Genomic DNA, 230,686 nt, shown 5'->3' with positions numbered 1-230,686 from the left:
CTCCCGGTAATCCGCCGGTGGCGGCCATGGACTGTAGGGCTGATGCCATTTGATGGGGCTGAGTCCAGGCAGGCACGAGAAATCGGGCGAAGGACTGTCGCCATGCCGGCGGCGCGATCGCTCTACCGCTGGCGGTTCTCGCGAACAGATCCCAGAAAACCGCGTCGGCGCGGTCCGGATCGCTGGGAATGTACTGCGCTGCCAGGTACTCCTGAATTGCTTGGTGCAAGAATACGTAGTCGTCTGCGCGAGCTACCACCACTCCGCTGCCGCGCAGGTAATCCCCCAGCAGCTCACGCCACACGGTCTCGGGCACCGAGTTGCCTCGCAGTGTGACGGTCCATTGCTCCAGCTTGTCCAGCGCCAAGGTGGTGTCGCCGTCGAGGCGGTCGGCGGCGAGCCGCCCGATCAGCGTATCGCCGATGGCGATCAGGCCTTCTCCCGCTTGCTCGGCATCCGCGCCGTACCTCTGAAGCGCACGACGCAACTGGTAACGCACCCCGCCGTCCGCGTCACTGTAGTGCCGGTCCCGCAGGAGGTCGACAAAGTCGCGGAAGATTCGGGAGCGGCCAGGAGGTAGCCGGCGATCAGGGTTGGCCACGAACAGTTGACACAACATGGTGGCCATCAACGGGTTGCGAGCCAACTCCTCGAGGCTCAGCCGACGAAGCTCCTTCAGAAACTGTGCGCTCGCCTCGCTGGCGTGAGCGAGCTCAGCCCGGACGAACCAGGCCTGCGCGAACTGCCGCCGTTGCTCCTCGTCAAAGGGCAACAGCTCATACTGCAGCGGCGACCAGGAACCCTCGCCGACGCCGATGACGTTAGCTCCAGGGCGAGTCGCGATGACGAACCGATGACAGCCATCGGGGTGGCCGTGATGCGTGCGGAGGGTAGCCAGTACCTGCTGTCGCTTGCGGGAATCCATGATTTCGTCGAGGCCATCGACCAACACAAGCCAACGACCGGTCGGGATTGGCCGCTCGGCGAAAAACTCTGCCGGCCAGCTCCCTTTTCCGCGTAGCCGGCTGAAGTCGTTGCGGACGCTCTGGGCGATGGCCTCACCGAGGCTAGCGGCAGCTAGAACATCAGTGGCCTGGACCCGGACCGGCACATCCGAGATCTCGCCGTCCCGCTGTCGCCGCGCGCTGTCACCGACCGTGTATTGGAAGAGGCTGGACTTGCCCGCTCCTGCGCCAGCGACCAGGACAGCATCTTGATCGCCATCGAAGATAATCTCCGCAGGTTGCGGCGGCGCCGCAGCAGCGACAGCCTGGGACTCCGCCTCTCGTCGAGCCACCTGCCGCACGTAGACCGCCGAGAGCGGCGGCATGGGAAAAGTTGGTGACATCTGATACGGGTGACTCGCAGCAGTACGCGCGGCAAGGGCCAGATACGCGCGTAATTGAGGTCCGGGGAAACGCCACTGCCCTGCGGTCACTTGCTCGTCTGTGAGCTCGCTGAGCCATCGGTGGTGCTCAACCTGCGCGGTGGCCAGCGCGAGTCTCGCGGGCTCGCAGCGGGCGATGATCTCGGTAATGGGCAGCATGTGCGCGCCACCGGTCGTGTTCGAGGTGCACACCATGCCGCAGACGGCACCAGTGCGACGGTTCACAACCGGGCTGCCGCTGAAACCCTTCGTCAGAGGGGTCCCGTGGGCTCTCAGAAGCCGTAGCGCGTCGTGCTCACTACGACGGGACTCTCCCTCGTACACCAGACTTGCAGGTTGACCCGCTCGGAACATCCCATCGGGATGCCCGAACGTCCATAACGTATCGCCGACAGCCACGACCGGAGAGGGCAACACCGGCGTCAGGTCCACAGCCGGAGAACTGTCACGGATCACCAGGATGGCAAGGTCCAGCCCTGCTGCTGATCGAAAGCAGAACTGCGGATCGACCGCCAGCGCAAGTTGGGTGCCGGCCGCCACTGCATGACCTCTGACGACTTCAGGTAGCGGGTTCCCGTCCTCTGCCAGCACATGAGCGCAGGTGGCCACGAAACCAGGGGCGAGTAGGAACCCGGTACCGCGGGCAGGCGGAACGCCGGACGGTGCAGGAACCTCGAGGGCCACGGTGGCTGCTTGAAGGAGCTCCTCCCAACCGACGCCCGCCGGCACCGCTAGGGCTGCGTGCGGTCCCACTCAAGGCTCACCTTGACCCCCGCCTTCGCCGACGCCTTGCCCACGATCGCCACAAACTTTCCCGACTCCACCCCGAACTCGCAGGAAAACTCCACCGCCACCCGGCTTACCTCAGCCAGCTTCAGGTGATCACCCACTCTGGTCGCGAAAGCCGCGACCGCTGAGAGTGCTTCGTCGAGATTGGCGGGCCGAGCAGCCACCTCAGCCTCGTCACTGGTCAGCCCTGGCGACAGTTCACTGCCGGCCAGGTAGATGACGTACCCGTCGACATTGAGAGGCACCACCACAGGTTCCCCGGCGGCAGCTAGGAACTCGTCGCCCATGACCCTCCCTCACTCAGATTCGATCATGCACCTACAAAGGGTAATCATCTCGCGCAAGTCGCTGGTGAACTCGATGGTGCTCCCGCGAGCTCTACCCGCATATACCGTGGTTTGTGCAGGAGTGCACACATCCTTGCCAACAGCGGCCAAGACGGCACTAGCGCCGATCTTGCCTGAAGATGATCCGCAATATCGGCCGGACGACGCATATCGTCAGAGCCTTCCGTGACTGCATAGTGACTGGATGGCATGGAAGGTTCGGCGTCCGGTGTTGCTAGCGATCGCCGCCGTAGCTGTAGGCACCGGTGCGGTGTGCGCCTTCGGCGATCTGGCATCCGTGTGGAGGCAGCTCACCGGCAGCAGCGAGGACGGACCGGTTCTCCGGTTCCTTGAGCGCGGCGACCAGCTTTCCTCCATGCTCTCCGGATTGCTCGGGATCGCCGGCCTAGCGATCGCGATTACCCAGGTACGACGCGCTCGCTCCTCTGGGTCGGGGCGAACCGTGACGGGCGAGCGCGTCCGAGATGCCGTTCAGTCGTTCGTCGACCGCAAACCGGAGCGTGCCCGCCTGCGCCGGGCGTTACGTGACGGGCGCTCCCGCGTGATCATCGTTGCCGGCGAAACGGGTGTGGGCAAGACAAAACTGGTCAGACGCGTCCTGGACGAGATGAACATCGAAGCTGACTGGCGTCACGCATCGCCATCGTTCCAACCGTCGATCGGTACGGTTCTCCGGGCGGTCGAGACAGCAGGCGGATGGACGTCTGCCCCTGAGTTGCGTGACCAGTCATCGCTCGACCAACTGGAAGCCGCAGTTCGACACCTCGGCACTCGGCGGGCCATCATTGTCTTCGACTCGGCCGAATGGCTGCTGAACGACAATCGGCAGCTGATGGACCTTTCCCTCGAGGAAGGGCTCGAAGCACTCGCCACCGGCCCTCGACATGGGGTGAAGCTGGTGCTGGTCACCGAAGTGACCCCGCTAGCGAGGGCGGACGGGACGTGGGTCGATCCGAGGAACGTGGTGCCGGTCAGCGGGCTGCCTCTTGACTACTTTAAGGAATTCACTAGGGACAGCGCCGACGGCCACGCCAAGGGACTGGCATCGCTCACCGATCAGACTCTCGCCAACGCGTACGTCGACCTCGGCGGCAGGCCTCGGCTCGCCCAGCTCTTCGACGCGATCATTGCGCACTCCGATGTTGACGCCTCAGCGCTTGCCGCGAAGGTGCGCACCTGGGCCGACCAGTACAACGACGTGGGACGCGTCGGCGATCGCCTACTGAGGGAACTGACCGCAGCGTTCCGGTCCGACCGATTGCGCGTGTACAACGCGGTCGCGGCCTTCGGCACGCCGGTCGATGCCGCCCTCGTGGCCCGTCTGGTCAACGAGGGGCGGACGCCCGAAGAACGGCTCACACAAAGCGACGTCGCTCGGAAGCTCCGCGCGCTCAGCCCACACGCGATCTACGCCCTCGAGGACAAGGATCACTACTACCTTCCTGCTAGAGAGGCGCGGCGTGTTCTCACATGGAGCAGTGAGGATGACTCCGGGAAGCGGAAACGTCTGCTGCTCCGGACCGCCGCGAAGCTGCTGCGGCAGCGTCGAACCGAACACCCGGGCCTCGACGGGCCGGATCCCCAGGCGTCCCTTGCCGAGGTCGACGCCTGGTTGCACGCGGGCATACCGCACAGCGCGTTCCGCTCGATCAGGGAACTGGACGGAGGAGTTCTCGCGGGAAACCCGAACACGCTGTACCGCAGACCCCGGGAGGACCTCGCGGAGCGCCTCGACGACGCCGACCACGACAGGATAGATAACTATAACGTTCTGGGCTATCTCTACCACGTCGATGGTGACTTCGAGCGGTCACAGGCGGCTTACCGGAAGGTGCTGGAACTGGCCGGCGACGAGGCCTCCATCAAGGCCAAGGTGTACCTCAACCTCGCCTGGCTGTCCTGGTCCCAGGGATACGTCGAGCACGCACGTCGCGATTTCGAGCGTGCGCGTGACCTGGCGCCAACCGATCGGATCGTTGTCGCGGGCGCCCTGGAAGGTGTGGCCCGATGTCAGCGGCGGCAGGGGCGGTTTAGAGCTGCCATTGAGACGATGAAGAAGGCAGCTGACATGGCTAGGCCCCAGCGTGCCCGCTGGGGGCCCATTGCTGTCCGGATGGTGCGACTGTACGTCGACGCTGGTCAGTTCGATGCTGCTCGGGTCTGGCTCACGCGGATCGAGGAAGCCGTCGATCGAGAGCCCGATTCGAGGTCGAACGCTGCCTACCTCGACGCCCTGGCTGCCTTTCACCTCGGGCGGGGCGAAGAGAAGCGGGCTGTGTCACGAGCCCGACAGGCGGTACAGGTCGCCCTCCGGGCGAACGACCCGGTCACTGCTCTGGAGGCGCGCACGACAATCTGCATCGCCCGGCTGCGCGGCGCGCAGTGGAATGCCGCCGCACGCGAGGCCGGCCTGGCCGAACGCTACCGCGGCATGGAACAGTCGATGATCGTCATCGCCCTGCATGGCATCGCATGCCGACGATCAGGACAAACAACCGAGGCGCGGCAGGCGTTCGGAGAGCTTCTCCGCGAAGCTACAGCGCGCGCCGAACGTGACCGCCAAGACTTCACCGCCTGGGAACTCCTCGGTCTCGCGCGCTGCGCGCTGTACCTGGACGGCAGCGACCAGGAGATCGAACATGCCGTTATCGCATTCAAAAAGGCCCGCCACCCTCTCCGCGAGTCGGCACCTACCCTGACCGAACTCGTCACGTTCCTGGTCAAGACGCTGGCCACCGACGCGACAGAACAGGCTCGGCTGCGACCGGTGCTCGTACTGCTCGAGCGTGCTCTCCTGATGCCATCGCCTGGCTGACCCTAAGATCATCGTCCCGCCTGTCGGGTCTCGGTGCGTAGCCAGCCCTGCTGCTGGGCGTGCAGAATCGCCTCGATCCGGGTCCCTGCGCCGAGCTGCCGATACAGCTCGTGAAGCAGGCGAAACATCGCCCGTTCGGAGTACCCGGCGACGCGGGCCAACTGGGCGACGGTCATACCTGCGGCGAGATGCCGCAGCCACGTCACCTGCTCAGTCGAGAGCGGCGACTCGCCCTCCGCGGCGGGCGACACCCCGGTCGCGAGTGCCGTCACCACCGACGCCGGTAGGACGGCCTGGCCGTCGATCGTCGCTTCCACCGTCCGTTGCAGCACGACGGGTGTTACCCCACGCGCCAACACGGACTGGGCACCGGCATACACCGCCCGAGCCCCCGACATCGCCGATTCGACAGTGAGGACCGCAATCACGGCGTGGCTGGAGGTGTCACACAACCGCTGCAGCAAATCCCAGTCCGGCTCGGACGCCAAGGTCAGGAGCACCACGCCCGGCGGACCGACATGCGCCCACACCAACGGGTCATCGGGAGTCTCCACGGCGTGCCCCGCAGCGGACAGGACGGCGACGACTCCCCGCCGGTACAGCGGCAGGGGATCGACAACCGCAAGATGCATGGCGATCAGCGTAGGCATGCCCCCATCGGCCAACGCCGTGGCAGACCCGGCGGGTCGGCAGAGTCCCGCACACGCTTTGACAGGTATTGCCGGCCGTGTGTCATGGCCCTGCCCAGCTATGCAGCCATAGCGTCGAAGGAACCGGACGAATCCAGGAGGACGGCATGGTCTTCGACAGTGACCTGGGGATCGGCGCCTTCGTAACGGTCAGCGAGGAGGATCGGGAGATCGTCCGGAGAGCACGGATGGAAAATTTGGTGGTCCCTGTTGCGGTCCAAGACGCGATCCTGCAGGTCGTCCGCGCGCATCCCGAGTGGGAGGCTCTGGAACCGCAAGATCAGTCGTTGGAGATTCTCGAAGAGCTAAGCATCGAAATGTCTCCTCCAATTCCTTCCCGCCTCACGGTAGATGTCGTCATGGCGGCCTGGCGCGCCGGCCACCTCGTCTAGTTAGGAAGAAGGGCGGCACCGCGGCGAGGGTCGGTGGCGGTTCGTCCGCGAGGCGGCAGGCATACCTGCCCGCTAAGGCTCACATGGCCGTCGGTTGACCTGCAGGACCGGCCGCAGCGACAGATTTCTATCGGCCGCTCGGCGGCAACCACACCCGGTCAGCCGAGGGTCGCGAACTCGTGACAGCCAGTACTGTTCCGCCATGTTCAGCCCTCCCCCACTCACCATGGACCGCGTCAAGCAGCACACCCGTCGCGGCGCAAGGATCGGCCTTGCCGTACTCGCGTTGTTCGCCGCGACGGCGACGGTCGCCACGATCACCGCCGACGCGGATGACGATCCGAGCGACGCGCCACCACCGGCACACGGGAAGCCATGTACCACGGCGGCCGAATCGGGCCGTACGGCAAATGGCGTAGTCGTGCGTTGCCGACCTGCCGATGATGGCCTGAAGTGGTGGGCGGAGGGGATCTCCACCCTCACCGAACCGCCCCCGACTGACCGCGACCATGACGGCATCAACGACGATCGGGACGAGTTCCCCGACGACCCGCACAACACGCCCCGTCGTTTCATCAGGCTCACCTGTCAGGTAGGCGACGACACGCGCGGCTTTGACATCGAGGCCGTCCCGGACAAGGGTGCCGACTTCACCGCGATCTGGGCCGCGAAGGCGACCAGCTGCGACTCCGACACCGTCGCTCCGGACAGTGCCCTGGAGCAGAAGGCCCACAAGGCGTCCGGCTACGAGGAGCCGGACATCGGCACCCTGTACAGCATTTGCGGACAGGTCGACCCGGACGACGTGTACGTCGACGCCGGCTTTGCGCCGAGCAGAGAACAGATCGCGGAAATCAGCGGCGCGTTGACGCTGTGCGCGACGCATCCGCAGGCGAAGAAGTGGCGACAGGCGGTGAAGCGCGGCCAGGCCGACGCGAAGCTGGAAGCCGATGGCCGTCTCTTTCCCGATGGCACCTATCTGGTCCGTAAGGAGATCAAGCCAGGGACGTACGTGACAACCGACGTCAAGGACTGCTACTGGGAGCGACAGAACCGATCTGGCGAGATCATCGACAACAACTTCGTCCCTAGCGCACGCAGGGTCCAGGTGACGATAAGGTCCTCAGACTACGGCTTCATGTCGGAACGCTGTGGCCAGTGGCGTCCCGCCTGAGGCCGGCGGGCAGGCATCTGTCTCCGGCCATGTCCAGCAGCGTCGTTAAGGGGTATGTAGGTCAGATCAGCAACCCACAGATGGTTCGGCCCTGCCGCGATGAAGTCACGTTTGACCAGGTCACGAGGCCGCTCGGTCTCGGCCGCCGGCCGGGTCGTGCGAGGCGACTTGTCGCGCAGCAGCCCCCGCAACCCGGCGGCGCGCATCACCGTTCGACGGTGCACCGGGCCACCTTGACGCCGCGTCGGTGCCGCTCGTGCCAGATCTTGCGGACGCCGTACACACCGTAGTTCTCCGCGTGGATCTGATTGATCATCACGGTCAGCTCGGCGTCGCGGCGGGAACGGGCGCTGGCGGGGCGGCTCTTGGCGGCATAGTAGGTCGACGGTGCGATCTCGGCCGGCGTGCTTTCGAGCGCCTGCAGGACCGGCTGGACACCATGTTCGGCCTGTTGGGAGTCGACGAACTCGACCCTCATCGCGACGGACGGTCCAGCTCCGCCGCGAAGAAACTCGCGGCGGATTTCAGGATCTGGTTCGCCCGGCGCAGCTCACGGTTCTCCCGTTCCAGCGCGGCGATACGCTCGGCGTCGCTACTGGTCGTGCCCGTCCGGTCACCGGCGTCGGTCTCGGCCTTCTTCACCCACGTGCGCAACGCCTCCGGATGAACCCCGAGCTGGTCGGCGATCCGCCGGATCGCCCCGGTTGCAGACGCCGGGTCTCGGCGGGCCTCGACCGCCAACCGGGTCGCACGCTCACGCAGCTCATCGTTGTACTTCTTCGGTGCCGGCATAACGGTGAATCCTCCGGGTGTTCGATGTCGCCATCAAACCCGGTACGGAACAGACCCGTCGCACCCGAGCCCCCGGACGCGGGTACCGCGAAGAAAATCGTGCGTGAGCTGAAGGCGTGTCTGCTGGGCTCTCCCGGGTCAGCGGTCATCCAGACACACGGCCACACGTTCACCGTTGCGGCAGATCGTTTCGGCCCCATTGGTTCGGACCACGGCCTGCGGGCGCAGTTCGCATCGCCGAGCGCCGTCGCGGGCCCGGTTGAGGCAAGCCGCCTCGCCCGAGTGGGCCGTGCGGTGAGGACTTGGCCCAGCCACGTTGGCCGACGCCTCGTCCGGGCATGGCGGTGGGCCGAGCCGAAGTCAGCTACTCGCCGGGTCGCCTTCACGGTAGCCGTGGTCACGGCCCTCCTCACGTACGCCATCGCCCCCGACGTCGGTGTCGGGCAGTACAGTAGTCGCATGTCCCTGGCCAGATGAGCCGCCATTCTGACCGCGCGGGGCCTGGATGTCGAGTGATGCCCGGCGCCCGGCGGGGCCGTCGGAGTGCGCGTCGGGCTTGCGGGTCAGCTGTCGCCGGAGCCGTTTAGGTCGGTCTCGGCCGTGCGCTCGAACAGGACGCTTTGAGTCTCGTCGGCGGGTTCGTCCATGTGGTCGAACCGGCTGACTGTACTGACCACGGACGTTGGTGACGGGCGGACACGCAGGGGAATGATCTTGAAATAGGTGAGGGCCTTCGGGTTCGGTGTGGATTGCGACGTCTACACCGACTGACCGGAGGCCCTCGTGTCCCACCGTAACGCCCCGCTGTCCGAGACCGGCAGGGGCTGCGTCTGGCCCGATGTGTCGTGGACGAGGAATGGCCACTACGCCGGGCGGCGGAACGGTTCCAGGTCAGTGTCCGCACCGCGCAACGCTGGGCCGCCCGCTACCGCGCTGACGGGCCTTCCGGCATGGCCGACCGTTCCTCATGCCCACACCACAGCCCGACCCGGACACCGACCCGCACGGAACGCCGGATCATCAAGGTCCGGGTCCTACGCCGGTGGGGTCCCGCCCGCATCGCCTACCTCCTCGGCCTCAACCCCGCCACGGTCCACCGGGTCCTGACCCGCTACCGCGTCCCGAAACTCGCCACGCTCGACCGGGCCACCGGCCAACCCATCCGCCGGTACGAACACCCCGAACCCGGCGACCTGATCCACGTCGACATCAAAAAACTCGGCAACATCCCCGACGGCGGCGGACACAAGATCCACGGCCGTGCCACCGGCACCCGACACAGCTCCGCGCACCGCGACCCCACCCGCCGACGCAAGATCCACGGCCGCCCCAACCTCGGCTACCAGTACCTCCACAACGCCATCGACGACCACTCCCGCCTGGCCTACACCGAGATCCTGGCCGACGAGAGCCGCGATACGGCGGTCGCGTTCTGGACCCGAGCCCAGAGGTTCTTCCACACCGCCGGGATCACCGTGAGACGCGTCCTGACCGACAACGGCTCCTGCTACCGCTCCCACCTCTGGAAAGACACCCTCACCACCGCCGGCATCACCCACAAACGAACCCGACCCTACCGACCACAGACCAACGGCAAAGTCGAGCGATCCAACCGCACGATGCTCGATGAATGGGCCTACGCCCGCCCCTACAAATCAGAAACCGAACGCCGGCAAGCCCTCCCCGCCTGGCTCCACACCTACAATCACCACCGCGGCCACACCGCACTCGCAGGCCAACCACCCGCCAGCCGCGTCCCCAACCTCACGGGGCAGTACAACTAGCCCCTGCAGGCCGTGGACCCAGATTGCGCGGTCTAGCGGGCGGGGCGTGGCGTTCGACTTGCCGGACTTGACCTCGCCGATGCGTTTACGGAAGCCGAGCGACGTGTCGAATGCATAGCCGAGGATGTCCAGATCCGTCACCGTCGTGACTTCCGGGCCGAAGCGGTGCTGCAGGTCGACGCCGCGGCGAACGTAGAAGCCGTCCCAAAACCACGCCTGTGCTACGCGCACCTCGGCCAGGGTTCCCAGATTCAAGACCACGGGTCGTCGCGCCGGGCGGCACGCTGCATCTCCTTCCGCAGTTCGTTGATCGAGGCGGCGAGGATCTCCTGCGAGGCTGGGTCTTCGCCTGCGGCGAGGCGGGAGTCCTCGGGCTTCACGAAACCGGTCGGACGCTGGCTCAAACTGACGTTCGCGTCCCCGGCGGGGTCGGTAATCCTTTTGATCCACTCTAGTCCTGATTTGGCGATCTCCGGCTTGACCAGACGCAGGAAGGGCCCGTCGGCCTGCGGTTCGACGGTGACGACGCCGGCGGCCTCCAGTAGGTGGTAGTCCGTCCCGATGTTCGTGGCCGGACCAACTCGTCCCCTGCTGATGAGGCGGTCGACCAGCACGGCAGGGCTGTTGATCCTCCCGCGTCCAGCCATCGCCTTCTCGTGACCGAATAGGATGTGAGCGACGAAAAGTTTGCGCAGGTGGAACGCCTCGGTGGTGGTGCAGAGGTCGTCGTCGGCCTCCAGCAGGGGCGAGAAGACGTAGGTCGAACTCGTCCCCGTCGCGGCCTTCACGCTGGCGGCCTGGATCAGGCCCACGTTCTGGGCGCTGCGAATGATGCCCGCCGGTGCCGACAGTTTCGACATGTGCAGCCCCGGCGTGGACAGCACCTGCTCGGACATGCTCAGTAGCGCGTCGCGTTCGTTGGCCGGCAGGCCCTTGAGGAATTTTGCCAGCGAGATCTGCTTGGTGCCCCACACATAGGGGCTGTAGACGACATCCTCGTTGAGTTCGGCCGAGGAAGTCGTCCGGTTGATCTTCGCGGCGCGGGTCAGGCGCAGTGCTTCCGCCACCTCGATGTCGGTGAACCCTCGCTTGACGATCTCCTGCAGGTGCTGGCTCTCGGCCAGCGGCGCGATCGCGCCCACCTCTACTGAGTGCAGGAACGCGAGGTCCGAGCGCGTGGGTTTCAACACGTTGAGGACCTGGATGGTCTGCTCGGTCAGGGTGGCCGACACACCGACGTACTCGTTCAGGCCGAGGACCCGCCCTCCGGGGTCCACGCGGTAGTCGATGAGGTTCGCGTTCTTCAGGGCGGGCAGCACGGTGTTGAACAGCTCCAGCGCCCCGATGCTCGCGTATCGCGCATACCCGACGACCAGTTCGTGGGTCAGCGGGACGAAGTCCTGATGGCCCCGTAGCCGTGCGGCAAGGTCCATGGCGCGGCCAGTGATCAGCAGAACCTCGATCTGGGCCCGCACGAGCGGGTCGGTGATCTTGTGGTCGTGCTGGTGGACGACACTACGGCCCGGCCAAGTCGCTTGACCTGATCCTGCTGGGCCGCGTTCATGGCTCAGTTCCTCCTCGGACCGGTCACGATCTTTCGTACTTGGACGTTTCAGGCTACAGGGATGGGCATCAGGCCCGCGAAGGCTTTTGTCCCGCCTTCATGGTCTCTGCGACGGCTTGGTCCTGGCCACCTAGGCGGGCGCCACCGCTTCCTGCATCGGGCACGACGGCCTGCGCGTCCAGGCCACCTTTCTTCCTTCATATCCGTTGCGCCAGACCAGCAACACGGCGGCTTGACCATCTGGGCCAGGGCAGCCACACCCGACGATGCCGGTGTAGGTGGTTCACGGCGTCGGGCTGGTGAGTGCCGTTAGGCGGGCGCGTACGTCGTCGGCGGCGGGGTGGTCGAGGTCGGTGACGGCCCGGCCCTCGACGCGGGTGTGCCCTCCCGGTGGGTCACCGCTGACGAGGCGCGCGGCATCGACTCGAAGTTCCGTGCCTTCCTCGACCAGCGCCGGATCAGCTACGTGGTGACGGTCGCCCGGTGCCAGTCGATCGCCCTACCCGTTGGCTCCGCACGCGCTGGCGCCCTCGCCGCCCGGGCACCGCCACAGGCGTGGAAACGACTCTCCGTTGGTGATGGCGCCAAGGGTCCCCGCCTATACGACTTGGGCGATGGCCGACCTTCCCGACCCGCACGGCGACGAACGCGGCCGGTGGCTGCTGATTCGCCGCAGCCCCACCAACCCCGAGGATCTTGCCTACTACCTGTGCGCCGGCCCGCCGACACCAGTATCGACACCCTGGTCCGGATCGCCGGTACCCGCTGGGCATCGAGGAATGATTAACAAGACCGAAATCGGCCTCGACTGGGCGGTAGTTACACGTCAGGGGGAAGCCCAGTGCCAACTCGGAGCTGCTGCTTGACCCGGCGATAAGCGTCATAGCCGGCCAGCAACTCCCCACCAGTCCGTACGGCAGGAGTAACGGTCCTAGACGGCGCTGCGCCTCGTCAGCGCGTCGCGCTGCGCCGTCCAGCATGGGTGGCACCGGTCGCCTGCCCATCCGGGCCTCGCTGACCTCCCCCAGTCGATCGGGAACGCGGGACGCACGGGCGACGAAGGACCGGCCAAGCGCGGTCTAGGCACCGACCGATCAATCGACTACGTTTCGATCCATGGCGGCTACGGGCGGTGATGGGGACCCGTTCTTTGATGCGGTCCGGCTGCTGTTGCTTCTGGATGCCGCTGTTCAGCCGATCCCCCGCGATCGCGCCCGGCTCGCGCCTGAGACCGCAGTGGGGGTACTCGACACGCAGACGCTGCTGCAGAAGCTCGACTCTTGCTTCGGTATCCCGACTACCTGGCGGACGAGTTGCTCAACGAGTTTGAGCGCAGCCGAGAACCGGTGTTGTTGGAGTTCGCGGGCCGGATCCTGGACTCGGAGGAGCCAGAGCTTCGGGCGATACCGATGCTGCGGTACAGGTTCGGCGCCTACGAGCCGCTGGACATGGCGATGAGCATCCTGGCCACAGGTGGCCTGGTCATCGTGCGCGCTACACGAACCGAGACCCGCGTGCGTCAGCACCACTACCACCTGACCCGGCGGGGGCGGGAGACGGCACGGTCGGCGGTGACGGACTTCCCGCAACTGGGCTGGTATGGGCAGCGTACGAGGCTTGTCGTCGCGCTGGCGCAGGGCACCGGGATGAGCGGGACGGCGCTACGTCGCCGGCAGTACCTGCAGCGGGACTATGCGGGTACGGGAATCGGCGAGGAGTTCGCCTCGATCGCCGACCGGGCACGGCAGCGACTCGACGCGCTGAAGTCAGCAGCGGAGGTGTAAGCGAGATGACGGACGGCCTGCCCAGCGAAAGCGACCTGTTGACCTCGATCGCTTCCGAGGCGGAGGTCTCCGAGGATGTCGTGCGGGACGTACTCGCCGAGACCGACGTCAGCCTGACCCGTCCCCTGCCGGCACACCGACGTCTCGTGGCCCATCGGCTCTACGTGTCCGGGGTGAAGTCGGGCACGGAGAACGGGACCGACGGCCCGTTCGAGCGGGACATCCCTCTGGGCCCGGGTGCCTGGGCGGTGGCCAGCCGCAACAACTCGGCCGGGAAGTCCAGCCTGATGTGGGCGTTGACCTGGGCGCTGCGCGGCGATCAGGACGAACTTTATTTGCGGACGGATACCCGGCGGTGGTTCCGTTACATCCGGGTCGACGCCGAGGTGTCGGGCGTGCCGGTGTCCTTCCGCATCCGGCAGGACGAGCACGGGCTGTGCGAGGGGGTCCTGCTGACCGCCGACGTCATCGGCCAACTCACCGATCTTGGCGGCGAGTCGCAGAGTGGTCCGGGCGTACGTTTGGTCGAGACAGTGGAGAGCCCGGACGCCTACACGGCGATGGTGGGCCGGTTCATGATGCAGCGGCTGGGCCTACGTCCGCTGCAGCTGTTCAGCAGTGACGCCGGGGCGCCGGAGGAAGGCGGAGAACGGGACGGCACGATCCAGGTGCACGGCTGGCCCGCCTACTTTTCCGTCATCGCGCTGGCGTCCGCCAGCGACTCGATCCTGTTCGGCCGCACGGCGATCGGTCAGCTCCCGACCCGGTTCATCCAGGTGTTCCTCGACGTGCCGTTCACGACTGACTGGATGACGGCGGACATCTCCATGAAGGACTCCCGGCAGACCACCCGGCACGTCATCCGACGGTCCAAGGCTGACGCCGCCGTCCGGGAGCAGCGGTGGCAGCCCCTGCAAGAGGAACTGGCGAAGGCGAAGACACGACTGGAACAGGTGCGATCCGCCCGGCCGGACCTGCCGGCGCGGATCGCCGCCGTCGAGGACACCTCGCGGGCGCTGTTGCTACTCAAGACCCGGCTGGGTCGCGCCAAAGCCACCGCTGAGGAAGCCAGGCAGGCGCGGATCCACGACGATCGGGCCATGCGCCGGGCATCGGAGTCCGCCGCCGCGCGTAGCCTTTTCGCCGCGCTGGATCCGCACGCCTGCCCGCGCTGCGAGACCAGCATCAACGACGAACGCCGGGGCTGGGAAGACAACCACCAGCGGTGCGCGGTCTGCGCGAGTCCGTTGCAGGTCGACAGCGTCGACGAGGACGAGCGTCAGGCAGTGCTGGGCGGGCTGCGCAAGCAGCTGGCCGCGTCTCAGGAAGCGGAGCGGGTGGCGAAGGCAGCAGTCGCCGGCATCGAACGCCAGCTCGGGCAGGCGCAGACCGCAGCCGGCAGTGCGGTAGCAGCAGCTGAGCAGGAACAGGGCCAGGCCGCCTACCTTGCGCAGCTACGCGACGCTGAAGCAAACGTCGCACGGCTGACCGGCGCGCTTGAGGTCGTCTCGCAGCTTGGGCAGACCCCGACGGTCGACGACGCGGCCGAGCGGGTCCTCGCCGCCGCGGCGGCGATCCTGAAGGACCTCGCGTCGTCCACCACACGGGACCTCTTTACTGAGCTCAACCAGCAGATTGTCACGCTCGCCCGCGAGCTGGGGGTCAAGAACCTGCGGTCGGTGAAGCTCGACCTCGCCGGCAGGGTCAACGCGATGAAGTCCGACAACACCAGGCCGACCCCGTTCTCCAAACTCAGCCCCGGGGAGCGGCTCCGCCTGCGTATCGCGGTGATCGTCAGCCTGATCCGGGTCGGGCGCCAGCACGGCATCCACTCCCATCCCGGTCTGCTGGTCATCGACTCCCCGGCTGACGTTGAGATCGTCGAGGGAGATATGAAGATTCTCCTGGAACAGCTCCGGTCGCTCGGAGACAACGAGGGCCTCCAGGTCGTCATCGCCACGATGCATGAGGCGGTGTGGGACGTGTTCCCAGGGGAACGTCTGATCGTTGGACCTGATCAGCAGCACCTGTTCTAGCAGGCACGGGTGGCAGGCGGAGGAGGTGGCCAGGTGGTGGCGCAGTCCGCAGTCGCTGCCCTCCTGGCCTGGGCCGAGAACGCCGACCGTGCGCGCTTGGCTGCTGGTCCCACACCAGCCGATGTCGGTGGTCGGGCGGCCGTCGCCGACGCGGCCACCGAACTCGCGGCCAGCCCCTGGTTCATCTACCTGATCGATCTGGCAGGCCACGACGACACGGGGCCTGCCCGCGACGATATCGGGCGGCGAATCGACGGTGCCGTGATCGAGGGCTTCGCCCGCCACGACCGGTACTCCTCATACAGCAGCGCGACCGCCCGCCTGCTGACCTACCCGCACCTCGCCCAGCGCCTCGGCCGACCGCTCGAGAAAGCCCTCCTCGGCCGAGCCGAAGCCGCAGCCGAACCCGACGCCGACCCCACGCAGGCATCGATCGGCGCGACCGCCTTGGAGACCGTTCTCCACCTCAGCACCACCGGCGTGTGCAAGCCCTACCAACTCCTGACAGTGCTGACCGACCTGACCGACCGCATCGCCACCGCCCCCGTCGAGCTGTGTACCCGGCTACCCCGGATCGTCGGCCTCGCCTACGAGCACTTCGGCGACGACGCACTCGTCACCCTTCTACAACGACTCCTGTCCATCGCCGACGCTGAACCCGACGCCGGCTTCGAACTCGCCATGGCCGACCTTCGACGCGCGCTCGACGCCCCCGACGAGGCAACCATCATGCCGAGCCTGCTCGACGCGCGCAGGGGCTTCGCTGCGGTCGAGGCCGCCGACGAGGACCGCCACGACGCCCAGGCGTACGCAGCCGCCATCGACGCGATCGTCGCCTTCCACCAACCCGACACGGGCCCGCTACTCGACGCCGCCAACCGCCTCGAAGCAGCCGTCACACAGCATCACGCCTGGCTCGGCCGCACCTACTCCCCACCCTGGAACTGGACCCGAGGTCAGGCAGAGATCGCCTGGATTCAGCTCTCGCAAACGCTCACTGCCGCGGCCCAGCCAGCGCACGACGCCTGGTACTGCCACCCTAGTCAGGCCATCGCCGCGCTCCTCGACGCCTACCAGGCCGGCCGCAGCTTCATCGCACACACCCAGTCGCCCGACCAGCCCCACGCAGTCGAAATCCTCGTCAAGCCCACCATCGAGGCCATCTTCGTCCGCGACACACACCGACTCGCACTGCTCGATCACGCCCTCGAACACGACCCGGCATTCACGGATAACGAAGCCGCACAGCGGCTTCACCAGGCCGTCCACGACTCGCTGGATCGGTCAGCTACGGGCGGCACCAGTCCGGACCGGGGTGGTGGTGAGCAGGGAAAAGTACCGACCCGCCTCACGGCGGTCCTTCACCGGATGGGTCTCGCCGACGCACATGAACACCTGCGCCACCTCCCCGCCGCGATACAGGATCGACTCGAAACACTGCTGTGGAACGAAGAAGTAGCGCAAGCGTCAACCGGCAACATCAAGGTAGAACGCAAGCTCCAGGAACTCATCGCCGGACTATCGACCGCCCCGGACTGGGCAATCCCACAGATCGCCGGACCATTCAAGATCCTCCTCCAGCAGACACTGCTCTACCTCGTCAGCCGGTTCGAGATCGGCGGCGAGATGGGCGGCGATCGCACCGCGTTCCTGCGTGCCACCCCCGGCAGCCGCCCACCTAAAGAACGACAAATGCACCAGGACTATAAGGACTGGCTGGATCAAGGGCCGATCTACAACCAGGTGAAAGCCGAGGTGTTCGACCGGGGTGGAGGGCGAGCCGACGTCGTCGTCAACTTTCCGCACGCCAGCTTCAGCGTGGAATGCAAACGTGAGCAGGACGACGCCAGCAAAGATGGCCTCCGCAAGTATGTCGGCCAAGCCAGCGCATACACCCAGACCGACGCCGCGTTCGGCATCCTCCTGGTACTCGATCTCACGGACCACAGCGCCGGTGCTCCCGACCTGTTCGCCAACGTCTGGGTCGAGAACGTGCAACGTGGGCCCGAGGAGGAAGCGCGACGCATCGTCGTCGCCCGACTTCCCGGGAACAGACAAAGTCCGTACGCCACGCTCGCGCCGCCCTTACTACCGGCCGGCACCACGCCATGACAACCCTCCAGGGCTGCGGCGCCAAACGGTCGCCCGGGCCAGCCACGAAGCCTCCAACCGAGCCGCGCGACCGTTGATCAGGCAGGCGTTCTGCTCTGCCAGTACCGCTTTGCGGAGCAGCGCAACAGGCTCGGCCCCGAAGTACTCCTTCTGCACCTTGATCAGGACGCTGATGGAGGGCGCCGACCCGTACAAGGCCGCCACGCTGGCTCTCTTCCACGACCTGCCCGAGGCCGGCCTCGGCGACATCCCTAGCACCGGTAAGCCCTTCGTCCAGTGCACTCCGGCCCAGGACGTCATCGAGACGCAGACCGCCGGGTTGCCCGCCGACATCGCCGGGCCGGCGGGTCGTACGTCACCGATACCACGACCGCGACCAGGACGAAGGTGGTCAGGCCGAACAGGGCATAGCCGGCCAGCCACCAGGGCAGCCAGCGGTCACGCTCACGAGTCACCCGAGGCACGGTAGCGAGCCGGTGCTACGGCGCGGCGCCGCGGTCCTCTCGGCCGCTCATCGACTGGTCGCTGCCGCCGTCACGGGGCTGCCGCAACCGCTCCAGCCTGTCGCGGATGTACTGAGGCAGAACGGTGGTGTTGTCGATGTACGCGTCGATCAATGCCTCGTCCGGCAGGTGCAGGGCAGCGCGGGACCCGTCCGGTTCGCAGAATTGCGCTCCGCAGAGGTTCGCCTCCTGGAGGTTCGCCCCAGCCAGGTTCGCCTCCTGGAGTTCCGCCTCAGCCAGAAGTGCTGCCTGGAGGTTCGCCCCGACCAAGTTCGCCCCCTGGAGGTTCGCGCGAGGCATGTACGCCCACGGGAGGTTGGCCCCAGCCAGGTTCGCTTCCTGGAGTTCCGCCTCAGGCATATATACCCCCTGGAGGTCCGCCCCGACCAAGTCCGCCCCCTGGAACTGCGCCTGGCTTATGTGCGCTCCCTGGAGCCGCGAATATCTCATGTCCGCCGCCTGGAACTGTGCCTGGTTCATGCCCGCCCGCTGGAATTGCGCATGTCTCATATCCGCCCCCTGGAGCTGCGCCCTATACATGTGCGCCCCCTGGAACTGCGCATATGTCATGTCCGCCCCCTGGAGCTGCGCCCTATGCATGTGCGCCGCCTGGAGGTCCGCCTCGATCAGGAACGCCCCCCGAAGATCCACCTCGATCAGGATCGCCCCCTGAAGATGCGCCGCCATCAACGCAGCTCGCTGAAGGTGAAGGCCCGAAAGGTTGACTGTCTGGCGCTCCCGGTGTGGTCGGTCGGGCCGCTGCCCGATGGCGGTCAATGCAGCTTGAACATCAGCTTCGGTCTCTCGGGGGAGGGCCGGTCTACCAGAGATAAATGGCCATTCAGGATCATCACGACGGGCACGGGGTACTCGGTTCCGGATGAACGCGACCAGCACCTCCAGCACGTCGGCGTGGTGGTCAGCGCTGTCGCGCATGAGGTGTTCGAGGGCATGGATGCCGCCGATGCGGACGTACATCTCGTCGGAGCCGAGTCGCTCCAGTGCCTTGGCAAACCGGTCGGTGACCTGGCCCCGGTGGGATAGCCGGTAGTTGCGGGCGGTGTAGAGCAGACCGATGACCACGGCAAGCGCACCGCCGAGGGAGACCACCAGGAGGCGGGCGTTGTGCTGGGCGGTCAGTGCCTCGGCGGGTTTGATGTTGGGGTCTCGTATGAGCATCTGATCGAGTAGGTCGGGGGCTTGCCAGATCGCGATGGCGTACGTGAGGAGGGCCGCGACCACGACGGCGACGAAGGACGTTGACCGGATAGCGGTCTTCGGCTCTGCCCACCGCCATGCCCGAACGAGGCATTGGCGGACGCGGCTTGGCCACGTCCTCACCGCACGGCCCGCTCGGCGGATCGCTCTCCTGAGGAGTCTCACGGCGGGCACCGTAGCGTCCGCCTGCCACGCACCGCGACCCTGTGATCACGGCGCTCGGCGCTCTGTCGCCCACCCGACTCCACGGCGCCGCCTTGCGCCCACCGGGCAGGATCCGTCTGCCGTGAATCGTCGTATGAAGTGCCTCTTGGCCGGGTGCGTGACCGTTTCCCTCCTTGCCCGCCTCATCTCCATCGCGGCAGCGATCGTCTTCACCGTGACGTGTCAGGCGCCGCCTGGTGAGGAGCAGCCGAAGGTCGCTGACTGGATGCAGGGCTGGGGGCATCGCCGGGGTGTTCGCCGGGCTGGCGGCGACCGGTGCGGCTGGGCTGCTGCTTCGTCACGAGATGGGGGAAGCTCGCCAGGCACGGCACGAGGCGGCAGAGCAGCCGGAAGAGGAGACGCTGAGGCCCGGGCGGGCCGTCGTGACAACTCTCCCTGTGCTAGCCGTCGATGCAGATGGCGGGCTGGATCGCATTCGGTTCCACGTCCACAACCATGTGGTCATGCCGGTGCAAGGTGTAAGGGTTCGAGTGGTAGCACCAAACGGGCGGAAGCTCGACTACGACATCAAGAACCCCATCTCACCGGCGACCGCCTTACGGTGGACAGATATCCAGACAACCCGTTCGCGGTCACGTCAGAGCCTGGTCAGATCGCTGAGGGCGTTGCCTACGGCGAGATCATCGTGTGGTTCTTCGACGCGCGTCAGGCCGGGAGTGGCAGCGAATTACCAAAAAATGACCCCGAACGGGTGGTTAGCTTCCCCGGTGCGTTCGAGGACAGCAGCGGCGTCCAGGAGTAACCCGAAACCGGCAATGTCACGGGACTCATTCTTGCACCCACCCGCATTACGTGGCGGCGCGTCGGATTGAGCCGCGAGCTCACCAGTTCGCGGCGCTGGAGACGCCTAGGCGTAACGCCTGGTCGCGGATCACGCCGAAGGCTGCTGGCTCCGCGTCGTCCTTAACCGCCAGCGCTACTCGCGCGATGTTGTCCCACACCGGCGACGTTGTGCCCGTCAGCAGGTGGGCGAGGAGCCGGGCGAACAGGGCCGGCGCCTGTGCGAGGCGCTCGTCGCTCCAGTCGTCGAGTGTGTGGCGTTCGGTGAGTCCGGCCGGGTGCCGCATGGCCAGGTCGACGCCGGCCGCCAGCGAGTCCGTCAGCCACGGGACCCAGGTCGCGAGCGCCGACGCCTCTCCCAACGTCAGCGTCGTGGGCACGCTGTTGAGGCGACGCTGCCAGTACCGCTGCATCCACCGCTGCCACTGCTGCTCCACGACGTCGGGTGCAAGGGTGCCAAGCGTGTCCGCCACCTCGCTCATCCATACGATCCGCTGGTCCTCTTCGGCCCGGGCGGTGAACTCCTCCACCCACGTAAGCGGATCAGTCGAGCCGTATACGGCGATCGCGGCGAGGTGCGCCGGCAGGGCGCGGCGCAGGTCGTCCGGCAGCCGATCGACCTGGTCGACGGCGTCGAGGTAGTCGCTGCGAAGTCCTGCCTCGAACAGGTCGTCGGTGATGCGACCGGTTGCGAGGTAACCGGTCCAGGCCCGTACCGGACGGCCCTTATCCTCGTCACCAGCCCAGGCCATCAACGGGAGAAGGAACCGCGTGCACCAGGGGCGATCGGCAGCAAAGAAGAACGCCAGTTGGCCGGCCAGAACGGGCTGAGCCAGCCAGGTGGGCCCGGCCGGCCCGCCCAGCATGGTTTCGAGCGGGCGCCGGAGTTCTGACGGCAGACCTTCCCAGTTGTCACCGGCGGCGGTCCAGTCGGCGGATACCGCGCGTACCCAGAACTGCGCGAGCTGCCCAGCTGGCCGGTTGATCGCCAGCGTGAACCAGTCGCGTCCGCCATCCGGCGGGTCGACCGGCCCGAGCGCGCCCCACAGGACCTCGGCTAGGTTCCGCGCCTCCGGAAGCAGATGCCACTTCATCGCGTTCGCATCCATAACGCCGCCGACGAGTAGCTGGGTGACGCTGTCGGCCACTGCTCCGAGTTCCAGGTCAAGAATGCGTTGCACCACGGCGACGGCGGTCGCCCGGTTCAGCGGCGCCGCCGACCAGCCGGCAATCACCGCAGAGACGATGTCGATGGGTGGCTCGGCGACCTCCAGGACCGCGAATCCGTCGCCGGGGTGGTCGTGAATCGTGGCCGTAAGCACACGCAGCGCATCGTTCCAGTCAGGGCCGTCGAACGGAAACCGCACGTGCTCGTATCGCCGCAGTTCCGCGACTGCGGCTACCGGGTTCGCCGTAATTCGCTCGTGCAGTTCATCGACGGTCATCGGCGGCTGCTCGGGTAGGGTCCTAACCTCGATCCGCGAGCGTACGAGATCGGGACGTTCGCGCGCCTGGAAGTCTGGGTACGCGGCTTGGAGCTCGTCGAGCGCAGCCCGGGCCGATGACAGGGCGGGCGCCGACCGCACCAGCCAGGTCAGGGCGTTGAAGCGCAGGTAGGCGACGTGCTCGTCGTCGCGGCCGGTGACCGGCAGGGTTCCGGTGTCGGTCACCAGCGCATCTGCCTCGGCCGCCAGAGCGTCGGGCAGCGCGTTTGCGATCAAGCGGTATACCTCGGGCCGCAGTTGGTGTTCGAAGAGCCAGCCCGTCGTGCGGAGCCAGACCAGCTTGGCCGTCGCGTCGATGTCGGTACGGTGGGTCCAGCCGTGCAGGGCCAGCCGGTGCAGGATCGGGACTCCGGAGGTGGCCCAGGTTTCGAGGTAGCCCGGCCCGGCTGGCCCGCCGGCCGCCAGCAACGCCTCGACGCAGTCACGGGCGGCGTCAATAAGCGCGTCCACGGGCTGGCGGATTTCGTCGCCCGCATCGCGCTCGATCGTGTATCGGCCGAACGACACGGGATCCCAGCCGGACCGTGCCGCCCCGGAGACGGCTAGCAGCCCGGAGATTCGTCGCAGCTGGCGGTCCGCGATCGCCAGGATCGCGCTGGCCACCTCGGCGAGGATCGGCCGGAAGACCTCTGCCCAGGCCTCGTCCAGATGGTCCACGGACCCGCGCAGGGTGACCTCGAACGAGGGTTTCCCGCCGGAGGCCCAGGCACGTTGCCGAAGGCGGGGTTGCGTCAGGCTGTCGAACAGCAGCAAGGCCACCGCCCGATCGGCAGGTGAGCCCGAGTTCAGCAGCGCGTACTCGAGCCAGTGTGTGTCCTCGTCGCCGGCGTGCTGGACCAGCACCCCGAGCCACGGGCCAAGCCAGGATGGGCGCGGTCCGGACCGGCGGTGCAAGTGCCGTCCCAGGGCGGCACACAGCACCGGCGCAGGCAGGCCGCCGCCGTGCAGGACCGCCAGGGCCTCCTCTGTTCGTGTCTCCTCCATGACGAACCGCTCGACGAACCAATCGGCGAGCACGACGGTGCAATGGTCGTGCGGGGCGTCCCCACGGAACATGGCCTGGAACTGCGAGCGCTGGGCAACCCACGACAACCATCCCGAACCGTCGGCGAACTCGGCGAAAAACCGCACACGGTCCACGTCACCCAGAACGTCTTCGAGGTACGAGTCCTCCTCGGGCACCAACGACGGCGGTGCCGCCACCAGCTGGGCGATCCGTTGCCGATGGTCATGCAGGCCCATGGACGTCAGTTCCGCCCAGCCGTTGAGCGTATCGGCGAGCGCGGCGTGCGAGGCGTCGACGACGTCATACCTGATCGGAACGACGCCGTACGTCTTCCAGACGTCGCGGTCCGCCTCGTGTGTGAGCGCGTACCGCGGGGCTCTCGCGCCGCCGATGCCTCGGGCGATCAGCCGCATGACCGTGTCGTTGTGACTGTAGCCGATGAAAAGCACCGTGTACCTGGCGAACATCCGCTCGACAAACCGTGCCGCCCACGCGTCGGTCAGATAGGCGCGCCCGAGGTCCCCCTCGGTCGCGATGAGATGCCTGGGCTCCTGCGTCAGGTCGCCGTGCAGGTACACGATGCCGTCGAAGTCGTCGCCCATCGGCACGGCCGGGCCACGGTACTCGGTGAAGGTTGCGCCCAGGTCCCGCAGCGCTTTAGACAGGTGCAGATCGTAGTTCGTGGTTACGATCCGCAACGGCGAGCCCGACGAGGCAAGCCGGGCAATCGCCCGGTGCAGGTCGTTCGGCGCCGACGCGGGATCGCCGATGATCGTCTTGATGATGTGGTGGACGTCAACGGCCCGGTCCTCGATCCGGCCCAGCAAAACGTCAGGGTGACGCTGTAACTCCGCCTCGTCGAAGTCCTGGCGGGTATCGACCGCAATCTGCCTGGTCAGACCCACGAACGACGGCAGTCCCGCTGGTGCGTCGACCGAGGCACCGGCGCCGACGAACAACACCAGGTTGCCGGCCCTGAACTCGTTGACCAGGACAGCCGGAATATCGACCTCACGAATCCACATCGCTGCCCACGATACGGTGACGATGCGACCGTGGCGCCGTCCCCCGGATCAAGGCGCGGGCGACGCGAGCCGAAGGTGCCGATGCTGAGTCCGCGCGGCGTGCCAGGACGCGAAGGCAGGTAACTCCCCGGCGGGGTTGTAGTCGACTTGCTGCACGCTCGTCAGGCCCACGATCGGGTCTGGGCGGTGGGCCCGCCCGCCGTCCCGCTCGTCGGCTCACTGCACGTCACCCAGTTCGCCGCGCAGGTAGGTGTTGACCCTGGTACCGAGCGCGGTCAGGCGGTCGATCGTGTGGCAGAGCCGCTGCCCCTCGATCCGCATCTGCTGGCGCAGGTCGTGAGGACCCACTCGTGCAGGATGGCCTCAACGTCACCTTCCAAAGTCTCGGCGACAAAGGTAAACAACTCGTTGTGCGGGTCGAACAGGCCTGCGGCGTCGTCGTCATGCTTGGCTTACACTGCCTGCCAGTAAGAGCAGCGCTGACCGGCACCGCCGCGGTGACCGTCGTGGTCATGGAGACGGTGCTGACCCGGCAGCCATGGCTGGTAGCCCTGACCGGGATCGAAACCTTCATCGCCGGCGCCGTCTGGTCGCTCCACCGCATGGTCCGCACCGGGCGCCTCAACGGCCTCTCCCGGATGCTAGCCGTCGGGCCGACGCGGGCCGGCCGAACCCCGACCAGATCCAGGTGGCAGACGATGGAGCAACTCCGCGCCGGGTCGGCGGTCCTGGTTCACCACGGCGTCGGTTACGTCGCGTCTGAGCCGCCTGGCGAGGGGTGGTCATCGCGAACGTCCGGGTAGGTGTCTTCCTGCGGTTCTGCCTCCCAGTCGGCGTTCGGCACGAAGACTGTCCCGCTCGAGGTTCTTGCCACCTCGATTTTCTCCAGTCGGTATGAGTAGGCCCTCTGGTCGTTGAGATGATGTTGGGGGAGGTAGCACACGAGGTGTTCCGCCGACGCGAGCTGCTGCAGCTTCGCCTCTGCCCACTCCTCGCTGCGTCGCCATCGTTCCTGCCGCAGCGGGTTCGGGATCACGATTCCGGTGACGAACTCCATCCCCTCGCTGAGGTCCGAGCCGGGCGTCACGACGAGGGCGACCGGCGCGATCGGAACGCTCATCCACTCCGGCAGATGTACGACCTGGCGGTACCTGTCGGTCAGCGACCGGAAGTAGATCCCGTCGTGGACTCCAATCGACCGGCAGAGCTGCAGCAGCGGACCGGTGTCGAGTGGGACGCCCTGCAGTTGGAACGACAGGTGCGTCTGGGTCGCCCGCCGGTACTCGTGTGCGCTGATCGTCGAGGTCAGTGTGTAGAAGCCTCCGCCGCAGTTGTCGACATAGCAGAACTCTTCGCTGTGGTGTGCGTCAGGTGTGTCGGCACGCGCCTGCCATCTGCTCAGCTCGGCGGCGAAGGTCGCGGCACCGAACCCATGCCAGTTGGTGCGGGCCTGCTGGAAGCTCCACCGGGCGTCGGGCGAGGTCCAGCCGAGGTTCGCGAGCTTGTCGATGAGGTCGAGCAGGTCCTGTTCGCTGCGCGCTGGCACCTCGACATCGAAGGTGACGCCGCTACCCTGGCCGATCACCCAGTCGACATCGACGACCTCGTGGGCGAAGGTGAAGCCGTCGAATCCACCTCCGAAGGCCAGCACAGAAGTGTCCGGACGTCCCGGTACGACAAAGCGAGTTCCGGAGTCAGGCAGCGGCCTGCGCGTTCGTGCTCGCTTCCGCTGCGGAGGCTCGTCGACGAGCGCCTTACCGTCGACCTGCAACGCCTGCTTCTTGCGCCACAGCAGATGCGGAAGATCATCCGGTCGGCGGGCGAGGCCACGAACCTCGTCTCCCGACAGCAGCAGGATCGGTTGCTGGCGGTAACCGGCTGCCTCCGAGATGGCGGTGCCCGAGAATCCTCGCATGCTGACCAGCACACCGATCGCTCCGCTGGTCCTGGCCAGGCGAGAACGAAGGTTGTCCACGTCCTCAACGTCCGCGCGATCCGAGCGCCATTTGCACTCGATCAGATAGATGTCGCCCGCCCGGACCGCCAGCAGATCGGTCTGGCGGGGGCGGGCCGCACCCGCGTTCTTTTCTACCTGGAAGTGGCTCGCGGCGAACAGGTCGACGATGAAGTCCTCGAACGCCAGCCCGCGCAGCCGGCGGTTGCCGATCGCCTCAATCTGTTCGTACTGCCCGCCCAGCTTTGCCGCCACCATCGGCCCGCTCCACTTCGCTTGATCGCGTTGACTCTAGAACCAACGGCGACGATGGCGAGACCTCCGGGGCTTGGGGCAAATGCCATGGCCGGGCCGCGACCTGCTCGACGTTCCTCGGGCTGCCGACACGGCGCGTAGTCGCTAACGGCCGAGAGGAGTTCCCGCCGGCATCAGACCCTCCCGCAATGATCGTCGGCCCCAGGAGAAGACGACCACAAGATCACCACGCGGACCGTGGCCGTCCTGTCGCAGATGCCGCAGCGAGGGTCAGCCCCCGAAGAGCCGACGACAGCACCGGCCACGGTAGCGCCACTCACCATCTCGGTAGCCGCAATGAGAGTCAGCCCCAGAGGGTTGACGACAGTTTCGTCCCGATGGTAGGTGTCGTGGATGAAGGAGCCGCAATGAAAGCCAGGCCCGAAGAGCTGGCGACAGTCGACCGAGGATAGCGAGGTTGATTCGGTCCTGGGCCGAGCCGCAATGAGAGTCAGCTCCGAAGAGCTGACGACAGCCTGACACTATTCTTGGCAAGCCGGTTCTGACCGAGCCGCCGCAATGAGAGTCAGCTCCGAAGAGCTGACGACAGTTGAACGTCTGCTCGGCCGCACTGTTCGCGCCCGGCTCGCCGCAATGAGGGTCAACTCCAAAGAGCCGACGACAGTAGTTAACTAGTGAGGGCCTGGCAACGGAGACCACCGAGCCGCAAAGAGAGTCAGCCCCGAGGAGCCGACGACAGTCGGCGGGATCGCCGGTGCGCTTGGGCCAGAGTGCCCAGCCGCGATGAGGGCCAGCCCCGAAGAGCTGACGACAGGCCGCACCAGTCGTCGTCCCAGGAATCGGGGCGCTCGCTCTATCTCTCGGCGGTCAGCGCCCGGCGCAGCGCCGCCGCTGGATGGGCTCCGCTGGCGCTGTGCAACCCACCAGGACCCGCCCATGCGACTACTCGGACACAAGGACAGTTACGAGGATCCCGGCGACGCTGATCAGTGCGGCGATGATCGCTGCCCATGCGGCAATCCAGCCTGCGCGTTTAGAACTCTTCGTAGCTGCAAGTGACTGCTTGCTGATGTCCAGAGCCTCCTGCCCGGACTCGGCGCTGGCGCGGCTCTCCCTTAGCAGGTCGGTGAGGATCTCAATCTGCTTACTGCGCAGCTCGTGGGCGCGCGCCTCGGCCGCCTCGTGGATCTCCGCCAGTGAGGCGACAGGCGGTTCGATGGCGTCGAAGTCGATCCAGTGCTGCTCACGTGTCGGCTGTGCGGGAGGAGACTCGATATCTGCGGCCGTGGTGGAGTGCCTCGCGAGGTGGCCGGGAAGCTCGAACTTCGGCACCTCCGGTGCCAGTCTCGCAAGCCAGGATGAGGTGTCCACCGCTGGGAACAGCGACATCGAACCGAACCGTGGCGCCAGCCCCTTCACCATCCAGGAGGTGTCAATCCTCGGCATGATCGACTCAGTGACCGGCCGCAGAATGTCGGCGAGCGCCTCGGCGATTGGCCTGCCGACTTCCGCCGACACCTGCTTAGCCTTCTCATGCAGCGGATGCGACTCGTCCTCGATAATCCGCTCGACCTCGTCGAGCGACATGGCCCAGATCGCGTCGAGTTCCGGGTCACCGGTGCGCTTCGGCTCGGCAGCGATTTGGTGCCACTCGCCGTCGGCGCCGCGATACCGGATCGACCTCGGCCCAGTTGGTTCCGTCTTGTCGCCTGGCTCGTCGGCAGCAGCTTCGTCGGTCACGGCCCAGACCGTACCGGGCAGCGCCGCCGACCGGGATGCGCCGGGTTGCGGCTCGATTAGCTGGATCCAGTCGACCAGCGATACGTCGAGCTTGCCACGGATGCCCGGCGCCTCGTGAAGCACGAAGATCTCCCAGACAGGGTTTCCGCTCGGCCACCAACCTCAACGACCATCTTCGCCCCAGAGCCTGCATGTGGTTTGCGCCAAATGGGTTGTCCGAGTGTCGGTTCGGTACGCTGGCCGCTGCTTTGGAGATGCTGGCGAATGGTGGTGTCCGGCTTGCCTGACAGCAACTGGTGGGTCGACGACCCGATCGACGAGCCGAGCGAGGACCTGTTCGGGCGTAGCAGGTTCGTGGCACGCGCGGTCGCCCTGCTTGACCAGATCGGCTCCCGGCCGAGCAGCACGGTGGTCGGGTTGGTCGGCCCGTGGGGCAGCGGCAAGACCAGCACGATCCGGCTGGTCGTGGCGGGACTCAATCCTGACCGGTGGGGCGTCTTTTGGATCAACCCGTGGGCGTTGTCCGGTCCCGACGCGGTCATCACAGAACTGCTCGGCGCGATTCGCGCCGCAGTGCCGGAGAAGTCGACCGCCGGCGCGCGGGTCCGGCGTGCGCTTTCCCGGTACGGTGTCCTGGCCACGCCAGCGCTGTCGATGGTGCCGGTAGTCGGCAGCGCCGCGACCGCGGTGGCCAACGAGGCTATACAGCGGCTCGACCAGGGAACGACCCTTGCGGAACAGGCAGACCAGGTCCACGACGCGTTGCACGAGCTAGCCCGTCCGACGCTGGTCGTCATCGACGACGTCGATCGGCTGCAGCCCGAGCAACTCCTGGCGGTGTTTCGGGCGGTGCGTGTGCTTGGCCGGCTGCCGCATGTGCACTACGTCCTCGCGTACGACCAAGAGACCATCCTCGATGTGCTGTCCACGACCCCGATCGCTGACAAGCACGGCGCCCGGGCCGTCGCGTTCCTGGAGAAGATCGTCACGCTACGCCTCGAGCAGCCGCCGGTCCGTCTGGAGCACGCTGAGTCGCTGTTCAACACCGGCTGCGCTGCCGCACTCAGCCGGGCGTCCGCGTCGCTAAGCGAGGACGCGCAACACCGCATGGCCGAAGAGCGTGAGGCGCTACTGCTGCGGATCCTAACCGAGCCGCGCAGCGTGGCCCGGCTGCTCGCCCAGGTCGACATCTACCTGCCACTGGTCGGCGCTGCTGAGGTCGACGTCGTCGACTTCATCACCCTGACCTTCCTGCGAATCACCTATCCGCGCCTGTACCAGGCCATCGCCATGCACCGCGGCGCCCTCGCCGACACCACCGACGTCGCTGGCCTCCGCGCCGAATTCGACGAGGCGGCGCTGGCCCGACTCGACGTCCCGGCGCCGCACACCCGTCGGGTCGCGGACGCCCTGCAACGGCTGTTCCCGCGTCTGACCAGCGACCCAGTGAGATGGACAGTGGCCCAGCACCGGCGGCGCGGGCAGCGGCGGATCAGTGATCCCGACTACACCGAGCGGTACTTCGCCCTGACATCCATCGCTGGCGAGATCAGCGACGATAGCCTCGTCCGGGCCATTCGAGAGTTGGCCGAGGGACGCCATGGCATCGCGGCCGAGGACCTCACCCAGGCGTTGCGGCCTGACCTCACCGACGCTCGTGCGTGCGCCCGGGCGGCCCGGACACTCCGCCGGGCCGCGTCGCTGTCCGCAGAGCTGTCCGGCAGCGAGGCCGCCGCGGTGATCCCGTACGTGCTCGAACAGTTCGACCACCTTCGCATTCCCGCGGCGGGCGGGTTCGGTCCTGACGAGGAAGCGACCGCTTGGCTCGCGGCGCTGCTGCAGCGCGCCGACGGCGGCCCGCTGCCCGCCACCGCGCCGGGCGATCCTGGCCTGCTGCCGTACTTGTTGAAGGCGATCCGGATCGCGGTCCCCGAGCCGGCCGACACCACTATCGCGCGTCTCGCCGCCCAACCTCCCGGCTCGTCGTGGCTTGCGGACGTCGTTCGGGCCACGTACGAAGCGGCGTGGGCGCGGGTCAAGGAGCACGCGCGTCTTGGCGACACCGCCCCCATCGAGCCGGTAAGCCTGTACATCTCCCGGCTGGAGTCGGCCTTCGGCGACGCGGACATCGACCGGCGGATCACCGCCGCCGTCAACGGTGGTCTGCCAATCGCGGATCTCGCGGCCCGACTGGTCGACATCGAGACCGTGTTCGCGCCCGCCGGCCCTCACACCCGCATCGGTGGATTCGACGCGACGGCGTTCCTGGGCCGTATCGGACGCCATCGTGTCTCCGGCGCGCGGCCGCACCTGGACAGCGCTGCAGCGGGCACTCGACCCGGCGCTCTCGACCGCGCAGACGTGTCGTGGGCGAACCGGCGCCGGTTCGCCGCCGGCACACTCATCGAGGCACTCGACGCCGGCATCACAGAACCGGGAAGGCTGCTGCCGACCCCGCCCGAGGAGCAACGCCACCCCTTCACCAACCACCGTCCGTCGTTGATGAACGACGGAGGCGAACCGCTCGACCTGACGCTGCAAGTCGCCGTGCTTCTACCCGGAGCCGACGAACTTCCTACACACGTTCACAACGGATGGGGTCCCCCAGTCGGGACACGTGAAGAAGTCCTGATCGCCGCGATGCAAGACGCGCCGATCAGCGGCTGGCTCCGGTCGCGCCACTCCGACTGGGGCATAGCCGCCGAACCCTGGGTCATCAGCGAGGCTGGCGATCGCCACTACACCACCGCTCAGTCCGGTGCCCGGGCCGCCACACCCGGCACCCTTGGCCTGCGCCAGGCAATGCCGGTCAGGATCGGCGCCCATCTCATCACCGGCCACACCGCGCAGAGCCCAAACCAGCAGTCGCTGCTGCTGACCGTCGGCATCGGGTTCTACCTGGCCGAACTCGACGAACGACACCAACCCGCAGAGGCGCGGTCCCGCGTCGTGCCCCTCCCCGCAGCATTCACCCTGCAGGGCTTGTTCAAGCTCACCGACGCGCTCGTCCGATGCGCGCAGACCGCCAACACGCTGTGGACGCAACTCGACGACCAGTCGCCCCCACCCGAAACCGCGCTCCTCCACCTGTCGCTGACAACCCCCGAAGGACTCGCCACAGTCGTCGACCTCAGCACCTACCCACGACGAGGCACCGCCGCCCGTAGCCAGTACTCCAAGGTCTACCAGTACCGCTGCGGGGCCGACGACATCGCAGCGGCTGCGTTGCGAGACTGGCTGAGCGAGGCCGGGTACCGGCACCACGAGCAGGCGATCCTGGACATGTGGGACCCCGCGCCCCAATAGTGCGCTGGCCCTTCATAGTGCGGACCGGTCGAGGTCGTCCGCCGCCGTGGCATCGCCGCGTGCATCGTCTGCAACCCGTTCGCGGTCCAGCATGCGAAGGTGAAATCCGTCCACCTTGAATGGTGTCGGCGTACGGATGAACGTGCCCAGGTAGGTACGGACGAACGGGACCAGCCTCATGCCCAGGATCCGAGAGGTAGGTGGTGGTGCGGGTCTGCTGAAACCTCCTACCGCGCCGCTTCCGCTCCTCGCCGCTGCGCGGCTGCGGTGCGGGTCGGCTTGCTCCCGAAGCATCACCCGCAGCGCTCGCGCGGTGCATGCAGCCTCTACCTGCTCTACGGTTCCGCTCGGGTCGTCTGCAGACCCTGCAACGACGGGCTGAGGTGCTCGTCGATCGATGACCGCTTCGGCCTGATCAACGAGTGGCTCTCGGTCTGGTGACCGGGGGCCGCGTATGTCCAGGCGAGCTGGCGGAATTCACTCGTCATAGGGGCCACGATTGCGGTAATCACCCAGCTGATAGCCACTCTCCGTCGGGTCGATAGCCGCGAAGTTCGCCCTGTACCTTCGAACGGCCTCAAGTTCGGGCCCCATGTGCGGGAACAGGCGTTCAACAAGCAGGCCCAGCTCCAGCAACTCTGCATCCCTACGGCCTGAGGCATTTGCCACATCAACCTGCGCGAGCACAGCAGCCGCTAACGCCTGCCCCGCCACGTTGCCGTGCATATGCTCCGTAGCCTCACCGCGTGCCTCCTCCGCCTGCTCCTGAGCCCGTACAGCTTCACCGCGAGCGGCGACTGCACTTCCACGGCTCACGCTCGCACCGAAGAAGGCTCCGACTCCCGCGAACACGATGGCCTCGTATCCGGCCAAAAGGTAGATCAAACGGTCCCAGTTCTCGTCGCCGCGCAGGAGCGTCAAGCCCACGAGCATCGCAACGAAGACGATGATGAGGGCGATGACCACTCGGCGCTGTGTTTTGCCGAAATCAAGGGCCGGCTGCTCTGCATCTGAAGACTGCGTCGGGTTGGTGTCCACCGCGTTATGGTTCCAGCCTCCACGAGACAAGCCAACGACAGTCGTCTACCTGACAGCTGCGTGACTGTCGGGCCGTCGCCGTCCATGATGCGCGCGTGAACGAACCCACCCCGCTGCGCAGGTTCGGTAACCAGTGGAAGCCCCGACCGAGCGGCTTCTACGTGCCCGAAGGCCACGAGCGCCTAGAGCCAACTGCCCCACCCGCCATACCTACCCCACCCGTCAGGCCGGCCTGGGCGCCACCGGTCCTGCCAGCGCCAGCGTTTTCGCCACCAGCCGACTCGCCGACAGAGCGGCATAAAGTCACCGAGTGGCTCCAAGGCATTGGCACCATGGTCGCCGCCGTCATCGCTGCCTTCGCCTTACTCGTAGGGGCGCTGGCCCTGCAAGACCAGCAACAAATCAACCGCGACCAGATTGCGTTCAATGAGGAGATCAGGGAACGCTCCGCGCGACGTTATGCATCCCGCGTCGCCTGGAGATTTGACCCATCAGGATCCGGATTGCTCGTAATTGAGAACAGAGCAACATCGCCGCTGAGGTCCGTATTCCTGAGAATCGGGGGCCGCTGGTCGTTTGGTGATGACAACGGATGGATCGGTCAGGGTGTGGAAATAGGAGAAGTGCTGGCATGTTCTTCAAACAACTTGGTGGCGAGGCGAAGGGTGGCAGCGTCGGGATCCCGAGACATTCAAGTCAGCTTTCAAGAAGTTCCAGAAGAAGACGCAACGCGGTTGATATTCTCGGATTACCTGGGGAGATGGTCACTGTCACATCGGGGCGAACTTGAGAGATATTCCGATCCAATGAGATCGCAGGAGCCGCCGCCATTCGAACCTAGAGGTGACGAAGAGAATCGTTACCCCATGGTGGGATTAATCTACTGGGAATCGGTCAAGGTCGGAACCGTGTCGGACTGTGGCGAGAGTGGTTGAGTGTTACTCGCACTGTTCGGTGTCGCCGCGTCCGTACCCCTCGCAGCAGTCCACCACATGCGCGTACACCCGCAGCTCGCCACCCTTCACCCACTGATGCTCGCCGGACCGCTCATACAGGCACGCCCGCCACACCAACGTCGGACCGGAAGTCTCCATCTGTTGGCCGCCACCCGGGCCACCCTGCAACACCACCAGATCCCCGACCATGCCGGGCAGGGTAGCGGGGAGCGAAGGTCCTTGGTGGGTACGGCGAGTTGGACATGTTCACGCGTACCTGACTGGCCATGCCAACCTGTACGCCGACAAATGGGTCGACAATCAGCGCGAGCCGCATCGTTCGGATCATGCTCTCGCCTGTCGCTATCGGAGTAATCAGGAGTCGCCGCGGCGTGCTCAAGAAATCATTTCTGAAAAAGCAAGCTATTTCGGGGCCTCACACTTGACCTCAACGCCGGCATTGACATGATCGTCGGCGACAACGACGTCTGGCGGTGGATGAAGCGCGGCCTGACCAACATCGCCGCCCACGGCGTCGACCACCTCGCCGACCTGGTCAGACAACGCCTACACGCCTGCCAACAACAGACCAATCTCCTCGCCGGGTTCCTCACCGACACCGGCATGACCCTCGACCCAAACATCGTGACGGCGCGATCCTCAGCCCTTCAACCTCTTAGCGCACGACCGCCGACGCGGGCACGAAGCCGCTGGCGCCCTTCCACACGTCGAGTAGGTACCATTCGTCGTTCAGCAACACGCCGATCGGGGCGTGGGCCTCTCCGACGACTCCTTCGTGCGGTCCGCCGCCCGGCCCGACGGTGATGCTTCTCGCGTCGCGGGACGGCCGTTCTCGCACCGTCGTGCCCGGCGCCACGGTGACCCGCGCCGACCGCAGTGGCGTGATCACGACGGGCTGGCACGCCTCGAAGGCGACCCCGGCGCAGTACTCCCAGTGGGAAAGCGTGTAGCGACCTTCCCGCATCGTGTACACGGAGTAGAGCGGCTCCTGGCTGACGAACAACTCGGTCGCAATAACCTCCATGGCGCCGCCGTTGCCTGAACGCGTCGTGACGGTCGCCTTCGCCATCGCTTCCGCCGAGCCGAACACGGCGACATCGGTGTAGGCGCCGAGCGATCGAGCCAGGTACACGGTGATCCAGCAGCCGGCGGAGCCGCAGTACCCAGACGTGCGGTCGAGCACGACGAAGTCGATCAGCGCGTCCGCGTCGAGGTCGTCGGCCACGACGATGTCGAAGTCGAGGTCGCCGGCACGTACCCGGGACCCGTCGCCGTCGAGATGCTGCGCGGTGAACCACGCCTCGAACGCCTTCCGCTGCCGCTCCGGTGACATTCGGTCGTCGGTCGGTGGCGACAGCGGCGCGGGCGACGGTGAGACCGACGGCGGTGCCGTGGGACGCTCGAGACGCCAGAGGTTGAGCTCCAGGCCGGGCAGGGGCACCTTTGCCTCGCCCTCCCACTTGAGAAACCCGCGGCCGAGCCGTGCGCTGACCGCGACGGTCGGGGTCGCCTTGAAGTCGCCGCGGAAGCCGGCCAGGTCGCTGGTGATCGTCGGCCCGATCGTGACATCCAGGGCAACCGTGAGCTTGGCGATGCCGACCGGATCCTTGCCGGTCAACTCCGCCCGGAGCCCGGCACTCACCCCGAACGAGACCTCCACCTGCGGTACGGCCGGCGCCTCGGCCATCTCTTCGCCGGTCAGGAACCGGTCACCGTGGAAGCCGCCGCCGTCGGAGCGGTATCCGGCCTCAAACCCGAGCGAGGTCCGCGACTGTATGACGCCGGACTTCCAGCCACCCTCGGCCGCCACGAAGGCTTCGCCGACGACCTTGAAGTCGCAGCCCAGCCGGACCGGTCCGATTCGGACGATCCGGGCCAGCACGCTGTCACAGCCGATCCGGATGTCGTGCTCAGCCTTAACCGCACACCTGACCGCCAGCGTGAACTCGGCCTCCGACCGGTCCTCCAGGGCCAGGTCTGCGCCGACGGAGATCAACACAGTTGGACTGACGATGCCATCCCAGGCGAACTCGCCGTCGAGGTCGAGGTCGATGTTGTCGAGCCTGTACCTGATGCTGCCGGCGCTGCTCCGCTCGCCGCTGACCGGCCCGACGCGTTCTCACCCGGCGTGCAGTCGGAATCTCGAAGGCTCAGCGTCTGGCTGAACTCCACGAGCGGCTTGGGCTCGTCATCAGGCGCGAACGCCGCCGGGCGAAGGAGCGTGAGCCCGTCGACCGCGTCGAGCCGGATGACCCCCGCGGGCAGCGCCTCGTCGAAGGTGGCCGGCTGGGTGTCCACCAAGATCCGGTCGCCGCTGTGGCGCACCGCCGCGACCCGCCGCACCAGCAGGTGGGGTACGCGGGTGCCCACACCGGAGATGAGATGGTCGCCCGGCTGGAGGGCCGCCGCCCGGAGGGAGCCCGCGGCGAACACGACCCGCAGGCCACGGATCTCCAGGATGCCCGGGTCGTTCGGGTCGAGCACCTCGGTCGTGTCCGGGATAGCGACCCGGTACGGCGCGGCGGCGAGCGTGGTGCGCCCCGGCTCCACCACCACCTCGTGCCGCTCGTCGGCCGGATGGAACGTGGTATCCGCGCCGCGGACCGACTCGATCGTCACCGTGTACACCCCCGGAGGCACGCGCCGCTCCTCGGAGGCGGTGACCATGTAGCTCGACCCCGCCGGCCCGGCCACCCCGACGTGCGCCACCACACCGGGCGGCAGCCCGGTGATCACCACCCGCAGGCGAGCCAGATCCGGCCCGCCGCTGGCCGCAAGTCCGACCGAGGCCAGCAGCACGATCACGACCGACAGGCTCGTACGACGAAGCATCCTCCGCCCTCCCACCAGCAGCGTTCGCCCCGGATGCGATCCACATCGCACAACGACACGGCACGCCCGCTGGCGCCCTTATGCCCGGAGTTCAGCCGTCAGCTTGTCTGCCATAGCCCAAACGTCATGCCCTTATCTCAGTACTGCTCACGATGATGTCAGGCATCGGGTGTGTCAGCTGTCGGGTGAAAGACCCACAGCGGTGTCGTGTCGCAGCACTCCAACTGGGAGTCCCTGTCGTTTCATGCAGGTCGTCCACGGGGGACGCGATGATCGCAGCCGAGCGGGCCGCAACAGCGCTCGCACGCTACCGAGGCTTCGGCGACCACCGCTGATCAAGCAAAGCAGGCGCGGACCCGCTCGTGCGACGAGGCGATGGTGAAGTTCGGCCGTGCCTGCGGCGCCCTGGCCGGGGCTCGGCCGACCATCGTCCACTTCCTCACTCCGTGATCCGGTCGCCAGAGGTCCGGCCGAGACGGCGGCGGATGCCGAAGGATCAGGCCGCGACCGGGGCGGTGTCAAGGCCGACGCGGCCGACCCCGACCGGAGAGCCGCTTCGCGCGCTCGATCGTGGCCGCCTGGTCGAGGCGGTAGTAGACCGTCCCGCCGACCCGGTGGCGGGCGAGGCCGTCGCGCTGGGAGCAGTTGCGGAGCATGGCCTCGGTGACGTCGGGGCCGAGGATGGCGGCCAGCTCGGCCCGCGGCGAGACCGGCCCCGCCAGGTTGCTCAGAGTCCAGTTGTGGTGACCTCGAACTTGCCTGCCACAGAAGGCTTGATCTTGCCGGTCAGACGAACCAGCACTCTACGGTCGGTCGGCTGGTAGTGGTACTCCGTCCCCATGATCTGAATCTCCTTCAAGGTCTTCTGAATGAACTTGGACCGGGCATCTGCATCCTCGGCAGTCGCGAACACCTCGACCACCAACCCGCGATCGATCCCGTACTTGTCCGCGTCTCGATCACCGCCCGGCACGTCCGCCGACGCGCGTGAGGTGTACCCACCGGGACGGCCGAGCAGGTCGTTCGGGTCAGTGTCCTCGTTCTGTGCGGCGATGTTGGTGACGGGAAGCCCAGCGTCGCGGAACGCGTCCACGACCGCCTTGGCGGTCAACGTCGGCTCTTCCGCACGGTCCTGGGCGGCCGGGGTTGTCTGTTCGGTGGCAAGGCCGGCAGGGGTGGATGCGGGTGGTTTGTCGGCGCATGCCGTGAGTCCGAGAGCGAGGGCGAGCGCAGCGCCAGCGGCGGCTAGCCGGGAGACAGTCAAAGGGGCACTCCTCGTTGTGACCGAACGAGTGAACCCGGTCATGGTCGGCAACGGAGGATGGAGCACGCCATCGGCTGTAACGGCTTCCGGGTGTCGGGTTCCCTACACGACCGCCCCCACAGGGCACCTCACCCACGGGGTGTGTGCCGATGGTATGTGGCCGGGAGGACGGCGACGACTACCAGCGGTAGCGGCAAGCCTCGGCCACGCCAATCAACCCACGGCCCCCAACGCGGCAGTCGGTAGGCCTGTGGCCAGCGGGTCGGCGCGGTGGACGCCGAGAGCGGTGCTCACGTGGATGCGAACAGGCGACGGAGCGGACTCACCCTAGGTCGGTTCGCTGCTCTTCGTGACGCCGCTGGCGTCATGGGCAAGTGTCTGAATCTGCCCCAGCAGGCCTGTCGGTGTGGCGCTCAGGTCGAGCGGATAGCTGACGAGGTCAATGGCAGTGTTGCGAACCCGGGTGCGGCGCGGTGGTGTGGTGCCGTGCGCGTAGACGAGGAAGCCGCGCGTTGCCTGAAGAGCGGTGCAGTAGGCGAGGAGTTGGTAGATGTCGCGGTTGTGGCCGACAGCCTCGTCGATGACGTACTTGGCGTCAACGACCGCGAGGTTTTTGCCGTCGTGGGCGTAGACGAGGTCCGGTCGAATTGAGACGTCGCTGTTCGTGTCGAGGTAGGACCGCAGCTGGGTGCTGGTGGCTCCCCGGTAGGGCAACAGCGCTTCACGGAGGGCGATGGTGGCGAATCGTTCGAATAGGGGCGCCATCCTCACCACGAACGAGGCTGCGGTCAGGGAGCCTGGTCCGTACTCGAACGACTGGTGCTGCAGGACGATGCTGGCCAGGCGAAGTGCGGCCGCGTAGTGGGCGGTGCGCCGGTCAACATGCCACCGGGGCGCGGGTCGACTTGTGCGGAGCAGGCTGACACCCCGCAGCATGTTGTCGAGTTCGTGGAGGCGTCCGTGGAGCCGGGCGGGCAGTCGGGGAAGGCTAGCCATGCGATGCAGGGCGGTGCGGAGGATTCGGTGCTCGACCGTGTCGATGGTCAGTTCGTCGTACTGGACCTCGACGGGGGTGAGTAGACCGGGCCGGCGGTTGATCTGCTCGGTGACGGAGATGCGGCCACGGATCACTGTGCTTGGCTCTTGTACCGTCTGGTAGCCCGGCAGCAGCCTGCGGCGGATTGCCCGCTCGGTCTGCTGGATCAGCGACTCTGCCAGTGTTGGCCACAGCTCGTCGGCGGTGTCCGCGCCGGCTTCGTGTCCGCCGAATCCGGGCTCGTTGGCGTAGCCGAGCAGGAACAGCAGCCGGGAGATGCCGACCTTCGGGCGGACCTCGATGTCGATGTCGCCGAGGCGAACGGCGCCGACGCGCTGGTCGGGTACGAGCCGCCACCAGCCCGGACTGGCCGTATGCACGTTGACCAAACCGGTGGCACGTAGAAGGTCTGCGTGACTGTCGTCGAGCGATACGACGACGCCGTCCCGGTCGAGTTCGTCCAGAACGATCCGACGAAGCGCCTCCTGTGTCACCCGGTTATCGCAGGGGTGCTTGCCCGGTCGGCGATTTTGGCCCGGATGGCCGCCAGGCCGTACTTCTCCTGCAGTTCCACGCGGGTCATTCGGCGGTGAAAGTGCTCCTCCAGCAGCGGCAGCAGGTCGTAGCGCCAGACGCGCTCGAGCGCCGCCGGGTCGTCGAGATCGGATCTCATCAGGTAAGAGGGTCCGATCTTGATGTCGTGCGCGTCGGGCCCGAGTGTGTCGTTGAGTTCCTGTAGCAGCAGTACTCGTTCGTCGTTGGGCCGCCCGTGTTTGAGCGCCCACCGGCTCAGGACGCCACGCACCGGCATCTCGTCAGGATGCAGCTCAACGAACGGGAACCTGCGCCGGATCGCCGAGTCGACTGCGGTGATCGACACATCGGTGCTGTTCATGGTGCCGATTAGCAGCACGTTGGGCGGCAGCCGGAACTCTTCGTCCGGTGAGTACTGCAACCGGATTGGATGGTCCCGCTTGTCGAGTAGGTAGTACAGCTCACCGAAAACCTTCGCGAGATTGCCGCGGTTGAGCTCATCGAGGACCAGCACGAACAGCTCGGCGGGTCGCGCTGCGGCGTTGCGGGCGATGTCGCGTAGCGGGCCGTCCCTCTTCTGGTAGCCGACCGTGCCGGTCTGAGCTTGCTCGACCGGACGAAAGCCCTCGAAGAGGTCCTCGTAGGCGTAGGACGGATGTAGCTGCACGATCCGGACTGCGTCCGGGCCGGCGATGTGGTAGGCGAGCTTCTCGGCAACGAACGTTTTGCCGGTTCCCGAAGGGCCGTAGAAGACGAGCTGGCGGCGCTGCTGCAGCAGGTCGATCATCTCCTGCAGCCAATCACGATCGACGTTGAGATCGTCCGCAAGCTCAGCGGACGCCGATCGGAACGTCGGTTTCTGCTCAACCTCCGTGAACACCTGCGCCACCTCCAGGACTTTCGGCGGCTCCTCTGCGGCCGGCGACTCCACAGCCCTGGCCTCTGCCACGGCTACCGCCGTCCTGGGCCGTGCTCTCCACATCATCTCCTCCACGAGAGCCAACGCACGCTGGCCGCACGGAGCGAGCAGTTCGGGGCCTGCAAGCAGATTGTCCGGGACCGCCTCGCGGGGGAAGGGCGACCGAGCCCAGCGCACCTGACGCCGGACCACACCATGTGAATGTCTGGCCGTCCCACCGAACGAACCGAGCCACACCTTGTCACCGAAGTCGACAAGCACACGATCCTTCGCCGCGACCTGCGACAACAGTGCATACGCCGTGTTCGTCACCTGCGCGCGCAGGTCGTACGGCGCGTCTCGCATCGCGTCGTCGACGATGCCAGCCACCAGTGGCCGGTTCGCGTCCTGTAGGACCCGCCTGCTATCGGGCAGGTCTGCCTCGATTACGCCCCGCTCTCGCCACCGAGCCTGGCGCTCGCGGTCGGCGGGTGCCAGCACTCGCCAGAGTAACGGCGCATTGCGCAGCGGCCGATGAGGTGGCCGCCAGTCACGCTGCCACTGTGGCTGATAGAACCGCACCGGCATCGACTGCTCGTCCTCAAGGCGACGCACGATACCGACGAGATCCCGGTCAAGGTCACCTGTGGAGGGGGACAGCAGGTGCGCGTAGGCGTCACGGACCTGGATCTTGTGGGCCCGGCTACGCAGCGGCAGGAAGTCGTTCGGGTGGCAGAAGTACAGCAAGGCATGTTGCAGCGACTGTGGTGCGGGCGACCTGTAGACGAGTTCCGCCAGCATCAGCGGGTCGCGCAGTCCACGGTCCTGCTGATCCTGCGACAGGGTGCCCCAGAACGAGACGAACTCGACGGCGTCGGCGAACCACCGATGCAACGCCGAGTCCGCCGTCCGCCGCCCACCCCAGAGCCCTCCGGCAAACGCCTCCAGCACCACACTTGGGACAACTACCGGCAGCGGCGACCGAGCCAGCACCGCCTCGACCCGCTGCGCCTTACTCGCGGCGCTGAGCCCGTCCAGTGGCAACAGATTCAGTGTCAGCAACTCTGCGGCCAGCACAATCACCTCGTGGCGCGCGCCGCTGAGCCGCTCGCCCAGCTCGTACAGAAACTGCATCGCGCTCACCGGTCGCCCCCCGCGACCAGCGCGGCTGCTAAACTCCGCGGCCACCTGGAGCTTCCAGGCGCCCGCGCCGGGAACGAACAGCGAGTCGCTCCGATGCAGCCCGGCTTGAAGAATCGACTGTCCAACTCGCTGGATCCGTCGATCCGCAGACCCGACCGCACTGGGCACCTCGAACCTCGCAACCACGGACAGACTCTCCCTGACGATCTCGAAGCGACCGCAAAGCTATCCGGCTGGTACGACATCTACCCAAGCCGTGCCAGAGGATGTTGTCCAGAAGTCCGATGCGCGGCGACGTCCGGGCTGGTCACCCTGGACCGGTGCACTCCTCAGGCCTCCCAGCCGATACCGAACCGCCGGCCGACATGCAGGGTGCAGTCGGTGAGGTCGTCTCGGCGATCGGCGCTCGGTGTGCACCGCGTAGGCGAAGTCCACCGGCGTCGAGGCGGTCGGCAGCGGGATCACGTCCCCCTTGGGGCTGAAGACGTAGACCTCCTGGCTGGACAGGTCGAAACGGAGCGCGTCGAGGAACTCGCTCGGATCGGCCGCCTCCCGCTGCCAGTCCAGCAACTGCCGCAGCCACGTCATCTCGTCGATGTGTGCCGGCGGCCCGACGACCGTCTCGCCCTTCTTCTCCTTGTACTTCCAGTGCGCCGCGATACCGAACTCCGCCGTACGGTGCATCGCGTACGTCCGGATCTGCATCTCGACCGGCTTGCCGCTCGGCCCGATCACCGTCGTGTGCAACGACTGGTACATGCTGAAGTTCTACCTGGTAGACCGAGCGTGCACCATGCGAACCGCACCACCATCGCCACCTGGGGCGCTTGACCAGCTCAAGGGATACGCGGTCGGCTCCACGGATCGGCTAGAAACCGCCACTTCGGAGCAGGCGCTCAGAGACTGCTTGCTCGACCGGGATGGCCGAGTTCTTCCTCAAGCGTCTCGCGGATCTTGCGGAGCGTGCTGTCGTCGGCTTGCTAAGCAGAGAGACCACGACACCGAGCTCTACCGCACGACTAGCCGATGGCCGGCTATGAGCCCGCCGCTTCGGTGGGTCTGGGTCCTCCTGCCCCTCCGCCTCGTCCGGAGGGGCGCCGAGTGCGATGCGCCGCGCTTCGCGGATCCGGCTTATGAACTCGACGAGGACCGGCTCACCGTTGAGTGGGTCGATGACGATCAAGTCCGGCTGGTCACCACCAGGCAGGACCCGTTCGACCGCGGCGTTCGCACCGTACGCATCCATAAAGTTCGGCATTTGCCCGAGGGCAGGGGTGCGCTTGCCTACTTCGATCAGGCGGAGGTACTCGGAGGAGAGCCCGAGCTTGGCCGCCGCATCCGCGCGGGTCATGCCCGCCTTCCATCGCAGACGTTCCAACAACTCCCCGAATCGAAGGTTGTGTGAGGCCTTTCCGGGCCCGACGGTCAGGTCGATGCCCACGTCTTGGGCTCTGGTCCGAGGAACCGGGACACACCGTCTTGGCCGCTCACATCACCGCGGCTGGCCACAGACTTCTCAGTTCATCTATCGAGTCTTCTGTGGCCCCGCCCAAACGAATGACGCCAGCCGCCTGCACATCCGCTCATCGGCTGCTTGTTTCACTGCGGTAGGATCCGTGGCCCATCCAGGCTTTGAGCGAGGGCGCGGGTGTTCGCCACCGGGCAGGGCCGCAAGACCGAGGCCCACCGACGCGCACTCCATCGCGCCGGGTCGGCACCCAGATGGTGTCAACGCCGCCCCAATCCTGAGCACTGCCGTCCGGCTGAAACGGGACCACCTCGGTCTCGTGTTTCAGTCGTTGGTCTTGGTGGCCGCTGGGACGCGGCCGAGGTCGCGGTCTTTGAGTCGGTAGCTGTCTCCCTTCATTGAGATGACTTCGGCGTGGTGGACGAGGCGGTCGATCATGGCTGCGGCGACGACGTCGTCGCCGAAGACCTCGCCCCAGCGGCCGAAGGGTTTGTTGCTGGTGACGATCAGGCTGGCGCGTTCGTAGCGGTTGGAGACGAGTTGGAAGAACAGGTTCGCGGCTTCGGCTTCGAACGGGATGTAGCCGACCTCGTCGACGATCAGCAGCGGGATCCGGCCGAGTTTGACCAGCTCGTCCTGAAGGCGTCCGGCGTGGTGGGCCTCGGCGAGGCGGGGCACCCACCCAGCGGCGGTGGCGAACGCGACCCGGTGCCCGGCCTGGCAGGCCCGGATACCCAGGCCGATGGACAGGTGAGTCTTGCCGGTGCCGGGTGGGCCGAGGAACACCACGTTCTCCTTCGACGCTACGAAGTCGAGGGTGCCCAGGTGCGCGATCGTCTCCCGTTCAGCGAGCGTTGGTGGTCGAAATCGAACTCCTCCAGGCTCTTGCGGCCTGGGAACCGTGCGGTGCGGATGCGGCCTTCGCCGCCGTGTGCCTCCCGGGCGGCGACCTCGCGTTGCAGACAGGCGGCGAGGAACTCCTCGAACGTCCACAACTCCGTCCGGGCCCGCTCGGCCAGACGTTCGACCGAGGCGGCCAGGGATGGTGCTTTCAACGCGCGGGCGAGGAACGCGATCTCGGAGGCCACGTTCCGGCTGGTCTTGGCGGCCATCAGGCGGTCACCTCGTCCAAGCCGAACATACGGTCGTAGTTGGCCAGTGCCCGTTGTTGCACCTGGGCGTCGACCGTCGCCGGTTGCTGCCCTCGGGCGGCGGCCCGCAGGTCCGCAGCTGTCGGCGTACGAGTTGGTGTACCCAGGTAGGTACGGATGAACGCGGCCAGTCCGTCCGGTGAGGTCAACGGCTGGGGGTGACAGCGTCGGCGGGGGACTGCCCGAGGTGGCCTGTGACGTAGCTTGGTCCGGTGTCGTTGGCCTATCCTGCTGTTGATCTTACTGATGGGACGGTTTGTCTTCGTTCCTGGCGGGAAGATGATCTGGACTGTGTTCGAGCCGCGGCCCATGATCCCCGAATTGTCGAGGCCACGACGGTTCCGGGAGTGTTCTCGGTCGATGCAGGACAAGCGTTTATCCGTCGGCAGTGGAGTCGAGCCGACAGCGGTGAGGGTGTCTCGCTTGCGATTGCTGATGCGGTGACTGGTCAGGCGATCGGTTCGGCCGTGCTCATGCTGCGGCCGCAGCCGGGTGTGGCTGGTCTTGGTTACTGGCTTATCCCATCGGCGCGGGGGCGAGGGATCGCCACGCGTGCGGCGAGGCTGGCGTCTTCGTGGGCGATCGACGTCGCGGGCATCGCGCGGGTGGAGGCGTGGGTGGAGCCGGAAAACGAGGCGTCACGGCGGGTTCTCACCGCTGCCGGCTTCGAGCAGGAGGGTGTGCTGCGCAGCTTCCTGGCTTTCGCGGGCCGTCGCGCTGACGCGGTGGTCTTCTCCAAGATCCGGGACACTCGTCCTCGACAAGCATGAGGGGATCCTGGCTGGGTTCAGGCGACGTTGGCTTGGCCGTCGATGGCGGTGAGGCGGTTCTTGAGTCGGTAGCTGGGTCCGTTGATGGCGACGACGTCGCAGTGGTGCAGGAGGCGGTCGAGGATGGCGGTGGCGAGGACTTCGTCGCCGAAGACTTGGCCCCATTCGCCGAAGCTCTTGTTTGAGGTGAGCAGGGTCGAGCCCTTTTCATAGCGCTTGGAGATGACCTGGAAGACGAGGTTGGCTTGGGCGCGTTCGAGGGGTTGGTAGCCGACCTCGTCGATCACGAGGACGTTGGGTCGTAGGTAGGTGTGCAGTTTGCGGGCGAGGCGTCCGATGGTGTCGGCGGCGGTGAGGTGGCGGACCATGTCGTCGAGGCTGGTGAAGTAGACGGTGAACCCGGCTCGGCAGGCGGCGACGGCCAGGGCGACGGCGATGTGGGTCTTGCCGACGCCGGGCGGGCCGAGGAGGGCGAGGTTGGCTTTGGCCTGCACGAACGCGAGGGTGGCCAGGTCCCGGATCTTGCGCGGGTCCAGTTCGGGTTGGAACGCGAAGTCGTATTCGTCGAGGGTCTTGTGGTGCGGCAGTCTTGACAGGCGCAGTGCTGAGCGAAAGCGGCGTTCGTCGCGGACGGCCTGCTCTTCTTCGAGGACCAGGTCGAGAAGGTCGAGGTTGCCCATGGCCTCGGTGTCGGCGCGGGCGGTGAGGTCGGCGAGGGTGCGGGCCAGGTGCGGCAGGCCGAGCCTGGTGGCGGTGGCCCGGATGCGGTCGGCGACGAGGTCACTCACGAGGTCGTGCCCTTCGGGTAGCTGCGTGTTGTGGTGAAGGGGCTGGTGCCGGCGATCTGGTCATAAACCGACAGGGGCCGGCGGTCGACGGTGACCTGGGCCGCGGCGGCCCGGTTCAGCAACGCCTGCAACGGACCGCCACCAGGTGCGGGGCGGGTGCGTGGGGGTGGGGTGTCGCCGGTGGTGGTCGATCGGGTGTGTCCGTCGGGCAGGCCGTCCCAGTGTGCAGGGTCGACGATCCGGGCGCCGCGTCCGACCGCCCGAGGGTGGCTGGCTAGCAGCGTCTCGCCGTGCGGGTCCGGGATGGTGGCGTGGATGGTGATGGTCGCGGCGGTGGCCCGGACCTCGACCAGCTGCCGGTGACGGACCCGGCGGGCCGGAACGGAGTAGAGGTTCGCGTCATAGGCGACCAGGCAGTCTTTGCCAACATGCCGCAGATGCCGGACGGCGACCGCATACGGCCGAGCCGGCAACGGACGTAGTGCGCCATGATCGCGGACCGCACGAACTCCGATGACCTCACCGTGGGTGCGGTGGGTTCGGGCCCGCCGCATCGGCACCCACGCTTGAAACGCGGTATCGAGATCGGCCAGTGACGAGAAGCCCCGGCCAGCGAGGACGTGATCGCGGACGATCGTGACCTGCCGTTCGACCCGGCCCTTGCCGGTGGGTCGGTAGGCGGCCAGGACGTCGATGTCGAAGTCGTAGTGCCCGGCGAACGCGACCGCCTCGGGGTGCAGCGGCACCGCCTGCCCGGGGGCGACGTGCCGGCGCACGACCGTCTTCGTCCAGTCGTAAACGATCGACTTCGGCACCCCGCCGAAGTGGGCGAACGCCCGCCGGTGACACTCCCAGAACGCCGACAGGTCCTGACTGGTGGTGAAGCAGCAGAACGGGTCCCGCGAATACGAGAGCACCATATGGAACGAGTACACCTTGGCGATCCCGACGTGAGCCAAAATCCCGCCCTCGTCGCCCCAGTCGACCTGCGCCTGCGCACCCGGCACCACCTCGAACCGGCGGTGCAACCCGGCCAACTCGTCCGGGCCGATGCCCATCTCCGCAGCGATCCGCGGCCGAGCCTCCTGCAGATACAGCTTCACCCGCTGATAGTTACCGGCGAACCCGTACTGCTCAACGAGCCGTTCGTGGATGACCGTGCCCTTGAGCAGTAACTCCGCCCGCAACCACGCGTCGATCACGTGCGCGAACGGGCTCAACACCGACGTCCGGGCATCCCGACGCGGTGACCGCTGAGGCGGCGCCGGCGCAGCCTCGCCGGCCAGGTACTTCCGCACCGTCCTGCGGTCCAGCCCAGTCTCCCGAGCGATCTGCGACAGACTCAGCCCCGCCTCGTGCAGCGCGCGGTACCGGCGCAACTCCAGCCACCGCTCCGACCGCAGAACCATCGCCACCCTCCGCCCCAGCTCATACCGGGCGAAGTCTTACTCATCGGACACCCCACCAGGCCATCGCCACGCCGTGACCTGGCCGCGTTCATCCGTACCTACCTGGGGACACCAACCCGTACGCCGACAGCAGCGGCCTGTCGATGCCGCGGGTCGGTGATCGTCTGATGTCGTGCCCAGCAGCGGTCGTGGTGGGCGACCAAACGGCCGTCGCAGAACACCTCTACCCGCTCGCAGTCGGCGGTGACCTCGACACGACGTCCCACGACGGACGGGTGCACCGAGTAGTCGTTGGCGTCCAACCGGACGTAGTAGTCCCGGGGCAGGCGTGTCGCGGACCGCCAACCCACTGTCGGCGCCACCGGCGGCAACTCCACCATCGCAGCCCGGTCAGCGTCCCACCGGTCGACCGGCCGGCAGCCCAACACCCGATGCCGGCGCTGGTTGGCCCGCACCAGCCAGTCGGTCAGCTGGATGTTGAAGTCGGCAGGTGAGCCGAACCGGCGCCCGGGCAGGAACGACGTCTCCAGATAGCCGTTGGCGCGTTCGACCAGGCCCTTGGCCTCCGGATCCGCCGGCCGACACTGGATCACCTTGATACCGAGAGTGCCACGGAAGCCGTTCATCGCCTCCGTCAACTGCGGCCGACCGGCCCGCCACTGCCCGACCGCGGACTCGTTGTCCCACACCAACACCTTCGGCGCCCGCCCCCACCCGGAGATCAGGGTCCAGTGTCCGACCAGCAGGTCCGGTGACTGCCGCGATGGGATCATCACCGCCGACAGCCACCGTGAATACCCCGACACCATCACCAACACCGGCGGCCGGTCAGCCTGCCCGAACCCCAACGGCACGTCCGCCGGTGGGAACCACAGATCACACTGCGCCAACTCACCCGGCAGGTAGTCCGTCCGCTGGCACGGATCCGGCCGGCGGAACAACGGCCGCAACTGCTGCACCCGGTCGCAGAACACCGTCTTGCCCCGGGTCCACCCGACCCGCTCCATCAACACGGTCGAGGGCATCTCCGGGAACTCTGCCAACAACGCCCGGATCTGTGGTTCGACCGCGTCCACGATCGAACCCTTCGGCGCACGCCGATACCGCGGCGGCTCGTCACTAGCCAAGGCCTTCTTCACGGTGTTGCGAGACATCCTCAACCGCCGTGCGATGGCCTGGATCGCCATACCCTCCGACCGCCGCAGCCGCCGGATCTCCGCCCAGTCCTCCACGCTCAGCACCTCCCGATGCTTCAGGAGGTGGTCCAGGTTCAGCCGGAACCACATGGTCAGTTTTCAGGCGGAACCGACAGATGGCCGGACTCCGCCCGGTCGTCAACGACGAGCAGCTCGCCTTGCTGCGGATCCTGGTCGACCGACGCCGGTCCCTCGGCGAGGACCACACCCGGATGGTGCCCCAACTGCACCAACTGCTCCTCGAACTCAATGCGGGTGGGGCGAAGAAGAGCCTTTCCGCCGCACAGGCCAAGGCACTGCTGGCCACGGTCCGGCCCCGGGACACGGTCGGCGAGGTTCGGCGCCGGGTCGCCACGGAGCTGATCGGTGACCTCGAACGCGTCCAGCGGCGTTCCAAGGGAGCCGACAAGGAGCTGAAGGAGCTCCTGGCGTCCACCAAAGACCACGCTGATGGACCCGGACGGCATCGGACCGTCTGGTGCCGCCCGGCTGCTGGTCGAGCACCGACGCCACTTCCGCACCCGCAACGAGGCCGCCTGAAGATCGCCACCTGGATCACCGACTTCTGCAATCGGCGCCGCCGGCACTCCGTCTGCGACTGGCGATCCCCCATCGACTACGAACGATCAGAGACCCGCGCCCTGGAGGCCAGGCCGCTTAACGGAGCCCTCCACGATTCCAAGAATTGACAGCCCGACAAAGAACGAGTATTGGGCAAACCGTCACTCCATCAGCTTGTTCCGTTCATACAGGTAGTCGCGGATCGCCCAATCCTGCCGATCAAGGTAGGCCTCCCAGAAACCGCTGACCCCCCAGGAAGACGGCCCCAGCGTCAGCACCCCGTCATTCTGACGAGCCACCCAACCAGGCGCGATTTCCGCGTCCAGAACTTCGAATAATCGTATGTCGAACAGCGGTGGCGCCTCGTTAGGGACTACCTCGATTCGAAAGTAGGCAAAGTGCCCGGACTGGACCGAAAGCTCCAAGACGACGTATTCACGTTCCGGATCAAGTGAATCAACTCCGTGGAATTGAATCGGCCCACGCGGAAAGAGACCGGCATATCTGACCTTCATTTATCTACCTAGCATTCATGACGACCTTGTAATCGTAATCGTAAGCCACGGAGCCGGTCTTCGGATTGTAGTAGAAGTGGACTTGAAAATCGCCGTATGGGCTCTGATGCGTCCTGGTCGTATACTTTCCCCAGTCGGCGAGGTCACTACCGTCTTGGACGAGATGTGCTCTGAGCCCCGGGTTTCCGAGATCGGTACCACGGATAATCAGATGAGACTCATCAAGAGCCTGTCCAGTAAGCTCACCGCCTTTTGTAAAGACCGAGTTCGCCGAATCCAAGCGCAGCGCATCGGCAAGTTTCTTGCCGTTCGCGATATTGGAGGCACCACTATCACCAGCGGCTCCGGCTACTCTGCCGCCGAGCCCCGGGAGGCCGGTCATGGCGCCGATGCCGGCCCCACCGAGCAGACTGCCGGTGGCCGCAAACTCGCCTGCTCCAGCTGCGGCGCCCGTTAAGCACGCTGGTCCGGCGTAGGCGCACCCGAAGGCTCCGACGATGAGCGCCATAAGCGCAGCTTCCTCCCAGAAGCCGGATTCGGGCAACACCGGGTTATTGACTTCACAGCTCTGTGAGTCTACTCCGGTCAGATTGGTGCATACGTACATCCAGTTGTCAGTGCTTTGGGCGGCGAACTTCAAGATCTCACGCCAGGTGAACTTTTCGGAGCCATCGTATCCGCGAATCGCCATACCCCTCAGCAGGTCGCGGTCCACCTTGACGGGAGTGTCCAGGACTTCGTCAAGGTTAGGTCCGTCCGTGCCGGTTGGTTGCGATGGTTCGCTGTCATCGTCGCTGTCTGAACTTCCGTTGCCTACGGCGCAACCGACGCCGGCCCCACAAACCAGGCCGAGTCCGCTGGGGTCGCTGTTCGCGATCGGGCTGTTGCCCCCGTACTGGTAGGCGTTGTACTGACGGGGGTCGTTGGCGACGAGCAGTGGGTCGACGGAGATGAACCGGCCAAGGGTGGGATCGTATTCGCGGGCACCGAGGTGGGTGAGTCCGGTGGGGTCGATCTGGCCGCCGACGAATCCCTTCTGATTCGGCCATACCGGTACCCCACCGCGGGGATTGCCGTAGGGGGTTTGTCGTCGGATGGTGACTGCCTCGCTGGCGGCGTCGATGGCGGTGTATTGGGTCCCCTGGTGGTCCGTGTAGATCCAGTTCAGTGCGGTGGGGGTGCGGGAGGCGATGAGCTTGCCGGCGAAGGTGTAGTAGCGGGTTGCGGTGGTGGTGGTGCCTTCGCGGCGTACTTCCTGGCCGGGGAGGTAGAGGGTGGTGCCGTTGGCGTCGCGGCGGAGGAGGCGGTTGCCGTCGGCGTCGTAGATGTTACTGCCGGCGGTGGCGGCATCGCCGGAGATGCTGGCTAGCCGGTTTTCGGCGTCCCAGGCCAGGTGTTGAGAGTTGGTACCAGGCGGGCAGGTGTTGGCGGCGGCCCCGGCGGGCCGGCAGGTGGTGTTTCCTGCCGCGTCGTATCCATAGTTGGTAACGACGGCGGGTTGGCCGGTGCTTTCGGTGGTCACGGTGGTGACGGCATGGGGTCGGACGACATTCTTGCCGCCAGTGGGCACGGTGTAGGTGCGGGTGGTGTTCCCGCTGCTGGTGTGGCTGGTTTCAGTCAGGCGGTTGCCAACCTCGTCGAAGGTCCACCCGTGCCAGTACGGGGCTGGCCCGCCGAGGTTGGGCACGGTGGGGTCCGTCTCACAGTTCACGCCGGTCTTCGGGGTCCACGCAGCGGTGAGGCGTCGGAGGCCGTCGTGGCGAAAGCATTGCCGGTCGACAGCGCCGCCGTGTGGGCTTTCGATGATCGAGGAGATGCTGCCGGCTGGGTCGTAGGTGTACCTACGGTCGGAGACCGGGCCGTCGGCACCATTGAACCTGACGTCGATCCCGGTGATTCGCCGGGTCGCCTCATCATAGGTGATGGTGTCTTCGACGGGGTCCGCACTGCTCGTTTGGCGTCGGGTGCGTAGCGGCTCACGAAAGGCCGTGTACTGCTGGTTCGTGACGTAGGTGGCCTCGTAGGACCCGGTTGTCAGTCCCAGCGACAGCCCGGTGGTCTCGTCATAGACAGTGGTGACTTTCTCTGTGGCCAGTCCGCCGCCGACGGGATAAGTCATCTCCGTCGGGGAGCCGTCATAGTCGGAGTAGTTCTGGACGAAGGTCCATGTGCGTGCGAGCCCGGTGCCCTCGGGTGCTGGGATGACGTAGTCGACGGCGGCGGGTTTGTAGCGGGTACTGAACGTGCGTACCTGCATTTTGTACGGGGCAGTCGAGCCCGGCGGCTCGTAGCGGAGCGTCTCGGTGAGCTGACCGCGGAGGGTCGGTCCGCTGGCTAGCTTGTCGTACTTCCACTCGGCCCGTTTCTTGAGCGGGGTAATGGTGTCATCGTAAATACCGGTCTTGCGGCCGAGTTGGTCGTAACTGTAGGCGAGGACCTCGCCGTTGGCGTCAGTGGTCTTGATCAGGTCGTCGTGGTCGTTGTACTCGGAGGTGCTTTGGCCCTTGTCCGGGTCGTTGGCCTGAATCTGGCGGCCTTTTGCGTCAAAGGCGTAGGTCCATTCGTTGCCGTTGGGGTCGGCGATGGCGACGAGTTGGCCCTTACGGTTGTATGTGTAGCTGGTGGTCTGGTAGTCCCCGTCGACACCTTGGTCGGTGGTGTGTTGGCGTAGTTCGATCGTGCGCCCTTGGGCGTCGGTGACGGTGGTGGTCGGGACGCCCCCGTCCGGCGGTGTGACCTGGGTTGTGTCACCGGTGGGAACGGTCGTGGTCCGCCACTTCTCGACCAGGTTGGTGGTGTCGCTCCCGGAAGTCAGGAGGATCTCGGCGACCGGTCGCGAGGCGTCGTCATACACGGTCTTGGTCACTGCGGGCACATGCCACTCGGGCTTCCACCACAGGCCCCCGCCAGGAGTGCCGGGTTCGTGGTGGGGGGCGTAGGTCATCTCCCGCCGGCCGGCCTTGTCGTAGAGGGTGTCGGAGATGATCCGACCGCCGCCGACCGCGTCGGTCTGCGTCTGTCGCGGCCGCAGCAGCGCGTCGAAGATCTCGTAGACGATACGGTAGTTGCCTCCGGCGTGCAGCGTCTTCGTGGCGACGTACGGGTAGGCGTCCCGTCCGGGCGCGTAATGGTAGGTGAACGCAGTGGAGGGGCTGTTCTCGCGGCCGGCCCGGTTCCAGCCGAGTTTCCAGACCTTGGCGATGCGGCCGAGTGGGTCGTAGACGATCTCATTGACGCGTCCGTTGGGGTCAGTGGTCTTGATCGGCGAGCCCCAGTACGGGCGGATGTCAACGCTGCTGCTCCAGGCCAGGCCGCCGTTCGGGTCGGGGGTACTGGTGGTTACCTTGGTGACCGGCCCGCCAGAGGCGGGGGTATAGCCCGTCGTGGTGGTGACACCGCGAACGTCTGTCGCGGTCAGAATCCGTCCGAAGACGTCGTAACTGCTGAGGGCGTTGGTCTGCCATACCGTGCCGGTGGAGGTTGTCCAGTCTTTGAGTTGTTCGATTTTGGTGACGGCGCCGGTGGTGGGTGAGGTGTCGGGGCTGGTGGCGCCGTCGTAGTAGTTGCGGATGTCGGCGATGATGTCGGCTGCACTGGCCGGGTTAGTGCCGCAGGCGAGGGCGGTGGTGGTGCTCTGCTTCACCGTCCCGGTGAGGTTCTTGCCGGTGTTGCGGTTGTAGGTGTGAGTAGTGCACTTTTCGTCGCCGGGCTTGTCGGTGTCGCCCGCGTCGCTGACCCAATCAAGGGTGCCGTAGGTGTCATGGAACCGGGACTGGGTGCGGGTGGTCCGCCATCCGGCCTGGCCGTCCACGCCAAGCGCGGTCCCGGTGTAGGTGATAGTCGTGTTGGTAAACCGAGCGGTGACGGTGTCACTGTTGATCGTTCGCGTTGCGGTGGCGGGTGAGCGCCACGGGACGTTGACAGTCTTGGATACCGGTTTGCTGTTGACACCGTTGAAGACGATCTGCTCGCGGACCATACCGGCGAACTGGTCCTCGTCGTACACGGTCTCCGTGCCGAGGCTTGCCGGGACGTCCGCCTGGCGGAGGCCGCCGGACGGGGACAGGCGGTCGCCATGCATACCGCGCAGGTAGACGGTCCGGGTCAGGGTCTGGCTTGGCGCCTCGCCGACGCGAACCTCCACGGTCCGGTAGCCGCGGAACTGGTTCCACGTCTTACGGCTCGGCTTGATCAGGCCGTCGTCGTCAGCATAGTGCCACGCCGGACTACCGCCGTAGCTGTAGGTGGTGTGTTTGACTGGGGCGGTGTACTCGTTGCCGTCGACCGTCACCCGCAGATCGGACTCCGACACCTTTTCCACGACGTACTTGTGCCACCACTCACGAATTTCCGGGCCAGTCGGGTTTGCCGGGTCCGGGCCGATGAGCGGGTAACACAGCTTCGTGTTTGTGTGCGGCTCGGCGGGCAGGTTTCCCTCAGCGCACTCGCGGGTCTGGTAGGTGATCTGAATCTTGGCGCCGGTCTCGGTGACGATATTCCCGATCCGGTTGCGGTTGTTGCTGGTGTTGTTCGCCGTCAGGACCCGATTGGGCATCGAGGTCGGCTCGAACGTCACCGGCGGCATCGCCACCGGATCCACCGGTGTGGGCCCGGTGGAGTCACTGTCGACGACGAGACCGGTGTGGACGATTGAGTTGAGCCACATGCCGGCGTAGTCACTGCCGTCCCCGACCGGCGGGTAGCTGTGGTCGAGGGTCCACGAGTCGACGGGCTGCCACGCCGGCGTGCTCTTGGTGGTGTCCAACACCTGGCTGGTGACCTTCGCCAACCGCTTCGTCGACCAGAACGTCGGGGAGGAGTTGTCATCGCATGCGGCGGTGGCGCTGGCGCATTCCTGATCCCAAGGCACATCCTTCCAGTGCGTGGCGTCGTGAATGTCGCAGTTGGACTCGCACCGGTTCCCCGGCTGGAAGATCACCTGGGCGGTGGGAGCGACCGAACGGCTTTGTGTCCCGTTGGGGAGAGTCCGGTCCCAGGTGCCGTAGTCGATCCGCTGCAACGCCCCGCCCCGGATGTAGGCGGCGTTGTCGCCCTCACCCAGGTTCCTTGCGTAGAAGTTCGTTTCTGTGTCGTACCAGTAGGACGTGGTGTTGCCGTGCGGGTCGATGACGTAGTCAAGGTTCCACCGCCACGCCTGGGCACAGAACGAGTCGTCGAATCCGCCGCTGCTGCTGTGGCACGGCTCGTTGTCGTGGTTACCGGCGACCGGCACGGTCCAGGTCGAGTTCGTCGCGGTCGACTGGCCGGCCAGATTGTTGAGGCCGAAGTAGTACTGCACACCGTCGGTGGTCGTCACCCTCCAGTGCTCACCACCTTGGGCGCCGTTGTTGGCATCCGGCAGCTTTTCGATCTTCGCGCCGTTCTCGTTGCGGGGATGCCAGCCCTTTCCTTCCTGGAACACCAGCTCGGTGCCGTTCCCGTTCAGTGACATTGTGGCGTTGTACGATCGCCAACACAGATCACCGGTCCGCTCGCTGTTGTTCCCGCCCGTCATGTCATCGACACACGGCACGTAGCTGCGCTCGATGAATCCCGGGGAGTACTCGAAGCCCTCACCCACCCAGGACGGCTGGTTGTTGTCCGCGCTCGAGCGTCCGTCGGTGTTCGATGACGAATACGACAACGCCAGGTTCGGCGTCGGCCCACCCAACGACGACGGCACACGCATCGGATAGGACCAGGTGAAATCGCCGGTCGAGCCGCCCGACGACCACGTAGCCGACGGCGCCAACGGAGTAGCCGTGAAATCTCCCTCCGGGCCGGACGGCCCAGCCGCCAACACCACGAGAGTGCCCGTCGGCGCGGCCGCCACCTCAGCGGTGACGGTACCCTCGGCGGCGTTGTTCACCGACAGCAACGGCGCTGCCCGACATGCATCGCGTCCAAGTGCCGGCTCGGTACACGATGGTGGCAGCTGCCACAGCCGCAGCCGCGACGCCCAGTTACCGCCAAACGCATACCGGAAATCCCGGTAGTCAACCGACAGACTCACCTGCGCCGCCGTGTTGACCACAGGCGTCACTGGCGTCACCCGGACCAGCAAGCCGTCCCGCCACGCCGCCGTCACCGCGCGGTCGAGCACCTCGACACTCACCTCGGACAACGAACCGCTTCCAGCGGTAGGGGCGACGCGCAGCGGTAACCCATCCGCCGGCACGCCACGCGCGGCGGCCACGGCCCGCTGTGCCCCGTCGGGCAACGTCACCCGAGCGATGCCTGGCTCTGGCCACACCGGTGACGGCAGCACCGCACTGGCGGCCCGTTTCGCCGGCCAGGCCTTGCCCTTCGCCGGCCCAGCAGCAGGAGTCCGCCTATCGAGCCCGAAAGCCGACTGGCGCCACGTGTCAGGTGCTGTGGCCGCTGCAGGCGGGACATGCAGGAAGGTGACGACCATGACGGCGCTAACCACGCCGGCGATCAGCATGCGAAACCTGACCGCCAGTCGCAGCGCCCGAACCACGTCAACCCACCAGTCCAACACACCGTTCATGACTGCCTCCCGCCCTGACCGCCACACGTCGAGAATGAGTTGGCACCCACCGCCTGCCTCGGATCGCCTGCCACGGCAGTCGCGGCGGGCGATTCCGTGTCGTCATCCGCCAATTTCGTCAGCGGCATCGGCGGGAGTTGAAATGACATGGGCACGGGATCCTCCGCGGTCGGACCAGCAGGGGTCGGATCTGGTCGGGCAACCGGCTGGGCAGCGCAATGACGCCAGGGCTGCCGCAGCCGTCAGGTCGGCGGAAGGTCGACCGCCTGCTCGTCGTGAAGCGCGTCCGCCTGGGCGTCGGTCATTGCCCCCTGATACACCCGCAGATCATCGACACCGCCCTGCCAGTACTCGGTGAAAGCACCATTTGACAGCGCGCGACCCACCTGCAACGGCCCGGTCGAGGCCATCGGCGTCCACTGCAGCAACGTCATCCCCACCTGATGCCCGTTCACGTACAGACGGACTTGACCACGGGCAGCGTCGTACACCCCGACCAGATGAACCCAGTCACTGACCTCTGCCGTTTCCGACTCCACGAAGGCCTGCAGTCCCACCGAGTTGTCCTCGTCACTGACGACAAACCGCCACCTGCCAGTGTTCGGGGTGCTCGTCGGAATGTACTTGATCGAAAAAGCGGATCCGTTGCTCCCCCGCTGAGAGAGAGCGGTCTGCTCGCCGGAGCCACCATTGATGTACCCCCACACCGATACGGTGTATGAGTCGTCGGTCCGCATCACCGGGCCGTCCTGCCAGCTCAGCTCTTCCGGAGTACCAACATTCGTTTGGGACCAGCCGTACTCAGTGGTGTTCAGCGCTCCATGTCGCGGATCAGACGAATCCAGGTCCCAGATGCCGTTCAACACCAGACCGAGATCACGTCGTCCCTGACCGACATTGACCCCCTGGGCGAGAGCCAACCGCCGACCGAACCGACTGCCATCAGCCGCTTCGCACACCCCGGGCGTGACAACCGGCTCATAGCATGGGACGGCATCGGCGAACGCCCAGTCCCCCACCTGGGTAGGCGTCAGGACGCCCGGGTGGCTGACTCCGCCAGAGGCCGGGTCAGACGCGAGTTGGCCTGTGAAGTCATGCTCGACCAATGCCCGGTTGAAGACCTGCACATCGGCAATCTCGCCCTTCCACCAGGTTGTCTTCGATCGTCCCACCCAGAAAGGCCGGGTGGCATCGTTGAACGTGGCGACGCCGTCGACGCGGGCCTCGACCATCCCGTTGACATACAGGGTGAGAACGCCCGCAGCGCTGTCGTAGGCGACGGCGAGGTGCGTCGACACTCCGGTGGCGGGCACGCCCGTGGACCGGGCCTCGGACCAGGTGATCGTGCCCGTCGCGGCCGACGGCACCCGGGCCAGCCACCGGTCGCTGCTCTGCTCGTACAGCAAACGCAAGGACTCGTTGCCGTTCGCGTCCTTGGCCAACACGGTCCTATCGGCGGACTTGTCGGCCAGGTTCACCCACGCGGCCACGGAAAAGCTCTCCGATGCGTCCAACGCCTCGGCCTGCGCCTGCAGGTAGGAGGAGGTGCCGTTGAAGGCGGCTGTCTGACCGCCGACGAGACGCGCGTCGGACCGCCATGTCACGCTCGACGCCGTCAGATCGGTCCGCCCGCCGTCATCAGCGCTGGGGCGTCGGTCCTCGAGGGCCTGTGCCTGGCTGCGGCCCGGAACGGTCTCTAGGTCCCACATCGCGGTCGGCGACGCCGGGTCTACCGTCTCTAGCTCCTCAGATGCCAGGTGGCCGAGATTGCCGGTCGAGTCGATGGCCCGCACCCACAGCGTGTTCCTGCCATAGCTGGGCACCATCACGGTGATCGGGGCGGTCTTCTCCGTGGTGCCCAAGGCGGTGACTTCGCCGAAGTTGGCGGTGGGGAGGACCGCCAGGACGTCACGCTTGCCGTCGCCGGTGAAGTCGCCCGGGGTGATTAGGCCGGCGACGTCGGCCCAGCCCGGGGCGATCAGTTCTGACTTGCCGGTGACCCAGCCGCCAGTGCCGTTGCCGCGCATCATCCGCAGGGCGTTGTCGCTCTTGTGTCGGTAGAGCAGGTCGGGCTTGCCGTCCCCGGAGAAGTCGCCTCGTCCGGTCAGCAGGTCCAGCGATCCCCAGTTGGTGCCGATCTGCTCCGACCTGCCGGTGACCCAGCCGCCCGTGCCATTGCCCCGCACCATGTACAGGGCAGCGTTCGCCGAGCTGCGGTACAGCACGTCCGGCTTACCGTCACCGGTGAAGTCGCCCGGCGAGAAGATCCAGTTCGCGGCGGACCAGCCGACCCCGACCTGCACCGCGGTGCTCTCCAGAGCGCCGGTTGCGGTGCCGCGCCGCATGTACAGGTGCAGGTCGCCTGCATTGCGATACAGCAGATCCGGGCGCCCGTCCCCGGAGAAGTCCCCGGGAGAGAACAGGTACTGAGCCGTCGACCAGTTCCCAGAATCGAGCGTCTGTGGCGCTGCGGCGAATCCGCCCGCGCCGTTGCCTCTGACCAGTTGGAGGCTGCGGTCGGCCATCCGGCGGAACACCACGTCCGGATGGCCGTCGCCGGACAGGTCGCCGGGGCTGAAGACGGTGCTGCCGTCAACCTGCCAGCCCACTGCCGGCTCCGACCACGTCTCCGCCAGTCCCCCGGTGCCGGTGCCTGGATGGGTACGGACCCGGGCTGTCCCCGCCGGATCACCGGTCCACGAGTACCGGAACTTCGTCACATCGGCGGTGTTGTCACCACTTACCGCAACCTGGAACGTCACCGGTGTGCCCGGCCCGTCCACCTCAGCCGGAGGAGTGATTACCGGTGCCGGCGGTCCGTGGTTGTCGATCGTGAACTGGCACCACGCCGACCAGCCGCTCCACTGCGCATACGGATCCACCGACGTCACCCGGAACGCGTACGTCTTGGTGTTCGTCAGCCCGGTCACCGCGACCGTCGTCGCCCGACCGCCGGCGGGCGCCGACGCGTTCGGCGGTCGGGGCATCCGCGACGGGAACGTATCGGTGACCAGGCCGATACCGCCGGTCGGCACCTCGATCCACTCGTACGTGCCCGTCAGCGACTGGGTGGTGTCGGCATCCGGGTAGATGGCCGAGAACGTCGGGGTCAGGGTGCCGATCCCGATCGCCCCTGACGCCGGGCACGCCACACCCGCCACGGCAAGACTGGTCGGCTTACCTGGCTTGGAGTCGTAGTCGACGATCAGCTTGGCGTCGGCCGGGACGAACTTCTTCCACCGCTCCAACGTCTCTTCGTTGGCACCGTTGCTGTCCCGGGCGGAGAATCCGACCGTCCACAGCGTCGCCTGGTGGTCGGCCACGGCTTGAACCTTGTCCCGCACCACGGACGAGTCGAAGTTCATGATCATGTCTGGTTGCAGGACGCCGCAGCCGCCCGCCTCGTTGGCGTGCCCTGCGGTGCCGTCCAGGAGCGTGCCCAGCGTCATCTTCGACCAGGTCGCCTTCATCGCATGGTCGATCACCGGTGTCTGGTACATGTACGCCCACGTTTCGTCGCACGAGTGCGAATGTGTGAGCTTCATCTGCACGTAGGCGTCCTCGATGTGCTTGCCCGCCAGCGACACGCCGTTGCTGGTCGTCGGGAACTGGAAGAACGACCGGAACACGCTCCCGATGCAGGGCCCCTCCGGGCTGTAGCCTATCCGCGCCACGGTGTAGTCGGCGTTGGAGCAGTTGTCGTCAGTCGCGTACGCCCAGCGGCTCTGCCGTACCGACCACGCCGGATCGATGAACACCGGGAATTCCTCCGGAGCCCCAGCCAGCATCTCCGCGTCCGGCGTCAGCACCAGGTCACCCTCGGGCGTCACAGCCGTACGAACAGGTGCCGTCTCCGCTCCACCGGCCGGGCCATCGGCCGTCGACCCTTCCACCGCCGATCCCCGGGCTGCGGCTGGTGATTGACCGGCCGAATTCCACATCACCGCCGGCTCCGCCGACGCCACCACCTGAGCATCCACCTGGGCACGCAACGAGCCGTCCGGCAGACCCGACGCCCGAGCGTCACCACCGAGGTCGAATTGAATCTGCCGCACCGCCGGGTTCGCCGCCGCCTGCACCGTCTTGACCACCAACAGGTGCGAGAACCCGGTCCGAGTTGCCTGCACTGTCAGGTCCACGCCAGGCAGCACCTCGGCGTAGGTGGCGGTGTCACCCGAGACCGAGGGTGCCGGCAGAGCGGCCGGCCATCCGACGCTGAACGTCCGTCCCTCCCGGGTCAGCGACACCAGCGGACCCGGACCGCCGCTGGAGAAGGTCACGTCCGCGACCGAGACCGCCGGTCGCAGCCGGCCATCCCCACCCCGTGACAGCCGCAGGTCGACATCCGCCCAACTACCGTCCGCTCGCCGCGCCCACAACGGCACCACGCCGGATTCGAACGTCAACTCACCAGTCGGCTGGGCCACCACCCGCGCGAACTCCGACCGCGACGCCCCCACCGCTACCGGCCCGTCGCACGCCTGCGCTGCCGCGACCGCCTGCGCCTCCGACGCCGCTTCGGCCGCGCATGCCGCCTTCGCCGAGACGGACCGCTCGTCCAACACCGGCGCGGCCCCGATCGTCAGCAGCAGCACCACACTGGCCGCGATCCGGCGCTGCCACCCCTGACGCGCCCACCCATGACGCGGCAGCGCGGACACACGACCTGCACCCACCACAACCCCCCGTGGTCAAGACGTAACAGCGCGCAGACTCTATAGAACTCGAAGATCATCTGTAAAGAGGCGTTACAACTGGTGACCACAAACCGGGCACCGCAATATCAGCTACCCGCCAGCGAACACAGACCGCGATCCACGAAGCGCCACCGCGCCGTCGTCAGGCCCGGACACGGCCCCCGAGCCACCTTCGGGTTACGGAGGCGCCGTCGTTGCAGGCGTACGGGCGCCAACAGCGGCACGCCTGCGACCGCTACCGACACGACGTTACGAGCAGCAGCACGCCCGCCACCGCCTGGCCAGACAACAGGCGACGGGATGAGTTCCCCTGTCACCTAATGAGTCCCCGAACGGCCCGCCGGGGTCCGCGGGATGCCTGCTCGTTACCTGGCCCTTGTGTCTCCACAAAGATCGGCGGCGTGGGCTCGGCGAGCCGTTCGTGTGGTGGTCCGGCTCGCTGAGTACACGCCTGCACACCTCTGGACCGAGCCAGGTCTCGTGCAACACCGGCGGACCTTGGCGGGGCCGGACCACCTCGTGACCTTGGGCAGGATGTTGATCGTGGTTGCAGCCCGTCCGCACGACGAACACCTCGCATACCGGGAGCCGACGAGCTCTGACTGCGAAGACCGGGACCGTGCGGGTCGCTGGGATCGCGAACGGCTCATCGGAGGGTAGGCCACAGAGCCTCGTCATTAGGGCGCCGCGCGTTTCCGCCGGGGTTGCATACCCGATGGGCAAGCGAGGGAGGAGTAGGAGTTGGCGGTGTACTGCGGCATCGACTGGTCGGAACGGCATCACGACATTGCCCTGGTCGACGAGCACGGTCACCAGGTCACGAAGGGCCGCATCGGCGACGACCTGGAGGGCTTCACCACGCTGGTCGAGATGCTGGCCGCCGTCGGCGACAGCGCCGAGAAGCCGATCCCAGTGGCGATCGAGACCCCGCGTGGGCTGCTGGTCCCGGCGCTGCGCGCAAGCGGCCGACGGGTGTACTCACTCAACCCGATGGCGGTGGCCCGCTACCGGGAGCGGCACTCGGTGTCGCGCAAGAAGTCCGACCACGCCGACGCGGTGGTGCTGGCCAACATCCTGCGCACCGACGCCCACGCTCACCGGCCGCTGCCGCACGACAGCGAACTGGTGCAGGCCGTCGCTGTTCTGGCCCGGGCACATCAGGACGCCACGTGGCGGCGCACGCGTGCCTCGAACGAGCTGCGGTCGTTGCTACGGGAATAATTTTCGACGCTCCTCGCCGCGTTCAGCGGCAGGAAAGGCAACCTGACCAGCGCGGACGCCCGTGCGGTACTGGCCATCGCACCCACGCCGACGGCTGCGGCGAAACTGCCCCAGTCCCGGATCGCGACCGCGCTGCGACGCGGCGGCCGCCGACGCGGTGTTGATTACCCGGCCACCGAACTGCAGCACGCGCTGCGCCGCCCGCAGGATCCTCCAGGAGCGCGATGTTCGACAGCTTGACCTCTCCTGGCTCGGCCTGCTTCATCAACTCCAGGCAGTGCCTCATGAAGTCGAGGCTGTCCGGGACGTGCTGGACCAGGAGCCATGCTGATGACGATGCCTCGCGTCCAACCTTCGACACCGTTGGCCAGCCGATCTGGTCGACGATCTGATTGAGGCGTGCCGTGTTGGCGCGGTCAATCTGTATGTCCCACGCGTCCATGTCGGCCAGGGCGCGGGTTCGCATCTGCTGGACTGTGTCGGCCATGGCTAGCAACTCGGCCGCGATCTGCTGGTATTCGCCCATCCCCCGACCGTAGGGTTTCCTACAGCCGGACGTGGCCCGCTGTGGTGTCGTTGGACTAGCTTGGTCCGTGGCCAACGGGCAGGGCACCGAGGTGTCCTACAGCAGGGCGGAAAGGTGGGCCTCGGCGCGGACATGGTTGAACTTAGTCAGCCACCCGGGCGGCGGCTAGGAGTGAGCCTCTCGACGCCGTCGCCGAGGACGGCGCGCTCCTGCCGACCAGGGTCACCGAGGTAACGCCCGGGTCTCCAGGTCCTCCCGCACGCACGGCAGGGCGCAGGCGGGTGGCGCCACACGCAGCGAGCGGTGCTCGCTGAGCGCCGATAACCGCCGCTACGGCCGTACCCGCCGACGGAGACAACGGGACGCACGGCGCGGTCGTGGGTGCTCCGTGGACGCTCGGATGTTGGCGACCCTGGACGGATTCCACGCCTAGAATCTGGATTTCGCCTCTAAATGACCTCAGGCAGGGCAACTACAATGCGCAACAACCATTTTGACCTGCTGATATTCGGCGACGTTTTCCTGGATTCGCGGGTGAGGATCCGGACGAATGGCCCTACGTTCGGTAGCAGGCCGCAAAAATGCTCGCCGATGATTAAAAGTCCGCTGCTCTGCCGATTGAGCTAACAGCCCGCTAGCCCGTACAGAGTACCGGACGTCGGCCGGTCCGCCCCGGGGATAACCGGCCGGTGGGCCGCCCGGGGTCGGGCGGCCGGGCGCACCGGTCAGTACGTGTCGGCGAGTTGGCCGCGGAGTTTGGTGAGGGCGCGGGTGAGGAGGCGGCTGATGTGCATTTGGGAGACGCCGATTTGTTCGGCGATTTGGGATTGGGTGAGGTTGCCGTAGAAGCGGTACCGACCCGGCAGGCCGGGGACTGCTGCTGCGGACGTACGCCGGGTATAACCACCGCCACCGGCCCGGTGTTCCGCGATCCGCCCCCACCCACCACCCGATCATGACCAAAAACCGGACACCCGGGCGGAGACGGGACGGCCGACCCGTGCTCTCCGCCCCTGACCCTCGGGCACCAGCGGGGCATGCCGCGAATCGGCCCGACGGCGAGGGCTGTCCGCCAATGTCCGCCGTCCCGACCGGTGCGAACGCCGCCCCGGCCTGCCAGACTTCCTGGTGCGCTCCGGACGGCGGGCGAGCCTGGCCGGCAGGCTGGACGGCCGTGACATGCTACGGCGGATCGGGATCGAGATCTTGAGGAGGCAGCGTGAGCCAGGAAGTACGCGGCGTCATCGCCAGGGCCAAGGGTGCGCCGGTCGAGGTGGCCACCATCGTCGTACCGGATCCCGGCCCGGGTGAGGCCGTGGTGCGGGTACAGGCCTGCGGCGTCTGCCACACCGACCTGCACTACCGGGAGGGCGGCATCAACGACGACTTCCCGTTCCTGCTCGGGCACGAGGCCGCCGGGATCGTGGAGCAGGTCGGCGCGGGGGTGACCGACGTCGAGCCGGGTGACTTCGTGGTGCTCAACTGGCGGGCCGTCTGCGGCAACTGCCGGGCCTGCCGGCGCGGCAAGCCGTGGTACTGCTTCGCTACCCACAACGCCAGCCAGAAGATGACCCTGACCGACGGCACCGTACTCTCCCCGGCGCTCGGCATCGGGGCGTTCGTGGAGAAGACCCTGGTGCACGCCGGGCAGTGCACCAAGGTCGACCCGGCGGCCCGGCCGGCCGCCGTCGGGCTGCTCGGCTGCGGGGTGATGGCCGGGCTCGGCGCGGCGGTGAACACCGGCGGCGTCACCCGGGGCGACTCGGTCGCGGTCATCGGCTGCGGTGGTGTCGGCGACGGCGCGGTCGCCGGTGCGGCGCTGGCCGGCGCGACCACGATCATCGCGGTCGACACCGACCCGCGGAAGCTGGACTGGGCCAGGGGGTTCGGCGCGACGCACACCGTCGACGCCCGCCAGACCGACCCGGTGGAGGCGATCCGGGAACTGACCGGCGGGCACGGCGCCGACGTGGTGATCGAGGCGGTCGGCCGGCCGGAGACCTGGAAGCAGGCGTTCTACGCCCGCGACCTGGCCGGCACCGTCGTGCTGGTCGGGGTACCCACCCCGGAGATGAAGGTGCCCGAACTGCCGCTGCTCGACGTCTTCGGCCGGGGCGGGGCGCTCAAGTCGAGCTGGTACGGCGACTGCCTGCCGGACCGGGACTTCCCGATGCTGACCTCGCTCTACCTCCAGGGCCGGCTGGACCTGGACGCCTTCGTCACCGAGGAGATCGCCCTCGACCAGGTGGAGGACGCGTTCGGCAAGATGCACCACGGCGACGTACTGCGGTCCGTGGTGATCTTCTGATGGCGGCCCGCATCGACCACGCGGTCACCTCGGGCACCTTCTCTCTCGACGGTCAGACCTTCGACGTGGAGAACAACGTCTGGGTGGTCGGCGACGACGCCGAGTGCGTGGTGATCGACGCGCCGCACGACGTGGACGCGATCCTGGCGGCGGTCGGTGACCGGCGGGTGCGGGCGATCCTGGCCACGCACGCGCACGACGACCACGTACGCGTCGCGCCGGCACTGGCCGAGGCGACCGGTGCCCAGGTGCTGCTGCACCCGGCCGACCGGGTGCTCTGGGACATGGTGCACCCGGAGGTGCCGCCGGGCGGTGAACTGGCCGACGGGCAGTCGATCGAGGTCGCCGGCACCACGCTGGAGGTCCGGCACACCCCCGGGCACAGCCCGGGAGCATGCTCGCTCTACGCGCCCTCGCTCGGGGCGGTCTTCACCGGCGACACCCTGTTTCAGGGCGGCCCGGGGGCGACCGGGCGGTCGTACAGCGACTTCGGCACGATCGTCGAGTCGATCAGGCAGCGGCTGTTGAGCCTGCCGCCGGAGACGGTGGTGCACACCGGGCACGGTGCGAGCACCACCATCGGCGCGGAGGCGCCGCACCTCGACGAGTGGCTGGCCCGGGGTCACTGACCGGAAGCCGTCGCCCCGGGCGCGGACCCGGGCCGAGGCGGTCCGGGTCGCCGGGGAGCACGGCTGGCTCCCCGGCGACCCGGACGATTGACCCGGCGCCGGGCGAATCGCTCCGGTGCCGGGCCGGCATCACATGAAGTACCGCAGCCAGACGTAGATCCAGGCGAGCACGGTACTCATGATCGTGACGATGATGCCGTAGCGGGTGAACTGCCAGAACGAGATCCGGTGACCGGTACGGGCGGCGATGCCGATCGCCACCACGTTGGCGCTGGCGGCGACCGCGGTGCCGTTGCCGCCGAAGTCGGCGCCGAAGGCGAACGCCCACCAGAGTGCCTGCCCGGTCTGCGGGTCCGGTGCCGTGGCGACCAGCCCCTCCACCACCGGTGCCATGGTGGCGACGTACGGGATGTTGTCGAAGAACGCCCCGAGTACCGCCGAGCCGAAGAGCAGCGCGGTGGCGGCACCGAAGAAGTTGCCGTCCACCTGCTCGATCACCCACTCGCCGAAGGTGGTGATCACGCCGGTGTGCACCAGCCCGGCGACCATCACGAAGAGCCCCATGAAGAAGACCAGGGTCGGCCACTCGACCTCGCCGAGGACGTCGGAGACGTCCATCTTGGACACCAGCAGCATCACCCCGGCGCCGACCATCGCCACCACCGACGGGTCGACGTGCAGCACCGAGTGCAGCCCGAAGGCGACCACCACCAGGCCGAGCACCACCAGGCAGCGGACCAGCAGCCGTACGTCGGTGATCGCCCGTCGCTCCTGCAACGCCAGTACCGCCTCGACGTGCTCCGGGTTGTACCGGAACGACTTGCGGAACAGCACCCGGGTGAAGAGTACGAAGACCGCGAAGATCACCACGACGGCCGGCGCCATGTGCACCAGGAAGTCGGTGAAGGTCAGTCCGGCGCGACTGCCGATGATGATGTTGGGCGGGTCGCCGATCAGGGTCGCGGCGCCGCCGATGTTGGAGGCCAGGATCTCGGCGATCAGGTACGGCTGCGCCGGGATGTGCAGCCGGTTGCAGACCACCACCGTCACCGGGGCGACCAGCATGATCGTCGTGACGTTGTCCAGGAACGGCGAGGCGATGGCGGTGATCAGCATCAGCATCACCATCAGCCGGTACGGCCGGCCGGACGATCTCTTGGCGGCCCAGATCGCCAGGTAGTCGAAGAGGCCGGTCTGTTTCAGCACCCCAACGATGATCATCATTCCGAGCAGCAGGAAGATGACTTTCCAGTCGATCCCCTCGTGCTCGGAGAAGTAGACCTCCGCCCCCGGCGCGAAGCCGAACACCAGCATCGCGGCGGCGGCGATCAGCACCACCTTGACCTTGTCCACCTTCTCGGTGGCGATGAAGAAGAACGCCACCACGAAGATGACGAGCGCGGCGACGGCGCTCATCGGGCGTACTCCGGTCCGGTCGTGCTGCCACCCGGGGCGGCGCAGCCGGAGGGGCCGGCCGCCGCACGACGCGCGGCGGCCGGCCGGGCCGGGGTCAGGTGTCGGAGTCGGCCACCGCGAACTCGGCGAGTACCCGGTCCAGGGTGATCGCCCCGACGAGTACCCCGGCGCCGTCGACCACCGCCACCAGCGGGCTGCGCTGTCGAGCCATCAGCGCGGCGACCTCCAGCAGCGTTCCGTCCAGGCCGACGGTGGTCACCCGGTCCGGTTCCCGGAACAGGCAGTCGCCGACGGTCAGGTTGTCCAGTTCCTCCCAGAAGAGGTCGGCGCGGGCCTCGTCGATGGTCCGGGCCAGCATCGGATCCTCCCGATAGGCCCTCGGCACCGCCATCCGGAGCACCTGGGTGCCGGGGAGCACCGTCTTCGGCCGGCCGCGGTCGTCCACCACGATCATGCCCGGCAGCCGGCGGAGCGCCATCAGCCGGACCGCCCGGGCCACCGAGTCTCGGACGGTCACCGTCGGTACCACCGCGGCGATCTGCTGCGCCTGCATTCCACCATCTCCCTGGGCGCGGGCCGGCATCGGCCGTCGCGCCGCAACGGTAGGGCCTGAGGGATTGTTCGACAACATAGCCTCCCGATGACGACGGGTTCTCCCGCCGGCAGGGGGCCTGGCCGGCGAGGCGGCCGCGTGGGCGTACCGCGATCACGCGGATCCGCCGTGCAGCTCGGCGAGACGGCGCTCCAGGCTGGCCAGCCGGTCTGCGATCGGTGCGCTGTGCAGCACCTCGGCGATCTGGTCCGCCTCGTCGTGTTCCAACGCGATCCGGTCCACCGGTACGTCCGGATCGTCCGGCCCGTACAGCAGCAGCGACCGCAGGCCGGCCTGGTCCAGCAGTACGCCGAACCGCTGCCCGCCCCGGGTCAGGAAGTGGTGTACGACGCCGACGCCGGGAACTGTGGTCCGGGTGATGTCCACTGTGGCCTCGCTCGGGGTAGGGGCGGCGGGGCGGCGCCGTCCCGTACGCCGGCCGTGGTCGGGCTCGGTCGCAGGGGTTCGGATGCCGGTTCCGGTCTCGGTCTCGGGTTGGCCGCCGGTTCCGATATCAAGAATTCGGGACGGCACCCCGGCCGACCATCGGGTGCGACACCCATCTGCGGTGGGGCGGAACATGCAGGTGGCCGGGGTGTTGACCGGTCGGGCACGCCGGGGTTGGGTGTCGGATCAGATGGACAAAACAGCAGCTCCCGGGCGAGGCTGGCAGCGTGACCGACACCGCTGACCGGGCAGCCGCGCCCGGACCGGACAGCCCGGGACGATCCGGCGCTTCCGGCCGTCCCGGGCGTCGGGCACCCGCCCAGGCGCTGTTCCGGCGGCTGTTCCTGCTCAACGGCCTGGTCTTCACGGTCGGCACGCTGGTGCTCGCGCTCTCCCCGGCGACCGTCTCGTCGCCGGTGCTGCTGGCCGAGATCCCGGTGCTGACCATCGGGCTGGCCCTGATCCTGGCGGCGAACGCCCTGCTGCTCCGGGCCAGCCTGGCCCCGCTCGACGCGCTGACCACGCTGATGCGCCGGGTCGACCTGCTGCGTACCGGCGACCGGCTGGTCGACGCCGGCAACGGCGACCTGACCAACCTGATCGAGACCTTCAACGCGATGCTCGACCGGCTGGAGGCGGAACGCAGCGCGAGCAGCGCGCACGCGCTCGCCGCCCAGGAGGGGGAGCGGCAGCGGATCGCCCGGGAGCTGCACGACGAGATCGGGCAGAGTCTTACGGTGGTGCTGCTCGGGCTGAAACGGGCGGTGGACCGCGCCCCGGCCGAGCTGCGCGAGGAGCTGCACGCGGTGCAGGAGACGCTGCGGGAGAGCCTCGACGACGTGGGGCGGGTGGCCCGGCGGCTCCGGCCGGACGTACTGGAGGATCTGGGGCTGCTCAGCGCGATGAACGCGCTGGCGACGGAGTTCTCCCAGGTCAGCGGGGTGCCGGTGGTGCGCCGGTCGACGCCCGACCTGCCGGCGCTGAGCGCCGAGAAGGAGCTGGTGATCTATCGGATCGCCCAGGAGAGCCTGACCAACGTGGCCCGGCACGCCCGGGCCGGCCGGGTCGAGCTGTCGCTGCGGGCCGAGGCCGACACGGTGGTGCTGCGGGTCGTCGACGACGGCCTCGGCGAGATAGCCCGGGAGGGCGCCGGCATCCGGGGGATGCGGGAGCGGGCACTGTTGATCGGGGCCCGGCTGACCATCACCGCCACCCCCGGCTCCGGCACCGAGATCCGGCTGGCCGTACCCGCCGACGACTCGGCGGAGAGGGAGGCGTGACCATGTCCGCGACCGTGACCCGGGTCCTGCTGGCGGACGACCACGCGCTGGTCCGCCGGGGACTGCGGCTGATCCTCGACGCCGAGCCCGACCTGCGGGTGGTCGCCGAGGCGGCCGACGGGGCGGAGGCGGTGGAGGCGGTCCGGCGCACCGAGATCGACCTGGTCATCCTGGACATCGCGATGCCGAGGATGACCGGGCTCCAGGCGGCCCGGGAGATCTCCCGGCGGGCGCCCGGGGTACGCATCCTGATGCTCTCGATGCACGACAACGAGCAGTACTTCTTCGAGGCGCTCCGGGCCGGAGCCTCCGGCTACGTGCTCAAGTCGGTCGCCGACCGGGACCTGCTGGAGGCGTGCCGGGCGGCGATGCGCGGCGAGCCGTTCCTCTATCCCGGCGCGATCACCGCGCTGATCCGGGACTACCTGCACCGGGCCCGGCAGGGCGAGAAGCTGCCGGAGAGCATCCTGACGCCCCGGGAGGAGGAGATCATAAAGCTGATCGCCGAGGGCAACTCCGCGAAGCAGATCGCCGAGGCGCTGGTGATAAGCGTCAAGACGGTCGACCGGCACCGCGCCAACATCCTGGCCAAACTCGGCATGCGGGACCGGATCGACCTGACCCGGTACGCCATCCGGGCCGGCCTGGTCGAGCCCTGACCCCGCGCCTCAGCGCACCCGTACGACGGTCCGCACCGTGGCCTGGTCGATCTCCGAGGTGCGTACGGTGAACCGCAGTTCCCAGTCACCGGGGATCGGAAAGCTCACCGCGCCGACCGCGTGGTGCGGCTCGATGCCCAGCATCGGGGTGTCGGTCGGCTCGACACCCTGGGCCGGCAGCCCGGCGGTCAGCGTCCACTCCACGGCCGGCAGCGGCTTGCCCTGCGGGGTGTAGACGTACGCGTGCACGGTGTTGTTCGGCCCGAGCTGCACCGGATAGATGTCGAACTGGAGGGTGTAGAGCGGTGAGGTGAGCGTCTGGGCGAAGGTGTCCGAGGCGGCGATCTCGGCCTCGATCCCGGCGTTGCGCCCGGGGGTGGTCTGCACCAGTACCGCGCTGACGCCGAGCACGACCAACCCGACCAGCACCTCCAGGCCGACCGTCCGGCGCAACCGTCGCCGTCCGGCGACCGCCGCCGCAGCGCTGTCACCGGGCGGCGCGGGCGGGCGGGCCGGTGCGGCGGCCGGCGGTACGGCGCCGGCGGAGACCAGCAGCCCGGTCCGGGCGGTGGCGGGTGCGGTGGCCAGCCCGGCGGTCGCGCGGCGGCGGACCAGGCGGCGGGCGTACCCGGCGGCGCCGAGCAGCAGCGCCAGCAGCGCCACCTTGGCCAGTACCAGCCGCCCGTAGCCGGTGCCGAGGAGTGCTCCGGGTGCGCCGATCTCGATCACCGCCTGCACCACCCCACCGGCGACCAGCCAGAGCACCGCGATGCCGGCCCAGCGGGACCAGACCGGCAGGAGGACCGCCAGCACCCGGGGGTGGGCGCTGCGCAGCGGGAAGCAGACCAGCGTCACCAGCCCGCCGAGCCAGACCGACATCGCGGCCAGGTGTACGACGGCGGCGATGCCGCTGGCCAGCGGGGTCGGCGAGGCGGCGGCGTGCCCGGCCAGCGGCCAGGTGGCCAGGCCGGCCAGCCCGAGCGCGACCAGCAGCCCGACCCGGGCCCGGCCGGCCCGACCGGCCAGCACCGGCGGCAGCAGGGCGGCGACCAGCGCCAGAATGCCGAGCCTGGCGGCGAGCGCCAGCCCGAAGTCCGAGCCGAGCAGCTGCCACAGTTCGGCGGCGGAGACGTCCAGCAGCCCGGCGCCGCTGGTGTAGGGCGCCTGCGTCCAGAATCCGGCCAGGGCGCCGACCGCGACCAGCGCCACACCGGCCCGGACCAGCCGGACCGCGCCCCGGCGGGGCAGCCGGCGTGGCCAGAGCAGCCCGAGCAGCAGCGTCGGGCCGATCAGCAGGACCAGGCCGGCGTACCCGAGGTATCTGGTCGCCGGCATCGCGACCTGGACGTCGGGGCGTACCGTCTCGTCGGCCGGTTCCGGCGGGGTGGCCGAGGCGGCGCCGACCGCGAAGGTGTAGCTGCCGGCGACCGGATGGCTGTCGGCGGAGATCACCCGGTAGCTGACCAGGTAGCTGCCGAGCGGCCGGTCGGCGACCCGGATCGGGATCCGCAGCGTGGCGTCCCGGACGCTGGCGTCCCCGTCGTTGATCCGCTTGCCGTCCGGGGCCAGCACCTGGGCCCGGCCGGGCACCAGGGCCACCGGTTCGCTGAAGGTGATCGTGACCTCGGTGGGGGAGAAGCCGAGTACCGCCTGCTGCTGCGGCACCGTGCCGACCACCGCGGCGTGTGCCGCCGCCGGTTTGGCCGGGGCGAGCAGCACCGCCACCGCACCGAGCAGCAGCACCGCCAGTACGGCACGCCCCAGCGCCACCAGCCGGACCGACGGTCCGGCTTCGAGCGGTCCGGTTTCGGGCGCTACGGGTTCGAGCGGTACGGGTTCGAGCGGAGAACGTCCCACCTCAGTTAGATCGTTTTTCGGCGCCGGGAAGTTCAATCCGCCATCTGACTGAGTGGAAACTTTGTTCACCTCCTGTGGTAGGAACCCTGCGTGTCCCCGGATCTCGACGACGAATTCCGCTGGCTGGAGGCGCTCTCCGGCCCCGAGGTGACCGCCTGGCTCCGCGCCCGCAACGCGGAGACCCGCGACGCGCTGGCCGACGATCCCGCGCTCGCCGCGCTGGAGGCCGAGCTGCGACAGGTGCTGGACGCCGCCGACCGGGTGCCGTTCGTGCACTGGGACGGAACCTACCTCTACAACCTCTGGAAGGACGAGGCCCACCCCCGGGGACTGTGGCGGCGTACCACCCTCGACGAGTACCGCCGGGCGGAGCCGAGCTGGGAGGTGCTGCTCGACGTCGACGCGCTGGCCGCCGCCGAGGGCGAGCCGTGGACCTGGCAGGGCGCGGTCGTGGCGCGGCCCGGGTACCGGCGCTGCCTGCTCCGGCTGGCCCGGGGCGGCTCGGACGCGAGCGTGGTCCGCGAGTTCGACCTGACGACCCGGACCTTCGTACCCGACGGCTTCTGCCTGCCCGAGGCGAAGAGCGACGTCGGCTGGATCGACGCCGACCACATCTACGTCGGCACCGACTTCGGCCCCGGGTCGCTGACCGCCTCCGGCTACCCGCGGATCGTCAAGCGCTGGCGCCGGGGTACGCCACTCGCCGAGGCCACCGTCGTCTACCAGGGTCGGGACGACGACGTCTCGGTGTACGCGGTGCACGACCCCACCCCCGGCTTCGTCCGCGACTTCCTCGGCCGCCGGCTCGACTTCTTCCGCCGGGAGGAGTTCCTGCGCACCGTCGACGGCGAACTGGTCCGGATCGACGTGCCGGAGGACGCCGGCACCGACGTACACCGGGAGTGGCTGCTGATCACCCTCCGCTCGGACTGGACGGTGGCCGACCGGACGTACGCCGCCGGAACGATCCTGGTCACCCGGCTGGACCGGTTCCTCGCCGGTGAGCGCGACCTGACCGTCGTCTTCGCCCCCGGCCCGGAGAGCGCGCCCGGCCGGCACGCCTGGACCCGGGGTCACCTGATCCTGAACACCCTGGTGGACGTGCGGAGCCGGACCGAGGTGCTCAGCCCCGGCGAGGACGGCTGGCGACGGCGTCCGCTGCTGGAGACCGCCGCCGCTCCGGGCGACGAACGGCACGTCGTGATCGTCGACACCAACCCGGAGCAGAGCGACGAGTACCTGCTGGCCAGCACCGGTTTCCTGGCGCCGACCGCGCTGCACTACGGCACGGTCGACGGGCCGGCCGAGACGCTGAAGCAAGACCCGGCGTTCTTCGACCCGGCCGGGATGACGGTCCGGCAGTTGCACGCCCGGTCCGCCGACGGGACCCGGGTGCCGTACTTCCTGGTCGGGCCGGCGGGTGAGTCGACCGGGCCGACCCTGCTGACCGGGTACGGCGGCTTCGAGGTGGCCTGGACACCGAGCTACAGCGGGATCATCGGCCGGGGATGGCTGGCCAGGGGCGGCAGGTACGTGGTCGCCAACATCCGGGGCGGTGGCGAGTACGGCCCGCGCTGGCACCGGGCGGCGCTGCGGGAGAACCGGCTGCGGGCGTACGAGGACTTCGCCGCCGTGGCGACCGACCTGGTCGACCGGGGCGTCACCGTGCCGGCCCGGCTCGGCATCGAGGGCGGCAGCAACGGCGGGCTGCTGATGGGCGTGATGCTGACCCGGTTTCCGGAGCTGTTCGGTGCGGTGGTGGCCCGGGTGCCGCTCTTCGACATGCGCCGCTACCACCTGCTGCTGGCCGGCGCCTCCTGGATGGCCGAGTACGGCGACCCGGACGACGAGGCCGACTGGGCATTCCTGCGCGAGTACTCGCCCTACCAGAACGTCCGGCCGGGTCGGGCGTATCCGCCGGTCCTCTTCGTCACCTCGTCCCGGGACGACCGGGTGCACCCGGGGCACGCCCGCAAGATGGCGGCCCGGATGCGGAGCTACGGCTACGACGTCTCCTACTACGAGAACGTCGAGGGCGGGCACGGCGCCGCCGCCGACAACGCGCAACTGGCCTTCAAGTGGGCGCTGATGCTGCGCTTCCTCTGGCGCCGGCTGACCGACCCGCCGCACTGACCCGCCCGCCGGGCTGACGCGCCGCCGGACCGGCCGCGTTCAGGCGCTGTCTAGCCCGCTGGGCTGACGCGCTCGCCTGGCCCGCCACGTTGACGCGCTCGCCCGGCCGGCTCGTCCGGGTGATGTGCCGGGGGTGCGGCGATGTCGGCCCGGATCCGCGTCCGGCCGGTGTCGGCGCGCGGCCGGTGTCGGCGGGCGGCCGGCTCAGTCGTCGGCGGCCGGGCTGCCTCGGTGGTGGTCGAGGAGCCGGGTCAGCAGCCGGGTCAACTGGTCGCGTTCGGCCGGGGCGAGCGGGGCGAGCAGGTCGTCCTGGATCCGGGTCAGCCGCTGGTCCAGGCGGCGGAGCTGGCGTCGCCCGGCCGGGGTGAGGGTGATGACGTTGCGCCGCCGGTCGGTCGGGTCGGGGGAGCGTTCGACCAACTGCCGGTCGGCGAGGTCGTTGACCGCCGCCACCACGTCGCTGAGGTGGATGCCGCTGCGCCGGCCCAGGTCGGCCTGGCTGGTCGGGCCGACCTCGTCGAGGGTGAGCAGCAGCCGGTAGTGGTAGCCCCGGGAGCCGATCTCCGCGAACCCCTCGGCGACCAGCCGGTGCGCGTGCCGGGCGGTCTGGGTCAGCAGCCAGCTCGGCAGGCCGGCCAGCCGGGCTGGCGGGCTCTCTCCGGTCGGGCTCTCCACGGTGACCACCCTAACAAAGTCGTTCGGAGGACTAACGGTTCCGGTGCCGGTCGTACTATCGTTAGTGCTCCAAACGTTAGTCGCACTAATGATGCGTCGGGACCCGCGACCGAGGTCGCGGACGTCGAGGGAGGACGACCGCATGATCAAGCCGTTCCGGATCGAGATCCCGGAGGCCGACCTGACCGACCTGGCCGAGCGGCTGCGCCGGACCAGGTGGCCGGAGCAGCTACCCGAGGCGGGCTGGGACTACGGCATCCCGCTCGAACGGGTACGCGAACTCGCCGACCACTGGCGCACCGGCTACGACTGGCGGCGGCAGGAGGCCGCACTGAACGAGCTGCCGCAGTACACCACCGAGATCGACGGGCAGAACGTGCACTTCCTGCACCTGCGCTCCGCCGACCCGGACGCGCTGCCGCTGCTGCTCACGCACGGCTGGCCGGGATCGGTCGTCGAGTTCCTGGACGTGCTCGGCCCACTCGCCGAGGACTTCCACCTCGTCGTACCCTCCATCCCCGGGTACGGCTTCTCCGGGCCGACCCGGGAACGCGGCTGGGACGTGCACCGGGTCGCCCGCGCCTGGGCCGAACTCATGCGCCGGCTCGGTTACCGGCGCTACGGCGCCCACGGCGGCGACTGGGGCTCGGCCATCTCCCGCGCCCTCGGCGAGTACGCCCCGGAGAACGTCGTCGGGGTGCACCTGACGTACCTGCCCACGCCACCGCCACCCGGCTGGACCGGTGAGGCCGAGCTGTCGGAGTCGGACCGGGAGCGGCTGGCCCGGATCCGGCAGTACGTCGCGCAGCGCCCCGGTTACATGGTGTTGCAGAGCACCCGACCGCAGACCCCGGCGTACGCGCTGACCGACTCGCCGGTCGGACAGCTCGCCTGGATCGCCGAGAAGTTCACCGAGTGGACCGATCCGAGTTCGACGATCCCGGTGGACCGGCTGCTCACCAACGTGATGCTCTACTGGCTCACCGGCACCGCCGGCTCGTCGGCCCGGCTGCACCGGGAGAGTTTGATCGGGCCGCAGAGCTGCCCGGTGCCGGTCGGGGTGGCGGTCTTCGCGCACGACATCACCCGGTCGATCCGGAGCTTCGCGGAGCGGGCGTACCCGGTCGTCCGGTGGAGCGAGTTCGACCGGGGCGGCCACTTCGCCGCGCTGGAGGTGCCGGAACTCCTCGTCGACGACGTCCGGGCGTTCTTCTGGGGCCTCCGCTGAAACGACTCCGTCGGCACGCCTTCGTCGGCACGCCTTCGTTGGCACGCCTTCGTTGGCGTGCCGGGTCAGCTACCGCCGCCGCCTCCGCCGCCTCCGCCGCAACCGCCGCCGCCCCCGCAACCACTTCCGGCACTGTCGCTCCCGCCACCGTGCCAGCCGCCGCTGTCGGAGCCGAACCCGCCCACACTGCACACGAAGCCGCCGCTGCCGCCCGAGTCGCCGCTCGACCCGCCGGCCGTGGCGACCCCGAGCCGCTGCTGGATCCCGGCCTCGGCGGCGAACTCCGGGTCCGCCGCCCAGAACGCCGCCGGGCCGAAGAGCGCGACCGACATCGCCGCGCCGGTCGGACCGTAGGTGCTCCAGGCCGGCTGCTGGGCCGGGGACAGGTGCGCGTGTGCGGTACGCAGGTTGCCCAGTGCCCAGTCGCCGGCCCGGGTCCGCACCGGTGGACGGCGCCCGAGCAGTACGGTGGCGATGCCCAGCCCGACCAGGACGAGCACCAGCGGCAGCCAGGGCTCGCCGGTCGAGACCTCGGCGAGCAACCGGAGTACGCCGAGCAGCAGCACCCCGCCGAGGAGCCAGGTCGAGCCGCGAAGTGCCCGCCGGGTCTCGGCCCCGGGCATCAGCCCGGCCTGCTCCAGCCCGGTACGCAGCCGGGACAGCTCCATCGCCACGCCCGAGTCCCAGGTCAGCTCCCGTGGTCGGCGGCGCTGCCCGGCGAAGCGGTGGACCGCCGCCGCCAGACCGCTCGCCCCGACCGGCCGGTCCCCGGCGACCACCAGGTACCGGTCCGGGGCGGGACCGATCGCGATCGCACCGGCGTTGCGCAACCCGGCCAGGGCCGTGTAGACGGCCAGCCGCTCGCCGCCGTTGAGGTAGCCGACCTGGTCGGCGGTCAGCGTCGAGGTGCGTACGCTCTCCGGCCCGGCGAGGATCTGCCGACGCCGGGAGGTGGCGTACCCGACGACCACCACCGCCAGCAGGAGGTAGCCCGCCAGGAAGGTCGACGCGCTGATTCCCCAGGTCAGGTTGCTCGGATCAAGAGTCATGGCCCCGTCCCCGTCCACTTAGGCCGAACGTTCTTAGATTGTGCGGCCGGGAGGACGGAGCAGTGCCGTTGATCACTGTTTCTTGACCGAAGCTTGCGGCTGGCGGGCCGGTTCGTCCGCAAGCCGGAGCTTTCGGCCGGGTACCGGAACGCTCAGCTGACCGCCGTACGGACGCCGAGGCCGACCAGGATCGCGCCGGTCGCCCGGTCGAGTGCCCGGCGGACCCGTACGGTGCGCAGCAGCCGGGCGGCCGCGCCCGAGATCGCGGTCCAGCCGGCGAGCCAGCAGCCGGCGAGGAGCGCGTGCGCGGTGCCGAGCACCAGCATCGGGACCAGCACCGGTCCCCGCACGTCGAGGAACTGCGGTGCGAGGGTCAGATAGACGGCCGCCGCCTTCGGGTTGAGTACGTTGCCGAGAAATCCCTGAAGGTACGGGTGGTGCCCGCGCCACGGCAGCCGCCTGGGCGGGGGCGCGGCCGGCTCGTCCACCGTGCTCGGTCGGCGGCGGCTCGCCGACCAGATCAACCACAGTCCGAGGCCGACGAGATAGCCGGCACCGAGCAGTTTGACCAGCAGGAATGCCTGCGAGGAGCGGAGTACCAGCGCGGCCAGCCCGACGGCGGCGAGCAGGGCGTGCACGTAGAGGCCGCTGAGCGTACCCAGGATCACCCACCAGCCCTGCCGGCGCCCACCGGCGGCGACCCGCGAGACGACCAGGGCCAGACTGGTGCCCGGGGTCGCGGTGATCGGCGCGACGGCGGCCAGGAAGCCGAGTACGGCGATGCCCCGCATGCTCAGCCGACGACCCGGTAGTGCGTGGTCAGCAGGCCCGCGTCGTCGTAGACGTGGAACGCCACCCCGGGTGGCTGGGTCAGGTCGAGCAGCGGCCCGTCGCTCTCCCAGGGCAGCCGGAGTGTGGAGGCGACGCCGGGGGCGATCCGGAGCGGCCGGCCGGCGAAGGTGCTCGCGGCAGCGGTGTGGAAGTGCCCGGTCAGCACCGCGACGACCTGCGGGTGGCCGGCGAGGAGTTCGGCCAGCGGCTCGGCCGGGAGCAGCCGGATCGGGTCGGCGACCGGATGGTGCAGCGCGACCGGCGGGTGGTGGAAGGCGACGAAGACCGGCGCCCCGGCCGGCGTCGAGCCGAGTTGGTCGGCGAGCCAGCCCATGGTCTCCGCGTCGAGGTGCCCGTCGTCGCGGCCGGGCACCGACGAGTCGGCGAGCAGGAAGACCGCGCCGGCCACGTCGTGCCGGCGGTTGATCGGGCCGGTTCCGCCGCGTGGGTCGCCGAGCAGACCCTTCCGGTACGCGTCCCGCGCGTCGTGGTTGCCCGGGCAGACCAGCACCGGCAGTGGCGAGGCGAGGAGCTTGGCCGCGATCTCGTATTCGGCCACCTCGCCGTGGTCGGCGATGTCCCCGGTGACCAGGATCGCGTCGACCGGTCGCGGCAGGGCGTGCAGGTAGTCCATCACCCGGGCGGTCCGGTCCGCCGACCGGGGATCGCTGTCCAGGTGGGTGTCGCTGAGGTGGGCGATGACGAGCACTCGGTTCCCCCTAATGGTTACTCGCGCTTCAACCATTAGGGACGCTACCCTGGGCCCGGTCGCCCGGACAAGCCGCCAGCAGCGGAGACCCGTCAGCAGAGGAGAGGCAGGATGTCCCAGCAGCTCGCGCTCGCCCTCGCCGGCACGATCCGGCACGACGGCAACGGCGGCGTCGCGGACGACCTCGCCGACGTCGCCGGGCTGACCGGCTGGCTCGGGGAGCAGGCCGAGCCACTGCGCGAGTACGCCGGCAGTCTCGACCCGGCCGGGGAACTGGCCGACGAGCGGCTCCGGCTCGACGTGGTCGGGGTGCGCCGCGCCGCGCGTACCCTCTTCGCCCGGGCGGTCCACCCGGGGCCACCGAGCCGGGCCGACTCCGCCGCGCTGCTCCCGGCGCAGGACGCCGTCGACCAGCTCAACCGGGCCGCCGGGCGATGGCCGGTCCGGCCGGTACTGAGCTGGCCCGACCAGGCGGAGCCCACCCTCGCCTGGTCCGGGGAACCGGCCGATGCCCGGGTACGCCTGGTCGCGGGGCTGGCCCGGGCCACGATCGAGTTCCTGACCAGCCCGGCCCGGGACCGGCTGGCCGCCTGCCCGGCGCCCCGCTGCGTGCGCTACTTCGTCCGGGAGCACCCGCGTCAGGAGTGGTGCAAGGCGTCCTGCGGCAACCGCGCCCGCGTCCACCGGCACTACCGGCGCCACGCGGCGGACCGGACCGACTGACCCGTGCTCATCCGGCCGGCGGCACTTCCGCCCGGCGTGGCCGGTTCTGCCGGTTCTGCCGGTCCGTGCCGCGCTCCGGCCCGGGTCCGCCCAGCCCAGGCGGGCTGGCCCGGAGCCGGCCCGGCGCACGCCCCGCTACCGCAGGTACGCCCGGCACCGCGCCATAGCGTTGCGGGGGTACCGCACACCCCCGGGCGATGGGAGCAGGAAGATGCGTCGGATTCTCGCCGTGCTCACCGCGGCAGTCATCGGAGTCGCACTGGTCGCACCACCGGCGCCGGCCCTGGCGGCCCCCGGTGACCAGCGCTGGTCCTGCGGCAGCGTGCCGGCCGGCTGGGTCGTACTGGCGTACGGCGGAATCTGCGACCCGAACACCCGGGCCAGCTATCTCTTCGTGCAGCAGGCGGAGGGGATGCCCGCCGGCTCGTCCCTGACGGTGTGCCAGTTCTCGCCCATCCCCGGCGGTTGGCGGATCGTCTACGGACCCGTGCACGTGAGTGCCTGCGTCGTCAACTGGGGCAGCTCCTCGCCCAACGCGTACATCATCTCCAACTCCTGACCGTCACGCCGGGCGGCCGTCGGTGCCGGGTACCTGCTGGCGCAGTACCCGCAGGTGTGCGGCCCGGAGTTCCGCGCCGGGCAGTACCCCGAGTTCGTCGGCGAGGTGTGCCCGCAACCGGCCGAAGAGCCGCAGCGCGCTCGCCTGCTGCCCGGTACCGGCCAACGCCAGCATCAGCCGGGCGTGCAGCCCCTCGTGCAACTGCTCCACCTCGGCCACCTGGGCCAGCGGCGTCGTCGCCCGACCGGCGGCGCTGGTCGCGAAGGCGAGGTCGGCCAGGGTCAGTACGCAGTCCAACCGGTGCCGGGACAGGGCCGTCGCGGCGGGATGCCGGAGCAGCCCGGTCCCGGCACCGGCCAGCAGCGGCCCGCGCCAGCAGGCCAGCCCGGCGGAGAAGAGTTCGACCGCCCGGTCCAGTTGCCCCCGGCGGTGCGCCCGGGCGGCCCGCTCGGTCAGGCAGCGGAAGCGTCCCGCGTCGACCCGGTCGGCCGGCAACGCGAGTCGGTACCCGTGACGGTCGCGGACGATGACCGGGGCGGTGGCCGAACCGGCGTACCCGGCGCGGACCAGCCGACGCACCCTGGTCAGATAGGTCTGGACCAGGCCGCGACAGCTACGCGGCGGCCGGTCCCACAGCACGTCGACGATGTCGCAGACCGGCACCGGCTGGTCCGGTTGGACGGCGAGCAGACCGAGCAGGAGCTGGTGCTTCGGCGGCCCCACGTCGACCGGCCGGTCGCCGTGGCGGATCCGCAGCGGACCCAGCACGTCGATCCGGAGCGACCGGTCCCGCTCGCCGGGCCGGCCGGCGGTGGTGGTGGAGCCGAGCCGGGCCTGCTCGGCGGCGGAGAGGTCGAGGGCGGCGGCGAGCCGGGTCAGTACCCGGCGCTGCGGCTGCCGTACCCGGTCGTGCTCCAGGTCGCGTACGGTCCGTACGCCCACTCCGGCCCGGGTCGCCAGGGCAACCTGGGTCATCCCGGCCCGCGTCCGGTATCCGCGGAGCAACGCGCCGAACGTGCCCGACTCTTCGCGCACAGCGCCCGACCCCCACCGCAGCGGTAGACGTAGATGCCGATCCATCGGCTGCGCCGAGACTCGCAGCCGGGACTGGACGCCGACTGGATCGCCGCTGGACCCGGTGGGTGGCGGCTCGACACGGCGGCGGTCGGTCCGCGCCGGATCGTCCGGCCGGACCCGGTGACCCGGTAGGAGGGCTCGGATGTAGTCCCGGGGGTACCCGGGTGCTCCTACGTACGGCGGCGAACGGAGCCTCCCGGCCACCCGCCGCAGCCATCGGTGGGTCGGCGGAGGCCGGTCGGCGTCACGAAGTGTCGCCGGTCGACCACTATGGATGATCTAGCTCTGCGCCAAGACTGCTCCCGTGACCTATCAACCGCACGAGCCCGGCGCCTACCCGCACACCCCGCAGCAGCCGGTGTACCAGCCGCCCGGCGCGGCGTACCCGGCCCGTCCCCGACCCGGCCGGCTCGGCCGACTCGGTCCGGGGCAGAAGGCCGCGCTCTTCGTCGGTGGCCCGGTGCTCTCGCTCCTGCTCTGCTGCGGTGGGCTGGCCGCGATCGGGAACGCCGCCGATCCCGACACCGGTTCGGCGAACACCTCCTCGGCGGCGGATGCGCCCGCTCCGGCCGCCTCGTCGGGGTCGCCGAGTTCCCCGGTGACCGAGGCGTCGGAGATCCCGAGTCCCGCGCCGACCTCGGCGGGCCCGACGACCGAGCGACGCAGGGTCACCGAGACCCGCAGCATCCCGTTCGGTCAGCGGACCGTGCAGGACTCGTCGCTGGCCAAGGGGAAGCGCGAGGTGCGGACCGCCGGGGTGAAGGGCGCGAAGACCCTCACCTACGAGGTCACCTACGTCAACGGGGTGCAGACGGCCAGGAAGCTGGTCAAAGAGGTGGTCACCAGGAAACCGGTGACCCAGGTCGTCGCGGTCGGCACCAAGGAGACCCGCAGGTGCGATCCGAACTACAGCGGTTGCGTACCGATCGCCAGTGACGTGGACTGCGCCGGTGGCGGCGGCAACGGTCCGAAGTACGTCAGCGGCCCGGTACGGGTGATCGGCGACGACATCTACGACCTTGATCGCGACGGCGACGGCTACGGCTGCGACGACTGAGCGCGTTGGGGTCAGGATGCGGGGGTGGACGGCGGAATATCGCTGGCCGCCTGCCGGCCGGGCCGGGAGGATGACCCGATGCGGATCCGACCGGCCCGCCGGCAGGACCTCCCCGGACTGCGGGACATCGAACGGGCCGCCGGGCGGTCCTTCCGGGACGTGGGGATGCCCGAGGTCGCCGACGACGAACCACCCTCCGTCGAGGAACTGGCCCGGCACCAGCGTGCCTGCCTGGCCTGGGTCGCGGTCGACGCCGACGACGTACCGGTCGGCTACCTGGTCGCCGAGCCGGTCGACGGCAACCTGCACGTCGAACAGGTCTCGGTGCATCCCCGGGCCGCCCGCCGGGGCGTGGGCCGGCAACTGCTCGAACACCTCGCGGCACACGCCCGGGCGGCCGGGGTACCGGCGTTGACCCTGACCACCTTCACCGACGTACCGTGGAACGCCCCGTACTACGCGCGCTGTGGCTTCGTGGTCCTCGACGAGCCGGAGCTGACCCCGGGGCTGGTCGCGATCCGGGCCCGCGAGGCAACACACGGCCTGGACCGCTGGCCCCGGACCTGCATGCGCCGGGACCTGTAGCCCGGTCCGGCGCCCCGAGAGCGCCCGGCGGGTGGCCGGGGGACCGCAACAGGCTCAGATCTTCTCGACCTGGGCCGGAGCGGGCGGGGCGACCTCGGCCGGAGTGCCGTAGCTCGCGAAGGTGACCTCGGTGTCGAAGAGCATCAGTTGGGTGGAGGAGCCGACCTTCAGCCGTACCGGCCGGCCGCTTCCGTCCAGATAGAGCGAGACCTCCAGCACGACGGCCTCGCCGACCTGCTTCGCCCAGGCCGCCATCTGCGGCCCGGCGGAGTCCAGCGAGAAGTTCCAGTCGACGGTGTAACCGGTGGTGCCCTCGGGCTCCCCGGGTGCCGGGGTGGCCTCCAGGCCGGTCGCCTCGGGCAGGCCCTGGTCGAGCAGGAACAGCGGGTCGAGCAGCCGGGACATCACCAGTACGAACCACTCGGGTGCGATCGGCTGGTCCAGGGTGGCCCGCCAGCCCGCCGGGACCGAGAACCACTTCTTGCCCTCCGGCAGCTTCCACTGCGACGAGGTCAGGTACGCCGACGTGTCGACCGCGACCAGTCGACCGTCGATCGTCCGGGGCTCGCCGGAGCCGGTCGAGGTCCGGTAGCTCCAGGTGACCGCCATCCCGCTGCCGGCCATCACCTGGGCCTCGCCGGTGATGGTCCCGCCGGCGATCGTGCCGCCGCTCTGCCTGGTCTTGAAGGTGGCACGCAGGGTCCGAGCCTGTTTGACCGCGTCGGTCGCGCCCCGCATCGCCGTCGGCTCCGCGGGCGCCGCCCCGGACTCGCCGCCCCCGCCGAGGCTCTGACAGCCGGTCAGCACGACCAGCGCCACGACGGCAGCCAGCACGGCACCGCCACGGTGCATCCGAGTCATCCCGCTCCCCGTTCCGGTGTCTCGGTAACCATCCGTAGAACGGCGGAGCCTAGCACGCGAGCGGCGGCGTGCCGGCCGAGCGGCCGGAGGGGTCACCCGGGCGGGACCGTCCGGAGGTGTCAGCGGGCCGCCATCGGGACCGGGCCGGCCCCGGAGAGCCGCTCGGGTGCGGAGAACCGGTCCAGCACCAGCAGTTCGGTGCCGGGGGACAACTCGGCGAGCAGGAGTTCCTGTGCCTTCCGGGCTATCCGGATGCAGCCGTTGCTGTTGTTCCGGCCGAGCTGGCCGGGGTCGTACCAGGCGTGCAGTCCGATGTGCGCGCCGCGCAGCCCGGACGGTACCGAGTTCGGCTCGTCGGGTACGGCGCCGAGCGCGAAGACGGCGGTGTCGGCGTAGACCCGGCCGGGCAGGGTCGAGCGGCCGAGGATGAACGTCCGGCCCAGCGGGGTCGGCGTGGCCGAGGTGCCGACGCTGACCGGCCAGGAGCGGACCAGCCGGTCGTCCCGGTACCAGTGCAGCCGGTGGGTCCGCCGGACCACCACGACCAGGTCGCGCAGTCGCGTGGCGCTCCACGGCCCGGGCGGCACCCAGGCGATGGTCCGGTTCGCCGACGGCAGCAGCACGGCGGCCCAGCCGGCCCGGCGCGTCACGATCGGCACGGTCACCGGCACTCCGCTGATGGTGGGCGCGATGAAGGCCCGGGGCCGGCCACCCGGCGCGTCGTACGCGGCGACCCGGCGGATCGGCCGGAGGCCCTCGCCGAGCCGTACCGTCGACATCGGCGCCGGGTCGCGGGGAAAGCCGCGCGGTGCCGGGCCGTAGTCGATGGTCGGGAGGTTCGCCGGGGGTGGCGCGGCGGGCAGCGTCGGCTCGGCGCTCGGCGGTGCGTCCGGGGCGGCCGGCGTCGGCGGGAGCCGGTCGACCGCCGCCGGTGGTTGCTCGGCGGTCCGCCGTGGTCCGGGTGCCTCGTTGACCACCACCACCGCCAGCACGAACACCCCGCCGAGTACGGCGAGCGCGGCACCGGTCCGACGGAGTGCCCGCCCCGAGGCTCTGGCCCGCTCCGAGGCTGTGGCCTGCTCGGCGGCGCTGGCCCGCCCCGAGGGTATCGGGTTGAAGCGGACAAAAGGCATCTAGCTACCTTATGCGATCGACTCCTTCCGTCGGGTCATTCGGGCGGGCCCGCGTGTCCCCGGCCGGCGGCGGAGAGCGGCTGCTCCGGTTGAAGCGATGCCACCTTCCGGGCGACCAGCCGGACCCGTGCCAGACTGAGGGCCATGACTGAGCCGTCCCCGGTCCGACAACTCCGGCTGGTGGTCACCGCCGAGGACTACGACCAGGCGCTCCGGTTCTACCGCGACGTGCTGGGCCTGCCCGAGCGGGCGGCCTTCTCCTCCCCGGACGGTCGGGTCACGATCCTGGAGGCCGGCCGGGCCACCCTGGAGATCACCGATCCGGGGCACGCCGAGTACATCGACGAGGTCGAAGTCGGCCGCCGGGTCGCCGGGCACATCCGGGTCGCCCTGGAGGTCGACGACAGTCCGGCGGTGACCGCGACCCTCGCCGACGCGGGTGCGACGGTGCTGGCCGAGCCGACCCGTACGCCGTGGAACTCGCTCAACTCCCGACTGGCCGCGCCCGGGCACCTGCAACTGACCCTCTTCACCGAACTGGATGCCGAACCCGAACACCCCGGCCCGGAGCCGGACTGAGGTTCCGGCCGGTCAGATCCGTACCGGCATCAGGATGGAGAAGGCGCGGTCGTCGTCGGGTCGGCGTATCGCCAGCGGACGGATCGGCCCGTCGAGTTCGAGGACCAGTTGGCCTTGGCCCGGCTCGGCCGCGTCCAGGGCGTCGAGCAGGAACTCCCGGTCGACTCCGACCCGCACCACCGGGTCGGCCGGCGGGGCGTCGGCGGCGGAGACGGTGAGCCGGTCGGCGGCGTCGACCGCCAGCACGCTGACCGCGCAGCGGGTGCCGTCGTCGGGGCGTACCACGGTGCGGGTCTCGCCGGTGGTCAGCCGCTCGCGCAGTCCGGCCACGTCGACGGTCACCCGGCGGCGTTCCGGCCCGCCGGTCGCGGCCCGGAGCAACCGGCGGTAGTCCGGGAATTCGTGCTCCATCGGGGTACCGGTGACCCGGCGGTCCCGGACCCGCAGGCCGACGGCGGTGGGGCCGAGGGTGAGCGTCGCCGGCCAGCCACCGGTCAGCAGGGCCCGGGCCGCGTCGACGAAGGCGACCGGCGCGGTCAGCCGGGAGACCCCGAGCCGGGACGCCGCCGCCCCGCCCCCGCCAGCGTCGTCCGGGCCGGTGTCGGCGACGACCTCGGCGGCGTCGTCCGGGCCGGTGTCGGCGACGACCTCGGAGACGGCCATCCGGTACCGGTCGGTGGCGACCAGCCGCAGCACGTCCCGGTCGAGTTCGAAGTGCACGCCGCCGAGCATCGGCAGCCCGGGGTCGGCGCCGACCGCGAACCGGACGGCGTCGACCGCCGCCGCGAGCTTCCCGCCGGGTACGGTCAGCCGGACCTCCGGCTCGGCGGCGGTGCAGAGTACCCGGAGCCGGGCCGCCTCCCGGCGGGCGTCGGCGAGCCCCTCCTCCAGCCGGTGCAGGTGCGCGTCGAGCAGCCGGGAGACGGCGGCCGGGTCGGAGCCGCGCAGTTCCAGTACCCGGGTGATCTCGGCCAGCGGCATCCCGATCCGGCGCAGGCCGGCGAGCAGGCGGGCGGCGGGCAACTGCCGTTCGGCGTACCGGCGGTAACCGGTGCCGGGGTCGACCGACGCGGGTGGCAGCACGCCGGCACCGTCGTAGAAGCGCAGCGCGCTGATGCTCAGGCCGCTGGCCCGGGCCATCTCGCCGATGCCGAGAAGTCGGCCGCTCCCGTTCATGAGCAGGCATTCTGCCCCCTCGACCAGGTCGAGGGTCAACCCGCCGCACCCCTGCCGTCCGGCGCATCGCGCGGTGGTAGGGGAGAAGGGATATGTATCTACAAACATCTATTCGGCGCTAGTGTGCTGGCTGACCGCGACTCCGACACCCCTGGAGGTCTGCCCATGTCCCGACCACACCCGGCGCGCGTGCTCATCCGCCGCACGTGCCTGGTGGCCGCGCTGGTCGCCGCCGGCCTGTCCCTGCCGGCCGTCGCCTCGGCGGCGCCCTCGACCGCGTACGCGAACGTGCCGGCGGCGTCCGACGCGCCCGCACCGGAGGCCACCGACGGCGACGGCGGTGTCGGCACGCTGGTGGTGAACGGCCGGCCGGCGTCGGAGAACTATTCGTTCCTGGTCTACACCTCGGGCTGCTCGGCCTCGCTGATCAAGGCCAACTGGGTGGTCACCGCCAAGCACTGCCCGACGCCGAGTTCGGTGCGGGTGGGCAGCGTGAACCGCAGCAGCGGCGGCACCGTGGTCAGCGTGGTACGCGCGGTGAACCACCCCTCCATCGACGTGAAGCTCTTTCAGCTCGGCACTTCGGTGAGCCACGCCCCCGCCGTCATCCCGAGCACCTCCGGCGCGGTCGGTACGGCGACCCGGATCATCGGCTGGGGGCAGACCTGCCCGACCCGGGGCTGCGGCTCGGCGCCGACCATCGCCAACGAGCTGGACACCTCGATCGTGGCCGACAGCCGGTGCTCCGGCATCAACGGGACGTACGAGATCTGCACCAACAACACCAACGGCAACGCGGGGGCCTGCTACGGCGACTCCGGCGGCCCGCAGGTGCGCAGCGTCGGCGGCCGGTGGAACCTGATCGGCGCGACCAGCCGGGCCGGTAACAACAACTCGACCTGTGCCACCGGGCCGTCCATCTACGGCGACCTGCCCTCCATCCGGTCCTGGATCAACACCCAGGTCGGCGGGCTGCCCTCCTGACCGACCCGCTTCCGAAGACCCCCACCCGGGCCCGGCGACCGGTTCGCCGGGCCCGCGTCGTGCCGCCGGGGCGGAGCCGACGACGGTGGGCCGGAGCGGGGTACGAGAAAAGACGTAACGGGCCGGAAACTGTACGGCCATAGTCCTGCGCCCGGTCCTGGGTGGTTATCGAACAGTTGCGATAAACGGTGTCGAATCGGGTTACGGGTTGTTGTGAGCGCCATGGCAGCGTGTTAGGGTATCGACGTTGTCTGATGGCTTGGCCAGGGCGATTCCTGCTTTCTCCACCGAGGACCGCGTACGGGGGCGTCGCGTGAGTGTGAGAATTCCGTTGTTCGATGCCGCACAATGGCGTGCCGGGCAAGAACCCGATCGATGACTCGCTGACACCACGCGGGCCACGGCCACCGCCGGTACGCCCGCGCCGCCGCCCGCCGGTCACGGACCGGCTCCGGGCGATCCGGCGACCGCTTCCCGCCCGGGCGCCACCAGCGCCGGGCGAGCCGTCGTCGCCTGTGGATACGTCAGCGGTGGGCTGCGGGCCCACGACCGCTCCGGGTGTTGCGGCGTTACACCCGGCCATCGTGTCGCCCGGCCTTCCGTCGACGTCGGCCCGTACCCCGACGCACTCGCACCCGGTTTACCGGACGGGACTCCTCCCTGCCTTTTGCCATCGTTTCTGGAATCGGTCAGAAAAAGGGGGAAACATCATGCGAAAATTGCGCACCAATAGGCGGAACGGCTTCCGGGTGTTGTTGTCGCTGGCCACCGCGGCAATTATCCTCGGCGCGTACGCCGGGCCGGCGACGGCCACTGCGGCCCCGGCCGATGCCGATCGGGCGACGACGAGTAGTGGGACCTGCGAGTTCTCCAGTGCGCTGTGCCTGTTCGAGGGGACGTCGTACACCGGGGCCCGGTTCACCGTCTCCGCGCTCGACCCGGCCGTCGGAGCCTGTGTCGACCTGGTCGAGCACGGCTGGGGCGAGCGGGCCCACTCGTGGATCAACACGAACAGCCGGGCGGCGCTGCTCTACGTCAACGACGACTGCACCGGTCGGCCGATGCTGCTCAGCGGCAGCAACCCCGCCTTCACCTTCCCGGCGAAGAGCGTCTTCGTCTACTGAGCCCTCCCCAGCGGAGTGGGCACAGCGGGGGCGGCCGGGGAGAGGCTGACCACCGGAGAAGAACCGCGAGAGTAGTTAGGACCAGTTCAGGCAGTCGGTAGCGGCTGAGGCAGTCGGGAACGGCTGCGGCGGCCGGGATCGGCTGACGACCGGCACGACCGGCAGGAACGCCGGCGAGTCGGCCGGCCGGGGACGGCGGCACCCCGGCCGGCCGGCGAGGCGGCGGCACCCGGCCCGGACCGGGCGGCCGGCAGGGCGCCCGTCACCGCAGTACCTCGCCGGTCTCGGCCAACTGCTTCGCCTGGCGCAGCGCGGTGCGTACCGCCTCCCGGCGGTCCTCGCCGGTCAGCCAGGCCGACAGTCTGGCGAGCGGGGGCGGCTCGTCCTCGCAGAGCACGGCGACGAGTTCGGTGCCGCGACCGCCGGGCGCCGGGCGTACCGTCACCGTCACACCGGGACCGAGCCCGGCCAACGGCTCGGGAAGCTGCCCGTCCGGTGCCAGTTCGGCGGCCGGTCGATCGTCACCGCGTACGACCGCGAACCGGCGGCGTCGACGCGGCAGTCGGGTACCCCCATCGCCTCCTCCGCCGCGCTCACGTCCCGGGCCGGTCGGCCCGGCGCCGTCTGTCCTGTCTCGGCTGTGCTGTCGCGGCCCCGTCTCGGCTGTGCTGTCTCGGCTGTCCTGTGCCGCCTGTCCGGGGGTTCACGGGTCCGCGTCCCGTGGTCTCGAATGCGCGCTTCGGTCCGGGGCCCCGGGTCACCGCGCCAGGGGCGCGAGGTCACCGCGCCAGGGGCGCCCGGGTCGCCATCGTCCGGCGGCGCCGGGTGAACCAGGCTCGTCCGCAAGGGGTGAACCGCGACGGGCCGGGTAACCGCCTCGGACCGTCGTACCGGCGGGTCGGAAGAGGTGGTGGGCATTGTCGGAACGGATCGAGGCTCGGGTCGAGGCCAGGGTCGAGGAACGGATCGAGGAACTGGTCGGAACCGTCGTGCCCGGCACCGGAGCGGCATCCGCCGGCCAGGACGGCGGGGCCGGGCGTCCGGTGCCGCCGCTGCTCACCGCCAAACTGGCCGCCGCGCCCCGCTCCGGCGCGGTGCTGCTGCCCCGGCCCCGGCTCTTCGAACTGCTCGACCTCGGCACGGCCGGGCCGTTGACCGTGGTCTCGGCCTCGGCCGGCTGGGGCAAGACGGTGCTGCTCAGTTCCTGGTGCCGGGCCCGCAACGCGACCGACGGCCGGGCCGGGAAGAGCCCGGACCGGGGCCCGGTGGGCTGGCTCTCGCTGGAGCCGGGTGACGGCGGGGCACGACTCTGGTCATACCTGTACGCCGCGCTGCGCCCGGCCGTCGACGGGCCGGAACCGGATGGCGGGGCGGAACCGGACCCGGCGTACGGGCTGGAATCCCTCGCCGACCAGTTGGCCCGGCGTACCGGACCGGCGACCCTGATCCTGGACGATCTGCACCACGTGGACGACCCCGAGGTCTCCAGCGGGTTGGAGTTCCTGCTCCGGCACACGGCGGGACGGCTGCGACTGGTGATCGGCTGCCGTACCGACCCGGGGCTCGGCCTGCACCGCTGGCGGCTCAGCGGGGAGCTGACCGAGATCCGCGCCACCGACCTGGCGTTCCGTCCCGACGAGGTCGCCGACCTCTTCTCCGCGTACGGGGAGCCGTTGCCGCCGGAGCAGACCCGCAGGCTGGTCAGCCGCACCGAGGGCTGGCCCGCCGGCCTGCGGTTCGCCGCGCTCGCCCTGCCGGGCCACCCCGACCCGGCCCGGTTCGTCGACGAGTTCACCGGGGAGCATCCGGACGTCGCCGCCTATCTGAGCGAGGAGTTGATCGCCGGGCTCTCCGGTGCCGCCCGGGAGGCGCTCTGCCGGGCGTCACTGGTCGCCGGTTTCTCCGTGGAACTGCTCGACACGCTGACCGGCCGGACCGACGCGGCCCGGGTACTGTCCGAACTGGACCGTCTCGGCGGGTTCGTGGTTCCGCTCGGCGGCCGGCCGGCGGGATACCGGTGCCATCCGATGCTCGGCGAACTGCTCCGGTCCGAGTTGGCCCGCCGCCCCGCCGAGCAGGTGGCCGAGCTGCACCGTCGGGCCGCCACCTGGTTCACCGCCAACGACCTGCCGGCCGAGGCGCTCCGGCACGCGCTGGCCGCCCACGACTGGCCGTACGCGATCGGCGTGCTGCTGCGGCACTGGCCCGACCTCGTCCCCTACGGCCAGTACGCGCCGACCCGGCCGGCGCCGCCGGCACCCTCGCCGGAGGTGGTCCGTACCGATCCCGAACTCGGGCTGGCCTGCGCCGCCGACCGGCTGGACGGGGGCGAGCCGGCCGCCGCGACCGACTACCTCGGGATGGCCGCCGCGCACACCGACCTGCTCGACGCCGCCCGCCGGCACCGGTTCCGGCGGATCGCGGCGGCGCTGCGGCTCGCCGCCGCGCACCTGCGCGGAGACGAACCGGCGGTGCGGGCCGGTGTCGCCGACCTCCTCCGCCCGGATCCGCTCGACCCCAACCCCAACCCCGACCTCGATCCGGCCGGACCGGGGGGTTCCGAGCGGGACGATCTGGAATTGCGGGCCGGGGCGGTGGCCAGGATGGTGCCGGGGATGACCCGGTTCGGGGCCGGCGAGCTGACCGCCGCCGAGCCGGAGATCGCCGACGGGCTGGCCGAGGCGACCCGGGCGGGACTGACCCGGGCCCGTCGGCTCTGCCTGGGCCGGTTGGCGCTGGCCCGGGCAGTCCGGGGCGAGCTGACCGGCGCCGACGAGGCCGCCCGCGCGGCCCTCGGCACGGCGCCCTTCGACGGGCTGGTCCGGCCGGCCGACGGCGTACACGCCTATCTCGCGCAGGCGCTGGTCGCGCTGCACCGGGACCGGACGGACGACGCGGACGCCAACCTGGCGCTCGGCCTCCGGGCCGCCGAGCACGTCGACGAACCGCTGGTACACGGGCTGGTCGGCATGATCCAGGCGCGGCTGCTGCGTGACCGGGGTGACCTGACCGGCGCGCACCAGGTGCTGGCGGGCAGCCGCCGCCGCCTCGGCGACCGGGCGGAGGCGCAGCCACTGGCGAACTGGCTGCTCGCCGCCGAGGCGGATCTCTGGATCGACCACGGCGACGTCGAGCTGGCCCGGGAGATGCTGACCCCGGCGGTGGAGCGCGCAGTGGCTCCGGTCGAGCCGGTGGCGGTGGCGCTGTCCCGGGCGCACCTGCGGGGGCGGGATCCGCAGGCCGCCCTGCGTACGTTGCCGGACTGGGCGGCGCCGGCCGGTGCTGGCGGGCCGCTTCCGCTGCGGCTGGCGGCCGGAGTGCTCGACGCGAGCGCGGCCCGGCTGACCGGCGACCACCGTCGCGCCACCCGGGTGCTCGAAGAGCTGCTCCGGCTGGCCGAACCGGAGGGCTTCCGGCAGGTCTTCACCCGGGCCGATCCACCGGTACGGGACCTGCTCGCCGCCCACCTCGACTCGGGTACGGCGTACTGGCCGATGGTGCGGGAGCTGCTCGACGCCGCCGACGGGGCGGCCGGACCGGTGACGCCGACGCCGCCGCCGCTGGGTGAGCCGCTGACCGAGCGGGAGCTGACGGTGCTCCGCTACCTACAGAGCATCCTGTCCAACGTGGAGATCGCGGCCGAGCTGTCGCTCTCGGTGAACACCGTCAAGACGCACGTCCGGAACATCTACCGCAAGCTCGACGCCACCCGGCGGCGCGACGCCGTACGCCGGGCCCGCGAACTCAACCTGATCTGACCGGCCCGGCGCCTCACAGCCGTACCGTCAGGTGGTTGTCGACGTGCGTCACGCCCGGCGCCGACCAGGCGACCCGTTCGGCCTCCTCGCGTTCGAGCCAGGACCGGACGTCGCCGGTCAGCACCACCGAGTCGCCCTCGATCCGGATGTCGATCCCCGCCGCGTCGGTCTCCACGCTGCGGACCAGTGCGCTCTGGATCCGCCCGAAGATCTCGTCCGGCTCCGGTCGTTCGTGCGGCCGCACCGAGATCCCGTTGGTGAGGCCGCGAACTCCGGCGAGCCGGCGTACCGCCTGTTCGGCGGCGCGTCGCTGGTACTCCCACTCGACCTCGCCGCGCAGTACGACCCAGCCGGTGGAGACGGTCACGTCGATCTCCGAGGTGGGGACGAAGGCGTCCCAGTCCAGCGCCCGGGTGACCGCGGCGGCGATCTCGGGGTCGTCGCGCTCGGCCGAGGAGGGCAGGCGTACCTCGAGGTCGTTGGCGACCGCCCGGACCCGGTGCACGCGGTGCGCGGCCCGTTCCGCCGCCCACTTCTTGGCGTAGTTGTCGACCCAGCCGCGCAGGGTCACCACGCCCTCCTGCACCGCGACGCCGATCTCGTTCGGCTGCACCCGGGGTTCCCAGGCCAACTCCGCCAGGATGTCGCGCTGGATCTCCTCGTCACTGCGGCTCGTCGCGCGGCTGGCCATTTTCGCTCCTCCGACGGTCGAGTGCGGCGGTCGGGTCGACCGGTAGGCTGCGCCTTCCGGTCACGTCCGCGATCGACTCTGGCTCGCGGTCGGGTGAGCGTTCCTCACCCGGCGGGGGTGAGCCGGAGCGGGGGCGTGACAGCCCCGGCTGGCATCAGGGATCATCAATGCCGATGTGCTCCGGGAAGTGCCGGTGTGGTGCGCGGGGCAGGGCCCGGGCCGGAAGGAATGGGCAGGATGACGATCGAGCGGCAGACGGTGCCGGCCGGACCCGACGACCGGGCGGGGGAGAGGCCCGACGGCCCGGCGGCCGGGGACGGCTCCGCCGGGCGGGCGGCCGGGGGGAGCGCGGACGACCGGACGGTGCCGTCGGAGGCCGGCGCCGCGCCCGCCGGCCCGGCTCGGGTGTCCCGGGCTCCCTTCCTGGTACGCCTGGTCAGCCACGAGTGGACCCTGGCCGTGCTCGGCGGGCTGCTGCTGGCCGTGGTGCTGACCTGGCCGACCCTGCGCGACATCACCAGCACGATCCCGCAGGACATCGGCGACCCGACGCTTCAGGCGTGGCAGATCGCCTGGGGCGGGCACGTGCTGCTGCACGATCCGACCCAGTTGTGGCACTCCAACACCTTCTATCCGGAGCCCTACACCTACGCCTACTCGGACACCCTGCTCGGCTACGCCCCGGCCGGCATGATCGGCGAGGGTCCGGTGGCCGGCGTGGTCCGCTACAACATCCTCTACGTACTCGTGCACGCGCTCGCCTTCGTCGGGGCGTACGCGCTGGTCCGGCAGCTCGGCGCGGGCCGGATCGGCGCGGCGGCGGCCGGGGTCGCCTTCGGGTACGCCCCCTGGAAGCTGGCCCAGGCCGGGCACCTGCACGTGCTCTCCATCGGCGGCATCGCGCTGGCGTTTGCGATGTTGGCGCGTGGGCACGGCTGGTCGCTGCGGCACGGTTACCGGCCGGAGCGGCGCCGTCCCGGCTGGGCCTTCGCCGGCTGGCTGGTGGCGGCCTGGCAGATGACCCTGGGCTTCGGCATCGGGCTGCCCTTCGGCTACGTGCTGGCGCTGGTCTGCCTGGCGGCCGGCGCCGGTTTCGCCTGGTCGTGGTGGCGGCGCCGGTCCCGTCCGCGGTTCGGTCGACGGCTGCTCCTGGCCGACCTGGCCGGCGGTGCGGTCTTCAGCGGGGTCAGCATCTTCATGGCGCTGCCCTACCTGGAGGTGGTGGCCCGGCATCCGGCCGGCCGGCGGACGCTGGCGCACGTGGAGATGTTCTCGCCGCCGTGGCGGGGCTTCCTGACGGCACCGCCGGAGAACTGGCTCTGGGGCGAGCGGCACGCCGTCGCCCGGGAGAGTCTCAGCTTCGCCGGGGAGATGACCCTGCTGCCCGGAGTCGCGTTGATCGGGTTGGCCTTCGCCGGGCTCTTCTTCTCGGCCTGGCGGGTGCGGCACCGGATAATGCTCGCGCTCGGCGTGCTGGTCAGCGTCGGGCTGGCCAGCGGCACCACCCTCGGCGGCGACGGCGATCCCGGGTACGCGACCCTGGTGCTGCACGCGCCCGGCTTCGACGCGATCCGGACCTCCGGCCGGCTGGTGCTCTGGACGACGCTGCTGCTCGGCATCCTGGCCGCCGGCACGCTGACCGCGCTGACCCAGCTCGGCACGGAACCGTCCGCCGACCGGTCGCCGGACGGCGACCCCGCCGACGCCACCCCGCCGGCCGCCGACGTCACCCCGTCGACCCCGGACCCCACCCTGTCGACCCCGGACGCCACCCCGTCGGGCGCAGACGGCACTGCGTCGGCCGTCGGTGCCGAGTCCGGGCAGCCTGGTCCGGACCGGGACGTGGACCAGGTCGCGCCGGAGCCGGGGGAGCGGCCCGGAGCAGCGCTACCCGTACTCCGCAAGGCCGCCTATCAGCCGCCGCCCGGCACCGAGGAACCGGACCGACCGGCGCCCGGCCGGCGCGGCGCCGGGTTCCGCAGGGTGCTGGTCCGACTGGTCGCACTGGTCCCGCTCGCGCTGATCGTCCTGGAGGGGGTCAACACCACCCCGCACGCACCGGTGATCCCGCAGCCGGCCGCGCTGCGCGGGGTCGAGGGCCCGCTGCTGGTGCTGCCGAGCAGCGGGACGCTGGAGTTCAGCGTGATGCTCTGGTCCACCGACGGCTTCCCGAAGATCGTCAACGGGCTCGCCGCCTTCACCCCGGAGTCGCAGGCGCAGACCCTCGGCATCACGGCGGGCTTCCCCGACCGGTTCAGCGTCGACCACCTGCGGCGGATCGGGGTGCGTACCGTCGTCGTGCTGCCGGAGTACCTGGCCGGGACGCCGTGGCAGGACGTGCTGAACCGGCCGGTCGACGGCCTGGGCATCACCCGCGAGGAGGTCTCCGGCTCGGTGGTGTTCCGGCTCGGCTGAACCGGTCCGGCACGGGGTTAGTTTGGTCCTCCAACTATTGACAGCGTGCAGAGCCGTGTGTGAACGTCTGCACGACGCCGTTCCGGGAGCCAGGACGACGCCACGGGAGCAGGGGCAGCTCCCGGCTTCGAGCCTTCCGTCCGTGCGCGCGATCGGCGCGACCGCACCGGTGGCGGAGCGTCCCCGGCAACCACCCGGAGCGCCCGCCGCGCCGACGCTTCGTCCGTCCCCGGGGATAGTCCTCGCGTACGCCGAACCAGCGCAAGCTCTGTGACACAGGGAGCCGTACATGCGTAGAAGTCTCGCCAGCGCGCTCGCGGCCGTACTGGCCGCCGGCGCGGTGGCAGTGGTGGCCCAGGTCGCCGTCAGCCCCGCCTCGGCACCGGCCTCGGCCGCGGCGGCCGAGCCGTACTCGTGGAAAAACGTCCGGATCGACGGCGGCGGCTTCGTCCCCGGCATCGTCTTCAACCCCACCGAGCGCAACCTGATCTATGCCCGTACCGACATCGGCGGCGCCTACCGCTGGGAGCAGTCCAGCCAGAGCTGGACCCCGCTGCTGGACTGGGTCGGCTGGGACCGGTGGGGCTGGAACGGCGTGCTCAGCATCGCAACCGACCCGGTGCAGACCAACCGGGTCTACGCGGCGGTCGGGATGTACACCAACGACTGGGACCCGAACAACGGCGCGATCCTGCGCTCCACCGACAAGGGCAACACCTGGCAGGCGTACCAGTTGCCGTTCAAGGTCGGCGGCAACATGCCGGGCCGGGGGCAGGGGGAGCGGCTCGCCGTCGACCCGAACCGGAACAGCATCGTCTACTACGGCGCCGAGGGCGGCAACGGGCTCTGGCGCAGCACCGACCACGGCGCCACCTGGGCGAAGGTGGGCAACTTTCCGAACGCCGGCAACTACGCCCAGGACCCGAACGACCCGAACAACTACCTGAACGGCAACCAGGGTGTCACCTGGGTCAGCTTCGACAGGTCGACCGGCACCGCCGGCAACACCACCCAGACCATCTACGTCGGCGTCGCGGACAAGGAGAACCCGGTCTACCGGAGCACCAACGGCGGTACGAGCTGGGAGCGGATCGCCGGGCAGCCCACCGGTTACCTGGCGCACAAGGGTGTCGTCGACCCGGTCGGCGGCTTCCTCTACATCGCCACCAGCGACACCGGCGGCCCGTACGACGGGGCCAAGGGCGACGTCTGGAAGTTCAACCGGGCCACCGGGGCGTGGACGCAGATCAGCCCGGTGCCGTCCAGTAGCGCGGACGCGTACTACGGCTACAGCGGGTTGACCATCGACCGGCAGAACCCGAACACCATCATGGTGGCGACGCAGATCTCCTGGTGGCCGGACGCGATCTTCTTCCGGAGTACCGACGGCGGCGCGACCTGGACCCGGATCTGGGACTTCGGGGCGTACCCGAACCGGACCAAGCGCTACACCATGGACATCAGCTCGGTGCCGTGGCTGACCTTCGGCGCCAACCCGACCCCGCCGGAGGAGACCCCGAAGCTGGGCTGGATGAACGAGTCTGTGGAGATCGACCCGTTCGACGGCAACCGGCTGATGTACGGCACCGGCGCCACCATCTACGGCACCACCAACCTGCGCAACTGGGACAGCGGCGGTACGGTCACCATCCGGCCGATGGTCCGGGGCCTGGAGGAGACCGCCGTGCTCGACCTGGTCAGCCCGCCGTCGGGCGCCCCGCTGGTCAGCGGGCTCGGCGACATCGGCGGCTTCCGGCACACCAGCCTGGACGCCGTGCCGGCGACGATGTTCACCCAGCCGGTCTTCACCAGCACCACCAGCCTGGACTTCGCGGAGCTGAACCCCGGCGTGATGGTCCGGGCCGGCAACTTCACCGACGCCGACCGGCCGAACGACAGCCACGTCGCCTTCTCCACCGACGGCGGGGCGAACTGGTTCCAGGCGCAGGAGCCGGGCGGGATCAACAGCGGCGGCACGGTCGCGGCCGCCGCCGACGGCAGCCGGTTCGTCTGGGCGCCCGGCGACGCCGGGCAACAGGTGGTCTACTCCGTCGGGTACGGCAACTCGTGGAGCCAGTCCAGCGGCATCCCGGCGAACGCCACCGTCGAGGCCGACCGGGTGAACCCGAACAGGTTCTACGGGTACTCGGCCGGCCGGTTCTACCTCAGCACCAACGGCGGGCAGAGCTTCACCGCCACCGCCGCGACCGGGCTGCCGAGCACCGGGGCGAAGTTCAAGGCGGTGGCCGGGGCCGAGGGGCACGTCTGGCTGGCCGGCGAGACCGGGATCTTCCGGTCCACCGACTCCGGAGCGAGCTTCACGAAGCTGTCGAACGTGAGCAGCGCGGTGAACGTCGGCTTCGGCCGGGCGGCGCCCGGGCAGACGTACCCGGCGGTCTTCGCGGTCGCCACCGTCGACGGGGTGCGCGGGGTGTACCGGTCGGACGACGCCGGCGGTGCCTGGGTGCGGATCAACGACGACCAGCACCAGTACGGCAACATGGGCGAGGCACTGACCGGTGACCCGAGGGTCTACGGCCGGGTCTACCTCGGCACCAACGGTCGGGGCATTCTGGTCGCGGACCGGCTCGGCGGCCCCTCCAACCCGCCGACGGCGACTCCGACCACCCGCCCGCCGACATCCACCCCGACCACCCGCCCCCCGGCGACCCCGACCACCCGGCCGCCGACGGCGACCCCGACCGGCACACCGCCGCCGAGCGGGGCGTGTACGGCCGCCTACCGGGTGACCGGCTCGTGGCAGGGCGGCTTCCAGGCCGAGGTGACCGTGCAGAACACCGGCACGTCGGCGATGACCGGCTGGACGGTGGGGTGGAGCTTCGCGAACGGGCAGACGATCAGCCAGGTCTGGGGCGGTTCGCACACCCAGAGCGGTTCGTCGGTTTCGGTGCGGAACGTCGCGTACAACGGCAACCTGGCGCCGAACGCCACCACGACGTTCGGCTTCCTCGGCAGTTGGACCGGTGCGAACGCCGTACCGGCTCCGCTGAGCTGCGCGCGGAGCTGAGCAGGATCATGAGCGCCCGACGGGGCCCGGCGCGTTCCCGCGCCGGGCCCCGGAGTCCGGGTACCCGCCCGACCGGCCGGGCGGGTACCCGGGGATCAGGCGGTGTCGACCCGGACCGGTGAGCTGGTTCGGTCGACCGGGTTGGCCCGGTCGACGTCCACGAACTCCACGTCGTGGGCGGGCAGCTCCCGCTCGGCCCGGGCCAGCGCGGCCCGGGAAGCGGTGGAGGCGGCCCAGGCCACGGCGGCGCCGACCAGGCCGGCCCCGATCAGCCATCCCCAGGGCAGTCCCGGGCGGCGGCCGGCGAGGGCGTCGTAGGCCCGACCGGCCCGCACCCGGGCCTCGTCGGTCACGGCACCGACCCGGTCACCGGCGTTGCTGGTGAGGTGGGAGCCGGTCCGCCGCGCCGAGCGGGCGGTGTACTTCACCGAGTCGCCGGCCGAGTTGACCGCGCTGGTCAGGTATTCCCACGCCTGGTCGGCGATCCGCTCGGGCTTGCTCTGATGTTTCAGCAGGTTCGTTCCGAGCATCGTGCTACCTCCTCGGTTGCCGAACGCAGCGGCCACTTCGGACAGAGGCGTTGTTCGGCGCGGTTGCGGGTTGCTACTCGGGAGGTGCCCAGGTGTCTTTCCTGGCAAACCCGCGATCGCCAGGTTCTCAGTCGACCAGGACGACCGGCGCACGTCGGGCGAAATCGTCGTCGTCACCGTCGTCGTCATCGCCTCCACCGCCGAATCCGCAGGCGAGTACCAGAGCCAGCAGCGCGCCGACCCCGGCGAGTCCGATCAGTTTCCTCAGCATCAGGTGTCCCTTCCCGAGCCCGGATCGCCGTCCGACGACGGCCGATGCGCCCATGCTAGGTGCTCGGTGGTACCGCCCGCCGCGTTCGGCGACACCGGTCGCACCGGCACCAGCGGCCCCGGTCGTGCCCGGCTGTCGCATAGGCGACAGGGATTCGGGTACCGGCACGGCTGCGGTCGGGCGAGGTACGACACAGGGCACCGGTGGCCCGCCCCGACCTGCGGGACGGCTACGCTGAGGACGTGACGGTGGAGGTGCGGAAGCGGACGGTGCAGGAAAATTTAGCGTAGTTTGCCCCGTTACCAGCGTGGTTTGTCGGCTCGTTGAATAGATTGCCCGTCCGGAAGGGTGGCGATCGGGGCCGTGAGAGGAATACTCTCGGTCGCGGCCCGCGTACTGATTAGGCGCCCGGACATGGGCGAGTGGAGGTGCTCGCGTGAGCCTGTCGATCGTCAAGTCGGTCCTGCCTGGCGGAGTTGTGGAGATCGCCCCTCGGGGAGAAATCGACGTCGATACGGCGTACGAGGTTCGTGAGGCGATCGCCGGGGTTCTGACCAAGGGGCGACCGTCCAGGATCGAGCTCAACATGCGACTGGTCAGCTTCATCGACTCCGTCGGCATCAGCGCCATGGTCGCCGGCTTCCAGACCGCGGAGGTCAGCGGCGTCAAGCTCGTGGTCACCGAACCGAGCCGGTTCGTCCACCGGCAGCTCTGGGTCACCGGGCTCCTCGGCCTGTTCGGCGCGCCGGAGCCCTACTTCGCGGGCGCCGCGGCCGTCGCCGAGGAGGCGAAGGTCCCCGGCGTCTGATCGTCCCCGGCCCGTGGCGTGGTCGTCGCGGCCCGGGAACCCCTCATCCGCCCGCTACCGTGGATCGTCAAGTTCCGACAGGTCCACGTCGGACGCCTCGGTGACCGCCCGGATCGCCGTCACCGAGGCGTAACCCTCCGCCAACCAGGCCACGTCCGTGCCCGGCTCGACGTGCTGGCCGGACTCCTCCAGGGCGGTACGCACGAAACCCCTGCCGGCTTCGGCCACCGTCATCTGCACCTGCCCGAACCCGGCCAGGGTGCCCCGACGCACCCCGCGCAGTCGCTCGTACGGCAGGTCCGGGGAGTTCACGTTCAGCACGCTGTGCACCGGTCCGGCGGTCAACCGGGGCAGCAGATCCAGCGCCACCCGGGCCGCGGTCGCCCAGTGCCGCCGCTCGTCCCGGTGCGGACGGGTCACGGCCACCGCCGCACCGCCACTACCGGTGCTCGCCTCGTGCACGGAGAGTACGTCGAGGGAGACCGCCATCCCGTGGCAGCCGTTCGCGGCGGCGGTGAACGCCGCGCCGACCGTGCCGGAGTGCAGCACCGCACGACCGGCGTTGGCGCCCCGGTTGATCCCGGAGAGCACCACCGTCGGCGCCGGCCCGAACGCCTCGTGCAGGGCGATCAGTGTGATCAGCGCCGGTGAGCCGGCCACCCCGTACGCCGGGACGCCGGGCAGTTCCTCGATCGGGTGTTCCTCGACGACCACCCGGCCGTCCCGCTCCACGGCACTCATCGCGGCACTCGCGCCGCTGGCCTCCTCGCTCGGGGCGGCCACCACCACGTCCAGTCCACGCTCCACCGCCGTACGCGCCAGCCAGCGCAGCCCGGGAGCCGCGATGCCGTCGTCGTTGGTGACCAGTACCCGGATCGTCATGCCGTGCCCTGTACCCGGATCGTCATGACTTCGTCGTCCGGTGCGCCAACTCGTCCGGGGTCAGCCGATCCTGCCGGTCCACCTGCATCGGCGCGAGTGTCACCCGGTCGACCAGGCCGGCGATCGCGTCCGGCCGACCGGTGCCGAGCCCGTGCCGGGTGACGTTGAGCGCCCCCGCCGCCGCCCCGGTCCGGATGGCGCGCCGGAGGTCGCCGCCCTGGGCGAGCACCGCCGCCACCCCGGCGGTCATCGAGTCGCCGGCACCGCGCGGGTCCGCCACCTCCAGCCGGGGCATGTCGAGCTGGGCCACCTCGCCGTCGATCAGCACCAGGGCCGGCTCCTCGGCCCGGCTGACCACCACCGACTCGGCGCCCTGCGCGTGCAGCGTCTGGATCACCCGGATCAGCTCCGCCTCGCTGTCGTCGCTGGCCAGGCCGTCCCGGAGCAGTTCCTCGTGGCTGACCTTGAGTACCGAGACGCCGCTGTCCAGTACGGCCGCCAGGTGTTCGCCGGAGAGGTCGGCGACCACCCGGCTGCCGTTGTGGCCGAGGTCGGCGGCGAGCCGGCGGTAGATCTCCGGCGCGACCAGCGAGGGGTGGCCCGGCCCGCTGAGGATGCTGACCTCGGCGCTCAGCCCCTCGCTGAGGGCGAGGTTGTAGAGCTCGTCCAGTTCGTGTCGGGCGAGCGGGTGGCCCGGCACCGAGGCGATCTCCTGGCGGTTGCCGTCCCGCCGGTCGTGCACGTAGCCGCCGCTGCTGGACTCCCGGTGGATCACCCGGAGGTCGACCCCCTCGCCGGCGAGCAGCGGTTCCAGCACCTGCCCGATCTCGCCGCCGAGCCCGGCGCAGAGCACCACGTGGACGCCCAGGCACTTGATCATCCGTGCCTGCCACACGCCCTGGCCGCCGGGATGGAGATGGATCTCGGTCTCGTCGGCGGGTTGGTCGATCGTGACCGTCAACTGGGGATCCGGGGCAAAGACCATGACATGTCCACTCATGCCCGTTAGATACCCTCTTAGTGGTTATTTATGCAGCTCGCCGGCCACTCCTGCGGCCCCACGGCTTGTAGGTCGAGAGCATCGTGGCGACCACCAGCAGCGTGCTGGAGACGATCGGCGCCGCCAGCAGCCCCTGCCGGGCGTCCGCCGGGGTCGCCGCGCCGAGTTCGGCGGCCTGGAGGTTCGGCAGCAGCGCGAAGAGCACCGCGCCGAGCATCACGGTGGTGATCACCAGCTTGACCAGCACCCACCGGTGCCTGACCAGCCCCCAGGGGGTGAGCAGCGCGCTGGCGACCCCGACCAGCCAGGCGAGCACGCTCAGCGGTACGAAGACGGTCTGGCCGACCAGGGCCATCGCCGGATAGACGACGTCGGGGTCGGCGCCGTTCGACCCGGCCACGCCGAGGGTCAGCAGCACCAGGTCGATCCCCAACCAGCCGACCGCGGTGATCACGTGCAGGGTGAGCAGGGCTTTTCGCCATGGCGGAGAGAGCTTCACGGCGTCGATGCTGCCGGCGGAACGCCGCCGGGGCGTCGTGCCGGTGTGGACCGGCCGGCTACGCAGCTCGACGTAGCGGCGGCGGCCCAGCCCGGGTGGGCGGCGGGTGGTTCCCCGCGCGAGGTTCCTGTGAGTCACCATGGTGACTCACAGGAACCTCTCCGCACCGACACATCGGTGCCGGGGCGGGCTCAGCGCCAGGTGTCGGTCCAGGTCGCGGCGCAGGGGGCGGTGGACGGGGTACTCCGGGACCGGTTCGGGTCGCTCTCCCAGACCACCTGGCCGCCGTTGCGCTTGACGTACTTGTACTGCACCGTCGTGCCGGCGGGCAGGTCGACCGTGCCCCGCCAGACCGGATAGCCGGCCGAGGAGAGCGGCACCCCGTTCGCCGGATCCCAGTTGCCCAGCGCCGGGACGTTGCCGGTGACGAAGACGTTCTCGCCCCAGACCGTCGTCGCGGTGACCGCGAAGGTGGCGGCGACGGCCGGGCAGGAGCCGCCCGTCGGGGTCGGGCCGGGACCGCCACCCGAGGTCCGCGCGTTCACGTGCAGCGCCAGGGCGCCGTTGGCGGGCACGGTCGCGGTGACCCGGCCGGCGCTGTCGACCTGGTACGTCGTACCGGTGCAGGTGCCGCCGGTGAAGTCCCCGCGCATCACGTCGCAGTAGCCGCCGGCCGGCAGGCTGGTCTGGAAGGTACGCGTCAACGGGCCGCCGTCGCGGTTGAAGGCGACGTAGCCGGCGCTGCCCCGGCCGAAGGCGATCTGGTTGCCGCCGTTGCTCCACCAGTTGGTGACCCCGGCCCCGGCGGCGGCGTTGCGCAGCCCGACCATGTTCGCGGTGCTCCACCAGCGGTGCTCGCAGGCCCAGCCGCCGTTGCCGCAGTCCACGGCGCTGGTGGTGCCGTTGCCGGTGCGCGGTGGCCCCGCCTCCGGGTCGCTGAAGGTGAAGCTCGACATCACCTGCGGAACGCCGTACGGCCAGGCGATCATGAACGCCTCGGCCAGCGCGTACGCCGAGCCGTTCTGGTAGGTCAGCCGGGCCCGACCGTTGCGCTGGGTGTCGTGGTTGTCGACGAAGGCCACCGCGTCGGCGGAGCCGAGCCGCATCGACGAGGCGAGGTTGGCGAGGTTGGCCAGGTTGCCGTCCCGGAACGCGGTGCCGACCACGTCCCCGTAGCGGAACTCGGTGACGTCGCCGATCCCGGCGTACTCCTCGGGGGTGGGCTCGCCGGAGCCGCCCTCGATCACCTCGCTGAAGACGTACGGGTCGCCGGGCACGGGGTCGATGATCGCGGCCAGGTCGGCGGCGGGGAGGTGCTTGGCCGCGTCCACCCGGAAGCCGTCGACGCCGAGCGAGACCAGGTCGTTCAGGTACCCGGTCAGTTTGCCCCGCACATAGGAGGACTCGGTACGCAGGTCGGAGAGGTCGACCAGCTCGCAGTTCTGGATCTCCCACCGGTCGGCCCAGTTGGCGATGTCGTCGTTGCCGTTGCGCCCACAGTGGTGGAAGTCGCCGCTGCCGTACGGCACCGCCGGATAGTCGTAGTGGCCGTAGGTCGCGCCGCCGCTGCCCGCCCCGGTCGAGGCACCGCCGGTCATGTGGTTGACGATCGCGTCCACATAGATCTTCACTCCGGCGTCGTGGCAGGTCCGGACCATCGCGGCGAAGGCGGCCCGGTCGCCGCGCCGGGTGGTCAACCGGTAGCTGACCGGCTGATAGTCCTGCCACCACGGGTAACCCCGACCGGGCAGTACGACGTGCTCCTGCGGTGGCGAGACCTGCACCCCGCCGAAGCCCTTCGGGCCGAGCACCGTGGTGCACTCGTTGGCGATCGAGGCCCACGGCCACTGGAACAGGTGCACGATCACGTCTCTGCCGCCCGGGCTGGCCGGGCTGGCGGTGGCCCGCTCGGCCCGCCGGTCGGCGATGCCCACCGCCAGCGCGGCGGCGAGCACCCCGGTCAGGGCGAGGGCGGTGCCTCTTCGGAGGGCGGCGGTCGGAAGTCGTCGGGTACGCATCGGAACCTCCCGTGCGCGCGAGAAGAGCGGAGGGCGGACCTGCAAGTTCTTGCAAATGTTGCCGGGAAGCTATCACCGGGTTCCGAGGCCGTAAAGCAGAGCCGAGGATCAATACCTGGCATGGTTTGCCAGGTTTGCTGGCGGTTCGGTTTGCAGAGATCGCCGTGTCGGGCGGAGGGCTCAGGGCTGTCGCCGCAGGTCCGGTGCGGGTGGGTCTTCGTCCGGTCCTTGCACAACTTTCATCCGCGCGGGGCGTACATGATGACGGCGACGCCGACGAGGCAGATGGCGGCGCCGGCCAGGTCGTAGCGGTCCGGGCGGAACCGGTCGAGCAGTACGGCCCAGCCGAGCGAGCCGGCCACGAAGACGCCGCCGTACGCGGCGAGCACCCGGCCGAAGTGCGGATCGGGCTGGAACGCCGCGACGAAGCCGTACCCGGCCAGCGCCAGCATGCCGGCGGCGACGAAGGGCAGCCCCCGGTTCTCGCGTACGCCCTGCCAGACCAGCCAGGCGCCGCCGATCTCGGCGACGGCGGCGAGCAGGAACAGCAGCAGCGAGCGGGCGATCGTCATCCCGCCATTGTCGCTGGCCGGCGGTTGCCTCGGTTGCTTGCATCGATGGCTGTCTCTAAGCTTGGTCGGCGCCACCACGCGACCGGTACGGGCTGGCCGGTGTCGTGCTGGACAGGTGATCTCGGGAGTCGGTCACTCGTTGTCGTAACAGCACTGCCGGCACGCGCCAGGGGCGGCGACGGGCCGGCAGTCGTCCGAGAGGAACTCCCATGCGGATCTCCGCACCGTACCGTCGTGTCTCCCTGGCCCTGGCCACGGTGACCGCGATCGCCGCGAGCAGCGTCGCCGTACTCGGCACCGGTCTGACGCCGACCGCGCAGGCCGCCGCCGGCTGCCTCGTCGACTACACCGCCAACCAGTGGACCGGAGGCTTCACCGCCGCCGTCCGGGTGACCGCCGGGGACACCGCGGTCAACGGGTGGACGGTGACCTGGACCTACGGTGGTGACCAGCGGATCACCAGCAGTTGGAACGCCGAGGTCAGCCAGTCCGGCGCGACCGTCACCGCCCGGAACGTGGCCTGGAACGGGTCGCTGCCGGCCGGCGGCTCCGCCGAGTTCGGCGTCCAGGGCAGCTACGCCGCCAGTTCGGCGGCACCGACCGGATTCACCCTCAACGGCGAACCGTGCAACGGCGCCGAGCCGACCACCCCGCCCAGCACGGCACCACCGACGACCAGGCCGCCGACGACCCCGCCGACCAGCGTCCCGCCGACGCTGACGCCGCCGCCGACCCGGCCGCCGACCACCCCACCGCCGAGCGGCGGCTGCGGTGGCGCGGTGCTCTGCGACGGCTTCGAGAACCAGACCGGCACGGCACCCTCCGGCGACTGGAGCGTCAGCTACCCGGACTGCTCCGGCAGCGGCACCGCCAGCATCGACACCTCGGTCGCACACCAGGGCACCCGGTCGGTACGCATCAACGGCGCCGTCGGCTACTGCAACCACGTCTTCGTCGGCTCCACCCGGGATCTGAGCAGCGTCGGGGCGGTGCGCTACGCCCGGCTCTGGGTCCGGCACACCACCGCGCTGCCGACCTCGCACGTGACCTTCCTGGCCATGCGGGACGCCGCCGACGGCAACCGTGACCTGCGGATGGGCGGGCAGAACCGGGCCCTGCAATGGAACCGTGCGTCGGACGACGCGACCCTGCCGGAGCAGAGCCCGAACGGCGTCGCGCTCAGCGCGCCGCTGCCGGTCAACCAGTGGACCTGCCTGGAGTTCATGGTGGACGGCGCGCAGGGCCGGCTCTCCACCTGGGTCAACGGGACCGCGGTGACCGGGCTGACCGCCGACGGTACGCCCACGCACGACGTCGACGGGCAGTGGTACAACCGGGCCAACTGGCGGCCCAACCTGACCGACCTGCGGCTGGGCTGGGAGAGCTACGGCGAGGGCGCGAACACGCTCTGGTTCGACGACGTGGCGCTCGGCTCGACCCGGATCGGCTGCTGAGAGCGAGAACCGCCGGCACTGCCCAGGGGTGGCGGGCGGTGCCGGCGGTTCGCGATGGTGCGCGGCGCGGTGGATCAGTTCATCGACAGGTGTACGTGGTTGGTGTGGTCGCTGGACGGGTCACCGTTGCCCCCGTTGTACGTCTTCCAACCGCTGCTCGGCAGCCAGATCTGCTTGAACCAGATCACGTACAGCACGCCCAGTCGATCGGCGTTCCGCACGAAGTATGCCGCCAGGTTGTTGCCGTACGTCCGGTCGCCGCCGGTCGCCACTCCGCCGAACCCGTTCTTCTGGGCGGCGAAGTCGCAGGCCTGACCCTTCGGGTGCTCGCCACTGCCTCCGCTGCGGAAGCAGGAGACGAACCGGGTGAAGCCGGCCGCCTGGGCCTGCTTCAACGCGTGCAGGGTGCGCGCGGTGATGCAGCCGTCGGTGGTCGGGTCGTCGAGACTGCACGACTCGTCGGGGAAGGAGCCGTCGGCGTTGCGGGGTGCCGGTCGGGCCGACCCGCCCCCGCTGCCGCTGACTCCCGAGCCGGCGCCGCCGCTGTTGTTCGCCGCCGCCAGCGCCCGTTCGGCCTGCTTCTTGCGGGTCTCCATCACCTCGAGCTGCTTGCGCTGCTCGCCGATCTCCTTGTCGAGCGCCGCCTTGGCCTGGGTCTCCTTGTCCAGGCTCTCCCGCAGCCCGCGCAGTTCCCGGCTCTCGTTCGCCGAGATCGTGTCGAGTGCGGCGGCCCGGTCCACCAGGCTGGTCGGAGATCCGCTGTTGAGCAGCGCGGAGACCTGTCCGAGCCGACCGGTCCGGTACGCCATGCCGGCCATCTCGGCGACCCGTTCGCTCCGGGTCGTCACCTCGGTACGCAGCGTGGCGAGCTGCTGGTTCAGTTCCTTCTGCCGCTTGACGGAGTTGTCCAACTTGGTCTTGGCGGTCAGATAGCCCTTGCTGGCGGCCTGGAGCTGCTCGCGCAGGCTGTCCGTGCCTCCGTCGATGTCGTCGCCGCCGGGTGCCGCGGCCAGCGCCCCGGGGGTCGCGTACTCCGGTGCCGCGTGCGCGGGTGCGCCGCCGAGTGCCGCGAGGACCATGCCCAGGGCGAGGGCCGCGGTGGTCGCGGCCTTCCGGTACGGTCTCGTGGCGCTCCGCGCGGACGCCGGAGCGTGTCGGGTGGGTGCCAGGAACGGCATATGACAATGTCCTTCCGTCAGCCGCCGACCGGGTTAGCTGACGGGTTCGGGACGGAAGATCCCTACCGCTGGCGCGGATACACCCCTGGTACGTGGTTCCCCGGCTCGCGCGTGCGATTAGGCGACGGTCCCCGCAGGCGCCGGAGGGCGCCGCCCGGCGGAGACCGGAGCCGAGCTTACCGGCAGTCGCCGTCCGGGGATACGTGGCGTTGCCGGAGCTAGATTCGCGATTTTCCCAGTTGGGCGGATGTATCCGGACAAAGATGTCCAGCGCCCGCCGGAAACTTAAGATGCCGCTAACTATCGGTGAGTCTTGACGGCCGACGGACCCGGGAGAGCGGCGTCTCGGGCTGACCATGCGTGACGCGACGTGGCTGCCGGTCACCAGTCGGTGGGACCGCAGCCCCCGGGCGCGGTGTTCGGCTCGACCTGGAGCGTGGCGTGCGAAATGTGGAAGTCCTCGCGCAGTGCCGACCGGGCCGCGGCGAGTACGGTACCGACCTCCGCGTCGCGGTCCAGCCTCAGGTGCGCCGAGGCCACCTCCATCCCGGAGGTGAGGGTCCAGACGTGCAGGTCGTGTACGTCGCAGACGCCGGGCACCCCGGCCAGCCGGGTCCGTACGGCCGCCACGTCGAGGTGCTCGGGCGCGGCCTGCACCAGGATCCGTACGGCGCTGCGGCCGAGCCGCCAGGTGCGGGGCAGGATGAAGAGCCCGACCGCCAGCGCCACGATCGGATCCGCCCAGCGCCAGCCGGTCAGGATGATCACCACGGCGGCGACGATCACCCCCACCGAGTTGAGCAGGTCCCCGAGCACCTCCAGATAGGCGCCGCGCAGGTTGATGCTCTCCCGCGCACCGGCCCGGAGCAGGCCGAAGGCGGCGACGTTGGCCAGCAGGCCGAGCGTGGCCACCACCAGCATCGGGCCGGCCGCCACCCGGGGCGGGTCGTCGAACCGGCGTACCGCCTCGACCAGCACGTAGAGCGCCACCCCGAACAGCAGTACCGCGTTGGCCAGCGCGGCCAGCACCTCCAGGCGGTAGAGGCCGAAGGTACGCTGCGGGTCACCGACCGCCCGCCGGGCCGCCGTGATCGCGGCCAGCGCCATCCCGATCCCGAGCACGTCGGTGAACATGTGCCCGGCGTCGGAGAGCAGCGCCAGCGAGCCGGTGACCAGCGCGGCGACCGTCTCGACCACCATCAGGACGGCGAGCAGCCCGAAGGCGGCCCAGAGCCGTCCCCGGTGCCGTTCCGCCGCCCAGGTCAACCGCTCCCCGTGGTCGTGCCCGGCCCCCAACACGCCTCCTTCCGTCCCGGTCGCCCCCGCCGTCGATACTGCCGGCCGGTGAGGTCGTCCCATCCGGTAAACGACCGGACCGCTATCCCTCGTCGCCGAGGGTGGCGGCGATCGGCGCCCGGGCGGCCCGCCGGGCCGGCGGCAGGCTGGCCAGCACCGCCGCCGAGGCGGCCAGCGCGGCGCAGAGGGCGAGCTGCCCGACGGGTACGGCCGGCAGCCCGTGCCCGTAGCTGCTGATCAGGCCCATCGCCGCCGTCCAGCCGAGACCGACTCCGAGAGTGATCCCGGCCAGTGCCCCGACCGTGCCGGCGAGCGCCGCCTCGGTCAGCAGCATGGTCGCCAGTTGCCGGCGGGACAGGCCCAGCGCCCGGATCGTCGCCGACTCGCGGCGGCGTTCGACGACCGAGAGCGCGAGCGTGTTGCCGATGCCCAGCACCGCGATCAGCACCGACATGCCGAGCAGGGCGGCGAAGATCCCCAACAGTTCGTCGAGGGTACGGGCGAGCGCGTCGGCCTGGTCGGCGAGACCGCGTACCCGGACCGCCGGCTGGTCGGCCAGGGCCGCGTCCAGCGCCTGCCGGCCCGCCGCCGTCGACACCCCCGGGGCGAGGTCGACCAGGAGCCGGTCCGGCTCCCCGGGGCCGTACGCGCCGACGAACGACGCCCAGGAGACCAGGGCCGCACCGTCGACCGGACTGTCGTCGTAGACCGCCACCACGGTCAGCGGCCCCGGCGGGCCGAGCCCGAGGGCGATCCGGTCGCCGACCCCGACGCCCCGGTCGGCGGCGAGTTGCCGGCTCACCGCCACCGTCCCCGGGGCCAGCCCGGCCAGGCTGCCGGCGGTCACCTCCGGACGGATCGGCCCGTGCAGCCGCTCGGGCGGTACGGTCCAGATCCGGATCCGGTCGTCCAGCGGCGAGTCGGCCAGGCGTACCTCGGCGACGGTGCCGAACGCCGGATCGGGGCGGAGCCGCTGTGCCAGCCCCGGCGGCAGCGGGCCGCGTACCGCCGTCGGCGAGCCGTCGGTGCGGACCCGGTCCAGCACGAAGTCGACCGGAAAGTTCTCGGACAGCTCGCGTCCGGCCTGCTCCCGAGCGGTAGCCAGCAGCACGCTGAACATCGCCATCAGGGCCACCCCGATGGTCAGGGCGGTGCAGGTCGCCGCCGCTCGCCGGGGATTGCGTCGGGCGTTCGCCACGGCCAGCCGTACCACCGGGCCGAAGAGCCGGGCCGGCAGCCAGCCGACCAGCCGGACCGCCCGGGGCACCAGCAGCGGAGCCGCCACCACCGCGCCGAGGAAGGCGACCATCCCGCCGCCGAGCACCAGCGGCAGCCCGGGAAAGGCCAGCGGCAACCCGACGAGTACGGCCAGCCCGCCGGTCCCGGCCAGCCCGAGCGCGACCGCGACCCGGGTACGGCGGCGCCGGCCAGCGCCGGCCTCGACCGCGTCCCGGGACCGGAGCGCGGCCAGCGGCGGCACCCGGCTCGCCTCCACCGCCGGCACCAGCGCGGCCAGCACCGTGACCAGGGTGCCGAAGCCGAGCGCCACCAGCACGGTCGGCCAGCGCACCACCGGGGCGTGCAGCGGGATGTCGGAGGCGACCAGCTCCCGTCCCCGGATCAGCCCGTACCCGACGAGCAGGCTGGCCAGCAGCCCGCCGACCGAGGCGAGCAGGCCGAGGATGCCGGCCTCCAGCAGTACGGCGCCGCGCACCTGCGCCCGGGAGGCGCCGACACAGCGCAGCAGGCTCACCTCCCGGACCCGCTGCGCGCCGAGCATGGCGAAGGTGTTGTAGATGACGAACGCCGAGACGGTGAGCGAGACCAGGCCGAAGCCGAGCAGTACGGCGAGGAAGCCGTCGACGTACTTCGCCGCCTGCCGGGCGAGCCGGTCCCGCAGCGCCTCCCCGGTCAGCGTCCGGGTGCCGGGGCCGGCCGCCTCGGCGACCCGCTCCCGCAGCCGGGCCGGGTCGGTGCCGTCGCCGGCCCGGACCACCACCTGGGCGTAGTCGGTGGTACCGGTCAGCGTGCCGAGGTCGGCCGAGGTCAGCGCGGCGACGGCCGAGCCGCCGAAGAGCCGGTTCACCCCGAGGTCCAGCACACCGACCAGGCGCAGCCGGTGCGTCGTGCCGGCCTGGTCCAGCACCGTCACCGGCCCGTCGAGGGCGAAACCGGCGCCGGCCACCGTGGCCCGGTCCAGGGCGACCTCGCCAGCGGTCTGCGGTAGCCGGCCGGCGGCCACGTCGTACGGGGCGAGCGCGGCATCACCCGGCACCGAGAGGGCGTACCCGATGTGGTCCTGACTGGTGATCAGCTTGCCGTTCCGGTCGAGTACGCCCAGCCAGGCGACCACCCGGCCGTCCGCCGCCGCCACCCCGTCGACGGCCCGGACCCGCTGCACCGTCGCCGGGGTGAGCAGCCCGTGCTCCGGCTCGACCAGCACGTCCACGTTCCGGGCCGACCGGGCCAGGTCGGTGTAGAACGCTGCCCGGGCGGTGTCGCCGTACACCAGCGTGCCGGCGAGAAAGCCGACCGCCACCACCACCGCGAACCCGGTCAGCACCACCCGTACGGCGTGCGCGCGCAGCCCGGCCAGGGCGAGCCGGAGCAGCGGCCGGTTCATCCGCCGGGGTGCACCGGTTCGACGGGGCGCATCGGACCAGTGTCGCCGGAGGCCGAGCGCCGCGCCGCCGAGCTGTCGCGATGTGGACAGGCCCGCCGCCGCCCCGCAGCACGGCGCCGCCGCGCCGTCGGCGGCCCGCCGACGAACTCGCCAGCCATCGGTGGTCCGCGATTCCCGAACCTGTTGATCTATCCTCACGGAATGGATATTTCGGCCGATGGGTATCGCTGGGAGACCGCCCGCGGCGGCCGGATCCCACCTGGCGCGGTACCGCACGGCTACGAGGCGGACGGCGAGCCACTGTGGGCGTGCCGAGTCCGGATGAACGGCGGCGTGCACCCAGGCAAGGTCCGCCCCGGCTTCGGCGCGGCCCAGGCGGCCTGGGGCGGTGGAGAGGTCAGCGTCGACGAGTACGAGGTGCTGATGGATCGCGGCGTCTGGGGTATCGCGTCCGGCGGCGCGGTGCCCGGGGATGCGCTGCCGGCGGGCCGGGAGAGCAACGGCGAACCGCTCTACGTCGTCCGCGCGGCGGTCGCGCTCGGTGCACTGCACATCGGCAAGGTGCGGCCCGCATTCGGCGCCGCGAACGTCGGATACGGCGACGGCGAGCACACCGCCTTCTCGTACGAGGTACTGCTGCGCCCGTCGTCTCCTCCGCCGGTGGCCCCGGGGCGTGCCGGGATCCAGATGGCACCCACCTACGCCGACTTCGGCACCGAGCCGCCACGCATCGGGAACGTCACGATCACCGGCGTCGACCGGTCCGCGGCTGCCGGCGACCACCTGGCCATCGGCGCCGGCGGGTCGGTCGAGCTGGAGTTCGACGTACCCGATCCCGCCGTCGTCCGCGAGGCCTGCGTCGCCCTCGTGGCGCTCGCGTCGATGCTCTCCCAGGCCCCCGGATACGCCCCGCTCACCGTTCGGCTGAACGGCAGACTTCTGGCCGAGCGGCTGCGGATCCCGAACGGCGGTGGACTCCCGCAACGGCTGGTCTTCGCGGTCCCGGCCGAGGAGTTGGTGGCCGGCCGGAACAGGCTGCGGATCGAAAGCGGTGACGATGCCCGGAGCATGCTGTGGTTGTACCGGGTGACGATCGACCCGATGCACGCACACGATCAGGCGGGGCTGGCGCTCGAACGGCAGGCGATCGCCGAGCCCGTGCTGCGGTACGCGAGCGACGTCGGTGAGGTCACCATCTTCGTCGACCGTGGCGAGCAGGCCGTCCTCGACCAGGTGGCCTGGGCGGACGCGTCCGGCGCCGAGTATGCGATCACCTTCGAGAAGCAGCAGGCTGCCTTCTACGGCTGGCGCCGGCAGCCGGGTGAGCGGCCGAGGGAGTTCCGCGGCCGGCTGATCGAGCGCGGCTCCGTCGCCAAGGAAGCTCAGCGCTTCTCGGCCGAGGAGGGCTGGGGCGGTGGGTGGCACCCCTCCGGCGACCTGCTCTTGACGGTGGGTGTGGCTGGCCGCCCGGTCACCAGGCTGACCTGGCGCGACGGCCGTGGCAACAACGGCACGGTCGCCTTCGGCGACGGCGGGTTCCTGGGTACCTATCAGCGGGTTGGGGAGGGCCCCATCGGCTATCGTGGCCGCCCGGCGTGGTGATTCTGGCGAGCTGCGGGCGGTCAGCATCGAGCAATGAAGGCCTTTACGAGACCATCAATTCTGTTCGATAGTCGGGGGCCAGACGAGCCGCACGCTGTCGGCGCTCGTCTTGTTCCTCCGCACTCAGTAGCGGCGGCGGGGCGGTGGGTCCGTCGACCGGGTCACCCACCTTGCGGAAGTACTCGTCCTGCCCGGCGGGGCTGCACATGCACAGCAGACGGGCGGGCTGGTCGGTGGCGTTCCGGAAGAAATGCGGCGCGTTGGCCGGTATGTTGACTGTCTCGCCCACCTGCGCGACGACCTTCTCCTCACGGAACGTGAATTCCACGGCGCCGCCGAGCACGGTGAACATCTCCTCGAAGTCGTGGCGGTGGGGCGGTGGTCCACCACCCGGTGGTACCCGCATGTCGATCAGGCAATACCGTCCGGCGGTCTGGTCGCCACCCACAAGCACGGTGTAGGTACCACCGGCGATGGCCAGGTGTGCCAGGCCGGAGTCGCCGGGCCGCACATGGACGAGTTCGCGTGCCGGATCGTCGGGCGGTAGCGCTGAGGGCGACATTCAATCCTCCCGGCCGGATCAGACGCCAAGTGCATCGTTGGTCGGCTTCGCGCAGGTACCCACAGGAGAGGGTGCCAAACCCGTGGCAGCGTCACTCCGCTTTGGCTGCGCGTAGCCGGCCTCGGCACTTGATCGACCCGCTGGCGTGACGACAACTCCATCGATTCCTGTGCGCCCGGCCGGGGCGCCTACGAGTTCGACCATGAGGCCGGCGCGAACGCGTTCCCCGTTTGCACGCACCGCCCCGGCGTACGCCCGGGGCGAGTTCGTAGGTGAGGCTGTTGGTCCGGTGTCGCGGATGGACCCGTGAGGGATAGACAAAGCGAACGATTCGGGTCGCACCCCGAGGCCACTCCAAAGGGGATAACGGCGGCCCCGGGATGCTTCCCTGTCGGTGCCGGCCCCGGGTGATGCGCGGGAAGCGGAGGCCGGTGCCGACGTTTCGGGCGGTGCCGAACCGGCGCTAATGGCGCCGGGGCACCCAGTAGATGATCTGCCCGACGACCAGCGCGGGATGCCGGTCGGGCAGCGCCTCCAGGGCGCGGGCGAGGTGCGCGGCGAGATACATCATCAGTCCCACCCGGTTGCCGTCGAAGCCGATCAGCAGTGCCAGGCGGGCCGGCGCGCAGGGCCAGTCGTGTGCGCACTCGCGGCAGGCGTAGGTGTCCGTGGGGACGTGCTGCCCGGGGGCACGGCGCTCACGCGCCCGCCGTCGCGCAGCGTGCCGCTCCCACCGCGCCCATGGCCCGATCACGGTTTACACCCGCTCGGCGTGCCGGGCTCGGTGCTGCTGGGCCGGAGTCAGGCCGCCCGCCCGGCCGTTGGCCAGGTACGCCCGGGTCGGCCCGTTCCACCCGGCGTACCGGCCCGCGTTGCGGGAGTCGGGGAAATCGGTCCACGGGCGCTGTGGCTCTCTCGGCGCCGGGGGCGGCGCTTCCGTCTGCCCGGCCCGTGCTTCCCGGCCGATCCTGGCGTCAACCGTGGCAGCCCGAACCGCCCGACGGAACTCGACGCTCGTCAAGGACGCACTCTCGGCGGGTGGGGTGTGGGCACCCGCCGATCGTGTGCTCTTACTACCCCGCCGGGGGTAGTAAGAGAACACGCCGGCATCCGAGTCGGGGCAGACCCATCGGCGTCCACACAGGCAATACCGCCAAAATCGCCACCAGATCCGACGGTGGCGAATTCTGGCCCCTCGTGTCTGTCTCATGTGTCCTCCCGTTCCGGTAAACAACAGGAAAGGGGGCGGCGCCCGTGTCCGCTACGAGCACCGCCCCCGTTGACGGAAAGACGACCCACCATCGGGGCGGATCTTGCGGGCCACGCCCCCGGCATGTTGAAGCGGGCCGCTGTAATGGCTTTTCCGTCTGCCCTCCACCCTGGACCGTGAGTGCGCGGTAACGGAAGATGTACTAAAGGCACTCGTGGCCTACATCCGGACGGAGGGCGCAGTTGGCCGACATGAATGAGTTTCGCCATCTGTTGCGCAAGCTTCGGACAGAGCAAGGGCTGTCTCAGGATGCCGTGGGCGCTGCGGTGCACGTCAGTGGCTCACAGGTGGGCCACTACGAGTCGGGTCGGAGCATCCCGCCCGACGACATGGCGGAACGGCTGGATGGGGTGCTTCAGGCCAGCGGCGAACTTCGGGCCAGCGCCAACCGATCCCGGGGTGAGGCTGTAGCACCGTGGCTGCGTCCGTGGGCGGACAACGAGAGTCGCGCGATTGCGCTCCGAACCTTCGAGCACTCCGTCATTCCCGGATTGCTCCAGACGGAGGCGTACGCGCGGGCGATCATTGAGATCGGCGGACACACCCCGGAGCAGGTCGAGGAGGCCGTGCGGATCCGACTGGCCCGACAAGCCAGTGTCCTCGACCGACCCGATCCGGCCATTCTGACGGCGATCATCGGAGAGGCTGTCCTGCGTCCCCGTGGCGCTGTCATGAAGGCTCAGCTTGAGCACCTTGTAGACGTCGGGTGCCGCCCGAACGTCCACGTCCGAGTGGTGCCATTCTCCGCCGGGCTTCATTCGGGCATGACAGGTGCGTTTGCCCTTGCCACCCTCCCGGACGGGGCGACGGTGATCTACATGGACGCGCTTCGAGCGGGTACCGTCGGGTCACAGGTGGGCGATGTCCGGCACGCGGTGATCGCGTGGGAGTCGGTCAACGCGCGCGCACTACCCTGTGAGATGTCCCGCGACCTCATTCTGAAGGCGATTGATGATCATGACCCCGAAGTGGCGTAAGTCGTCCCGCTCTGGGAGCAACGCCGGCAACTGTGTCGAGGTTGCCGACAACCTTCCCGGCCGGGTGCTGGTCCGGGACACCAAGGACCGGGACGGCGGGACGCTGAGCTTCGGTCCGGCCGCTTGGCGGGCGTTCGTCAACCTGGCGAAGACGCACGCCTGAGCCCGCCCCGCGCCTCCCGCGCGGCTACCCGGCTGAGCACCGGGCCGAGCCAGAGGCATCGGCCCAGCCGAAAGCAGTCAGACCGGCTCGACGGTGGTGAGGCGCTGGGTGGCCCGGGAGAGGGCTACGTAGAGGGTGCGTACCCCGGCGGCCGAGTCCGCCCGGATCTCGGTCGGGCCGACCAGCACGACCCCGTCGTACTCCAGGCCCTTGGCCTGCATGGTGTCGACCACCGCCAGGCGCGGGTCGGCGACCTGCTCCAGCCAGCCGGTGACCTCGGCCCGGCGGGTGACCGCGCTGATCACCCCGACCGTCCCCTCGACCTCGGCGAGCAGCTTCGCCGCCGCCTCCCGGACCGCGTCCGGCAGTTCGGCGGCCGGCACCGCCAGCTCGACCGGTGCCACCCCGGTGGCCCGGACCGCGACCGGCAGCGGCAGGTCGGGGGAGACCTCCCGGATCACCCGGGCCGCCGCCGCGAAGATCTCCGCCGAGTTGCGGTAGTTGGTGGTGAGGACGAACTCGTGCCGGGGGCGCCGGCCCAGCGCCTTGTCCTGGGCCCGGGTCAGCTCGGCCGGGTCACCCGTCCAGGCGGTCTGGGCCGGGTCGCCGACCACGGTCCAGGAGGCGTGCCGGCCCCGCCGGCCCAGCATCCGCCACTGCATCGGGGAGACGTCCTGGGACTCGTCGACCACCACGTGGGCGTACTCGCGGTAGTCCGCCGGCCGCTCGGCCGCAGCGTCCCGGCCGGCCCGGGCCGAGCGCTGCCGGTCCGCGTACGTGGTCACCTCGCGGACCCCGCCGGCCAACTGGTACGGGTCACGGTTGCGCCGTGCCGGTCTGGCCGGCTGACCCAGCAGGTGGTCGAGTTCGTCGAGGAGTGCGACGTCGGCGACGGTCGGTCCCGCACTGCCCGGCGTCCGGTACGCCTCGGCGAGCAGCCGGATCTCGGCCCGGGACAGGATCCCGGCGGCGTACCGGCGCAGCCGCTCCGGATCGGCCAGCCAGGGGAGTACGTGCCGGGGGTGCAGCCGGGGCCACCAGGCGCGCAGGAAGTCCCGGAACTCGGGGCGCTCGGCGATCTCGTCCTCGAAGCTCCGCTGGTCCGGCAGCCGGCCGACCCGCAACTCCTGGGCCTGTGCCCAGAGCGCGGCGAAGATCCCGTCGAAGCCGGCCCGGCGCACCTCGTTGCGGCGGGCGCCCGGCGGCAGCGCCCGGGTCCGGATCCGCTCCAGTTCGGCCTCGGTGAGCCGGAGCAGTTCGCCCCGGTAGAGCAGCCGCAGCTCGGTGGGGGCGTCCGGGACCTGGTCCCTCACCGCCCGCTCCAGCACCCGGCGCATCCGCAGCGAGCCCTTGACCGCGGCGACCGCCGCCGGGTCGGTGCGGGTCGCGGCCACCCCCTCGAAGAGTGAGCCGAGCGAGTGCAGGGTGGCGGCGTTCTCGCCGAGCGAGGGGAGCACCGAGGCGATGTAGTCGACGAAGACGGCGGACGGGCCGACCACCAGCACGCCGCCGCCGGCGAACCGGTTGCGGTCGGAGTAGAGCAGGTAGGCGGCGCGGTGCAGGGCGACCGCCGTCTTGCCGGTCCCGGGACCGCCGGAGACCACCGTCACCCCGCCGGCCGGGGAGCGGATCGCCTCGTCCTGCTCCCGCTGGATGGTGGCGACGATGTCCCGCATCTCCCGGCCGGTGGTCCGGGACAGGTCGGCCAGCATGGCGCCGTCGCCGACCACCCGCATCCCGTCCGGCGCCGCCGCCGGGTCGAGCAGGTCGTCGGAGATCCGGGTCACCCGCTCGCCGCTGGAGCTGATCACCCGACGGCGTACGACTCCGCGCGGTTCGGCGGCGGTGGCCTGGTAGAACGCGGCGGCGGCGGGTGCCCGCCAGTCGATCACCAGCGGTTCGGCGTGCTCACCGCGTACGCCGAGCCGGCCGACGTGCAGCACCTGCCCGGTACGCAGGTCCAGCCGGCCGAAGACCAGCCCCTCGTGCTCGGCGTCCAGGGTGTGCCGGCGCCGGGCGGCGTGGAAGACCATCGCGTCCCGTTCCACCAGCGCGCCGAAGTTGCCGACCCGGGCCAGCTGGTAGCCCTCCCGCTCGGCGAGTACGGCGGAGTGCCGCAACTGCGCCAGCCGGGCGTAGACCCGGTCCAGGTGGCGCTGTTCGGCTTCGATCTCCTGCCGCAGCGTGGTGTTGTCGGTCAACGCTTCTGCTCCCGGAGATCGATCTGCGGCGACCTGACCGTCCCGGCACCGGAGTCCGGGCGGTCGCGCGCCGAATTGCCAGGAAGCGAGGGTACGCCGTGCCGGCTCGGCCCGGCTCGGCCACGCCAGTCGGGCGGCGGTGCGGATTCGGCTCAGGGGCAGGGTACGCCGCGCCGGGCGCGGACCCGTCTGGGCTGTTCGAGGAGGGTCGCGGTCCGCCTCGCCCGGGTGGCGCGCGTCGCCTTCCGGGTGATCTTCGTCGCCGACCGGACCCGGTCGACGACCGAGCGGAGTGCGGCGGTGACCTCCTCGGGGCGCTCCAGCATCAGCATGTGGCCGGCGCCGGGGCAGACGGTCAGCTCGGCGGCGGAGAGGGCCTCGCTGATCGAGACCGTGCAGGGCGGCGGGGTGAGCCGGTCGCGGTCCCCGACCAGGGCCGCCGCGGGCAGGTCGCCGAGGGCGGCGAGCGTCTCCAGCCGGCGCTGCGCCCCGATGGACGAGCGGAGCCCGCCGATCGAGACGAGCGAGGCCCGGGACACCGCCGAGGTGGTGAGCCGGATGTCGGCCGGGTCGCAGGCGTCGCCGAAGAGCAGCCAGCGCAGGGTGGGGCGGAGCGCGTGCAGCAGGGGCGGCGGGGTGTGCCAGCCGCCGCACCGGGCCAGCAGGCCGGCGCAGGTGGTCTCGGCGAGCCGGATCAGCCGGGCCAGCGGGGCCGGTACGCCGTACCCGGTGTGCGCGTGTCCCTCGGCGGTGGTGGCGACGAAGACGACTCCGGCGACCCGGCGGGCGAAGTCGGTGGGGTGCCGGTGGGCGTACTCCATCATCGTCATGCCGCCCATCGAGTGCCCGGCCAGTACCACCGGCCCGGTCGGCGCCACCTGGGCGAGTACCTCGGCCAGGTCGTCACCGAGCTGGGCGAGGGTGGCCGAGGGGAGCGTGGTCGGCCCGGACCGGCCGTGCCCGCGCGCGTCGTAGCAGACCACCCGGACGGCGTCGCCGTACGTCTCGCGCAGCGCGGCCGTCTGCCGGTGCCAGGTACGCCCGTCCAGGGTCCAGCCGTGCAGCAGCACCACGGTCAGCGGGGCGGTGTCCGGGCCCGAGACGTCGACGTGCAGCCGTACGCCGTCGGTGAGCCGTACCGAGGCCGGGTGGGGCATGGTCACCTCCGCGTCGGGCCGGTAGCCGTACCGGTGGGTAACAATTGTGCCCGGTGCGGCGCTCGGCTGCGGTGGCGCCGACGGGTCTGGCCGGCGCGGCGCCGACGTCCGCGGAAATGCCGGAACGCGTCGCTGCGCCGGTGGATACCCGCGTGCCGCGCGGGCGAATCATCCGAACCGGGCGTGGACCCCGCCGTCCCGGAAGATCGACCGGGGTCGGCGGCGCAGATGCGAACGCCCCGACGCGGATGATCCGGGTCGGGGCGTTACGGGTCGTGCCGCTGGGTCTGTGCCGGCGCGGCTCAGGCCTCGAAGACGCCGGCCTCGACCAGGCGCTTCTCGGTGGTGTCCCAACCGTCGGCCGGGTAGGCCGCGGCGAGGTTGTTCAGCTCGGCCCGGATCTTGATGGCGTGGCCGGCACCGGCCAGCGTCCGGATCTCCTCGACGAACGCCTCGGAGTCGGTGCGCAGGTGCGAGGTCTTGCCGTTGGTCAGGTTCCGCACGTAGGCGTGCTTGCCGCCGTTGAGCGGAATGAGGTACTTGAACTCGCCGAGCACGCTCAGGGCCCCACCCTGGCCTGCCTGGCCGGCACGGACGGATGCGCGCGCGGTCTTGGAGGTGTTGCTCGCCACGGAGGTACTCCTTGAAGACGTACGGGAGGACTGGAAGTCCGAGGGGACAGCCTGGGCGGCAGACGCCGCCGGGCAAATTTTACACGACACCGGTGATGGCCGGACGGCTACCGCCGCTGACGTGGGGTCCAACTACCGTCACCGGTACGGCTATTCCCCCGGGGCAGTTTCGTGAATCCCTGGCGTACCATCCGTCACAAGCGTCATCATGTGTTCCAGCAATCGCACGGGTGATCAGCCGCCGAGGCCGAGGTCGTAGGGGAAGACGCACCTCGCTCTCCGGGAGGTCACCGTGCCAACGCGTGGCGTCGTATACGTCCACTCGACCCCACTCGCCGTGTGCCAGCACGTCGAGTGGGCGATCGCGCGCGTCCTAACCGCGCCGGTCACCCTGCACTGGACGGCCCAACCGGTCGATCCGGGCGCCCGACGGGCGGAGTGCGGGTGGTCCGGCCGGCCAGGGACCGGCGCGGAGCTGGCGGCTGCGCTGAGACAGTGGCCCATGATCCGCTTCGAGGTCACCGAGGAGCCGAGTCCCGGCGTCGACGGTGAGCGGTTCATGTACGTGCCCGGTCGGGGGCTCTTCCGGGCCACTGCCGGAGCCGCCGGCGACATCCAGCTCGGCGAGGACCGGCTGCGGTCGATCATGGAGTCGGCCCGGGCGCCGGAGGCGCTCGCGCACGCGCTCGACAAGGCGATGGGCACCGCCTGGGACGCCGAACTCGAGCCCTACCGGTACGCCGGGGACGGCGCCCCGGTCACCCTGCTCACCCGGGTCGGCTGAGCGACATCCGCCCGTTCCCCGGGCCGTTGGTCAAGTTGCCCGGCCGGGGACGGGCTGGTGGGATAGCGGGCGTGTCGTCTCCCCTCCGGCGCGCTCTGGTCGTGCTTCCCCTCGTCACCGCCTTGATCGTCTCCGGCTGCGCCGGCTCGCGGAAGCCAGCGGCGGCCCCCGCGCCCGCCTCGCCGTCGGCGGCGCCGACCAGCGCCGCCCCGACGGTCGCGCCGGACCCGGCGGCCCGGGCGGCCCAGCTGGTCGGCACCCTCGCCGACGAGGACCTGGTCGGCCAGGTGCTGATGCCGTACGCCTACGGCAACTCGGCGACCAAGGTGTCGGGCGGCTCGGCGGCCGGCAACCGGAAGCTGGCCGGCGTCGAGACCCCGGCCGAGATGATCGCCAAGTACCGGCTGGGCGGGCTGATCCTGGTCGGCTTCTCCGCCGACGACCCGACCAGCGACACCAACCCGACCACCAACGTCGACAACCCGGCCCAGGTACGCGAGCTGACCGCCGGGTTGCAGGCCGCGGCCGGAAAACTGCCGGCCGGAGCCGCGCCGGCACTGATCGGCATCGACCAGGAGTTCGGCGTGGTCACCCGGATCTCCGAGGGGGTGACCAACCTGCCCAGCCCGATGGCGTTCGGCGCGGCCGGTGACCCGGCGATCACCGAGACGGCCTGGCGGGCCGCCGGCACCGAACTCGCCGCGCTCGGGGTCAACGTCGACTTCGCGCCCAGCGCCGACGTGCTGGAGGCGAACAGCAAGGTGATCGGCTCCCGGTCGTACGGGTCGGATCCGAAGGCGGCCGGGGCGCAGGTCGGCGCCGCCGTACGCGGATTGCAGGGCGCGGGCGTCGCGGCCACCCTGAAGCACTTCCCGGGGCACGGCCAGACCGCCGCCGACTCGCACAAGGGCCTGCCGGTGGTCACCGCCGACCGGAAGAAGCTGGAGTCCACCGCCCTGCCGCCGTTCTCGGCCGGGATCGCCGCCGGGGCCTGGCTGGTGATGGCCGGACACCTCGACGTGCGGGCGGTCGACCCGGAGGTGCCGGCCACCTTCTCCCGCAAGCTCCTCACCGACGTGCTGCGCGGACAGCTCGGCTTCACCGGCGTGCTGGTGACCGACGCGATGGACATGGCGGCGGTGGCGAAGCAGTCGCCCGGGACGACCGCGGTCCGGGCGTTGAACGCCGGCAACGACCTGGTGCTGATGCCACCGAACGTGACCGAGGCGTACAACGGGGTGCTGGCGGCGCTGCGGGACGGCTCGCTGCCCCGGGCCCGGCTGGTCGAGGCGGTGACCCGGGTGCTGACGCTGAAGTTCCGGCTGGCCGGGCAGCCCCGGCCGGAGATGGGCACGCTGAACAGCCCCGGTCACCAGGAGGCCGCGCGCCGCGCGGCGGCGTCGTCGATCACCATGCTGCGCGGCAACTGCGGCCGGCCGCTGGTGACCGGGCCGGTGACGGTGACCGCGGCGAGCGGCCGGGAGGGGAGCCGGGACCGGCTCGGCAGGGCACTGGCCGCCGCCGGGGTCAGGGTGGCACCGTCCGGCGGGGCCGTGGTGCACCTCGTCGGGTACGGCGACACCGCCGCCGACCTGCGCGCCGACGCGGCCGTGACGGTGGCGATGGACACCCCGTACCTGCTCGGCCGGGCCGGCTCCAAGGTGCTGCTGGCGACGTACTCGTCGAACTCGGCCTCGCTGACCGCGCTCGCCCAGGTGCTGGCCGGCCGGACCCGACCGACCGGGCGCTCCCCGGTGCCGGTGGGCGGCCTGCCCCGGACGACTTGCTCCTGACCTGGCCGCTCCGCCCGCCGCTGGTGAGATCGGTCACTGGGCCGGCTGGTAGCGTTCGGCTGTCCGGTGATCTGGAAACGGGGGTGTACGCACGGTGACGAGCCGGGAGCCGACCCTCTCCGTGGTCGTGCCGATCTACAACGAGGAGAGCGTCCTCCCGTTGCTGGTCGAACGGCTGCGGCCGGTGCTCGACGGGCTCGGCGAGCCGTACGAGGTGGTCGCCGTCGACGACGGCAGCAGCGACGCCACCCCGGTGATCCTGGTCGGGATGCGGCGCGGCTGGCCGCAACTGCGGGTCGTCCGGCTGCGCCGCAACAGCGGCCACCAGGCGGCGCTGATCGCCGGCCTGTTCCGGGCCCGGGGCCACTACGTCGCCAGCATCGACGCCGACCTCCAGGACCCGCCGGAGGTGCTGGTCGAGATGCTGCGGCTGGCCCGTGCCGAGAGCCTGGACATCGTCTACGGGGTACGCGGCGACCGCTCCACCGACACCAGGTTCAAGCGGTACACCGCCGGCACCTACTACCGACTGGTCCGCCGGCTGGTCGGCAACGCCGTACCGGCCCAGGCGGGCGACTTCCGGCTGCTCAGCCGGGCCACCGTCGAGGCACTGCGCGAGCTGCCCGAACGTCGCCCGGTGCTCCGGCTGGTGGTGCCCTGGCTCGGCTTCCCCAGCGGCGAGGTGAGCTACATCCGCGAGGCGCGGGCGGCCGGCCGTACCAAATACTCGCTCTCCCGGATGGTCCGGCTCGCCACCGACAGCATCATCAGCTTCTCCGAGGCGCCGCTGCGGGTGGCGACCTGGCTCGGTGCCGGCGGCATGCTGCTCTGCCTGCTCATGGTGGTCTTCGCGGTCGTCATGTACATCCGCGACTCGACCGTGACCGGCTGGGCCTCGCTCTACGTCGCGGTGCTCTTCCTCGGCGCCGTCCAGTTGCTCTGCCTCGGGCTGCTCGGCGAGTACATCGCCCGGATCTACGCGGCGGTGCAGGGTCGGCCGGCGTACTTCGTCGGCTCCGACACCGCCGACGAGCCGGCCGCGACGACCGAGATGCCGACGGGTACGCCGCCGCCTCCCGCCCCCGACGAGCACGTCCCGGCCACACCGGCCGCCCGGGACGCCGCCGAAGAGCATCCGGCGGCGCGGGAGACCGGGAGCCCGGCCAGTCGCAACGGCGGCGTGCGGGTGGTCCGGTGACCGCTACCGAAGCGGCGGTGGCGGGCTCCTCCGCCCCGGCCGCGCCCCGGCCCGCACCCGCGCTGCTGCGCTGGGCGCCGCTGCTGGCCGGCGCCGGCCACTTCGCCGTGGTGCTGCTGGCCGCCGACACCGACCCCGCCGACATCCTCCGGTACGCCGGCTACCTGCTGCTGGCCCTGATCCTGCCCGGCACCCTGGTCTACCGGGCGCTGCGCCGCCGGCCGCACACCCTGGTCGAGGACGTGGCGATGGGCGCCGCCGTCGGGCTGGTGCTGGAGCTGCCCGCCTGGGCGCTGTACGCCTGGCTCGGCCTCGCCGGCTGGCTCTGGACCTGGCCGGCGGCGATCGTCGCGCTCTTCCTGGCGGTGCCCCGGCTGCGCCGGCACTGGCTGGTCCGGGACTACCGGCCCACCCCGGTCGGCTGGTCGTGGTCGGTGACCGGTGCGGTGGCGTTCTTCACCACCTATCTCTCCAGCACCTTCCTGGAACGCAACCCGATCCTGCCCACCTCCGAGAACACCCACCAATACCTCGATCTCGCCTACCAGCTCTCGCTGGCCGGCGAGGCGAAGCACCAGTTCCCGATCCACCTGCCCCAGGTCGCCGCCGAACCCCTCGACTACCACTGGTTCGGCTACGTGCACATGGCCGCGACCAGCCTGATCGGCGGGATCGACCTGCCGGTGGTGGCACTCCGGCTGACCATCCCGGCGCTCTGCGCGGCGGCGATCGTGCTCACCGCCGTACTCGGCTGGCGGGTCAGCGGCCGGCCGGCGGTCGGTGCCGTCGCCGCGGTGCTCTTCTTCGTGATCGGCGAGACCAACTTCACCGACCCGGTGACGATGCCGTTCGGCACCCAGGCGTCCTTCGTGATCTGGCACGGCATGTCGATGATCTACAGCTGGGTGCTGCTGATCGCGCTGATCGCCGTCCTCGCCGACGTGGTGGACCGGCGCCCGGACCGGCCGGTCGCGGCGATCGGCCGGGGCGCGTTCGTGCTCGCCCCGCTGCTGATGCTCGCCTCCAGCGGGGCGAAGGCCAGCTCGCTGCCGGTGGTCGGGCTGGCCCTGGCGTTCACCGCGGTGGCGCTGCTGGTCGCCACCCGGCGGATCCCGTGGGCGGTGGTCGGTGCCGGGCTGGCCACCGCCGCCGCGCAGCTCTTCGCCACCGCCGTGCTCTACCGGTTCAAGGCGTACGGGATCGAGGTCGATCCGCTGGCCAGCAGCCTGGAGCCGTACTGGACGCCGCCGCCGGAGGGCTGGCCAGCCCCGCTGGCGGTACTCGCCGTGGTCGTCGCCTTCGCGGTGAACATGCAGCTCCGGGTGGTCGGCATCGGGCCGCTGCTCTGGCTGCGCCGGGGCCGGCTCGAACCGGTGCAGTGGTTCCTGCTCGGCGGCGCGCTCGCCGGGCCGCTGCTCTACCTGCTGCTGCGCCAGCCCGGCGGGGCGAACCAGTACTTCACCCGGGCCGGCTTCACCTTCGCGGTGGTCCTCTCCGCCTGGGGGTACCTGATGGTCGCCGACCGGGCCCGGCTGACCCGGCGCTCCGGCACGGTGCTCGGGCTCTGCGCGCTGGCCCTCGCCGTCGCGCTGGTCGCGCTCCAGTTCCGGTACGCCGGGCCGGCCGCCGGGGAGACCATGTTCGACTGGCTGCGACCGCTGCTCTGGTGGTCGGCCGGTCTCGCCGTGCTGGCGGTGATCGCCGTCGGGATCTGGCTGCCGGCCAGCCTCGGCATCGCCGCGCTGCACAAGCGGGGAGCGATCGCGCTGCTCACCGCCGTCCTGGTGGTCGGGGCACCCGGCCTGCTGATGGACATGCGCAAGTCGGAACGCTCCCCGAACGGCGGCGCCTACGCCAACATCTCGCTGCCGAAGAGCCGGGTCGACGCCGCCCGCTGGGCCCGGGACCACAGCGAACCCGGTGACGTGCTGGCGACCAACGTGCACTGCCTGGCCGTGGTGAACGGCTGGTGCGACGCGCGCTCGTTCTGGCTCAGCGCGTACGCCGAGCGCCGGGTACTCGTTGAGGGCTGGGGGTTCGCGCCCCGGGTGGCCTCGTCGGGGGCGTACACCCCGTTCTGGGACCAGGAGCTGCTGCGGCGCAACGACGCGGCGTTCACCGAGCCGACCGAGGCGGGGCTGCGGGAGTTGCGGGACCGGCACGCCGTGCGGTGGCTGGTGGTGGACCGGACCGTCGGGGTGGAGTCCCCGGAGTTGGGCCGGCTGGCCCGGCTGCGCTACGAGAACGACCGGATGGCGGTCTACCAGCTGCTCGGCTGAGCTGTGCGGCGCCCGGGTTCAGCCGGCGGCCGGGAAGTAGCGGTCCAGCATCTCGTTGCGGAACTTGCCGCTCGGGTCGTACCGGCGGATCAGCTTGGCGAAGTCGGCGTACCGGTCGTAGCGGTCGCGGAGCTGCTCCGGCGGGGTGCCGAAGAGCTTGCCCCAGTGCGGGCGGGGCGCGTACGGCGCGAGCCGCTCCTCGACCGCCGCCAACACCGGGAGTACCGCCTCGGTCTCCTTGACCCAGGTGAAGTGCAGCGCGGCGCTGTCCCGCCGGTGGCTCGGGCTCAGCCACAGCTCGTCGGCGGCGATGGTGCGGATCTCCGAGATCTGGAGCACGGCGGCGATCCGGTCGGCGATGCCGTCCAGCGCGGCCATCGCCGCGCCGAGGTGTTCGCGCGGCACGAAGTATTCGGACTGGAGTTCCTCGCCGCTGCTCGGGGTGAACTCGAGCCGGAAGTGCGGCAGCCGGGCGTGCCACGGCCCCGGCACGCCGAGCTGCTCGGTGCAGTGCACCGCCGACATGCCGGGCACCGGGTGCCGGGGCTCGGCCGCCAGCGTGCCGCCGTACCAGTGCGGCTCGGCGGCGCCGCCGTCGACATCCGTCCGGCGCTTCACCCAGACCTGGTTGATCCGGGGACCGGTCCAGTCGGTGAAGAGGCTGACGCTGTAGCCGCCGCCGAGGATCTCGGCGGAATGCGCGTCGAGCTGCTCGCGGGGGAGGTCGTCGTAGACGTACTGGGCGATCTCGAAGGCCGGGACGAGATCGAGGGTGAGCCGGGTGACCACGCCGAGCGCGCCGAGCCCGACCACGGCGCCGAGGAAGTCGTCGTCGCCCCGGCGCAGCGTCAGCAGCTCGCCGTCGGCGGTGACCAGCTCCAGCGCGGCGACGGCGGTGGCCAGGTTGCCGTTGCCCGGCCCGGAGCCGTGCGTGCCGGTGGCGCAGGCGCCGGCCACCGAGATGTGCGGCAGCGAGCCGAGGTTGTGCAGCGCGAGGCCGGCCCGGTCCAGCTCGCCGACGAGGTCGCCGTAGCGCAGCGCCGCCGAGACGGTGACGGTGCCGGCCGCCCGGTCGATCTCCAGCACCGGCGGCAGGCCGGCGACCGAGACGAGGTCACCGGTGGTGTCGGCGATCCGGTTGAAGGAGTGCGCGGTGCCGAGGGCGCGGATCCGGTCGCTGCCGGCGACCAGCGATCGCAGCTCGGCCAGGGAGGTCGGCCGGTGCAGCCGGCGGGCCCGGAAGTCGACGTTGCCGGCCCAGTTGCTCAGCGGGATGGTCATCGCGGGGCCGTCAGCCGGCGTCGGGGACGAGCGCCGGGGTCCGCATCCGCATCATCCAGTGGCTGGTCGGTATCCGGGTGGCGTCGTCCACGACCTCGCCGTCGACGTCCGCGAAGGTCTCCCGGCCGAGCGCCACCAACGCCTCCGGGGTGCGGACGTACTCGCCCCGGTCGTTCTTCGACATCCACCGCGAGATCGGATGCTGCCCCGGCACCAGGGTGGGGTCGACGGCGATCACCCGGCCGCCCGGGGCGAGCGCCTTGGCGCAGACCCGCAACAGGTGCCGGCACTCGTCGTCGGAGAGGTGGTGCAGCAGCCCGAGCAGCAGGATCGCGTTGGCCGGCGGGATCTGGGCCAGGTGCTGCTCGCCGAAGACCTCGCAGCGGAACTCGACCTGGTCACCACCCCAGCGCCTGCGGGCGTGCGCGATGTATTTCTCGCTGGTGTCGAAGCCGTAGTAGCGGACCTTCGGCAGCCGGCCGAAGTAGTAGGCCGGGCCGCAGCCGACGTCGATGATGGTGTCGCCGTCGACCAGGGCCAGCTCGTCCAGGCAGCGGTAGCGGAGCCGGTCCGCGCCCAGGCCCTTCTGTAGGGCCACGTAGAGCGCCTCGTGCCCGAGCAACCCCTTCAACGCCGCCAGCATCCGCGCCTCTCCTCGGCTCGCCGTCCGGTGGGAGTCCCGCCCGCCGCGCCATCGGGCGCGGCGGGCGCCGGAACGCCCGAGAATCTACCACCGCCCGCCGTACCGGAGGTCGGGCGGACGGTCAGGCCCGGGCGAAGACGAGGACCGCGTTGTGACCGCCGAACCCGAACCCGTTGTTCAGCGCCGCCGGGATGTCCATGTGCCGGGGCTTGTGCGCGGCGACGTCCAGATCGAGGGCGTCGTCGGGGTCGTCGAGGTTGATCGTCGGCGGGATCACCCCGTCCCGGATGGAGAGGATGGTGGCGATCGACTCCAGCGCGCCGGCGGCCCCCAGCAGGTGCCCGGTCATCGACTTGGTGGCGGTCAGCACCGGGTGGGTACCGAGCGCGGAGCGCAGCGCGACGATTTCGGCGATGTCACCGACCGGGGTGGAGGTGGCGTGCGCGTTGACGTGCACGATGTCGGAACGGTCGATGCCGGCGTCGGCGATCGCCATGTTGATCGCCCGAATGACGCCCCGTCCCTCCGGGTGCGGCTGCACGATGTCGTAGCCGTCGGAGGTGAGCGCGGCGCCGGCAAGCCGGGCGTAGACCCGGGCACCGCGCGCGGCGGCGTGGTCGGCCCGCTCCAGCACCACCGCGCCGGACCCCTCACCGAGTACGAAGCCGTCCCGGCCCTTGTCCCAGGGGCGGGACGCGCGCTCCGGGTCGTCGTTGCGGGTCGACATCGCCCGCATCGAGGCGAACCCGGCGATCGGCAGCGGGTGTACCACCGCCTCGGTACCGCCGGCCAGCACCACGTCGGCGCGCCCGGAGCGGATCATGTCGAGGCCGAGCGCGATCGCCTCGGCCCCGGTGGCGCAGGCACTGGCCACCGAGTGCACCCCCGCCTGCGCACCCAGCTCCAGCCCGACCCAGGCGGCCGGACCGTTCGGCATCAGCATCGGGACCGTGTGCGGGGAGACCCGCCGGGGCCCGGACGCCTCCAGGATGTCGTCCTGGGCGAGCAGGGTCTGCGCGCCGCCGATGCCGGAGCCGACGCTCACCGCGAGACGCTCCGGGTCCGGCGGGGAGTCGGCGAGGCCGGCGTCGGCCCACGCCTCGTGTGCGGCGATCAGCGCGATCGCCTCCGACCGGTCGAGCCGGCGCAGCTTGACCCGGTCCAGTTTCTCGGTCGGTTCGACCGCGAGCTGGGCGGCGATGCGTACCGGAAGCTGCCCGGCCCACTCCTGGGTGAGTGGACCCACCCCGGAGCGGCCTGCCAGCATGGCTTCCCAGGTCGACGCGACGTCCCCGCCGAGCGGGGTCGTCGCGCCGAGCCCGGTGACGACGACGTCGGGACGACTCATGATCAGGACTGTGCCTCGATGTAGGCGACGGCGTCGCCGACGGTCTTGAGGTTCTGGACGTCGTTGTCCGGGATCTTGACGCCGAACTTCTCCTCGGCGGCCACCACGACCTCGACCATGGAGAGCGAGTCGACGTCGAGGTCGTCGGTGAACGACTTCTCCTCGGCGACGTCGTCCGGGCTCACCCCGGCGACCTCTTCGAGGATCTCGGCGAGGCCGGCGGTGATCTCGTCACGGGTCATTGTGGTTCTTTCCTCTCCATGGATGGATGTCTGCGGTGGCGGATCGGTCCGCCGCCGCTGGTCAGCGTTCGACCGGTGGACGTTGCTGGGCCGGGGCCGGCGGGTGCGCCGCCCCGGGCCCGGGGCACCCGGTCAGGGGCACCGGACGACCTGCCCGGCGTAGGTGAGGCCGCCGCCGAAGCCGAACAGCAGTACGGGGGCGCCGGAGGGCACCTCCCGGCGTTCGACGAGCTTGGAGAGGGCCAGCGGCACGCTCGCCGCCGAGGTGTTGCCGGACTCGACGATGTCCTTGGCGACGACCGCCTGCGGCATGTCGAGCCGCTTCGCGATGCCCTCGATGATCCGCAGGTTGGCCTGGTGCGGCACGAACGCCGCGATCTCCGACGGGGCGACGCCGGCCCGTTCGCACGCCTTCAGGGCGAGCGGGGCGAGCGCGGTGGTGGCCCAGCGGAAGACGGACTGCCCCTCCTGCTGGATGTACGGGCGCCAGCCCTCGATCCGGACCGCGTCGCTGCGCTCCGGGACCGAGCCCCAGACCACCGGCCCGATGCCGTCCGGCTCGCCCTCCCCGGTGGCGGTGAGTACCGCGGCACCGGCGGCGTCGCCGAAGAGGATGCAGGTCGACCGGTCGGTCCAGTCGACGAAGTCGGAGAGCTTCTCCGCGCCGATCACGATGGCGTTGCGGGAGGCGCCGGCCCGCAGCGCGTGGTCGACGGTGCCGAGCGCGTAGGAGAAACCGGAGCAGGCGGTGTTGAGGTCGAACGCGCCCGGGGCGTCGATGCCGAGCTTGGCGGCGACCCGGCAGGCGGTGTTCGGGCTGCGGTCCACGGCCGAGCAGGTGGCCACCACCACGAGGTCGATGTCGGAGGCGGCCAGCCCCGAGTTGGCCAGCGCCTTGTCGGCCGCGGCGGCGGCCATGTCGGCGACGGTCTCGGTGTCGGCGATCCGCCGGGTGGCGATGCCGACCCGGTCGCGGATCCAGGTGTCGTTGGTGTCGACGATCTGGGCCAGGTCGTCGTTGCTGAGGACCCGTGACGGCTGGTAGTGGCCGAGCGCGATCATCCTGCTCACCGGGTCACCGCCAAGCGGTGGCCCGGGGTTTCCCGGTGGCCGGTCATGAAAGCTGTCCTCCGATGCGGGCGAGGGGCTGGCCCGGGGCGACCGGGTCGTCGTGGTGGGCGAGCCATTCGGTGAGCACGCCGGAGCCGTGCGCGGTGACCTCGACCGCGCCCTGCCGGGTGGTGACGTGGCCGACGACCTGCCCGGACTCGATGGCGGCTCCCTCGGCGAGGTCCTCGACCGGAGCGAAGGTGCCGGCGGTGCCGGCCACCACCACCCGGGACCGCGCGGCCGGCGCGGGCCGGGACGGTGTGCCGTGCCGGGCGATCAGGTCGCGGGCCGCGGCCAGGTCGCCCGGGGTGTTCAGGGTGACGATCTCGGGGACCTGCCCGGTGCCCTTGAGTTCCCGCTTGATCAGCCCGGCCAGGGTGCCGGCCGGGGGCAGCTCGATCACCGCGGTGACGCCGAGGTCGACGAGGCGGCGGACGCAGAGGTCCCAGCGGACCGGAGCGGTCACCTGGCGTACCAGGCGCTGCCGCATCTCCCGGCCGTGGCCGACGGCGGCACCGTCGGCGTTGGAGAGCAGGATCCGGGTCGGGTCGGCCGGGACGATCCCGGCGGCGACGGCGGCGAGGGCCCGCTCGGCCGGTGCCATGTACGGGGTGTGGAAGGCGCCGGCCACCTTGAGGGCGATCACCTTGGTGCCGGCGGGCGGGTTGGCGGCGAACTTGGCCAGCCGGTCGACCGCGCCGGCGATCACGAGCTGGCCGGCGCCGTTGAAGTTGGCCGGGTGCAGCTCGTGTGCCGCCAGTGCCTCCAGCACCTCGTCCGGGTCGCCGCCCATCACCGCCGACATCCCGGTCGGTTCGAGCGCACAGGCAGCGGCCATCTCCCGGCCCCGTACGCCGGCCAGGGTGACCGCCGCCTCCGGGCTCAGTACGCCGGCCAGTGCCGCCGCGGCCAGTTCGCCGACGCTGTGCCCGGCGGTGACCGACACGTCGTGCATCGGAAGCTGTTCGGCGGCGAGCAGGGCGGCGGCGACCAGCAGCGGCTGGGTACGCGCGGTGTCCCGGATCTCCTCGGCGTCGCCCTCGGTGCCGAGCCGGACGAGGTCCACGCCGGCCAGCGCGGACCACCAGCGCAGCCGTGCCTCGGTGCCGGGCAGGTCGAGCCACGGGGTCAGGAAGCCGGGCTTCTGGGAACCCTGGCCGGGTGAGAGTACGGCGAGCACGCTTACGACTCTCCTGGATCAAGCGCTCCGGCGCGGTTGCCGTGATGTACCAATCCGCACTACGACCTTTGTGAGGACCCTACAAAAATCCATGGCGATCACGGACTTCTCGTTCCGTCTGTCCCAATCGGGGTTAGTGTCCCGCCCCAGGTCCGACCGGGGCGGCCGGGTCCAGCCGCCCGATCGTCAGCGCCATCCGCAACGCGAAGGCGTCCCGGGCGGTCAGCGGGGAGAATCCCGTCACATCCGCGACCCGGCGCAGCCGGTACCGGACGGTGTTCGGGTGCACGAAGAGGGTCCGGGCGGCACTCTCCAGTACCCCGCCGGCGGCGAAGAACGCGTCCAGGGTCTCCAGCAACTCGCCGCCGGCCCGGACCAGCGCCGCGTAGACGTCCTGGCGCAGCGCCCGTCGGGCCTCCGGGTCACCGGCCAGGGCCCGCTCGGGGAGCAGGTCGGCGGCGGCCACCGGGCGGGGTGCGGCCGGCCAGGCCGGTGCGGCCCGGAAGCCGGCCAGGGCCGCCCGGGCCGAGTCGGTCGCCGCGTCCAGGCTCGGTACTGCCGGACCGACCACCACCGGGCCGGGGCCGAAGCCGGCGAGCATCTTCGCGGTGGCGGCCAGCGGGTCGGTGGCGCCGCCGAGTACCAGGACGAGCCGGTCGCCGTGCACCCCGCCGATCATCTCCAGGCCGAGTCGCCGGGTGACCCGGTAGATGGTGTGCAGCACGGCGGCGACCTCGCCGCCCGGGGAGCGGCCCACCGCCACCGCCACCGGCGGGGCGTCGGTCCAGCCCAGCGCCGCCGCCCGGCTGGCCAGCACGTCGGGGGAGTCGCCCCGGAGCAGCGCGTCCACCAGCAGCGCCTGGAGCCGGGCGTCCCAGGAGCCGCGTGACTCGGCGGCCCGCGCGTAGACCCGGGCGGCGGCGAAGGCGATCTCCCGGGAGAACTTGAGCACCGCCTCGTGCAGCAGCCGTTCCTCGCCCGGCGCCGCCAGGTGCGGCACCTGTTCCTCCACCACGTCGATGGTCACCTTGATCAGGGCCACCGTCTGCTGGAGGCTGATCGACCGGGCCAGCGCCCGGGGTGCGGCGGCGAAGACCTCGTCCGGGCTGTCCGCCAGGGCGTCGGCGCCGCCGGGGCCGTCGGCGGCCGGCCGCGACCGCAGCCACTCGACCAGGGACCGGACGCCGGCCTGGGCGACCAGCATCACCCAGGAGCGCTGCTCGGCCGGCAGGTCGCGGAACCAGGGCAGGGTCTCGTCCATCCGGGTGACGCTGGCGCTGGCCAGCGTGCCCGCCGCCCGCTCGATCCGGCGCAGCGTGGCCGCCAGTTCGCCGTCACCCGCCTCGCTCGCCATCGGCCCAGCGTGCCACGCGGAACTCCGGACGCCGCCACCGGCCGTGGCATCATGGCCCGATGGTCGCCCGCCCGCCGCTGGTCGTCCCGCTGCTCGCGCTCGCCGGCTTCCTGGCGCTGCTCGCCCTGACCGTGGCCGGCTGGGCGCCGCTGGACCGCTTCGACGCCGCCGTCAGCGACGCCTTCCGGGGGTACGGCGACGCCAGCCCCCGCACCGTCGACGTGCTGCGGATCGCCACCGACGTGGCCGCCACCGTGCCGTTCCTGGTCGCCGGCCTGGCCGTCACGGTGGGGCTGGCCGCCCGGGGCGGGCGCCGGCCGGCGGCGTTCTGTGCCGTGGTGACGGTGCTGATCCCGGTGCTCTGGGGGCTGATGCACTGGCTGGTGTACCACCCCCGGCCGGAGAACGGCTTCGTCGTGATCACCAGCAACGGGTTTCCGAGCGGGCACACCAGCAACGCGGCGGCGGCGGCGCTGGTGGCCGTACTCCTGCTCTGGTCCCGGCTCGGCGGACCGGGCCGGGCGCTCACCGTCGGGCTGGCCGTGGCCTTCGCGGCCTTCGTCGGGCTGACCCGGGTGGCCCTGCTGGCGCACTGGCCGACCGACGTGCTCGGCGGCTGGCTGCTCGCGCTCGCCGTGGTCCCGCTGGCCGCCCGGGCGGTGCGGCGCCCGGCCGGTACTCCGCAGGCGCCCGCTGCCAGTCCGGACCGCGCCGCCCGGTAGACCCGGCTCCGTCCCGGCCAACGGGGGCGGCCGGGTCAGGGCGGTGGCGGCAGGGCCAGCTCCTGGGCGAGGATCGCCGCCTGTACCCGGCTGCGCAGGCCGAGCTTGCCGAGGATCCGGCTCACGTGCGTCTTGGTGGTGCTCTCCGCCATCGTCAACCGCTCGGCGATCTGCTGGTTGGAGAGCCCGAGGCCGAGACAGGCCAGCACGTCCCGTTCCCGTGGCGTCAGGTCGGCCAACGCCGCCCGGGCGGTCGCCGGGGTGGCCGGCACGGCGGCGGCGAAGGCGCTGATCAGCCGACGGGTCACCGCCGGTGCGATGATCCCCTCGCCCCGGGCGACGGTACGCACCGCGTCGACCAGCCCGGTGGCGTCGGTGTCCTTGAGCAGGAACCCGGAGGCGCCGGCCCGGAGCGCGCCGAAGACGTACTCGTCGAGGTCGAACGTGGTCAGCACGAGGACGTCGGCGAGCCGCTCGGCGACGATCTCCCCGGTCGCCGAGACACCGTCGAGCCGGGGCATCCGGACGTCGAGCACCGCCACGTCCGGCCGGAGCCGTCGGCAGAGCGCCACCGCCTCCTCGCCGTCGGCCGCCTCGCCGACCACCTCCAGTCCGGGCGTACCGGCGAGGATCAGCACCAGACCGGCCCGCACCGCGTCCTGGTCGTCGGCGACCACCACCCGGATCACCCGGCCCGCCCCGGGCGCGTCGGCGGTCCCGGGCCGGTCGACGCCGGTCGGGTCGGCCACCGTGGACCCGCTGCCGGCCGGGTCGGCGTCCGGCCCGGTCACGGCCGGACCGTCGGTGCCGCAGCCGGCCGACCGGTCTCCCCGTCGGCGTCGCCCGGCCCCGGCGTCCCGGTGGGCGGGGCCGGCGGGCCGGGGAAGTCGGCGTTCGGCAGTTCCGCGTGCACCCGCCAGTTCGCTCCGCGCGGGCCGGCCTCGAACCGGCCGCCGAGCAGGGCGGCCCGCTCCCGCATCCCGATCAGGCCGGCACCCGCCCCGGGCAGCCCGGCCCCGGCCGCGGCCCCGGCACCCCGGGGCTCGCCGGAGCGGGCCAGCGGGTTCACGATGGTGAGGTTGACCGAGCGGCGCTCGTGGCAGATGGTCAGGGTGGTCTGGCCGGCGCCGTGCTTGAGCGCGTTCGTCAGCGACTCCTGGACGATCCGGTACGCGGCCAGGTCCACGCCGACCGGCAGCGGGCGTGCCTCGCCGGTCGTCTCGAACCGTACCGGGAGGCCGGCGTCCCGGGCCTGGCCGACCAGCCGGTCCACCTCGGCGAGCCGGGCCCGGACGGGACCGTCGCCCGTGCCCAGCCGGGCCGGTTCGGTGCCGGGGAGGCCGCCCCGGGCCGGTGCCCCGGTCGACTCCGCGCCGGCCCCGGAGCGGGCACCCGAGCCGGAACTCCCGCCCCCGTCCGGGGCGGCCGGCCGGCCCGGGTCACGGCCGGGCGGAACGGGCTCGGCGCCGGTCGGGACCGATCCGGGGTCGGCCGGTTCCCGGAGCAGGCCGATCATCTGCCGCATCTCGGCGAGCCCCTGCACGCTGTTCTCCCGGATCACCCGCAGCGCCTGGTCGAGCTGGGCCCGGTCCAGCCCGGAGACCGAGAGCGCCGCGGTGGCGTGGATGGCGACCGCGCTCAGGTGGTTGGCGACCACGTCGTGCAGTTCCCGGGCCATCCGGCTCCGCTCCGCCGCCACCGCCTGGCGCCGGTCGAGTTCGGCCAGCCGGGCGGTCTGCTCGGCCCGGGCGCGTTCGGCGGCGGCCTGGTCGCGGTACTGCCGGACGCCGATGCCGCTGACCACCGGCAGTACCCCGATCAGCACCACCGGGATCGCCAGCCCGATGCCCTGCCAGGCCGGGGTGGCCAGCAGGACCCCGACCAGCGCGGCAAGGCCGGTGAGTGCCAGGTTGACCTGGAGCAGCCGGCGCCAGAGCCGCGCCGACCCGTAGACGCAGGAGTCGAAGAGCACCTGGGTGTAGACCAGCGTGGTGGCCAGCGACGATCCGTGCAGGAGGTCGACGACGACGGCGACGGTGCCCAGCGCCAGCCCGAGCCGGGTCGCCACCCGGCGCAGCGCCACGGCCAGGCAGGTCACGGCGAGGGTGCCGACGGTGAGACCCGGCGGGGCGTCCAGCAGGCCGGGGTTGAGCGGGTGGTAGACCCCGAGCGCCATCATCAGCAGCCCGCCGGCCAGGGACGCGGACGCCAGCGCGATGTCCCGGGACAGGGACCCGCGTTCCAGGCGCAGCCGTGCGGTCACCCCTCGATCCCATCACACCGGCGGGCCGTTCCCGTCGGCCCCGACGACGAGGCGGCCCCGGCCGGGGTCCGTCGAAGGGTGTACGCGTACCTCTTTCGGCGGACCCGGATCTCGGTATCGGTACCGAGGTCCCGGCCCGCCGCGCTGCCGAGACTGGTGACAGTGACCGGGCGGGTGGCGGCCGGGTGAGGATCGGGGGTACGGCATGCTGGCGGTGATCGCCGCGGGCGAGATCGGGTTCTGGGTACTGCTCGGTGCCGGCCTGATCGCGCGCTATCCGCTCCGGATGCCCCGGCTCGGCGCGCTGCTGCTGCTCGGTACGCCGTTGATCGATCTTGTGATCCTGGTCGCCACCGTGATCGACCTGCGCGCCGGTGCCACCGCCAACTTCACGCACGGGCTCGCGGCGGCGTACCTCGGCTTCTCGGTCGCCTTCGGGCACAGCATGATCCGCTGGGCCGACCAGCGGTTCGCGCACCGGTTCGCGGGCGGGCCGCCGCCGTGGAAGCCGCCCAGCGGCGGCCGGGCCCGGGCCCGGTACGAGTGGCGGGAGTGGGGTAAGGGATTGCTCGGCTGGGCCATCGCCTGCGGTCTGCTCGGCCTCGGCATCCTCATGGTCGGCGACCTGGACCGCACCGCCGAGCTGCTGGCCTGGATCGCGCGGCTGAGCGTGGCGATGGTGATCTGGCTCGTCGCCTTCCCGGTCTGGGCGACCGTCTTTCCGAAGCCCGCCGAGCCGGAGTCACCGCCGGCCAGAGGTTAACCGGTTCGTGACCTGGATCTTCCACACCAGCGGAATGCAGCAGTTTCTCGCCACGGCGACGTCGAACTCGTCGTCGGGGACCAGTACGGTGACAAGGTCCCGGTGATGCGCTTTCCCGCACTGGCTCACCGTCAACCGCGTGGGTGCCGCGCGCCGGGGCGACCGCCCACCCGGCGGCGAGTGTGTGTGAGGAGGCCTGGATGGCGCATGACGCCGAGCGTGGCTGTTCGGAGGACGAGCAGGACTCGCTGCTTGGCGATCGTGGGCCGCTGCCCCCGCTCGGCCCGGTCGGTCGGTTCCGCTGGGTCTGTGGTGCCAGTGCCGGGCTGCCGGCCGGCCCGCTCGACGCGACGCCCAACCGGCCCGGCGCGGAGCCGGTGGATCGGCTGTCGGCCGCCGAGCCGGTCGACCCGCCCGGGGCGGCCCGCCCGGCGGCGGCGCGGACCGGAGCGCGTCCGGCCGGACCGACGGCAGCGGACGACCAGGTCGGGATGGCGCGGCCCGGCCAGCCGGGGGAGGGCGCCGTGCTGGCCTCCGACGCCGGTGGCGCGGAGCATGCCGCGACCGAACCGGGGCGGCTGGCCGACCGGTCGAGGCTGATTCCCCGCCCCCGCCCCGGCGAGCCCGACGGCGACGACCAGGGCCGACCGGCCGGCGACGAGCGGGGCCGACCGGACCCTGACGACCGGGGCCGACCGGACGGCGACGAGCGGGGCCGGCCGGCCGGTGCCACCAGCGGGCCGGGTGAGCCGGGCGCGGCGCCGGGCACGCCGCCCGAGCCGGCGAGCCAGCGTACGCCGGGCTGTCAGACCGATCTGCCGGGCTGGGCCGGGGCGCACCGGCACGGGGCCGTACGCCCGTCGCGGCGCTCCGTCCGGCGTGACCGTCCGCCACGCCGCTGGTGCTGAGCCCCTGCCGCTGCTCTCGCTGCCCCTGACCCGGCGGGCTGCTCCGGTCAGCGGGTGCGGCGCCGGACCAGCAGCGCGATGCCGGCGAGCCCCAGCGTGATGGCGAGCAGCACGGCGCCGTTGAGCAGCATCAACTGCCGCAGTTCACCGAGCAGCCGGTCGACGTCCTTCCCGGTGCCGATCGCGTCGTCGGGGATCACCCGCTCGCCGCCGCCGATCCCGCCACCGTGCAGGCTGGTGACGGTCTGCTCGGGCAGTGGCGCACCGGCCGCCAGCAGGGCCTCCGCCATGGTCAGCCGGCCGAAGAACCAGGCCGCGCCGGGGCGGCTCTTGTCCGGCTGCCGGGCCGGCCGGTAGACCCGGGGCCCGCCCTTGGCTAGCGGGTAGAGGTCGTACGACTGCTGCGCGGCGTCGCCGACGTGCACCACCATGGTGTATTTCGGACCCAGGTCGGCGGCCTTCGGCCCACCCGTGTTGCCGGGGCCCGTCTTCAGGAAGCCCACCTGGTCGAGGAGCGCGGCGAAGAGTTCGGGCTTGCCCTGGGCCCGGATGGTCACCGGGGTCGCCAGGTCCTTGCCGGTGATCACCACCGACGTCGGTCTGGCCGGCTTCGCCTGGGCGGCGCCCGCGATCCCGAGCCAACTCGCCGCCGCGATCAACAACGTGGCCACGCCGACAAGTCGACGACTCACCTCTCCGGCCATCGCCGACCTCCTCGCCCCGTCTCGATGGTGGCCATGATGCAGGTCACGCGCTGGTTGGTCGGTGGAGTGCACGACACTGTCCGGGATGGACCTGTCGTACTCACTACAAAGACTCCGCAGAACGCCGCTCGGTTGCACCTGGACGAGCGGTTATTTGGAACTATCTGCGATCTAGGGTCGACTAGGTCGACGAGCCAATGATCAGTTGTGCGAAATCGTAGCGGGATGGGGGCGATCATGGGGGCCCGGGTCACCCGTGTCGGGACACTGGTGCTGAGCGTCGTGCTGGTGGCGCTCGGCGTGCTCCTGCCGGCCGGTCCCGCCGCCGCGCACAACTCGCTGACCGGCAGCGATCCCCGCAACGGCGCCCGGCTCGGCAAGGCGCCGGCCACCGTGCGGCTGACCTTCCTGAACAAGCTCGACCCCGGCACCACGAGGGTCACGCTAACCGGCCCGGACAACGTCGACGCGGCGGCGGGAAAGCCGGTCTTCTCCGGCCCCCGGGTCACCGTGCCGGTCCGGCCGGGGGCCGCCGGGCTCTACATCGTCCGGTACCAGGTCGCCTCCGGCGACGGGCACCCGGTCAAGGGGGAGGTCCGGTTCACCCTCACCGTGGGCGCCACCCCGACCGCCTCGCCGTCGGCCGCCGTGCCCACCCCGACCGCTCCGGTCGGTTCCGCACCGGCCGCTCCGCCGTCACCGGCCGAGGCGGAGCCGTTGAGCCCGGCCGCCGACTCGTCGGGGCCGGGGTGGTGGCCCTGGCTCGCCGGTGCCGTGCTGGCGCTGGCCGCGCTGGCCGGCGCGGCGCTGCTCCGCCGCCGGGCTTCGGGCCGCCGGGGTTCGGCGAACTGAGGCGCCGCCTCCGTCGGACCAGCCGGAGCGTCGATCCGCGCAGCCGAAGCGTCGGTCAGGCCAGCCGAGAAGCGTCGGTCAGACCAGCCGGAGGCGGGCCGCGCGCAGCCGGCTGAGGCTACGCTCCCGGCCGAGTACGGCCAGCGACTCGAAGAGCGGCAGCCCGACGCTGCGCCCCGTCACGGCCACCCGGACCGGCGCCTGCGCCTTGCCGAGCTTCAGCCCCCGGCGGGCGCCGACCTCCTCCAGGGTCGCCTTCAGCGGCTCGGCCGCCCACTCCGGCAGGGCCTCGAAGGCGGCGATCGCCTCGTCGAGCAGTTCGGCGGAACCCTCCTTCATGGCCTTCGCCCAGGCCGCCTCGTCGATCAGCGGCGAGTCCAGGAAGAGGAAGTCGACGTTCGGCACGATCTCGCTGAGTACGGCGATCCGGGTCTGTGCCAGCGGCGCCACGGCGGCGAAGGCGGCCGGGTCGAACTCGGCCGGCTGCCACGGCGGCGGGGCGATGGTGTCGGTACCGGTCAGCCACGGCTGGCAGGCCGCGACGAACTCGTCGACGGACAGCGCCCGGATGTACTCGCCGTTGAAGGCCCGCAGCTTCTTCTCGTCGAAGAAGGCGGGTGACGGGTTCACCTCGGCGAGCCGGAACTCGGACTCGATCACCGACCAGGGCACGATCTCCCGGTCGCCCGACGGCGCCCAGCCGAGCAGCATCAGGTAGTTGCGCATCGCGTCGGCGAGGTAGCCCTCGTCCCGGTACGCCTCCAGGGCCACCTTGTCGCGCCGCTTGGAGAGCTTCTGCCGCTTCTCGTTGACCACCACCGGCACGTGGGCCCAGATCGGCGGCTTGACCCCGAGCGCGTCCCAGAGGAGCTGCTGCTTGGGGGTGTTCGGCAGGTGCTCCTCGGCCCGGATCACGTGCGTGATGCCCATGGTGAGGTCGTCCACGACGTTGGCCAGCAGGAAGACCGGCGAGCCGTCGCCCCGGGCGATCACGAAGTCCTCGATCAGCCTGTTCTCGAAGGTCGGCTCGCCGCGGATCAGGTCGACGACCACCGTCTCGCCCTCGTCGGGGGTGCGGAAGCGCAGCGCGCGTCCCGGTGCCGCCTCCAGGCCGCGGTCGCGGCAGAAGCCGTCGTAGCCCTGGTACTGCGAGCCGGTGCGGGCCTGGATCGCCTCCCGGGTGCAGTCGCAGTAGTACGCCCGGCCGGCGCGGTGCAGCCGGGTCGCGGCGTCGCGGTGCTCGCCCGCGTTCGCGGACTGGAAGTACGGTCCCTCGTAGCTGCCCCGGGCGATCCCGATCCAGTCCAGTGCGGAGAGGATGCCCTCGATCCATTCCGGCCGGTTGCGGGCCGCGTCGGTGTCCTCGACGCGCAGCACGAAAACGCCGCCCTGCTGCTTGGCGAAGATCCAGTTTTGCAGGGCCGAGCGGGCGCCTCCGACGTGGAACATTCCAGTCGGGGAGGGGGCAAAGCGTACGCGTACCGTCACGGCCTCCAGCCTACGCACGGCCCCGGGGCGGCCCGCCACCAGGTTTCCCGTCGTCCGGTTCCACGGGTGCTCCGGGCCGGTGAATCCCACGGCGGTAGTTTCCCCCGGCGTGTCGGTGGCTAATCGTCCGTTTTCGTCCGTAATCGTGAATAAGCTGCCAATGGTCACGGGTTGTCCGCAATGGAGGCGACTGAGGATGATGCTCATCGAACGCAGCACGCGGGTGTCCGCACCGATCGAGGCGGTGTGGGACCTCGTTCAGCGGGCCGAACACCTGCCGGGCTGGCTGGCCGGGGTACGACAGGCGGAGGTGCTCTCCGGGGAGGGCATCGGCCGCCGCCAGCGGGTGCACGCGGCCGGACGGGCGATGGACGCCGAGGTGATCGCGTACCAGGAGCCGACCCTGATCGCCTGGCGCGAGCGGGCCGAGGGCTCCGGGGCCCGGGCCGAGGCCCGCACCGAGGTCTACGTCGAACTGGCACCCGAGGAGGACGGCACCTCGGTACGCCTGATCATGGTCCGCTGGCCCGCCGGCCCGGTCAGCGGGGCGCTGCTGCGCTGGGGGATGCGTCGGGTCGGTGCCGACCTGGAGGGCTCGCTCGCCCGGCTCACCGGGCTGGCCACCGTCGGCTGAGGGGCGGGCCGTCGCCGTCGCGACGTCCCGCCCCCCAAGCTGCCGATCAGTGCGGAACCGTCAGGAGTCCCCGCCGGTCTCGCCCACCGGTGCCGCCGCGATGTCGTCGATCGCGTACTTCTTCGCGGCCTCGGCCGGCACCGACGCCGGCACCACGCCGCGCCGCGCCAGCTGGCGCAGCGTCGCCACGGTCACCGACTCGGCGTCCACGTGGAAGTGCCGGCGCAGCGCGTGCCGGGTGTCCGAGAGCCCGAAACCGTCGGTGCCGAGCGAGGTGTAGTCGCCGGGGATCCACCGCGAGATCAGGTCCGGTACCGCCCGCATCCAGTCGCTGACCGCCACCACCGGTCCGTCGGCGTCGGCCAGCTTGCGCTGGACGTACGGCACCCGAGGCTCGTCACCCGGGTGCAGGAGGTTGTACTCCTCGCACTCCACCGCGTCCCGGCGCAGCTCCGTCCAGGAGGTGACCGACCAGACGTCGGCCGCCACCCCCCAGTCCTGGGCCAGCAGGTTCTGCGCCTTGAGCGCCCACTGCATGCCGGTGCCCGAGGCGAGGATGTTGGCCCGGGGCGCGTCGCCGCCGTCCTGCCCGCCGACCGACCCCGCCGGCGAGTACTTGTAGATCCCCTTGAGCAGCCCCTCCACGTCCACGTTCTCCGGCTCCACCGGCTGGAGGATCGGCTCGTTGTAGACGGTCAGGTAGTAGAAGACGTTCTCCGGCCGCTCGCCGTACATCCGGTGCAGGCCGTTCTCGAAGATGTGCGCGATCTCGAACGCGAACGCCGGGTCGTACGCCACCACGGCCGGGTTGGTCGCGGCGATCAGGTGCGAGTGGCCGTCCTCGTGTTGCAGGCCCTCGCCGTTGAGCGTGGTCCGGCCGGCGGTGGCGCCGAGCACGAAGCCCCGGGCCATCTGGTCGGCCGCCGCCCAGAACGCGTCACCGGTGCGCTGGAAGCCGAACATCGAGTAGAAGATGTACAGCGGGATCATCGGCTCGCCGTGCGTGGCGTACGACGAACCGGCGGCGGTGAACGAGGCCACCGAACCCGCCTCGTTGATCCCCTCGTGCAGGATCTGCCCGCTGGTCGACTCCTTGTACGACAGGAACAGCTCCCGGTCGACCGAGGTGTACTTCTGGCCGTGCGGCGAGTAGATCTTCTGGGTCGGGAAGAGCGAGTCCATCCCGAAGGTCCGCGCCTCGTCCGGGATGATCGGCACGAACCGCTTGCCGAACTCGCGGTCCTTCATCACGTCCTTGAGCAGCCGGACGAAGGCCATGGTGGTGGCGATCTTCTGCTTGCCGGAGCCCTTCTTGACGTCGGCGAAGCGCTCGCTGCCCGGCACCGGCAGCGGCGCCCACTCCGTACGCCGGCTCGGCAGGTAGCCGCCGAGCTGCTGGCGCCGCTCGCGCAGGTATTCCGCCTCCTCGGACTTCTCGCCCGGGTGGTAGTACGGCGGCAGGTAGGGGTTGGGCTCCAGCGCCGAGTCGGGGATGTCCAGGTAGAGGCGGTCGCGGAAGCTCTTCAGGTCGTCCAGGGTGAGCTTCTTCATCTGGTGCGTGGCGTTGCGGCCCTCGAAGCTCGACCCCAGGGTCCAGCCCTTGATCGTCTTCGCCAGGATCACCGTCGGCTGGCCGGTGTGCTCGACCGCCGCCTTGTACGCCGCGTAGAGCTTGCGGTAGTCGTGCCCGCCCCGCTTGAGGTTCCAGATCTCGTCGTCGGAGAGCCCCTCGACCATCTTGCGGGTGCGCGGGTCACGGCCGAAGAAGTGCTCCCGGACGTACGCCCCGGACTCCGCCTTGTAGGTCTGGTAGTCGCCGTCCGGCGTGGTGTTCATCAGGTTGACCAGCGCGCCGTCGGTGTCCGCGGCGAGCAGCGGGTCCCACTCCCGGCCCCAGACCACCTTGATCACGTTCCAGCCGGCGCCCCGGAAGAACGCCTCCAGCTCCTGGATCACCTTGCCGTTGCCCCGCACCGGCCCGTCCAGCCGTTGCAGGTTGCAGTTGATCACGAAGGTGAGGTTGTCCAGCTCCTCGCGGGCGGCCGCGCCGATCGCGCCGAGCGACTCGACCTCGTCCATCTCACCGTCGCCGAGGAACGCCCAGACGTGCTGCTGGGAGGTGTCCTTGATGCCCCGGTGGTGCAGGTAGCGGTTGAACCGGGCCTGGTAGATCGCGTTGATCCCGCCGAGCCCCATCGAGACGGTGGGGAACTCCCAGAAGTCCGGCATCAGCCGAGGGTGCGGGTACGACGGCAGGCCGCCACCCGGGTGCGACAGCTCCTGCCGGAAGCCGTCGAGCTGGTCCTCGGTCAGCCGCCCCTCCAGGTACGCCCGGGCGTACATGCCGGGGGAGCCGTGGCCCTGGTAGAAGATCTGGTCGCCGCCGCCGGGGTGGTTCTTGCCCCGGAAGAAGTGGTTGAACCCAACCTCGTAGAGCGACGCCGAGCTGGCGTAGGTGGAGATGTGCCCGCCCACGCCGATCTCCGGCCGCTGCGCCCGGTGCACCAGCATGGCGGCGTTCCACCGGATGTACGCCCGGATCCGCCGCTCGATGTGCTCGTCCCCCGGGAACCAGGGTTCCTGCTCCGGCGGGATCGTGTTGAGGTAGTCGGTGGTGGTCAGGGGCGGCACCCCGACCTGGCGCTCCCTGGCCCGCTCCAGCAGGCGCAGCATGACGTAGCGGGCGCGTTTGGCACCGCGCTCGTCAATGACACCGTCAAGCGACTCGACCCACTCGCTGGTTTCTTCGGGGTCGATGTCCGGAAGCTGGCTCGGTAGGCCGTCGCTGATCACCGGGCGCTTGCGTTCCGTGGCCACAGGCGTTCCCTAGGTTGTGTGTGGGATAGGTCTCTAGCGCCATCCTGCCCCCTCATGCCTGGCTCCGTCACCTCTAGACCCGGCAGAGGCGACGCGCGACACAGGTACCAGGCGGTAACTTTTCGGCAACAGGTCGTTTTCACCTCAGGAATTCCAGGATCGCGCGGCGGGGCGGAAAGCGGGCCGCCCCGACCTGCCGCCGCCGCCTCGGGGAGACTGGGTGGATGCAGAGTGAGGTGATCACCATTCGGACCGGTTCCCGGCCCGTGGTCCGGGACATCACCCGGGAGGCCGAGCAGTTCCTCGCCGGCCGGGGCGACGGGCTGCTGCACGTCTTCGTCCCGCACGCCACCGCCGGGCTGGCGATCATCGAGACCGGGGCCGGTTCCGACGACGACCTGCTGACCGCCGTGGACGAACTGCTCCCCACCGACGACCGCTGGCGGCACCGGCACGGCTCACCGGGACACGGCCGGGACCACGTCCTGCCCGCCTTCCTGCCGCCGTACGCGACCCTGCCGGTACTCGACGGCCGGCTCGCGCTCGGCACCTGGCAGTCGATCTGCCTCGTCGACCCGAACGGCGACAACGCCACCCGCCAGGTCCGGTTCTCCTTCCTGCCGGGCTGACCGGTTCTCCTGCCGGACCGGAGGAAACCTCGGGAGAGCCGGCCGTGGCGGCGGGTCGGTAGCCTCGCGCGATGACCCCATCCCGAATCGACGCGCCGATCGTCGCCGTGACGGTCTATCCGGACCGGGCCCGGGTGACCCGCCGGACCGATCTCCAGCTCCCGCCCGGTGAGCACCGGATAGGGATCGGACCACTGCCGCTCGGCCTGCTCCGCGACTCGCTGCGGGTCGGCGGGCGCGGCCCGGCGACCGTACTCGGGGTGGACGTGTCGACCGAGGTGCTGCCCCGGGCCACCGAGGGGACCGCCGCCGAACTCGCGCAGCGGCGCCGCGACATCACCGCCGAACTGGCCGGGCTGGCCGACGCCGAAGCCGTCGAGCAGCAGCGCGCCGACTTCCTGGCGCTGCTCACCCAGCGGGCCGGGGCCAGCTACGCCCGGGCCCTCGCCGCCGGGGACGCCACCCCGGGCGACGTCGCCGGTTTCACCGACTCGGTGGCCGAGCAGACCGCCGCGAGCCAGGCCCGCCGCCGGGAACTGTCCCGCCAGCAGGAGGAGGCCCGGGAACGGCTGGCCGCCGTCGAGCGGGAGATCGCCGCGCTCTCCGGCCGGCGGTCGCCGGACCGGCTGGCCGCCGAGGTGACCCTGCGGATCGAGCCCGACGGCGACGACGAGCCGGACGGATCCGAGCGCTCCGCCGAGGTCCAGCTCGAACTGTCGTACGTGGTGGAGGGCGCCGGCTGGACCTCCTCGTACGACCTGCGGCTGGTCGAGGAGACCCTGACGCTCACCTGGTTCGGGCTGGTCAGCCAGCGCACCGGGGAGGACTGGCCCGAGTGTGAACTGCTGCTCTCCACCGCCCGCCCGGCGACCGGCACCGAGCTGCCGGAGCTGGAGCCGTGGTATCTCCACCAGGCGGAGCCGGTGGGCCGGCTGGAGCAGCAGGGCGGCCGGGGCGGCGAACCGGTCCGGGCGAGGGCGGCCGGCGGGCCGATGACCCCGGCCGCGATGCCGGCGTCGGCTGCCGCCGGCAAGGCCCAGCCGTTCGGCGCCGCACCCCGCCCGCCCGCCCCGGTGGCACAGTCCGGGGCCACCCTCGCCCAGGGCGCGCTGGCCGCCACCTACCGGCCGGCCCGCCCGGTGGCCGTACCGGCGGACGGGGGCGCGCACCGGGCCGTCGTCGCCGTACTGGAGCTGGCGGCCCGGCTGGACCACGTCACCGCGCCGGTGCGTACCCCCGGGGTGCACCTGCGGGCCACCGCCGTCAACGGCTCCGAACACACCCTGCTGCCCGGGCCCGCGTCGGTCTTCCACGGCGGTGACTTCGTCGGCGGCACCACGCTGCCGACCTGGGCGCCGGGGGAGGAGGTCGAGGTGGCGCTCGGACTCGACGACCGGATCCGGGTGAAGCGGGAGCTGGTGCGGCGCAGCGACACCAGGGCCACCCTGGGCTCGACCCGGCGGCGCGAGGTCGAGTACCGGATCACCCTGGCCAACCACACGCCCCGGCCGGCCCGGTTGACGGTGCGGGACCAGCTCCCGGTCTCGCGCAGCGAGGGGATCACGGTCCGCGAGCTGCGGCTCGACCCGCCGCCGGACGAGCGGGCCCCGCTCGGCGAGCTGATCTGGCGGCTGGAGCTGCCGCCGGGCGGCTCCCGGGAGATCGTCACCGGGCTGCGGGTGGAGCTGGCCAAGGGGGTCGAACTGCTCGGCTGGCGCGAGTAGCCCGCACGGGTGCCCGGCCGGCGGCCCCGGCCGGCCCGGGCGGCGAACCGGGCCGGCCAGGGTCGACCCGGCGGGACCGGCGGGTCGACGCGGTGCGCGGTCGGTCAGGGCCGCAGGTTCTCCCGGGCCGCGGTCTCCGCCGCCTGGTCGACCAGGGACCGCGCGGTGGCGGTGGCCGGGTCGACCGGCCGGTCGTACGTCTGGTGCAGCCCCGGCACCCGGTCCTCGACCACGAACGACGCCCGGGTGTACGCCTCCGCGCCCGGCGTGCTGACCTGCGGCAGTACCTTGAAGTCGGCCCGCAGCTCCCAAGCGGTGAACCGGGTCAGCACGTAGCCGCGCTGGTTGTTGTGGAACCGCAGGTGCGGGTTGTGCGGGAAGTACGGGTGGCTGCCGGTCACCGAGTCGGCGCCGTTGCCGCCCGAGGTGATCGACGAGCAGACCAGCTCGGCGCCGACCGTCCGGGAGGTCGGGTCGTCGTAGTCGAGCTTCAGGTCGGTGGCCCAGTGCGCGTGCACGTCACCGGTGAGCACGATCGTGTTGCGGACCTTCGCCTGCACCCAGCCCCGGGTGATCCGGTCCCGGGAGCCGACGTACCCGTCCCAGCTGTCCATCGAGGTGAACCTCGCCGGGCCGGCGTCGGTGTCCCGCTGGCCGAAGAAGACCTGCTGGCCGAGGACGTCCCAGCGGGCCTCGGAGCGGCGGAAGCCGTCGATCAGCCAGCGCTCCTGCTCGGCTCCCGTGATCGAGCGGGCCGGGTCGAGCGCCGCCGGGCAGTCCCTCGTACCGTCGCCGCAGGCCTGGTCGTCCCGGTACTGCCGGGTGTCGAGCATGTGGAAGTTGGCCAGCCGCCCCCAGCGGATCCGTCGGTAGAGCTGCATGTCGATGCCGTTCGGGATCGAGGTGCGGCGCAGCGGCATGTTCTCGTAGTACGCCTGGAACGCCGCCGCCCGACGGGCCAGGAAGTCCGGCTGCGGGATCTCCGGCTTCTCGTAGACCTCGTCGGCCCAGTTGTTGTCCAGCTCGTGGTCGTCCCAGACCACCACCCAGGGCGCGACCTGGTGCGCGGCCCGCAGGTCCGGGTCGGACTTGTACTGCGCGTGCCGCTGCCGGTAGTTCGCCAGGGTGACCGTCTCCGGCCCCTCGTGGTCGCGCGGGTTCCCACCCGGAATGGTGTACGAGTCCTTCGCGTACTCGTACTGGTAGTCGCCGAGGTGCAGCACCAGGTCCGGCTCCTCCTCGGCGAGCCGCCGGTAGGCGGTGAAGTAGCCGTGCTCGTACTGCGAGCAGGAGGCGAAGGCCATGGTCAGGGCGCCGCCGAGCGCCCAGGGCGCCGGGGCGGTACGGGTCCGGCCGACCGGTGAGGTGTGCCGCTCGGCGTGGAACCGGTAGAAGTACTCGCGTCCCGGCTGCAAGCCGTGCAGCTCGACGTGCACGCTGTGCCCGGACTGCGGGCGGGCCACCGCCGTGCCCCGGCGTACCACGTGCCGGAACCGCTCGTCGGCGGCGAGTTCCCAGCGGACCGGGACGGCCCGGTTCGGCATGCCGCCGAGGCCGTCTTCGGCCAGCGGGGTCGGCGCGAGCCGGGTCCAGAGCACGAAGCCGTCGGAGTCCGGGTCGCCGGAGGCGACGCCGAGGGTGAAGGGGTCGGCGGCCAGCGGCCGGGCGGCGGCGGACGCGGCGGGCAGGCCGGTCACCGCGCCGGCGGCCCCGACCGCGGCGCCGGTGAGCAGGAGGGTACGGCGGGACAGAGCCATCGAGATCTCCCAAGATCCGGTGGACAGGCTCCGAGCAGCCTGGCGAGCACCGGTTCCTCGGGTCGATCGTCCCGATAACGCCCCGTCGAACAGTACGTAAATGAAAGGGGCGGCTTGCCCGGTTCGGGCCTTCCCCGCCGCGCCGCGCCCCGGCGAACCTGCACGGAGGGTTGCGGACGCCACGGGCGGTTGTGACGTGTCTGAGTGGTCACGGGTGGCCGGCGTCGGTAATGCTGTCGGACGTGACCACCCCCCAAGATCTCGACGAACGGTTCCGGGAGGCGGTCGGCGCCATCGAGGTGTCGGCGACCGGGCGCACGCCCGCCGACCCGGTCCGGGACGGCGGCACGCTCGACGGCCGTACGGCGCTGGAACTGTTCGACGCCCAACTGGTCAGCCGGCATCTTGATCTCGCGGCGCGCTGGCTGCGCAGCTTCGGCGAGGGGTTCTACACCATCGGCTCCTCCGGGCACGAGGGGAACGCCGCGGTGGCGCTCGCGGTCCGGCCCACCGACCCGGCCCTGCTGCACTACCGGTCCGGCGCGTTCTACTGCGCCCGGGCGGCGCAGGCCGAGGCCGAGGGCGCCGCCGCGCGGGCCGGACAGGCCGACGGCCCGGCACACCGGGTCGGGGTCGCCGAACGGGTGGCCGAGGCGATGCGCGGCCAGGACGGCAACGGGAACTCCGCCGACCGGGACGGCGACGCCGACGACGGGGCCGGCGCGCCGGAGCCGGTCCTCGACGCCGCCCGGGACGTACTGCGCGGGGTGGTGGCCTCCGCCGACGAGCCGATCGCCGGTGGCCGGCACAAGGTCTTCGGCAACGCCTCCATCGCCGTCGTGCCGACCACCTCCACCATCGCCTCGCACCTGCCCCGGGCGGTCGGGATCGGCTTCGCCGTCGAACGGCTGCGCCGGCTCGGTGACGGCCGGGGCCGGCCGACCGGGCGGCGGGCGGCCGGCGGCCCGACCCGACAGCGCGGCGAGACCGATCCGGCCTGGCCGGCCGACGCCATCGTGGTCTGCTCGTTCGGCGACGCCTCGGTGAACCACGCCACCGCCGTCGCCGCGTTCAACACCGCCGGCTGGTGCGACCACACCGGGCTGCGCATCCCGGTGCTCTTCGTCTGCGAGGACAACGGGCTCGGGATCAGCGTCCGGTCGCCGGACGGCTGGGTGGCGCAGACGCTGCGGGCCAAGCCGGGGATCCGGTACTTCTCGGCGGACGGCTGCGACCTGGTCGAGACGTACGACGTGGCGGTCGAGGCGGCGGCCTGGGTGCGCCGGCACCGCCGCCCGGCGGTACTGCACCTCTCCACGGTGCGGCTGATGGGGCACGCCGGGGCGGACGCCGAGATCGCGTACCGGAGCGCCGCCGAGATCGCCCGGGACGTGGACCGGGACCCGGTGGTGGCCACCGCCCGGCTGCTCGCCGAGGCCGGCCTGGCCACCCCGGAGGAGCTGATCGCCCGCTACGACGAGGTCGGCTGGCAGGTCCGCAAGGTCGCCGAGGAGGTGCTCGGCGAACGCAAGTTGGAGAGTGCGGCGGACATCGTGGCGCCGCTGGCACCCCGGCGGCCGGTCCGGGTCGCCCGGGCGGTCACCGACGCCGCCGGCCGGGCCGCCGGGCCGGGTGCCGCCGCCCGCAGCGCCGCCTTCGACGGCAAGCTGCCGGAGCAGGCCGGGCCGCTCACCCTGGCCCAGACCATCAATGCGGCGCTCGCCGACGGGCTGCTCGACTATCCGGGCATGACCGTCTTCGGCGAGGACGTGGCGGCCAAGGGCGGGGTGTACGGGGTCACCAAGGGCCTGCGGGAGCGGTTCGGCGCGCCCCGGGTCTTCGACACGCTGCTGGACGAGACGTCGATCCTCGGGCTCGGGCTCGGTGCCGGGCTGAGCGGGATGCTGCCGGTGCCCGAGATCCAGTACCTGGCGTACCTGCACAACGCCGAGGACCAGTTGCGGGGCGAGGCGGCGACGATGCAGTACTTCTCCCGGGGCGCCTACCGGAACCCGATGGTGGTGCGGATCGCCGGGCTCGCCTACCAGGAGGGGTTCGGCGGGCACTTCCACAACGACAACTCGCTGGCCGTACTCCGGGACGTTCCGGGGCTGGTGCTCGCGGTGCCGGCCCGGGCCGACGACGCCGCCCCGATGCTGCGCTCCTGCCTGGCCAGCGCGGCGGTCGACGGCAGCGTCTGCGTCTTCCTGGAGCCGATCGCGCTCTACCACACCCGCGACCTGCACGCCGACGGCGACGGGGAGTGGCTCGCCCCGTACCTCGGTCCGGGCGGCTGGACGGCCAGCCACGTGCCGATCGGCCGGGGCCGGGTGTACGGCGTCGGCTCGGCCGAGGACGTCACGATCATCACGTTCGGTAATGGCGTTCGCATGTCGCTGCGGGCCGCCGCGAAGCTGGCCGAGGAGGATGTCGGCGTCCGGGTGCTGGACCTGCGCTGGCTGGCTCCGCTGCCGGTCGCGGACATCATCCGGGAGGCCCAGGCCACCGGCCGGGTGCTGGTCGTGGACGAGACGCGCCGGTCCGGCGGGGTCGGTGAGGGGGTGGTGGCGGCACTGGTTGATGCCGGTTTTGTCGGTTCTGCCCGTAGGGTGGCTTCTATCGATACCTTTGTCCCGTTGGGTCCGGCCGCCCGTCACGTACTGGTCTCCGAAGAGGCCATTACCCAGGGTGCCCGAACGCTGCTGGCACGGTAAATTCCCTTCGACTCGGTGCGCCACTTGCGCGCGACCGGACAACTGTGTGGACTTTGCGTCATCGGCGTCGCACGGATGCCGCTGGCAGGGAGATGAGGAGGCACGTGACAGTGAGCGCGACCGCTGGTCAGGCCGCCGACGGCGTACGGAGTCTGGCGGACCGGTTCGGCATCGAGCCGGGGATGGTCGTCATGGAGATGGGGTACGACGACGACGTCGACCAGGATCTCCGGGACGCCCTGACCGATCGCTGCGGAGAGCTGGTAGACGAGGACACCGACGAGGTGGTGGACTCGGTCCTGCTCTGGTACCGGGACGGCGACGGTGACCTGTTCGAGATGCTCGTCGACGCCCTCGGCCCGCTGGCTGACAACGGTGTGGTGTGGCTGCTGACTCCCAAGGCGGGGCGGGACGGCCACGTCGAGCCGAGCGAGATCAGCGAGACGGCGGTCACCGCCGGCCTCCAGCAGACGTCGACCGTGAACGCCGGCAAGGACTGGAGCGGAGCACGACTGGTCCTGCGCCGTGGTGCCAAGGCGAAGAAGTAGCCCGGAGGAGCGGCACGGGCGCCGTCTGATCCAGGACGGTGCTCGTGGCGAGACCCACCCCGGACGGTGCTCCCGGTGGGCACCGTACCGGACGTACCGGCCGACCCGACGTGGTCAGCCGGTCGGTGCCCCACGACCAGGGAGGACCGCATGCCGATCGACGTCGGTGCCCAGGCGCCGGACTTCGTGCTGAAGGACCAGAACAACCAGCAGGTGAGCCTGGCCGAGCTGCGGGGCCGACGGGTGGTGCTGCTCGTCTTCTATCCGCTGGCCTTCACCGGCACCTGTCAGGGTGAGCTGGCCGAGCTGCGGGACAACCTCCACGAATACCAGAACGACGACGTCCAGGTGCTGACGGTCAGCGTCGACTCGGTCTACGCGCACAAGGTCTGGGCCGATCGGGAGGGCTACCAGTTCCCGATGTTGGCCGACTTCTGGCCGCACGGCGCGGTGGCCCGGGCGTACGGCGTCTTCAACGACGTCGCCGGCTTCGCCGACCGGGGCACCTTCGTGATCGACAAGGCCGGTACGGTGCGCTTCGCCGAGTGCAACGGCCCCGGCGAACCGCGCGACCAGGCCGGCTGGCGCAAGGCCCTGGCCGCCGCACTGACCTGAGCCCGGCACGGCAGCCCGACCGTCGTCGCCGCCTCCGGATCCGGCGGACCGGCGAACTGGGTGGACCGGGTACCAGGGCGGCAGGGTAAGCTTGCCGCCGCCGGTAGGCCGCAGAGGCGCTCCGGGCGCGTAGCTCAGTGGGAGAGCACTCGCCTTACAAGCGAGGGGTCGCAGGTTCGAAACCTGCCGCGCCCACCAGATTCCCGTTCACCTCACCCGAGGTGCCACCCGTCGATGCCGGCCGTCGATCGGTCGCCGACAGTGATCTTCCCGCCACCCGCCGCCCAGCTCGTCGAGCCGTCGCTACCCGCCGGTATAGGTTTCCTTTAAATCGGGCCTAAGCTTCGCTCTGCTCCGGCGTCCGAGATTGACTCATAAGCGTGCGTCGCAATAGCGTCCTGGCCGACAACTCCATTGCCACTCTGGCGCCGCTTTCTGGGAGGTTGAGTACGTGGCCACGGCCCGATCTGCGGTAAAGGCAATGCGCCCGACGGCTGTTCTGCTGGCTGGTCTGGTGGTCGGACTGCTCGTGCTGCCGGGGGCGGCGATCGCCGCGCCGGCCGGGCCGACCCAGCTCGGCGCCGCCGACATGGCACTGCTCAGCGGGGTACGGCTGGCCGGGCTCTGGGAGATGCCGGCCGGCCAGATGGCGGCCGAGAAGGGTGACAGCGCCCGGGTCCGGGAGATCGGCGCCGAGATCGCCAAGCAGCACGTCGAACTGGACCAGCTCACCGTCGAGGCGGCGAACAAGCTCGGCGTCCAGTTGCCCAGCGAGCCGACGGCCCAGCAGAAGGGCTGGATCACCGAGATGACGAACGCGTCCGGTGCCCGGTTCGACCGGATCTTCGTGGACCGGCTGCGGGCGGCGCACGGCGCGATCTTCCCGGTGATCGGCGCGGTCCGGGCCGGTACCCGGAACGAGACCGTACGCACGCTCGCCGAGCAGGCCAACGGCTTCGTGCAGACCCACATGACCCTGTTGGAGAGCACCGGCCTGGTGCGCTACGCCGAACTTCCCCCGGTGGTGGTGCCCGCGCCGCAGGACCAGTCGCTGGCCGCGAACGCCAAGGCGAACGCGGAGTTCGGCACCGGCCTGAACACCACGGTCATCTGGGCGGTACTCCTCGGCGCGCTGGCCCTGGGCGGCGTGGCCACGGTCCGGGTGTTCCGGGGCAAGTGACCGGCCCGCGTTCCGGGGCGGGTGACCACTCCTGCTCCGGAGCGGGTGACCGGCTCGTATTTCGGGGCGGGTGACCGGCCCACCGCGCCGGGTGGATTCCGGACCGGCCTCCGCTCAGGAGGGGGCCGGTCCGCGCCACCGGTAGAGCCAGGGCGGCCCCTCCCCGGGGGCCGCCTCCAGTTCGTAGATCTCGGCCCCGGCGAGTCCACCGTCGACCACGTGGTGGTGGGTGAGCGGCGGGCGGCCGTGCACGTCGAGTTCGACGGCCACGGTGCCGCCGTCGCCCGCGCCACCGACCAGCGGGATCTCGGTGCTGCCCTCCATGTGGCCATCCTGCCGCCGGTGCCCTGTCCGGCGCAGCGGATCGGGCGTCACCGCCGGCTCAGCGCCACTGGTAGTGCAGGTCGGCGACCCGCACCCCGATGCTGACCCGGGCCAGTACGGCCGCGAGCAGCGCCTGCCGCTGGTCCTGCGGCACGTCCCGGGTCGCCTCCGCGTACGTCGCCGCGACGTGCGCCCAGACCGCCTGCTCGGTCTGCTCCGCCGGTATCCAGGGGCGGGGGCACTGCCGCCGGGGGCACCCGTAGTAGCGGCGCCCGCTCGACGAGAAGGACGGGATCACCAGCTCGTCGCAGGGTCCGCAGGAGAGCAGCCCGCGGAGCAGATAGCGCCCTGGCGTGGCGCGCTTCACGATCGGGAAGTCCATGGTCACCGCCTCGCCTCGTGATGCCGACACATCCATGCCTGTCGTCATCTTCTCCGTTAGTACGGCTGCCGGGGCGGAACTGTTCGATTCGTGACTGGAGTAAGGCCGAAAATCACCAACAATCCTGCGTCCGGCCGGTCCCGGATATTCGCCCTGCCGGGGTGGATCACGCCATAGCCTGCGGAAATGACGCCAGAGGAACTGCTCGCCGTGCGGACGGCCGAACGGGAACTCCTGGAGCGGTGCGCGGCGGCCGTCGTCCCACTCGACGCCGCCGACCGGTAGCCGGACCTCGGTGCGCGCCCGGCGACGGTGCCGGACGGGGTGCTACAAAGGGATCCGCCCGCTGACCCGATGGCCGAGAAGGGACCTGTGCGTGCTGGTCGTCCACGCCGTGTGGCTGGCCGGTGGTCGGCTCGCGGTGTGGGGGGAGGACTCCACGCTGCCCGCCCGGCCGCCGCGCCGCCCCGGCCGCCCGCCCCGGCACCGGCCGCACCCGTTCGCGGTCGGCTACTCCGGGCTGACCGGTGCGCTCGGCGAACTCGCCGCGAAGGCGACCACCGGGGCCGTCCTGCTCGCCCTGCCGACCCGGGCCGGTGCACCCGTCGACTCCGCGGAGCTGGTCCGGGCCGAGCCGGCCGCGCCGGGCCGGGGCCGGGTCGGCCTCGCGTCGTGGCGGGTGCCGGTGCTGGAGTACGACGCCGACCACGCCCTGCCGGTGCTGCTCGCCTTCGGCGACGATTCGGGCCCGCCGGCCCGGGGCGCCTCGCTGCGCCACCTCGCCCTGCTGGCCGAGTTCGCGGTGGAACTCGTCCGGCGCGGTAGGACCCTGCCCGGCCTCCACACGCCGGCCACCCCCGGCTCGGCCCGGGCGGTCTGGCGCCCGCTGCTCACCGGGGCGGACGCCGGCTGGGCCCGGGCGTTGACCATGGCGTTGCCGCCGGCGGCCCGCGCCGCGCTCGACCCGCCCGCGCCCGGGGCCGCCGCGCCGGACGGCGACGGGTCGGGGAGCATCCGACCCGACGACGGCAGCGAGCCGGCGGCGGTCCCGCCGGGCGACGCTCCCGGAGCGAGCGGCTCGGCGGCGGCCACCGTCGTGGACGCCCTGGACGCGCTCACCGACGCCGCCGCCCGGACGGCCCTGGAGGGGGTACGGCTGATCGGAGCCGGTCGGGCCGGTGCCGCCGATGCCGGCGTACGGGCCTGGCTCCGGGCGCTGACCGGGCGGCAGCGGGACTTCGGCGCGACACCGGAGGCGCTGGCCGGACTCGATCGTGAACTGCGCGCCTGGCAGCGGGATGCCGCCGGCAGCCCGGTACGGGCCTGCTTCCGGCTCGTCGAACCACGGCTGCCGGTCGAGATCGACGTGGCGTCGACCGGGCCGGCCGAGCTGGCCGTGGCGGACGGGTCGGCCGGTTCGGACGGGTCGGACGAGGCGGGGCGGCGCTGGCGGGTGGAGTTCGCGCTCCAGGCCGCCGACGAGCCGAGCCTGGTGGTCGGTGCCGAGCGGATCTGGGCGGCCCGGGGCGACCTGCCGGCGCTGGCCCGGCACCTGGCCGACCCGCAGGAGACCCTGCTGACCGAGCTGGGCCGGGCCAGCCGGCTCTGGCCGGAGTTGGACGACGCGCTGCGTACGGCCGCGCCGGAGGCGTTGGAGCTGGACACCGAGGGAGCGCACCGGTTCCTCCGGGACGGCGCGCCGGTGCTGCACGCCGCCGGGTTCGGGGTGCTGCTCCCCTCCTGGTGGCAGCGGCCGGGTGCCCGGCTCGGGGCCCGGTTGCAGGCGAAGAGCCGTACCGCGCCGGGGACGGTCGCCTCGCGCAGCGCGCTCGGCATGGAGGCGCTGGTCGACTACCGGTGGGAGCTGGCCCTCGGCGACCAGCCGCTGGACGCCGCCGAGCTGCGGGCGCTGGCCAAACTGAAGACGCCGCTGGTCCGGCTGCGCGGCCAGTGGGTCGAGCTGGACGCGAAGCGGCTCGCCGCCGGGCTCAAACTGCTCCGCTCCGGTGGCGAGCTGACCGTCGGGGACCTGCTCCGGCTGGGACTGGCCGCCCAGGACGACCCGGCGGCGCTGCCGGTGCTGGAGGTCAGCGCCGACGGCCCGCTCGGCGACCTGCTCGCCGGGCAGGTCGAGCGGCACCTGACGCCCCGGGACGCGCCGGAGTCCTTCCGGGGGACGCTGCGGCCGTACCAGCAGCGCGGGCTGGCCTGGCTGGCCTTCCTCCAGTCGCTCGGGCTCGGCGGCATCCTCGCCGACGACATGGGGCTGGGCAAGACGATCATGATGCTCGCGCTGCTCGCCGGTGACCCGCCGGAGGCCGGCCCGACCCTGCTGGTCTGCCCGATGTCGCTGGTCGGCAACTGGCAGCGCGAGGCGGCCCGGTTCGCCCCGGAGCTGCGGGTGCACGTACACCATGGCGCGGAACGGCCGCGCGGGGCGGAGTTCGGCGCGGCGGTCCGGGACGCGGACCTGGTGCTCACCACCTACTCGCTGGCGGCCCGGGACGCCGCCGCGCTGGCCGAGGTCGACTGGCACCGGATCGTGGTGGACGAGGCGCAGTCGATCAAGAATGCCGCGACCCGGCAGGCCGCCGCCGTCCGGTCGCTGCCCGCCCGGCACCGGGTGGCGGTCACCGGTACCCCGGTGGAGAACCGCCTCGCCGACCTCTGGTCGATCATGGAGTTCGCCAACCCCGGCCTGCTCGGCGCCGCCCCGGCCTTCAAGAAGCGGTACGCCGAACCGATCGAGCGGCACGGCGACGACGAGGCGGCGGCCCGGCTGCGCCGGATCACCGGCCCGTTCGTGCTGCGGCGGGTGAAGACCGACCGGTCGATCATCACCGACCTGCCGGAGAAGCTGGAGATGGAGGTGCTCTGCAACCTCACCCGGGAGCAGGCGTCGCTCTACCAGGCGGTGGTCGACGACATGATGGCCAAGATCGAGTCCAGTGACGGCATCGAGCGACGCGGACTGGTGCTGGCCACCATGACCCGGCTCAAGCAGGTCTGCAACCACCCCGCCCAGGTGCTCCGGGACAGCTCGGCGCTGCCCGGTCGCTCCGGCAAGCTGGCCCGGCTGGAGGAGATCCTCGACGAGGTCCTCGCGGCCGGCGAGAAGGCACTCATCTTCACTCAGTACGCCGAGTTCGGCGGCATGCTCCGGGCCCACCTCGCCGCCCGGTTCGGCCGCGAGGTGCTCTACCTGCACGGCGGCGTCGGCAAGGCGGACCGGGACGCGATGGTGGCCCGGTTCCAGTCCTCCGCCGGGGACGGGTCGACCGGCCCCGCCCTCTTCGTCCTCTCCCTGAAGGCCGGCGGCACCGGGCTGACCCTGACCGCCGCCAACCACGTCATCCACGTCGACCGGTGGTGGAACCCGGCGGTCGAGGACCAGGCCACCGACCGGGCGTTCCGGATCGGCCAACGCCGCCCGGTGCAGGTACGCAAGTTCGTCTGCGCCGGCACCGTGGAGGAGAAGGTGGCGGCGATGATCAACGAGAAGCGGGGGCTGGCCGCCCGGATCGTCGGCACCGGCGAGCAGTGGCTCACCGAACTCTCCACCTCGGAACTGCGTCAGCTCTTCGCGCTGGAGAGCGGGGCGGTGGTGGAATGACCGACTTCCGCGAGTACGGCCGGCCGCGCAAGGTCGACGGTGGACTGCGGGCGCGTACCCCCCGGGGGGCGATCGGGCGCTCGTGGTGGTCCCGCCGCTTCCTCGACGTACTCGAGTCCTTCGCGCTGGGCACCCGGCTCACCCGGGGCCGCTCGTACGCCCGCGCCGGGCAGGTGCTCTCGCTCGACGTGGCACCGGGCGAGGTGACCGCCGTGGTCCAGGGCTCCCGGCCGACGCCGTACCGGGTGTCGATCCGGTTCCGGCCGCTGGCCGAACGGGTCTGGACCCGGCTGGAGACGCTGCTCGCCGCGCAGGCGCTGTTCAGCGCGCGACTGCTGGCCGGCGACGTACCCCCGGAGCTGGAGACGGTCTTCGCCGAGGCGGGCGCGCCGCTCTTCCCGGCCGGCGTCGACGAGCTGACCCAGCGCTGCGACTGCCCGGACTTCGCCGTGCCGTGCAAGCACCTGGCTGCCACCTTCTATCTGCTCGCCGAGGCGTTCGACGCGGACCCGTTCCAACTGCTGCACTGGCGGGGGCGGGACCGGTCCCGGCTACTGGCCCGGCTGCGCACACTGCGCGGTGCCGACGCCGACTCCGACGCCGATTCCGGTGCCGACTCCGCTGGCGGGGAGGCCGAGCGGGACACCGCCCCGGTCGACCCGCCGCCGGTCGGCGCCGGGCTGGCCCTCGCCGACCTGCCCGCCGAGCCGTTGGCCGGGATGCTGGACCGGTTCTGGGTCGCCCCGGTGCCGCTGCCGGCCCGCGCGCCCACCCTGGCGACCGAACCGGAGCTGGTACTGCGCCAGCTCGGACCGCCGGGGGCGGCGATCGGTGGGCCGGGCCTGGCCGAGCGGCTCCGCCGCGCCTACACCCGGTTCGGCGACGGCGCCCCGGACTGAGCGACCCGTCGCCGGGTCACCGGTTCCGCCGCGCCTGCCACATCAACAGGGTGGCCGCCACCAGTACCGCCGGGGCGATCGCGACGGCCAGCCAGCCGCCGAGTACGACCAGGGCCGGCACGGTGGCCCAGAGTACGAAGGTCAACACGAGTATCAGCCGAGCGCGGCGCATTTTGCTCCGGTCGCCCAGCCGGGCGACGAACTCGGGATCGGTTATCCGGAGATGGTGCGTGATCTCGTCAAACCGGCGCTGATCCTCTTTGCTGAGCATGGCGTGGGCCCTTTCCTCAGGCGTCAACCAGTCCGGCGCCGGATTACCCGGTCCGGGGCGGCTCTCACGCTGCTCGTACCCCTGCTGCCGGCCCTGACCGCCGGCCGCGCGGGGCTCGCGCTGGGCGGTCCGGACCGAACCGCCCAGCGGGGCGGGACCGGCCCGGAGCCGGCAGAAGAGACCCGCCGGGCAGATCGGGCCGGCGGGGACGCCGGCACCGCGGAGCGCGGCGATTGCTGTACGGCCCGGCGGGGGCGGGACCGGACGGCCCGGACTCAGTAGCCCCGGCGCGGGGCGGGCAGGTGTGCCGGGAAGAGCGGCTCGGGCAGGGCCGGCGCGACCGCCTCCAGCGCCTCGACGAGCAGCTCCTGCACGCCGTACGGGTCGGCCAGGCGCCAGCGGGTCTCCTCCGGCGACACCAGCCAGCGCACCGTCCCCTCCGGCAGCCGCGTCGGCGGAGCCGGGATCCACGACCCGGAGCCGTGCCGGACCACGTAGAGGCTCTGCTCCAGTTCGGGCCGGAGCGGCTCGCCGGGGCGTACCAGGAACATCCACCGGCCGTCCGGGGTGACCGCGACCGGCCCGCGGACCTGGCCGGAGACGGCGCCGAAGAGCTGGGGCCGGGCCTGCTCCAGCGCGAACCGGCCCAGGTAGGCGGGGACCTCCAGCACGTCGAAGGCCCCGCCGGTGGCGAGCAGGATCGAGTGCGGGCGCAGCCGCCACCAGGTGGCGACCCGGGCCGGGTCGGCGGTGGCGCTCTGCTCCCACTGCTCCAGCGCCGGATGACAGCCGGTGGTCGGGCAGCCGGCCCGGCCGCAGACGAACCGGTGCCGGGCCAGGCAGGCGCCGGGGGTGACCTGCCAACCGTGCGCGGCGTAGCGGACCGCGATGCGACGCAGCCGGACCCGGTCGAGTTGGACGAAACGGACCGAACGTGGACGGACTTTCTCCCACATTTTCGTGAACCCCCTACATTTATCGATCTCGGCCAGTAATGCAGGTCGAAGCCCGTCACTGGCGTCTGACGCGGTCGTTTGTCCGGGCAGACAGCCGCAAGTTGCATCGAAAGCTACGAGCGGCCGTCTCCGGAGTGACGTACATGCTGTGCGACCAGCACAGACGTGAGTCGCACCCCGTTTCGCACCGGCGCGGGCCCCCTGACCGGACCGCCGACGCAGAAAGGAGGGCCGGACGTGGACGAACTGCCGATCGGGCGGCGCGTCGCCTACTGGCGCGGTCGCCGCAAGATGTCGCAACAGGTCTTCGCCGATCGGCTCGGGAAGTCGAAGAGCTGGGTGGACAAGGTCGAGCGGGGCGTACGCCGACTGGACAAGTTCTCGGTGCTGTACGAGATCGCCGACGTACTCCAGCTCGACGCCCAACTTCTGCTCGGCAAGGCACCGGAACGGCGGGCCGACGGGCTCACCTGCATCGACGAGGTGGAGGTCGAGGAGATCCGCTCCGCGCTGGAGCGGTACGACTCGATGAGATCCTTCTTCAGCACCGCCCCGCAGCCGCCCTCGCTGGCCGAGATGACCAAGTCGGTCAACCACGCCTGGCTGACGTACCAGTACGCCCGGTACGGCGTGCTGACCCGGGCGCTGCCGAAGCTGCTCCGGGACGCCCAGGCGCTGGACAGCGTGGCCGGTGGCGACGACGCCGGCAAGGCCGCCCACCTGCTCGGGCAGGTCTACCAGATCGCCTCGTCGGCGCTGCGCAAACTCGGCGAGTACGAGTTGGCCTGGCTCGCCGCCGACCGCTCGATGGCGGTCTCCCAGCGCGCCGACGACCCGCTGCTGGCCGGGGTGGCCACCTACCGGGTCGGCAACGCCCTGCTGGCGCTCGGCCGGGCCCGGCCGGCACTGGAGGTGAACGTGAGCGTCGCCAACCGCCTCGCGCCGGGCGGCGGCAACGACGCCGGGCCGGACCGGCTCTCCGTCTACGGGATGCTGCTGTTGCAGGGGGCGATGGCGGCGGCCCGGATGGGCGACAACAACACGGTCAAGGACCTGGTCAACGAGGCCGAGGGGGCGGCCGACCGGCTCGGCGGCGACCAGAACCGCTACTGGACCAGCTTCGGCCCGACCAACCTGGAGCTGCACCGGGCGGCGGCGGCGGTCGAACTCGGCGAGGGCGGTAACGCGGTGCAGACCCACGAGCGGAGCATCATGCGGCGGGAGGGGTTCAACGCGCTGCTGCCGGAGCGGCGCGCGCACCACATGCTCGACCTGGCCCGCGGCTTCGCCCAGATCGGCGACCTGGACCGGGCGGGCGAGGCGCTGGTCGACGGCGACCGGCTGGCCCCGTCCGAGATCCGGTGCCGGCCGATCGCGCACGAGGTGATGTCAAACGTGCTGCGTCGCACACGGGGTGCGCCGCCCGCGCCGATTGCGGAGTTGGCTGAGCAGATGGGAGTAGCGATATGACCCCGGCGCGGGGGATCGTCCGGTGACGGGGTCGACCGGGTCGCGGGTGCTCTACGTGCTCGCCTGCGGTTCGCCGCTGACCCGGCACGTCGGTCGGCTGGTGACCTGTGCGCAGCGGGACGGCTGGGACGTCTGCGTGGTGCTGACCCCGGACGGGACGAAGTTCGCCGACGAACCGGCGCTGCGCCGGCAGACCGGGCATCCGGTGCGGTCGACGTACAAGAACCCCGGTGATCCGGACGTACTGCCCGACGCGGACGCGATGATCGTCTCTCCGGCGACGGTGAACACGATCAACAAGTGGGCCGCCGGGATAGCCGACACGCTCGCCCTCGGCCTGCTGGTCGAGGGACTCGGCAAGGGGCTGCCGATCGTGGCGATGCCGTTCACCAACGCCGCGATGGCGGCCCACCCGGCCTTCCTGACCAGCCTCGCCCGGCTGCGCGACTGGGACGTCACCGTGCTCTTCGGCGACCACGTCGTGCCACTGCATCCGCCGGGCACCGGGGAGCGCTATCTGGAGCGGTTTCCCTGGGAGATGGCGGTCACCGCGCTGCGGTCCAGGCTCTCGGTGAGCGGTCAGCTCGGCTGAACCGGGCGGACGGCGCAGCGGGCCGGCCCGGCGCCGGTAAGCTGGGCCGCCGTGGGTGCATCCGGAGCTCGGACGGTCAGCGTGGCCGACGTCGTGGCAGCGCTGGACCAGCGGTATCCGCCGGCCTGGGCCGAAGGGTGGGACCGGGTGGGACTGGTGGTCGGTGAGCCGTCCGCACCGGTACGCCGGGTCTGCTGCGTCGTGGACGTGGTGCCCGAGACCGTCGCCGAAGCGCTCGGGTACGGCGCCGACCTGATCGTCGCGCACCATCCGTTGCTGCTGCGCGGTGTCTCGTCGGTGGCCGCGACGACGTACAAGGGCCGGATCGTGCACCAGCTGATCAAAAACGACATGGCCCTGTACGTGGCGCACACCAACGCCGACGTCGCCGCCCCCGGGGTCTCCGACGCGCTCGCCGCCCGGCTGGGCCTGACCGAGCTGCGCCCGCTGCGCCCGGCCGACCCCGCCGGTCCGGCCGCCGGGGCGGGGCGGGGCTTCGGGCGGATCGGCCGGCTGCCGGAGCCGACGACGCTGGCCGAGTTCACCGGGTACGCCGCCCGGGCGCTCCCGCCGACCGCCTGGGGCGTACGCGCCGCCGGCGACCCCGGGCGGACGATCTCGACCGTCGCGGTCAGCGGCGGGGCCGGCGACTCCTTCCTCGGCGACGCCCTCCGGGCCGGTGTCGACGCCTTCCTCACCGCCGACCTGCGGCACCACCCGGTCAGCGAATATCTCGCCGAGGAGGGGCCGGCGCTGCTCGACGCCGCGCACTGGGCGACCGAGCGGCCCTGGCTCGACGACCTCGCCGCCCACCTGCGCGAGCGGCTGGGCGTCGAGACCCTGGTGTCCGATCTGGACACCGACCCGTGGACGGTGCAGGCGGCGTCTCCGGTACCACCCGTGCTAACCCCCGCATCCTCCCCGGACAAGGAGTCCCAGCGATGAAGGCCGATCCGAAAGACCAGCGTCGCCTGCTCGACCTACAGGCGATCGACACCGGGCTCGCCCAGCTCGCGCACCGGCGTCGTACGCTGCCGGAGCACGCCGAGCTGGAGGCGCTGGCCCGGGAACTCTCCGCACTGGAGGACGAGCGGGTCCGGGCCCAGGTGGCGGTGGACGACCTGGACCGGGACATCGCCCGGCTGGAGCGCGACGTCGAGCAGGTGCGGATCCGCAAGGACCGGGACCAGGCCCGGCTGACCGTCGGCTCGGGGCCGGCCCGCGAGCTGGAGGCGTTGCAGCACGAGCTGGCCTCGCTCAACCGGCGGCAGACCGAGCTGGAGGACGCCGAGCTGGAGCTGATGGAGCAGCGGGAGACCGCGCAGGGCGTACTCGACGGGATCGAGCAGCGGTTGGCGGCGGCCCGGCAGCGGCGCGCGGAGACCGAACAGCGGCGGGACCAGGCCCTTGCCGAGATCGGCAAGGAGCAGGAGTTCAAGGCCGGCTCGCGGCAGCCGCTCGCGGCCGACCTCCCGGCCGACCTGCTGACGCTCTACGACAAGATCCGCGAGTCGTCGGGCGGGCTCGGTGCGGCCCTGGTCGCCGGTGGGCGCTGCGGCGGCTGCCGGCTGGAGCTGTACGGTGCGGACCGGGCCCGGATCAAGGCCGCCGCCCCGGACGAGGTGGTGCGCTGCGAGGAGTGCCGCCGCATCATGGTGCGTACCGCCGAGTCCGGACTGTGACCGGCGTCGGTGGCGGGATCGGGGGGTGGGCCCGTGCCGGGTCGTAAGGTCGTGGTGGAGGCGGACGGCGGAGCGCGGGGCAATCCCGGCCCGGCCGGTTACGGGGCGGTGGTCCGGGACGCCGGCAGCGGCGAGGTGCTGGCCGAGCGTTCCGAGTCGATCGGCGTCGCCACCAACAACGTCGCGGAATACCGTGGTCTGATCGCCGGGCTGGAGGCCGCCCGCGAGGTGGGCGCGTCCGGCGTCGAGGTGCGGATGGACTCCAAGCTGGTGGTCGAGCAGATGGCGGGCCGCTGGCAGATCAAGCACCCGGGGCTGCGTCCGCTCGCCGCGCAGGCGGCCGGGCTGGTCCGGAAGTTCGACTCGGTGACGTACACCTGGATTCCCCGGGAGCGCAACCGGCACGCGGACGCGCTGGCGAACGCGGCGATGGACCTGGCGGCCGGCAAGGTGCCGGAGGTCGCCCGGGACAGCGCGGCCGAGCCGGAGGCCGCGGCGCCGGCCGGCGCGACCGGGCGGGCGGAGGCGCACGAGGTCGCCGCGCAGGGGTCGACCGCGAAGAGTTCCTGGGAGCCGCGTCCGGCGGAGACCGCCACCCGGCTGCTGCTGCTCCGGCACGGCGAGACGGAGTACACCGCGAAAGGCCGCTACTCCGGCCGGGGTGACGTGCCGCTCTCCGACCGGGGCCTGGCCCAGGCCGGTGCGACGGCCCGGCGGGTGGCCGGGCTGGTCGACCAGGTCGCGGCCGTGGTCAGCTCGCCGCTCTCCCGGTGTACGGCGATGGCCGGCATCGTCGCCGGTGGCCTCGGCGGGGTACCGGTGGTGGTCGAGCCCGATCTGATCGAGTGCGACTTCGGCGACTGGGAGGGGCGCACCTTCGCCGAGGTACGGGAGCGCTGGCCGGCCGAACTGGACGCCTGGCTGGCCTCGCCGGCCGTCGCCCCGCCCGGTGGGGAGTCCTTCGTCGAGGTCGGCGCCAGGGTCAGCCGGGCGATGGCCAAGCTGCTGGCCGACTATCCGGGGGAGACCGTGGTGGTGGTCTCGCACGTCTCTCCGGTGAAGATCGCGCTCCGCGACGCGCTGGCCGCGACCGACGCCTTCCTGCACCGGCTCTATCTCGACCCGGCCGGTCTGTCTCTGCTGGACATCTGGCCGGACGGCGGGATGGCGGTGCGGACCGTCAACGACACTGCCCACCTGACCGGCATCTGACCCGATCCGGCCGCCCAGCCGACCAACCAGCCGGCCGGGTCAGCCGGCCGGGTCAGTCCGGGGCGGCGAGCTTCCCGGCTTCCTCGCCGAGGTCTCGGGGTTCCTCGTCAGGTCCTGGGGTTGCGCGGCCAGGTTCCGGGGTCACTCGCCGAGGTTACGGGGTTCCTCGGTGAGGAAGGTGAGCACGGTCTTGACGAACCGGGGCGGGTCGTCGAGCCAGGGAAAGTGGCTGGCGCCGTCCAGGACCACGGTCTCGGCGTTCGGGAAGAGCGCGGCGAGCGCCCGGGCCGCCGCCGGGGTGGGTGCCGGGTCCAGTTCACCGGCGACGACCAGTACCGGGGCGTCGAGGTGGGCCAGTGCGGCACGCACCTCGGCGGTCTCCGGGGCGAAGCCGTCGTAGAAGCCGACGGAGGGCTCGTCGGGTCGCTCCTCCTGTTCGGCCTCGGCGTGTGCCCGGGCCCGCTCGTCCCACCGCCCGTACGCGAACGGCGCGGCGGCGCTGCGCAGCGGGTTCACCTCCTCCGGGCCGGCGCCCCGGCCGGCCGCCTCCTGCCAGGCGTCCAGCCCCGCCTTCGCCTCCGGATACCACCACTCGGTGGCGCGGGCGGCGACCGCCTCCGCGAAACCGATCGTCTCCACCCCGACCGAGCGCAGGCCCGGGGTGACGAGCAGCAGCCGGGAGATCCGGTGTGGATGCCGGGCCGCGTAGAGTTCCGCGAGGTTGCCGGCGGCCGAGTGGGCGAGCAGGTCCATCCGGTCCAGTCCGAGGTGGACCCGGAACGCCTCGACGTCGTCGACCAGCCGTTCGCACCGGTAGCTCGCCGGATCCTCGGGGACGGCCGACTCGCCGCTGCCCCGCAGGTCGAGCCGGAGCAGTGTGCGTTCCCGACCCAGTCCACCGAGGTCGCCGAGATAGCTCGACGCGCGGGCCGGCCCGCCCGGCAGGCAGACGATCGGTGGCCCGGACCCCAGCACGTGGTACGCGAGCGCGGTGCTGTCGTACGAGGAGAATCGCGGCACCCGGCCAGCATGGCAACCGACCGACCCTCGATCAAGAGCAATCGTCGTACTTCGATGTAGTGTTTGTGGTGATAGTTCCGTTTGATGAGCCGTTATTTTGGCCGTTGATCACCATTCGGCGCACCGTGGTCGCCGTTGGGCGCACCGGTCCCGTTTCGTCAGGGTGACCGCCGTCACTCTGCCCTAACCTCCGGCGTCACACACAGGTCAGCGACGACACGTCACCGGACGTCCCCACGACACGGGTCGACCGGGCGGGTCACCGGGCCGAGCGCAGCGAGGAGACGGCATGAGCGAGCGCAGCGAGCGAACCATCGAACTCAGCGCCGACGAGTCTCAGGACGGTACGGAGCGAAGCGGAGTGCCGGCATGAGTGACTCTGAGACGCCGACGGCACCGACCCGTCAGGTGGTGTCGAGAGCGCGGGCGAAGGACCACAGCCCCTGGAACTGGCTGCTTTTCCTGCCGATCGTCGTACCGTTGATCACCCCGCTCTTCAACGCCGACTCGCCCCGGCTCTTCGGCTTCCCGGTCTTCTACTGGCTCCAGTTGGCCTTCATCCTGCTCGGGGTCGGCACCACGACCCTGGTGTACCAGATGACGAAGAAGCGGGGGTGACCAACGGTGTGGCAGGACCATCTCACTGAGATCATCATCTTCACACTGCTGTTTCTGCTGGTCAGCGCGATGGGCTTCGTCGCTGCCCGGTGGCGTGCGCCGAACGACATGGCGCACCTCGACGAGTGGGGCCTCGGCGGCCGCAGCTTCGGCGGCTGGATCACCTGGTTCCTGGTCGGCGGCGACCTCTACACGGCGTACACCTTCGTGGCCGTACCGGCGCTGCTCTTCGGAGCCGGCGCGGCCGGGTTCTTCGCGGTGCCGTACACGATCATCATCTATCCGTTGGTCTTCCTGGTGCTGGTCCGGCTCTGGTCGGTGTCGCACCGGCACGGCTTCGTCACCCCGGCCGACTTCGTCCGGAAGCGGTTCGACTCGCCGACCCTGGCGTTGATCATCGCGATCACCGGCATCGTCGCCACGATGCCCTACATCGCGCTCCAGCTCGTCGGCATCGAGGCGGTACTCAAGACGATGGGAGTGACCGGGGAGAGCACCATCGCCCGGCACCTGCCGATCATCATCGCCTTCGCCATCCTGGCCGCCTACACCTACCAGTCCGGGCTGCGGGCGCCGGCGCTGATCGCGTTCGTCAAGGACTCGCTGATCTACATCGTGATCCTGGTGGCGATCGTCTACCTGCCCTACAAGCTGGGTGGCTGGGGGAGCATCTTCGACGCGGCGGACGCGAAGTTCGACGCCAGCCCGTCCCCGAACGACGGGATCACGCTCAACGCCAACAACCAGTTGCAGTACATCACCCTGGCCCTCGGCTCGGCGCTGGCGCTCTTCCTCTACCCGCACAGCCTCACCGGCGTGCTGGCCAGCCGGAGCCGGGACGTGATCAAGCGGAACATGTCGGCGCTGCCGGCGTACAGCCTGCTGCTCGGTCTGATCGCCCTGCTCGGGTACGCCGCCATCGCCGCCGGGGTGACCCCGCTGCCCGGCGCGACGGAGGGCACCGTGGACAACAACACGGTGGTACCGCTCCTCTTCGAGCAGCAGTTCCCGAGCTGGTTCGCCGGGATCGCGTTCGCCGCGATCGGGATCGGTGCGCTGGTACCGGCCGCCATCATGTCGATCGCGGCGGCCAACCTCTTCACCCGGAACATCTACAAGGAGTACCTGCGCAAGGACGCCACCTCGGCCCAGGAGGCGAACGTCTCCAAGATCACGTCGCTGGTGGTGAAGATCGGTGCGGTCGCCTGCATCGTCTTCCTCGACCCGCAGTTCTCGATCGACCTCCAGCTCATCGGCGGGGTCATCATCCTGCAGACGCTGCCGGCGGTCGCCCTCGGCCTCTACACCCGCTGGTTCCACCGGGGCGCGCTGGTCGCCGGCTGGGCGGCCGGAATGGGCCTGGGCATGTGGATGCTCTACCAGATCCCCAACCCGGCCACGAAGCGGGCGCACTTCGGCGGCTCCGCCTTCCCGCTGGAGAAGCTCGGCTTCGACGGCTCGACCAAGACCATCTATGTCGGTCTGGTCGCGGTCGTGGTCAACCTGCTGGTCGCGGCCATCGTCACGCTGATCCTGCGGGCCGCCAAGGTCGCCGACGGGGTCGACGGCACCGAGCAGGACGACTACTTCGCCGACGAGGGCGACCCGCGACTCGTACCCAGCCCGAGGGAGTCGACCGACGAGGTGGCCGACGACAGCGTCGAACCCGCCCCGAAGGTCTGACCGACCCGGCACCGACACCGGCCCCACCACCCCCGCCCCCGGGGAGATCCCCGTGGCCAGCGCAGGCAACCCATCGGGTACGCCGACCTGGTCGCGGGGCTCTCTTGCCGGGTGCCGGGCGGTGGGTGTTGCTAGCGTGGAAGGAAGCGACCCGCGAGTCGATCCGGACCGGAGGTGCGGCAGATGATCGAAATGGTGCTGGTCGGTGCTTTCGGGCTGCTGGAGTTGGCGTTCTTCGGCTGGATGCTGACCGAGGTCCGCCGACGCTATCCCGCGCAACGCAGCAGGCACTGACCCGGCGACCTGCCCCCTGCTTCCGGGTCAGGTCCAGGAGCGGTAGAGCAGCAGCAGGCCGATCGCCGTACCGAAGAGCACGATCACGGTCTTGAGCAGATCCGGTGCCATTCGGCGGACGAGCCGCGCACCCGCGTACCCGCCGATGACGGTCGCCGGGGCGACCACCGCGACGGCGGTCCAGTTCACCGGGCCGAACGCGGCGAAGGCGACGATCGTGGTCAGCCCGACCACTGCGGAGAGTACGTTCTTGATCGCGGTGACCCGGGTCAGCGTCTCGTCCAGCACCAGCGCCAGCCCGGCCACCAGCATCACCCCGAGCGCGGCACCGAAGTATCCACCGTAGACAGCGCCGACCACGACCATGGTGTGCAGCGCGAGGGTCTGCCGGGAGGTACTCCGCAGCACCGTCCCGCCCGCGGCGGCCCGGTAGCCGGCTACGGCCGCGACGGGTCGGCCGCTCTCCAGGGGCCTGCTGGGCTGGCCGACGAGGCGGCGAAGCTGGTCCTGGAACGCCAGTACGGCGGTCGCACCCAGCACCAGGAACGGTACGACCAGCTCGAACGCCCGGGCCGGGGTGGAGAGCAGCAGCGCGCACCCGGCGGCGGTGCCCAGCACGGTGCCGGGGACCAGCCGGAGCAGCCAGCGCCGGTCCGGAAGGTCGGCCCGGCTGCCCCACACGCTGGCCAGATAGCCGGGGCAGACCGACATCGAGTTGCTCACGTTCGCCGGGATCGGCGGCAGCCCGACCGCGATCATGGCGGGAAAGGTGATCAGCGAACCGCCGCCGGCCACCGCGTTGACCACGCCCGCGGCGAGCCCGGCAGCGAGCAGTAGCAGCGCCTCGGGAAAATCCATAACCTGTCGAGGCTAATCGCGCGCCGTTCCCGGCCGCTCGGTGGCCTGCCGGATTCCCCGAGGCGTACCCGGGAGCGGCCGGGTGGATCGCTCTTCGGGATCATCGCTACCATTGGGTACGCGACGGACGAGTCGACCGGGCGGTCGCGTCGGCGGGCCGCGAGCCCGCCGCCGAGGAACGTCCGGACTCCACAGGGCAGGGTGGTTGCTAACGGCAACCCGGGGTGACCCGCGGGAAAGTGCCACAGAAAACAGACCGCCGGGCGGGTGGTTTACGCGGAAACGCGTTGATTGACCGGTTCGGTAAGGGTGAAACGGTGGGGTAAGAGCCCACCAGCATCCCGGGTGACCGGGATGGCTCGGTAAACCCCACCCGGAGCAAGGCCAAGAAAGGGCCATCGCCGAAAGGCAACGGCCCGCGCAGGCGTTCGAGGGCGGCCCGCCCGATGTCTGCGGGTAGGCCGCTGGAGCCTGCCGGCAACGGTAGGCCGAGATGGATGACCGCCGCCGGCACCACCGGCAACGGTGCGTGCCGGGCACAAAATCCGGCGTACAGGTCGACTCGTCCGTCGTACTACAGGTCACGGTCCTGATCACGGCCGTGACCTGCTTCTTCGCCTGGTGTCGTTGGTTGACCTTGGTCACCCTTGGGTGGCGTCTGACGGCCCGGTGGCGGCCCAGACGGCCCAAGCCAGTCCGGGGTTTGGACTGGCGCGGCAGTCGGAAGCCAAGCGCTCGACGGCGTCCAGCCCTGCCGGCTTCCGTCACGGCCTTGCTGGGACGGGCTTCTCTGGCCGTTTGGGGCGGCGCCCCGGCGGCTGTCGGTGGCTTTCCGCCCCGGCGCCGTAGGCGGCCGGGGCGGCGTGCCGCCGGCCGGGCTTGCCGCCCCGCACCGCGCGGAGCGCGGTGCCTTGATCAAGGAAAGAGCGATTCGGCAACTGGGACGCCTACGCCGATGTCGATTGTTGCACTTATTGGCGTGCTGTCCCGGAATGCCCGGCCCCAGGTCGGCCTTTCGGAGGGGCTCGAGGAGAGTCCTATGGCGGTACCGATCTAGGGAGATGGATAGTAACTTCGTCACAGCGTCCGATCACTGGGAGTGGGTCTTGCCGAAAAAGATTGCGGTGCTTGTAGGGATCGATGACTATTCTGGCCGCTGGGCAAAATTGAACTGTAGTGTTAATGATGTAAGCGCGCTCTCGGCCGTGTTAGCCATGGAAGAATACGGCTACTTTGTTCATGCAATTACGAACGAAGAAGCCACGAAGGCTGCCGTGATCAGAGCCGTATTGGAGGCAAAATCTGGTGGCTTCGAATCGGTTTTATTCTATTTCTCTGGCCATGGCGTTGCTACTGACTTCGGTACTTACCTCGTCACCCACGACAACGCCGAATTCGATGAAGGGCTAGAACTTCGGAAGCTTGTTGAACTTCTCTCGTCTGGCAAGGAGGATGACGGGAATCTTTTGATCTTGGACTGCTGTCATTCTGGAACTGCAGCTGTTGTCCAGTCGGCCATTTATAATTTTCGTTCATTACTGAATCCGGATATCCTGGATGCGCTCCGTCCGGGTGTGCGATCTGTGGCAGTAATGGCCGCATGCTTGAGTGATCAGCTAGCTTGGGAGGAGCGAAACTCTGGTCATGGGATCTTTACCTACTACCTCCTCCAAGGACTGATCGGCGAGGCGGTCGACCATCAAGGGAATTTGACCGCTAATACCTTGTACGACTTTGTGTCGCGGAATATGTCAAGTCACGGTCCGTACGGAGACGAGCGCCAGAAGCCTGTATTTGGTGGACATGTCGCAGGACGTTTACTTATCGGAACGGGATTAACGCCTGCATTGCCTCCTCCGCTTCCAGAGGACGAATTCCGTGAGATCGAACGGGCGGCGGCTGGACTAATTGACGAATACGCTGCCTTCAAATCAAAGTTTACTCCGGACGAATGGCGTACCATTGGGCATGGCGAGTGTAGTCGTAAACTTGAAACAATTGATAAATGGTTTACAAAGAAAGCTGCGATTCCCGGCCTCGAAGGGAGGGTGCAGTTCAAGAAATCACTCCAAACATTGCTTCGGTATCGCATCGAGCTTGGATACGTTGAGGAAGGAACGAGGATTCCCGAAGGAGAGTTGGAGGAACGAATCGGCGAAGGCGGATTCGGTGCCGTCTGGAAAGTCGTGGATCGCGATTCGGGCAAGCGTGTCGCACTGAAGATCTACCATCCGCATGAAAACTATGACGGCGCAAAATCTCGACGCTTCGAGAATGGCTATGACGCCATGCGAATGCTCGCCCACCCGCAGATCGTCGGTGTCTATCGTTATAGCAGGTGTCCGACCGGTTTCGTGATGGATTACATCGATGGTCCGAACCTGCGGACCCTTGAACTTCATGCCTTCATGGAGCCCGTTGACCTTCTCCGCATCCTAGTACAAATAGCGGATGCCATAGATTATGCCCACAGGCACGATGTGATTCATAGGGATATCAAGCCAGAGAATATCGTCTGTGAGCTTCAGGAAGATGGCACTTGGAAGCCATTTCTAACCGACTTTGACTTGGCGTGGTTTAGCACAAACACTCAGAGGGCCACCAAGACGGCTATGGGTGTCGTTCATTACGCCGCGCCAGAGCAGTTCTTTAGTTATGACCCGAAGGCGGCTCTTGCGAAAACCCCGGCGTTAGATGTTTTTTCCTTTGGGCAATTACTGTATTACAGTGTCACCGGCCAGGATCCGAATCCCGTGGATCTGGATGGCAACGCCGAACGCTTGAGGGACTCGGCGTTCCGGAAAGGCTTCGATAGCTCTAGCGCGCTCTCGCTGGCTGCTCTGTACGAGATTTCAACCGTGTGGAATTCTGCAGAACGTATCCGCAGCTTTACTCCCATTATCCAACAATTGAAGGACGTAGAAGCTTCGTTGTTGCATACGAGCGCGGAGGCCTCTCTCGATAAAGATGAATTTATTGCTGAGCTGATCTCTTCCCTCTCCAGCCGACCGGTCCCGGTGAGGTCTGCAACCTCCTTCATTTCAAGTGCCGGGACATGGGAGATCAGTTTTGAGTGGCAAGACAAGCGCTTCAGAGGTAAGGGATATATGCCTCTCTTGAAGACCCAGTATATTCCACAGCGTAGGATTGCGTTTCAAAATACCTCAAATGAGCAGATGCGTAGGGTGTTAAACCGGAGGCTTGACGATGCTTTGAAGCCTTACGCCAAGTTTGTAACAAGGCGTCCGGGAACCCATGGGACTTACCAGGTGTATGTTGACATTCGGCTCGAAGCTATTAGTCGTGAGAATGTGAAGAAGGCAGTAGAGGTTATCACCACCGCTCTTTCTGCTCTCACGCTGTAATCGAGGGCCCGACGCGACTACGCGAGTTAGTCTTCGGCGTCGGGCAACAACCGCAGTTCATGGTCGTCACGTGACTGGTCAACAATTGGGTCATTCCGTAGGTGAAGAGTGGTGTTCCTCTCCTATTCTGGCTGCCGCTACCCGGCCTTTCTCAAGGACCGCACTTGGCGCCAAATCGACACGTTGAACGCATGATCCTCTAGCCAGGACGGCATTCGCCTGGGTGGCAGCGGTGAAGGGGGCAGCGGGTTCCGTTGGGCAACTGTCGATCGCAGATGACGCGGTAGTGGTTGATTTGGTCGCCTTCGTAGGTGACGGTGCTTTCGCCTCGGTCGAAGTCGGGGAGGAACAGGAAGATGTCGGCGACCAATCCCGCTCTTTCGAAGGCTGCTCCTACGTCTGCAGCCCGGAAGGGTATGTGCAGGACGAACCGTTCTTCCGGCTCGGCCGGCTCCGTCACCCATGATGGATGTTGGCTGGCCCGAGGAGTGATCGAGTTTCGGGGTGGCCACTCTCTGGACCGCTGGCGTCCGGACACGTCCCGTTCTCCTATCGGTCCCGGAGGTCGGGGCGCGGGCTAGAGGGTGATGACCCGCACCCCGACCGTTGGTGTCGTACTCACCTGCCCTCGCGGCCATGGCGGCGAGCACGGGGACAGGGACAATTCCGTACGACGGTGTGTAGTCAACGGCTGTTGGTGGGTACGGCGCATCCGCCCTGATGGACTGGTGGTCGACGTCTGGGGGCGTTGGGAAACGTCCTGTGACGGGCTTGAAACGTCCGGTGGAGGAAACGTCCAAATGGGGAGATGAACGAACGTCTGCGGACGGTGATGGTTCGTCGTGGGGTGCGCGTCGAGGACCTGGCCGATGAGTGCGGTGTAGATCCGAAGACGGTGGAGCGGTGGATCAGCCTCGGCCGGGTTCCGCATCGGCGGCATCGGTGGGCGACGGCGCGGCGGTTGGGTGCGGAAGAGGCGTACCTGTGGCCGGCTGTGCTCGCCTCCGTCGCTGGTAAGCGGGAGGAGGCCAGCCGCGCGGAATTGATCGAGGTCTTCCCGGATCGGGCGGCGGTGCCGCGTGAGACGTGGCTACGGCTGCTCACTGAGGCCCAGGAGCGGATCGACGTGCTGGTGTTCTCCGGGACGTTCTTCGCGCAGACACGGCCTCGGGTGGCCGCATGCTCGCTGACCGCCTCTCGGCCGGGATGCAGGTCCGGCTGTGCTTCGGTGACCCGGCGAGTGAGGCGGTGGCGGTCCGGGATCGGGAGGAGGGGCTTGGCGGGACGCTGGCGGCGAAGATCCGGGCGTCGTTGACGTACTACCGGAAGCTGGCCGGCGTGGACGGGTGTGAGGTTCGGCTTCATCCGACGACGCTCTACGCGAGTCTGTTCCGGTACGACGACGAGATTCTGACGAACCCGCATGCGTACGGTGAGCCGGCGTCGGCCAATCCGACGTTCCATCTCCGTAAGGTCGACGGTGGCGGGCTGTTCGAGCACTACGCGGCCAGCTTCGACCGGGGTGTGGGCTACGGCGGTGCCGTGGCTGGGGACGGAGGTCTGAGGATGGGTCGTGTCGAGCACTGGAACGATCCGGACGCGCCGAAGGCGAACACGCTCGTTCCTGCCTGCGGGGTGCTGGCGGTCGACGACCAGGGCGCGATCCTGCTGCAACGGCGGCGCGACACTGACCAGTGGGCGTTGCCGATGGGCAAGATGGAGATCGGCGAGACTCCGTCAGAGTGCGCGGTCCGGGAAACCTTGGAAGAGACTGGGGTCGAGGTCGAGGTGACCGGCATCGTCGGCGTCTACTCCGACCCAGGGCACATCGTGGCGTACTCCGATGGTGAGGTCCGGCAGGAATACGAGGTGACGCTGCTAGCCCGGCCGATTGGTGGTGCTCCGGCGCCGAACGACGAGGCGAGTGACGTTGCCTGGTTCCTGCCGGACGAGTTGGCGGGGCTGGACATCCATCCGACGATGCGGCGGCAGATCGCGGACTACCTCGCGGGGCGGGTGCCGCACGTCGACTGAGGGCACGAGAAACGCCCCGGGGATGATCGTCCGGGGCGCTCGTGTACGGGGTGGTGGTGCTACAGCTTGTCGACGGCGAAGGCGGCTACCAGGTCGGCCATGCTGTCGATGACCGCGTCCGCTGCGCCGAACCGCTCGCGTTTGCCGGGCTTGTTGGCATACCCGATGGCGACGACTCCGGCGGCGCGGGCCGCTTGAATGTCGCTGAGTGAGTCGCCGACCAGGAGGCAATCCCGGGTTCGGCGTGCAGCTCGCGGACGGCGTCCAGGATCGGTGCCGGGTTCGGCTTCATCCGGTCGGGGTTGGGGTGGGCTCGCCGAGCTGCTTGTGATGGCGAATGGTTGCGAATGATGCGCTGACGTCGCCAGCCTGGATGTAGCGACGACACGGCTTCGCGACCCGGCGACGGCCCACAGCGGTTGTCGCCGGGCTCCGCCCCCGGTCGGAGCGTGTTCCACCTTCATAACCCGGCGTACGGGTCGACTCGTCCGTCGTACCCCAGGTCATGGTCCTGACGGCCATCCCGGGGTCGTGAGGCCCTGCCCGCTCAAGGCGACGCCCTAGGCGAACGATCTGCGGTCCCGGGTCCGTGCGCCGATGGCTTCCAGTTCGGCTCGGGAGAGGTGGCGGGACCGGATGATTTCATGGGAGTCCGCGTGTACCCCGGCCTGCTCGGTGGCGTCATAGGCGCCGGCCAAAGCGTCCGGATCGGTAGAGTTCCGCAGAATGGCGGCGAGCGCCTCCCACACCGCCCCTGTCGAAGCGTCGTTGGAAAGGACTGCCGCGCACACCGGCAGGTGTCGCAGCGGGTCACCTGCCGCGACGGCCTCCAGCGCCTTCACCTGGATCGGATTGAGACAGCCGGCCTGTGCCTGCAGTACCCGGCCAAGCTGTTGCAGGGGACCCCGCTGGAGGTAGCGGTTGACGAGCCGGTTGAGGCGGTCCCGTTCGAAGATGCCCCACTGGGACCAGGACAGGATGCAGACGGCCCCGACGGGACAGCGGTCGCCCTTCTTGACGAGCAGTTGCTCAGCAGCGTCCCGGAGTTGGCGCGTCCCCTCGTGGTCGGCCTCCCTGTACACCGTCAACAGCGATTGATGGTCGTGCGCCGCCCGGTCCGCGCGAAGCAGCGCCAGCGCGTCGTCGGGAGTCACCGCGAAGGTCCCGTCGGCGAGCAACCGGCTGCAATCGAGTCTCGATCCTGGTAGGTCGTCATGGGCTCTCCTTTCTCGGTTGCCGGATCCGTGGTCGGGACGGTTCGACCGTAGCAATGCGAGACAGCCCCGGCTCCTCGCCAGCCTCTCCGGGGGTCTGCGCGACTTCGCTAGTCCTGCATGAGATTGCGTACATGCCGCAGGACGAAGTTCTGCGGCATGAGTTGACCCGTACCTGCCTGGTCGGCGTCTTCGACGAGAGCCCCGGAGGCTTTGGGTGCACCGCGTACCGACGGCCTCCGGGGGCGCTCACCCAGCCGCTGGCGACCCGGAGCCCGCCGCCCGAACGACTACTTTCCTGTGAGGAAAGCCACGACTGTTTTCCTTGCGGGAAAGTAGTCGGAAGATCGATCATGGGTCCATGAACCCGAACGATGCGCAGCTTTCGCTCGACGACATCCGGCGCATGCAGGACAGGACTCGCGAGCAGATGGTCCGACAGCGCTTCACCCCTACCTACGTCCCGCTGGCAGCGGTGGGACTCTTCGCCGGGCTCGTGTCCGTCGATCTCGAGAACCCCTGGCGTACCGCCGCCATCCTGCTCGGATTCGGGCTCTTCCTGGGCGTGGGCATCGTGCAGGAGCACCGGAGCCTCGTAGGGCGGAAGCCCACCGCTCTGGAGGGACTGTTCTGGGCGGGGTTGGCGACGGGGCTCATGCTGCTGTTCGGCATCACCCGGATCGCCGCCTGGGCCTGGCTGGCCCTGCCACCGGAAGGGCTGTTGTCCCAGGGCACGCTTGCCGCTGCCGTCACCGCCGCCGCCTACGTTGCGATCACGCCCTTGGTCCGGCGGATCTTCCGGGCGATCGTGCAGCGCGGGAGCGGTCCGGTCTGATGGATCCCCGCTTCGACGAATTTCTGCACGTCCCGGCACGATTGTCGATCCTCGCGCTGCTGGCGCCGGCCACCTGGGTGGATTTCGGCTTCCTGCGCGACACGATCGGGACCAGCGATTCGGCGCTGTCCAAGCATGTCTCCGCGTTGGCCGAGGCCGGATATGTGGCCGTCCGCAAGGATCAGCAGCGCCGGGCACGGCGTACCTCCGTCCAGCTCACGCCGCACGGGCGGCACGCGTTTCAGCGGCACGCCGCCGCGCTGGAGCAGATCGTCGCCGCCGCACGCACGCCGACGGAGCCGGCCGTGCCGGACGCGGTGAAGCCCGTCTGAAGTCGTCGGACGCGGGGGTGGTGGCGGTCGAACCGACCGTCAACGCGCGCGACGACCTCCGACCGAGCCGGCGCGGACGGCCGGAGGCACAAGCGGGGCAGCTCGACAGGCAGCGGCCGGGGCACGCCCGCGTCGACCATCCTTCGGCACTCGGCACTCGGCACTCGGCACCCGGCACTCGGCACTCGGCACCCGTCAAACAGCAACAGCAAACTGCAACAGCAAACGGCAACCAGCATTTACGTCACCATCACACCGCCGCCCCTATCGTCAGCAGGTCATGTCCTGGACAGACGGCGGGGGCGGTCATGGGCAGAAGGACGCTGACGGGCCTGGCCGGGCTGGCCACCACGGTGGCGCTGGGCGCGGCCTGCGTGGTCGGACTGCGGCTGGTGCACCGGATGGCCGAGCCGCCGGGGCGTCCGGTCTGCGCGGCCGAGGAGCGGGCGTTCGCGGCGGGGCTCGCGACGGACCCGCTGCTGACCCGGGCGCCGGCCGGGATGGAACTGGAGTCGACCCGGTACGCCGAGCCGTGCGAGAGCCTCGGCGCCGGGAACTGGCGCGGCGGAGCCGTCACCGTCTGGGCATATCCGGCCGGCTCGGAACCGCCGAGGCAGGAGATCCAGCGCTTCTACCGGGAGTTGGCTGAGCGACGCGGGTGGCCGGTCCGCGAGGGTACGGCCGAGAGCACGGCGGACGCAACAGCCGGCGGCACGGCTCCGACACGCCGCTGGGTCAGGACGATCGACGGCCGCCGAGTCGAGTTGCGGCTCAACCCGGACCACCGGCACGACGGCCGGACCGTGCTGCTGGTGTCGATGACGTACCGGATCGCGCCCCGGGACGGTGCCGTCGGGGGCACGGAGCGGGGCTGATTGAATGACGCCTCCGGGGCTCACCCGCGCCAGGCACCAGAACGGGCAGGGCCGTGACCGGGGCGCATCTGCGAGGAGGGCCATGACGCTGACCAGCCGTCTCGCCCGGCGGGCGGACCTGCCGGAGCTGCTGCCGCTGATCGACGCCGCGATCAACGAGTTGCAGAAGGGCTTCCTCGACCCGGCGCAGATCGCCTCCAGCCGTTCGATCATGGGCATCGACACCCAGCTGATCGACGACGGCACCTACTTCGTGGTCGAGGCGGCCGGCAGGCTCGCCGGCTGCGGCGGGTGGAGTCGTCGGGCCACCCTCTACGGCGGTGACCACTCGGAGGGGCGCGATCCTGCGATGCTGGACCCGGCCCGGGATCCGGCGAAGGTCCGCGCGATGTACACCCACCCGGACTGCACCCGCCGTGGCGTCGGCCGGCTGATTCTCGCCCGCTGTGAGGAAGCGGCCGCCGCCGAGGGATTCCGTACCCTCGAACTGATGTCGACGCTCGCCGGCCGGCCACTCTACGAGGCGGCCGGCTTCGTACCGGTCGAGGAGGTCGAGGAGCCGGCCGGCGGCGTACCCGTGCGGCTGGTCCGGATGCGCAAGCCGATCGGGGCTCCGGCGCGCTGACGGCCGGCGGGGCCGGAGGCCGCCGACGCGCGCAGCACGCCGACGACCTCCGGATCGCTCAGCCGCCGCGGACGGCGCGTTCGAGCAGGGTACGGTGCCGAATCATCCATCCGGCGGCCCGCGCCCGCCAGGCGAGTGCCCAGATCGGTGCCGGGTCGGTCGACTCCGGCGTGATCCGGGCCCGGATCGCCTCGGCGGCACAGTCCCGGATCGCCAGCTCGATCATCCGGCTGACCAGGTCGCTCCGCTCTGCCGCCGGCAGTTCGTAGCCGTCCAGGAACAGCCGCAACTGCCGGGCCCGGCCCGCCGCATCCGGCAGGCGGTGGCGTTCGGCGATGTCGTCGTCGTGCAACTGGGCGTTCCACCACGCCGTGGCGGCCACCTCGTCGAGCCGGTCGACCGGCCCGGCCAGGGTCCAGTCGATGAACGCCACCGGTCGGCCGGCCCGGGCGACGATGTGCCACGGCCCGGCGTCGCAGTGCCCGATCACCGAGTCGGGCCCCTCCCGGTGCATCCACCACGGCTGCCACCGGGCGTCCGGCGGCGGCCGGAAGCTGGCGGTGGCGGTGTGCAGTTCGCGCAGCAGCGTGCCGACCTGCCAGATCCCCTCGTCCGTCCAGGCCCGGGGGTGGATGATGTCGCCCTCGACGTACGTCAGCATTTCGTTGCCGTTGTCGTCGATGCCGGTACCGACCACCCAGGGGGAGCCGGCGAACCCGACCTCCTCAAGGTGGTGCAGCAGGGCGTGCACCGTACCGGTCCAGGGCTTGGCGGCACGCCGCACGATCGAGCCGGTACGAATGACATGACTTGGTCCGCCCTCGGCCGCGGTCAGCGGTTCGAAGGATGTAGCGGAATCCACGGGTACTCCTCGGTTCAGCGCAATGAGCGGTGAGAGACAGCGCCGGATCAGGGCGCAAGAGGCTGACGGCGCGGGGATGCCGCGGCCAGCGGGACCGCTTACGACGCGAGGAGCCGGCGGATCAGCCGGCGCAGGAGGCCGACGGAAGCCGGTGGGGCGAGTGTCCGGAGGTCAGCTCGCGGTGTGACCGCGCGTCGTGGCGGTGGTGGCTACTGCGCCAATGACCATGCTGCCTGCCATCATCGACCTCCTCGAAGAGTCGGGTGTCGCGAGGCTACGACACCGTCCCACCCTCCGCCACCGATTTTCCGGGCCGCTCCCACCGGGTGCCCCGACCTGCCGATCCCCGGTCCCGCCGGTCCGCCGATCCCCGGTTCCGCCGATCCCCGGGGGCCGCCGATCCCCGGTCGCGCGATCCCGCGATCCCGCCCGTCGCTCCCGGAGAACGAGGCGATCGGCAAGTGTCGGTGCTCGCACCTACACTCCGTGTCGTGGAGCAGATCGTGCCGTTCGTGGCGCTGGCCGGCGCACTCGCCGTGGTCCTGGGCGGGCTTCGCTGGCTGGCCGCCCGGACCCGGCGACGCGGCGTCGGTCGGGCGGTGCTGGGTCCGCTCGACGAGGTCTACAACCCGGCCGCACACCGGTCGCAGATCGAGATCCAGGTGCAGGCCGAACGCCAGGCACCGGCGCCGATTCCCGGAGACAGGCCGCGCCGGGGCGGAGCCGGCGGCCTGGCCGGCGGGCCGGGTCTGGCGGCCCACCGGTGACCGGAGCCGATCGGACGACCCCGCCGACCTACCTGCTCATCCACGGTGCCGCCGCCGACTCGTGGTGCTGGCATCTGTTGGCCGCCGAGCTGCGCGCCCGGGGCCATGACGTGGTCGCGGTCGACCTGCCCTGCGACGACGACTCCGCCGGCCTCTCCGAATACGCCGACGCGGCGCTGGCGGCGATCGCCGACCGGACGGGCTCGGCAGACCGGGGCGGGCTGGTGGTGGTCGCGCACTCCTTCGGTGCCTTCACCGCCCCGGTGGTCTGCGACCGGACACCGGTGGAACTGCTGGTGCTGTTGGGACCGCAGATACCACTGCCCGGCGAGGCGCCCGGCGACTGGTGGGCCAACACCGGCTATCCGCAGGCCCGGCGGGAGCAGGACATCCGTGACGGCCGGGCCGAGGACGACATGGCGGCGCTGTTCGCCAACGACCTTCCGCCAACCCTGGTGACCGAGGTCTTCCGGCGCGGCAGGCACCAGGCCGACAAGCCGTTCGGTGACCCGGTACCGGTGACGACCTGGCCCGACGTGCCGACCCGGGTACTCCTGCACCGCGACGACCGCTTCCTCCCGGCCGACTTCGTCCGCCGCGTCGCGCGGGAGCGGCTCGGCATCGAGCCGGACGAGATGCCCGGCGGGCACCTCGGGATGCTCGGTCACCCGATCGAGCTGGCCGACCGCCTCGACGCCTACTGGGCCGGGCGGACCGAAGCCGCCCGGCGGGCCTGACCCGGCCGGCGACCTCAACTGCCGGGACTGACCCGGTCGGCGGCCCCAACGGCCGGGACTGACCTGGCCGGCGGCCCCAACGGCCGGGACTGACCTGGCCGGCGGCCTCGACTGCCGGGACGACCGGCTCCTGAGTGGAGCGACAGCGACCCGACGGCGTACCGGACCAGTCGCCGGGCGGCGATCCGGAGTCGGACCAGCGGCCGGATGACGCGCCGCAGGCGGGCCGGGGAGGACGGCGGATCAGGTCAGCGGCGGGTGGCGTGCCGTAGGCGGGCCGGCAGCCGCCGAGGTCACGTCCGGGCGCCCCGGGAGAGGGCGGAGGAGTCCGGGGCGAACCAGCTGGCGGCGGTGGCCGGTGCCAGCGCGTGCGTGATCGTGGTCCGTCCGTGCTCGTCGAGCGGCGGCAGCCGGTCGGGGGCGAACCAGCCGACCGCTACCGACTCGTCGTCGTTGACCCGGGCGACGCCGTCGAGCAGCCGGCACCGGAAGCCGATGTTGAGAAACTGGCACTGGTCGCCGTTGGGGTAGGTGTGCGGGCGCGCCACTATGCTCGTCACCCGCTCCGGCAGCACCCGTACGCCGGTCTCCTCGAAGACCTCCCGGACCAGCGCCTCGGCGGGCTGCTCGCCGGGCTCGACGATGCCGCTGACGACCGACCAGCGCCCGTCGTCGGCCCGCTGGCCCAGCAGCAGCTCCCCGGCGTCGTTGCAGACCACGGCGCTCACACTGGGCAGCCAGAGCAGGTCGTGCCCGACGAGCTTGCGGATCCGCGCGACGTACTCCGGGACGGCCATGCCGAGGACCATAACCACCCGCCGGCCGGCCGAACCGATCGGCCCGGTCTGCGCGGTGCTGGTTCAGCCGCCCGGTTCAGCCGCCCGGTCCGGCGGCCGGGCTGGGCGCGTCCGCCGGGTTGGGCACCTCGGCCGGGTCGGTGCCGGGTGCCGGCGCGGGGTGGCCGGCCGGCTCGCTCGGTGCCGCCGTCGGCGTCATGCCGGGCAGCAGGCTGTCCGGGCACGGCACCTCGACCCGGGAGAAGTCCGCCCGTTCCTGGTCGACGACCTGACGGAAACAGATCCGTACCTCGGCCTGTTTCCGCCCGGCCATCGCGGGCCGGGACATCGCCACGTGCACCCGGAACACCATCCGTACGCCGGGGGAGCGGCGCCGGTCGGTGCCGTCGACGCTGAGTACCTCGACCCGTCCGCTCCGCGCGGCGGTCTCCCCGAGTGCGGCGGCGCTGTCACCGACGCCGTGCACGAGTGCGTCACCGATCAGCGCGGCCTGACGTACCGCTTCCTGTCGGGCCTGTTCCTCGATCGAGGGCTCGGTCGCCATACCCATAATGGTGTACGCGGCGCTGCCGACGAGCAGCAGCAGAATGGCCGACGCGACGATTGACAGGACCCGGCCGAGCCGTCCCGTCCCACCCGCCTGTCGCATGCCGCCCACACCGCGAATTGTGCTCCATTCCGCGCCGCGAAGTGCCAGGTCAGCCTGATGAGGCGGCACTTGGAGCCGGTCGGCGGGGGAAATTTTTCCGGCGCTCGCGCAGCACGTCCTCGTCGCGTTCCCCGGCCGCTGACGGCGGTGAATCCCTTGTCGCAGAATGCCTTTCCCCCGTACGGCGGCACTTTGCCGTTTCCCCGGTGACGGTTATCCGATCGGGTCTACTGTGGAAGTCGCTCTGTCATTTTGCGCGAAACGGTAGCGCCTGGTCGGTTTGCCGTGCACAGTTACCCCATGAGCGACAGCGGGAGTGATGTGCAGTACTTCTGGTGCATCCGTCATCACCGGGTCGAGACCGGTGCCGACGTCTGCCCGGCGAGGTACGTGCTCGGTCCGTACGCCTCGGGAGCCGACGCGGAGCAGGCGCTGCAGCGGGTGCAGCAGCGCAACGAAGCGTGGGACGCCGAGGATGCCCGCTGGGCCGGGGAGGAGCGCTAGACCGGCGCGGCGACAGCCCGCGTCGAGAAACTCCGTGGTGCTCCGCGAGGAGACCCCCGAGAGCATGTCCCGCAAGGAGGAACACAGATGGCCGAAGCAACCAGGGCCACCCGCACGGTAGCGAGAAGTGCTGCCGGCAAGAAGACCGCGGCGCGCAGCCGGACCGCGGGTGCCAGCAAGGGCACCTCGGCCCGCAAGGCCGCCAGTTCGTCGGTGGCCAAGAAGGCGCCCGCGAAGAAGGCCCCGGCCAAGCGCGCGACGGCGGCGAAGAAGGCGCCGGCGAAGAAGGCACCGGCAAAGCGGGCGCCCGCGAAGAAGGCCACCGCGAAGACCACCACGCGGGCGGCGACGGGCCGCGCCGGCACGGCGAAGCGCACCACGGCGGCGGCGAAGAAGACCACCGGCACCGCGAAGCGCACGACCTCGGCGGCGGCGAAGAAGACCGCCACCGCGGCGAAGCGGACCACGGCCGGCAAGAAGACCACCGCCGCGGCGCGGAAGACCACCACGGCGGCGAAGCGGACCACCGCGGCGGCGAAGAAGGCTCCCGCCAAGCGCACCACCGCGAAGAAGGCACCGGCGAAGCGCACGACCGCGACGAAGGCTCCGGCGAAGCGGGCGACGGCGAAGAAGGCTCCGGCGAAGCGGGCGACCGCGACGACGAAGCGGACCGGCACGGCGGCGAGCAAGGTCACCGGCCGGAAGGCGCCCGGCAAGCAGGCCGCGGCGCGGAGGGCTCCGGCCAAGGCGCCGGCGCGGAAGGCCACCAGGGCGACCGCCCGGAAGACGATGGGTTGAGCTTCGCACCGGGACGCCTTCCGGGGCGTTCCGGTGCGGTGCCACACCCCCGGGTACGCAACCTGGCCCGATGCCGCCGGTGCGCCGGACGGTCTGCGAGGATTCCGGCATGGCATATGACGCGAGCGTGCTGCCGGACGTCACCGGACTCACCGTCGGGATCATCGGCGGCACGGGCGACCAGGGGCGGGGACTGGCCTACCGGCTGGCCCGGGCGGGTCAGCCGGTACTCATCGGTTCCCGCTCGGCGGGCCGGGCGGAGCAGGCGGCGGCGGAACTCCGTACCCTGCCCGGGATGCCGGCCGACGCGGCGATCTCCGGCGGCGACAACGTCGAGGTGGCGAGCCGCTCCGACGTGGTCGTGATCGCCGTTCCCTGGGAGGGGCACCGGGACACCGTCGCCGGACTGCGCGAGCCGCTGGCCGGCAAGGTGGTCGTCGACTGCGTCAACCCGCTCGGCTTCGACAAGCAGGGGCCGTACCCGTTGCGGGTCGAGGAGGGCAGCGCCGTGCAGCAGGCGGCGGCGCTGTTGCCCGACTCCCGGGTCTGCGCGGCCTTCAACCACGTCAGCGCGCCGCTGCTGGCCGACCCGGAGGTCGACCGGATCGAGCTGGACGTGCTGATCTGCACCGAGGAGCGCGAGCTGGTCGGGCTGGTCGGCGCGCTCGCCGCGCGGATCCCCGGAATGCGCGGCATCTACGCCGGGCGGCTGCGCAACGCGCACCAGATCGAGGCGTTCACCGCCAACCTGATCGCGATCAACAAGCGTTACAAGGCGCACGCCGGAGTCCGGGTCACCGACGTCTGAGCCCGGCGGTGGCCGATCCGGCCCGTCGGGAGAGCCACCCGGGGGCGGCCCTCCCGGGGCGGTCAGGACTCAGAAGGTGTGCTCGGCGGTGGGGAACTCGGCCTCCCGGACCTCGGCGGCGAACCGCCGGGTCGCCTCGGCGAGCGTGCCGTGCAGGTCGGCGTAGCGCTTCACGAACCGGGGCATCCGGCCGGAGCGCAGCCCGGCCATGTCCTGCCAGACCAGCACCTGGGCGTCGGTGTCCGGGCCGGCCCCGATCCCGATGGTGGGTATCGCCAGCTCGTGCGTGATCCGCTTGGCCACCTCGCCCGGCACCATCTCCAGGACGACCGAGAACGCCCCGGCCTCGGCGACCGCGAGCGCGTCCGCCACCACCTCGTCGGCGGCGTCGCCCCGGCCCTGCACCCGGTAGCCGCCGATGGTGTGCTCCCGCTGCGGGGTGAAGCCGATGTGCGCCATCACCGGGATGCCGGCCCCGGTGATCGCCCGGATCTGCTCGGCCACCTGCCGGCCGCCCTCCAGCTTCACCGCGTGGCAGCCGCCCTCCTTCATGAACCGTACGGCGGTGCGCAGCGCCTGGGTCGGCCCCTCCTCGTACGAGCCGAACGGCAGGTCGCCGACGACCAGCGGGTAGCTGGTGGCGCGTACCACCGCGCGGACCAGCGGGAGCAGGTCGTCGATGGTGACCGGCACCGTCGTCTCGTGCCCGAAGACGTTGTTCGCCGCCGAGTCGCCGACCAGGAGCACCGGAATCCCGGCCTCCTCGAAGATCGCGGCAGTGTACTGGTCGTACGAGGTGAGCATCGGCCACCGCTCACCGCGTTCCTTGGCGGCGACCAGGTCGCGGGCGCGTACCCGTCGGGTCGCCGGACCGCCGTACAGCGTCGCCACCTCGGCCGGGGCGGACGCCATCTGCTGCTCGGACATCGTCGTCTCCTCTCGCCTCGAGGCCGCGTTCGCGGTCCCCGGGTCACTGCCGATCGTCCCACCGTCAGGTGCGGGTACGGCAGGGAAGAGTGCAGGTTTTCACACCGGGGAGACCGGCCTCGCCGAAGCGGTCAGGGACGCTCGCGCCACCGGTTGGTGATCGGCACCCGGCGGTCTCGACCGAACGCCTTGATCGAGATTTTCGGTCCGGGCGCGGACTGCCGGCGCTTGTATTCGGCGATGTCCACCATCCGGAGCACCTTGTCCACCACCTCCGGATCGTGCCCGGCCGCGACCAGGTCGTCCCGGCCCTGGTCGCCGTCGACGTAGCCGACCAGGATCGCGTCGAGGATCGAGTAGTCCGGCAGGGTGTCGGTGTCGAGCTGGCCGGGGCTCAGCTCGGCGCTCGGCGGCTTCCGGATCGAGTTCTCCGGGATCGGCGGGGTCTCGCCGCGCCGCCCGGCCTCCGCGTTGCGCCAGTTCGCCAGCTTCCAGACCAGGCTCTTCCAGACGTCCTTGAGCGGGTTGAACCCGCCGACCGAGTCGCCGTAGAGGGTGGAGTAGCCGACCGCCAGCTCACTCTTGTTGCCGGTGGTGAGCACGAGGTGGCCCTCCTGGTTCGACAGCGCCATCAGCAGCACCCCGCGTACCCGGGCCTGGAGGTTCTCCACCGCCATCCCGGAGAGCGACAGGTTGGCCAGGAAGCCGTCGACCATCGGCTGGATCGGCTCGACCCGGTAGTCCAGCCCGGTCCGCTTGGCCAGGTCGGCGGCGTCGTCGAGGGAGTGTTCCGACGAGTGCTGGCTCGGCATCGAGACCCCGACCACCCGAGCCGGGCCGAGCGCGTCCACCGCGATCGCGGCGACCAGCGCGGAGTCGATGCCGCCGGAGAGGCCGAGCACCACCGAGCGGAAGCCGTTCTTGTCGACGTAGTCGCGCAGCCCGAGCACCAGGGCCTGCCACACCTCGCCCTCGTCGACCACCGGCTCGGTCACCCCGCCGGTGGCCCGGGGGCCGGTCGGGGCGGGCAGTCCGTCGCTGACCCGGACCCGGGTGACGGCCATCTCCGCCCGCGCGTCGGCCGGCGCCGGTCGGGCCGGCTCGGTGCCGGTGGCCGCGTCGGCGCGGCCCTCGGGCAGGTCGGCGCGGCCCTCGGGCAGGTCGAGGTCGTGCAGGAGCAGCTGCTCGACGAACTGCGGGGCGCGGGCCAGCAGGGTGCCGTCGGCGGCGACGATCATCGAGTCTCCGTCGAAGACCAGCTCGTCCTGGCCGCCGACCATGTTGACGTACGCGACGGTCGCCTCGGCCTCGGCGGCCCGGCGGCGGACCAGCGGCAGGCGTACGTCGTCCTTGTTCAGTTCGTACGGCGAGCCGTTGATGTTGACGACCAGCCCGACCCCGGCGCGGCGGGCGACCGTGAACGGGCCGCCGGCCTGCCACAGGTCCTCGCAGACCGTCAGCGCGACGTCGACGCCGCCGATCCGGACCACCGTCAGGCTGTCGCCCGGGACGAAGTAGCGGTCCTCGTCGAAGACGCCGTAGTTCGGCAGGTGGTGCTTGAAGTAGCGGGCCACCACCCGTCCGCCGTGCAGCACGCCGAGCGCGTTGCGCGGCCCCCGGGTCGGGGTGGCCTCGGCGTTGGCGCTGGCCGGTCCGTCGGCGTCGAGGTAGCCGACCAGCACCGGCAGCCCGCCGAGCCCGTCGGCGGCGAGGTCGGCGGCGAGCCGGTCGAGGGCGGCCCGGGAGGCGGCGACGAAGGAGTCCCGGAAGACCAGGTCCTCGACCGGATATCCGGTCAGCACCATCTCCGGGAAGGCCACGAGATGCGCGCCGGCTCCGGCGGCGTCCCGGGACCGCTGGCGGATCAGCGCCGCGTTGCCGGCGATGTCCCCGACGGTGGGGTTGACCTGGGCCAAGGCGATGCGCAAGGTCGGCATGACTCCATCTTGCCGCAGCCGGCCCCGTCGGGCTCGGCACGGCGGCCGGCGCCGGCCGTGGCGGCGCTCACCCACCGCGGCACCCGCCCGGCGCGCGCCGGGGAGGGTCCGCGGGCTATGTTTGGGACGAACGCCCAGGAAGTACGCAGGCCGCGCCAGCCCGCGCATCGGTACCGGTCTAGTTCACGTAACGTCCGCGTAACGGAACCGGTGAAGACTGGACCGCTAGGCCGTGCGCCGGCTGGGCCGGTCCGAACAGAGTGTGCGAGGGGTTGAGGTGGACCGTCAGCAGGAGTTCGTGCTCCGCACGCTGGAAGAGCGTGACATCCGTTTCGTCCGGTTGTGGTTCACCGACGTGCTCGGCACGCTGAAGAGCGTCTCGGTGGCCCCGGCCGAGCTGGAGGCGGCCTTCGACGAGGGGATCGGCTTCGACGGTTCCGCCATCGAGGGCTTCGCCCGGGTCTTCGAGTCGGACATGGTCGCGATGCCCGACCCCACCACCTTCCAGGTCTTCCCGTTCGAGGGCGGCGTCTCCGGCGAGAGCGCCCGGATGTTCTGCGACATCCTGCTCCCCGACGGCAGCCCCTCCTGGGCCGACCCGCGGCACGTGCTGCGCCGGGCGCTGTCCCGGGCCGCCGAGAAGGGCTTCACCTTCTACACCCACCCCGAGATCGAGTTCTTCCTGCTGGAGAACGGCCCCAACGACGGCTCGCTGCCGGTCCCGGTCGACTCCGGCGGCTACTTCGAGCACACCACCCACGCGGTGGCCCGGGACTTCCGCCGGCAGGCCGTGCTGGCGCTGGAGCGGATCGGCATCTCGGTCGAGTTCAGCCACCACGAGGTCGCGCCCGGCCAGCAGGAGATCGACCTGCGCTACGCCGACGCGCTCACCACGGCCGACAACATCATGACCTTCCGGCACATGGTCAAGGAGGTCGCCCTCTCCACCGGGGTACGGGCCAGCTTCATGCCCAAGCCCTTCACCGACCAGCCGGGCAGCGGGATGCACACCCACCTGTCGCTCTTCGAGGGGGAGCGCAACGCCTTCCACGACGCCAGTGACCCGATGAAGCTCTCCAAGGTCGGCAAGGCGTTCATCGCCGGCCTGCTGGTGCACGCCCGGGAATACACCGCGGTCACCAACCAGTGGGTCAACTCCTACAAGCGGCTCTTCCCGCAGGCGCTGCCGGACCGGATCACCGAGTCCCCGGCGTACGTCTGCTGGGGGCACCTGAACCGCTCCGCGCTGGTCCGGGTGCCGGCGTACGGCAAGCCGAACTCGGCCCGGGTGGAGGTCCGCTCACCCGACTCGGCGACCAACCCCTACCTGGCGTTCGCGGTGCTGCTCGGCGCCGGCCTCAAGGGGATCGAGGAGGGCTACGAGCTGCCGCCGGGCGCCGAGGACGACGTCTGGTCGCTCTCCAACGCCGAGCGCAAGGCGATGGGGTACGAGTCGCTGCCGGAGAACCTCGCCGAGGCGATCGACGTGATGTCCGGCTCGGAACTGGTCGCCGAGGTGCTCGGCGAGCACGTCTTCGACTTCTTCCTGCGCAACAAGCGCGCCGAGTGGGAGCAGTACCGCCGCGAGGTCACCCCGTACGAGCGGCAGCGCTACCTGGGTCTGCTCTAGGCCGGGCCCCGGCACCGTCGTGCCGGCCGGCTCGGGGTGCCGGGCCGCGCGCCGACGAGACGCGCGACCCGGTGGCCCGGAGTACCGCCCCGGGACTACTTGCCGGCCGGGGTGTCCGACTCGGCGCCGTCGGCCGGCGCGTCGGCCGGGCCGCCGTGCTTCGGGCCACCCGCACCGGGCCCGCCGCCCCAGGCCGGGAAGACCCCCGACTCCGCCGCCGCGATGATGGCGTCGGCCTGCTCCCGGGTCAGCTTGCCGTCCGAGACCGCCTGGTCGAGCCGTTCCTTCAGCATGGCCTGCCGGTCGGCCTTCGACCGTGCGTCGGGCCTGCCCTTGCCCCGCTGCTCGGCCCGGTCCTTCCACTCGGCCCGGTGCTGCTCCTTGATCTTCGCCAGCGCCGCCTCGACCCTCTCCTGAGGCACGCCCAGTTCCTCGGCGAGCTGCTCGGCGAGCCTGCCGCGCTGCTCCGCCAGGCGCTTGTCGTGCCCGGGCGCGGTCTGGTCACGCTCGGCCGAGGTCGACGGGGTCGGGGCGGGTGTCGCGTCCTCCGCGAACGCCACGGCCGGAGCCGCCAGCCCCACCGTGAGTACTCCGGCGGCCAGCAGACCGCCGACGACCCTCTTCCGGGAAAGCAGAGTGCTCATGCTGTGGATTACCTCCTCGGATGCGTACGCCAACCTGGCGCGTACCGGTACCAGTCCCTCAGATTGCGGCAGCACGCTGGACCGCACCCCGGAAGGACCTGTCAGCCGGCTGGCAATCCGGGTGCCCGCTGGCAGTCGGCTGAGAATCGTCGTCGGAGCGCGGGGAGCTTCCCGACCTTCCGCCGTCCCCTGCGGCGGTAGCCGCCCCCTGCCGTCGGTTGTCCGCCGACGCCGGGCCTGTACCCGACGCCGCCCGGACCGTCCACTCTGGGGCGATTGTCGGTCCTGACGGAACCGGCGGTTACGGGCGGCCGTCCCGATGCCCGGCCCCATATGCTCTTCGCGCCCGCCCGGTCCGCCCCGCGCACCGGCGCGGCACCGTGTCGGTCGGGTCGTGACGCCACCGGCCGACCCGCACACCGATCAGCTCCCCGGGACGACATCGCCGGGGCCGGTCGCTGTGGCAGCTCGGTGACCGGTGTGGAAGGGGACAGATGGCGGATCGGTCGGCCCGGTGGTCACGGCGGACGACACTGACGCTCTTCGGAGCCGGCGCGTTCGCCTCGCTCGGCACCGCCGGGGCGTACGGCGTGCTCAAGGCCCGTGGGGCGGTGAAGCCCACCGGCACGGGTAGCTGGGGCGGCTCGGTGCCGGCCCCGGCCGCTGCGTCCGGCACGCCCACCGCCGCCCCGTCGACCGACCCCTACTATCCCGGTGACGCGGAGCCCGGCCCGGTCGAGGCGCCCCCGCGCCGCGCCTCCGGTGCCGGACAGTCCGCGGTCGCCCGGGAGAACTCCCGGCCCGGCGCCGCCGGGTTCAGCATCGAGCGCCGCCGGTTCGGCGACGACGTGCGCAACCAGATCGCCGGCTACACCTCGTCGAGCGGGGTGGAGATCGGTGCGGAACTGGGCTTCCACGTCTCGGTGGCACCGGCGCAGTCCTACCGGATCGAGGTCTACCGGCTGGGCCACTACGGCGGGCTCGGCGGACGACTCGTCGCGACGAGCCCGTGGCTCACCGGTCGCCGGCAGCCGCCGCCGAAGGTGTCGACGGAGACCGGGATGGTGCACTGCGACTGGCCGGTCGACTGGCGCCTGCGGGTGGGCCGGGACTGGGTCAGCGGTTTCTACCTGGCGCTGCTGACCAACGCCGACGGCTGGTGCCGGTGGGTCCCGTTCGTGGTCCGTGACCCGGGGCGGCTGGCGGCCGGGCTGGTCGTCGTCCCGACCAGCACCTACCAGGCGTACAACATGTGGCCGGACGACGGGCGTACCGGCACCAGCCTCTACAACGGATTCGACCCGGCCGGTCGGCGCGACTCCGAGCTGCGGGCCACCGCCGTCTGCCACGACCGGCCCTACCGGGGCAGCGGAATCCCGAGTCAGAGCCGGCACGACATCGGCTTCGTGCAGTGGCTCGAACAGCACGGCTACGACGTCGCCTACGCCACCAGCGAGGACCTGCACACCGGCCGGGTCGACCCGCGACGGTACTGGGCGGCGGTCTTCTGTGGACACGACGAGTACTGGTCCGTCGAGATGCGCCGGCTGGCCGCCGCCGCCCGGGACGCCGGGACGAGCCTCGTCTTCCTCGCCGCCAACAACTGCTACTGGCGCGTCCGGTACGCCGGCCCGGAGAGCCGCTCGGCGGAACGGGTGATCGACTGTGCCAAGAGCCTGCCCCCGTACGACGGTGAGATCCCGCTGACGACCCGGTGGCGCAACGCGGGCAGTCCGGAGCAGGAACTCCTCGGCGGGCAGTACGTCAGCATCGTGGACGGGCAGGCGCCGCTCGTGGTCCGGGACAGCCGGCACTGGTTCTGGGCCGGTACCGAACTGCGCGACGGCGACCGGATCCCCCGGGTGGTGTACGGCGAGGCGGACCGGGTGCAGCCGGCGCTGCGCAGTCCCCGGGCCACCGACCGGGTCCTGCTCGCCGACTCCCCGTACCGGCGCCGGGGGCGGGCCTACCAGCAACAGACCTCGCTCTACCAGGCACAGTCCGGGGCCTGGGTCTTCGACGCGGGCTCGCTGGGCTGGACCCGGGCCCTCTACGCCAGCGGCTTCGTCGACGCCCGGCTACAGCGGGCGACCCGCAACCTGCTCGACCGCGTACTGCGCCCGCCGGGCTGAACGCTGCGCCGGGCTGAGCGCTGCGCCGGGCTGAGCGCTGCGCCGGGCTGAGCGCTGCGCCGGGCGCTTGGCGAGCGGCTCAGCGTACGGCGGAGGTGACGGTCAGGGTGCCGGCGTCCGCGTCCATCGTCGCCGGTACGCCCACCGGCACGGTGAGCTGCCCGACCCCGTGCCCGATCGGCAGCCCGCCCAGCACCGGCACCCCGAGATCGCCGAGCCGCTCGGCCAGCACCTCCGCCACCCCGACCGCCCAGCCGTCCGCGCAGTCGGTGAACTGGCCCACCGCCACCCCGGCCACCCCGGCCAGCGCACCGGACCGGCGCAGGTGGGTGAGCATCCGGTCGACCTTGTACGGCGGCTCCCCGACATCCTCGACCAGCAGGATCGCGCCGGTCAGGTCCGGCATGTCCGGGGTACCGAGGGAGTGCGTGAGCAGGCAGAGGTTGCCGCCGAGCAGCGGCCCGGTGGCCGTACCGGGCGCCAGCACCGCCGCGGTCTCCTCGCTCGGCAGCCGGTGCACCACCACCGGCTCGGGGCACATCAGCGCGGTGCGCAGCGACTCGGCCGAGACCGGCGGGGTCCGCTCGTCCAGCCAGGCCGCCCCCGGGCCGTGCACGGTGGCCAGCCGGGCGCCGCGCCAGAGCGCGAGTTGCAGCGCGGTGATGTCGGAGAACCCGGCCACCACCTTCGGGTCGCGGCGCACCGCCGACATGTCGATCGCGTCGACCACCCGCTGCGCGCCGTAGCCGCCCCGGGTGCAGAGCACGCCCCGCACCTCCGGGTCGGCGAAGGCCGCGTTGAGGTCGGCGGCGCGCAGCGCGTCGTCTCCGGCGAGGTAGCCGCGCCGGGCGTACGCGTTCGGGGCGAGGACGGGACGAAGGCCCCAACCGGTGAGCAGTTCCATCCCCCGGGCGACCCGTTCCGGCCGGGTCGGCCCGGACGGCGACACCAGCAGCACCGTGTCGCCGGTCCGCAGCGCCGGTGGTCGCACCGCCTGGTCGTCGGGCACCCCGCCTCCTCGATCGTCGGCCCCGAGCCTATCGGTGGCCGCCGGGGGCACCGGATAGCCTCGACACCGTGGCAACCGAGACCGGAACCGAGAGCGACACCGGCAGCGCGGGCGGCGCCGCGACCGCACTGGTGATCGAGAACGACCCGACGGACGACGCCCGCCGACTGGGGGAGTGGCTCACCGAGGCCGGCCTCGACCTGGCGGTGCTCCGGCCGTACGCCGGGGACGCGCTCCCCGAGGACCTCACCGGGTACGCCGCGCTCGTCGTACTCGGCGGCTACCAGCATCCGTACCCGGGACCCGACGGCAGCCCGGGGGCGCCCTGGTTCCCGGCCCTGGAGGGGCTGCTCCGCAAGGCGGTCCGGCACCGGGTGCCGACCCTGGCGATCTGCCTCGGCGCCCAACTGCTGGCCACCGCGCACGCCGGTACGGTGCAGCGCAGCGCGGCCGGGCCGGAGGTCGGGCCGAGCGTCGTCGGCAAGCGGGACGCCGCCGAGCACGACCCGCTGTTCCGGTACGTGCCGATGATCCCGGACGTGCTCCAGTGGCACGTCGACGAGATCACCGAGCTGCCGCAGGGCGCCACCCTGCTGGCCGCCTCGACCCGCTATCCGCACCAGGCGTTCCGGCTCGGCGACCGGGCCTGGGGGCTCCAGTTCCACATCGAGTGCGACGCCGAGATGATCGCCGACTGGGCGACCGACTCGGCGACCCTGGCCGCGCTGGACTACGACCCGGAGTTGGTGGTGGCCGCCTGCGCGGAGGTGCTGACCGACGTGGAGGAGGTGTGGCAGCCGTTCGCCGCCCGGTTCGCCGCGCTGGCCCAGGGCCGGCTCGACGGTGCGCCGTCCCGGCCCACCCTGCCGCTGCTCGGGCACTAAGGGGGTAGCGCCGATGACCGAGACCGGGATCCGCCGCCGATGAGCAGACCGACCAGCCCGTCCGGCCGGCTCACCCGGCTCGCCCGGTACGGCTTCGGGGTGGGCGACGGGGAGCGGGCCGGCGGCAACGGCGTCGGCCGGGCCGCCGAGCTGCTCGGGCCGGACGGGCTCGGGCTCTGGGACCCGGAGACCCAGGAGCCGGTCGACGCCCCGGCCGGCGAACTGCTCACCGCGCTCTCCCGGACCGCCGATCCGGACCTCACGCTGCGCCAGCTGCACCGGATCGTCGAGGCGGAACGCCGGTCCGCCGCCCCGGCCACCGGCGCCGCCCCGGCCACCGGCGCCGCCCCGGCCACCGGCGCCGCCCCGGCCACCGGCGACGGCGCGGGAAGCGGCGACGGGGCGGAGAGCCTGCTCGCCGCCCTGCACGCCGATCCGGGGCTGCGTCGGCGGATGCTCGCGATCCTCGGCGCCTCGTCGGCGCTCGGCGACCATCTGGTGGCCAACCCGGAGCAGTGGCGGGCGCTGCGTACCGGGGTCGACGGGGTGGCGCCGAACGCCGACGGGCTGCTGCACCCGGACGCCACCGGGCCGCACGACGGCTCGGGAGCGCTGCCGGCGGTGGCGGCGCTGCGCCAGGCGTACCGGCTGGCCCTGCTGCGGATCGCGGCGGCCGACCTGACCGGCGGGCGCGGCCTGGAGCAGACCATGGTGGCGCTCTCGGCGCTGGCCGACGCCACCCTGGCCGACGCGTACGGCATCGCGGTCGGCGAGCTGCCCGAGGGGACTCCGGTGCCCCGGCTGGCGGTGGTGGCGATGGGCAAGTGCGGCGGCAACGAGCTGAACTACGTCTCCGACGTCGACGTCATCTTCGTGGCCGCCGCCGACGAGGACCTGCCGGCCGGCACCCAGGTGGCGACCCGCATGATCGAGATCTGCGGGCTGGTGGCCTGGCCGGTCGACGCCGCGCTGCGGCCGGAGGGGAACCGGGGGCCGCTGGTGCGTACCCTCGCCAGCCACCTCGCCTACTACCGCCGCTGGGCCCGGACCTGGGAGTTCCAGGCGCTGCTCAAGGCCCGCCCGGCGGCCGGGGACGTCGGGCTGGCCCAGGAGTGGATCGACGCCCTCGCCCCGCTGGTGTGGCGGGCGGCGGAGCGGCCGGAGGCGGTCGAGGACGTCCGGGCGATGCGTCGCAAGATCATCGACAACATCCCGCCGCGCGAGCTGGAACGGGAGATCAAGCGCGGGCCGGGCGGGCTGCGCGACATCGAGTTCGCGGTGCAGCTCCTCCAACTCGTACACGGCCGGGTCGACGAGTCGCTGCGGGCCCCGGGCACCATTCCGGCGCTGCGGGCGCTGGTAGCCGGCGGCTACGTCGGGCGGGCCGACGGGGAGGCGCTGCTGCGCGGGTACCGGTTCCTCCGCGGGGTCGAGCACCGGCTCCAGTTGCAGGCGCTGCGGCGTACCCACACCGTGCCGGCGGACCGTCCCGCGCTGCGCTGGCTCGCCCACGCCCTCGGCTACACCGCGCTGCCCGGCCGGGACGCCGTCGAGGCGTTCCGGGCCGACTGGGTCGGCCACGCCACCGAGGTACGCCGGCTGCACGCCAAACTCCTCTACCGGCCGCTGCTGGAGGCGGTCGCCCGGGTGCCCGCCGACGGGCTGCGGCTGACCCCGGAGGCGGCCCGGAACCGGCTGGAGATCCTCGGGTTCGCCGACCCGACCCGGGCGCTGCGGCACCTGGAGGCGCTGACCGGCGGGGTGACCCGGACGTCGGCGATCCAGCGCACCCTGCTGCCGGTGCTGCTCCAGGAGTTCGCCGACGCGCCCGAACCGGACCGGGGGCTGCTCAACTACCGCCAGGTCTCCGACAAGCTCGGCGGCACCCCGTGGTATCTGCGGCTGCTCCGCGACGAGGGGCCGGTGGCCCGCCGGCTGGCCCGTACCCTGGCGGTCTCCCGCTACGTCGCCGACCTGCTGGCCCGGGACCCGGAGGCGCTCCGGCTGCTCGCCGACGACACCGAGCTGACTCCCCGGGACGCCGAGGTGCTGCGCGACGGTTTCACCGCCGCCGCCGACCGCTACCTCGTCGGTCGGGGGCCGACGCCCGCCGACCCGGCCGAGGCGATCCGGGCGGTGCGGGCGCTGCGCGGCCGGGAACTGGTCCGGATCGCCTGCGCGGACGTGCTGTACCGGGCGGGTTCGCTGGCGCCGGCCGGCCCGACCGGGGTGGCCGCGACCCTCACCCCGGAACCGGCCCCGGCCGGCGTCGTCGGCGACTCCGACGTGCTCACCGTCGGCGCGGCACTCTCCGCCGTCACCGACGCCACCCTGCGGGCGGCGCTGCGGGTGGCCCGGGCGACCCAGCCGGAGCTGCCCGGCCTGCGCTTCGCGGTGATCGGGGTGGGCCGACTCGGCGGGTACGAGATGAACTACCTCTCCGACGCCGACGTGCTCTTCGTCTACGACCCGCCGCCCGGGGTGGCCGACGACGCGGCCAGCGCGGCGGCCCGGGCGATCGCCGAGGAGTTGCGCCGGCTGCTCGGCATGCCGGCCGTCGACCCACCGCTCGGGGTCGACGCCGACCTGCGCCCGGAGGGGCGGCAGGGGCCGCTGGTCCGCAGCCTCGGCGCGTACGCGCAGTACTACGCCCGCTGGTCGAAGGTCTGGGAGGCGCAGGCGCTGCTGCGGGCCCGGCACGTCTGCGGCGACGCCGACCTCGGGCGCGAGTTCGAGGCGGTCGCCGACCCGGTGCGCTATCCGGAGCGGGGACTGAGCCGGGAGCAGGTGGTGGAGATCCGCCGGATCAAGGCCCGGGTGGAGACCGAACGGCTGCCCCGGGGCGCCGACCCGGCCACGCACACCAAACTGGGCCGGGGCGGGCTGGCCGACGTGGAGTGGGCGGTGCAGCTCACCCAGCTCCGGCACGCCGGCCGGCTGCCCGAGCTGCGCTGCACGCGTACCCTCGACGCGCTCGCCGCCGCCCGGGAGGCCGGGGTGATCGACGGCGCCGACGCCGCCGCGATGGCCACCGGGTGGAGCATGGCCGCCCAGGTACGCAACGCGCTGATGCTGGTCCGCGGCCGGGCCGGCGACCAGTTGCCCCGGCACGGCGTGGAACTGGCCGGCGTGGTACGCCTGCTCGGCGGCGACGACCCGGGCGAGTTCCTGGACCACTACCTGCGGACGGCGCGGCGGTGCCGGGCGGCGGCGGAGCGCGTGCTGAATGCCTGACCGGCGCCGCGTCCCGACGGTCCTCTCCGGCGCGGTCGGCCTGGCCGGCGTGCTGGCGGTCGCCTTCCTGCTCGCCCCGCCGCTCGGCACCGACCTCTCCGCCCAGGTCGCCCGGGCCAACTTCTTCGGCCGGCACGGATCCGCCGTCCTCGACCTCGGCTGGTACGCGGGCATCTCCCCGTACGGCTACAGCCTCTTCACGCCGCCGCTGATGCACTGGCTCGGCGCCGACGCGCTCGGCCCCCGGCTGGCCGGCGCGCTCGCGCTGCTCGGCTCGGCGGCGGCGCTGGCGTTGCTGATGGTGCGTACCGGTGCCCGTCGGCCGCTGCTCGGCAGCCTGCTCGGCGCCGCCTGCGTGGCCGGCAACCTGGTCTCCGGCCGGATCACCTATGCGATCGGGGTCGCCTTCGGGCTGCTCGCCCTGCTGCTGCTGACCAGCACACTCCGGCCGGCGGTGCGGTGGACGGCGGCCGGGGCAGCGGCGGCACTGGCCGGCGCGGCGAGCCCGGTGGCCGGTCTCTTCGTCGGCCTCGCCGGAGTCGCGCTGGCGCTCGCGGCGTCCCTCCCCGCACCGCGGACCGGCGACGCCGGGGAGAGCCGGGACCGGTGGCGCCCGGGCCTGGTCGACGGGACGGTCCTGGCGGTGGGCGCCGGGGTGCCGGTGGCGGTGCTCGGTCTCGGCTTCGGCGCGGGCGGCTGGATGAACATCAGCCTCACCGACACGGTCACCTCGGCGTTGGCGAGTGCGCTGGTCGCGCTCCTGGTGCCGAGGCGGGTACTGCGGATCGGTGCGGTGCTGGCCACCCTCGGGGTGCTGGCGGCGTTCGCGGTCCGGACACCGGTCGGGCTGAACGCCACCCGGCTGGCCGCGATGTTCGCGCTGCCGGTGCTGGCCGGCTACGCGACGCTGCCGCCCGGCCCAGCCCGGGGCTGGTCCGGACGGGGGGCCGGATCGGCCCGGGGCTGGTTGCGACGGGGGACCGGCTTCGCCCGGGGCTGGTCTCGGCGGGCGACCGGACTCGCGCTGGCCGCGATCGTGGTGCTGGCCGCCGTCGTGGAGCCGCCGGTCTCCGTGGCGGACCTGCGCGCGGCCGGGGACCCGACGGCGTCCCGGAGCTACTTCGCACCGCTGCTGACCGAGCTGGCCGGCCGGCCGCCCGGCCGGATCGAGGTGGTGCCGACGGCGAACTACTGGGAGGCGGCGTACGTGCCGGAGGCCGCGCCGCTGGCCCGGGGCTGGCTGCGCCAGGCCGACCAGGCGCACAACCGGCTCTTCCTGGACGGCAGCGTCGACGCGGAGTCGTACGGCCACTGGCTGCGGGACAACGGCGTGGCGTACGTCGCCCTGGCCGGTGCCGAGCCGTCCTGGGTCGGCCGCCGGGAGGCGGAACTGATCCGGGGCGGGCTGCCGTACCTGACCCCGGTCTGGCAGCACCCGGACTGGACCCTGTACGCGGTGACCGGCGCCCCCTCCGTGGTGCAGGCGCTCGGCGCGGGGGCGGTCGGGCCGGGTGGGGGCGACCCGCCGGACGGCGCCGAGGGGGCGGGTCCGGGTACCCCGGGTGCCGAACTGGTGCGGGCCACCTCGGTGGAGTTGACGGTCGACGTACCGGCCGCCGGGGAGACCCTGGTCCGGCTCCGCTGGTCGAGGTGGCTGCGGGTCGAGGGCGGCGGGGACGCCTGCCTGGCCCCGTACGCCGACTGGACCGTGCTCCGGGTGACGCGCCCCGGCCGGTATTCGATCACGGGGAGCCTGACCGGCGCCGGTCCGCGCTGTCCGAGCTGACCCTATGGGCCGGCCTATTCGCGTCTGACCCGGATTCCCTCGGCATTACGGAATGTCTGGTTGCGATGCGCCCAGACGGTCAGTCGGCGTTTTCCGGCGAACGGCCCGAGGTCAAGTTCCGGCACGCTGTGCAGTGAGAGGTCGGTCAGATTCGGGATGCTGGCCAGTGGTGCGAGGTCAATCAGTTGGGGACGATTCCGCAGATCAATCGAGCGAAGCGTTGGATGCCCCTGTAGCGGCCGGAGGTTGAGCGGGGCCGCGCAGGTGTCTAGGTCGAGGATCTCCAGAGGGAGTGTGGCGATCGTCGCGAGATCTACGGTGGACGCCCTTAGGTACATGAGCCGCAGAATCTTCAGGCGGCCTTGGGACGAAACTATCCGCTCCAGCACCTTCGAGTCGTTGCAGCCGTTGAGTTGCAGTTCGGTGAGCGACGGCAACCCGGCCAGGAAGCTTGTGTTGGACAGGAAGCTTGGAGCGCGGTTGCCGGTGAGGATGAGAGCTGCGAGCGCAGGGAGTTCGGTGAGCGGGCGGTAGCTGCGGACGTTCCGTTCGAAGCCCTGCAGATTTAGTCTCGTGAGCTGCCTGAACCGAGTAACCCAGGCGAGGTCTGGCATCGGGGTCGGGGTCCCGCCGAGCCAGATCGTGAGCTGGGCGAGTCGACGCAGGGTGTCCGGAAGGTCGGCTGGGCTGTTCGACAGGTTGACCCACAACTGCTCAAGATCGGGATGGTCGCGCAGAAAGGTCAGATCGATGGGGCGGTCCGTTAAGATCGGTCCAGACGGATACAGCAGGCGAAGTCCCCGCACGGCTGGCAGCTCTCGGACCACCCTGCTCGGATCGGCCGTGCCGATGGCCACGCCATACAGATTTCGCAGGTGCCGCAACATTGGGACGGTCCACTCGTCCACCGTGATCCAGCCGTTCTGTAGGGGCGAGTCGGCGAGGACGTTCGATCCGTACTCATCGGGCTCGAAGTGGTTGCCTGCTTGGATCAACGCATGTATGACCCGTTGACGGTCGTCGCGGCCGTATCGACTGAGCTTGCGCAGTGCCGCGGATCCACCGACGAAGGCAGCGGTGTCCACTACGGCCGCGGCGACGCCCTCCGAGAGGGTCGCGAGGTCGTCCGGTAAGAAGCGGAGGACAGGGTTCCCGGCCGACGCCAGCGACCTAGCCTCCGCTGTGGTGCGCGGTGGCACCAGCTCGGCCAGGTTGGCGTCGATCCGGTTGAGTGTGTCGACCGCGAGTGCCGGGGCAGTCTCCACGCAGGCTCCGGCGAGCAGCCGGAGCCACCGAGCGCGCCGGGGTGGTCCCGTCTCGGCCCGGTCGAGCAGGCGGTTGACCAGCCGTTGTCGGTATTCGCTATTAGCCAGCCCGGCGGTCATCACGACCGTCTCCCGCCACATGTCGCGGGTGGCGTGCTCGACCATCACGTCGACGTAGTTTTCCTCGGCAATTTCCTTCGCAGCCAGGTACTCCTGGAAGGTGCGGTGCACAAAGGAGATCCGGTCCTCGGTCACGTCTTTCAGCACGCCGCTGCGGTCGAGTAGGTGCTCGAAAACGTCATCCGGCTCGGCGGTCACCTTCGGCATCGTGGTCAGCTTCCGACGTACGTGCTCCCGGGCCTGTCCAGTGTCGAATTCGGACTGGTTGCCGAGGGTAAGCCGCCAAGCTAGATCTTGTAACAACGACATGGCATGCTGCGCGCCCAGCCCGACCCGCTGGTACGACGGTACATTCCGGGCGGTGTCCCGGCGTTCGAGCAGCATCTCCAGGGCTGCCCGGTAGAGGCTGATCCGGTCGTGCGGCAGGTCATCGCCCCGGTCCAGGTTCAGCGCGCAGAGCATGGCGCACATCAGTGGGTTGGTGGCCAACCCTCGCAGGTGGTGATTGGCGTCCAGCCGAGCGAGCAGCCTGCGCTCGTAGCGGGGCAGCTCCGCCGGACCGCACGGCAGGTGCCGGGCGCCGCTGATCGCCCGGTGCCAACGCCGGACGAACTCGACGATGTCCGCCGGGTTCATCCGCTCCAGCATCACCGCGAGAAAACCCTCGTTGGTCAACCAGCGGGCAGAAGCACCGGCGGGGCGCGAGGTCACCACGACGATGGCGTCCGGATGGTGGTCGAGGATCCGGCGCAGCCACTGGCGGACGACGGTGCGCTGGGCCCGGATCAGCTCGTCAACCCCGTCGACCAGCAGCAGGGCCCGGTTGGCGGTGAAGATCCGTTCGACCAGACCGGCCGGCGCCTCCGTAGCGAACTGCGCAATGTCGTCGCCGAGCAGCGCCCCCACCGGCGGCAGCGGGCGGTCCGCGTAGCTGCGCAGTTTCACCAAGAACGGTGTCCGTCCGTTCCAGTCTTGGAGTTCACCACTGAATCCCTCGCGCGCGGCGGTGATCGCCAGCCACCGCAGCAGGGTGCTCTTGCCCGAACCGGCCTCGCCTCGTACCAAAATCCGCTGGCTTCGCCGCAACGCGGCCTCCACCCGCAGTCCGGTCTGCTCGTCGCGATCACCGTCCTTGCCGCCTCGGAAGAACGAGCCGCGCTCCCGTGCGCCGATATCGGCGAGCCGTCGGACGCGCCGAGGCGGTCGGGCGGTATCCAGGTCGCTGACAGCAAGGCTGAGGTATGCGATGCTCAGCGTCGTCTCCGGGGTGTAGTTCCGGACGTCGACGCCGAATAGTTCGAGCTGGTCGTAATGGGTCGAGACGAATCGCAGATAGCGGGCGACGAAGACCTTGTCGTCCGGCGCGGACTCGTCGGCGCGGGGCACGGGCAGCCGAGCAAGGATCTCGGCGACGTCGATCGAGATCCGGAACAGCCGGCTCAGGGTCTCCCGACTCGCCCGGTTGGTGAACGTGGGCAGGTGACGGATCATCTGCACGTAACAGTGGATGCAGTCTGTGAGTACCCGTTCGGCCAGCCGTTCCGCCGCGTCGCCGAGCCCGGCCGACTCGGCATTGGCCGCGAGCGCCGGTCGTAGCCGATCCACCATGGCCGCCGGGTCGGCGTCGACGGCGAACAGCGCCTCGTCGGTGCGGGTTCGTGGTCCGAAGGTGCGGGCGACGACGTCGAGCGCCGCTGCCGCTTCGTGGTCTGGGACGGCGGTAGAGTCCGCCTCGAACATCCGCTCGACGCGTTCTGAGATGTCGGCGGCGACGCTCTTGAGCTGAAGCTCGATCTTGCGTCGAAGGAACCTGTCCCGGAAGCTCAACGTAAGCAGCTCGGACAGCTCGGCGGCACTGTCGGTCCGGTCCCGGTGGGCGGCGAGCCATCCTCGTGCTGCGTGCGTGGCCACCGCCTTGCCGAGGTTGAGCGCCGCAGCCTCGAACATGGGCATCTGTCGACCTCCGAGGGGTGGCGGCACAAACAGCGACGGGAATCCTACTGCGAGTCGACGTTCCCGGGGCGGTGACCCTGAGTCGGCTACCCGACGAGCCGCATCGGTTACTGCCATTTCATCAATCTGTGGGGTCGATTGTCCCGACAAGCCGGAGTGCCGGAGCCTCGACGCGTCGTTGCCGGAGGGCGGCATCGGGTGGCGGTACTATCTCTCTGTCCATTTGCTCCCGGTCTTGAATGAAAGGCACTTTTGGTGAACCTCATTCGGGATGATTCGGCCGGGCACCCGCACGACGACCCCGCCGACTACCAGGCACCGACCGTGCGCCGGCTGGGCACGCTGGCCGAGCTGACCCGGGGCGGCACCGTCGGCCCCGACGACGGGCTCGGCGGCGCGGGTGACGAGGGGTCGGTGTGACGGGGGTCGGTGTGACCGGCACCGGAGCGCCGTACCCGCAGCGGGCCTGATGCTCCGGTTGCGCGGCGCGGGCCGCCGCTTCGGCCGCCGTACCGTCTTCGCCGACCTCGACCTCGACCTGCCCGCCGGGGTGCGGCTGCTGGTCGTCGGCGGCAACGGGTCCGGCAAGACCACCCTGCTGCGCTGCCTCGCCGGCACGCTGACCCTGAGCGCGGGCCGGGCCACCGTGGCCGGCCACCCGGTCGGCTCGCCGGCCGCCCGGCACCTGGTCGGGGTCGGCCTCGCCACCGACCTGGGCCTCTACGAGCAGCTCACCGCCCGCGACAACCTGATGCTGGTGGCCCGGCTCCGGCTGCCGGTGCCGGACCGGTCCGCCGAGGTGCGCCGGCTGGAGGGTGAGCTGGGCGTCGACACCTTCTCCGGTACGCCGATCCGGCACTGCTCCACCGGGATGCGCGCCCGGGTGACGATCGCCCGCGCCCTGCTCGGCGATCCGAAGCTGCTGCTCCTGGACGAGCCCGGCCGCTCCCTCGACGACCCGGCCCGGGAGCTGCTCTGGGCCGCCCTCGACCGCCGTCCCCGGCTCGGCTGCGTGATCGCCTCGCCGCACGACACCGACCGGGAGCGCTGCGACCGCCTGCTCACCCTCACCGGCCCGCGATGACCGGCACCCTGCGCACCGACGCCCCGGTCGGCGACACCGCGACGGTCACCGCCGCTCGCCGGGGGAGCACCGGGCCACGCGCCGTGGCCGCGCTCGTCGTACGCGACCTCGGCGGGCGACGGCTCGTCCGGCTGCCGCTCCTGCTCGACCTCACCTTCGGCATCGTCAACCTGCTGGTCTTCCTCTTCATCTCCCGGCTGCTCGGCCAACCCGACGGCACCGCTGAGCAGTCCGCCGCGACGGGTCTGGCCGGCGCGGCAAGCTACTTCGACTTCGTCGCGATCGGCATCACCTTCATGCTGGTCCTCCAGTCGGCCGCCACCCAGCTCACCGCCCGGATCGCGGCGGAGCAGCGCGGCGGCACCCTGGAGATGCTGGCCGCCCAACCGGTACCGGTCTGGGCGCTCGCGCTGGGCGTCGCCGGTTACCCGTTCGTCTTCGCCCTGCTCCGGGCCGGCTTCTATCTGCTGGTGCTGAGCCTGCTGCTCGGGCTGCGAACCGACCGGGCCGACTGGCTCGGGGTGGTGCTGCTGCTCGGGCTCGGCGGCACGGCGGTGCTCGGCATCGGCGTCGCGCTGATGGCGGTCTCGGTGGCGGTCGGGCACGGCGGCACCGTCGCCCGGCTGCTCGTCGTCGGGCTCTCCTTCGTCTCCGGTACCTACTTCCCGACCGCCGCGCTGCCGGCCGAACTGCACCCGCTCGTCGCCGTACTGCCGACCCGGCTCGCCCTGGACGGGCTGCGCGCGGCGATCGCCGGCGAGGAGTGGGGGAGTACCGCACTGGCGCTGCTCGGGACCACCGTCGTACTGCTGCCGGCCGCGATCTGGACGTTCGGCCTGGCCCTGCGCTCGGCCCGCAGCCGGGGGACGCTGACCCGTGGCTGATCCTCCCGCCTCCCGGCTGACCCGACGCGAGATCGCCTCCGGGGTGGTACTCGGGCACGTACCGGAGCCGCCGGCACACCGGACCGGGCCGGCCCGCTGGTCACTCGGCTGGACGCCGCCGGAGACCGCACCGGTCCCGGAGCGTGCCGTGACCCCGCTCGGCGCTCTCGAACAGGCGGTGCTGCCCGCGCTGCGCCGACCGCCGTGCGTGGTCAGCTTCTCCGGCGGGCTGGACTCGTCACTCGTGCTCGCCGTCGCGCTCCGGGTGGCCCGCCGGGAGGGTCTGCCGCATCCGGTACCGGTCACCTGGCGGTTCACCGGGGCGCCCCGGGCCGACGAGTCGCGGTGGCAGGACCGGGTGGTCCAGGCGCTGGGCATCGGGGACTGGCAACTGCTCCAGGCCGACGACGACCTCGACCTGGTCGGTCCGACGGCGGGGCGGCTGCTGCGCCGGCACGGCCTGCGGCACCCGGCCAACCTGCACCTGCACCTGCCCATCGTCGAGCTGGCAACCGGCGGGTCGATGCTCACCGGTGCCGGCGGGGACCAGGTGCTCGGCGGCTGGCGCCGGGCACGCCCCGGCCCGCTGCGGGTACGGCTGCGCCGGGGCGCCGGCCAGTTCCGGGCCGTACTGCGGATGCGCCGACCGGGCCCGGAGATGTTCCCCTGGCTGCGGCCGGAGGTGTCGGCGGAGATCCACCGCGCCTTCCGGGCGGAACGGCGCCGGGAACCGCGCCGGCTCGACCGCCGGATCGCCTGGCACGTCCGTCGGCGTGACCTCGGGCTGACCTGCGCCAGCCTGGCCGCGCTCGGCGCCGCGCACGGCGTGGCGGTGGTGAATCCACTGCTCGACCCGGGGTTCCTGACCACCCTGACCGGACCGGACGGCCGGCGCCGGTGCCCGCCCCGGGACCGGCTGGTCGCCGAGATCGCCGCCGGGCTGCTGCCGGAGGTGGTCACCGCGCCCCGGCCGAAGGCCCGTTTCCTGGAGGTCTTCCTCCGGGGGCCGACCCGCCGGTTCGTCCAGCGCTGGGACGGCAGCGGCGTCGACGAGGAACTCGTCGACGTGGCCGCGCTGCGCACGCTCTGGTCCCGGTGGCCGATCCCCGGTGGCACGGCGGGACTGGTCCAGGAGGTGTGGCTCGCCTCCAGTTCCGGCGGCGGCGAGTCCGGCCGGCCAGCCGTGCCCCGGCCCTCCGGACCGGAGCCGCGCCGATGACCGGGGCGGCGGAGCCGGTCTACCGGGTCGCGCCGGCCGGTACGGCGTGGCGGCGGGCCGGCGACGAGATCGTCGTACTCGACACCACCAGCTCCGTCTATTTCGGACTCGACCGGTCCGGTGCGCTACTCTGGACCCGGCTGGTCGACGGGGCCACCAGCACCGAACTCGTCGCCGCGCTGACCGCCGACACCCCGGTCCCGGCGGAGCGGGCGGTCGCGGACGTCCGGCGCTTCCTCGACGCACTGCTGCACCACGGCCTGATTCAGTCCACGTGACCGCTGCGGCCGGTCTCCGCCTTCTCCGCTGCCGCCGAAGTCTCGGCGCCGCCGGCCGGCAGCCACTCCGGTTCCGTTCCCTCCGACAGCTCGCGGCCGTCGGCGGGCAGCCGCCCCGGTTCCGTTCCCCCCGACAGTTCACGGTCGCCGGCCGGCAGCCGCTCCGGTTTCGCTCCCTCCGACAGTTCGCCGTCGTCGGCGGGCAGCCACTCCGGCGGCGGTGGGCGGTGCAGGACCTCGACCAGCCCGTGCCGGTGCCGGTCGGGTTCGCCGTCGAGCCAGGCGTGCGCCCGGAACCCGCTGCTCGGCGCGGTCACCCCGATCACCAGCGTCCGGGGAGTCCGGCGGGCGGCGTACCAGCGTTGCCGTACGAGTGCGCGTTCCAGGCAACTCGCCCCGAGCCGGTGCAGTACGCCGGAGACCACCGTCCGGTCGACGTCGGCGGTGGGCGGTGGGGCCGGCAGGCGTACGCCGTCCATGCCGGCCCTGCGCAGCTGCCGGCGTACCCGACGCCAGGCCCGTACCGTCCACAGTGCCGTCCGGAGCCCGCCCAGTCCCCGGCGCCGGGCCAGCCGGAGCAGTGCGGACACCGCTCGCCCCGACACCCGGAGCCAGCGGACCGGTACCGCCGTCACCGCTGGTCACCGCCGGCCCGCCGGCTCGCGATCCGCAACTCCCGCAGGCCACCCGGGGTACGCCGGGCGAGGTCGCCGGCCCGGACGAGATAGGCGAGCAGCAGCCCCGCGACCCCCCGGCCGGCCAGCGGGTACGCGTGCCGCATCGCGGCCGGCGACGGCACCAGCCGCAGGCCGAGATGCCGGAGCCGGGCCCGGCAGGTCGGCAGCTCGGCGAGCCGGGCCAGCGAGTACGCCGCCGACCTGCCGCGATGCGCGGCGAGCCAGCCGGTGACCGCCGTCCGGCGCGGCAGTCCCAACTCGGTGGCGAGCGCGTCGCCCCGCGCGTCCCGGCGCAGCGCGACCGCGAAGGCCGGAACCGCGCCGGTCCGTCGGGCGATCCCGGCCGCCACCCGCCAGGTCGCTGCCGGCAGCACCGCCAGGGCCCGGGCCAGATCGTCCCCGGGGCGCCCGGACCGGCCCGGACTGGCGGCGTGCAGTGCGACGAGCAGCGCGGCGCAGGGTTCGTCCGGTACCGCCACCGTGCCGCCGGCCAGGTCCAGCCGTTCGGCCGTGGTCGAGACCGCCGACCAGAAGGCCACCGGATCGGCGACCCCGGCGAATCCCCGGTGCAGGTCGACGGTGAGCGCGGCCGGTCCGGGTGCCCGCCACGGGCGGGCGTGCCAGTGTGCCCAGTCGTCCTGGCGGGCGCCGGCCAGGATCGGCCGGTACCCGAGGTCGCGGAGCACCCGCTGGGCCGCGTCGAAGGTGGCCGGCGCGACGAGCAGGTCGACGTCGTCGTACCGGCGGGATCCGGCGTTCCGCAGCCGGTGGGCCAGGCCGGCACCCTTGAGCAGGACGCTCGCGATGCCCCGGTCGCGTAGCGCCGTTGCGGTCCGCACCACCAGGGCGTCGAGCGCGAGACCGCGTACGGCCTGCGCGGTCGCCGCCGCCCCCGTCGCGGTCGTCGCCGCCGATCGTGGGGCGGGTACCGGCTCCGGCTCGGCCATCGGTTCCGGTGCCGAGGTGTGCGTCGGTGCCGGGGCGGGCGATCCGGTCAGGGTGAGGGTCAGCAACCGGCAGGTGGCGTCGAGGAGTCTCCAGTCCGGCGGGCGGACCAGGTCCCAGGCGGGCAGGGTGGCCAGGGCCAGCATGGTCGCCGGATCCGACGGCAGGTTCCGCCACGACCGCCGGCACGCGAGTCGGGCCAGCAGCTCCGGTGCGCCCAGCGGGGTCATCCCGAGGGCCTCTCCCCAGCTCAGGAAGAGCCAGCCGCCGAGCGGCACCCGGGCCGGGACCGGCGGCAGCAGTACCCGGGACCGGCTGTCCCGCCGGGCCGGCCGGCAGTCGAGCCGGAGACCGGGTACCGGCCGGCGCAGGTCCAGGCAGCGCGGCCCGGCGTACCCGGTGGTGCCGTCGACCACCAGGATGTCGTCGGTGAGCACCGGCACCCGGGCGGCGGCCAGCGCCGCCAGCAGGCTGCTCTTGCCGGCGGTACGCGGACCGAGCAGCGCCCAGGCGCGTCCGCCGAGCACGAAGGCCCCGGCGTGGAACGCTTCCCGACCGGCCCACCGGTTGAAGACCGTGGCCACCGCACCGAGGTACGGGTGGGCGAGCAGATCGGCCGCGAGCGGTGGACCGTAGAAGGTGGCCCGGCCCCGGTCCCGATCGAGCGCCAGGTGCCGGCCGTCGGCGAGTACCCGTACCCCGCGCCGGCCGTCCAGCGGCAGCGGTCCGGGCGGTGGTCCGGCCGCCTGCCCCACCCGGACGGCCGGTGCGTCGGGCCGGCACTCCCGGGCCGGCCCGAGTTCGGCGACCTCGTCGAGGCCGTGCACCCGCAGCCCGTACGCCGACCGGCCGGGGGTCGTCGTGCCGCAGGCCGGGCCGGCCGACGCCGCTCCGGTCGGCTCGTCCGCCCGTCGACCGGCGGGCTGGCGGTCGTGCGGTTTCCCGTCGGTGCCGTGCCCGGTCGCCGCTCCGGTCGTCATCAGCGGTCCGCCGGTTCAGGGGCCGGCGGCAGTTCTCCGGCGTCGCCGGCCGGCGTGCCGGACTCGACCGGCGCCGAGACCTGCCGGTTCGGCGTGGGGGCGCGCTGTTCCGGCGCCGGGACGGACTGCTCCGGCACCGGAACAGGTCGGTCGGACTCCCGGTTCGCGGGGTCCGAGGTGAAGAGCAGCAGGCCGATCAGGATGACGGCGGCGGTGACCGCGAGCAGCACCGCGGCCCGGACCGACGGGCTAAACCTCGACGTCATAGGTGAACCAGAAGGTCCGGCCGCTGTCGACGGCGAACGTGATCGAGATCGAGACGCTCTCCCCGGCGGGCAGCCCGCCGCTGGGCAGCGGAACGGCGAGGGTGCTGTTCAGGCCACCGCCCGGTGGATCGGTGGCCGGAGGCGCCAGCGTGACGCTGTGCGCCAGCACCGTACGGCCGCCGACCGTGATCGCCGTGACCGGCGTCGCCGAGTTCACCGCCCGCAGCCGGGCCGGGTCCGCCGGCTGGCTCGGTACGCCCGGCTTCGGTGCGCCGTTCGCCGCGCTGATCGAGATGATCCGGAGCCGGGCCGAGGTGACCGTGCTGCCCGAGTTGTTGGTGATGGTGCGCCGGACGGTCAGGATCCGGGGCTGGCCGGCGGTCACCTCCCGGTTCGGTGCGGCGTTGACCGGCCGGTCGGGGTCGATCAGTGACGAGACCAGGTGGGCCGGTCGGCGTACCGGGCTGGTGGTGCCGCTCGGCGAGGCGGAGCCGAGGGTGGACTGCGCCCCGCCGACCGGGCCGCCCGTGCTGGAGACGAGGGCGAAGTCGGTGCTGTTGTCGCGGGTGTTCTGCAACGTGCCGGTCTGGGCCAGCCGCACCCAGGCGTACTGGTCGGTCGGCTGGCCGGTCAGCGCGGGCAGCGGGGTGCCGGTGGAGTACCCGGGACTCGGCCCGGCCGCGTCGGTGACCGTGCCGGCCGCGTCGGGTGCGGTCGTCCGGACCCCGCCGGTGGTGCCCAGGGTGGCGACGACGAGGTCCGGGGCGGCCAGCGAGGAGAGCGAGTACCCGCCGCCGACCACCAGGTACGCCCGGCCGGAGCCGAGGGTCGGTGCCGTCCGGGGGAGTGTGACGGCGGCGCCGTTGTCGGTCTTCACCGTGAACCCGGCCAGCGGGACGGCGAACGGGCTGGTGTTGGTCAGCTCGACGTACTGGTCGGTCGGGCCACCGGGGCCGGAGAGCCGGAACTCGCTGACCAGCAGTCGGGTGTTGGCGGCGGAGACCTGCACCACCTGCCCGCTGGAGGTGCCGGCCGGATAGGTCGCGTCCCCGCCGTAGCCGGCGGTCACCGTGTTCGGCCCGTACGCCGGCAGCGTCACCGTCAACGTCGCCCGCCCGCCGCTGAGGGGCGCGGTGCCGAGGGTGACCGTCGAGCCGGCCGACGGGCCGGTGGTCACGCCGGCGGTGAAGGTGACCGTGCCGGTGGCGGCGGAGGGCGAGACGTCGGCGGTCAGCGTCACCTCGTCGCCGAAGTTCGTGCTGGCGCGCGACGGTGTGACGGTGACGGTGGGCGGGACCAGCCGGATGCCCTGGTCGATGTCGCTGCGGGTGGCGCCGGTGCCGAGCGCCAGTACGGCGGTGGCGCCGGTGCTCGGATCGCCGTCCGAGTCGACCCCCCGGTTGGCGCCCTGGCCCTGCGGCGAGAAGCGCTGGTCCGCGGCGAGCGCGGCCGGGTCGAACGTCACGGTGTAGGTGCCGGCCCGCAACCCGGTGAAGGCGTACGTCCCGTCGGCGGCGGTCGTCGTCGACCGGGTCACCGGACTGCCCAGGTCGTTGGTGCCGGAGAGCGCCACCGGGAAGCCGCCCAGCGGGCCCTCGCCGGACTGCCGGATCCCGTCGGCGTTCGCGTCCCGCCAGGTGCGCCCGCTGATCGTCGACGACACCACGGTCACCTGTGCGGTCTCGCTGGGCAGCGTGATCGGGGTGCTGCCACCGCTGGGCAGATAGCTGCCGGTGCTGGTGTTGACGTACCGGTCACCGGTGTTGTTGCCGCTGGTGGTCAGGTTGAGCCGGACCGCGTTGACGGTGGTGTTGGTCAGGTTGGTGACGACGATCCGTACCCCGGTGGTGGTCGGGCCGCAGGCCGCCGTCGAATAGTCGGCCGGGTCGCCGGTGTGCGTGCCGTGCGGCCGGGTCGTGCACTGCACCGTGGCGCCGGCCGGCGCGGTTGATCCGGCGTACGTCAGGGTGCCGCTGAACGACGACCGCCCGTCGCCGTTGTACGGCAACTCGGAGAGGATCACCAGCGAGGGGATGGTCAGCCCGGTGACGTTCCGGTACGCGATCGTGTAGCTCAGCGGCTCGTCGCCGGTGATCTGCGGGGTGGCGGTGGTCTCCGAGATGGCCAACTGGGTCTGGTTGCGTACCGTGATCGTCGAGGTGGCGGTGCGTTTGGCCAGGTCGATCGGTACCGCCGCGTCGGAGCCGATCACGGCGGTGTTGGCCGCGCCGGTGCTGTCCGGGGTGATCCGCAGCGCGGTGGCCTGGAAGGCGATCGCCGGGATGCTGCCGCCGGGGACGATCGGCCCGAGCTTGAGCAGCAGGCTCTGCCCGGTCTCGCCGCTGTCCCCGGTGCACGGGATGCCGTCCGCGCCGTTGTTGCCGGCGGTCAGCTCGACGCCGAGGCTGGCGCCGCCGGAGACGTAGTGGGCGCTGCCGGCGACGTAGCTCAGGCAGCCGGGCAGGGTGTCGGTGATCCGTACCCCGCCGACCGGGCTGGTCGCCGAGGTCGCCCGGGTCACCGTCGGGCTCAGGGTGTAGGTGACGGTGCCGCCGGCCGCGATGAACTGCTGGCTGGGCGGCAGGTTGTTGGTCTTGGCCACCCGGAGCACCCCGTCGGTGACGGTCAGCCGGTTTCCGGTGTACGACGGATTGTTGGTGACCCGGTTGTAGAACGACGGCCCCCAGGTCTCGGCGGCACCGAGCCGGGCGCTGTCGAAGTTGGCCAGGATGGTGCCGACCGGGTTCGGCTGCACCTGGAACTGCGGGTGGAAATAGCTGGTCTCGCCGTTGGCGATCGTCCAGTTCGGGGTGAACCGGACCGCGTTGACCAGGCTCGCCCCGCCGGCCGCCTCGACCGAGGGATACCAGGTGCCGGTGCCGCAGGAGGTGGTCCGGCGGGCGTTGTCGTCGGCCATCGGCAGCACGGCGTACTCCACCGTGTACTCGGAGGCGGCGACGACGGTGTTGTTCCGGTACGCCCGGCCGATCCCGACGATCCGGGTCTCGGCCGGGTTCCACTTGTCGCAGATCGCCGCGCCGGTCAGCGCCGGTCCGCTGGTCGAGTAGAGGTGCAGCCGGTCGTAGTAGGTCTGTCCGGGGGAGGCGACGCCGTCTCCGGAGGTGCCGTTGCTGGCGTTGCCGGCCGGGATCCCGCCGGGGGTGTCGGTGGTCCAGAAGTAGCCGTTGTAGCCGGCCGCCCGGGGGCCGAAAGTGGTGGAGAAGCAGTTGTCGTTGCTCCGGTTGGTGTTGTCGGCGACGTAGGTGCAGGTCGCGGCGGAGGGCTCACCGCCGGGCTCGTAGCCGGTGCCGAAGTTCGACTGGCCGGTGATGCTGAACGGGTCGAAGCCGCGGTACTGGATCGTCGACTGGATCACCGAGCCGCTGTCGGTGCTGGGTACGAAGACGGTGAAGCTGCCGGAGACCAGATAGCGCAGGCTGTTCGAGAGCGTGTTGCCCTGCGCCCCGGTGGTCGGGTTGCTGGTGCCGGCGAGGTCGGCGCCGGTGACGGTGACCGTGACGACCCGGCCGGTCTGGCTACAGCTCACCGTGCCGGAGTTGACCACCGAGTTGTTCGCCGTCGCGTTGGGGTTGATGCCGATCCGGCCGTACGGGATGGCGTAGCCGCCGTGGTTGACCGGGGCGCACGAGCCGGCGACCAGTACCGCGTTCGGGGAGATCGTGCTCAGGTCGGCGGTGAAGGTCAGCGGGGCGGTGACCAGTTCGGTGCCCTTGGCGTTGGCCGGCTGGGTCACCACGAAGCTGAAGACGTAGCCGCTGCCCGCCGCGCCGCCGACCGAGGCCGCGGTCGGGGTGCCCCAGAGCCGCGCCTGGAGGTTCAGTTGCGGCATCGCGGCCACTGTGGTGCTGCGCGAGCCGCCGACCAGCGCGCCGGAGTTGGCGGTGAGCGTCGAGTTGATCACCGTGCCGTTCGGTACCGAGCCGTCCAGCGTGACGGTGATCGGCACCGAACCGGCACCGGTCGCGTCGACGGCGACCGAGCAGGTCAGGGTGTGCCCGTCGGCGCTGAGCGTGCCGGCGTCGGGGCCGGTGCACTGGGCGAGGTTGGAGGCGTCGAAGCGTACCCGGGGCGAGGTGTCCAGGGTCTGCACGAAGGTGACCGGGCCGGGTGCCCCGGAGTCGGACGAGTACCGCCACTCGTAGCTGAGTACGTCCCGGGTCCGGACCACGCCGTTGGTCGGGCCGCTGTCGAGGCTGTCGAACGGGGCGGTGCCGTCGGAGAGGACGGCCAGGGAGATCTGGTTCACCGCGGCGGCGGCGGGTGCGGCGGGCGCGACCATGCCGGCCGCCGCGACGGTGCCGGTGACGACCGTGGCCGCGAGGAGGAAGCGCTGAGGTGACCGAAGGGTACGGGAACGACGGTGGTGCACGACGGAGTCGCCTCCTTGAGCGCGGGTGCGGTGATTCGGTACTGCTGCGACCCGGGCGTCCCCGTCTACGCCGAAAGGATACAGTGGAAGGTGAATTGTCCTCAACAATCGTTAAACTAACTATACCCGTTTTGTGGGCCTTGCCGGAACAGCCGAAGTCGCGCGCCGACCTCCGCCGGTCGCCGGGCCGCCCGGCCGTCGGCCAGCCGTTGCGGTACCACCGTCCGGCGATTGGCCCTGCCACCGGTCGACGCGGTGGTGGCAGGGTGGGACCGGCCCGGCTCCGACCCGGGCGGACGGCGCGCCGCTGGCCGCGCCCGGAGCGGAGGAGGAGCGCGTGGGCGACCCGTTGGACGATCGGAACGCGGCGGCGGCGGTGCTGCGCCAGGTGTACGAGGCGGCCGGTCCATACCTGGACTCGCTCGCCGACCGCCCGGTGCACGAGCGGGCCACCGAGGCGCTGCTCGGCGAACTCGCCGGACCGGGCGACCCCGCCCGGGTGGCCGACGGCGCTGCTCCGGACGGTGCGCTGCCGGAGCGGGGCCTCGGATCGACGGTCGCCCTGGAGCGGCTGCTCCGGATCGGCACCGCCGCCGCGACCCACTCCAGCGGGCCACGCTTCTTCCACTTCGTCATCGGCGGCGCCACCCCGGCCGCGCTGGCGGCCGACTGGACCGCCGCGCTGCTGGACCAGAACGCGGGGTTCCGGGCCTCCTCCCCGCTCGCCGCCGAACTGGAGGCGACCGCGCTGCGCTGGCTGCGCGAGCTGTTCGGGCTCCCCGACCGGTACGGCGGGGCACTGGTCGCCAGCGCCACCTTCGCGAACTTCACCTCGCTGGCCGTCGCCACGCACTGGTGGGCCGAGCAGCACGGCGTGGACGTCGCGGCGGACGGGCTGGTCGCACTGCCCCGGATGCCGGTGCTCTCCGGCGGCTACCTGCACGCCAGCGCCCGTAAGGCGTTGCAGATGCTCGGTCACGGCCGGGACAGCGCCGAGGTGTACGCCCGGGACCGGGTGGGCCGGGTCGACCTGCCGGCGATCGAGCGGCGGCTCGCCGAGCTGGACGGGCCGGCGGTGCTGATCGCCAACGCCGGGGAGGTGAACGCGGGCGACTTCGACCCGGTCGACGCGCTCGCCGACCTCGCGCAGCGGTACGGCGCCTGGTTGCACGTGGACGGCGCGTTCGGGCTCTTCGCCGCGCTCTCGCCCCGGACCGCCGGGCTGCTGCGCGGGATCGAGCGGGCCGACTCGATCGCCTGTGACGGGCACAAGTGGCTCAACGTGCCGTACGAGAGCGGTTTCGCGTTCCTCCGCGAGCCGGCCCGGCTGCCGGTCGCGTTCGGGATGCCCGGCACGACCTACCTGCCGGGGCCGGGCAGTCCACTCTGGTCGGGCCAGCCGGGGCCGGTCGACTACGCCCTGCACGGGCCGGAGTCGTCGCGCCGGGCGCGGTCGATGCCGATCTGGGCGACCCTGGCCGCGTACGGGCGGGAGGGGCACCGGGCGATGGTGGAGCGGCAGCTCGACCTGGCCCAGCGCCTCGCCCGGGGAGTGGACGAGGCGCCCGACCTGGAACGGCTGGCCGAGGTGCCGCTCTGCATCGTCTGCTTCCGGGCCGCCCCGGCGCACGTACCGCCGGACGAACTCGACGACCTCAACCGGCGGCTCGGCGCGGCCCTGCTGGAGGACGGCCGGGTCTTCGTCGGCACCACCGTCTACGACGGCCGGGTCGCGCTCCGCCCGGCGATCGTGAACTGGCGGACCACCGAGACGGAGATCGACCTGCTGGTCGAGGTGGTACGCGAACTCCTCGCCGAGCTTGCTCCCGCACCCCGGTCCGGTTGATCAGGGCGCTGCCCGGCCGCTCGCGGCGTCGGCCCGCCGTACGACGTCGGCGACGTGTCCGCAGGTCGGGCACGGGTTGCCGACCGAACGTGCCCGGATCGCCCGGTACCGGGCGCCGTGCCAGGCGACCACGATCAGCAGCAGGCCCGCGCCGGCCAGCGTGAGCACGACGGCGGTGGCGGCGAGTTCGCCCCAGGTCAGGGCGCCGCCCCAGTACCACTCGGCGATCGGTTGGATCCCGAGCAGGCTGGCCGGGGTGACCAGCGGTACGACCGACCACAGTGCCCTGCTGTCACCGGTGAGCGCCCGAAGGAGACCGAAGGCCAGAACCAGTCCGACCAGTCCCACACTCGCCATCCCCAGCACCTCGACCGTGGAGTGGTAACTGGTGAACCAGTTCCCGCCACCCTCGGCGACCTCGAACAGCGCGGCCACGGCCGTACCGGTCAGCGCCCCGAGCAGTGGCGGGATCCGGCCCGCCCAGCCGGGACGGGCCGGCAACGCCAGCGCCGTCAGGCCGAACGCCAACACCGGGACGAGCACGTAGAGCGGGGGCCGGGGCAGCCCGGACAGCGGCGCGGCCGGGATCACGGCCAGCGTCAGCAGGATGGCGGCGGCGACGCCCCGGCGTGCCCAGCCCGTCGGCAGTACCGTCGTGGCGAGCGCGGCCAGCAGCCAGCCGACCCAGAGGAACACGCCGAGGCTCTGCGCCGGGCCGACCTGCGCGGGCAGCACGTCGGCCGGCAGGTTCGTGAACTCGACCTGGATGAGCAGGAATGCCGCGAGCGCCGCCAGCGCGCTCACCGCGACCGTCGCGGCGACCGGCAGGGCGGCGGCGAGCCCGAGGGCGCCCTGCTCGCGCAGCCGTTGCCGCAGCCCGCCGCGGAGCACGTCGACGGCGTCGTGCCGGGAGGGCCAGCGCCGATCCTGATCCACCAGATCGAGGTACGTCCCGACCAACTCGTCGCCCCGACTCGACCGGTAGCGATTCGGGTACGCGTAGAGCAGTCGCCGGTAGCGCCGCTCCAGCGGATTCACCTCGGCGGTCGGGTCGTCCTGTGCGGTCCCGTCGGGCTGCTCGGTGATGCCGGGCTGCTCGGTGCCGTCGGGCTGGTCGGTCGTGCCGGGCTGGTCGGTCATGCCGGGCCTCCGGCGAGCCGGATGGCGGGGCGGACCGTCGGCGCCGGACGGGTGGCCGACCCCTCGGACGCTCGGGCGCCACGGGCCCGCAGGCGTTGGCTCGCGGCCTCGACGTTCCGGCGTAGCCGCTCGGTCTCGGCGGTGAGCGCGGCGGTCCCGCTGTCGGTGAGTCGGTAGTAGCGGCGGAGCCGGCCGCCGACGATCTCCTCCCGGTCCGGCTCGACCAGGCCCTCGTCGGTGAGCCGGTCGAGCGCGCCGTAGAGGGTGCCGGGTCGCAGCGACAGCCGGCCGTCGGAGAGCGCGGCGACCTCGGTGACGATGCCGTAGCCGTGCATCGGCTCCCGGGCCAGGGCGGTGAGGATCAGGAACGTCGGTTCCCGCAACGGGACGGGTGTACTCATGCCGGAGACTATATACCGGTGACCAAGCTATAACGGTCAAGAAGCTATCCGGCGCGGTGACTCGGCAGTGGCGCCGGCTCCGCCGCCCCGCCGGTCGGCCGCCCTGCCGCGCCGCCGCTCGGCGCTCAGCTGGCCCGCGCGTCGTAGTGCTCGCGATTGGCGAGCACCTCGTCCATGTGTGTCTCGGCCCAGTTCTTGACGCCGCGTATCACCTGCTGGAGCGAGAGGCCCAGGTCGGTCAGCTCGTAGGTGACGGTGACCGGCACGGTCGCCGTCACGGTGCGGGTGAGCAGGCCGTCGCGCTCCAGGGAACGCAGCGTCTGGGTCAGCATCTTCTGGCTGATCCCGGCCAGCCTGCGGGACAGCTCGGAGTAGCGCATCGGTCGCGGCTGCCCGACACGGTCGCATCCGGACTCGTGTGGACCGTCGCTGCCGAGCGCGGCCAGGACCAGCGCCACCCACTTGTCGGAGATCCGGTCGAGCAGTTGCCGGCTGGGGCAGCGCGCCAGGAAAGCGTCGTAGTCCGCCTTGGCCTGTGACCGCCGCTGGGTCGCCGTCATCGTCGCCATCGATCGCCCCTCCCGGTATCCGTACCGACGGGTGTCCTACGCACTTTCAGGTGCGTACTTCCCGTTGGAGAGTAACCGGTCCATCGTGGTGCAGGACAGTCGTCGAAGACAGCAGGAGCCGAGCCGACCCATGAACAAACTGGAGTGCCGATGATCTGGACAGCCGGCTTCCGTACCGCCGTGATCAGTCCCTACGAGCAGCTCAAGCTCAGCGAACCGCGCGGCTTCGCCGACCAGACGGTACGTCAGGTGCTGCACATGGCCGGCGGCGGAGAACGCCTCCGCGTACGCCTGACGAACCGTTACGGCCGCACCCCGCTGACGATCGCCGCCGCGACGGTCGCGGTCGAAGACGGTCGGGCCGACCTGACCTTCGACGGTACCGAGAAGATCGTGATCCCGCCGGGAGCGGAGGTCGTCGGTGACCCGGTCGACCTGCCCGTCGCCCCCGGCACCGACCTGTCGCTCAGCCTCTATCTGCCCGAGCAGACCGGCCTGGCCACCTACTCCCACATGCCGATGGAGGTGGCCCGGATAGTCGGAGGGAACCATGTCACGTCCGCCGAACTTCCCAGGGCCGAGCGGGTGGAAGCCAGGTTCTACGTCTCCGGCGTCGATGTGCTCGCCCCGGACGACACCGCGATCGCCGTGGCGTTCGGCGACTCGTGGTTCGAGGGGGTCGGCTCCACGACCAGCGCGAACAACCGCTCCGTGGACTTCCTCAACCGTCGCCTCGGGCGGGGCTGGGTCGTCAACCAGGGCATCGCCGGGAACCGCCTGCTGCGGGACGAGATCGGCGAGCACGGGCTGGCGCGCTTCGACCGCGACGTGCTGGCGATTCCCGGCCTCACCCACGTCCTGCTGCACTTCGGCATAAACGATCTCGGCCTCCCCGGCATGTCGGGCGAGGCTCTGCCCAGCGCCGACGACCTGGTCAAGGGCTTCGAGACGCTGGCCGGTCGCGCCCACCAGGCCGGCCTGAAGATCCTGGTCGCCACCATGGGTCCCTTCGCGGGCGCCGTCTACGCCGGGATCAGTACCCCCGAAGGGCTGGCCGTGCGGCGCGAGGTCAACGACTGGATCCGTACCAGCGGCATCTTCGACGCCGTCTTCGACGTGGCCCGAGCCGTCGAGAACCCCGAAGCCCCCGACTACATCCATCCGGCGCTGGACAGCGGCGACGGCATGCACCTCAACGACAACGGCGCGCAGGCCATGGCCGAGGCCGTGGACCTGGAAACCCTCGCCCTCTAGGTTCCAGCGCGGAGTCCCTCCAGGTTCCAGCACGGAGTGCGGCGCGCCGCAGACCGGGCCCTTGCGGGTCGGTCTGCGGCGCGCCGGAGGTGCCTGTGCCGGGTGGCCCGAGGGGTGCGTGGGCGCCCCCGGGCCGGCGTCCGGTGCTAGACGTCGAAGTACATCGCGAACTCGTGCGGGGTCGGCCGCAGCCGGACCGGGTCGACCTCGTTCGCGCGCTTCCACTCGACCCAGGTGGAGATCAGGTCGGGGGTGAAGACGCCACCCTCCAGCAGGAAGTCGTGGTCGGCCTCCAGCGAGTCGAGCACCTCGGGCAGCGAGCCGGGCACCTGCTTGACCGAGCCCCACTCCTCCGGCGGGAGGTCGTAGAGGTCCTTGTCGATCGGCTCCGGCGGCTCGATCTTGCTCTTGATGCCGTCCAGCCCGGCCATCATCATCGCCGAGAACGCCAGGTAGACGTTGGCCGACGGGTCCGGCACCCGGAACTCGACCCGCTTCGCCTTGGCGTTGCTGCCGGTGACCGGGATGCGGGTGCAGGCGGAGCGGTTCCGCTGCGAGTAGACCAGGTTGACCGGGGCCTCGAAGCCCGGGACCAGCCGGCGGTACGAGTTGATCGTCGGGTTGGTGAAGGCGAGCAGTGACGGTGCGTGGTGCAGCAGGCCGCCGATGTACCAGCGGGCCATGTCGGAGAGGCCGGCGTAGCCGGTCTCGTCGTAGAAGAGCGGCTCGCCGTTCAGCCAGAGGCTCTGGTGGGTGTGCATGCCGGAGCCGTTGTCGCCGAAGAGCGGCTTCGGCATGAAGGTCGCGGTCTTGCCGTTCGCCCAGGCGGTGTTCTTCACGATGTACTTGAAGAGCTGGAGCTGGTCGCCCGCGTGCAGCAGGGTGGAGAACCTGTAGTTGATCTCAGCCTGGCCGGCGGTGCCCACCTCGTGGTGCGAGCGCTCGACGGTGAAACCGGCGCCCAGCAGCCGCTGGACGATCTCGTCGCGCAGGTCGGCGTAGTGGTCGACCGGCGGGACCGGGAAGTAGCCACCCTTGTACGGGGTCTTGTAACCCCGGTTGCCGCCCTCCTCCTCGCGGCCGCTGTTCCAGGCGCCCTCGATCGAGTCGATGTAGTAATACGCCTGGTGCGCCGAGGTCTCGTGCCGGATCGAGTCGAAGATGTAGAACTCGGCCTCCGGGCCGAAGTACGCGGTGTCGGCGATGCCGCTGGCCGCCAGGTAGGCCTCGGCCTTCTTCGCCACGTTCCGCGGGTCCCGGGAGTATGCCTCGCGGGTGAACGGGTCGTGGATGAAGAAGTTCAGTGCGAGCGTCTTCTGTGCCCGGAACGGGTCGATGAAGGCGGTGGCGACGTCGGGGAGCAGCAGCATGTCCGACTCGTGGATCGCCTGGAAACCACGGATCGACGATCCGTCGAAGGCGAGACCGTCGGTGAAGACCGATTCGTCGAACGACTCGACCGGCAGGTTGAAGTGCTGCATCACGCCGGGCAGGTCACAGAAACGAACGTCGACGAACCTTACGTCCTCGTTCTTGAGGTATCGCAGGAGTTCCTCGGGGTTGGCGAACACACGTCCTCCTGGCACGTCCACTGATGGCTAGGCTGGTGGCGACGCTATGGCCATGCGATTGCCCGAGCATGTCTCTGATGTTTCTGCCGTGTTACGTCGTCTGCGGAGCGTGATCCCCGCAGGTGACCGGCCCGGGTCTACTCCGGGATGATACTCCGGTTTGACGGGTTGGCTGAGTTTGTCGCGTTTCGCTCGCCGCCCAGGGTCGCCGTACGGCCGCGGTGGGTGTCGGCGGGGCCGCCCGGCCACGCGGTCGGGCCGGCGTCCGGAGTGTCGGACGTCCCGGTCGGCGGAGCCAGCCGGTGGGTGGCGGTGCCGGGCCGATACTCTGGTCGACCGTGGCAACACCGCAGAACAGTGCCGCTCCGCTCGGGCCGGCGGCCGACCCGACCAGCCCGCTGCCGAGCCTGTCGCGCCGGTTCGGTGCGCTGAGCATCGACTGGATCCTCTGCCTGCTCGCCACCAACCTCTACGCCGACCCGATCGCCGACAGTTGGGCGCCGGTCCTCACGCTGATCGTCGTCTACGGCTTCTTCATCGGCCTCTTCGCGCAGACGCCGGGCATGTGGGTGTGCCGGATCAGATGCGTCGGGTACGCCGACGGCGGCCGGATCGGCATCCTCCGTGCGCTGCTCCGGGGCACCCTGCTGGGGCTGGTGGTGCCGGCGGTGATCATGGACGACCGCCGGCGTGGCCTGCACGACCGGGCGGCCGGCTCGATCGTGCTGCCCGTGCCGTCGTCCAAGCCGGTCGGCGGGTCCACGCCCACCCGCTGACCCGGGCTGCTCCGGCCCCGCGCCGGGGCCGAACCCTTCTCCTCCCTTTTCTCGCTCCGTCCGGGACGGCGGATCGAGACTGGCGAATCGCGCTGGAGCGGCGTACTGTATCGATTCAGAAGGTCTACTGGATCGATACAGAAGGCGGACCGGTGAAGCCGACACTGCAAACAGTGGCCGACGCCGTGGGCGTCTCCCGCAGCACGGTCTCCAACGCCTACAGCCGGCCCGACCAGTTGTCACCGGCACTGCGCGAGAAGATCCACGAGGCGGCCCGCCAACTGGGCTACCCGGGGCCGGACCCGACCGCACGGTCGCTGCGGCGCGGCCGGGTCGGCGCCATCGGGGTGCTCTTCACCCTGGCGCTCTCCTACGCCTTCACCGACCCGTACGCGGTGCAGTTCCTCCGGGGCATCGCCGAGACCGCCGAGCGGCACGGCAGCGGCCTGCTGATCGTCCCGCTCTCCGAGTCGGAGGAGGAGGCCGGCATCCAGGCGGTCCGGAACGCGGCGGTGGACGGCTTCTGCGTCTACTGCGTACCGGCCTGGCACGGGGCGCTGGACGTGACCCGGTCCCGTGGACTGCCGACGGTCGCCGCGGAACGCCCCGCCGAGGTGGGACCCGACACCATGTACGTGGGGATCGACGAGGCCGCCGCCGCCCGTACCGTCGGCAGTCACCTCGCCCGGCTGGGGCATCGCCGGGTCGCGGTGGTCTCCGACTTCCTGGTCGCGCAGCGCCGTACCGGACCGGTCACCGTCGCCGACCCGGCCGAGATCCGGTACGACGTCACCCGCGAACGGCTGCGCGGCTTCGCCGAGGGGCTGGCCGAGGGCAGCGTCGACTGGCCCGACCTGCTGCTCTGCAACGCCGCCGCCAACAGCCGCACCGAGGGAGCCAACGCGGCGGCGTACGCGCTCGACCGCGCGGACCGGCCCACGGCGGTGCTGGCCATCACCGACCTGCTGGCGCTCGGGGTGCTCGACGCGCTCGCCACCCGCGGCCTGCGACCCGGTCGGGACGTCTCGGTCACCGGCTTCGACGACATCCCGGAGGCCGCCGCCGCCGGGCTCACCACGATCCGGCAACCGGCGGTGGAGAAGGGCGCGATCGCCGGCCGGCTGCTGCTGGAGCCACCGGAGGATCCCGCCGACCGTCAGGTGCTACTCCCCACCGACCTGGTCGTCCGCGCCTCGACCGGTCCCGTCGAAAGGAAGTGACCATGGATCCCGTCGGTTACCACCTCGCGCTCGGTGCGACCGAGCGACACGTCCGGTCCGCCCGGCCGGAGGCACCGGTCCGGCCGGACCGGGAGTCGAACCCCGGCGGTGGCCCGGGCCGGCTGCGTCGCGGCACGGCGGCGATGCTGCGGCAGGTCGCCGACCGGCTCGCCCCGGCCCAGCAGGTAGGGCCCGCCCCGACCACCCGGACCTGCACGTCCTGACCCAGGCTACCGGCCGCGCATCTGCCGGAAGGCCCCCTTGGGCGGGCGCATGTTCTTCGGAATCGCGCCCTTCGGCAGTTGCGGCCGGGCCGCGGAGAGCGCCTTGAGGCGCTTGTCCAGGGCGTTCACGTCCTTGCCCTTGAGGTTCGGCGGCAGCCGCAACAGGGTCGTACGCAGCTTGCGGATCGACAGCTCGTCCTCGCCCTGCCCGATCAGGTAGTCGTAGAGCGGCGCCGTGCCGATCACCTTGGCGAGCCGCCGCTTCTCCTGGCCGAGCAGGCTGCGGGTCCGCTGCGGGTTGCCCTCGCCGAGCAGGATCACCCCGGGCTTGCCGACGACCAGGTGCACCATGTCCATCTGGGTGGTGGAGCTGACCGCCGGGGTGACCCGCCAGTCACCCCGCATGCTCTCCAGGATCTGCGCCGCCGCCCCCGGCTGCCCCTCGGCGGCGTTCATCATCGCCCGGTTCGAGCGCAGGTTGAGCACGATGAGCAGGGCGAGCAGGGCGACCAGGATGCCGATCGGCAGCCAGAGCCAGCCCCAGGACAGCACCGCGACCACGGTGAGCGCGATCGGGACCAGCACCGCGACGACGGCGAGCGGCACGAACCACTTGTCGCGTTTGGCGGTGAACGAGAACACCATCCCGATCTGCTTCAGCCGCTGGCCGAACGACACCTTCTCCTGCGCCTTTGCCATGCAACGGAGTCTAGTGGGCCGGGACCGCCGGCCCGATCCCCGGCCGGGCACCGCAGCCCGGCCCGGCCGGTCGCCGCCGTACCGGCCGGTCGGGCGGGGCCGTGGGACGCCGGCCGGGGATCGGGGCGACCGGCTGGCGAGCTGGGCCGGGTAAGGACCTTACGGCCGCACGGCACCGCAGGTGGGCGGAACTAAGGAGGCCGGCCGGGCGGACATGAGGCGGAACGCCAATGCGGCCGGGGTGCCTTCCGGCGAAGAGTGGACATCAGCGAAGAGAACCCGATCGAATGGAGCTCGACGATGTTCAGCACCGACGCCCACTTCCTGCTCACCCTGCACCGTACCCACGCCGCCGAACTGCGGGCCGAGGCCGACTCGGCCCGGCTGGCCTCCTCGGTGGCGCGCGGTTCCCGCCGGGACCCGAGGCGCACCGCGCGGAAACGGCGGCTCGACTCCGCCGCGTCCCGCGCCCCGGCGGCCTAGGTGAACCCGGACACGGCCCTCGCCGTCCGCCGACCCGACCGGGTCGACGGGCGGTCCGCCGCCCCGGGCACCGGTCCGGCCGGCCGCCCCGGCCCGCCGACCGGGGCCGGTGCCGCCGTCCGGATCTTCGAAGATCCGGCCCGGCGTGGCATCCTCGATCCCGTGACCACTCGCGCCGCCAGCAGCGTTCTCGTCGGCCGTCAGTCCGAACTCGCCGTCCTGCGGGACGCACTCAAGCGGGTCCGGACCGACGAGCCGACTGCGCTGCTGGTGGGCGGCGAGGCCGGGGTCGGCAAGAGCCGGCTGATCGAGGAGTTCGGCCGGCACGCCGTCGCCGACGGCAACCAGATCCTCGTCGGCCAGTGCCTCGAACTCGGCGAACAGGGCCTGCCGTTCGCGCCGTTCGCCGCCGCGCTCCGCCAGGTGCTGCGCCGCGACGGGGCGGCGGCCTTCGAGGGGTACGAGCGGGAGTTCGCCCGCCTGCTGCCGGAGCTGGACCGGCTCGGGGCGGTGTCGGCCGGCGTCGACACCCGGCACGCACCGGACGCGCCGGGGCTCTCCCTGGACCCGCACCGGGGCTACCTCTTCGAGCTGGTCGCCGGGCTCTTCACCCGACTCGCCGCACAGCGCCCGCTGGTGCTGGTGATCGAGGACCTGCACTGGGCCGACCGGTCGACCCGGGACCTGATCGCCTTCCTGGCCCGCGCGGTCCGGCCGTCCCGGGTGCTGCTGATCTGCACCTACCGCTCCGACGAGCTGCACCGGGGACACCCGCTCCGCCCGTTCCTGGCCGAACTCGACCGGGCCCGGGGCGTCGAACGGCTCGAACTCGACCGGCTGGACCGGGAGGGTACCGGTCAGGTGCTCGCCGACCTCTTCGGCTTCGAGCCCAGCGACCGGGCCATCGACACCATCCACGACCGGACCCAGGGCAACCCGTTCTTCGTCGAGGAACTCGCCGCCGCCAGCGACCCGAGCGGCTGCGCCGACCTGCCGGACACCCTGCGCGACCTGCTGCTCGCCCGGGTCGACCGGCTGCCCGAGCCGGCCCAGCGGGTGCTCCGGATCGCCGGGGCCGGCGGCACCCGGATCGCCCACGAACTCCTCGCCGAGGTCGCCGGAGTGCCGGAGACCGAGCTGGAGGAGGCGCTCCGGGCCGCCGTCGCCGCCCAGCTCGTGGTCGCCGACCCCGACGGCGGCTACGAGTTCCGGCACGCCCTGGTCCGGGAGGCCGTGCACGAGGACCTGCTCCCCGGCGAGCACGCCCGGCTGCACGCCCGGTACGCGGCCGCGATCGAGGCGCAGCCGCAGCTCGTCGCCGACGGCCGGGTCCCGGCCGAACTGGCCCACCACTGGTACGCGGCACACGACTATCCCCGGGCGCTGACCTCGGCCTGGGCCGCCGCCGAGGCGGCCGGCTCCCGGTACGCGTACGCCGAGCAGGGGCGGCTGCTGGAACGGGTACTCGAACTCTGGGAGCAGGTGCCGGACGCGGAGCAGCGACTCGGCCGCGACCACCTCGACGTGCTGGAGGCGACCCTCTCGGCCACCTCTACCGCCGGCGACTACAGCCGGGCGCTGACGCTGACCCGCGCCATGCTGACCGAACTCGACGGCGCGGCCGAACCGGTCCGGACCGCCCGGGTACGGCTGCTGCGCGGGCGGCTGCTCCGGATCCTCGGCAAGTCCGACGGCGCCGAGGACCTGCGCGCGGCGTACGGGCTGGTCGCCGACGTCGACGGCGATCCGCAGCGGGCCCGGCTGCTCGCCGAGATCGCCTTCCAGATCGCCCGGGTCGACCGTGCCGAGGGGGCCCGGATCGCCGCCGAGGCGGTGGCCGCCGCGACCGCACTCGCCGACGAGGACGCCGTGCTGAGCGCGACGCTCGCCGCCGGCTGGGTGTGCAGCCGCGCGGTCTCGTCCGATGCCGGGCTGGCCGACCTGCGCCGCGCCGTCGAGCTGGCCCGGGCGGCGGGCGACCCGCAGACCCTGGTGACCGCCCTGGTGGTCAGCTCCGACGCGCTCTGCGAGGTCGGCCGGTACGCCGAGTCGGCCGAGGCGGCCGCCGCCGGGTACGCCGAGGCGAGGCGGGTCGGGATCAACCGCTCCACCGGCGCCTTCCTCCTCTCCAACCAGGCCGAGGCGCTGATCGCACTCGGCCGGTGGGACGAGGCCGACGAGCTGTGCGGGCAGGCGGCCCGGCTCGACCTGCCCGGCATCAACGGCTACCACTGGTTGCAGTTGCGGGCCGGGCTGCGGCTCGCCCGGGGCCAGGCCGGTGCCGACGAGCTGGTCGCCCGGGCGTTGGGCTTCCTCCGCCGGCCGTACCTGCCGCTGGAGTTGCCGCTGCACGAGCTGCGGGTCGAGGCGGCACTGGCCGGCGGGGACGTCCCGGCGGCGGTGGAGGCCGCCCGGGCCCTGCTCGGCCGGCGGCTCGACACCGACCCCCGGTACGCCTGGCCGGCGCTGGCCGCCGCCGCCCGGGCCGCCGTGGCGGCCGCCGACCCGGAACTCGCCGACCGGGTACGGGCGGCGCGCACCGGACTCGCCGCCCGCTACCCGGCCGAGGTGGCGTACGCGGCCCAGGTGTCGGCGACGCTCGCCGCCGCTGCCGAGGCGGTGCCGTGCTGGCAGGAGGCGGTGGCGGCGTGGCGGGTGGACGGTCAGCGGTACCCGCTCGGCCGGGCACTCTTCTGGCTGGCCGAGGCGGCGGCCACGGCCGGGGACCGGACGCTGGCGGCGAGCGCCCTGGAGGAGGTGTCGGCGATCGCCGGTGAGCTTGCGGCCGTACCCCTGGGGGAGCAGGCGGCGACGCTGGCCCGGCGGCTCGGGTTGCGGGCCGGGCCCGGCGCGGCGCCCGGCACCGACCTGCTCACCGCCCGCGAGCAGGAGGTGCTGCGGCTGGTCGCGGAGGGGCACAGCAACAGCCGGATCGCGCAGCGGCTCTACATCTCGCCGAAGACGGCGAGCGTGCACGTCTCCCGGATCATCGCCAAGCTGGACGTGGCGAACCGGATCGAGGCGGCGGCGGTCGCACACCGGCTCGGGCTGCTCGACCCGCAGCCGACCCGGGACGACGGCGTCCCGGCCGGCTGACCGGTCTTCCGGGGTGTCCCGGCCGGTGGGGCGCCTCGGGGGTCAGCTCGGGACGGGGTCGCGGGGGAGCACCGGGGCGGCCCGGCCGGTGCCGTGCTCGCCGGGGCCCTTCTCCTCGTGGTACTCCTCCTCCACGTTGACCGTCCACACGTCGTGGTCGGTGCCGTCCAGGATGTTCGACACCGAGAGCAGCGCGGTCATCATCGAGTGGTCGGCGTTGTTGTAGCGGTGCATCCCGTTGCGGCCGACCGGGTGCACGTTCGGCACCTCGGCGGCGAGCCAGCCGCGGATCGTCGCGACGTTCTCCTTGTAGGCGAAGTCGTAGAACGGGTAGGCGCGGGGCATCCGGACCACGTAGCCGGTCTCGACCGAGCCGGGACGGACCAGGCCGAGCCGCTCCAGCTCGGCGGTGCCGAGCGCGACCAGGTCGGCGTCCGGACTGTTCCACAGCTCGTCGCCGATGTTGAGGAAGTACTCCAGCCCGAGGCAGGTCCGGCCGTCCTTGACCAGGTACGGCGACCAGGAGCCGAAGTTCTGGATCCGCCCGACCTTCACCTCCGGGGCGTGGATGTAGATCCAGTTGTCCGGGAAGCTGAACTCGGCCGGTACCACCAGCGCGACGGTCAGGAAGTCGCGGTAGAACAGCTCGTTCGCGGCGGCGCGTACGGCCGGCGGGGCCGGCGGGTCCATCGCCAGCACCAGGTGCGAGATCGGCATCGACGACACCACGTGGTCGGCGGCGACCCGGCGCGACCCGTCCGGCCCGGCGACGGTGACCGCGACCGCCCGGCCGCCGGCCCGGTGCACGGCGGTGACCCCGGTGTTCAGGTTGACCCGGCCGCCGCGCTTCTCGACGAGTTCGGCGCAGCGTTCCCACATCATCCCGGGACCGTGCTTCGGATAGTTGAACTCCTCGATCAGGCTGGTGATGTCCTTCTGGTTGCGCCGGGGCAGCAGCGCGTTGAGTACCGCGTTCGACAGCGACAGGTTCTTGATCCGCTGCGCCGCCCAGTCGGCGGAGAGCTGGGTCGCCGGTACGCCCCAGAGCTTCTCGTTGTACGTCTTGAAGAAGTGCTCGAAGAGCCGTCGGCCGAACCGGGCGGTCACCCAGCCGGCGAGGTGGGACTGGTCCTTCGGCGGCGCGACCTTGGCCCAGAGATACGAGCCGACGCAGCGCAGCGCCTCGACGATGCCGAGGTTGCGCAGCGCGTTGCTGGCCTTGAGCGGATAGTCGTACAGCTTCCCCCGGTAGTAGATCCGGCTCATCCGGGGCCGGAGCAGGAAGTCCTCGGCGGGCAGGATCTCGTGCCAGAGCGCCTCGACCTGGGGCACCTTGGTGAAGAAGCGATGCCCGCCGATGTCGAACCGCCAGCCGTCGCGTTCGACGGTACGGCTGATCCCGCCCACCACGTCGTCGGCCTCGAACACTTCGACGGTGGCGTTCCGCTTGGTCAGCTCGTACGCCGCGGTCAGTCCGGCGGGGCCGGCGCCGATGATCACGGTGTGGGGTGCTGTCATGCTTCTATTCATCACCTTCGACGTGTTGCCGGCAAGCACCTCCCGGCTGACGGCCGGAATCTAACACGCTGCGACAGGTGGAGCGCGCTTCGCCACCGCGCGTGGGCGAGCCGGGGTGAAGGTGGAAAAGAGGCTGGCGAGACCGCCGCCGGAGTTACCGGGCCGTGGTGCCGGCCGGTGCGGTCCGGGCCTCGACGGCCTGCTGGTAGAGCCGGCCGGCACGGTACGACGAACGCACCAGCGGCCCGCTCAGCACCCCGGCGAAGCCGATCTCCTCGGCCTCCTCGCGCAGCTCCACGAACTCCTCCGGCCGAACCCACCGCTCGACGGGGTGGTGCCGGGGCGTCGGCCGCAGGTACTGCGTGATGGTGACCAGCTCGCAGCCGGCGGCGTGCAGGTCGCGCAGCGCCTGGGAGATCTCGGCGCGGTCCTCGCCGAGCCCGAGGATCAGGTTGGACTTGGTCACCAGCCCGGCGGCCCGGGCCTGGGTGAGCACGTCGAGCGAGCGCTCGTAGCGGAACGCCGGCCGGATCCGCTTGAAGATCCGGGGTACCGTCTCGACGTTGTGCGCGAGCACCTCCGGCCGGGCGCCGAAGACCTCGGCGAGCTGTGCCGGGTTGCCGTTGAAGTCGGGGATCAACAGCTCCACCCCGCAGTGCGGCAGGGCCTCCAGGATGCCCTCGGTGGCACCGTCGGCGTCGGCCGGCCGCTCCCGCCGGGTCAGCGCGTGGATCTGCCGGACCGTCTCGGCGTAGAGCCAGGCGCCGCCGTCCGGCAGGTCGTCCCGGGCCACCCCGGTGACGGTGGCGTAGCGCAGCCCCATCGCGACCACCGACTCGGCGACCCGGCGCGGCTCGTCCGCGTCGAAGTCGGCCGGCTTGCCGGTGTCGATCTGGCAGAAGTCGCACCGGCGGGTGCACTGGTCACCGCCGATCAGGAAGGTCGCCTCCCGGTCTTCCCAGCACTCGTAGATGTTGGGGCAGCCGGCCTCCTGGCAGACGGTGTGCAGGCCCTCCCGGGAGACCAGCCCACGGAGCTGGGTGTACTCCGGACCCATCTTCGCCTTGACCTTGATCCACGGCGGCTTGCGCTCGATCGGCGTCGCCGCGTTGCGGGCCTCGACCCGCAGCAGCCGACGCCCCTCCGGCGCGACAGGATTGCCGGTACGGATCTCCGGTGCGGTCACGACGCTCACCCCTCCGGCTTCGGCGGCGGAGGATGGCGCGGAGTGCTCGATGGTCACGAATCCGAGCCTACGCGCCGAGGGGTCGGCCGATCGACCAGAGGCGACCGGACTCACGTGCCGGACCAGGTGATACCACTCACGCCGCCCTCCGCTGACGCGAGCGGCGCCGGGGGCGGATATTCGGTGTCAGCCCGCCACCCGCCTCGGCTACCGTCCGGGCAGAGCGTTGACGGAGCCGAGTACCACCCGACAACCGGAGTCCAGAGAGTCACCGTCGCTGGAAAGGTGATCTCCGGCCGGGCTGGGAAGACCCTCCCGAGCTGCGGGAAGAACGGCGCCCCGGCGCCCGGTAGACCCCGCCGTCCGGCCCGCGTCACGGGCCACGAACGAGGCCGCCGGCCGTACCGCCGGTGGTGAAGGTGTGGTGGCACCGCGAGTTCCCGCTCGCCCACACTCCCCGGGGTCTTACGGCGCGGTCCGCCTCGGGCGCGCGTCGCGACACGCGACAGGAGTGAACACAGGTGCCACGGGTCCTTTCCACGTCCCTGCCGGCGCACGTCGGCGCGACCGTGACCGCCGCCGGCTGGGTGCACCGGCGCCGGCAGCTCAAGTCGGTGACGTTCCTGATCCTGCGGGACGCCGCCGGACTCGCCCAGGTGGTGGTGACCGACGCCGCGCTGCGGGCCCGGCTGGCCGAGCTGCCGGAGGAGTCGGTGCTGGAGGTGACCGGCCGGGTGGTCGGCAACCCCGCCGCGCCCGCCGGGGTCGAGGTGGCAGACCCGACCGTACGCCCGCTCGGCGACCCGGCCGTGCCGCCACCCTTCGACGTGTACCGCCCGGAGCTGACCGCGGCCCTGCCGACCCAGCTCGACCACGCGGCGGTGGCGTTGCGCCATCCCACCCGCTCGGCGGCGTTGCGGGTCTCGGCCGCCCTGGTGGCCGGGTTCCGGGCCACCCTCGACCGGCTCGGCTTCGTCGAGGTGCACACCCCGAAGCTCGTCGCCGCCGCCACCGAGAGCGGCGCGAACGTCTTCGCCCTGGACTACTTCGGCCGGCCCGGCTACCTCGCCCAGTCGCCCCAGTTCTACAAGCAGATGCTCGTCGGTGTGCTGGAGCGGGTCTACGAGGTGGGGCCGGTGTTCCGGGCCGAGCCGCACGACACCACCCGGCATCTGACCCAGTACACCTCGCTGGACGTCGAGTTCGGCTTCGTCACCGACCACCGGGACGTGATGCGGCTGCTCCGCGAGGTACTCGCCGGAATGCTCGACCGGCTCACCGACCTCCCGACGCCACAGCCTCTGCCGGCGCAGCCTCTGGCGGTGCCGGCGCAGCTTCCGGCGGTGCCGGTGGAGATCCCGGCGGTGCACTTCGCCGAGGCGCTGGCGCTCGCCGGGGCGCCGCCGGACGAGCCCGACCTCGCACCGGCACACGAGCGTGCGCTCGGGGAGTGGGCCCGGACCGAGCACGGCTCCGACTTCCTCTTCGTCACCGGCTATCCGCTGGCCAAGCGCCCCTTCTACACCCACCCGGCCACCGGGCAGAACCCGCCGGGCGCCGCCGTGACGCGGGCGTACTCCAACGGGTTCGACCTGCTGTTCCGGGGCGTGGAGCTGGTCACCGGGGGGCAGCGGCTGCACCGGTACGCCGACTGTCTGGCCGCGCTCGCGGAGCGGGGCGAGCCGGTCGAGCCGTACGCCGGCTATCTGGACGCGTTCCGGCACGGCATGCCCCCGCACGGCGGCTTCGCGATCGGCCTGGAACGCATGGTCGCCCAACTGCTCGGCCTGCCGAACGTCCGCCAGGCCACCGCCTTCCCCCGCGACCCGCACCGCCTCACCCCGTGAGCGGGGCCGGCTCCCACTGTTTCGGGGAGACAGCGGGATCTCGCCTCAGGGGAGCAGGGTGCGGAGGTGCCGCTCGACGATGGGGAGCACTTCGGCGGTGGTGACGGGGCGGTCGAGTTCGGCGCTGAGCGAGGTGACGCCGACGTCGCGCAGCCCGCAGGCGACGATCCGGTCGTACGCGGCGAGATCGCAGTCGCAGTTGATCGAGAAGCCGTGCTGGGTCACGCCCCGGGCCACCCGGATGCCGATCGCGGCCACCTTGCGTTCCGGCCCGCGCTCGTCGGCCGGCACCCAGACCCCACTGCGCCCCTCGACCAGCATCGCCCTGTGCAGGCCGAGTTCGGCGCAGACGTCGAGCAGCAACCGCTCGGTGCGCCGGACGAAGGCGACGACGTCCACCGGCAGCCCGGTGTCCGCGCCGGGGAGCTTGAGGATCGGATAGCCGACGAGCTGACCCGGACCGTGCCAGGTGATCTTGCCGCCCCGGTCCACGTCGATCACCGGCGTACCGTCGATCGGCCGGTCCCAGGGCTCGGTGCGCTTGCCGGCCGTGTAGACGTCGGGATGTTCGAGCAGCAGTACGGTGTCCGGGCGCTCCCCGGCGACCACCGCCTCGTGCACCCGACGCTGCTCGTCCCAGGCCGTCAGATAGTCGACCGTCCCGAGCCGGAGACTGGTCAAGCCGGCAACTGTGCTGGTCACCGCTCCAGCTTAGTGGGCTACCGGCGGGTCGCTCCGGTTCGTGGCGGGGCTCACCGGCGCGCGGTCGGAGGCCGGGGCGGGGATGATGCCCGGATGGACGCGTTGTCGACCACGATGATCCTGCTGCATGCCGGGGTCTCGGCGCTGTGGCTGGGCTCGATGGCGTACAGCCTCTTCGTGGTGGCGCCGAAACTGACCCGGATGCTCGGCGGCTCCTCCGGCAGAACCGATGAGCGGCAGGAGGCGGATGACGCGCAGGAGGCGGAGGACGCGCAGCGGGTGGAGGATGCGCAGCGGGTGCTGGCGCACGGTAACCGGTGGCCCGTGGTCGGGCTGGTCGGGGTGCTCTG

General features: G+C 71.1%; 187 protein-coding genes, 1 tRNA gene, 1 other RNA gene, 6 pseudogenes and 1 riboswitch (1 of these 196 only partly in view). Of the genes and pseudogenes, 91 read left to right on the top strand and 104 right to left on the bottom strand.

The window, feature by feature from the left end; all coding sequences use genetic code 11:
* Nucleotides 1-1,591 precede the first annotated feature (1,591 nt).
* Together C6W10_RS38855 and C6W10_RS27990 are read right to left on the bottom strand one after the other, a co-directional pair.
* Nucleotides 1,592-2,071, bottom strand: a pseudogene (locus C6W10_RS38855) (serine protease); the annotation flags it as partial.
* Between the two features lie 47 nt (nucleotides 2,072-2,118).
* Nucleotides 2,119-2,463: a CU044_2847 family protein gene (locus C6W10_RS27990; protein WP_107261937.1), complete on the bottom strand. Its 345-nt coding sequence runs from the start codon at nucleotides 2,461-2,463 to the stop codon at nucleotides 2,119-2,121.
* Nucleotides 2,464-2,707: 244 nt separating this feature from the next.
* Between C6W10_RS27990 and C6W10_RS27985 the strand changes: the two genes are divergently transcribed.
* Nucleotides 2,708-5,338, top strand: a complete 2,631-nt coding sequence (locus tag C6W10_RS27985) for an AAA family ATPase (RefSeq protein ID WP_107261935.1) — start codon at nucleotides 2,708-2,710, stop codon at nucleotides 5,336-5,338.
* 8 nt (nucleotides 5,339-5,346) lie between these two features.
* Here C6W10_RS27985 and C6W10_RS27980 read toward each other — a convergent pair whose 3' ends face one another.
* Nucleotides 5,347-5,988 (bottom strand): response regulator transcription factor, encoded by a 642-nt coding sequence (locus C6W10_RS27980; protein ID WP_107261933.1) that lies wholly within the window; start codon nucleotides 5,986-5,988, stop codon nucleotides 5,347-5,349.
* Between the two features lie 146 nt (nucleotides 5,989-6,134).
* On the opposite strand from C6W10_RS27980, the gene C6W10_RS27975 reads away from it, so the two are divergent.
* Nucleotides 6,135-6,419 carry a hypothetical protein gene (locus C6W10_RS27975; protein ID WP_107261931.1) on the top strand — a complete coding sequence of 95 codons (285 nt, stop codon included), beginning with the start codon at nucleotides 6,135-6,137 and terminating at the stop codon, nucleotides 6,417-6,419.
* A 202-nt stretch (nucleotides 6,420-6,621) separates the two neighbouring features.
* Complete coding sequence (locus C6W10_RS27970) at nucleotides 6,622-7,593, top strand: hypothetical protein (protein WP_159104785.1); 972 nt, start codon at nucleotides 6,622-6,624, stop codon at nucleotides 7,591-7,593.
* Between the two features lie 205 nt (nucleotides 7,594-7,798).
* Here C6W10_RS27970 and C6W10_RS27965 read toward each other — a convergent pair whose 3' ends face one another.
* Nucleotides 7,799-8,071 (bottom strand): IS3 family transposase, encoded by a 273-nt coding sequence (locus tag C6W10_RS27965; RefSeq protein WP_107261927.1) that lies wholly within the window; start codon nucleotides 8,069-8,071, stop codon nucleotides 7,799-7,801.
* A complete protein-coding gene (locus C6W10_RS27960; protein ID WP_107261925.1) occupies nucleotides 8,068-8,385 on the bottom strand; it encodes a transposase in 318 nt (105 codons plus the stop codon). Before C6W10_RS27960 ends, C6W10_RS27965 begins: the two co-directional genes overlap by 4 nt.
* A gap of 783 nt (nucleotides 8,386-9,168) precedes the next feature.
* Here C6W10_RS27960 and C6W10_RS27955 point away from each other — a divergent pair.
* Nucleotides 9,169-10,169 (top strand): annotated as a pseudogene (locus C6W10_RS27955) (IS481 family transposase).
* Between the two features lie 251 nt (nucleotides 10,170-10,420).
* On the opposite strand, the gene C6W10_RS27950 reads toward C6W10_RS27955, so the two are convergent.
* Complete coding sequence (locus C6W10_RS27950) at nucleotides 10,421-11,644, bottom strand: hypothetical protein (RefSeq protein WP_199853757.1); 1,224 nt, start codon at nucleotides 11,642-11,644, stop codon at nucleotides 10,421-10,423.
* A gap of 1,369 nt (nucleotides 11,645-13,013) precedes the next feature.
* On the opposite strand from C6W10_RS27950, the gene C6W10_RS27945 reads away from it, so the two are divergent.
* The 3 genes from C6W10_RS27945 to C6W10_RS27935 are packed head-to-tail and all read left to right on the top strand — an operon-like array spanning nucleotide 13,014 to nucleotide 17,665.
* On the top strand, nucleotides 13,014-13,517 hold the full coding sequence (locus tag C6W10_RS27945; RefSeq protein WP_199853756.1) for a hypothetical protein: 504 nt from the start codon (nucleotides 13,014-13,016) through the stop codon (nucleotides 13,515-13,517).
* A 5-nt stretch (nucleotides 13,518-13,522) separates the two neighbouring features.
* Nucleotides 13,523-15,553, top strand: a complete 2,031-nt coding sequence (locus tag C6W10_RS27940) for a hypothetical protein (protein ID WP_107261923.1) — start codon at nucleotides 13,523-13,525, stop codon at nucleotides 15,551-15,553.
* 33 nt (nucleotides 15,554-15,586) lie between these two features.
* Nucleotides 15,587-17,665 carry a hypothetical protein gene (locus C6W10_RS27935; RefSeq protein ID WP_107261921.1) on the top strand — a complete coding sequence of 693 codons (2,079 nt, stop codon included), beginning with the start codon at nucleotides 15,587-15,589 and terminating at the stop codon, nucleotides 17,663-17,665.
* A 296-nt stretch (nucleotides 17,666-17,961) separates the two neighbouring features.
* Here C6W10_RS27935 and C6W10_RS37565 read toward each other — a convergent pair whose 3' ends face one another.
* The 4 genes from C6W10_RS37565 to C6W10_RS39255 form a co-directional block, all read right to left on the bottom strand.
* Entirely contained in the window at nucleotides 17,962-18,120 is a 159-nt protein-coding gene (locus C6W10_RS37565) for a hypothetical protein (protein ID WP_159104784.1), read from the bottom strand.
* A gap of 24 nt (nucleotides 18,121-18,144) precedes the next feature.
* Complete coding sequence (locus tag C6W10_RS27925; protein WP_107261917.1) at nucleotides 18,145-19,410, bottom strand: pentapeptide repeat-containing protein; 1,266 nt, start codon at nucleotides 19,408-19,410, stop codon at nucleotides 18,145-18,147.
* A gap of 1,022 nt (nucleotides 19,411-20,432) precedes the next feature.
* Entirely contained in the window at nucleotides 20,433-23,927 is a 3,495-nt protein-coding gene (locus C6W10_RS27915; RefSeq protein ID WP_107261913.1) for a DUF4020 domain-containing protein, read from the bottom strand.
* A 216-nt stretch (nucleotides 23,928-24,143) separates the two neighbouring features.
* Nucleotides 24,144-24,275, bottom strand: a complete 132-nt coding sequence (locus C6W10_RS39255; protein ID WP_255419622.1) for a hypothetical protein — start codon at nucleotides 24,273-24,275, stop codon at nucleotides 24,144-24,146.
* A 2-nt stretch (nucleotides 24,276-24,277) separates the two neighbouring features.
* Here C6W10_RS39255 and C6W10_RS37560 point away from each other — a divergent pair, with 2 nt between their 5' ends.
* Nucleotides 24,278-24,730, top strand: coding sequence for a hypothetical protein (locus C6W10_RS37560; protein WP_159104783.1), 453 nt, complete (start codon nucleotides 24,278-24,280; stop codon nucleotides 24,728-24,730).
* Here C6W10_RS37560 and C6W10_RS27910 read toward each other — a convergent pair.
* Nucleotides 24,676-26,139, bottom strand: coding sequence for a restriction endonuclease (locus tag C6W10_RS27910; RefSeq protein ID WP_107261911.1), 1,464 nt, complete (start codon nucleotides 26,137-26,139; stop codon nucleotides 24,676-24,678). The genes C6W10_RS37560 and C6W10_RS27910 overlap by 55 nt on opposite strands.
* A gap of 939 nt (nucleotides 26,140-27,078) precedes the next feature.
* Complete coding sequence (locus C6W10_RS27905; protein WP_107261909.1) at nucleotides 27,079-27,999, bottom strand: hypothetical protein; 921 nt, start codon at nucleotides 27,997-27,999, stop codon at nucleotides 27,079-27,081.
* Between the two features lie 156 nt (nucleotides 28,000-28,155).
* Between C6W10_RS27905 and C6W10_RS27900 the strand changes: the two genes are divergently transcribed.
* On the top strand, nucleotides 28,156-31,182 hold the full coding sequence (locus C6W10_RS27900; RefSeq protein ID WP_159104782.1) for a P-loop NTPase fold protein: 3,027 nt from the start codon (nucleotides 28,156-28,158) through the stop codon (nucleotides 31,180-31,182).
* Nucleotides 31,183-31,194: 12 nt separating this feature from the next.
* Here C6W10_RS27900 and C6W10_RS37555 read toward each other — a convergent pair whose 3' ends face one another.
* On the bottom strand, nucleotides 31,195-31,362 hold the full coding sequence (locus C6W10_RS37555; protein WP_159104781.1) for a hypothetical protein: 168 nt from the start codon (nucleotides 31,360-31,362) through the stop codon (nucleotides 31,195-31,197).
* A 297-nt stretch (nucleotides 31,363-31,659) separates the two neighbouring features.
* The gene (locus C6W10_RS27895; RefSeq protein ID WP_159104780.1) at nucleotides 31,660-32,220 is read right to left on the bottom strand and encodes a hypothetical protein; all 561 of its coding nucleotides are present in this window, start codon (nucleotides 32,218-32,220) and stop codon (nucleotides 31,660-31,662) included.
* Nucleotides 32,221-32,552: 332 nt separating this feature from the next.
* Here C6W10_RS27895 and C6W10_RS37550 point away from each other — a divergent pair, with 332 nt between their 5' ends.
* Nucleotides 32,553-33,155 carry a hypothetical protein gene (locus tag C6W10_RS37550; protein ID WP_159104779.1) on the top strand — a complete coding sequence of 201 codons (603 nt, stop codon included), beginning with the start codon at nucleotides 32,553-32,555 and terminating at the stop codon, nucleotides 33,153-33,155.
* Nucleotides 33,156-33,158: 3 nt separating this feature from the next.
* Here the strand turns inward: C6W10_RS37550 and C6W10_RS27890 are convergent, their stop codons facing one another.
* From C6W10_RS27890 to C6W10_RS27840, 10 genes and pseudogenes are all read right to left on the bottom strand, one after another.
* Nucleotides 33,159-33,365: a hypothetical protein gene (locus C6W10_RS27890; RefSeq protein ID WP_107261903.1), complete on the bottom strand. Its 207-nt coding sequence runs from the start codon at nucleotides 33,363-33,365 to the stop codon at nucleotides 33,159-33,161.
* A gap of 466 nt (nucleotides 33,366-33,831) precedes the next feature.
* Complete coding sequence (locus C6W10_RS27885) at nucleotides 33,832-35,058, bottom strand: hypothetical protein (protein WP_159104778.1); 1,227 nt, start codon at nucleotides 35,056-35,058, stop codon at nucleotides 33,832-33,834.
* A 110-nt stretch (nucleotides 35,059-35,168) separates the two neighbouring features.
* Entirely contained in the window at nucleotides 35,169-35,981 is an 813-nt protein-coding gene (locus C6W10_RS27880) for a hypothetical protein (RefSeq protein ID WP_107261899.1), read from the bottom strand.
* A 754-nt stretch (nucleotides 35,982-36,735) separates the two neighbouring features.
* Nucleotides 36,736-37,272, bottom strand: a complete 537-nt coding sequence (locus C6W10_RS27870; protein WP_159104777.1) for a hypothetical protein — start codon at nucleotides 37,270-37,272, stop codon at nucleotides 36,736-36,738.
* Between the two features lie 327 nt (nucleotides 37,273-37,599).
* Nucleotides 37,600-38,802 (bottom strand): McrC family protein, encoded by a 1,203-nt coding sequence (locus C6W10_RS27865; RefSeq protein WP_107261893.1) that lies wholly within the window; start codon nucleotides 38,800-38,802, stop codon nucleotides 37,600-37,602.
* Complete coding sequence (locus C6W10_RS27860) at nucleotides 38,799-40,874, bottom strand: AAA family ATPase (RefSeq protein WP_234361958.1); 2,076 nt, start codon at nucleotides 40,872-40,874, stop codon at nucleotides 38,799-38,801. The genes C6W10_RS27865 and C6W10_RS27860 overlap by 4 nt, the downstream gene beginning before the upstream one ends.
* A 414-nt stretch (nucleotides 40,875-41,288) precedes the next feature.
* Nucleotides 41,289-41,648, bottom strand: a pseudogene (locus tag C6W10_RS27855) (TGS domain-containing protein); the annotation flags it as partial.
* A 103-nt stretch (nucleotides 41,649-41,751) separates the two neighbouring features.
* Complete coding sequence (locus tag C6W10_RS27850) at nucleotides 41,752-42,324, bottom strand: helix-turn-helix transcriptional regulator (protein ID WP_107261889.1); 573 nt, start codon at nucleotides 42,322-42,324, stop codon at nucleotides 41,752-41,754.
* Nucleotides 42,325-42,675: 351 nt separating this feature from the next.
* Nucleotides 42,676-43,463 (bottom strand): annotated as a pseudogene (gene istB / locus C6W10_RS27845) (IS21-like element helper ATPase IstB).
* Nucleotides 43,463-43,651 carry a hypothetical protein gene (locus C6W10_RS27840; RefSeq protein WP_107261887.1) on the bottom strand — a complete coding sequence of 63 codons (189 nt, stop codon included), beginning with the start codon at nucleotides 43,649-43,651 and terminating at the stop codon, nucleotides 43,463-43,465. Before C6W10_RS27840 ends, istB (C6W10_RS27845) begins: the two are co-directional and overlap by 1 nt.
* 63 nt (nucleotides 43,652-43,714) lie before the next feature.
* On the opposite strand from C6W10_RS27840, the gene C6W10_RS27835 reads away from it, so the two are divergent.
* Nucleotides 43,715-44,272, top strand: a complete 558-nt coding sequence (locus C6W10_RS27835; RefSeq protein ID WP_107261885.1) for a GNAT family N-acetyltransferase — start codon at nucleotides 43,715-43,717, stop codon at nucleotides 44,270-44,272.
* 17 nt (nucleotides 44,273-44,289) lie between these two features.
* Here the strand turns inward: C6W10_RS27835 and istB (C6W10_RS27830) are convergent, their stop codons facing one another.
* From istB (C6W10_RS27830) to istA (C6W10_RS27820), 3 genes and pseudogenes are all read right to left on the bottom strand, one after another.
* Nucleotides 44,290-45,060, bottom strand: a complete 771-nt coding sequence (gene istB, locus C6W10_RS27830; protein ID WP_107261883.1) for an IS21-like element helper ATPase IstB — start codon at nucleotides 45,058-45,060, stop codon at nucleotides 44,290-44,292.
* On the bottom strand, nucleotides 45,057-46,469 hold the full coding sequence (istA, locus tag C6W10_RS27825; protein WP_107264345.1) for an IS21 family transposase: 1,413 nt from the start codon (nucleotides 46,467-46,469) through the stop codon (nucleotides 45,057-45,059). The genes istB (C6W10_RS27830) and istA (C6W10_RS27825) overlap by 4 nt, the downstream gene beginning before the upstream one ends.
* A 101-nt stretch (nucleotides 46,470-46,570) precedes the next feature.
* Nucleotides 46,571-47,710, bottom strand: a pseudogene (gene istA / locus C6W10_RS27820) (IS21 family transposase); the annotation flags it as partial.
* 71 nt (nucleotides 47,711-47,781) lie between these two features.
* On the opposite strand from istA (C6W10_RS27820), the gene C6W10_RS27815 reads away from it, so the two are divergent.
* The gene (locus tag C6W10_RS27815; protein WP_234361459.1) at nucleotides 47,782-48,354 is read left to right on the top strand and encodes a hypothetical protein; all 573 of its coding nucleotides are present in this window, start codon (nucleotides 47,782-47,784) and stop codon (nucleotides 48,352-48,354) included.
* Between the two features lie 33 nt (nucleotides 48,355-48,387).
* Here the strand turns inward: C6W10_RS27815 and C6W10_RS27810 are convergent, their stop codons facing one another.
* The 3 genes from C6W10_RS27810 to C6W10_RS27800 form a co-directional block, all read right to left on the bottom strand.
* The gene (locus tag C6W10_RS27810; protein ID WP_159104775.1) at nucleotides 48,388-48,741 is read right to left on the bottom strand and encodes a hypothetical protein; all 354 of its coding nucleotides are present in this window, start codon (nucleotides 48,739-48,741) and stop codon (nucleotides 48,388-48,390) included.
* Nucleotides 48,742-48,745: 4 nt separating this feature from the next.
* Entirely contained in the window at nucleotides 48,746-55,252 is a 6,507-nt protein-coding gene (locus tag C6W10_RS27805) for an RHS repeat domain-containing protein (protein ID WP_107261879.1), read from the bottom strand.
* Between the two features lie 242 nt (nucleotides 55,253-55,494).
* Nucleotides 55,495-59,850 (bottom strand): LamG-like jellyroll fold domain-containing protein, encoded by a 4,356-nt coding sequence (locus tag C6W10_RS27800; protein WP_159104774.1) that lies wholly within the window; start codon nucleotides 59,848-59,850, stop codon nucleotides 55,495-55,497.
* A gap of 846 nt (nucleotides 59,851-60,696) precedes the next feature.
* On the opposite strand from C6W10_RS27800, the gene C6W10_RS27790 reads away from it, so the two are divergent.
* Nucleotides 60,697-61,170, top strand: coding sequence for an IS110 family transposase (locus C6W10_RS27790; RefSeq protein WP_234361957.1), 474 nt, complete (start codon nucleotides 60,697-60,699; stop codon nucleotides 61,168-61,170).
* A 22-nt stretch (nucleotides 61,171-61,192) separates the two neighbouring features.
* Here C6W10_RS27790 and C6W10_RS38845 read toward each other — a convergent pair whose 3' ends face one another.
* Both C6W10_RS38845 and C6W10_RS27780 read right to left on the bottom strand, forming a co-directional pair.
* Nucleotides 61,193-61,696, bottom strand: coding sequence for a DUF6624 domain-containing protein (locus C6W10_RS38845; RefSeq protein ID WP_234361458.1), 504 nt, complete (start codon nucleotides 61,694-61,696; stop codon nucleotides 61,193-61,195).
* A gap of 725 nt (nucleotides 61,697-62,421) precedes the next feature.
* A pseudogene (locus C6W10_RS27780) lies at nucleotides 62,422-62,547 on the bottom strand (sigma factor-like helix-turn-helix DNA-binding protein); the annotation flags it as partial.
* A 368-nt stretch (nucleotides 62,548-62,915) separates the two neighbouring features.
* Between C6W10_RS27780 and C6W10_RS27775 the strand changes: the two are divergent.
* Together C6W10_RS27775 and C6W10_RS27770 are read left to right on the top strand one after the other, a co-directional pair.
* On the top strand, nucleotides 62,916-64,004 hold the full coding sequence (locus tag C6W10_RS27775; protein ID WP_107261871.1) for an S-(hydroxymethyl)mycothiol dehydrogenase: 1,089 nt from the start codon (nucleotides 62,916-62,918) through the stop codon (nucleotides 64,002-64,004).
* Nucleotides 64,004-64,633 (top strand): MBL fold metallo-hydrolase, encoded by a 630-nt coding sequence (locus C6W10_RS27770; RefSeq protein ID WP_107261869.1) that lies wholly within the window; start codon nucleotides 64,004-64,006, stop codon nucleotides 64,631-64,633. The genes C6W10_RS27775 and C6W10_RS27770 overlap by 1 nt, the downstream gene beginning before the upstream one ends.
* 129 nt (nucleotides 64,634-64,762) lie before the next feature.
* On the opposite strand, the gene C6W10_RS27765 is transcribed toward C6W10_RS27770, so the two are convergent.
* The 3 genes from C6W10_RS27765 to C6W10_RS27755 form a co-directional block, all read right to left on the bottom strand.
* Nucleotides 64,763-66,049, bottom strand: coding sequence for an SLC13 family permease (locus tag C6W10_RS27765; protein ID WP_107261867.1), 1,287 nt, complete (start codon nucleotides 66,047-66,049; stop codon nucleotides 64,763-64,765).
* A 94-nt stretch (nucleotides 66,050-66,143) separates the two neighbouring features.
* On the bottom strand, nucleotides 66,144-66,602 hold the full coding sequence (locus C6W10_RS27760) for a CBS domain-containing protein (RefSeq protein WP_107261865.1): 459 nt from the start codon (nucleotides 66,600-66,602) through the stop codon (nucleotides 66,144-66,146).
* Nucleotides 66,603-66,755: 153 nt separating this feature from the next.
* Nucleotides 66,756-67,028 carry a hypothetical protein gene (locus C6W10_RS27755; RefSeq protein ID WP_107261863.1) on the bottom strand — a complete coding sequence of 91 codons (273 nt, stop codon included), beginning with the start codon at nucleotides 67,026-67,028 and terminating at the stop codon, nucleotides 66,756-66,758.
* Between the two features lie 287 nt (nucleotides 67,029-67,315).
* Between C6W10_RS27755 and C6W10_RS27750 the strand changes: the two genes are divergently transcribed.
* Nucleotides 67,316-68,368 (top strand): sensor histidine kinase, encoded by a 1,053-nt coding sequence (locus C6W10_RS27750; RefSeq protein WP_107261861.1) that lies wholly within the window; start codon nucleotides 67,316-67,318, stop codon nucleotides 68,366-68,368.
* A 2-nt stretch (nucleotides 68,369-68,370) separates the two neighbouring features.
* Nucleotides 68,371-69,027: a response regulator transcription factor gene (locus tag C6W10_RS27745; RefSeq protein WP_107261859.1), complete on the top strand. Its 657-nt coding sequence runs from the start codon at nucleotides 68,371-68,373 to the stop codon at nucleotides 69,025-69,027.
* A 9-nt stretch (nucleotides 69,028-69,036) separates the two neighbouring features.
* Here the strand turns inward: C6W10_RS27745 and C6W10_RS27740 are convergent, their stop codons facing one another.
* Nucleotides 69,037-70,884, bottom strand: coding sequence for a copper resistance protein CopC (locus C6W10_RS27740; protein ID WP_369937063.1), 1,848 nt, complete (start codon nucleotides 70,882-70,884; stop codon nucleotides 69,037-69,039).
* A gap of 90 nt (nucleotides 70,885-70,974) precedes the next feature.
* Between C6W10_RS27740 and C6W10_RS27735 the strand changes: the two genes are divergently transcribed.
* Complete coding sequence (locus C6W10_RS27735; protein ID WP_107261857.1) at nucleotides 70,975-73,017, top strand: prolyl oligopeptidase family protein; 2,043 nt, start codon at nucleotides 70,975-70,977, stop codon at nucleotides 73,015-73,017.
* A gap of 204 nt (nucleotides 73,018-73,221) precedes the next feature.
* Here the strand turns inward: C6W10_RS27735 and C6W10_RS27730 are convergent, their stop codons facing one another.
* Nucleotides 73,222-73,692, bottom strand: coding sequence for a MarR family winged helix-turn-helix transcriptional regulator (locus C6W10_RS27730; RefSeq protein ID WP_107264343.1), 471 nt, complete (start codon nucleotides 73,690-73,692; stop codon nucleotides 73,222-73,224).
* A 142-nt stretch (nucleotides 73,693-73,834) separates the two neighbouring features.
* Between C6W10_RS27730 and C6W10_RS27725 the strand changes: the two genes are divergently transcribed.
* Nucleotides 73,835-74,920 (top strand): epoxide hydrolase family protein, encoded by a 1,086-nt coding sequence (locus C6W10_RS27725; RefSeq protein ID WP_107261855.1) that lies wholly within the window; start codon nucleotides 73,835-73,837, stop codon nucleotides 74,918-74,920.
* A gap of 65 nt (nucleotides 74,921-74,985) precedes the next feature.
* Here C6W10_RS27725 and C6W10_RS27720 read toward each other — a convergent pair whose 3' ends face one another.
* The 3 genes from C6W10_RS27720 to C6W10_RS27710 form a co-directional block, all read right to left on the bottom strand.
* The gene (locus C6W10_RS27720) at nucleotides 74,986-75,969 is read right to left on the bottom strand and encodes a TIGR04222 domain-containing membrane protein (RefSeq protein WP_107261853.1); all 984 of its coding nucleotides are present in this window, start codon (nucleotides 75,967-75,969) and stop codon (nucleotides 74,986-74,988) included.
* 152 nt (nucleotides 75,970-76,121) lie between these two features.
* Nucleotides 76,122-76,760, bottom strand: coding sequence for a LysE family translocator (locus tag C6W10_RS27715; protein ID WP_107261851.1), 639 nt, complete (start codon nucleotides 76,758-76,760; stop codon nucleotides 76,122-76,124).
* 2 nt (nucleotides 76,761-76,762) lie between these two features.
* Entirely contained in the window at nucleotides 76,763-77,509 is a 747-nt protein-coding gene (locus C6W10_RS27710; RefSeq protein ID WP_107261849.1) for a metallophosphoesterase, read from the bottom strand.
* A 111-nt stretch (nucleotides 77,510-77,620) separates the two neighbouring features.
* Between C6W10_RS27710 and C6W10_RS27705 the strand changes: the two genes are divergently transcribed.
* Both C6W10_RS27705 and C6W10_RS27700 read left to right on the top strand, forming a co-directional pair.
* Nucleotides 77,621-78,232, top strand: a complete 612-nt coding sequence (locus tag C6W10_RS27705) for an ABATE domain-containing protein (protein ID WP_107261847.1) — start codon at nucleotides 77,621-77,623, stop codon at nucleotides 78,230-78,232.
* A gap of 211 nt (nucleotides 78,233-78,443) precedes the next feature.
* A complete protein-coding gene (locus C6W10_RS27700; protein WP_159104773.1) occupies nucleotides 78,444-78,791 on the top strand; it encodes a hypothetical protein in 348 nt (115 codons plus the stop codon).
* A gap of 3 nt (nucleotides 78,792-78,794) precedes the next feature.
* Here the strand turns inward: C6W10_RS27700 and C6W10_RS27695 are convergent, their stop codons facing one another.
* Complete coding sequence (locus C6W10_RS27695) at nucleotides 78,795-79,871, bottom strand: BTAD domain-containing putative transcriptional regulator (protein WP_107261843.1); 1,077 nt, start codon at nucleotides 79,869-79,871, stop codon at nucleotides 78,795-78,797.
* On the opposite strand from C6W10_RS27695, the gene C6W10_RS37545 reads away from it, so the two are divergent.
* The 3 genes from C6W10_RS37545 (at nucleotide 79,860) to C6W10_RS27685 (ending at nucleotide 81,510) form a co-directional block, all read left to right on the top strand.
* On the top strand, nucleotides 79,860-80,000 hold the full coding sequence (locus C6W10_RS37545) for a hypothetical protein (protein ID WP_159104771.1): 141 nt from the start codon (nucleotides 79,860-79,862) through the stop codon (nucleotides 79,998-80,000). The two genes, C6W10_RS27695 and C6W10_RS37545, sit on opposite strands and share 12 nt — an antisense overlap.
* A 172-nt stretch (nucleotides 80,001-80,172) precedes the next feature.
* Entirely contained in the window at nucleotides 80,173-80,925 is a 753-nt protein-coding gene (locus tag C6W10_RS27690; RefSeq protein WP_234361457.1) for a G5 domain-containing protein, read from the top strand.
* A 78-nt stretch (nucleotides 80,926-81,003) separates the two neighbouring features.
* Nucleotides 81,004-81,510, top strand: a complete 507-nt coding sequence (locus C6W10_RS27685; protein ID WP_107261841.1) for a GNAT family N-acetyltransferase — start codon at nucleotides 81,004-81,006, stop codon at nucleotides 81,508-81,510.
* A gap of 54 nt (nucleotides 81,511-81,564) precedes the next feature.
* Here C6W10_RS27685 and C6W10_RS37540 read toward each other — a convergent pair whose 3' ends face one another.
* Complete coding sequence (locus C6W10_RS37540) at nucleotides 81,565-82,371, bottom strand: hypothetical protein (RefSeq protein WP_159079608.1); 807 nt, start codon at nucleotides 82,369-82,371, stop codon at nucleotides 81,565-81,567.
* Nucleotides 82,372-82,490: 119 nt separating this feature from the next.
* Entirely contained in the window at nucleotides 82,491-83,504 is a 1,014-nt protein-coding gene (locus C6W10_RS27675) for a L,D-transpeptidase (protein WP_107261839.1), read from the bottom strand.
* A gap of 144 nt (nucleotides 83,505-83,648) precedes the next feature.
* Here C6W10_RS27675 and C6W10_RS27670 point away from each other — a divergent pair, with 144 nt between their 5' ends.
* Nucleotides 83,649-84,083 carry a VOC family protein gene (locus C6W10_RS27670; protein ID WP_107261838.1) on the top strand — a complete coding sequence of 145 codons (435 nt, stop codon included), beginning with the start codon at nucleotides 83,649-83,651 and terminating at the stop codon, nucleotides 84,081-84,083.
* A 12-nt stretch (nucleotides 84,084-84,095) separates the two neighbouring features.
* On the opposite strand, the gene C6W10_RS27665 is transcribed toward C6W10_RS27670, so the two are convergent.
* Nucleotides 84,096-85,259 carry a MerR family transcriptional regulator gene (locus C6W10_RS27665; protein WP_107261836.1) on the bottom strand — a complete coding sequence of 388 codons (1,164 nt, stop codon included), beginning with the start codon at nucleotides 85,257-85,259 and terminating at the stop codon, nucleotides 84,096-84,098.
* Between the two features lie 165 nt (nucleotides 85,260-85,424).
* On the opposite strand from C6W10_RS27665, the gene C6W10_RS27660 reads away from it, so the two are divergent.
* Complete coding sequence (locus tag C6W10_RS27660; RefSeq protein WP_107261834.1) at nucleotides 85,425-86,243, top strand: trypsin-like serine protease; 819 nt, start codon at nucleotides 85,425-85,427, stop codon at nucleotides 86,241-86,243.
* Nucleotides 86,244-86,962: 719 nt separating this feature from the next.
* Complete coding sequence (locus C6W10_RS37535) at nucleotides 86,963-87,367, top strand: peptidase inhibitor family I36 protein (RefSeq protein ID WP_159104770.1); 405 nt, start codon at nucleotides 86,963-86,965, stop codon at nucleotides 87,365-87,367.
* A 262-nt stretch (nucleotides 87,368-87,629) separates the two neighbouring features.
* On the opposite strand, the gene C6W10_RS38840 is transcribed toward C6W10_RS37535, so the two are convergent.
* Together C6W10_RS38840 and C6W10_RS38835 are read right to left on the bottom strand one after the other, a co-directional pair.
* Nucleotides 87,630-87,812 (bottom strand): hypothetical protein, encoded by a 183-nt coding sequence (locus C6W10_RS38840; protein WP_234361456.1) that lies wholly within the window; start codon nucleotides 87,810-87,812, stop codon nucleotides 87,630-87,632.
* Between the two features lie 2 nt (nucleotides 87,813-87,814).
* Nucleotides 87,815-87,964: a hypothetical protein gene (locus tag C6W10_RS38835; protein ID WP_234361455.1), complete on the bottom strand. Its 150-nt coding sequence runs from the start codon at nucleotides 87,962-87,964 to the stop codon at nucleotides 87,815-87,817.
* 320 nt (nucleotides 87,965-88,284) lie between these two features.
* Here C6W10_RS38835 and C6W10_RS27645 point away from each other — a divergent pair, with 320 nt between their 5' ends.
* Nucleotides 88,285-91,125, top strand: a complete 2,841-nt coding sequence (locus C6W10_RS27645; protein ID WP_234361454.1) for a LuxR C-terminal-related transcriptional regulator — start codon at nucleotides 88,285-88,287, stop codon at nucleotides 91,123-91,125.
* A gap of 13 nt (nucleotides 91,126-91,138) precedes the next feature.
* On the opposite strand, the gene C6W10_RS27640 is transcribed toward C6W10_RS27645, so the two are convergent.
* Nucleotides 91,139-91,816, bottom strand: coding sequence for a BON domain-containing protein (locus C6W10_RS27640; protein ID WP_107261828.1), 678 nt, complete (start codon nucleotides 91,814-91,816; stop codon nucleotides 91,139-91,141).
* Between the two features lie 237 nt (nucleotides 91,817-92,053).
* Here C6W10_RS27640 and C6W10_RS38100 point away from each other — a divergent pair, with 237 nt between their 5' ends.
* Nucleotides 92,054-94,231 (top strand): hypothetical protein, encoded by a 2,178-nt coding sequence (locus tag C6W10_RS38100; protein WP_199853755.1) that lies wholly within the window; start codon nucleotides 92,054-92,056, stop codon nucleotides 94,229-94,231.
* A 289-nt stretch (nucleotides 94,232-94,520) separates the two neighbouring features.
* Nucleotides 94,521-97,259 carry a cellulose binding domain-containing protein gene (locus tag C6W10_RS27630; protein ID WP_107261826.1) on the top strand — a complete coding sequence of 913 codons (2,739 nt, stop codon included), beginning with the start codon at nucleotides 94,521-94,523 and terminating at the stop codon, nucleotides 97,257-97,259.
* Nucleotides 97,260-97,354: 95 nt separating this feature from the next.
* On the opposite strand, the gene C6W10_RS27625 is transcribed toward C6W10_RS27630, so the two are convergent.
* Both C6W10_RS27625 and C6W10_RS27620 read right to left on the bottom strand, forming a co-directional pair.
* On the bottom strand, nucleotides 97,355-97,789 hold the full coding sequence (locus C6W10_RS27625) for a hypothetical protein (protein ID WP_107261824.1): 435 nt from the start codon (nucleotides 97,787-97,789) through the stop codon (nucleotides 97,355-97,357).
* 127 nt (nucleotides 97,790-97,916) lie between these two features.
* On the bottom strand, nucleotides 97,917-98,060 hold the full coding sequence (locus C6W10_RS27620; RefSeq protein ID WP_159079606.1) for a hypothetical protein: 144 nt from the start codon (nucleotides 98,058-98,060) through the stop codon (nucleotides 97,917-97,919).
* Nucleotides 98,061-98,496: 436 nt separating this feature from the next.
* On the opposite strand from C6W10_RS27620, the gene C6W10_RS27615 reads away from it, so the two are divergent.
* Entirely contained in the window at nucleotides 98,497-98,868 is a 372-nt protein-coding gene (locus C6W10_RS27615; protein WP_107261820.1) for an STAS domain-containing protein, read from the top strand.
* Nucleotides 98,869-98,922: 54 nt separating this feature from the next.
* Here the strand turns inward: C6W10_RS27615 and surE are convergent, their stop codons facing one another.
* The 5 genes from surE to C6W10_RS27590 form a co-directional block, all read right to left on the bottom strand.
* Complete coding sequence (surE, locus tag C6W10_RS27610) at nucleotides 98,923-99,750, bottom strand: 5'/3'-nucleotidase SurE (RefSeq protein ID WP_107261818.1); 828 nt, start codon at nucleotides 99,748-99,750, stop codon at nucleotides 98,923-98,925.
* A gap of 22 nt (nucleotides 99,751-99,772) precedes the next feature.
* Nucleotides 99,773-100,750, bottom strand: a complete 978-nt coding sequence (locus C6W10_RS27605; RefSeq protein WP_234359173.1) for a 1-phosphofructokinase family hexose kinase — start codon at nucleotides 100,748-100,750, stop codon at nucleotides 99,773-99,775.
* A gap of 28 nt (nucleotides 100,751-100,778) precedes the next feature.
* Nucleotides 100,779-101,390 (bottom strand): hypothetical protein, encoded by a 612-nt coding sequence (locus C6W10_RS27600; RefSeq protein WP_107261814.1) that lies wholly within the window; start codon nucleotides 101,388-101,390, stop codon nucleotides 100,779-100,781.
* Between the two features lie 50 nt (nucleotides 101,391-101,440).
* Nucleotides 101,441-103,267, bottom strand: a complete 1,827-nt coding sequence (locus C6W10_RS27595; RefSeq protein WP_107261812.1) for a carbohydrate-binding module family 20 domain-containing protein — start codon at nucleotides 103,265-103,267, stop codon at nucleotides 101,441-101,443.
* 239 nt (nucleotides 103,268-103,506) lie between these two features.
* On the bottom strand, nucleotides 103,507-103,839 hold the full coding sequence (locus tag C6W10_RS27590) for a YnfA family protein (RefSeq protein ID WP_107261810.1): 333 nt from the start codon (nucleotides 103,837-103,839) through the stop codon (nucleotides 103,507-103,509).
* 209 nt (nucleotides 103,840-104,048) lie between these two features.
* Here C6W10_RS27590 and C6W10_RS27585 point away from each other — a divergent pair, with 209 nt between their 5' ends.
* Nucleotides 104,049-105,293 (top strand): cellulose-binding domain-containing protein, encoded by a 1,245-nt coding sequence (locus C6W10_RS27585; protein ID WP_107261808.1) that lies wholly within the window; start codon nucleotides 104,049-104,051, stop codon nucleotides 105,291-105,293.
* 74 nt (nucleotides 105,294-105,367) lie between these two features.
* Here the strand turns inward: C6W10_RS27585 and C6W10_RS27580 are convergent, their stop codons facing one another.
* From C6W10_RS27580 to C6W10_RS39525, 3 genes are all read right to left on the bottom strand, one after another.
* Nucleotides 105,368-106,471 carry a coiled-coil domain-containing protein gene (locus C6W10_RS27580; protein ID WP_369937053.1) on the bottom strand — a complete coding sequence of 368 codons (1,104 nt, stop codon included), beginning with the start codon at nucleotides 106,469-106,471 and terminating at the stop codon, nucleotides 105,368-105,370.
* Between the two features lie 6 nt (nucleotides 106,472-106,477).
* Nucleotides 106,478-106,605, bottom strand: a riboswitch (cyclic di-AMP (ydaO/yuaA leader).
* A 247-nt stretch (nucleotides 106,606-106,852) separates the two neighbouring features.
* Entirely contained in the window at nucleotides 106,853-107,767 is a 915-nt protein-coding gene (locus C6W10_RS27575) for a cation diffusion facilitator family transporter (protein WP_107264339.1), read from the bottom strand.
* Nucleotides 107,768-107,849: 82 nt separating this feature from the next.
* Nucleotides 107,850-110,390, bottom strand: coding sequence for an ABC transporter permease (locus C6W10_RS39525; protein WP_107261806.1), 2,541 nt, complete (start codon nucleotides 110,388-110,390; stop codon nucleotides 107,850-107,852).
* 201 nt (nucleotides 110,391-110,591) lie between these two features.
* On the opposite strand from C6W10_RS39525, the gene C6W10_RS27565 reads away from it, so the two are divergent.
* Nucleotides 110,592-111,992, top strand: coding sequence for a DM9 repeat-containing protein (locus C6W10_RS27565; protein ID WP_107261805.1), 1,401 nt, complete (start codon nucleotides 110,592-110,594; stop codon nucleotides 111,990-111,992).
* 43 nt (nucleotides 111,993-112,035) lie between these two features.
* Here C6W10_RS27565 and C6W10_RS27560 read toward each other — a convergent pair whose 3' ends face one another.
* Both C6W10_RS27560 and C6W10_RS27550 read right to left on the bottom strand, forming a co-directional pair.
* Nucleotides 112,036-112,554 (bottom strand): cupin domain-containing protein, encoded by a 519-nt coding sequence (locus C6W10_RS27560; protein ID WP_107261803.1) that lies wholly within the window; start codon nucleotides 112,552-112,554, stop codon nucleotides 112,036-112,038.
* A 463-nt stretch (nucleotides 112,555-113,017) separates the two neighbouring features.
* Nucleotides 113,018-113,308 carry a hypothetical protein gene (locus C6W10_RS27550; RefSeq protein WP_107261799.1) on the bottom strand — a complete coding sequence of 97 codons (291 nt, stop codon included), beginning with the start codon at nucleotides 113,306-113,308 and terminating at the stop codon, nucleotides 113,018-113,020.
* Nucleotides 113,309-114,015: 707 nt separating this feature from the next.
* Here C6W10_RS27550 and C6W10_RS27545 point away from each other — a divergent pair.
* Nucleotides 114,016-114,801 (top strand): helix-turn-helix transcriptional regulator, encoded by a 786-nt coding sequence (locus C6W10_RS27545; protein WP_107261797.1) that lies wholly within the window; start codon nucleotides 114,016-114,018, stop codon nucleotides 114,799-114,801.
* The gene (locus C6W10_RS27540; protein ID WP_107261795.1) at nucleotides 114,782-114,964 is read left to right on the top strand and encodes a DUF397 domain-containing protein; all 183 of its coding nucleotides are present in this window, start codon (nucleotides 114,782-114,784) and stop codon (nucleotides 114,962-114,964) included. Before C6W10_RS27545 ends, C6W10_RS27540 begins: the two co-directional genes overlap by 20 nt.
* A 77-nt stretch (nucleotides 114,965-115,041) precedes the next feature.
* Here the strand turns inward: C6W10_RS27540 and C6W10_RS27535 are convergent, their stop codons facing one another.
* The 3 genes from C6W10_RS27535 to C6W10_RS27525 form a co-directional block, all read right to left on the bottom strand.
* Nucleotides 115,042-117,165, bottom strand: a complete 2,124-nt coding sequence (locus C6W10_RS27535; protein ID WP_107261793.1) for an AAA family ATPase — start codon at nucleotides 117,163-117,165, stop codon at nucleotides 115,042-115,044.
* Nucleotides 117,166-117,317: 152 nt separating this feature from the next.
* A complete protein-coding gene (locus tag C6W10_RS27530; protein WP_107264338.1) occupies nucleotides 117,318-118,322 on the bottom strand; it encodes an alpha/beta fold hydrolase in 1,005 nt (334 codons plus the stop codon).
* Between the two features lie 302 nt (nucleotides 118,323-118,624).
* Nucleotides 118,625-118,954: a hypothetical protein gene (locus tag C6W10_RS27525; RefSeq protein WP_107261791.1), complete on the bottom strand. Its 330-nt coding sequence runs from the start codon at nucleotides 118,952-118,954 to the stop codon at nucleotides 118,625-118,627.
* Between the two features lie 292 nt (nucleotides 118,955-119,246).
* Here C6W10_RS27525 and C6W10_RS27520 point away from each other — a divergent pair, with 292 nt between their 5' ends.
* From C6W10_RS27520 to C6W10_RS27505, 4 genes are all read left to right on the top strand, one after another.
* Nucleotides 119,247-119,738 (top strand): DUF3145 domain-containing protein, encoded by a 492-nt coding sequence (locus C6W10_RS27520; RefSeq protein ID WP_107261790.1) that lies wholly within the window; start codon nucleotides 119,247-119,249, stop codon nucleotides 119,736-119,738.
* Nucleotides 119,739-119,809: 71 nt separating this feature from the next.
* Nucleotides 119,810-121,531 carry a glycoside hydrolase family 3 protein gene (locus tag C6W10_RS27515; RefSeq protein WP_107261788.1) on the top strand — a complete coding sequence of 574 codons (1,722 nt, stop codon included), beginning with the start codon at nucleotides 119,810-119,812 and terminating at the stop codon, nucleotides 121,529-121,531.
* A gap of 94 nt (nucleotides 121,532-121,625) precedes the next feature.
* On the top strand, nucleotides 121,626-122,729 hold the full coding sequence (locus tag C6W10_RS27510; RefSeq protein ID WP_234361453.1) for a glycosyltransferase family 2 protein: 1,104 nt from the start codon (nucleotides 121,626-121,628) through the stop codon (nucleotides 122,727-122,729).
* Nucleotides 122,726-125,008, top strand: a complete 2,283-nt coding sequence (locus C6W10_RS27505; RefSeq protein ID WP_107261786.1) for a hypothetical protein — start codon at nucleotides 122,726-122,728, stop codon at nucleotides 125,006-125,008. The genes C6W10_RS27510 and C6W10_RS27505 overlap by 4 nt, the downstream gene beginning before the upstream one ends.
* A gap of 18 nt (nucleotides 125,009-125,026) precedes the next feature.
* On the opposite strand, the gene C6W10_RS27500 is transcribed toward C6W10_RS27505, so the two are convergent.
* From C6W10_RS27500 to C6W10_RS27470, 7 genes are all read right to left on the bottom strand, one after another.
* Nucleotides 125,027-126,289 carry a D-arabinono-1,4-lactone oxidase gene (locus C6W10_RS27500; RefSeq protein ID WP_107261784.1) on the bottom strand — a complete coding sequence of 421 codons (1,263 nt, stop codon included), beginning with the start codon at nucleotides 126,287-126,289 and terminating at the stop codon, nucleotides 125,027-125,029.
* A 10-nt stretch (nucleotides 126,290-126,299) separates the two neighbouring features.
* Nucleotides 126,300-126,932 carry a cyclopropane-fatty-acyl-phospholipid synthase family protein gene (locus C6W10_RS27495; protein ID WP_107261782.1) on the bottom strand — a complete coding sequence of 211 codons (633 nt, stop codon included), beginning with the start codon at nucleotides 126,930-126,932 and terminating at the stop codon, nucleotides 126,300-126,302.
* A 121-nt stretch (nucleotides 126,933-127,053) separates the two neighbouring features.
* A complete protein-coding gene (gene fabF / locus C6W10_RS27490) occupies nucleotides 127,054-128,280 on the bottom strand; it encodes a beta-ketoacyl-ACP synthase II (protein ID WP_107261780.1) in 1,227 nt (408 codons plus the stop codon).
* A 2-nt stretch (nucleotides 128,281-128,282) separates the two neighbouring features.
* On the bottom strand, nucleotides 128,283-128,522 hold the full coding sequence (locus C6W10_RS27485) for an acyl carrier protein (protein WP_107261778.1): 240 nt from the start codon (nucleotides 128,520-128,522) through the stop codon (nucleotides 128,283-128,285).
* A gap of 132 nt (nucleotides 128,523-128,654) precedes the next feature.
* Nucleotides 128,655-129,584, bottom strand: a complete 930-nt coding sequence (locus C6W10_RS27480; protein ID WP_107261777.1) for a beta-ketoacyl-ACP synthase III — start codon at nucleotides 129,582-129,584, stop codon at nucleotides 128,655-128,657.
* Between the two features lie 52 nt (nucleotides 129,585-129,636).
* Entirely contained in the window at nucleotides 129,637-130,812 is a 1,176-nt protein-coding gene (locus C6W10_RS27475) for an acyltransferase domain-containing protein (RefSeq protein WP_107261775.1), read from the bottom strand.
* Between the two features lie 133 nt (nucleotides 130,813-130,945).
* Nucleotides 130,946-132,166, bottom strand: coding sequence for a CdaR family transcriptional regulator (locus C6W10_RS27470; protein WP_107261773.1), 1,221 nt, complete (start codon nucleotides 132,164-132,166; stop codon nucleotides 130,946-130,948).
* A gap of 59 nt (nucleotides 132,167-132,225) precedes the next feature.
* Here C6W10_RS27470 and C6W10_RS27465 point away from each other — a divergent pair, with 59 nt between their 5' ends.
* On the top strand, nucleotides 132,226-132,888 hold the full coding sequence (locus C6W10_RS27465) for a phosphatase PAP2 family protein (protein ID WP_107261771.1): 663 nt from the start codon (nucleotides 132,226-132,228) through the stop codon (nucleotides 132,886-132,888).
* A gap of 35 nt (nucleotides 132,889-132,923) precedes the next feature.
* Here C6W10_RS27465 and C6W10_RS27460 read toward each other — a convergent pair whose 3' ends face one another.
* Both C6W10_RS27460 and C6W10_RS27455 read right to left on the bottom strand, forming a co-directional pair.
* A complete protein-coding gene (locus tag C6W10_RS27460) occupies nucleotides 132,924-133,577 on the bottom strand; it encodes a response regulator transcription factor (RefSeq protein ID WP_107264336.1) in 654 nt (217 codons plus the stop codon).
* Nucleotides 133,578-133,675: 98 nt separating this feature from the next.
* Nucleotides 133,676-135,151, bottom strand: a complete 1,476-nt coding sequence (locus tag C6W10_RS27455; RefSeq protein WP_107261769.1) for a sensor histidine kinase — start codon at nucleotides 135,149-135,151, stop codon at nucleotides 133,676-133,678.
* Between the two features lie 205 nt (nucleotides 135,152-135,356).
* Here C6W10_RS27455 and C6W10_RS27450 point away from each other — a divergent pair, with 205 nt between their 5' ends.
* Entirely contained in the window at nucleotides 135,357-135,914 is a 558-nt protein-coding gene (locus C6W10_RS27450; RefSeq protein WP_107261767.1) for a hypothetical protein, read from the top strand.
* Nucleotides 135,915-136,114: 200 nt separating this feature from the next.
* Nucleotides 136,115-136,822, top strand: a complete 708-nt coding sequence (locus tag C6W10_RS27445; RefSeq protein WP_159104769.1) for a hypothetical protein — start codon at nucleotides 136,115-136,117, stop codon at nucleotides 136,820-136,822.
* A 47-nt stretch (nucleotides 136,823-136,869) separates the two neighbouring features.
* Here the strand turns inward: C6W10_RS27445 and C6W10_RS27440 are convergent, their stop codons facing one another.
* Nucleotides 136,870-137,526, bottom strand: coding sequence for a hypothetical protein (locus C6W10_RS27440; RefSeq protein ID WP_107261763.1), 657 nt, complete (start codon nucleotides 137,524-137,526; stop codon nucleotides 136,870-136,872).
* 225 nt (nucleotides 137,527-137,751) lie between these two features.
* Here C6W10_RS27440 and C6W10_RS27435 point away from each other — a divergent pair, with 225 nt between their 5' ends.
* Nucleotides 137,752-138,378, top strand: a complete 627-nt coding sequence (locus C6W10_RS27435) for a copper resistance CopC family protein (RefSeq protein WP_234361452.1) — start codon at nucleotides 137,752-137,754, stop codon at nucleotides 138,376-138,378.
* Nucleotides 138,379-138,456: 78 nt separating this feature from the next.
* Here the strand turns inward: C6W10_RS27435 and gltX are convergent, their stop codons facing one another.
* Entirely contained in the window at nucleotides 138,457-139,866 is a 1,410-nt protein-coding gene (gltX, locus tag C6W10_RS27430; RefSeq protein ID WP_107264334.1) for a glutamate--tRNA ligase, read from the bottom strand.
* A gap of 196 nt (nucleotides 139,867-140,062) precedes the next feature.
* Between gltX and C6W10_RS27425 the strand changes: the two genes are divergently transcribed.
* Nucleotides 140,063-140,500, top strand: a complete 438-nt coding sequence (locus C6W10_RS27425) for an SRPBCC family protein (protein WP_107261761.1) — start codon at nucleotides 140,063-140,065, stop codon at nucleotides 140,498-140,500.
* A 60-nt stretch (nucleotides 140,501-140,560) separates the two neighbouring features.
* On the opposite strand, the gene aceE is transcribed toward C6W10_RS27425, so the two are convergent.
* Nucleotides 140,561-143,317: a pyruvate dehydrogenase (acetyl-transferring), homodimeric type gene (aceE, locus tag C6W10_RS27420; RefSeq protein WP_107261759.1), complete on the bottom strand. Its 2,757-nt coding sequence runs from the start codon at nucleotides 143,315-143,317 to the stop codon at nucleotides 140,561-140,563.
* Between the two features lie 224 nt (nucleotides 143,318-143,541).
* Between aceE and C6W10_RS27415 the strand changes: the two genes are divergently transcribed.
* Both C6W10_RS27415 and C6W10_RS27410 read left to right on the top strand, forming a co-directional pair.
* Nucleotides 143,542-143,946 (top strand): YjbQ family protein, encoded by a 405-nt coding sequence (locus C6W10_RS27415; protein WP_107261757.1) that lies wholly within the window; start codon nucleotides 143,542-143,544, stop codon nucleotides 143,944-143,946.
* Between the two features lie 71 nt (nucleotides 143,947-144,017).
* Nucleotides 144,018-145,670 carry a DUF4139 domain-containing protein gene (locus C6W10_RS27410; RefSeq protein ID WP_107261755.1) on the top strand — a complete coding sequence of 551 codons (1,653 nt, stop codon included), beginning with the start codon at nucleotides 144,018-144,020 and terminating at the stop codon, nucleotides 145,668-145,670.
* A gap of 104 nt (nucleotides 145,671-145,774) precedes the next feature.
* Here the strand turns inward: C6W10_RS27410 and C6W10_RS27405 are convergent, their stop codons facing one another.
* Nucleotides 145,775-147,427 (bottom strand): alkaline phosphatase, encoded by a 1,653-nt coding sequence (locus tag C6W10_RS27405; RefSeq protein ID WP_107261753.1) that lies wholly within the window; start codon nucleotides 147,425-147,427, stop codon nucleotides 145,775-145,777.
* A gap of 299 nt (nucleotides 147,428-147,726) precedes the next feature.
* Between C6W10_RS27405 and C6W10_RS27400 the strand changes: the two genes are divergently transcribed.
* The 5 genes from C6W10_RS27400 to C6W10_RS27380 all read left to right on the top strand — a co-directional run bounded on the left by C6W10_RS27400 (nucleotide 147,727) and on the right by C6W10_RS27380 (nucleotide 152,484).
* Nucleotides 147,727-150,141, top strand: coding sequence for a transketolase C-terminal domain-containing protein (locus tag C6W10_RS27400; RefSeq protein ID WP_369938717.1), 2,415 nt, complete (start codon nucleotides 147,727-147,729; stop codon nucleotides 150,139-150,141).
* Nucleotides 150,142-150,251: 110 nt separating this feature from the next.
* A complete protein-coding gene (locus tag C6W10_RS27395) occupies nucleotides 150,252-150,689 on the top strand; it encodes a DUF3052 domain-containing protein (RefSeq protein ID WP_101367358.1) in 438 nt (145 codons plus the stop codon).
* 150 nt (nucleotides 150,690-150,839) lie between these two features.
* On the top strand, nucleotides 150,840-151,304 hold the full coding sequence (locus C6W10_RS27390; protein WP_107264333.1) for a peroxiredoxin: 465 nt from the start codon (nucleotides 150,840-150,842) through the stop codon (nucleotides 151,302-151,304).
* A gap of 123 nt (nucleotides 151,305-151,427) precedes the next feature.
* A tRNA-Val gene (locus C6W10_RS27385) sits at nucleotides 151,428-151,502 on the top strand.
* Between the two features lie 283 nt (nucleotides 151,503-151,785).
* Nucleotides 151,786-152,484 (top strand): DUF4142 domain-containing protein, encoded by a 699-nt coding sequence (locus tag C6W10_RS27380; protein WP_107261750.1) that lies wholly within the window; start codon nucleotides 151,786-151,788, stop codon nucleotides 152,482-152,484.
* A gap of 114 nt (nucleotides 152,485-152,598) precedes the next feature.
* On the opposite strand, the gene C6W10_RS27375 is transcribed toward C6W10_RS27380, so the two are convergent.
* Both C6W10_RS27375 and C6W10_RS27370 read right to left on the bottom strand, forming a co-directional pair.
* Complete coding sequence (locus C6W10_RS27375) at nucleotides 152,599-152,808, bottom strand: hypothetical protein (protein WP_107261748.1); 210 nt, start codon at nucleotides 152,806-152,808, stop codon at nucleotides 152,599-152,601.
* A 58-nt stretch (nucleotides 152,809-152,866) separates the two neighbouring features.
* On the bottom strand, nucleotides 152,867-153,190 hold the full coding sequence (locus C6W10_RS27370; RefSeq protein WP_159079604.1) for a zinc ribbon domain-containing protein: 324 nt from the start codon (nucleotides 153,188-153,190) through the stop codon (nucleotides 152,867-152,869).
* A gap of 376 nt (nucleotides 153,191-153,566) precedes the next feature.
* Here C6W10_RS27370 and C6W10_RS27365 point away from each other — a divergent pair, with 376 nt between their 5' ends.
* Both C6W10_RS27365 and C6W10_RS27360 read left to right on the top strand, forming a co-directional pair.
* Nucleotides 153,567-156,803 (top strand): DEAD/DEAH box helicase, encoded by a 3,237-nt coding sequence (locus C6W10_RS27365; protein WP_107261744.1) that lies wholly within the window; start codon nucleotides 153,567-153,569, stop codon nucleotides 156,801-156,803.
* Nucleotides 156,800-157,702 carry an SWIM zinc finger family protein gene (locus tag C6W10_RS27360; RefSeq protein ID WP_107261742.1) on the top strand — a complete coding sequence of 301 codons (903 nt, stop codon included), beginning with the start codon at nucleotides 156,800-156,802 and terminating at the stop codon, nucleotides 157,700-157,702. The genes C6W10_RS27365 and C6W10_RS27360 overlap by 4 nt, the downstream gene beginning before the upstream one ends.
* Nucleotides 157,703-157,718: 16 nt before the next feature.
* Here C6W10_RS27360 and C6W10_RS27355 read toward each other — a convergent pair whose 3' ends face one another.
* Both C6W10_RS27355 and C6W10_RS27350 read right to left on the bottom strand, forming a co-directional pair.
* Nucleotides 157,719-157,973: a DUF3040 domain-containing protein gene (locus tag C6W10_RS27355; protein ID WP_107261740.1), complete on the bottom strand. Its 255-nt coding sequence runs from the start codon at nucleotides 157,971-157,973 to the stop codon at nucleotides 157,719-157,721.
* A 275-nt stretch (nucleotides 157,974-158,248) separates the two neighbouring features.
* Nucleotides 158,249-158,929 carry a bifunctional DNA primase/polymerase gene (locus C6W10_RS27350; RefSeq protein WP_107261738.1) on the bottom strand — a complete coding sequence of 227 codons (681 nt, stop codon included), beginning with the start codon at nucleotides 158,927-158,929 and terminating at the stop codon, nucleotides 158,249-158,251.
* A gap of 237 nt (nucleotides 158,930-159,166) precedes the next feature.
* On the opposite strand from C6W10_RS27350, the gene C6W10_RS27345 reads away from it, so the two are divergent.
* The 5 genes from C6W10_RS27345 to C6W10_RS27325 are packed head-to-tail and all read left to right on the top strand — an operon-like array spanning nucleotide 159,167 to nucleotide 163,885.
* Nucleotides 159,167-160,399: a helix-turn-helix domain-containing protein gene (locus C6W10_RS27345; protein ID WP_107261736.1), complete on the top strand. Its 1,233-nt coding sequence runs from the start codon at nucleotides 159,167-159,169 to the stop codon at nucleotides 160,397-160,399.
* Between the two features lie 22 nt (nucleotides 160,400-160,421).
* Nucleotides 160,422-160,991 carry a flavoprotein gene (locus tag C6W10_RS27340; RefSeq protein ID WP_234359169.1) on the top strand — a complete coding sequence of 190 codons (570 nt, stop codon included), beginning with the start codon at nucleotides 160,422-160,424 and terminating at the stop codon, nucleotides 160,989-160,991.
* Between the two features lie 51 nt (nucleotides 160,992-161,042).
* A complete protein-coding gene (locus C6W10_RS27335; protein WP_234361450.1) occupies nucleotides 161,043-161,936 on the top strand; it encodes a Nif3-like dinuclear metal center hexameric protein in 894 nt (297 codons plus the stop codon).
* Nucleotides 161,933-162,673 carry a zinc ribbon domain-containing protein gene (locus C6W10_RS27330; protein WP_107261732.1) on the top strand — a complete coding sequence of 247 codons (741 nt, stop codon included), beginning with the start codon at nucleotides 161,933-161,935 and terminating at the stop codon, nucleotides 162,671-162,673. Before C6W10_RS27335 ends, C6W10_RS27330 begins: the two co-directional genes overlap by 4 nt.
* 33 nt (nucleotides 162,674-162,706) lie before the next feature.
* Nucleotides 162,707-163,885 (top strand): bifunctional RNase H/acid phosphatase, encoded by a 1,179-nt coding sequence (locus C6W10_RS27325; protein ID WP_107261730.1) that lies wholly within the window; start codon nucleotides 162,707-162,709, stop codon nucleotides 163,883-163,885.
* A gap of 141 nt (nucleotides 163,886-164,026) precedes the next feature.
* Here the strand turns inward: C6W10_RS27325 and C6W10_RS27320 are convergent, their stop codons facing one another.
* Nucleotides 164,027-164,905 (bottom strand): alpha/beta fold hydrolase, encoded by an 879-nt coding sequence (locus C6W10_RS27320; RefSeq protein WP_107261728.1) that lies wholly within the window; start codon nucleotides 164,903-164,905, stop codon nucleotides 164,027-164,029.
* Nucleotides 164,906-165,274: 369 nt separating this feature from the next.
* Here C6W10_RS27320 and C6W10_RS27315 point away from each other — a divergent pair, with 369 nt between their 5' ends.
* Nucleotides 165,275-165,523 (top strand): DUF3311 domain-containing protein, encoded by a 249-nt coding sequence (locus tag C6W10_RS27315; RefSeq protein WP_107261726.1) that lies wholly within the window; start codon nucleotides 165,275-165,277, stop codon nucleotides 165,521-165,523.
* Nucleotides 165,524-165,529: 6 nt separating this feature from the next.
* Nucleotides 165,530-167,206, top strand: a complete 1,677-nt coding sequence (gene mctP, locus C6W10_RS27310; protein WP_107261725.1) for a monocarboxylate uptake permease MctP — start codon at nucleotides 165,530-165,532, stop codon at nucleotides 167,204-167,206.
* A gap of 321 nt (nucleotides 167,207-167,527) precedes the next feature.
* On the opposite strand, the gene C6W10_RS27305 is transcribed toward mctP, so the two are convergent.
* Nucleotides 167,528-168,358, bottom strand: coding sequence for a sulfite exporter TauE/SafE family protein (locus C6W10_RS27305; protein ID WP_107261723.1), 831 nt, complete (start codon nucleotides 168,356-168,358; stop codon nucleotides 167,528-167,530).
* A 128-nt stretch (nucleotides 168,359-168,486) separates the two neighbouring features.
* Between C6W10_RS27305 and rnpB the strand changes: the two genes are divergently transcribed.
* The 4 genes from rnpB (at nucleotide 168,487) to C6W10_RS38820 (ending at nucleotide 173,757) form a co-directional block, all read left to right on the top strand.
* Nucleotides 168,487-168,927, top strand: an RNA gene (gene rnpB / locus C6W10_RS27300) — RNase P RNA component class A.
* Nucleotides 168,928-169,419: 492 nt separating this feature from the next.
* Nucleotides 169,420-171,723, top strand: coding sequence for a protein kinase (locus C6W10_RS27295; RefSeq protein WP_159104768.1), 2,304 nt, complete (start codon nucleotides 169,420-169,422; stop codon nucleotides 171,721-171,723).
* A gap of 223 nt (nucleotides 171,724-171,946) precedes the next feature.
* On the top strand, nucleotides 171,947-172,189 hold the full coding sequence (locus tag C6W10_RS27290; protein ID WP_159104767.1) for a hypothetical protein: 243 nt from the start codon (nucleotides 171,947-171,949) through the stop codon (nucleotides 172,187-172,189).
* 782 nt (nucleotides 172,190-172,971) lie between these two features.
* Nucleotides 172,972-173,757 carry an NUDIX domain-containing protein gene (locus C6W10_RS38820; RefSeq protein WP_234361449.1) on the top strand — a complete coding sequence of 262 codons (786 nt, stop codon included), beginning with the start codon at nucleotides 172,972-172,974 and terminating at the stop codon, nucleotides 173,755-173,757.
* A gap of 59 nt (nucleotides 173,758-173,816) precedes the next feature.
* On the opposite strand, the gene C6W10_RS38815 is transcribed toward C6W10_RS38820, so the two are convergent.
* Both C6W10_RS38815 and C6W10_RS27270 read right to left on the bottom strand, forming a co-directional pair.
* The gene (locus C6W10_RS38815) at nucleotides 173,817-174,221 is read right to left on the bottom strand and encodes an HAD family hydrolase (protein WP_234361448.1); all 405 of its coding nucleotides are present in this window, start codon (nucleotides 174,219-174,221) and stop codon (nucleotides 173,817-173,819) included.
* Nucleotides 174,222-174,317: 96 nt separating this feature from the next.
* Complete coding sequence (locus C6W10_RS27270) at nucleotides 174,318-174,911, bottom strand: hypothetical protein (protein ID WP_159104766.1); 594 nt, start codon at nucleotides 174,909-174,911, stop codon at nucleotides 174,318-174,320.
* Nucleotides 174,912-175,332: 421 nt separating this feature from the next.
* Between C6W10_RS27270 and C6W10_RS27265 the strand changes: the two genes are divergently transcribed.
* From C6W10_RS27265 to C6W10_RS27250, 4 genes are all read left to right on the top strand, one after another.
* On the top strand, nucleotides 175,333-175,806 hold the full coding sequence (locus tag C6W10_RS27265; RefSeq protein ID WP_107261715.1) for a hypothetical protein: 474 nt from the start codon (nucleotides 175,333-175,335) through the stop codon (nucleotides 175,804-175,806).
* A complete protein-coding gene (locus C6W10_RS27260; RefSeq protein WP_107261713.1) occupies nucleotides 175,806-176,138 on the top strand; it encodes a transcriptional regulator in 333 nt (110 codons plus the stop codon). The genes C6W10_RS27265 and C6W10_RS27260 overlap by 1 nt, the downstream gene beginning before the upstream one ends.
* Before the next feature lie 308 nt (nucleotides 176,139-176,446).
* Entirely contained in the window at nucleotides 176,447-177,013 is a 567-nt protein-coding gene (locus tag C6W10_RS27255; RefSeq protein WP_107261712.1) for a hypothetical protein, read from the top strand.
* An 82-nt stretch (nucleotides 177,014-177,095) separates the two neighbouring features.
* On the top strand, nucleotides 177,096-177,638 hold the full coding sequence (locus C6W10_RS27250; protein WP_107261710.1) for a GNAT family N-acetyltransferase: 543 nt from the start codon (nucleotides 177,096-177,098) through the stop codon (nucleotides 177,636-177,638).
* A 58-nt stretch (nucleotides 177,639-177,696) separates the two neighbouring features.
* Here the strand turns inward: C6W10_RS27250 and C6W10_RS27245 are convergent, their stop codons facing one another.
* Nucleotides 177,697-178,500: an aminoglycoside phosphotransferase family protein gene (locus tag C6W10_RS27245; protein ID WP_199853147.1), complete on the bottom strand. Its 804-nt coding sequence runs from the start codon at nucleotides 178,498-178,500 to the stop codon at nucleotides 177,697-177,699.
* A 491-nt stretch (nucleotides 178,501-178,991) separates the two neighbouring features.
* Between C6W10_RS27245 and C6W10_RS38810 the strand changes: the two genes are divergently transcribed.
* Both C6W10_RS38810 and C6W10_RS38805 read left to right on the top strand, forming a co-directional pair.
* Nucleotides 178,992-179,267, top strand: a complete 276-nt coding sequence (locus tag C6W10_RS38810; protein WP_234361447.1) for a hypothetical protein — start codon at nucleotides 178,992-178,994, stop codon at nucleotides 179,265-179,267.
* Nucleotides 179,264-180,004 carry an alpha/beta fold hydrolase gene (locus tag C6W10_RS38805; RefSeq protein ID WP_107261708.1) on the top strand — a complete coding sequence of 247 codons (741 nt, stop codon included), beginning with the start codon at nucleotides 179,264-179,266 and terminating at the stop codon, nucleotides 180,002-180,004. Before C6W10_RS38810 ends, C6W10_RS38805 begins: the two co-directional genes overlap by 4 nt.
* 293 nt (nucleotides 180,005-180,297) lie before the next feature.
* On the opposite strand, the gene C6W10_RS27230 is transcribed toward C6W10_RS38805, so the two are convergent.
* Together C6W10_RS27230 and C6W10_RS27225 are read right to left on the bottom strand one after the other, a co-directional pair.
* Nucleotides 180,298-180,801, bottom strand: a complete 504-nt coding sequence (locus tag C6W10_RS27230; RefSeq protein ID WP_107264328.1) for an NUDIX domain-containing protein — start codon at nucleotides 180,799-180,801, stop codon at nucleotides 180,298-180,300.
* A 76-nt stretch (nucleotides 180,802-180,877) separates the two neighbouring features.
* Nucleotides 180,878-181,459 (bottom strand): hypothetical protein, encoded by a 582-nt coding sequence (locus tag C6W10_RS27225; RefSeq protein WP_159104765.1) that lies wholly within the window; start codon nucleotides 181,457-181,459, stop codon nucleotides 180,878-180,880.
* Between the two features lie 291 nt (nucleotides 181,460-181,750).
* Between C6W10_RS27225 and C6W10_RS27220 the strand changes: the two genes are divergently transcribed.
* Entirely contained in the window at nucleotides 181,751-181,954 is a 204-nt protein-coding gene (locus C6W10_RS27220; RefSeq protein WP_107261704.1) for a hypothetical protein, read from the top strand.
* Here the strand turns inward: C6W10_RS27220 and C6W10_RS37530 are convergent.
* Nucleotides 181,951-182,721 (bottom strand): hypothetical protein, encoded by a 771-nt coding sequence (locus tag C6W10_RS37530; RefSeq protein WP_159104764.1) that lies wholly within the window; start codon nucleotides 182,719-182,721, stop codon nucleotides 181,951-181,953. The two genes, C6W10_RS27220 and C6W10_RS37530, sit on opposite strands and share 4 nt — an antisense overlap.
* A 140-nt stretch (nucleotides 182,722-182,861) precedes the next feature.
* On the opposite strand from C6W10_RS37530, the gene npdG reads away from it, so the two are divergent.
* Nucleotides 182,862-183,560 carry an NADPH-dependent F420 reductase gene (npdG, locus tag C6W10_RS27210; RefSeq protein ID WP_107261700.1) on the top strand — a complete coding sequence of 233 codons (699 nt, stop codon included), beginning with the start codon at nucleotides 182,862-182,864 and terminating at the stop codon, nucleotides 183,558-183,560.
* A gap of 69 nt (nucleotides 183,561-183,629) precedes the next feature.
* On the opposite strand, the gene panB is transcribed toward npdG, so the two are convergent.
* A complete protein-coding gene (panB, locus tag C6W10_RS27205) occupies nucleotides 183,630-184,487 on the bottom strand; it encodes a 3-methyl-2-oxobutanoate hydroxymethyltransferase (RefSeq protein ID WP_369930896.1) in 858 nt (285 codons plus the stop codon).
* A gap of 131 nt (nucleotides 184,488-184,618) precedes the next feature.
* Nucleotides 184,619-186,424, bottom strand: a complete 1,806-nt coding sequence (locus C6W10_RS27200; RefSeq protein WP_107261698.1) for an NAD+ synthase — start codon at nucleotides 186,422-186,424, stop codon at nucleotides 184,619-184,621.
* A 277-nt stretch (nucleotides 186,425-186,701) separates the two neighbouring features.
* Here C6W10_RS27200 and glnA (C6W10_RS27195) point away from each other — a divergent pair, with 277 nt between their 5' ends.
* Nucleotides 186,702-188,054, top strand: a complete 1,353-nt coding sequence (gene glnA / locus C6W10_RS27195) for a type I glutamate--ammonia ligase (RefSeq protein WP_107261696.1) — start codon at nucleotides 186,702-186,704, stop codon at nucleotides 188,052-188,054.
* Between the two features lie 95 nt (nucleotides 188,055-188,149).
* On the opposite strand, the gene C6W10_RS27190 is transcribed toward glnA (C6W10_RS27195), so the two are convergent.
* The gene (locus C6W10_RS27190; protein ID WP_107261694.1) at nucleotides 188,150-188,698 is read right to left on the bottom strand and encodes a hypothetical protein; all 549 of its coding nucleotides are present in this window, start codon (nucleotides 188,696-188,698) and stop codon (nucleotides 188,150-188,152) included.
* A 494-nt stretch (nucleotides 188,699-189,192) separates the two neighbouring features.
* Between C6W10_RS27190 and C6W10_RS27185 the strand changes: the two genes are divergently transcribed.
* Nucleotides 189,193-190,830: a N,N-dimethylformamidase beta subunit family domain-containing protein gene (locus tag C6W10_RS27185; protein ID WP_107261692.1), complete on the top strand. Its 1,638-nt coding sequence runs from the start codon at nucleotides 189,193-189,195 to the stop codon at nucleotides 190,828-190,830.
* 79 nt (nucleotides 190,831-190,909) lie between these two features.
* Here C6W10_RS27185 and C6W10_RS27180 read toward each other — a convergent pair whose 3' ends face one another.
* The gene (locus C6W10_RS27180) at nucleotides 190,910-191,839 is read right to left on the bottom strand and encodes an LD-carboxypeptidase (RefSeq protein ID WP_107261690.1); all 930 of its coding nucleotides are present in this window, start codon (nucleotides 191,837-191,839) and stop codon (nucleotides 190,910-190,912) included.
* Nucleotides 191,840-191,907: 68 nt separating this feature from the next.
* Here C6W10_RS27180 and C6W10_RS27175 point away from each other — a divergent pair, with 68 nt between their 5' ends.
* From C6W10_RS27175 to C6W10_RS27165, 3 genes are read left to right on the top strand one after another with little or no spacing between them, the layout of a single operon-like run.
* Nucleotides 191,908-192,723, top strand: coding sequence for a type 1 glutamine amidotransferase (locus C6W10_RS27175; protein WP_107261688.1), 816 nt, complete (start codon nucleotides 191,908-191,910; stop codon nucleotides 192,721-192,723).
* 39 nt (nucleotides 192,724-192,762) lie between these two features.
* A complete protein-coding gene (locus C6W10_RS27170) occupies nucleotides 192,763-195,957 on the top strand; it encodes a bifunctional [glutamine synthetase] adenylyltransferase/[glutamine synthetase]-adenylyl-L-tyrosine phosphorylase (RefSeq protein WP_107261686.1) in 3,195 nt (1,064 codons plus the stop codon).
* Nucleotides 195,950-197,743, top strand: a complete 1,794-nt coding sequence (locus C6W10_RS27165) for a hypothetical protein (RefSeq protein ID WP_107261684.1) — start codon at nucleotides 195,950-195,952, stop codon at nucleotides 197,741-197,743. Before C6W10_RS27170 ends, C6W10_RS27165 begins: the two co-directional genes overlap by 8 nt.
* A gap of 14 nt (nucleotides 197,744-197,757) precedes the next feature.
* Here the strand turns inward: C6W10_RS27165 and C6W10_RS27160 are convergent, their stop codons facing one another.
* A complete protein-coding gene (locus tag C6W10_RS27160) occupies nucleotides 197,758-201,081 on the bottom strand; it encodes an NACHT domain-containing NTPase (RefSeq protein ID WP_159104763.1) in 3,324 nt (1,107 codons plus the stop codon).
* Nucleotides 201,082-201,336: 255 nt separating this feature from the next.
* Between C6W10_RS27160 and C6W10_RS27155 the strand changes: the two genes are divergently transcribed.
* From C6W10_RS27155 to C6W10_RS27135, 5 genes are read left to right on the top strand one after another with little or no spacing between them, the layout of a single operon-like run.
* Complete coding sequence (locus C6W10_RS27155; protein ID WP_159079600.1) at nucleotides 201,337-201,501, top strand: lasso RiPP family leader peptide-containing protein; 165 nt, start codon at nucleotides 201,337-201,339, stop codon at nucleotides 201,499-201,501.
* Between the two features lie 49 nt (nucleotides 201,502-201,550).
* Nucleotides 201,551-202,165, top strand: a complete 615-nt coding sequence (locus C6W10_RS27150; RefSeq protein WP_107261678.1) for an ATP-binding cassette domain-containing protein — start codon at nucleotides 201,551-201,553, stop codon at nucleotides 202,163-202,165.
* Nucleotides 202,162-203,049, top strand: coding sequence for an ABC transporter permease (locus tag C6W10_RS27145; protein WP_107261676.1), 888 nt, complete (start codon nucleotides 202,162-202,164; stop codon nucleotides 203,047-203,049). The genes C6W10_RS27150 and C6W10_RS27145 overlap by 4 nt, the downstream gene beginning before the upstream one ends.
* Nucleotides 203,042-204,268 carry an asparagine synthase-related protein gene (locus C6W10_RS27140; protein WP_107261674.1) on the top strand — a complete coding sequence of 409 codons (1,227 nt, stop codon included), beginning with the start codon at nucleotides 203,042-203,044 and terminating at the stop codon, nucleotides 204,266-204,268. The genes C6W10_RS27145 and C6W10_RS27140 overlap by 8 nt, the downstream gene beginning before the upstream one ends.
* Nucleotides 204,265-204,546, top strand: coding sequence for a PqqD family protein (locus C6W10_RS27135; protein ID WP_107261672.1), 282 nt, complete (start codon nucleotides 204,265-204,267; stop codon nucleotides 204,544-204,546). The genes C6W10_RS27140 and C6W10_RS27135 overlap by 4 nt, the downstream gene beginning before the upstream one ends.
* Here the strand turns inward: C6W10_RS27135 and C6W10_RS27130 are convergent.
* The 4 genes from C6W10_RS27130 to C6W10_RS27115 are packed head-to-tail and all read right to left on the bottom strand — an operon-like array spanning nucleotide 204,534 to nucleotide 211,804.
* The gene (locus tag C6W10_RS27130) at nucleotides 204,534-205,181 is read right to left on the bottom strand and encodes a lasso peptide biosynthesis B2 protein (protein ID WP_107261670.1); all 648 of its coding nucleotides are present in this window, start codon (nucleotides 205,179-205,181) and stop codon (nucleotides 204,534-204,536) included. The two genes, C6W10_RS27135 and C6W10_RS27130, sit on opposite strands and share 13 nt — an antisense overlap.
* On the bottom strand, nucleotides 205,178-207,148 hold the full coding sequence (locus tag C6W10_RS27125; protein WP_107261668.1) for a nucleotidyltransferase family protein: 1,971 nt from the start codon (nucleotides 207,146-207,148) through the stop codon (nucleotides 205,178-205,180). The genes C6W10_RS27130 and C6W10_RS27125 overlap by 4 nt, the downstream gene beginning before the upstream one ends.
* Nucleotides 207,148-207,414 carry a hypothetical protein gene (locus C6W10_RS27120; RefSeq protein WP_159104762.1) on the bottom strand — a complete coding sequence of 89 codons (267 nt, stop codon included), beginning with the start codon at nucleotides 207,412-207,414 and terminating at the stop codon, nucleotides 207,148-207,150. The genes C6W10_RS27125 and C6W10_RS27120 overlap by 1 nt, the downstream gene beginning before the upstream one ends.
* Nucleotides 207,398-211,804 carry an SdrD B-like domain-containing protein gene (locus tag C6W10_RS27115; RefSeq protein WP_107261664.1) on the bottom strand — a complete coding sequence of 1,469 codons (4,407 nt, stop codon included), beginning with the start codon at nucleotides 211,802-211,804 and terminating at the stop codon, nucleotides 207,398-207,400. The genes C6W10_RS27120 and C6W10_RS27115 overlap by 17 nt, the downstream gene beginning before the upstream one ends.
* A gap of 337 nt (nucleotides 211,805-212,141) precedes the next feature.
* On the opposite strand from C6W10_RS27115, the gene C6W10_RS27110 reads away from it, so the two are divergent.
* Complete coding sequence (locus C6W10_RS27110; RefSeq protein WP_107261662.1) at nucleotides 212,142-213,650, top strand: pyridoxal-dependent decarboxylase; 1,509 nt, start codon at nucleotides 212,142-212,144, stop codon at nucleotides 213,648-213,650.
* On the opposite strand, the gene C6W10_RS27105 is transcribed toward C6W10_RS27110, so the two are convergent.
* The 3 genes from C6W10_RS27105 to C6W10_RS27095 form a co-directional block, all read right to left on the bottom strand.
* Nucleotides 213,651-214,790, bottom strand: a complete 1,140-nt coding sequence (locus C6W10_RS27105; RefSeq protein ID WP_234361446.1) for a GlsB/YeaQ/YmgE family stress response membrane protein — start codon at nucleotides 214,788-214,790, stop codon at nucleotides 213,651-213,653.
* Nucleotides 214,787-215,191 (bottom strand): PadR family transcriptional regulator, encoded by a 405-nt coding sequence (locus C6W10_RS27100; RefSeq protein ID WP_107261660.1) that lies wholly within the window; start codon nucleotides 215,189-215,191, stop codon nucleotides 214,787-214,789. The genes C6W10_RS27105 and C6W10_RS27100 overlap by 4 nt, the downstream gene beginning before the upstream one ends.
* A gap of 125 nt (nucleotides 215,192-215,316) precedes the next feature.
* Complete coding sequence (locus C6W10_RS27095) at nucleotides 215,317-215,760, bottom strand: helix-turn-helix domain-containing protein (protein WP_107261658.1); 444 nt, start codon at nucleotides 215,758-215,760, stop codon at nucleotides 215,317-215,319.
* Between the two features lie 150 nt (nucleotides 215,761-215,910).
* Here C6W10_RS27095 and C6W10_RS27090 point away from each other — a divergent pair, with 150 nt between their 5' ends.
* Nucleotides 215,911-217,014, top strand: coding sequence for a GDSL-type esterase/lipase family protein (locus C6W10_RS27090; protein ID WP_107264325.1), 1,104 nt, complete (start codon nucleotides 215,911-215,913; stop codon nucleotides 217,012-217,014).
* Nucleotides 217,015-217,160: 146 nt separating this feature from the next.
* Here C6W10_RS27090 and glnA (C6W10_RS27085) read toward each other — a convergent pair whose 3' ends face one another.
* A complete protein-coding gene (gene glnA / locus C6W10_RS27085; RefSeq protein WP_107261656.1) occupies nucleotides 217,161-218,585 on the bottom strand; it encodes a type I glutamate--ammonia ligase in 1,425 nt (474 codons plus the stop codon).
* 338 nt (nucleotides 218,586-218,923) lie between these two features.
* Between glnA (C6W10_RS27085) and C6W10_RS27080 the strand changes: the two genes are divergently transcribed.
* From C6W10_RS27080 to C6W10_RS27070, 3 genes are all read left to right on the top strand, one after another.
* On the top strand, nucleotides 218,924-219,361 hold the full coding sequence (locus C6W10_RS27080; RefSeq protein ID WP_107264324.1) for an RDD family protein: 438 nt from the start codon (nucleotides 218,924-218,926) through the stop codon (nucleotides 219,359-219,361).
* Between the two features lie 173 nt (nucleotides 219,362-219,534).
* Nucleotides 219,535-220,581 carry a LacI family DNA-binding transcriptional regulator gene (locus tag C6W10_RS27075; protein ID WP_234361445.1) on the top strand — a complete coding sequence of 349 codons (1,047 nt, stop codon included), beginning with the start codon at nucleotides 219,535-219,537 and terminating at the stop codon, nucleotides 220,579-220,581.
* A gap of 2 nt (nucleotides 220,582-220,583) precedes the next feature.
* Nucleotides 220,584-220,805, top strand: coding sequence for a hypothetical protein (locus C6W10_RS27070; RefSeq protein WP_107261652.1), 222 nt, complete (start codon nucleotides 220,584-220,586; stop codon nucleotides 220,803-220,805).
* Nucleotides 220,806-220,811: 6 nt separating this feature from the next.
* Here C6W10_RS27070 and C6W10_RS27065 read toward each other — a convergent pair whose 3' ends face one another.
* On the bottom strand, nucleotides 220,812-221,504 hold the full coding sequence (locus C6W10_RS27065; protein WP_107261650.1) for a DUF4191 domain-containing protein: 693 nt from the start codon (nucleotides 221,502-221,504) through the stop codon (nucleotides 220,812-220,814).
* 300 nt (nucleotides 221,505-221,804) lie between these two features.
* Here C6W10_RS27065 and C6W10_RS27060 point away from each other — a divergent pair, with 300 nt between their 5' ends.
* Together C6W10_RS27060 and C6W10_RS27055 are read left to right on the top strand one after the other, a co-directional pair.
* On the top strand, nucleotides 221,805-221,987 hold the full coding sequence (locus C6W10_RS27060; protein WP_159079596.1) for a hypothetical protein: 183 nt from the start codon (nucleotides 221,805-221,807) through the stop codon (nucleotides 221,985-221,987).
* On the top strand, nucleotides 221,988-225,083 hold the full coding sequence (locus C6W10_RS27055; protein ID WP_234361444.1) for an AAA family ATPase: 3,096 nt from the start codon (nucleotides 221,988-221,990) through the stop codon (nucleotides 225,081-225,083).
* 42 nt (nucleotides 225,084-225,125) lie between these two features.
* Here the strand turns inward: C6W10_RS27055 and C6W10_RS27050 are convergent, their stop codons facing one another.
* Nucleotides 225,126-226,601 (bottom strand): NAD(P)/FAD-dependent oxidoreductase, encoded by a 1,476-nt coding sequence (locus tag C6W10_RS27050; RefSeq protein ID WP_107261646.1) that lies wholly within the window; start codon nucleotides 226,599-226,601, stop codon nucleotides 225,126-225,128.
* A 154-nt stretch (nucleotides 226,602-226,755) separates the two neighbouring features.
* Entirely contained in the window at nucleotides 226,756-227,844 is a 1,089-nt protein-coding gene (locus C6W10_RS27045) for a lipoyl synthase (RefSeq protein ID WP_369937027.1), read from the bottom strand.
* 464 nt (nucleotides 227,845-228,308) lie between these two features.
* Here C6W10_RS27045 and aspS point away from each other — a divergent pair, with 464 nt between their 5' ends.
* Complete coding sequence (aspS, locus tag C6W10_RS27040) at nucleotides 228,309-229,634, top strand: aspartate--tRNA(Asn) ligase (protein WP_107261642.1); 1,326 nt, start codon at nucleotides 228,309-228,311, stop codon at nucleotides 229,632-229,634.
* A 45-nt stretch (nucleotides 229,635-229,679) separates the two neighbouring features.
* On the opposite strand, the gene lipB is transcribed toward aspS, so the two are convergent.
* Entirely contained in the window at nucleotides 229,680-230,336 is a 657-nt protein-coding gene (lipB, locus tag C6W10_RS27035) for a lipoyl(octanoyl) transferase LipB (RefSeq protein ID WP_107261640.1), read from the bottom strand.
* A 93-nt stretch (nucleotides 230,337-230,429) separates the two neighbouring features.
* Between lipB and C6W10_RS27030 the strand changes: the two genes are divergently transcribed.
* Nucleotides 230,430-230,686, top strand: partial view of a hypothetical protein gene (locus tag C6W10_RS27030; protein WP_107261638.1) — the start only. Its footprint extends 268 nt past the window's final position; 257 of the gene's 525 nt are visible here — the first part of the coding sequence; the start codon lies at nucleotides 230,430-230,432; its stop codon lies off the right edge, out of view.

The organism is Plantactinospora sp. BB1 (assembly GCF_003030385.1).
In the GTDB taxonomy this organism is placed as follows: domain Bacteria; phylum Actinomycetota; class Actinomycetes; order Mycobacteriales; family Micromonosporaceae; genus Plantactinospora.
Note: the sequence above shows the minus strand (reverse complement) of the source record. Positions and strands in the feature narration are given on the sequence as shown.

Bases quoted from the DNA above. Each gene is read 5' to 3' on its own strand.
- C6W10_RS27560 (WP_107261803.1), bottom strand. From the start codon at position 112,554: ATGTCGCCCTCAGCGCTACCGCCCGACGATCCGGCACGCGAACTCGTC.
- C6W10_RS27660 (WP_107261834.1), top strand. From the start codon at position 85,425: ATGTCCCGACCACACCCGGCGCGCGTGCTCATCCGCCGCACGTGCCTG.
- C6W10_RS27990 (WP_107261937.1), bottom strand. From the start codon at position 2,463: ATGGGCGACGAGTTCCTAGCTGCCGCCGGGGAACCTGTGGTGGTGCCT.
- C6W10_RS27190 (WP_107261694.1), bottom strand. From the start codon at position 188,698: ATGAGCACTCTGCTTTCCCGGAAGAGGGTCGTCGGCGGTCTGCTGGCC.
- C6W10_RS27765 (WP_107261867.1), bottom strand. From the start codon at position 66,049: ATGAGCGCCGTCGCCGCGCTCGTCATCTTCGTGGTGGCGTTCTTCTTC.
- C6W10_RS27565 (WP_107261805.1), top strand. From the start codon at position 110,592: ATGGATATTTCGGCCGATGGGTATCGCTGGGAGACCGCCCGCGGCGGC.
- C6W10_RS27810 (WP_159104775.1), bottom strand. From the start codon at position 48,741: ATGAAGGTCAGATATGCCGGTCTCTTTCCGCGTGGGCCGATTCAATTC.
- C6W10_RS27425 (WP_107261761.1), top strand. From the start codon at position 140,063: ATGATGCTCATCGAACGCAGCACGCGGGTGTCCGCACCGATCGAGGCG.
- C6W10_RS27070 (WP_107261652.1), top strand. From the start codon at position 220,584: ATGGATCCCGTCGGTTACCACCTCGCGCTCGGTGCGACCGAGCGACAC.
- C6W10_RS27435 (WP_234361452.1), top strand. From the start codon at position 137,752: ATGGGGGCGATCATGGGGGCCCGGGTCACCCGTGTCGGGACACTGGTG.
- C6W10_RS37550 (WP_159104779.1), top strand. From the start codon at position 32,553: ATGGTCGCCGCCGTCATCGCTGCCTTCGCCTTACTCGTAGGGGCGCTG.
- C6W10_RS27060 (WP_159079596.1), top strand. From the start codon at position 221,805: ATGTTCAGCACCGACGCCCACTTCCTGCTCACCCTGCACCGTACCCAC.
- C6W10_RS27105 (WP_234361446.1), bottom strand. From the start codon at position 214,790: ATGACCGACCAGCCCGGCACGACCGACCAGCCCGACGGCACCGAGCAG.
- C6W10_RS27415 (WP_107261757.1), top strand. From the start codon at position 143,542: ATGCAGAGTGAGGTGATCACCATTCGGACCGGTTCCCGGCCCGTGGTC.
- C6W10_RS27960 (WP_107261925.1), bottom strand. From the start codon at position 8,385: ATGCCGGCACCGAAGAAGTACAACGATGAGCTGCGTGAGCGTGCGACC.
- C6W10_RS27265 (WP_107261715.1), top strand. From the start codon at position 175,333: ATGAACCCGAACGATGCGCAGCTTTCGCTCGACGACATCCGGCGCATG.
- C6W10_RS27940 (WP_107261923.1), top strand. From the start codon at position 13,523: ATGACGGACGGCCTGCCCAGCGAAAGCGACCTGTTGACCTCGATCGCT.
- C6W10_RS27890 (WP_107261903.1), bottom strand. From the start codon at position 33,365: ATGGTCGGGGATCTGGTGGTGTTGCAGGGTGGCCCGGGTGGCGGCCAA.
- C6W10_RS27405 (WP_107261753.1), bottom strand. From the start codon at position 147,427: ATGGCTCTGTCCCGCCGTACCCTCCTGCTCACCGGCGCCGCGGTCGGG.
- C6W10_RS27165 (WP_107261684.1), top strand. From the start codon at position 195,950: ATGCCTGACCGGCGCCGCGTCCCGACGGTCCTCTCCGGCGCGGTCGGC.
- C6W10_RS27200 (WP_107261698.1), bottom strand. From the start codon at position 186,424: ATGCCGACCTTGCGCATCGCCTTGGCCCAGGTCAACCCCACCGTCGGG.
- C6W10_RS27450 (WP_107261767.1), top strand. From the start codon at position 135,357: ATGCTGGCGGTGATCGCCGCGGGCGAGATCGGGTTCTGGGTACTGCTC.
- C6W10_RS27125 (WP_107261668.1), bottom strand. From the start codon at position 207,148: ATGACGACCGGAGCGGCGACCGGGCACGGCACCGACGGGAAACCGCAC.
- C6W10_RS27160 (WP_159104763.1), bottom strand. From the start codon at position 201,081: ATGCCCATGTTCGAGGCTGCGGCGCTCAACCTCGGCAAGGCGGTGGCC.
- C6W10_RS27715 (WP_107261851.1), bottom strand. From the start codon at position 76,760: ATGCGGGGCATCGCCGTACTCGGCTTCCTGGCCGCCGTCGCGCCGATC.
- C6W10_RS27915 (WP_107261913.1), bottom strand. From the start codon at position 23,927: ATGTGGATTCGTGAGGTCGATATTCCGGCTGTCCTGGTCAACGAGTTC.
- C6W10_RS27745 (WP_107261859.1), top strand. From the start codon at position 68,371: ATGTCCGCGACCGTGACCCGGGTCCTGCTGGCGGACGACCACGCGCTG.
- C6W10_RS27485 (WP_107261778.1), bottom strand. From the start codon at position 128,522: ATGACCCGTGACGAGATCACCGCCGGCCTCGCCGAGATCCTCGAAGAG.
- C6W10_RS27410 (WP_107261755.1), top strand. From the start codon at position 144,018: ATGACCCCATCCCGAATCGACGCGCCGATCGTCGCCGTGACGGTCTAT.
- C6W10_RS27500 (WP_107261784.1), bottom strand. From the start codon at position 126,289: ATGACCATCCCGCTGAGCAACTGGGCCGGCAACGTCGACTTCCGGGCC.
- C6W10_RS27445 (WP_159104769.1), top strand. From the start codon at position 136,115: ATGGCGCATGACGCCGAGCGTGGCTGTTCGGAGGACGAGCAGGACTCG.
- C6W10_RS27330 (WP_107261732.1), top strand. From the start codon at position 161,933: ATGAAGGCCGATCCGAAAGACCAGCGTCGCCTGCTCGACCTACAGGCG.
- C6W10_RS27465 (WP_107261771.1), top strand. From the start codon at position 132,226: ATGGTCGCCCGCCCGCCGCTGGTCGTCCCGCTGCTCGCGCTCGCCGGC.
- C6W10_RS27220 (WP_107261704.1), top strand. From the start codon at position 181,751: ATGAGCGACAGCGGGAGTGATGTGCAGTACTTCTGGTGCATCCGTCAT.
- C6W10_RS27120 (WP_159104762.1), bottom strand. From the start codon at position 207,414: ATGACGTCGAGGTTTAGCCCGTCGGTCCGGGCCGCGGTGCTGCTCGCG.
- C6W10_RS27095 (WP_107261658.1), bottom strand. From the start codon at position 215,760: ATGGCGACGATGACGGCGACCCAGCGGCGGTCACAGGCCAAGGCGGAC.
- C6W10_RS27295 (WP_159104768.1), top strand. From the start codon at position 169,420: ATGGATAGTAACTTCGTCACAGCGTCCGATCACTGGGAGTGGGTCTTG.
- C6W10_RS27700 (WP_159104773.1), top strand. From the start codon at position 78,444: ATGCGTCGGATTCTCGCCGTGCTCACCGCGGCAGTCATCGGAGTCGCA.
- npdG (WP_107261700.1), top strand. From the start codon at position 182,862: ATGGCATATGACGCGAGCGTGCTGCCGGACGTCACCGGACTCACCGTC.
- C6W10_RS27685 (WP_107261841.1), top strand. From the start codon at position 81,004: ATGCGGATCCGACCGGCCCGCCGGCAGGACCTCCCCGGACTGCGGGAC.
- fabF (WP_107261780.1), bottom strand. From the start codon at position 128,280: ATGAGTCGTCCCGACGTCGTCGTCACCGGGCTCGGCGCGACGACCCCG.
- C6W10_RS27545 (WP_107261797.1), top strand. From the start codon at position 114,016: ATGAATGAGTTTCGCCATCTGTTGCGCAAGCTTCGGACAGAGCAAGGG.
- C6W10_RS27530 (WP_107264338.1), bottom strand. From the start codon at position 118,322: ATGCCCCACCCGGCCTCGGTACGGCTCACCGACGGCGTACGGCTGCAC.
- C6W10_RS27440 (WP_107261763.1), bottom strand. From the start codon at position 137,526: ATGGCCGGAGAGGTGAGTCGTCGACTTGTCGGCGTGGCCACGTTGTTG.
- C6W10_RS27375 (WP_107261748.1), bottom strand. From the start codon at position 152,808: ATGGAGGGCAGCACCGAGATCCCGCTGGTCGGTGGCGCGGGCGACGGC.
- C6W10_RS37540 (WP_159079608.1), bottom strand. From the start codon at position 82,371: ATGACTCGGATGCACCGTGGCGGTGCCGTGCTGGCTGCCGTCGTGGCG.
- C6W10_RS27380 (WP_107261750.1), top strand. From the start codon at position 151,786: ATGCGCCCGACGGCTGTTCTGCTGGCTGGTCTGGTGGTCGGACTGCTC.
- C6W10_RS27580 (WP_369937053.1), bottom strand. From the start codon at position 106,471: ATGCCGTTCCTGGCACCCACCCGACACGCTCCGGCGTCCGCGCGGAGC.
- C6W10_RS27670 (WP_107261838.1), top strand. From the start codon at position 83,649: ATGACTGAGCCGTCCCCGGTCCGACAACTCCGGCTGGTGGTCACCGCC.
- C6W10_RS27605 (WP_234359173.1), bottom strand. From the start codon at position 100,750: ATGAGTGGACATGTCATGGTCTTTGCCCCGGATCCCCAGTTGACGGTC.
- C6W10_RS27470 (WP_107261773.1), bottom strand. From the start codon at position 132,166: ATGGCGAGCGAGGCGGGTGACGGCGAACTGGCGGCCACGCTGCGCCGG.
- C6W10_RS37555 (WP_159104781.1), bottom strand. From the start codon at position 31,362: ATGAGGCTGGTCCCGTTCGTCCGTACCTACCTGGGCACGTTCATCCGT.
- C6W10_RS27985 (WP_107261935.1), top strand. From the start codon at position 2,708: ATGGCATGGAAGGTTCGGCGTCCGGTGTTGCTAGCGATCGCCGCCGTA.
- C6W10_RS27260 (WP_107261713.1), top strand. From the start codon at position 175,806: ATGGATCCCCGCTTCGACGAATTTCTGCACGTCCCGGCACGATTGTCG.
- C6W10_RS38100 (WP_199853755.1), top strand. From the start codon at position 92,054: ATGACGATCGAGCGGCAGACGGTGCCGGCCGGACCCGACGACCGGGCG.
- C6W10_RS37545 (WP_159104771.1), top strand. From the start codon at position 79,860: ATGCCGATCCATCGGCTGCGCCGAGACTCGCAGCCGGGACTGGACGCC.
- C6W10_RS27150 (WP_107261678.1), top strand. From the start codon at position 201,551: ATGCTCCGGTTGCGCGGCGCGGGCCGCCGCTTCGGCCGCCGTACCGTC.
- C6W10_RS27770 (WP_107261869.1), top strand. From the start codon at position 64,004: ATGGCGGCCCGCATCGACCACGCGGTCACCTCGGGCACCTTCTCTCTC.
- C6W10_RS27255 (WP_107261712.1), top strand. From the start codon at position 176,447: ATGGGCAGAAGGACGCTGACGGGCCTGGCCGGGCTGGCCACCACGGTG.
- C6W10_RS27595 (WP_107261812.1), bottom strand. From the start codon at position 103,267: ATGCGTACCCGACGACTTCCGACCGCCGCCCTCCGAAGAGGCACCGCC.
- C6W10_RS27495 (WP_107261782.1), bottom strand. From the start codon at position 126,932: ATGCTGGCGGCGTTGAAGGGGTTGCTCGGGCACGAGGCGCTCTACGTG.
- C6W10_RS27355 (WP_107261740.1), bottom strand. From the start codon at position 157,973: ATGCTCAGCAAAGAGGATCAGCGCCGGTTTGACGAGATCACGCACCAT.
- C6W10_RS27665 (WP_107261836.1), bottom strand. From the start codon at position 85,259: ATGAACGGGAGCGGCCGACTTCTCGGCATCGGCGAGATGGCCCGGGCC.
- C6W10_RS27135 (WP_107261672.1), top strand. From the start codon at position 204,265: ATGACCGGGGCGGCGGAGCCGGTCTACCGGGTCGCGCCGGCCGGTACG.
- C6W10_RS27620 (WP_159079606.1), bottom strand. From the start codon at position 98,060: ATGCTGAGGAAACTGATCGGACTCGCCGGGGTCGGCGCGCTGCTGGCT.
- C6W10_RS27065 (WP_107261650.1), bottom strand. From the start codon at position 221,504: ATGGCAAAGGCGCAGGAGAAGGTGTCGTTCGGCCAGCGGCTGAAGCAG.
- surE (WP_107261818.1), bottom strand. From the start codon at position 99,750: ATGACGATCCGGGTACTGGTCACCAACGACGACGGCATCGCGGCTCCC.
- C6W10_RS27585 (WP_107261808.1), top strand. From the start codon at position 104,049: ATGCGGATCTCCGCACCGTACCGTCGTGTCTCCCTGGCCCTGGCCACG.
- C6W10_RS27760 (WP_107261865.1), bottom strand. From the start codon at position 66,602: ATGCAGGCGCAGCAGATCGCCGCGGTGGTACCGACGGTGACCGTCCGA.
- C6W10_RS27805 (WP_107261879.1), bottom strand. From the start codon at position 55,252: ATGAACGGTGTGTTGGACTGGTGGGTTGACGTGGTTCGGGCGCTGCGA.
- C6W10_RS27360 (WP_107261742.1), top strand. From the start codon at position 156,800: ATGACCGACTTCCGCGAGTACGGCCGGCCGCGCAAGGTCGACGGTGGA.
- C6W10_RS27100 (WP_107261660.1), bottom strand. From the start codon at position 215,191: ATGAGTACACCCGTCCCGTTGCGGGAACCGACGTTCCTGATCCTCACC.
- C6W10_RS27630 (WP_107261826.1), top strand. From the start codon at position 94,521: ATGCGTAGAAGTCTCGCCAGCGCGCTCGCGGCCGTACTGGCCGCCGGC.
- C6W10_RS27640 (WP_107261828.1), bottom strand. From the start codon at position 91,816: ATGGCCAGCCGCGCGACGAGCCGCAGTGACGAGGAGATCCAGCGCGAC.
- C6W10_RS27600 (WP_107261814.1), bottom strand. From the start codon at position 101,390: ATGGTGACTCACAGGAACCTCGCGCGGGGAACCACCCGCCGCCCACCC.
- C6W10_RS27390 (WP_107264333.1), top strand. From the start codon at position 150,840: ATGCCGATCGACGTCGGTGCCCAGGCGCCGGACTTCGTGCTGAAGGAC.
- C6W10_RS27675 (WP_107261839.1), bottom strand. From the start codon at position 83,504: ATGCCTTTTGTCCGCTTCAACCCGATACCCTCGGGGCGGGCCAGCGCC.
- C6W10_RS27305 (WP_107261723.1), bottom strand. From the start codon at position 168,358: ATGGATTTTCCCGAGGCGCTGCTACTGCTCGCTGCCGGGCTCGCCGCG.
- C6W10_RS38815 (WP_234361448.1), bottom strand. From the start codon at position 174,221: ATGAAGGTGGAACACGCTCCGACCGGGGGCGGAGCCCGGCGACAACCG.
- C6W10_RS27695 (WP_107261843.1), bottom strand. From the start codon at position 79,871: ATGGATCGGCATCTACGTCTACCGCTGCGGTGGGGGTCGGGCGCTGTG.
- C6W10_RS27975 (WP_107261931.1), top strand. From the start codon at position 6,135: ATGGTCTTCGACAGTGACCTGGGGATCGGCGCCTTCGTAACGGTCAGC.
- C6W10_RS27370 (WP_159079604.1), bottom strand. From the start codon at position 153,190: ATGGACTTCCCGATCGTGAAGCGCGCCACGCCAGGGCGCTATCTGCTC.
- C6W10_RS27965 (WP_107261927.1), bottom strand. From the start codon at position 8,071: ATGAGGGTCGAGTTCGTCGACTCCCAACAGGCCGAACATGGTGTCCAG.
- C6W10_RS27170 (WP_107261686.1), top strand. From the start codon at position 192,763: ATGAGCAGACCGACCAGCCCGTCCGGCCGGCTCACCCGGCTCGCCCGG.
- C6W10_RS39525 (WP_107261806.1), bottom strand. From the start codon at position 110,390: ATGAACCGGCCGCTGCTCCGGCTCGCCCTGGCCGGGCTGCGCGCGCAC.
- panB (WP_369930896.1), bottom strand. From the start codon at position 184,487: ATGTCCGAGCAGCAGATGGCGTCCGCCCCGGCCGAGGTGGCGACGCTG.
- C6W10_RS27250 (WP_107261710.1), top strand. From the start codon at position 177,096: ATGACGCTGACCAGCCGTCTCGCCCGGCGGGCGGACCTGCCGGAGCTG.
- C6W10_RS27705 (WP_107261847.1), top strand. From the start codon at position 77,621: ATGTCCCAGCAGCTCGCGCTCGCCCTCGCCGGCACGATCCGGCACGAC.
- C6W10_RS27720 (WP_107261853.1), bottom strand. From the start codon at position 75,969: ATGACTCTTGATCCGAGCAACCTGACCTGGGGAATCAGCGCGTCGACC.
- C6W10_RS27540 (WP_107261795.1), top strand. From the start codon at position 114,782: ATGACCCCGAAGTGGCGTAAGTCGTCCCGCTCTGGGAGCAACGCCGGC.
- C6W10_RS27050 (WP_107261646.1), bottom strand. From the start codon at position 226,601: ATGACAGCACCCCACACCGTGATCATCGGCGCCGGCCCCGCCGGACTG.
- C6W10_RS27980 (WP_107261933.1), bottom strand. From the start codon at position 5,988: ATGCCTACGCTGATCGCCATGCATCTTGCGGTTGTCGATCCCCTGCCG.
- C6W10_RS27090 (WP_107264325.1), top strand. From the start codon at position 215,911: ATGATCTGGACAGCCGGCTTCCGTACCGCCGTGATCAGTCCCTACGAG.
- C6W10_RS27910 (WP_107261911.1), bottom strand. From the start codon at position 26,139: ATGGTGGCGGCAAAGCTGGGCGGGCAGTACGAACAGATTGAGGCGATC.
- istA (WP_107264345.1), bottom strand. From the start codon at position 46,469: ATGGTTCTGCGGTCGGAGCGGTGGCTGGAGTTGCGCCGGTACCGCGCG.
- C6W10_RS27970 (WP_159104785.1), top strand. From the start codon at position 6,622: ATGTTCAGCCCTCCCCCACTCACCATGGACCGCGTCAAGCAGCACACC.
- C6W10_RS27185 (WP_107261692.1), top strand. From the start codon at position 189,193: ATGGCGGATCGGTCGGCCCGGTGGTCACGGCGGACGACACTGACGCTC.
- C6W10_RS27860 (WP_234361958.1), bottom strand. From the start codon at position 40,874: ATGCAGTTTCTGTACGAGCTGGGCGAGCGGCTCAGCGGCGCGCGCCAC.
- C6W10_RS27480 (WP_107261777.1), bottom strand. From the start codon at position 129,584: ATGATCGCGCTCGGCCACTACCAGCCGTCACGGGTCCTCAGCAACGAC.
- C6W10_RS27230 (WP_107264328.1), bottom strand. From the start codon at position 180,801: ATGGCCGTCCCGGAGTACGTCGCGCGGATCCGCAAGCTCGTCGGGCAC.
- C6W10_RS27590 (WP_107261810.1), bottom strand. From the start codon at position 103,839: ATGACGATCGCCCGCTCGCTGCTGCTGTTCCTGCTCGCCGCCGTCGCC.
- C6W10_RS27725 (WP_107261855.1), top strand. From the start codon at position 73,835: ATGATCAAGCCGTTCCGGATCGAGATCCCGGAGGCCGACCTGACCGAC.
- C6W10_RS38845 (WP_234361458.1), bottom strand. From the start codon at position 61,696: ATGGGCGAATACCAGCAGATCGCGGCCGAGTTGCTAGCCATGGCCGAC.
- C6W10_RS27315 (WP_107261726.1), top strand. From the start codon at position 165,275: ATGAGTGACTCTGAGACGCCGACGGCACCGACCCGTCAGGTGGTGTCG.
- C6W10_RS27145 (WP_107261676.1), top strand. From the start codon at position 202,162: ATGACCGGCACCCTGCGCACCGACGCCCCGGTCGGCGACACCGCGACG.
- C6W10_RS27350 (WP_107261738.1), bottom strand. From the start codon at position 158,929: ATGTGGGAGAAAGTCCGTCCACGTTCGGTCCGTTTCGTCCAACTCGAC.
- C6W10_RS27625 (WP_107261824.1), bottom strand. From the start codon at position 97,789: ATGCTCGGAACGAACCTGCTGAAACATCAGAGCAAGCCCGAGCGGATC.
- C6W10_RS27815 (WP_234361459.1), top strand. From the start codon at position 47,782: ATGGCCGGACTCCGCCCGGTCGTCAACGACGAGCAGCTCGCCTTGCTG.